Raw genomic sequence first — 230,686 nt, 5'->3', positions numbered from 1 at the left:
TCGATCATACAATTTTTCCCCGGCTGTATTTTTCACATGTTCAATAGTCCCTACAATGAGTACATCATCCCCTACCTTTGCATGTTCTGTGAACCTTCCTCTGAAACTAATGATATCCTTAATGGAATCTAATTCGCTGCATACAACCTGATACTTGCATGGAGTAAATAACGAATAGATGTCTCCGATAATTCGACCTGTTGTACGAATACGGGTATCACGTTCGGTCAAAATATCTCCATATTTCTCTGTAGTTTCAGATGGTTGGATGACTCCCCGAATGAAAAAGTCCTTGCCTTTGTAGGTTCCTTGGAATAGTTTGAGTGATTCTATTTTTAATAAGGCCTCAGTGATCTCCCTTGTTCGTTCGCCCCATCTGATTTTAACATGTGTTCGTAGTCTCTGTCCTTGATATGGCTGGATCCCAATGGGGCTCCTCCTCTTGAGAATTGTATTGTGCACTTGTTGAACTGAAGATTGTCCGTAGATGACGAGGTCAATGTCTGATGTTGGTAAAGTTAGCCTTGCAAGAGTTGAGCCCGTGATCCCGATATGGTCCCAACTTATGCCTGAAGTGTCTACTAGTTTTTTCGCAAACTCGAGGGCGAGCTCTTCAATCTCGGATTCTGTATTACCAGTATTACGCAGTTTCTGCAAATACTCTACCGGATCCAGAATCTGTTTTATTCTGCTTTTCGGAACGGATTGCATGATTCTCCCATTGATTGTATCGTTGAATAGATATTCTGGATGGTGCTCCTTCAGGAATTGTTCGCGCTGAGATAGATCGTAGATTTTTGAATATGTGGTATTACCCGAAAGAGTTCGTGTGCCTTGACTATCCGGTATATATCTTAGGTATGCAATTATTCTATCCTTTGGATGTATAATGCCTTTTACCTCAAAAATGAGATCGTCAATTGTCTGAATGAACTGGCCTTCACGATATTCCATACTAGATTGGCTATCACAATCAAATTACATTTAAACTCCCGCATTTGTTCCAGATTTGGTCATAACGATGTCAGGACTCGATGTCAAAAAAGATTTTAATATTTTCAGAACTCATCCTAATCTTATCTATCTTGATACTGCAAGTACTGGCCTGATTCCACAAACTGTTGTGCAAGATGTTTCTTCCTTTTTAGATAACATCGTTGTATCGAGCCGCCGTGGAGCGCATTCTCTTGCTGTCAAGGGTGCTGAACTAGTTGAAGCGGCCCGGACGCATCTTGCACAGATTTTTGACAGTGTGCCCTCTCAAATTTCGTTTCATGGAACTACTGCGGATGCAGTATCCTCAATTATCTTTGGTTATGATTGGAAAGGTAATAACAGGAATACTATTGTTGTTAGTGCAACAGAAGAGCACGACACGCTCTTGCCTGCAATGCATGCTGCAAAGATTCTTGGTCTAAATGTCCAGGTAATACCTACTGATGATTTTGGTTTACTGGATCTTGATAAGATGTTGGAATCTCTTAATTCAAACGTTGGCATAGTTATTGCTAATACAAACCCTGTCGGAATTGGTTCAAAAAATCCCGTTTTAGAAGTCTCGCAGAAAGCTCATGAATCTGGTGTATTGGTGCTCTCTGACGCCACTCGAGGAATCGGGACATCCGCAGTTGTTCCTAAAGACATTGGTGCCGACATCGTATTCTTTTCTGCGAATGTAGCTTTTCTTGCGCCTCCTGGTCTTACTGTTCAATGGATTGATTCTTCCTTAGGAAGCTCTTTTGCTCCTGGTATAGTCGGTAATAATTCGGCTTCGAACGTAACAATGACTTCATACGAGTTAGCTCTTCCTCCTGACAAATTTGAATCGGGCACCCTAAATGTTCCCGCCATTGTAGGCCTTAATTCCGCCTTGACCTATCTAGAGTCAATTGGTCTTGAGAAAGTCCATCACCATATTGAAGCACTCTCATCGAAATTGTGGGCTGGTTTCACTCATATGGATGGAATTATCACATATGGCACTTTTCAACCCGGGCAGAGTGTTGTTGGTTTCAATGTGGGCACCGAAGACCCCTTAAACTGTCATGATGTGGCCTTATTTCTTGACCAATCAGATATAGCTGTTAGAAGCGGTCTCTTGTGTGCACATCCACTTATTCAATCACTCTCTCCTGATGGTATAGTTCAGGTTTCGTTGCATGTATACAATACATTAGATGATATTAATCGTCTACTTGAGATCTTGGAATCTATTGTGGGTATGCTGTGAACGATTTTAGTGATCAAAATCTCAACCAATCAATGTTGGTGGATACATGACAAAATACTGAATAACGATAGAGAGGATAATTCCACTGAGAATCATTCCCTTACCCTTGGATACGTTTACAGATGTCAACCACATGATTGCACCTACGAGGATTATGAGTAGCCCCGATATGCGACCGATGAATATGAGAAATTCCCAAATCTCCGCCAAATACCCCGCGATCAGGTTTGCAAAATTTGAGAGCGGACTGAGCAAGTGAATTACATTCATATTTTTCACGATTAGTAATACCTACAGTTGTAATTTAAACACCACATGCCTAGATACGGAAGGTCAAGTTCATGAACAACGACTGTTCTTGACCAATTAGAGGACCGTCACCGACTTGGCAAGATGTCTAGGTTTATCGGGATCGAATCCTCGTTTTGTGGCCATATAATAACTCAAGAGTTGCAGAGGTACTACATAGACCATTGTAGAAAATTCTGGTTCTACTCCCTTTTCGATTCCAAAATGATCATCAGAGATTTTTTCCAAGTCTATGTCGCCCTGCTCAATTACCGTAATAATGGACGCGCCACGAGCTTTCATCTCCATAATATTCCCAACTAATCTATCACGAGTATCATCATTAGGTGCAATGAAGACAACTGGGAACCCATCCTCTATCAGTGCTATAGGTCCATGTTTTGACTCGCCAGCAGAATATCCTTCGGCATGATTATACGAGATCTCTTTTAATTTTAATGCGCCCTCAAAAGCGGTTGCTATGGATATGCCTCTTCCGAGGAATAAAAGATTCGGGGCATTATGATACTTTTCAGCTATCCTGCGGGCTCGTTCCTCATTTCGTGTGATCGTTTCTGCAACGATTGCAGGAATGTTCTCTAATGCGTGTTTCTTTGTTTCAAGAACTTCTTGTGATCGGGTCTTTGTTAACTGTCCCGTGGCTATTGCAAGCATTGCCAGAGCGGTCAGTTGTACCATGAATGTTTTAGTTGCGGCCACACCTATTTCTGGCCCTGCCTGTGTAATTATGGAATGATCAGCTAATCGAGTAATTGAGCTCCCAATAACATTTGTAATTGCAATTATTTTGGCCCCGAATTTTTTGGCAAATTTGACAGCAAAAATGGTGTCACTTGTCTCTCCTGACTGTGTAATCGCAATCACGCAGTCATTGGGTGATAAAATGTCCTTGAGCGTGTCGGGAAGGTCGCTAGCCAACTCAAAATTTGGCAAGACTCCTGCTAATGACGCAAACATATGTCGCCCCGCAAGAGCGGAGTGCCCTGAAGTTCCCATTGCCGTCATGATGACACGATGGGATTTTGCGATGATCCTGGCGGCTTGGTCGATGATTTCATCTCGAATGTGCAATGTACTCCGAATGGCCTCCGGCTGTTCATGAATTTCTTTTAACATAAAATGGGGGTACCCACTCTTCTGAGCTTGATCAGCAGTCCAACTGATCTTGATTGTATCTCGATTAACAAGAGTTCCATCTAGCCGTTCTATTCTAATTCCCTCTGGAGTAAGAATTGCCAGTTCCCCATCAAGAAGGAGAATCATATCGTTTGTCATTGGCAGAAATGCAGGTATATCTGATGCAACAAATGATGCCCCTTCTTTTTTCCCAATTACCAAGGGATTCCCATCACGAGTGCAAACTATTTTTTGGGGGTCCTGTGTTGTCATTGCTACAATCGCATAGGTTCCTTTGATCCGTTTAGTCACTGCACGTACTGCATCCACGAAACTGGTGCCTTGCTCCATAAACTCCTCTATTAGATGGGGTATCACTTCGGTATCTGTTTCTGATTCAAACTTGTGCCCCCTTTTAGAGAGCTCCTCTCTTAGTTCAATAAAATTATCAATAACTCCATTATGAATGACCGCAATCGTATTTGAACAATCGAAGTGTGGATGTGAATTGTACATGGAGGGAATCCCATGAGTTGCCCATCGAGTGTGGCCAATGCCTATCGACCCGGGAAGATCATCCAGATCAAGCTTTCGATGCACCTCGTCGATTTTCCCCTTGTCTTTTTTTGTGTGAAGTCTATTATCCGAGATAGTAGTAATTCCCACGGAGTCGTAGCCACGGTATTCGAGTCTCTTTAGTGCTTGGTGCAAAAAAGGAGCCACTTCGCCTCGTTTTTGTATAACGCCTATTATTCCACACATCTTATTGTCCTCTAACTGTTACCATGATATATTGGTCTAAGTCGTAAAAGGAATTTGTGTTCGACAATAATATATATTTGTACATGCGGCTTGCAATTGGCCAATAATTTGAATGGCTCCTTTTGAATGCACGTTGTTTCTGTGTGCTGGCCAACGCCGCATAAAGGGGGCCTAACTAGTCAGTTCTATTTCGATATAGACCGAGTCAGGAATGCGAACCCTCATAATTTGTCGCATTGCACGTTCATCCGCATCAATATCAATGAGTCTTTTATGAATCCGCATCTCCCACTTATCCCACGACTCAGTTCCTTGGCCACAGGGTGTTTTTCGAGTTGGAATGACCATCCGCCTAGTTGGAAGTGGAATGGGTCCTGCCATTCGAACACCAGTCTTTCGTGTTATCCTTCGAATCTGATTACAAACACTGTCTAGGTGTTCTGTATTAGTGCTAGAGAGTCGTATCCTTGCCTTTTGTGTCATGCGGATTTCACACTTCCATAGAGGGTCTTTTCGCTTCACCGATGTATCACGATAAAAACCTTGTGACATCACCATTTAGCAGAACCATCATAAGCGTGTTTATCTAACTTGTGTAGTATGTCCAAAAAACTCACTCCACTAATTGTAAAATTGGGCGGTTCTGTGATCACATACAAATCCCGAAGCCCTCCTATGGTAAATCATGAAGTTATCGATAGGATTGCACACGAACTTAAGACCTATCATAATCCGCTTGTTCTGATTTTAGGTGGTGGTGCACATGGTCATCAGGCCGCGCACGAATTTGGATTTGGAAACCCTTCCTCGGGGATGAATCGTAGAATTGCCGGAATCCCCCTCATTCGTCATAATATGACTCTACTCTCACAGGAAATGGAAACTGCCCTTGCAAGAGCTGGTATTCCTACTGTTGTTATTCCTCCGTTTTGTACGACCGTACTTCGTAACGGATTGATTGATCAATACTATACTGAGAGTATAACTCGTAGTCTAAAATCAGGTTTTGTCGTAATTACACATGGTGATGTCTGTTTCGATATAGAACAAGGTGCACTGATCTTAAGTGGTGACACCCTAGTATCTTGGTTATCTAAAGAACTCGGTGTTACTAAAGTATTGGTCGGGACTGATGTCGATGGGATTTTCGACTCGGATCCAAAGTCCGTACCTACTGCGCAACTCATTTCTCAAATTGATTCATCTAATGTCGACCAAGTTATACTACAATCCGGACCTTCAACGGCTGTAGATGTCACAGGTGGCATGACCAAAAAGATCTCCGAACTCGCATCACTAATGAATCGCGGGGTCGAGATTATCATCTTCAACCTTTTAGTGCCGGGTCGTCTTGAGCAACTATTGCATGGAACACAAACGATCTGTACACGATTTCTTCCCTCGTGGCTAAATTAACGACCTCCAAATTATCTGATTACACTTATCACACCATTGTCTAAGGATGTTATCTGCATGAATTCTGGTTTCTCTTCAAATTCATCTATATATTCGATTGCCGGCAAAATGCAGATCAATTTCTTCGAATGGCATACTTGACAAACGTATTCATTCTTTTGACTTGTCACTTTATCCAATATCTTCTTTGTCGGAAATACGAGATAGGACACACCCCCAGCACAAATATCAAGTGGTGAATGGCTCCGATTGGCACTGCCGTGACGTTTTACAAGCTCACTCTCCAGAGCATCAAGTGCCCTGGATTTTAGCAAATGTAATTTTTCGGGAGAGACTATCCACAACCCTTCATTTAACGAAACAAACCTCATATTTGGTGTCACTCTAAAGGCGAATATTTTTTCATCAATTAGCATTTCTGAAAGTGCTCTTTGCCCGTCCTCTTTCTGCATTGGTACAGAATGGCGTTTGTGTGATTGCGAGACAGTGGTCTCCATGAACTGAATTAGGTCCTCCCATAGAATATTTCCGTCATTTATCTCGATATAGCCCTCAATAAGTCCAATCCAGACACGTATTGACGACGAATACGTGGTGCCGTCACTTGCATCCTGAATATGGGAGGTCCTTCTTGGTGTAGGAATCTCTTCTGTTTCTTTTTTGTGGGTTTCAAATTTCTTTAACTCTAAAATCATCTTCTCGATAGAGTTGGGGAAAGCTGGAATGACTGTTACATCCTGAAAGTTTGTTTCATCAGCGATAAGTTCTCTTATTTTTGCTGCTGCAACACTCCCTCTTAGTATGACTACCATATGTCTGAATTCATTTCCGAACTTTCTCATATATTTACGAAAAGTGTCAATTCTTTCATCAAGTGTTGAGGCTCTGACACTCTCGATAGAGACCAATATCACAGTGTCATCGATTATTATCTCATTATTTTCAACATGAATTTTTTCGGCATCAAAGTTCGCCGCAATTAATTTTTCTTTTACGTAGTCTTTAACTAATTCAGTCACAGTTTCATGACCAGTTCCCGGAAGAGTATAAACAAATCCACCCTCCACAATTCCAATCGTTTCTCTTTCTAAGGTTCCTAATGCAATTAGTTCTCTAATTGTGTCTTTTTCTTCTTTAGTCGAGATTTCAGGATCGATGACCAACAATGCATTATGCATCTGTTCTTCAGTGAGGTATCCTTTTGACGATATCAGAGCGATGATGCGTCTAACTGTGTCCGCTGTTCGATCCAAATAGATCTCTTCTTTTGCCTCTTCACTTGGAGAACTCGATGAGCTATGGCTTTCTTCATCCGCTGTTGTTGTTGTCGGGTGGCTAGGTGGCTTTTTGGGCTCATCAAATTGTATGTGGTCTGTAGAAACAGGGGTGGACTCAAGTAGGATGGTTGCTGTTTTTGACTCAGGTCTTTTCACAGTGGTAATTTCAAAAGTTTCTGTTACTGGTGTCGTGATCAACGCAACACCTGTTCTGAGAGATCTCAGATATTTTTCCTGAGCTTCATTTAAGGATAGGAATCTTGCACCAACTTCACTATCATACGGTAAACGAAATACAATCTTTGTTCCTGTATTTGCTAAAATGTTTGACGAAATGTTGGGTCTTGTCGATACAACAATGACCCCTTGCCCTGTAGCTCTTTGCAGCATGACCATCGATTCGCCAGTTGTGATGTCTGCTGCATTCTCTCGTGTATAACTTTCTGGTACCAGATTGTTCGCTTCTTCTAATACGACCACATGTTGAAGACCTGGCGTAATTCCTCTCTGCATTGCCGCGTCGAAAATTCTTTTGGCAATAAGATTGTACAGAATTCTAGCTGCATCCATTCCTCCTGTTCTTGCAACGTATCGCAAATCGAATATGACTCGCTTATCCATGAATTGATTTATTCTGATGGCTTTGGGGCCACCACTCAGTATCGAACCTAATGGATTTCTCGTAAGAATCTCGATTCTATTAAGTAAGGCGTCTTTAGTCATTTGGCTTGTCTGCCTATCGGTCTTTATTCCTTCGATGATTTTCTCAAGACGTTTGACTGAGCCGTCGCCTGGAATTTCTACCATCTTTCTCAAGGCTTTCAGTAGCAGTCTTTCCATTGCGGGAGAGAGTTCTGAAGACGTGCCTCTCTCTTTTAGTAATTCGTTTAGAATGGCGAATGTGGTGTCAATATTACGATCAGTATGTTTCTTCCCGGTGTCAAGAAAATCTATTACGAAATTTGGATTTTCGCCGGGCCGAATCACAACTATGTCATTGTTCTCTATCTCTAGCAGATCCAGATATTCAGAGCCCTTGACATCAAAAATCCACCATGGGATTTTTGTCTTAGTACTGATCTCGGTCATGATCTGTTTGACTAATGTTGTTTTCCCTGAACCAGTTGCTCCTAATATTGCAATGTGTTCCCTAATCCATTCTTGTTTCAGTCCCACCGGATTTAATTTTCTCCCCTTGTAGAGGCTCCACCCAATGAAAATCTCATTTTCCACAAGGGCTCTTGCAGGAACCTTAAACTCAGATGTAAATGTTGCAGAGAGTTCCGGAAGATTTTGCCTTGGCATGTTCACATAAGCGACAAGCTTTGAAACGTGCATCTTCTTAGGGGATATATGGCGTCTTAAGAGAGTTCTTAATTCACTTGGCACATTATTTTTGATTGGTCGAAGTGCGAACTCTCCAGTATCCCCCCAAATCGAATGTACAATACCTTTCAAACAATCTTCTATCACCGAAGGGTCGTCATAATCCATTTTGTTAAGACGAATATACGTTGAAACATTAAACCACCCACTCCGATCTTGAATCGTTCTATATTCTTCAAGCAATTTTTCCTTCTCTGAGTGATCTGCAAGAGTATCCCGTTTGATTTTTTCTCTACTGCGAATTTGTTGCCATCGTCCCTCAAGACTTCTCCTCTTCCTGCTTGGATTCGCGGGTGTAAACACGCAGGTTAAACTAGCAGAGAGTTCTTGTTGAAGAAGCGCAGAAAGAAATTTCCCTATTTGTGTCGAGTTTGTCGTGGGAGTGTTTCGGGGCGCTCCTTCTAATCGCCAAAATATATCAGCTTTGAATTTTTTACTTTCCTCATCCTGATCAAGTCTAAACGTGACATCTCTTTTGAGCGAACCATTGTTCAGTTTCTCAATTAGTTGTTCCTTTACATATTGGACATTTGGTATTTCCGAGAACGAAAAGAAGGCATTAATCAATTCAGGTCCTTTCAACTGTTTGATCTCTACATGTTCAAGAGTTGCAAGAATAATTGCTTCTGTCCGGGCCGCCTCTCTATGAAGTATTTTGTCTATGTCCTCAATATTTTCGCCACTACAAGATATAAAGAGTCTAACGAAGGGTCGTTTGTCAACTACTCCCACCTCGTATGCAATGTTTACATTTTGGTTCATTCCCGAACGGACTGCCATAATTAATGATGTATCATACTCGAGTGGCTTCCCCATTTCTTCTGGTATGCTTTCTTTTAGAGAGGATAATTCTAGGCATCGCGTGCCTATAATCTGTTTTTCAATTTTAACATAAATATAATGGATGCCGTATCCGATCTCCACCCCAGTCATATGTAATTCATCTATTGCCATTGCAAGGCTGGTTGTAATGGCCATTACACAAAGAAGAATCTCCACGTAGATCTTGAAGCCTGTTGTCAGCGTCTGAGCAAGTCCAAGTAACGGAAGCGCATAGGCTCCAATTAAATAGATCACTGAAACCAGAAGACTACCAATCCAAGCAAATACGCGCACCAACTGCACCACTATCTTGTAGGATTCATCTAATAATACCGTTGATTGTTCGTTGGACATTATTGGACTGGTATGTCCATTGCCCGCCCACCAACGGCAGTGGGCAGTAACTACATCACCGTCATAGTGAAGGTCATACGTGAGATACGGTCTGAAGTATTTAATCTCCTATCGACGGAGCTGTGTGAAAAGTCCATTCTGATAGATCGTTTATGTCAGCATAGGTTCTGAAGAGTCTTGGATTCGGACACAAAATATTGTTCATACGTTTCATAATCACTATAATACTGACTTTTCACACAGAGCTCCTATCGACAATATCCAAGTTTGGCGTTGCTGTCCGCAATCTCCCTCACTTTTCATCGTTGCTCTTCTGTTGACATCTCTGTTATTTTAATAATGCCTCGAATTAATTGAACTCTGTTTACATTCACCTTGAAGTTAATCCGAGTTTAAATACTGAAAATTTGTATGAAGGACTGAATCTACAGAATTTGCTGAAGGTCTGGTTTTAGAAACTGGATTTGATTATGAACTCACATTCGAAGAACGAAGTGGAGAGATTGTTCTAAAATGAAGAAGTGGCCTTTCATTCTCATTGTCTTTGCAGTGACAATTTATCTGTTTGGTTCATCATTAGATGTCGTTGCTGCTGACTCGGTAGTAGTTTCACGCGGAAGGTCCATCACTCTTGTTGCATCTCTTGGAGGAACGATTCCTTCTGGTACCCCGCTAAATGATCAAGTGATTTGGTTTTTTGACGAGACCAATAATGTACTTCTTGGGTCAAATAAGACAGACTCTGATGGAGTGGCGATTTTTCGTTGGAATATCCCACAGGACTATTATTTGGGACCCACTCTAGTTAATACAACCTTTCGGGGGAATACGTCTCTCGCCTTGGCCCCAAGCGCTCAATGGATCTGGTTGGATATTATGGCCTCCAGTGATCTTGATGTATCTATTGGTGCCTCATACCTTGCCCCCGGTGATTTGTTGCACATATCTGCTCAGTTACATGATGACCTCGGGAATCCCCTGTCCAATGTGAGCATCTCTTTGACCACAAACTCAAATGCAATCAAGATGGCCACTACTGATGAAAATGGTACAGCAGTTTTTGTAATTCATTGTAATTCCTCTTGGCTACAGTTTGGCGAAAATACGTTGACTGTGTCATTTTCTGGTATCTCCTCTTCCTATATTCTCCCGGCATCATCTGATTTTCAGATTGTCTTCCAGAAGATTTCCACCTCCCTTGATTTGATCTCTTTCAACAGCAAATCAATAGAGATCAATCAAACCCTCTCATTGAACCTTTCTCTTACTACTGCTTCAGAACTTGTTCATGGTGGATCAATTCATGTATTGCTTGATAGCTTTGAACTTCAAACGTGTTCTATTGATGACACTGGTTATTTTACCATTGAACTTTATTTATCCTCGAATATTTCGGTTGGTTCGCATACACTTCGCTTTATGTATCTGGGTAGCGATCGTTACTCCGCTTCCTCTTTCGACTTCGACTTCAGCGTCACCACTCCTCTATTGATCAATGTCACTGTGCCCCATCCATTAGTTCTAGGGTCATGGGGGACACTTTACATACATACATGTGATTTACTTGGGCGACCTATTACTTCAGGGTCCCTGAGTTTATCTGAGGCCAATTCCAATCTCTCAATTTTGACTGGATTGGATTCATCTGGTGATAATGTTGTTCGAATACCTGTACGGGGAATTCCGGGCCACCATGTTCTCTCGTTATCGATAAAAAATAATGAATTCTTATGCAACTCTACATTTGAGTTCCAAACTATCTATTATTCCCATCCAGAAATTATATTTGTTAATAGCACAATCCAAGGATATGCTCGTCCCGGGCAACAAATATCTTGTTATTTTAAGGTGGAAAACGAAACTGGTCCTTGGGGTAATCGAGTACTTGTTTATAATCTTACAACGTCAGACGTTCGGCAAGTTTCAACGGATCCATATGGATATGTTAGGGTGATATTTGATGCGCCGCTGTATGAGTTGACATATTGTCTAAACATTTCTACTTTACCTAGCTCCTTCGAATTACCCTCATCTTTTTTGTTTACTTACAAGGTTCGAGTGAAAATCCCCACAGCCATAGAACTTGTCGAGTTCGTAGTTCAACCAGTATTAAAAGAAGTCAAAGTCCAATTACAGATACTCGCCTTAAACGGCTCAAACCTTCCCAATGTTGACTTACATTATTCTTGGATGTCTGTTGATGGGGAAGCTACAAGTCAAGATGATGGAATTGTTGTTCTACATCTTCCTATTCCTCTTCAATCCGGGACCTATCGTTTATTCTACGAAATATTGGGTGACCCATCTATTGCAGCAGCTTCTGGTTTCTATGATATCTGTATCGAATCCACAGAAGTGTTGGCCTCGCAAGGTGTAGGGTTGGGGCCATTTATTTCAAGTATTACTTTATCCATTACTATTGTTGTGGTTTCTGTAATCCGAAAAAGAAGAACCATGATTTAGGTGGTTGACAAATGGTGCTCCGGCCGGGATTCGAACCCGGGTCAGGGGATCGAGAGTCCCCTATGCTGGGCCGGACTACAGTCGGTCGTTCATGGTAGTTCCATGAAGTCTACCGGAGCCGTAATGCAGCAGTCCGGAGCAGACTTCTCTCAGATTGTTCCTAAAATAAGGCTTGCGGACTAAACAAATTTGTCCCGTGTATGTGATAAGCAGCAGATTTCACTAAGGTGAAACGATGTTCGTCAAGCCATCCCAACTGTTCTGGAGAATCTGTAACAAACTAGTTACCACATCCTGAGCCCATCCTGTAGCCTGAAGTATCACTGCAATCACAATAGATACTGTTACTACCGCTAGACCAAGTAAAAGGCTCTCCTCCACAAGTGGGCCGCCTGTTTCATCATTGATCACTTTTTTGGGATTCAATCATATTCACCTGTTATTTCCTATGACTTGTACAGTGGTATATATTGTCTTAATCTGCAACAATTCACCTTTGTTTGGTTCAAAGACTTCCAAGTCACAGCAGATTAATACATACCATCTGTATCGTGTCTTTGTTAAGGCCCCATGAATTTAAACTCCTTTTACTTTTCAGTACAAATTCTAATATTACTATAATAATATACTCCACAACGTTATCATGTAATTTGCCTATGTGAATGAAAATGGGTTTCCGTTTTCCCAAAGAAGTTCCCCAATTTTCCAATGTGTTTCCATACTGGGCGTCAAGTCCCGTGCAAGAATAGTCGATAGTTCGCGAATGCATTCCCGTGGGTCATTTACTCCATATTCCCGAGACCTTCTTGAAATGGCGCCATCATCGGCCAAAGATCGAATTGCGTCTGCATCATGAGTATATAGAGTATTGAGACCCTTGAATTTTAGTATGCCCTGTTCAACATCTCTCCGGATTTCTACTATCTCCTTAACAATGCGTTTTGATCTTCCTGGTTGTGGCCGTTCAAGAATGACTATCAAATCCATAAGGGCGATGGCATGTTCTTTAATACTATGAGCGAATCGCCATCTTGAAACAAGGGCCGAGGCTGAAGAACTATGACATGTTTGTATAGAACGTAGCCCCGACATTAATGCTTGAAAGAGTGCCTTGCTATGTTCCGCAGTTTGAATCTCCCCGAGAATCAAGTAATCTGGGGATCTATGAAGGCTTTTTGTTATCTCATCAATTTTTGAAAAGCGTGCCGCCATCTCATCGACTGGGCTCACTCGATACCTTATCTGATGATGTTCGTTTTGAATCCTGCTCTCAATGGCATCTTCAACATAGATTTTTCTCCAACTTCGGGGTGTACAGTAGTCTAGAGCATTTAGCAGGGTCGTCTTGCCCGATCCCGGTTCCCCGGCAATGGTAATATTCATTCGGGCAATCAATGCCAGAAGTAGTAATGATGCGGCTTTAGTCGATAATGTTCCATTGTTGACAAGTTCAAATATAGTGAACGGCGAAGTACGCGCCCTCCGTATTTCCAAATGAAATCCATCATAACTTAAAGGTGGTATTGTGACTGAAAATCTAAGACGACTATTTTCGAGAAAAAGTTCCGTCTTTATTGAAGGGTTTCTTCTGTCGAGATGAAAATTGCTCTCTGCTCGAAGCAATGTGACTATCCTATTGGCATCCTCCTGACGAATTACAATGGACGATGTGCACCTCCCTAGAAATCGATGATCAAAATATATCCTGCTTCCTGGTCTGTCCAAGTATATATCTTCAATAAGTTCGTCTAACATCAGTGGAAATATGGGGCCAAGCACACTGTGGGAATATGCAACAATACTTGCTATTCGGGCTTTGGTCTCCTTTTTTATCTCTGGTAGTTCGTTATTGATGCGTGTTAGGATTGACTGACGCCATTGGGAAAGAAGATAATCAAGGCGAATGATCTTCTGACTGGTCTGTAATGTGCTCGTATGAAGTTTGTCAATAATTTCTAACTCTAAAGGTGTTCTAATCCGTGGGGCTGATCGATAAATGACATTACCCGTGTTTCCTTTTGCAAAGAGGGAAATGTACGGTCCAACTGGATATACCAGAATCAGATGATTTAGCATCTGACCATAACCATCCCCAAGATAGATGGTTTCCCACTGTTCATTTCCTATCTGTATGTGGTCAGAACTAGATTCATGTTTTTGTGTACTATCTACTTTCCAAGGCGGCCTATTAGTGAATCCGTTTTGTTGAATGTGGACAAGCCCTCGTGACTGTTCGACAAGAATCGCCTGTTCTCTCTCTTTATTTATTTTAGCGATCTGCTCACAACTGTCATCACTTCTTAAAAATTCACAATGACTACATCGGTGTTTGTGGCAAAGGATTATGCTGGATGATTGTTTTTTAAATGAGGCAGTTGCCTCAGTTATAGTGGTCATGTATGAACACACGCTCCATACAGTTTCGCCTGCTTCAGATATTTTGATATGTACACTCTCGCGGTCTGATCATTTGGTCTAAGTCATGACACTTGATATTACATTACATACTACTGGTAATAATCTCCACGTGAAATTGTGTTTGTACTTGTTGCATTGGCCGCTAATAAAGGTCAAATATATTTTTTAATCATGCCATAGTGATCCCTAATACTATATTCAGCAACTTCGGTTGCTTTAGATGCAAGCTTCTGGGTCAATACAGTTCGTCGTCCTGCTGCAACTGATATTAGTCGATCCGCAGCATATGATGCTGACACAGCAAAGATGAACGGATTCCTCCCGCCTCGTTTCGAAGCTGGTACCAGATCGATTATTTTTTTAATTGCTTCGCGTAGCCGTTGTTCATATTCATTGACACTCCATCCCCTACTTACTATCTTTTTTACAATTTCCGTATTGTTCATTAATACAGAAACAACTCTCGGGATATAGTCTTCAGGTCTCCGTATTGATGGAGCGTGACCAATAATTGATTTCAGTCGAAGTGACTCTCTAACAATTGAACGCATATTGATGCGGTGCCCAAGCTTTGCAAAGACATTGGCGATTTCTTCTAGTGTGATAGGGGCTCCCTCTTTAAACTCACGCACTGCAATTAGCAGGCATACAGCCACTAGGAGAATATTGTTCGAGGATTGTGTTCTGGGATTACTCGCCATTTTTTTATAAAGATAAGCTGTTCTATCCCGCACTTGGGATGTGAGCATAAGTAATTTTGAAACTCTGTTTAGAACTCTTAACGCTCTATAGACTGTTTCGTCTTTACCAATTCGAGTTCTTGCAGAATACATTGTCTTGAGGCGTCGATATTTTTTCTGAGACTCGCCTGGGAGTAATCGGCCATGTATGTCGCGGAGAAATCGATCCTTATGGAATCCGATATAGCTTCCCATTCCATCGACAATATGTAAGCGACTGCCTAATGACACATACATTCCTACATCTGGCCCATCCGCCGTTGTTTCTTCGCCCATTCGATATGTTGAAGATACATATTCTCTTGACACAACAATACCGCAGGATGTACATACAATATATCCCTGACTGGTAGTCAGTTGCCCATGACATTCTGGGCAGACTGGTTTCGTTTCCACATTTTCTTGTACCAGATCAACCAATGACCACACCCAACTATTTGTTGGGCGTAATCATCTAACAGCCTTTCAGCTTGTCCTTGTTTGTTATAACGAATACGTTACGCTAGCTGAGAGAGAATGAGAGCTGACTGAAACTATTGGTGTTACTCATTTTAGTGGTTTTACGAGATCACAACAGCGCCACATAATATGACTGTCCATCAAGAGTCTGTTTTTGTGAAGGTGTGGGTTTTGCTAATGTGAGGACCATGCGGAGACCCCCAATGGTACCCACTACTTGAAACTTCTTTTCAGCATTAGTTTTGAATACACGTCCTTGTGCATAGAAGCGCGCAGTATCACCTTTTGTGATGGGTTTGTCGTCTATGATGACACTGATACGATCTTTTGAACTTATCATGTCACATAGTGCATCAGGTAACTCTATAGATAGCTCGGCGCCCTCCGTCTTTGATGATATCTTTACGAGCTTGAGTCTTTTTGTTTCAGTAGGCGAAATGCTCTCGATTACTGCATCTTTAATTCTGATAACCAATCTTCTATACTCTCCAACGAGGTTATGGCGGTCCAATCTCTAATTGGAATTAAACCTGTCGTTATTGCCTCTAATTTTCCAAATTGGCGGTTCTTCTTTGTATGTGATAATTGTGATGTTGACTAGAGTATCCCGCAACTATCGAAATGGCCTCTATAGGACATTAAATAGCTCCGCACAATCGAAAGGATGAGGATAAAATATGGTCGAAGATCTACTTGCCTAAGCTGACGTAATGGCGCCCTGATCTCGATATCATCCGAGCCTCGTAAAAATATGGATTGATGGTGATATTTGTGCGTTTAATTGGTCCTACTCTCATTATAGTCGCCGCACTATTATTTATCGTAGTAATACATCCAGTTGACGCCACTACCTTTGAAATGACCTCTTTTGAAACCGATAAATTGGTCTACGAGGTCGGAGAAACTATACACATGGCAGCACATCTCACTGCAGATTTTGAAGATCCTGGTTATTGTCATGTTGGATTTTACGTGACAACCGCTCAAGGGCCTGTATATTCAGATGCGTACTACATTGATTCGTCTCCAGACCCACGAACGCTCTATTCATCGTATGTGATCATCCCCGAAGACGTTGCACCTGGAACTAATGGTACACATGCTACAACACAATTCAATTATGACTTCTATGATGAACGATACTCTGATGCTGGCACTTTAACAGTTGTAGTAGATATTAAGAGAGGGCATTTGGAAGTCACACCGTTAACGGAGCTTCGTTCTGAAGTTGGTCAAAACATTTCTCTCGCGTTCAAAATTACCAGTATTTATTCATCATCAATTGTACTCGCAAACGAGTCTGTTTCTGTTCGTATTGCAAATGAGACGATTTCCTTATACGAGTCAAATGTTACTACTGATCTCGCGGGTGTCCTGAACGTCAATTGGTCCGACAATAATCTTGTTCCAGCGACCTATAACATCACAATATATGGAATCGGAAATGAGGACTTTCTCCCCTTCTCACAATCATTTGACTTGATTGTTGATCCAGCCCCGTCGTTTTTGCAGGCGATTCAAAATCCCGACCTAATTCATTGTCAGTCCACAGATGGTCATCTTGTTGAAAGTGCGTTCTTTGAGTTTGTGCACCAGACAAAAACAGGTACCCCCATTCTTGGAGGCAAAATGTTCTGGAATTCGTCTTTCTCAAATGGAGAGCTGGCATCCTTGGGGAATGGGCGTTACAAGGGGAATATCTCTTTCCCAATCCCTCCCGGAGCGTATACAATTAATTTTACTGCGGTTCATAGTTCATACTATACTGCATTTTTTTTGGCTAATGTAACAGTGATTCCCCGTCCTGTTTCAGCCGTACTGATCAATGATACACTGCCATTGTCCGGAACAAATTGTTCTCTCTCTGTACATGTATTGGACAATTTGACAGGTACTGATGTGGCACTTTTGCATCTCTCAATTAGTTTAGAGATTGATAACTACACGTCTTGGATCCAAGGTGACACAAATCAAACTGGATGGTTTACAGGTTATATTTTCCTTCCATATGACAAGTGGGGCATAAGTAGGCTCACAGTTGACATTAATTCATCAGTCTATTACGAAGACACCTCCACGATATCAAATCTTGTTATCTATTTCAAACCAGTTTTAATGGTGAATACTTCAAAACTAGTCGTGGGAGTCCCCACGGGAATCTCCTGTTCATTGTATGATCCTAAAGGAAATCCTCTCTCAGGAGTGCGGATTGACTTGGGATATTTTAATGGAACAAATCTCGTTAACAATATGACCAATAATGAGGGGGCTGCACTGCTCGAATGGACTTTATCCGACATGCCTTCAGGCTCCCAAATCGCACTTCGATTCACTGTAAAAGGAGGTATCTATCAATATCAGGATAGTTTGATGAAGCCCTTTAATTTCAGTATATTGATTCCATTATATCTGAATTCCCTTTCTTATCCACTGTCATGTCTACGTAATTCTTCAATTGATGTAAATATGACCATTGGATCCCCTTGGATTGATGGTGACTCCACACTTCTACGTATCGCTGATTACACAGGGCAGATTAATCAATCCCAGAGTATTGTCATTGGTGCCCCTTTTTACTTCTCATTATTGTATAGCAGTTCAGCTACACTTGGAACTCATATAATCCATATTATCTCTCTTAACGAGTCATTAATTCCCTATGATCACTTTAGCTTCGAGATTGCTGTTTATGACTCGTTGGAAGCAGAATTCTCCAGTCTGTCCGCTTTTTATGCAGAAGGTGTTGAGTTAGATCTAGAGGTCAGGGAATCTTATGGTGGCCCTGTCGATAAAATCAATGTAAGCTTCTGGATTGATGATATGACCGACTATACCTCATTAGTTTCGGTTAATATTTCTGATACGTTGCAAATCCCATTTGATTTAGATGTCAGTCCTGGTTTTCATGTAGCACATCTTGAAATTGATGGGGTGTGGTATGTTTCTTCTAATTATACATTCACTATCTTTGTATGGGTTAGAACTACACTCAATTTGGATGTCATCACAATTATTTCGGGGAATGATACCAATCCGCACACTCAAGATAATGCGCCGACAAGCTCATCAGGTTCAATCATCCGGCCGCCGCCCACTTTATTCAATGAAACGACCTCTGTTGATTTAGATGCTGCTCGTTCAGTTTCTCTTGAGAGTTGTCCCAAATTGAGCTCGGGCACAAGTAATCGATCCACTGTTTTGGAAAATTCGCGTACCGCTTCATCTGGGAACGGCCAGATCGTCCTTAACCGTAATGAACGAAACCGATTTGGGTGTTTTGCCATCACTTCTTCTACTGTTCTAGAAGTGCTTCCAAAGGACACAATACCCCACTCTGCTGTTTCAGGACCTGTAATGATCACATCTGTCAACATCTCTTTGGCCGCAGTTATCTTTTCTTCCAGACGCCGAACAAGCCTGTCATGAACCTGTGGGTCTGAAGTTTTACGGTACCCTTGTTCATTGTGAGTGGATCCAGTAATCAATAAATCATGGCCGTCTCCAAAACGTGGCATTATTGCGTGTCCATTATCCCATCCATCGTATGCGGGGTCTCCTGGTGCTGCAAACCTTCTTTTTACTAGTTGGGTTGCTTCAGGGTTTATTATAACGCTCTCCCGTGAATGGGCGACAATTTCATCTGAGAGAATAATGACCGGGTGCCTTAACCGCTCTGAGATTCTAAATGCCAAAATTGTTAGATCATACATTTCCTGCGCCGAATTTGGAGCAAGTACAATACTTTGATGGTCTCCATGAGTCCCCCATCTTGTTTGCATGAAGTCGCCTTGCGCCCCTTTTGTGGCCTGGCCTGTACTGGGACCTGTTCGTTGCACATCCACGATTACACAGGGTGTTTCAGTCATAATTGCATACCCTATATTCTCTTGCATTAAACTGAATCCTGGTCCTGATGTGGCTGTCATTGAGAGGCGACCCCCCCATGATGCACCGATAATTGCCGCAATGGCTCCTATTTCATCCTCCATCTGTAAATAGGTGCCTCCTAGACCGGGTAGGCGCTGGGACATGATCTCCGCAATCTCTGAAGCTGGAGTTATCGGATATCCTGCAAAGAATCTGCAACCTGCCGCAATGGCTCCTTCAGCACATGCTTGGTTTCCTTGCCAGAATTTTTTAATTGATTTATTTGAATGCATCATGGGACTCATTCTGAAGCTTACCATATTCAAGATAAGGCTTAGGATATTGCCAAGTGCCGATATTCTTTTATCATACTCTCTCTGCATCAATGCTGAGCGGCCGTGGTCTAGCATGGTTAGGACGGAAGCCTCCCAAGCTTCCAACCCGAGACGAACACGAGTTCGCGGGACTTCAAATCCCGGCGGCCGCACCATCTCTCCTCTTCAAAGAGTTATCTATTTTAGCGGAAAATTGTACTTATTTTCTTGGCGAGTGATGACAGCAATGACCCCGATGAGCCCTTAGGCCGTGATTTGGATCTTGAGTTTTGAGCTCGCCACCAATACTTTCGGCCACCTCTGCCTCTCTCGTTCTGTTAAACGAACAAACCGATAATACTTTTAAGCACATAATGCTCTCTTGAATTGGTTCTCGGAATGACAGACAAGTTCATTGACTTTGTAGAAGACGAGCTAAGTCGTGATAGTGTCTTCAAGAGAGAGCAGGTACTATCTATTGATTATGTGCCTGAAAGCTTACCGCATCGTGAAGACGAGCAGCGTGTTCTTGCACGAAGTTTTAAGACGCTGATTAAATCTCCTGGGTCAACAAGTCCACGTCTTATCATTGAAGGTCCTGTGGGTACAGGGAAGACGGCCGTGACTAAGCGTTTTGCTGATCAGCTCGTTAAGGTTGCGCAACGTCGCGGAATTCGCTTACACAGTCTTCATATTAATTGTCGTGTGAATAAAAGCATCTATCTTGTCTATCTTCGAATGCTACGTGAATTCAAACCAAGCTTTCCTAGGCGCGGACATTCACCACATGAAATACTTCAGATTTTAGTAGAAGTCTTGGATGCCGAAGACAGATATTTGCTGCTAATACTTGACGAACTTGATTATTTTATTCGTCATGCAGGGCCTGACATATTATATGATCTTACAAGATTAATGGATGACCGCTTAAATGCTCCACAGCGTCTTGCAGTAATTGGAGTCGGTCGTGATATCCCTCTTGCAACTATGCTCGATCGGAGCACTCTAAGTACGCTCCAACAAAACATACTGCACTTCAGCAAATATAGTTCTAGTCAACTCTATGATATTCTCAAAGAGCGTGTTGATCAAGCATTTGTAGAATCCGCAGTTATGAATGAAACTATTCAGCTTATCTGTGATATTGCAGCAGAACGGGGAGATGCACGTTATGCAATTGAGCTTCTATGGCGTGCGGGGAAGCAAGCTGATAGGGAGGGCGCCTCAGTTGTGATTCCTGATTATGTTCGCCAAGCCAAAGCTGATACGCACCCCGAATTAAGAAAGGAAGTCTTTGCTACACTTCCATTACATAATCGTCTGCTGCTTCTAGCCGCAGCTCGTCTTCTCAAAGAGAGTCGTGATGCTTATGTTATGACCGGCACTATTGAAGATATGTACCATTCAATTTGTGAGGAATATGGTGAGGAGCCTCGTTCCCATACTCAAGTATGGGAGTGGGTACAAGATTTAGCCGCTCATGGTTTAATTGATGCCAAACGCTCTGGAGTTGGTCTTAGGGGTCAGACCACTCTAGTTGGCTTATCCGATGTTCCTGCTGAAATGCTTGAGCGTTTTCTTCAGCAATTAATAGAATCTAAATCAGGGGTGGTGTAATGGAATCGTCGCCAGCTGCTCGAATTTCTATTGAAGATATGCTCTCTTCTCGTGGGCGAATTAAGATTCTCAAGGAATTAGCTTTTTCAGAAGAATTGAACATCTCCGAGATTTGTCGGCGTGTTGGTCTAAATCACAGTACTACAAAATCACATCTTTCCGTTCTTGTTCAATCAGGTTTAGTAGAAGAGAAGATCTTCGGGCGGATTAAGATATATCGCTATAAAATTGAAGACTTGCGTGCACGTTCTTTCAGGGCTTTGTTGGATTTATGGGAGTCCTAATCTTTCGATTGGTGATTCAGAGTTGACTGCATTCTTAGCGCGTCTCTTTTATTTTGGGGATGGATTCCATGGCTCACAGGTACAACCGGGCCTTCGTACCGTCCAGGGCGAATTAATCTCGGCAATCTCTCGTTGGAGTGGCGAACCCCATGACACTAAGACGGTTCGACTTTCTGGCAGGACTGATCGTGGAGTTCATAGCATTGGGCAGGTTGTGATGATCAATACCGATATGCCATTTAGTGTAATGGGCATAAACAAACATCTTCCACCTGATATGGGTCTCTGGGCATTTTGTAAGATTCACAATGAGTTTAATCCAAGACATGACGTTCTATCGAGATATTATCGATATTATCTCCCTCACAATGATGATTTTGACATTTCTCTTATGCAAAAAGCCTCACAGCTTCTAGTGGGGGTTCATGACTTTAAATTTCTATCAAAGCGTGATGGTCTTCGCCCTACAACGACAACTCTTCTTAATGTTGCAGTCATTCCGACCGAGACGTCCCTAAAAATCGAAGTACATGGCACAAGCTTTCTCTGGAAACTTGTGCGAAATATAGCTTCCCTGCTACTCCTCGTTGGGCGTCATCAAATAGACTTAGATGCTGTCAATAATATTGTACACGCAAAGGCGCGTCTTGCAAGTGGTATTCGCCCCGCCCCTCCGGAGGCCCTCTTTCTGATGGAGTCCGTTGTTCCCTTTCATTTTATTCTTGACAAATATGGTGTCCGGCGGATGCAAAAAATAATTAATGGACGCCTTAACTTTTTCAGAAGGTTTCTGGTCGCACTCACTTCGCTTTCCGCTGAGGCCGAGGAGCAATTGCGTCCGGTTTAATTCCAAGCCATTTTGCCATCTTGGTTAAATTACTCTGATCACGTTCGCACATCTGTTCAATGTACGGTGTATATATTCTTGGAATTCGATATCTTGAGACCGCTGTAAATTCTGATAGGCTCGAAAGTAGTGGGGCTTTTTTGTCTAATGCCCGTGTTCCCTTCCACACAATCAATGGCCAGCTTGGTCGTTTGTATTTTACTAATCTAAATGGTGTTTTTATTCGACTAGGTGCTAACGCCATTGCGATATAGTCATAAAAATAGGATAGGAGCTTCCAGTTTTGTCTATTCATAATCCTTCCCAATACTTGATCGGCCAAAGATAATGCTTCATACCCCTTTGCAAGTTCGGTTGGGTCTGTTAAGTGAAGATGAAGGTTTTCTTCTAACCAGAGTAAAAGTTCATCCTGATCGCTATCGGCCTCGTTAAGGACCTGTCTAACCACTGTGGGATCGGTCGTCATGAAGATTCGTTTTAGTGTATGTTCGATGGAGACTCGTGAGTTTCGTCCGCCTATGATCCCCTCTTTATCCATCTCTCCCTCTATAATGGTTTCAAGATCAGCAATTGCCCCTCGCAGATCGCCATTTGCCCTATCTGCTATTCTTGCAACAAGTTCCTCATCGACTTCTGCGCCTGTGTCCTTTAAAATGCGTTTCAAGACTGTAAGAATGTTGTCGAACGAAATCTGTTCAAATGTTATAATGCGACTGATTTTTTCCAAATCTTTAAGACGAGGGCTAGTTGGGTCATTTGCGGTCATGACCAAGGGGTGAATTGTCTCTCGTATTATCTTGGCAATTGCCCCTGAGCCGCCTCTGTCCCCAGTGCCCGACAACCCATCAACCTCTTCAAGTAATATGATTCGTTTCCGGCCATCCAGAGTTTCTTGAGTGGCAGATCGCCACACGACTCTTTCTATAATTTCCTTATTGCGTCTATCACTTGCGTTAAACTCTACTAGCTCCATATTCAAATCGTTAGCCAAGGCATAGATTGTTGTAGTTTTTCCGACACCGGGTGGTCCTAAAAGCAGTACTGCTCGACGTGAAGGTATCCCTTGCAACCATGATTTTATCCAAGTGGTCAGTTGAGTTCGTGCTTCTTCATTACCCACGATTTGACTTGCGGTGATCGGTCTGTATTTTTCTGGCCAAGGTGCTGTTTTCATAGTATGGCCCTCACTCTTTTGTACTGAGATATGCCATGAGTGCCGTCAATTGTACCTCTCCATTAGCGCCCTCTGTAATTCTAAATTCAGTTTCCGCCGTTCTCTCAAGAATCTCCACTCTATGACTATTCTCGAATGTTGCTAACTCTTTGTGAAGTTGACGTGTTAAATCCAGAGGCGAAATTCCCTCATGATATAGAAGGTCTCTCATCATATCTAGAGTTTCTTTGTATTTTCCACTGGTTGCAAGTGCCAGTATCTCTTTGATGATGCGTGGGTTTGCTCTTCCTGCTATTGCAAAAACGTTTTCCTCGTTGACTTTTTTCGTAGACGAAGCTGCAGCCTGCAGTAGATTGATCGCTGCACGCATATCGCCCTCCGCCAGATACAATATCGCTTGAATTCCTGAGGGCTCAATCTCCACCTTTTCGCGTTTTGCAATATATTCTATTCTTTCTGATATTGCTTTTTCTTCTAACCTAGAAAAGCGAAAAATAGCACATCGTGATTGAATTGGGGGGATTATTCGGCTAGAATAATTACATATTAAAATCATTCGACAGGAGGATGCATAAGCCTCCATAGTTCTTCTGAGTGCATGTTGAGCGTCGGCAGTTAAATGATCTGCTTCATCCAGTACTAAAATTTTGAACGGTGCACCACCTGCAGGAATGGATCGTGCAAACTGCTTGACCTGATTCCTGACCACATCTATCCCTCTCTCATCACTTGCATTTAGTTCCATGAAATTGTCATCAAATGACTCCTTGAAGAGATCCCGCGCCATGGCCATTGCTGCTGTTGTCTTGCTAGTCCCCGGGGGTCCACTGAACAGGCAATGTGGAACACGACCCCGTTCAACAAAATGTTTGAGACTATTGATCACATTATCTTGCCCGACAATTTCTCCCAAAGTCTGTGGCCTATATTTTTCTGTCCAGAGATCCATTTCCATTTTATGATTCACCGTTCGTTAGTTATATGGGTATGAAGCCAGTAACATCTTTCGAGATTAGTTCGATTTAATTGTTTGTCATGTTCGATTCAATTTTGGTGAAGCTACTTGGAATACAGAGATTGACTACAATGTATTTGGCAATTGGAATTTTGTGGGATGACATTGTTTTGTAAACTTCCCAAAGTTCTGATTGTGGCCTCGTACTGTATTAGTTTTGCCTCATTCGAATGTCGTGCTCGATAGTATTTAAGCGCCAATTGAGACCCTGTCTGCAATGGTCTCAACTTATTTTCCTGTGGTATCGGCATTAGATGACAATGATTTTATCGCAACGCCCCTTCATCTCTACCTGATTGCCCATGTATCAGTATGATGAAGTTACAAGCCCCCTGTTTCGTTTTAGAATGGAATTTCTTAATGAGTCTCGATCTTGCGTGTTCCTCCAGAGTACGCCTCAATTTGAGGCCGGAGGTCAATCGTATGGCCCCTTTAAGGCGGGGTCTCAGGCGGACTTGCCTAATTGGGTCTTAGATACCCTCCTTATTCAAGGGGTTGTTGAACTGTCTCCCGAGGATGCTTATGACTCTGTACACCGAATTCAGAATTTCTTCAATAAAGAACGAGGGCAGCCACGCGGTCTTCATGGTCCTCTCCCTTCAAAATACCTGTATATTGCTTTGACCCAAAAAATTCGAAGATTAATGGGCGATCGCACCTCAATTGATCCGCGAACGTATGACGAGATAGAGAAAATCCGGAAAGTTGCCAGTTTCTTGCGGAATACGCGTCTCTCTAAGATTCTTCGGATTGCAAATGCGGGTATTACTCAAGATATGGCTCGTCGTATGACTGTTGAAGAAAAGTGGCTCTGTGATGAGCTCTCCGCAATGCTGACCCGCTGGAAGGCCGCAGTGCTGGATGAACTCGACCTGGGCGAGGAAGCCCCTTAAATACAAAGGATTGCCAGTTATTTTTGGTCATGTGCAATATTAGTATCACATTGATTTCAGTATTTGATCAGAGGTTGGATTACCATGTTTGTTGATGAGGACTTGCAAGAACGTCTTGAAGATTTTCTCCGTTCGTATAAGGACGAAACTGGGCATTTGGTCTATCTCCCTCGGATACAGACAATGTCACTTGATCAAGTACTCTCGTTGACAGTTGACTTTCAAGATCTTGTAAACTTTGATAACGTCTTTATGGAGATTTCAGCAAAAGATCCTAGTGGGTTCTTGAAGACTGCAAATAATGCTCTACTCTCAATTCTAGAGCTTGAAGACCCTGATTATGTAGACTCTGTTGATCGTACTGCTATTAAATTTAGAATTGTCAATTATCCCGAGCATGTCCCCCTCCGCACAATACGATCACGGCATATAGGGCGTCTAATTCACATCAGTGGTATTATGATGCGTGCAAGTGAAGTCAAACCCCTCCTTGTAGAAGCAGTTTTTCAATGTCGTGTCTGTGGGACGGAGATTCCCCAAGCGCAAGAAGAAGGTCGATATACAGAACCTCTTCAATGTGATACGTGCCAAAAGAAGACTCCAATCAAGCTTCTTCCGGAAAAATCTCAATTTATTGATTGGCAAAAGGTTCGAATACAAGAGTCGCCCGAGGAGCTCCCACCAGGGCAGATGCCGCGTTCTGTAGACGTAATTCTTGAAGGGGATATTGTTGATTTATCCCGTCCGGGAGATTTGGTGAAGATCACAGGGATTCTCCGAACGGCCCCTGATTTCTCACGTAGAGGCGGACGGCTGGCGACCTTTAACGTCTTTGTAGAAGCCAATGGTATCGAAATTGGTGAGAAAGAATTTGAAGAACTTGATATCACTGAGGAAGAAGAACGTCAGATCCGAGAACTTGCAGACGACCCTTATGTTCATGAACGCATTTACGCCTCAATTGCACCCTCTATTCATGGGCATGAACTTATCAAAGAATCAATAGCGCTTCTTCTCTTTGGTGGTGTTGGAAAAACATTACCTGATGGAACTAGACTTCGTGGCAGATCAAATATTCTAGTCATTGGAGATCCCGGGACAGGGAAGAGTCAGATTCTCAAATTTGTATCGCGTCTTGCTCAACGTGGTCTCTACACATCCGGCAAAGGAACTACCGCCGCGGGACTTACAGCCGCAGTTGTGAGAGATGTCGATACTGGAGCTATGACTCTTGAGGCTGGTGCTCTTGTACTTGCGGATCAAGGTATTGCGTGCATTGATGAATTTGATAAAATGGACCCAAATGATCGAACGGCCATTCATGAGGCAATGGAACAACATACTGTGAGTATTGCAAAAGCCGGAATTGTTGCAACGCTTAATGCCCGTACATCAATACTAGCCGCTGCAAATCCAACTCTTGGCCGTTACGAGCCCTCTCTCTCTGTGCAAGATAATATCAAGTTGCCTTTTACGATCTTGTCACGATTTGATCTCATTTGGATACTTGTGGATACTGTCGAGTCGCAAAAAGACCGAGAACTTGCTCAATTCATTCTTGGCATGCATCAACGACAGAAGACTCCCATCCACGATGAAGTGGCTACAGTTCATCCCGATTTTCTGAAAAAATACATAGCTTATGCTTCTCGTGAAAATCCAATTCTGACAGCTGAGGCAGCAGAAGTCATCGAGAATTTTTATGTTGATTTGCGTAAGACGGCTGAAGATGGTGCATCTCCTGTACCAATAACTGCTCGACAGCTTGAATCACTGGTGCGTCTTGCTGAGGCAAGAGCACGGATGGCCTTACGTCCTAAGGTCACACGTGCAGATGCAGAGGCTTCTGTTCACTTGATGGAACAGTCGTTACGAATGGTTGCTCTTGATCGAGTGACTGGCAAGATCGATATCGATCGACTAGTATCAAAAATGAGTGCGACTCAGCGTAATCTCTCGGATGTGATTCTCAAGGCTATGAGAGAGTTTGAATCTGAGGGAACATCTACAGTGAGTGAAGAAGCGTTAATTCAGAGAGTCACAGCCACTGGTATTCCTCGTGAACGTGTTGCAGAAACGATTGAGAAATTATTGGCTGAGGGTATTCTCTTCAATCCGCGTGAAGGGAAGCTCAAGCGTGCTCAGACCTAGGTCTCTCTCGAATAGTCTGGTGGGCAATTATGCATATTAATGAAGTACCAATCGACAAGCGGTTGATTGCCATTATACAGCGTCACGGTATTGAAACTCTGTTTCCACCGCAAGTGACTGCCTTCAAGACGAGAGTACTGGAAGGCCAAAATCTTGTACTGGCAATCCCTACCAGTGCAGGTAAGACCCTTGTATCTGAAGTCTCGATGTTAAAGGCTATATCTGAGGGTCGAGGAAAGGCGTTGTATCTTGCTCCGCTTCGCTCGTTGGCACGGGAAAAATATGTTGAGTTCAAAAAATATTCTTCTCTTGGAGTCGTTGCTTCTTTATCAATTGGGGATTATGATAGCACCAGCACAGAGTTTGCCGATTCGGACATTATTGTACTGACCACCGAACGTGCAGACTCACTGATACGGCATAGTCCCCCTTGGTTGTCCTCTGTAAGTGTTGTTGTCGTGGATGAGGTTCACTTGGTCAATGATGAACATCGTGGGCCCACCTTGGAAATGGTCTTGGCGAAGATTCGTCAACTCTTACCCTCGGTTCAGATTATTGCACTAAGTGCAACAATATCGAATGCGGATGAGATAGCTCAATGGCTGGATGCAGAGCTTGTTAAGAGCGAATGGAGACCGGTTCCCCTTGCAGAGGGTGTTCTACTCGATGGTGTAATTCATTTTGCAGATGGTAGTAGCACAACGATTGATTGTAGATATTCTAATCCTGTCAAAGACCTTGTTGCAGACACGCTCAGGGACCAAGGGCAAGTCTTAGTGTTTGTATCAAGTCGTCGTTCTACTGTGGCTGTGGGGAAGACGTTGACTAGAGTTGTACGTGCAACACTTGATGCAGAAACTCTGCAAAAACTTGATACTGTGGCCAAACGGATTGCTCGAACCCCCTCTGCTCCTGAGGCGTCTCGCATCCTGTCAGAATTGGTCAAATCGGGAGTTGCATTTCACCATGCAGGTCTGACGAATCGAGAGCGATCTCTTGTTGAAGATAGTTTTAAGCAAAATTTGCTGAAGGTGATTGTTGCCACCCCGACTCTTGCTGCTGGTGTCAATCTTCCCGCGCGAAGAACGATCATTCGTGATTATCGACGTTACGAGTCAAGTCGCGGGAATTATCCCATTCCTGTTCTTGAATATAAACAGATGGCTGGACGAGCTGGACGCCCCAAGTATGATGATCATGGCGAAGCTATACTTGTTGCCAAGTCATTTGAAGAACGAGATATGCTCTTAGATAATTATGTACTTGCAGAACCCGAGGCAATTAAATCGAAACTGGCCGCTCCTAGTGCATTGCAATTTCATCTCTTGGCATCTATCGCTACAGGTGTTACTTTAACTCGTGAAGGCATCGACCGATTGATATCGGCAACGTTCTTTGGGCAGCAATTCTCTCTTAGTACTATTACCCAGCAGATTGATCATGCCCTTGAATTCCTACAGGCAGGCGATCTCATTACTTTTGACTCTCTGGGTGCCTATGCCCCAACCGCATTTGGTTCAAGGGTTTCACGATTGTACATCTCTCCCAAAACGGCTATTCTATTTCGTGATGTGCTGTCTGTTTTGGAATCTTCAGAAACCCCTTCATTACTAGGCTTATTGCACCTGATTTGCCACTCTCCGGATCAACCAGTCACATATGTTCAGAGGAGAGAACTCGAAGATTATGATTATTTTGTGGAGGAGCACATTGATGACTTGCTAATTGATTCTCCTGACACTTGGGACGAACCCAACGAATATGTTAGTTTCCTGGGTGAGATCAAGACTGCACGAATATTACTGGACTGGATCTCTGAGAGGGGCGAACGTGAGATTACTGAAAGATATGGTATCGGCATGGGGGATGTTCATCGCTTTATCCAGACTGCTGAATGGTTGGCCTATTCCGCCTCAGAAATTGCGCGCGTGTGTGGTGCAAATCACTATATTGCGCCTCTTAAAGAGCTCCAGACACGTCTGAAACACGGGGTCAAACAGGATATTATAGAACTCGTAAACTTGAAAGGCATTGGTCGTGTCCGTGGGCGTATGCTGTATCAATATGGGTTCAAGACCATAGATGACTTGTATGCTGGTCGAATTGAAGAAATTGCTCGTGTCCCCACAATTGGGGATACAGTTGCTTCAGCAATCAAAGCGCAATTGGGTGATGGCATTGCCTCTGATGCGTCTGTTGACGAAGTATTGATTGATGATGACACTCCAATTCAGATGCTTTTAGATGATTTTGAACCTGACTCAAAATGATCTTCCACTCGATATGCACACAATTACTATTGTAAAAGCGACCGAATCTGTTTTTTCAGGTCTTTGACTGTTGCAGATACCTGTGAAATGCAAATATCGCTCTCTGTCTGAGGCTCCTCAGGAATTATTGAATCAGATCCAGCTAACGCTTCTAGAGTTATCCTAGTGCCTAGTGAAACAGCATTCAAATTATATCCTCCTTCTAAGAACATTGCAATATGGCCTTTAGAGTACCTTTTCGAGAGATCAACAAGCCTCCGATTCATCATGTCTATGTCCTCAAGTGTAAGCCCCAGCATTGTTAAAGGATCATCCTGATGGCAGTCATAACCCGCCGATACCAGAATGAACTCGGGTCTGTAGATTTCTGCGAGCGGTTCCACGATCTCGGTGAAGGCAAGGTCATACGATTTACCTCCTGCACCCGGATACATAGGTACATTTGCTGTATAGTCCTCTCCTTCCCCCACGCCTTTTTCATCCACAAATCCACTTCCTGGAAATAATGTCCGCCCATCTTGATGGAGCCCTATGTACAAGACTTTGTCCGTGTCATAAAACATGTCTTGTGTTCCATTCCCATGATGCGCATCATAATCTACGATCATTATTCTCCTGATTTTATGTTTGGTGAGAAGGTGGTTCGCAGCTACAGCAATATTGTTTATGAAGCAAAATCCAAAAGCTCGCTCGTATTCAGCATGATGGCCGGGTGGTCTACATAAGACAAATGCGTTATCACTCTCTCCCTGTAGTATTCTGTCCACCGCCAGAATCCCTCCACCTGCGGCATGGATTGCTGCAGTGTAAGTGTGCTCATTGACACTCGTATCCACCGTGTAATATCCTCCACCCCGCTCGGATTTTTCTTTCAATGCGCGGATATACTGCATACTATGTAACGGATAAATTTCTGATAAATCCGCAGGAATTGCCTCGACCATACGTACCTTTTTGTCGAGCAATCTGGACCGTTTCACCTCTTCTAATGCTCGAACTAGTCGCTCTGGCCGTTCAGGATGCCCGCTGGACATTACATGTTGAATGAAACTCTCGTGATAGATCAAGTCAGTTGTCATCTTCCTCATTAAAATAGTATATACCATGTCTATTGAGCATTATCACTGCACAAAACGGCAAGCTTTATCTTTATTTCACATCCCGAATTAGATATGGGTCGGTAGTCTAGCTTGGTATGATTCTTGCTTGGGGTATTCCCGGCATACTAGCTAGGGATCCAGGCTGCAAGAGACCGGGAGTTCAAGTCTCCCCCGGCCCACCATATTGTCTTTAGATTTTTCATTTGTTTGGTCTTAGTACATTCATCATATTGCAGGAACTTCCCAGAGTGTTTCATAGATTGGGCCCTTTGGAGTGAGTGTGCTTTTTTTCATCCTAAAACTGGTCACAGTCATCGTTCCTATGGACTCATCCTTAAGCATCTCAAGATTGGTGATCATTCTCGCTCTATTAAATACTGAACGGACTCTGGCTATCGTGGCATGTGCCTTAAACTTGCGATCTATTGGATATGCGAGATTGCCCAGTGCCTCATCAACTCGTTCCTTTAATGCACGTAGGCGGTCTTGATTTTCCGTTGTTCCAACCCATATGACTCTTGGTCGTTGTATGCTCGGAAACGCTCCGACTCCCTCAATTCTAATGGTAAAGGGTGAAAACGTGACCTCTTGCATCTGTTCCCTAATCTGTTCAATTTTGGCAGTTGAAGTGTCCCCTAAAAATCTGAGCGTAAAATGTATATTTTCTTGTTCAACCATCTTAATCTTTACAGCTTCTCTATCGATTTTTTGTTGTATATGTGCAATTCTTGATACGAGTGCAGGATCTTCAATATCTATACTAAGAAAGGCTCGAACCATTGTACTCATTATATTTCCACCTATTATCGATATACACGCAAAGCTGGGAGTCAACAAATATGTCAGTTTTGTTTGTAGGTCACGAAAGATAGTCTTAAAGCAGAATCATTTGTGGTGTTTGCTGGTGACTAATTACCTTGACCCGTCGAAAAGAATCAGGTATGGATTTACCTGCCTCATCCCGCGATTCCACAAAGAAAGCAAGCAAACACAAGCATCATGAGGTACGAAGTGCTGAGTTGGTCGTACTTGAACCAGTCGGATATCCCTTTAGATTGCGAGGGGATCCCAAACCTGTTGGACTTGAAATTGATAATCAAGAGTTATTTACGGATTATGCGCGTGAGCAATGGATGGGCAGTGTACTCTATTCTGGGATGTATCTCTTCGACAGGTATGTAATGCCCGATTTTGCATTTCGTGTTGCCGAGGTCACTCCCGAAGATTCTGTGGTGACCCGTACAACTACTATCCAACTAAAATCCGCTGTTGCTCCAAAGCCTCCTATTCCTTCACGCTACACATTGAATGATATAGTTGGGCATGAACAAGTTAAACGAAAATGTATGTTGATTTTGAAATATCTCAAGGATCCTGCTCGATTTGGTGAATGGTCTCCACGTGCAGTCCTGTTTCATGGTCCTCCTGGTACAGGTAAGACCATGACCGCACGAGCTTTGGCGCAAGAGGCTAATGCGCAGATATTTTTAGTAAAGGCATCAGATCTTATTGGAATTCATGTGGGGGACGGCGGCCGAAGAATCTCTACGCTTTTTAACGAGGCACGTGAAGAATCTCCAAGTATTGTTTTTGTAGACGAGCTTGATGCTATCGGACTTGCACGGTCTTTCCAATCTATTAGAGGGGATGTGTCCGAAGTAGTCACGGCATTATTGGGCGAGCTGGATAGTACCGATGAATCCTCCGGAGTTGTTGTGATTGGCGCCACAAATGCATTGCCGCTATTAGATCGAGCGCTACGTAGTCGATTTGATGCTGTGTTTGAATTTAATCTGCCTGATGTAAAAGAACGATTGTTGTTGCTCAAGATGTATGCATCTAGGCTCCCCATCCCTCTCGAAGCCGATTTAGCCCAATTGGCTGCAAGGACTGAAGGCTTTTCCGGACGCGACCTTCGTGATAGACTATTAAAGGAATCCTTCCATATTGCATTGATTTCAGACATGGATGTGATACCGTCACATATTGTTAATGCTGTGCTTGAAAAGATCAGATCAAAGGAATCTCCGGATTATATGGTTTGAAGTCAGAGGGATTTGCGTGAAGTTTGTGATTATCACAGGAATGCCGGGGGCTGGAAAGAGTGAGGTGGCCCGTATTCTGCATGAGGAATTTAAGATTCCACTAATCGTGATGGGTGATGTGATACGTTCTGAAGTTCGTAGCCGTGGCTTAGAGCCTACTCCCCTAAACACTCGAAAAATAATGCTCGAATTGCGTGAAATGGACGGCCTTGGTGCAGTTGCTAAGAGATGCATACCTCACATCAATACATTGGATGCTGCTGAGGTTGTTATCGAGGGTTGTAGAAGTCTGGCTGAAGTAGATGTCTTCAAAGAATTCTCTGATACTGTGACGATTGTCTGTGTGCACTCTGCCCCGATGACACGATTTACCCGCTTGCAGAGTCGCGGGCGTAAAGATTCTCCTCCGGATTTTGAAACTTTCCGTGAGCGTGATATGCGCGAAATCTCTGTTGGTCTTGGTGGTGTAATTGCTCTGGCGGACATTATGATTGTGAATGAAGGTTCACTTGACTCTCTTCAAGAAAACATACGACGTGCAGCTCGGAGGCTTGTTTGAATTGCATTTGGAGATTGAGACCGTTCTTTTTCCGACCGAAGATGAGAGCAAAGTTCATACAGCACTGACTAATCTCTTTCCGGCTCTTTCGTTTGATTGTGTTGATTCATTGCTGGTGTCTTTTACCGATAACTTACACAATCTCGATTGGTTTCGGTCTCGTATATTTGAACAGCGAATTATAGATGCAGTTAGGTCACATTTGATAGGCAATTCCACAGGGCATGCTACTCTTATGATGTTGGATAAGCAGGCAGCCTACATAGGGCGTGTTCGAATTGTCGATAGCTACGACGAAGCTCCCCCATTGGGGTCAATAGATATTCGTTTTATCTTTGAGAATGAAGACGATTTTCAGCAGTTCCTCTCTTGGTTCACTCCATTAACTAAAGATGGTCAGATTGTGTTTCAGTAAGAGATTACTCTGATCTCTCTAATCATTTTTTTATGTATTCGGACTGAAATACAAATATCCTCGGTCAACCCTTTATTATGAATGATGTTTCCTATGGCCATTTTCTTTTCACTACATATGCATAGTTTACCTCCGACTGTCATGACCCCTTCAAGCTCATCCAGTAATCTGTCTACCAGATGATCAGCTCTATCTCCACGTGTCGAGCTTGTCTGTCCGTAAGGTGGATCCGTTACAACTGCATCGACATGACTAATCGGCAATGACCGGGCGTCTGCCTGAACAAGCACGCCTGACCGGTTTCCTATTTGCCAGAGGTTCTTTTTAGCACCCTGAAGAAGCCGCCAATTCATGTCCACACCTATCACACTCGCACCTAGTTGAGCTCCCTCGCATAAAATTCCACCACCCCCACAGAACGGATCCAACATGATTTGTCCGGGCATCACTTGAGCCAGATTACACATTGCTCTTGCAAGGGGTGCATTCATAACCGATGGATGAAAGAACGCACGCGCATTTCCTTTTCGTATTTTGAGCAACTTGCGTGTACGTGATTCGATTGCCTTGCCAATTATGATTTCATTGCCCATATCAATCGCACGTAGTCTTACTCCTTTGTCACTAAATGACACTTTTGCCCGTGTGATCTTTTTCATTATTTTTCCAATTTCGACCGATATGCTATGGCCCCCACTACGCGGTTGGTCTACATTAAAGCCTCGTACATAAAAGGTGGTATCGGCAGCTACGGCCTCGCGAATATTGCTCTCATCTATTTCTCTATCTTGATGAATTATCCCGATTATTTCACCAGCCTCTCGTAAGTATGCTGCTCTCTCTAATAGAAATCGAATTGGATTTTGCACGGCATTGATGAGACCTACCCGTCCATTCCATGACACAGTCATAGATGAGTCATATGCCCTGAGTAATGACTCAATTTCTGCTCTTGCGAGACTAGTTTGTTCCCCTCCGATTATTAAAAAATACTTGTTCACGTCCTCATTCCTGCCATCATCTTTAATGTTCTATGTTGTCCCCTCCAAGGTAAATTTGTTGCATCTCCCCATACAGCGACTCCATCCCTGTCATTTGTTTAGCCGACACAGGAATTACGCCCGTCCCTCCACCAAGATCTTGAAGCATATGTAATACAGCCTCCGCATATTCACGTGCAATACTGGGTTCACTATTGGATAGGGCGGTTTCCAGAAGGTATGGCTCTTCTCCCCATGAGGCAATCTCCACGACTTTGTCGTTTATTAGCACATCTGGTTTGCTAAGAATATTCAGTTGAGGTAGTCCAAATCTCATATTGATTGAGATTCCCAATAACAATGATGAAAGATATCCCTCTGGAGTGCGTGCTATATTTGCATCCATCAAATATATCGCAAGGGCCGGGTCGTCGGCTGCAAGTTCCGAGACCATGAGCGGCCCCGAATTACGGTATGCAAAGAGTTCCATTTGCCCGGGGCAATCGACAATGACGTACTCGGCAGCAGTATCAATAATCTCCTCTCTCATCTCTTGGGCATGATTGACTGCCATATCGATGGCTGCAACAAGAGCCCCATTTGGTCCAAGACCAAAAGTACTGATTATGTCGTTATAGTCCACGTACTCTCGCACATCAACATCGCTTGTGTAAGGTGGGCTATCTACACCTGGGTCAAGATTGACAATGGCAACGCTGGCCTCCAATGATATAAGCCACTTTTCTAGTGCGGCTGTCAACAATGATTTTCCTGAGCCGGCAGTTCCTACAATAAATGAAATGAACATATCTATTCACGCCTCGCTATACTTTATACTACACCGTGATAAGCATAGCGAGATACAATTCTTTTAGCAAAGATTTAGGATGACTGTGATAAAACACTTGACCGGATTGCACTCTGGAAAATAACCTGGAACGACTCCATGATGTTTTTGCCCTCTTTTGCGACTGTTCTGAAGACCGGAATCGCATCTGGAATGTCAAGCGATCTACGAAGCTCGGTTTCGCCAATCGGATTTGGGATATCTTGCTTGTTCAAGAGAACAACTATCGGCAATGACCTGCATTCGTTTTCGAGTAAGAGCATTAGTTCATTCCAGCTTGCTCTATTCTCATCCATCAGACTTCTTTGCGAGTCTGCCACAAAGATGACTCCGTCCGTGCCCACCATGACCACCTCACGAGTCGATCTGTAAAAGTCCTGTCCTGTTGCAGTCCATACGTGTGCATTGACCGACCATCCTCCTGCAATTGGAATCGGAATGGTTCCGAAATCGCAAAACATTGTTCGGCCTACAGTATTTTCAATAGCAGTGAGTCTATCAAAGACATCTAATGCAGAGAATAGCCACCGTATTGATGTTGTCTTCCCGCTCATCGCAGGGCCAAAAAATACAATCTTCAATCCAATTGTGCGTGATCCATAGTCTACAATCATTGTTCGCCCTCCTATGCTCCCCACATGCTATCAACCCATGCTCCAAGCCCAAGGAACGTATCTCCACTAACGCAGTCGGAAAAGTCTTCATGCCATTCAGCGTTGACAAACTGGATTATCTCTCCCAGATGCCCAATATCCCAACCGATCGCCTCGAATAGGTTCCTCTCTGTCAATTTAGTAGGAGCTCCTAACTCTCTTGCAAAACGTATTCTTGCAAGAATTGTTGCGGCCCTATGTGCCGCATGAACGAAGCCACTGATCTCTTCATTGAACATATCTTTAGTAATTAGCACTGCCTCCTCATTTAATTGAAGTAATTCTTTCACAAACGTTTCTGGAACCGCTGTCCCCCGAATTGATTTCTTAAGTAATCTTCTAATTCGTTCTAGTGATTGCTTTTTCCGAGTCAGAATCTTATCAACAACATGCTTTTCGACTTCGAGTTTGTTTTGTATTGGGTGTAGGGTTCGAAATTGAACCTGCGATCGTGTTTTGAGTTCTAGAACTCCCACATTGCGCGATTCCTGTTCCACTGTACGGTAGAGCTGTTGTACTAATGCCTCATCAATGTTTAATCCGAGTGTACGCGAGCCAAAGGGCACCCCAACTATCCATCCTGTAAAGTTAGAGATCCTATCTAATACAAGACGAATGTTTGCGGATTTGCTACAGACAATCGTACGAGCAACATCATAGTTATGCCGTTCTTCCATCCATACAGAGATTATATCATCTTCAGTTGTGAAATCCCGCCAGAAGACAAGCTGATGCCGATGAGGTGCTAATGAGACTAGACTGTCAACAAAGTCATCAACACTCTCAGTATTTTCACCAATCACCAAAATGGGGAATCTATGTAGTACGGCATGCAATAACACAGGGAATTGATCGTCCAGAAGGTCTATCATCTCTAGTATAGAATATCTCATGGCTCTCCCCTCGTAAAAATCCTGCCAGTTTCCATAGATCCCATCAACAACAATTCTTTGAGTTCTTGAGGAATCTCTGACTGTGAAGCGACTGTTTCTAAAATCCGATTGGCCTCAGTGATGTAGTGTTTGAGCAAGAGTCGGACAAGTCCAAGTTTTTGTGCATTATGAGATACCCAGAGACTGAATACTCCATTGGGGACCGCATAAATAAAATGGCGTCCATGTGCGCCTTCACAAGTGACCCGTTCAAGGTTTGTGTTTCGTAGAGTACGGATAACTCTTTCAGAGGCATCATACAACGCAAAAGTCATGGCTGCCAGTCGGTCATCTGAGAATCCCGTGAGACTTACGCGAATCCCGCCATTTAATGTAAAGAATGCGGACAGTGTACCTGGAATTGTATCTGTGATCTGTCGAAGAATCTCTCGAAGTGCGAGGGCACGTGAGCGATCTATTGAGATGACCGGAAATGAAACATCGTTCTGCATTTTGTGGCCTTCAATGACTGAAAATCCTTGTAGAATATCGTCTGTTTCATTAGAGGAATAGGTTCGTAACGGTGGGAGATTGTTTTCGAGGTGTTGTTTCAGTAAAAATGTAATACGTGACAAATTCTGTTTCATCTCAATAAATAGGGCAGCGAGATTGACTCTTGGAGCCGTGGTGACAGTGAGAAAATAATTGATGCCCCCTGGAAGGGAAGCAATGAACACCTTGGAGTTTGTGCTCTCCATGAGTAGGTATTTGAAGTTCCCATGTACAATACGTGCAACTCCATAGATCGCACAGGTGGATGAGGCGACTGCAAAGACCTCTTCCTTGCTAAACCATACACCTGCACTTGCAACAGGAACTCCATCTCGCTGTACAAGTACTACGTTTTCAACACCCGATATCTCTCGGATGTCTTGAAGAGCCTCGTTCAGTTCACTTTTCAAACACATAGCCCCAGTTGACTTCTGGGATTATATCCAAGTTCAGAGTATTTAATCACCACAAGTCTTTGAGACTATGTTTGCCTGCTTCACATGTGTATCTGCGCAGCTGTTGGTGTTTCCTGAAACAACTTACGCGCCTCACGTTCGACAATTGCCCGATGCTCCTTGTTTGTATATACTCTAATCACATCAAGGTACCCTTTCATCATTTCAGCAATCTTGGAGAGTACTGAGAGATTTCGACTTGTCTTTTGGCCCTCCACGAATTCAAACACATTGATCTCCATTGGGGTCTCTATTTGGCGCGGGTTATGTGGGACCGACGGGAGGGTTGGCACATCAACAATTACTTCAGATGGGCTGATTTTGGCCGCTTCAGCAATCTCTCGTTCAAGACTCTTTCGGACATCATGCTTTGTCAAAACCTTGGAAACAAATTTGTCATCCGTATGAAGGATTTTTTCAAATGCTGGCTTGTAGAGGTCTCGTGAATCTAATCGTTTGACCATTCTTACTGCCTCTGTTGCCTCTTCAGAGAGAGAGGGGTCCAATTCGCGAATTTGTGAAATCAGAGATATGTCATCAAGTTCTAAAAATTCCTCGGGTGTCTGAAATGTTGTAAGACCTAATGCATTATCCGCAGCTCTCATCAATTTGACCAACATCACTTCTACACTGCGAACCGCCTTGTGATAATAGACATTCATGAACATCTCATATCTGGCAACCAGAAATGCCTCTAGAGTTCCTCGTGCAGCCACGTTAAATTCTATAATGTAATCATCCCCAACTTCGGCACTATCGATGAGGCGATCCACATCTATGAATCCATAACTGACTCCACAATAAAACGAGTCTCGTACCAAATAGTCCATTTTATCTACATCTATTTGCCCTGCGACTATCCCCGCCGGAACAGCATCTTTTTTCTTTGACCACCGACCTCTTACAAGATCTGCTATTTTTTTGCTAGATACACCCCCATCTGTGAGGATGTCCCCTAATACGCTCTTTTGAATTATCCACTCAGTAATGTCTTCATGATTCTGACCTCTCCTCTCAACTAGGGCTTCTTCAAATACATGACTAAATGGTCCATGGCCAATATCATGGAGAAGTCCAGCAATACGCACATCCTGAATTGTATCCTCGTCCAACCCAATTGAAGGCAGTAACTTTTCACCCAGGCGCGAGGCTAAATACAGTGCTCCCATGCAGTGACCAAACCTGGTGTGTTCTGCTGTGGGATATACAAAATGCCCTCCTGACAGCTGTTTAATTCTTCGAAGGCGTTGATATGGTGCCGAATCAATTATCTTCGTTTCTAATTCAGAAAGTTCGATAAATCCGTGGATTGGATCGTTTACTTCTATGTATTTCTTCATTGGGCAGCCTCATTTGGGGCGGACATTTGGAATTAATGGCCCGTCTGTCAGTGGAAACATTGCTTATATAATATAAGCAAAGTCATTTGAATGTGTGAGTTCTGGCAAGTTCACCTGTTAAAGGATCTTAAGATTTGAATTAACTGCTCCTCTGACTCCACCTCCGAAACGCAAAGCGGAAGATGAATACTGTCTGCAATTTTGACTGCTAGCGGATCAAGGTTCTGGACACCATGGAGAATGACGACAGCGGGTTTGACTGCGGATGAGGTGCCAATCTGACTGGCTTTGATTGCAACCATGGGCGATCGCCCAGTTGACACCTTTGTCAGAATCGCAGCCCTCTGGGTCGTGCCTCCATACAATCGTAGCAGCTGTTGAGGTGCAAGTGATACAATTGCACGCACACTATCAAGTGCCGTGTATCCATAGATATCCCGTTCAAGAAGAGAACTATGTGTGAGAACTCTGCATTGAAGGTGTTCGGTCAATACATGTGCGGGAATTGGTACACCAAATTCTCGACTATCTAAGATTGCTTCGGATGCAATATCTGGCGTAATGAGTTTTTCAAGGGCCATAGCTATTCTCCCTCCATTTTCAGCATCCATGCTAATGAGCCCTTCAACAAATCGTTTGATTGTTTCAACACGAGGCGACTTGCGACGACCACTCTCATAATCACTAATTACTGATGGTGAGACCCCAAGGTGAGTGGCAAGATCTTTCTGAGATACCTGAAACCGCTCACGCCATCTTCTCATTACTCCTCCTGGTTCGGTCTCAGAGAGACAAATCTCCCCTGCAATTATTTCAGCCAGACGCTTGAGAGTTTCAGTCTGATTCATGGTGTTCAATTCCCCCTTGACTGTAAAAATTTGACGTATTGACTGTTTAGATGTTATTACATCTACTTGTACTATCTGATGTGCCATTGAACTCCAACTGAAATTGTATACGACCTTAAGTAGTTCTCAACTCACAATAACTCGGAGCACAATGAAGCTACATGGCTCATTGTCTTGAAGGTCATAGTAAGGTGCACATCATGCAGATTCTGTTCGACTATCAGATTATGTTTCTCTTCGTTACCATCTTCATTTCCATTTTTGTTGGGGTCTATCTCATTATGATTTGGCATAGGCAAGAGCAACGATTGCTCTCTGATCTCCCTTTTGTCTTTGGAGTGACTTTTATTGCGCATGCCGTTAACAATCTTATCCGATTACTCCCAATAATTACCTCTATTGGAATGACTCTTGATTTATTTAAAATTCGCACCGTTGTTATCTTGGCTACGGTTCTCCCTATTTTGGCGGCATTACTTCAAATCTGGTGGCCACGCGGGCAGAAACTTCATGCACGAACACTTTTCGCCATCGGGTTGTACTGGGCTTTGGTTGTTATACTATCTCCCTCAGCCGAGATGATTCTGTTGCTATGTGTTCCATTAGTCTTGGTCACTACTGTAACATTGGCTGCAACTTTTACCATCACATGGAAGACCAAAAGACTTCGGGAGGTCCGGAGCGATCTTATGGTTGTTTCTCTGATTTTTGCATCAATCGGGCAAATCATAGCCACGGATTTGATTCTCAATAGTATTTTCAATGCTGCCAGTACAATTGTTGCAGGACTTGCTCTTGTAAATCCCTGGCGTCGCCATAGTCGCTCTCAGCAACGGCCAGAAACAGTCAAAATGTCCAAGGATACACCTGTCATATCCTCTAACGTGGAGGGGCTATCATGAATCAAGTCGCAGATGTGCGCACTACACCTCCCCAAGATACTCGCCCCCCGCTCTTAACAAGAATGAGTCTCTTCTCTCTCTCAATTATTATTCTCTCGATTGGGATCGTGTGGCGGGTTGTAGACATTTTTGTGCTAGGGCTTGGCAGTACTCTTCTCAATATTCTCCCCTCCAAACTTTTCCCCCTTGGAATATTATTAGGCGTGTTCTGGGTTTACCGCAGGTCTGAGATTGAGCCTATTCTGGGGCTTACTCGGGCACATCTACGCCCTAATCTGATAATTGGTATATTATTGGGGCTATCCTTTTATTTTACTGGAGTAGTTCTCCCCACCCTTCTTTATGCTAGCTTGACTGGAGCCTCTTCGCTGCTTACGGTTCACATTCAATTTGTTGATTTTCTCTGGTATGAGTTTCTTTTTGTATTTATTAATGCAATCATGGAAGAAACTCTCTTCAGAGGTATTCTTTATCATGGTTTCCGAACCCGTATGAGCATCAATCGGTCCATGCTGTTATCGGCTGCATTTTTTGGTCTTTGGCATATTTGCTGGCCTTTTGCAAATGGTAAGACAGGCGCCGCGCTTATTTCAGATATTTTTGTGTCAGTCGTGTTCTCAGGTATTCTTGGACTCTTCTTTGCAATCTACTATATCCGTTTCACAAGTACGACTGCTCTCACAGGTACAATAGTTGCACATACACTGATCAATTTCTTCAACGAGTCTTTCAAATTTGGGGCCTCTTCTGGCATGCAGGGTCCTGATACTCCTACACGTGATCCTCTTCAAATCGCATTAAGTGGTATCTTTTTCATGGCAACTATCGTGATCTTTTCTCTATTACTTTACAAATATAAATTAGAACGAATTATTGGATGGTTTAGACCTTCTACTAGAGCGCACTGAGGTATTCGGCGTTCTAAGATGAGTTATAGATCATCCATCATTTTTGAAAAATCAAAAAAGGTCTCGACAGTTGGCGCACCGTTCCTAAGATTGACAAATGTCACAATTCCTGGTGTGGGGATCACTCCTTGTTTTTTCATAAAATCCGTCTGGCTTTGAAAAGTTCCAGAATTTATTACTTGTATCCCTCTATAATTGTTGACAGCATTGTGATGGGCGTGCCCAAAATGGACAATATCTGGTACCTTGTTAATGACCATCCAATCCTTGTGAAGTGGTGCTAGTTCTGTCTTTCCGCCATACATGGGAACGAGATGTCGTTTCTTGAGCAATTCTATCATTGGAAGCGCTGGCTGTCGATATGACGCTCCGGGAATCTGGGTCACAAGGTCGTCCAGAGAATCTCCATGAGTCATCAAGATTTTTACACCCTCAACTGAAATTAAGCTAGGGTCTCCTAGCATCAATATTCTGTCCCCCAATGAATAAAGTGCTTCTGCGAATTCTTCAGGAATAGGTGGTTTTGGAAGTGCCTGACGACAGGCATCGTGGTTTCCCGGGATGGATATAATTTTAATATGTTTGGGAAGTCTTTCAAGCTTGCTGGCCAAAAGTTCGTATTGGTCATGGATACTTGGTATCACTAGATCTTTTTCTTGACCCGGATATACCCCTACTCCATCTACGAGGTCTCCGGCAATAAAGAGATACTCCGTCTTTTCGACAATCTCCCGTTTATTGTCCGGTACATCTTTTCCTTTTAGCCACTCGATAAATCGGTCAAATTCATCCTCTAGAAACTCTTTGCTACCAATATGAAGATCCGAAATAAATGCAGCATAGACCTCTCTTTTAGATCTTCCAATCTCGCGGGCTGCCGGGACATCTGGAAAAAGAACCTCATCTGCAATCAGTCTGCCATCCTGATCAACATAGCCCGAAATGCAAATGACCTCATCAAGAAGTATTGCCTCTCCTTTTTTGCTCAGCTCCTTACCTTGGATGCCTTTGCGCCCTGACGGAATGACACAGACCATTGACGCCTCTTCGTCTTCTAGCTCAATTATTATATTTTTTGACCGGGAAATGCTCTTACTCTTGACCATTCCAATGACTTTCGTTTCCGTTGGTTTCTGCCTTTTTCCCTCTCTACGTTTCAATGCTTTGATTCTGAAGGATTCTTGTTTTTTCATAATTGCAGATTTAATGGGAATGGCATTACGCGTGTCAATCCGTCCCATGTATATTTTCTTGATTTGATGAAATCTGTCTATGAAGAGTTCATGGAAATCCTCTACTTGACCGAGTGACCCCACCATGTCTATCGTTGGGCTTTTGAGTATTCGAATTGCCTCTTTACTTGGTTTTTGCTGCTTGGTTCCCGCATCGTGCAAGTCCTGTTCAGTCGTCGAGGATTCCATTTGTATAGGTGATTCGTTCACAGGTTTTTGTTTCGATTTCACGAGAATCATTTCTTCTATAAGCCCACGTGAAATTACTGGTACAGCTGCCGCATCGATATTCGACTGAATGATTTTATTTGCCCACTTTATTGGTGTGTCTAGCGTGATTATTAGTTCAAGTGCATCTGGGGCAATCTGTAGACCCGATTTAATAAACATCTTGAGTACAGTTTTTCGTGTAGCGGGATTCAATAGAACACCATGTCCTTGACAATCTTATCAAACTATATAGATTCAGATGTGGCTGTTGACTCTATTACCTCTCGCAATCATAATAAGAATTGTACGTTCTACTTGGGATGATTAGTGTCTAGAAGGTTATACAATGGAGATCCGGCGACTACAGCAAACAGGTGGTAAGGATGGAAGCTCTTTCTTGGTGGTCCTCCCCAAAAAATGGGTCCTGGGGCGCGATCTCAAGAAAGGCGATTCTGTAGTAATCTCCGAGAGAGAAGACGGGTGTCTTATTATCGATCCACGATTGCCAAAGGCAGGCGTGCCGCGTTCCACAACGGTCAGTATCACTTCGAATCTACGTTGGTCTATCACAAGCAAATATCTGCTGGGTTTTGATGAGATTCGCGTCGTTAGTGAGTCCACAATATCTAATGCTCAACGTATGGAACTACGAAATATCATCAAGAGGTTTGTTGCATTAGAGGTGACAGATGAGGACGACCATCAGCTTGTTGTGCAATGTTTAGTTGATCCGTCCACAATTCCTGTTGACAAGGCAATGAAACGAATGAATCTAATAGCTACACGGATGCTTAATGATGCGCTTTCGGCATTCTATAACGGGGATCAAGAATTAGCTCTTGAAGTTCAACAGCGCGACGAAGAAGTGGACCGGCTCTTTTTCCTTATTGTCCGCGAGTTACGATCTGCTATTCAATATCCAAGTATTTCGGAGAAGATGAATATAGCTCCAGTAGAGGCTCTCGATTTCCGTCTGGCCGTGCAATATATCGAGCGGATCGCTGATCTTGCGGTAGATATAGCATCGCAAACTGGCGAGCAGCTTGACCCCCATCTCATTGAGAAGATTAAACCACTTGCCACACTTGTAAAAGAGATGCTGACAAAATCTGTCACTAATCTTTTCAAGTTCGACTCCAAAAAGGTTTCGTGGGTCATGATGGCGGAGAAGGACCTCATCTCTTCAGCCACACAGCTCCGTCACGATCTCATTATCTCCCCTCACAAATTTTCTCAATCGCATCTCCTTGTTGTTGACAGTATGCAAAAGATAGGGGAGGCCGCAAAGGACATAGTTGATCTTGCTCTGCCACAGGAATAGGTGGTTTGTAGTTGGGCCTGTTCATCTTCATTTAGGAAGACTCAATTGGTCTTTTCTAGAGCCTGAGATTAGCGCAGGAACTTGTATTGTGGAGAAAGAAGAATGACTGCGGATACAGAAAAAATCTTTGGAACATCAGGCATTCGAGGCAATATTACACGTATTAACATCTCTTTCGCACAAGGTCTTGGTCGTGCATTGGGCACAATCTTAAACGGTTCCGGAACGGTGACCATAGGTACCGATGCTCGAACCTCACGTGAGATGCTTCGAAGCTCATTTCTTTCTGGAGTCTTGTCAACTGGTGTTAATGTCATTGATCTTGGAATAGTCCCTATGCCTACTGTTGCATACTCTAGCACCCTTCCCTCAATTGACTCCTCCGTTATTATTACAGCAAGTCACAATCCTCCCACGGATAATGGTTTCAAATTCTTTGTGAACGGTCGTGAATTTATTCGATCAGAGGAGATTAAAATTGAAGCACTACTGCGAAGTAAAGCGTTTATTGTGGCTGATTGGAACCGTATTGGCTCTCTGAGATATTTCGACATTCAAGAGAAATATCTCTCATATGTTAAGAAGTTCCTTCTCTCTCGAGGTGTTGAAAGCAAGGGCACCAAGTTGTTACTTGATCTTGCAAATGGGGCAGCAACTGGCTATACCCCTGCACTTCTTCATGATCTTGGATTTTCGGTTGTTACAATTAATTCTCATCAAGATGGTCATTTTCCGGGTCGGCCCGCCGAGCCGTCCCCCAAGAATCTCGCCGATACCATGAAGATGGCGGCAGGCTCGGATTATGCAGTCACTCTTTGCCATGACGGAGATGGCGATAGATTGGCAGTTATTGATGAGGCGGGTCAGTTTATTGATCAGAACCGAGTCATTGCCCTTTTTGCTCGTGATGAAATTGAGCGTCATGGCTTTGGTGTGGTCGTGACTTCTATTGACACTTCAAGTGTAATCGATGAGGTTGTGGAAAAGGCAGGTGGTGAAGTTGTACGTATGCCCTTGGGATCTCTTCAAGAGAAGATTGCACATGATGCCTCTGGAAAGATTATCTTTGCATCAGAACCTTGGAAACCCATATTCATGGAACTGGGCCCATGGATGGATGGTATTGCAGGCGCTTCGAGATTTGCTCAGTTAGTAGATGAACTTGGCTCGGGGAGTTGTCAACGATTGATGGCTACAATCCCCGAATATCCGATGGTCCGTGAATTCATTAAATGCCCTGACAAGCTAAAACGCTCTTTCATTCAACAAGTCCTTTCCATGCTTCCCGAAGAAATTTCTGGAGTCGATAAGGTTCTAGACATTGATGGTGTGCGTGTGGACTGTACTGATGGATCTTATGTTCTAGTTCGGGTTTCTGGGACCGAACCTAAGGCCCGTCTGTATGCAGGGGCTAGAACTGAGCGATCTCTGAATAGACTGGTTGTCACTGCGCGTAATGTGATGCACGCGGCGCTTGAGGCAGCCCAACAACAACAAACATGAGTTCCAATAGCATTAATGTTAAATTGAGTGGCAAGATACAGCTCATACATACAGATACATGTTAATCTGTTATTTCAGTGCCGAGGTATCCAAGTGGTTACGGAGACGGTCTCGAAAACCGTTGCCCTCAGTGGCTCGCGAGTTCGAATCTCGTCCTCGGCGCCATATTCTATTCATAATCTGATTGGATTGGGCCCCATCTCCCTAATCTCCTCTGCGAATTTACTGATCTCACTGGCAAACTTGTCTCCTTCAGCAGCACTGACAAAAACCATTCTTACACGATTTTCATTGAGGCCTAACTGAGCAATCAGTTTACGTGCAAAGCGAACCCGCCTTTCAGCCCCCAAATTTCCAGTCTTGTACGCACAGTCTCCAGGGTGGCAGCCAACTACCAGAACGCCATCAGCTCCTTCTTGGAGTGCTTTTAGTACGAAGTTGATGTCAAGTCTGGCCGTGCAGGGCATTCGGATTATTCTAGCACTGACATCATATTGAAGCTTCATAGTTCCTGCAAGGTCTGCAGCGGCATACATACATTGCATGCAGCCAAATACGATTATATTCATGTCCTTAGGAGGCATCTCACTCCACCTGACTGAGGTGGCGGTGTGAGTTTCACTCGGCCATATAATCTTTCAGATATCAAGAAATAAGTGGAGCCTCTATCGGCTCCACGTGCATCTCTCTTTAAATGACCAAACTTTATTGTGATTTGGCCGTTCCCCGTCTGAGTCTGGCGCGTCGTGCTTTGACCTCTTCGGGTCCCTTGAGCACCTTACTCTTACGAATCTCACACTGTCTAATTGGGATGATCACCTTGACTTGTTCTCTAACCTCTTGAGCAAGCTCCCCAAGAACGACTTTCTGAACAAGTTCGTTGAATGTATGTTTCTTTGCATGAGCCCGAATGACACTCTCTACTGTTTTTCGAACGGCTTTCTCTTGGCTTGTCTTTGCCCTTGTTGTTGTGAAGACAATGACTGAGATTCTCATCAGATAGTCATCTTTTGTGAGAATAGGGCCGATCCAATCAATTCGAGATGTCCCTCTTCGGACTAGGCCTCTCAAATAGTCCGAACTCCACTCATGGCCATGAAATATTGTCTTTGCCTGCTGACCAACGATGTCCACGATTTTAAATTTTAACTTGACATGTATCTGATCGAAATTAGTTGTGATGTCATAGAGCGTGGGTTGGACGGTGCGGCCTATCAATAGTTCGGGATTGCTGGCCAGTGTGAGACCTATCTCTTTGTTGTCAAAATATTCCGGTGCCAGAATCTGGTACCATACTTTCTCTCGCCACTTGTCACGGGTTCGGGCCGCTGCTTGTCTGCTTCTTGAAGACATCTGTTCATCACGCTCTTACTGGACATTGATTTCAAGTCCAGAGAATAACACGACCACCTATGGTCAGCCTTAGGGGTCTGCGCGACATCTTACGAGGCGAATAAAAACATTGTGACGTGGTTAAAGATACGCGCTTCTACTTGCTATTCTCCCCCATAACAAATTAGATATGTCATTTCAAATGTTTATACTTGGTGTACTAAGTTATGACAGATGTGACTTGTCCAAGATGCGGGAACAAAGATATTGCTCTTGTAAAGCGTGAACCTTTGAGTAGTGGCGGATACAAAAAGACGTATCGCTGCCCACGGTGCAGTAATCTCTGGGAAGTTAAGGAGTAACTTGCTCTTCTTCTTCTCAATATGGTAATCTTTTAAACGACTTTGGTTGCCACTTTTCAATATACCATGCGGAGGTTGCCAAGCCAGGTCAAAGGCGCCAGACTTAGGATCTGGTCTTGTAGAAGTTCGCGAGTTCAAAAGCGTAGGGTGATCCCCTTGCTGAATACATCTCGCCCTCCGCACCACTTCCATCTTTCCACTACTTTTTAGATACGCCACTTGTTCTCATATGTGCATCATGTTTTGATAGTGCAAGTATACATTTGTAGTTCTATAATTAGGAGCCCCTATAACAATGTAGATAGCCAAATGTGCGAAATAATTTAGAGGTGAAAAAATGGCAAAGCAACAAAAGCACTCGCGAGCTACACTGAGTGATAGAGTGCGTCGGCTGTTCAAGAAGAATCCATTATGCTTGACCGCCTTTGACGCATTAGAGTCTAATCTTGAGGTTCAGACAGTACTAGAAGATACCAATCGAATGGCTATTGACAGACTTGGCTATAGCGACCATGGCCATATCCATTCATTGATCGTCACAAAAAACGGGATTGAACTACTTGACAAGCTTAGTGCAAAGGTTCAACCTACTATAGTCCAAGAAGAAACTGGCACATTTCAAGATGCCCAATTGATAGTCCTTCTTGGCTGCTATTTACATGATATCGGGATGAGCGTTCATCGGGAACAACACAATGAATTTTCCGTCTTTCTGGCAACCCCCATAGTTGAACGACTTCTTGAGTCTATATACCCTGATGACAAGCACAAACAAGTACATGTTAGAGGCCATGTCCTTCATGCCATTTATGCGCACGATAAACTCATCCGCCCCACAACGATCGAGGCTGGAGTGGTTGGTGTGGCTGATGCTCTTGATATGACCTCTGGTCGAGCCAGAATTCCATTTGAGGCTGGCAGTGTGAATATTCATTCCGCCTCAGCTATGGCAATCCGTCGTGTACGTATTAAACGGGGGACCAACAAGACAGTTCGGATCGAGATTGAGATGAGTAATGCCTCTGGGATATTCCAAATACAAGAACTTTTAGAAAAGAAAATTAGAAGTGCGCCCCAGCTCTTGGATCATATCGAGCTCTATATTGTAATGTCGAGTCAAGAGGAGCGTATCCTGACAAAAGAGTTACAGATTTTATAACGGGATATTATGTTTGTCTTCACGCAGCAAGGGTGTTTTGATTAATGACTTCGTACACATTTCGGAAGGTATATGTACGAATACGCGCATCTGTGCTTTGGGGCCACAACAAATAATGTGTACCCAGAGAGGTCGAACCTGTGGAACTTGATGAGACCGACAAAAAAATCATCTCCCTCTTACAGCAGGATGGACGTATGTCCTTTTCAGACATTGCTGGAGTTGTGGGCAAGACGGAGGTCACCGTTCGGCGGCGTGTTAGACGTTTGCGGAAGGAAGGTGTCATTAAACAGTTTACAGTTGTTCTTGATCCTCTGAAAATGGGCCGTCACATTTGTGCTATGATCCGTGTCAAGGCGATGATGAAACAGGCAACGATCATTGCGGAAACTGTCCGAAACTATGACGAAGTCGATGAGGCCTATTTTCTTGACGGCGCCTGTGGGCTAATGCTTAAAGTCACAGTGAACGACCTAGGGCAATTGCGTGATTTTCTTGAGCGTCGTCTTGGAAAAGTACCTGGTGTCGGAGAAGTAGAGACCTGTATTGTCCTCGAAACGGTGAAATCTCCATTCTGAGGCGTTTTGAATAATGCACATCTCTGCTATTCATATTCCCTCGGATGAATTATCCGCGCTCTATGATCTCGCTGAACAATGTCTTCCAAATGAGTCAGTTGCGCTTCTCTTTGGTGTGCTAAAAGACCGTATTGCCATTGTGACCTCGGTTGAACCGATGAAGAATATTGCAAACTCTCCCACACGTTTTGAAGTAGATCCTGCTGCTGAATATGAACTCCTTATTCGCGCAGAACAGCAGAAGATCGAACTAGTTGGGATATTTCATTCTCATCCTGCACCCCCACGACCATCCACAACCGACATGACATATATGAAACTAAACCCCGTTGTATGGATTATTGCAAGTAATTTGACTGGTGCTTGGATCTCCAACGCGTTTCATTTTACTGATACAATAGTTGTAGAAATCCCCTGTATTACTACGTGATTCGCTTCTTTGATAATGCTCGAATGGTTCCCGAAGTTGTCTTTGGGATAAATGATATTTTTGTTGCCTCGATAGAGTAAATTAATGATGCGGCAGCCAACACCCTTTCTAAAATCTGTTCGTTGACCTGAATCACTCCTTGCCCAGTCTCTTCATCATAGTCCTGAAGATAGACCCGAGAATCTGCAACCGCAATCTCACCGTAGAGCCCCATCAAGTTCTTTCTGATGGCATTCACAACTTGCTGGTCAGTAACTTGATCTCCCTCCATCACAAGTTCAAATCGAACATAGCGTTTCCTGTATGGTTTCATGAATCGTGTTCCCCCCGATTGATTATTCTAATTCCCGGCGCTATAAAGTCCTTATCCATACGACTCATGTTTTGGAGAATCCGTTTATGTGCCCATTTTTCTGCATCTTGTAGATATTTCTTAGTTAGACCCACAACCGTTCCAATATACCTTATCGCAGCGGGGGATCTCATCTCGATTGGAATTTGGGCGCCACTCGACAAGACAACTTGCATCCCTGCTTCAAGTGCGGTCGTCGTCGCCTCACGATATATCTTTAGAATCTTAGACCTTTCGAAACCCATGCTTGTCAGTAATGGTCGTATTGGTAGTTCAAGGGCAATACCCGAAGACGCGGCCAATTTTGCAGTTGTCGTTTTTAATCCATATTTCCTCTCTCTACTTGTGAGAGTAAGCACATCAATCCTTGCGTCATCAGCTGCCCAATTTGCAATATTAATTCCTTTCAATGGGACTGCCACAATAATGGATCTTCTACGTGTCTGATTTATCTGCGTTCTTAATGCATTGAGAGTATTACCTGTAAGGTCTGTACGTGGTAGTATCTGTACCTGTTCATTTGAAGTTGAGATCTTCTCCCCTTGAGACCTTGCAGCAATAATATAGTCTATACTCAAACGTTCAGCCATAGTCACGAACCCGATTACATCCTTCTTTCCTATCTGAACGTTGAGATCTATTCCCACTCTATTCTCTCTCCGTTATTCCCAAGGTCTCATGAATGAACTTAATGACGACTTTTCTATTGCATTTTGGGTGATCTCTCAGATATACTTTGACGCTGATCATGTCTGGTCTAGTTGCAAGATGGATGTCTCCCCTAAAGGCATCTTGTTTGTCAAACCTGAAGAATAAAATGCATTTCTCGTTGAGTCGCTGCTCTATTGTATGGGCAATCTCTTGTTTATCGGCATCAGGTAACTGCTTGATAATATGTTCAAGAGTAACAAGTGCCTGATGTTTCCCTCTGATCTGTGCAGTAATGACAATGATTGGGACTCGCGCATGCCCCTCTGTTTTGACCGATTTTATGGTCACTTTCTTTTCAAGTTCCTCTGGAAAGAGAGCCAAGATGGCCTTTTTCACTCGTTCGACCACCTCTGTGGCTCGTGAATAGGCTCTTGCCTCGACTCTCTCAACAAAGGTCATATGTTAGCTCCTTGCAACAACTCATTTACCACGATTCTTGTGGGCTGCTAACGAAGGTCGTATCTTCTCGGCGCCTTTACCCTTTCTCCGAAGGCCTCGGCTCCGTTTTCCAGCAGATGTTAATCCACGGTGTACCCTTCCTTTCTGTGTAGGGTCGCAGATCCAATTAATGGTGGGGTCGTTGTATATCACTGGATGGTTCGGATCGACTAGAATTACTTCATAGAATACCCACTTGTGGTCCGATCCGACCCAATATGAGTTGAGAACTCTAAGGTTTGGGAATTTTCGAGCCGCCCGCTCCTCGGCAATCCATTTCCTTGATTTTTGTGGAGTATATTTTCTGACACCGAGACTACGTGGTTTGCGTCCCATTCTGGGTCGTGGTTTTTCTCGTGGGCCTCTTCCAGTCTTAATTCTGACAACCACGTAACCTTGTTTGGCCTTGTAGCCAAGTTCGCGGGCACGTCCAAGACGAGTAGGTCTCTCGAGTCTTACAATTGTCCCCTGTTTTCTCCAAACAATCAGTCTACTTCTGACAATTTCAGAGCGTTCCTTTTGCTCCTTAATCCAGACTTCATTCATTTGTTTGTACGCCAAAGTAATTCCTTCCTTTGCTGTGTATCGCTCTTCTGTGTTTTTGGTTCAGCCTATTTGGCCACATCCCATGCGGACGTATCCGCCAACACAAAGGAATGGCAGAATTCAATACTCTTTATGAGCTTGAATTGTTTCTCTGCCATCCCTGTTTCCTTAAAGATATAGCGATTAGTCACTCATTTCGAATTAGTTTATGTGAGTTCATTGATGACCTTTTCAGCAGTCAGTTCGCCAACTCTGGCCTGGGCCTCAACTGTAGTTGAAGCAAGATGTGGTGTTGCGACAAGTTTTGGATGTTTTATCAGGCTCCAGTCAGTTGGAGGCTCGGCTTCAAATACATCCAACCCTGCACCAGCAATCTCTCCCTCCTCGAGGGCCTTGAGGAGTGCCCTTTCATCAATGACCCCTCCTCGAGAAGTATTAACAATGAATGCTGTTTTCTTCATCATCTTGAATTCTTTTTCACCAATCATTCCTCTTGTCTGAGGGATTAATGGGACATGAAGTGTGATATAATCTGCCTCTTTGAGAATTTCTTCAAGGCTAGATCTCTTTGCACCAAGATCCTTGCATACGGAGTCAATATCAACAACATCATACGCAAGAACATGCATTCCAAAGGCATTGGCTCTTCTTGCCACTTCTTGGCCGATACGACCAAATCCAATAATACCAATAGTCTTCTGCCAGAGCTCAACGCCTTTCAGCTTCTTCTTCTCCCACCGCTCATCCTTCATCGAGCTGTCAGCGAGTGTCATGTTTCTTGCAAGTGTAAACATATGTGCAAATACCATCTCGGCTACTGACACAGTAGGGGCCTCAGGTGTGTTCATGACCTTGACTCCCTTTGCTTTGGCAGCTTCTTGATCAACATTATCGAGACCTACTCCTGCGCGAACAACTAGACGAAGCTTGTCTGCTGCATCAATGACCTCCTTTGTGACCTTGGTTGCACTGCGAACAATGATACAATCAAAACCTTTGATTTGTTCTACAATTGCACCGTCGGTATCTTGATCTCTTATGACGACATCAAGTCCTGCATCGGCCATCTTCTTTACTGCGGATTCCGCGATTGGATCAGCTACTAATACTCGTGCCATTCTGTTGCCTCCAACTGGGATTTCGAGTTCACACGAGCGCGTACATAGCTTGGTCTTAAATATGACGAAACCACTAGTTGATAAACACGTTTCGCTCACTTTTGCATATGAAACAAGAATTGGAACCATCGACGGCAGTCATTCCGGCTCCTGTTGTTCTATTGAGCGTTAAATCTGGTGACAGTTCAAACATTATCACATTGTCTTGGATTGCAAATATCTGTAGTGATCCTCCCACTGTCGCAGTAGGAATTCGGCCGAGCCGCTACAGTTATGAACTTCTGAAAAAAGCCCATGACTTTGTGCTTAATATCCCCTCTTCCGACCAACTGGAGTCGGTTATCTTCTGTGGCACAAAATCTGGTCGTGACTATGATAAGTTTAGAGAATGTCGGTTCACCGAGTTCCCATCAACAAAAGTGGGCAGTCCCATGATTAAAGAATGCCCCGTCAATATTGAATGTACGATAACTAACATACTCCATCTTGGTGCGCATGATCTCTTCATTGCGAAGGTTGTTGCTGTTCATATTGATGATGATCTTCTGACTGGTGAAGGGCACCTTGATGTTTCTTTGGCCAAATTATTTACCTATATCCCTCTCTCTGGAGAATATTGGTCCCTTGGATCAAAGATGAATTGATAGTCTGGATTACTTTGATCCCTTTGCACTGACAATTTTTATGACATCGCGGTCTTTGAGGACATGTTTGTCAGAGATTCGCATCTTTGTCCGAGCATCAATTGCATGAATGAAGCTCTCCATCAAGTCGGTATGGATGACACCGGCAAATTCCTTTGCTGTTGTTCCTTCAGGGACAAGATAGACATCAGGGAGCACATTGCCATCACTATCGCTCAATGTGTTTGCATCATGAACTGGATAGACTGTGATCATATGAAGAAATCCAAATACCGCATCGTTTAGAACGCGTTGTACTCCGGTTCCCCCATATTTTTTCAGGATGCCCTCTTTCAACTTCTCAAGTTGCGCCAGCTCTTGTGATTTCAGTTTCTCTCTCTCAATGATTTCGAAATCCTTGCTTCCCGGAATGTATTTGATTATCCCTTTTTTATCCAAATCTTTCAAGACCTTCTCTGCAAGAGCACTAACTGGTACGATCAGCAGGTCTGGGAACGTCTCTCTCAGCCGTTCAAAATTCTCATATGCTCCAGGTCTGTCGATTTTGTTGGCTGCTATGATGATTGGTTTGGCCACTCGTTGTAGAGCACGTGCGAATTTTTTCAGTTCCTCATCGCTCCACTTGTCCGAGGTTTCAGGTTTTAGGTCTGCTTCTCTCAATGCTTTCAAAATATGTTTGCGTGATATCTTCAGGCCCGAGAGCTTTTCTACTAATAACTCATCCAGCTTTGCCCCTTCGGCTCTGACTCGCCCCGTGATTCTTCGCCAATCACTCGTGATTATGGCAAGAATCCACTCCGTTATTTCCTCCTCTAGAAACTTTACATCCTCTACAGGATCGTAACTCCCCGCAGGGACCTCTTGCCCCTCTGCATCAAGGGATCCACTAGCATCAACAATGTGAATTAACACGTCGGCCTGACGAAGGTCATCAAGAAATTGATTGCCCATACCCCGACCTTTGTGGGCTCCTGGAACGAGACCTGCCACATCTATTAGTTTGATTGGAATTAGCCTAATGCCATCTATGCAGATCGAGTTTTTTGGATTGTCCTTTACTCCGAAGTCAGTACATGCACATTGACTTCTGACATGAGCTACTCCCACATTTGCCTCGATTGTAGTGAATGGGTAGCTTCCAATTTTGAAATCCGTCATGCATGCGGCATTGGTAAACGATGTCTTGCCGCATGACGGTTTTCCAACAATCCCAACACTAAAACCCATATTTTGACACTTCCGACTATTCACTGTTCTTTACTGAAGATAAAGATGGTTGTTGTTATGACCGTTCCAAAGAGTTTTTATGAATCAATATGCGCATATTGATTCATAACAAATTATAGGTGAAACTAATGGCAAAACTATGTATTACTTCCACCGGACCAACTCTTGATGCTCCTGTGGATCCACGTTTTGGGCGATGTGCATACTTTATCTTTGTAGACTCTGATACACTTGCCTTTGAGGCAGTGCCAAATGAGGCTGCAATGTCTGCTGGTGGTGCTGGTGTCCGTGCATCACAGTATGTGGCATCCAAAGGAGTTAATGTTGTAATCACTGGGAGTGTCGGGCCAAATGCATTTCCGGCTCTGCAGAGTTCAGGAATTCAAATACTTCTCAATACTGGTGGTACTGTTCAACAAGCAATTGAGCAATATAACCGAGGCGCGTTGAGTCCTCCATCTGGCGCTGGTCCGACGTATATGCCCTCTGGTACAGGTATGGGTATGGGTATGGGCCGTGGTGGCGGCTATGGCCGTGGTGGCGGCCGAGGTATGGGCCGTGGTGGCGGCCGTGGACGTGGCGGGTGGTGATTGATGATCCGTCGTCTTCTCATCCCTGCTGAAGACTCATCCGGTACGCGGGTTTCCAATCATTTTGGGCGAGCCCCTTTCTTCGCATTGATTGACATAGAAGATGGTACTGTTGTTGCTAGATCTGTCGAACCAAATACTGGGGAGCACAGCGGTGGCAGCGGCCATGCTCACGACAACGTCCTGCGATACAATCCTCATGTAGTCATTGTTTCTGCAATGGGCCCTCGCGGGCTTGACAGTTTTCAGACAGTCAATGTGGCAGTATTGCGAGCAAGTTCTGACAGCGTTGATGAGAACATCGACGCATATCTTAACGGCGAGCTAGATGAGCTTACTGAGGGATGTTTAGAGGCGCATCAGTGATCATATGTATTTCATGGAGGTTTAATTGATGATAATTACTGTTGCTTCAGGTAAGGGTGGCACAGGTAAGACTACAGTTGCAGTAAATCTTGCTTTATCTATTGAAAACGCGCGTATTTATGATTGTGACGTTGAAGAGCCAAATGTGCATATGCTTCTTCACCCCACAGACACAACCTCCCGGACTGTAGAACTTCCGGTCCCGGTTGTAGACAAAGAGAAGTGTACACTTTGTGGTAAATGTGCAGAGTTTTGTCAATTCAATGCGATCTTTGTAGGAAAGGCAGATGTTGTTCTCTATCCTGAGTTGTGTCATTCATGTGGAGGTTGTGCATTAGTCTGCCCAGAAAATGCGATAACTGAAGTAGGGCATCCCGTGGGCCAAGTTTATTTCACTAAATCCAATGGGATCTCTCTTGTGTTTGGTGAACTCAATATTGGTGAACCAATCGCTACTGCTGTTATCAAAGCAGTCAAGGATGACATTAGCAAAGAGGATCTGAACATTGTTGATGCCCCCCCAGGTACCGCCTGTCCTGTGATAGAGACCATGCGTGATTCCGATTTTCTAATTCTTGTGACCGAGCCTACTCCATTTGGTCTACATGACCTGTCTATGGCTGTCGATGTTGTTAGAGAACTCAAAATACCCTTTGGTGTGGTGATTAACAAAGCAGGTATTGGTGATAATAGCGTGAAATCTTATTGTGAGGAACAACACATTCCAATTCTGTTGGAGATTCCCTTTACACGCGAGATTGCAGAGTACTATTCTAAAGGAATTCCCTTTGTCAAGGAATTACCCGAGTGGAAGGAACGTTTCGCTGAGATGTATCATTGGATCGTAAAGGAGGTTAAAGGCTAATGACTACAGAGATTGCTGTCATAAGTGGAAAAGGCGGAACAGGTAAAACAACTATTACTGCTGCTTTTGCCTCGATTGCCAAGAAGATCGTTCTTGCAGATTGTGATGTGGATGCTCCTGACCTGCATATTCTTCTACAACCGAATATTCTCTCGACATCGGACTATATCGGGACCAAAGTGGCGATTATTGATGAATCGCTCTGTACTAACTGTGGCCTCTGTGAGCAGCATTGCAGGTATGATGCTGCACATCCGCCAGTGATAGACCCTATTGCTTGTGAGGGTTGTGGTGTCTGTGAATATGTATGCCCTGAAACCGCTGTTCGCATGGAGGATAATGTTTCTGGTCTACTATTTGAATCGGAAACCCGATATGGTCCTATGGCTCATGCCCGATTACATGCGGGGGAGGGCAATTCGGGTAAAGTCGTGACTGAAGTGCGTAAACGTGCACTTGATCTGGGTAAGAAATACGAGTTATCTACAATCCTTATTGATGGATCTCCGGGGATAGGATGCCCTGTTATTGCTACAGTTACTGGCATTCATCTTGGAGTGATCGTGACCGAACCGACCTTGTCTGGGATTCATGATATGAAACGGGTCCTCTCTTTGATGAAACAGTTCAAGACCACGCCCGTTGTCATAATCAACAAGTTTGATTTGAATCCCGATATGACACACGAGATTGAGTCCTTTTGTAAGGAAGAGGGTATTGAGGTCCTTGGAACGATTCCTTTTGATTCGGTGATGACCAAATCAATGGTCGCTGCAAAGACTCTTCCAGAGTTCGCACCGGACCATCCAATCACACATACCCTTGAGGGAATGTGGCAGCGAATTATTGCGCTTGCATCAAAATAAGGCCGGAGTTGGCCTGTAGAGGTTATTCCTCTGCAGGTCTACTCCCAAGTTCTTCTAGTCTGCGTGAGATTTGTTCGAGTGTCTGTTGCATGGCCTTAAGCTGGTTTTCGATGAGATCTTTTTGTCTCTTTAGAGCCTCGACCTCATTGTATGCTGGCGGCGTCCAAGCGGGGGGGGCTGTTCCTGTGCCTTGTCCCCAGTATCCCATTGTCCAGCAGGAGCCTGGGCCATACAACCATCCCGGTCGCTCCCAAGGTGGAAGGTCTCGGAATGGGCCATTTCCGGGCCACATGCCTCCATATGATCCCCCACCCCATCCACGACCTCGGCCATAATACCATCGTCCGCTCATATTATCACCATCTATTTTTGTGCATAATCCCACTATAAGTTTTGTTAATGTAGCTCTAAATCTCTAGATAATGTCAAATACTCCCATGAGTAGGAGTATTGTGTGAAATATGATGCATAGACGTCGTAGGGGTTCCCGTGGTCGATTTCCAATCCAGCCTATTATTAAAAAGAAGCCAGGGATAAAACAAATGACCCCCGAGCCACAGCTTAATGACGAACCAATTTACCTTGATCTTGCGGAGGTGGAAGTACTTAGGCTGGTCGATTTAGATGGTCTCTATCAAGAGGATGCTGGCCTTTCAATGGGTCTCTCTCGCGGAACGGTGTGGCGATTATTAGCCAGTGCGCGGCGGAAACTTCTACTTGCCATCTTTGAGGGGCGCCCTCTCGTGATTGGTCAATTGCAGACAGCATCCGATTAATTTAATAAACTCGCAAAAAGAAAAGAAATGGTAGCGGGTGGTTGATTTGAACAACCGATCTCGGGGTTATGAGCCCCGCGGGATAGACTTTGTCGATTTCGGAGCCGAGTCCGCCAATCTCTGGCTTCCCCAACCCGCTGAGAGAATTTTGATTAGAGTGGTTTTAAGGCTTTTTATACGGGGATGTTCTGTTCTCTCTCTTCGCGCTCCTTTTTAATCGTTGTACCGACATGATACCAGTACTGTTCACTATGAGGAACCACTGATGTTTGAATTAGTTCTGTTAAGTATAATTTACTCAATTTGGATAATTCTACTTGTCAATGCCATGGTTTCAAGTGATGAGATCTCATTAACTGTGGCGACTCTCCCCTATATTGTGACATTCCCGATCTCTCTTCTTCTTGCTTCAACTGTTGAACTAATTCTTCCAGGTTTTTTTATTGTTGACATCTTGCTGATACTTATTGTGGGTCTTCTTCTGTTTGTAAGATGGGTCATGGCTATTGTGGGTGAATAGCATGACTGCCTTATTTAAAACTCAGGTTCAATAGCGCACAATAGGTTCGTTTGTTAACAGAGCCTTATTGCTCTACTTTCTTTTGAACTCAGTATACCCGCATCGCCCGCAGGCAAAACGGTTGTAGTGCTCAGCCATATAGGTGCCCTTTTCACAACGGGGGCATTGCCTCTTAAGAGATGTTACTTTGCCATCCTTGTCAACTTTGTACATCTTGTGAGTGCTGGACATTTTAATTGCCCTCCTTCTTCTTGGGCTCATGCCTCTTGATAATATATTCATTTTCGATTTTCTGTGCAGCCTCTGCAGTAGTATAGATTCTAGCTGAACCTGTAGTTCGGCCTATCCCGAAATTAGTCTGCATATTACGCACGACCACTGTTGTTGGATCCGCATCAAACTGAGCTGCAAGTTTCGCCTTGATATCCGGTCTGCTGGGGGTCGGTTCTCCAACGTGGTCTATCTTAAAGTCAATCTCTCTTCTTCCTAGAGGCTTGTTGTCCCGTTCTTGAAGAATCTCAATTTTCATTTTAATCACTCTGAGACTCGATCCGCTTCCAAGGCGATTCAGCCATTCGACTTTGAGTCGGCTAATAAAGGTTTCACCAATGACATATGTACTCGCAAGATACTATCATCGTACCTTCAAGGCGTATTTGCCTGGTTTATCGATATTAAGCCGTTCTGCGATATACGATGTCTTTCGAGGGTCTTCATGGGGGTCTCGACCGGGAAGGATGACTACAATTCCTGTATAGGAAGTAGAAAAGTTTGTGCCTCTGCAATTTGGGCAGACGCTCTCTGTGGTGAGATAATGACATTGTTTGCATGCTCTTAAACGTGCCATTCCTAACTACCATCCTATACTATTTCTTTTTCTCCTTCTTTACCTCGCCTCTCGCGATTTTGACATCCTCTTCCACCCAAGAAATATCGGGTCCTATTTTCCCTAAGAATGGTTGACGCATCGTGAGACCGAGTTTTCCTGATCTGCTTCCAGTATCGAAGCTGATAGTGGTGATACGGGCTCGGACTTGATCTCCTTCCTGAAGAATTCGTCCAGTCTCCTTACCCATCAATGAATTACCTTTTTGATCTTGGGTGATAAAGTCATCGCAAATTTGGCTTACATGGCAGAGTCCGTCAAGAGGCCCTATTCTAATAAATGCGCCAAAGTCCATGATCTCAACAACATTACCCTCTACTATTTCGCCACGTTCGGGATTGAATGCCAGAACGCGATACGTCACGGAGTGGTAGGTTGCGCCATCACCGGGTACAAGCCTGCCTAGTCCAATCTCGTCTATGCCAATGACTGCAATCATCAGTCCAATATCTCTATCAAGTACATTTTCATGATCCTTCCGCAGATGAACCATTGCAGCCTCTTCGAGTGGCTGTCCGAACTGAGATGGAGGAATCCTTACGATATCCTTCACCGTGACAATTTTGTAAATTGGTGAGACCTCCTTGCATCATCATCGATCCCGCCCTTTGGCGAGACCATAGTAAGAATAATCAGTCCATGACCAACTGGTCAAGGGTACTGACCTGACGGCTCAGCGGTGCAACCCCGTAGTCACCATAAAAACATTATGACAGGACAAAACGGAGTAGCAATATGCATTGAACGATTCTCATCAGGCTGTATATCCCTCTAGCTCAAGTTTCTTTTTGCCTCGTACGAATAGTACTGGTATTTTTGCCCGTCGAGCACGTTGTCTAAGGTCTCTGTCGTTTGTTGCAATGATCCCCCGTACCTGCTTTGCATATGCCAGTATCTGATCATCCACTGGTAACGGTAAGAATTGTTCGGGGACCTCTACGATTTTACAGCGCTCCATCAATGATTTTGCCACATTAAATGCTATACGTTCTTTCTTATCGCGTGGTCTTGCGAAGCGTCGATTGGTTTCTTTTACAACTGATTTGAGAATTTGGAACTCGATCTTGCGTTCTAAGATACGCTCGGACTCTTTGAAAATATCAATCCCGGCCTGAACCGGGGCTGCTAGAAAATTTGTATCTATGATGACCGTCAGAGGCAATTGCATTCACGTGTTATGCGAATGTCTTCTCGTATAAACTCTGGCATGTTTGAATCATATGACTGCGTGTCCAATCAGACGCCATTTATTATCGACTCTTCGGCCTAACGCAATTCGTTGCCCCGCTTCTATACATACAGGTCTCTTCAGTGTGAGTTCTATCTCGTCACCATGCAAGCGTGTGATCACACCAACTGTTGCTGCTGTACCTACTACAAGCATTAACGGTTCATTATGTCGAAGGTTCTCGACCTCTTTCTCAGTATCCATCCCAACCACTCTTTGCATCAGTTGTGGTTGTATTGTGAGCTTGTGGACGGTCTTGGGCATTTTGCCCACCTTCCCAACAACATTCCCTACAAGTCGGTCTGCGCGGGTGATTGATGGATCCAAGCTGGTACCGACTCCTATGAGTCCTCCTGGATGTGCTTCTTGAAGGTAATTTCCGCTTCCTGATACAAGACTGACAATTTTGGCGCGAATTGGCTTGAACCCCTTATCCGTTTTCATACCCGGCGCTATCTCTATCTCATCTCCGATCTTTAAGCGTCCTTGAACAACTGAGCCTCCCACTACTCCTCCCTTGAGATCTTGCGGCAGTGTTCCTGGTTTGTTGATGTCAAATGATCGCGCCACAAACATTTTCGGAGGCGCATTCTCATCTCTCTCAGGTGTGGGTATTATCTCTTGGATCGTCTGGATGAGCAGGTCAACATTTGCTCCAAATACGGCTGACACTGGTATAATGGGCGCATCTTCTATTGATGTGCCTTTGATGAATTCCTTGATCTGTTGATAGTGCTCTCTAGCCTGTTCCGGTGATACCAGTTCGATTTTATTTTGAACTATTATTATTCTCTTGACACCCACTATCTCGAGTGCGTGCAGGTGTTCTGCCGTCTGAGGCATCGGGCATGGTTCATTAGCGGCAATGACCAGTATCGCACCATCCATCAGGCTTGCACCGCTGAGACATGTGGCCATGAGCGATTCGTGACCCGGGCTATCTACAAACGACACTTCTCGAAGAATTTCGAGAGGTTCTCCACAGTGAGGGCACTTTCCATCTTTTGCAATATGTGCGGTCGTGTAACACTGAGGTTCAGGGCATTTTGGGCACTTCATCAAGGTTGTGGCTGCATAACCGAGTTTGATTGAGATTCCGCGTTTTATCTCATCCGAGTGACGATCAGTCCATTCTCCAGTGAGAAACTCTACAAGTGTGGTCTTCCCATGGTCAACGTGACCAAGTGCTCCAATATTGATTTCTGATTGCCCTTCGTATTTTCTGGTCACTTGTGATTCACTTCCACTGGCCTTGTCGTTATGTGGTTCTCACTGAGACCCCATATGAAGTATATGGTTGCTCCGTCCTAACGGCGGAGATTAACTGCTATTGCTGTAGGTATAGGCACTTGCCTACTATGCAGCCTGTATCACAAGTTCTTCTAGTGAAGTTGAGCCCTTCTGTTCAATACGCATGTTCACTTGAACAATGCTTCGATCAAGCTCTCTGCCACGAACGGTTCTACGGCGTGCAATTCCTCGCCTCTTAGGATGAAAACCAGGAGGCCCCCGAATCAGGACCCTCTTCTTACCACTGCCATGAACATCAGGGCGAATGGGAAATCCCGATGAGTCACTTCCACCTGTAATTTTAAGCTTGTACCCTGGCAAACCAATTGCATCCCCCTCGATGATTTCTCCAACCGTCTTACCCACTAGCGCGTTACTCTTTGTTTCGTCCAACTCGTACTGGACTGCTTTTCCGGTTTCAGGGTCTGAAATTACAAGTTTGAACGGCACTTTTTTCGCCAACCTATTTTTCATTTTGGCGTCCAGTATGGACAACGCAGTAGCGATTTGTATTCACTTTATGAGGCTTTCGATATGCAAGGGTCTGTGTGAAAAGTCACCAAGCACGATTGTAAGAGGTCAAATCACCTCAGCGTAACGCCCTATTCCAACCACATCGGTATCCTGCTCTGACTGATTCTGTTCATACCTGTGGACGTTCCACATAACGCCGATTTTGGCGGCTCTGTGTGAAAAGTCAGTGCAATCGAGATTATGAAAAGTATGGTGCTCATCTTATGACCGGATTCAAAACTCCGCAGGCTCTATGCGGACTTGATTGATCTATGTCTATGGACTTTTCACACAGCTCCGATTTTGGCAAAGAACTTATATGACTTATGTGGTCGGTTTGTTCGGTCTATAACGAGATGGCATTGGTAGCAATTGAGCTGAGGGGTGCTGGTATGGACTCTATTGATTGGAATATTATTGACCTTCTTCGAGAGAATTGTCGAATAAGCTATAGTCAAATTGCGCATAAGTTGTCACTTTCTACTGTTGCAGTTTTCAAACGTGTGTCAAAGCTCCGAAAAAAAAATATAATTCGCTTTGCAATGGATATTAATCCTCTTTTTTTTGGATTTTACCCAATTAAATTTGATTTGACCATGACTTGTAGAACTGTATCTTCTTTTATTGAAGACCTTTTGCCATGCATGATTATTTCAGAATTATGGCAGATTTCTGAATCTGGATATCAAATCAATGCATTTGTCCGAAATGAAATGGATTTTCATAGTATTAAGAAGAAACTTTGTGATATGCCCGATGTTAATCGGGTAGAACTTCAAACGATATTACAATCTAAATATCCACATAGTAATTATGGTAAAAAAATTATGGATGTATTACGATGTCTTGCTATATCGCCCCGTTCCACATCAAGTGAAATTTCTGATACTATTGGACTATCCTCAAAATCAGTGCGGCGAATTATCAATAGATTACTGACTGATGAACACATCAAATTTACTATCCGTATTAACCAACATAAAACAAAACAAATTGGGATTATTATCAAAGCTAAAACGAACTGTATTGACACACTTGCTCTCTCTTCTTTGAATTCATTATCCCACCCGCCTAAAAGTTACCGTATTATGACGGAAGTTATGGCTGACAAAAAAACTGTTTATGATCATTTCTTGATACACTCTATGGAAACTGCACTAGAACTTTATGATTGTTATCAGTGTATCGCTGGAGTCAAGCCTCTTAGATTATCAATTGTCATGAAACATGTTTTATATTCGACATCTGGTCTGATTGAGTGAAAAATATTTTTTCGCACTGCATTCTACTATGTCCATTCATTAACCGAAGAGTTACGAAACCTCTATGTAGATACAATGAACAAACGGGTTGCTGTTATGCAGTGCGTTTCTATCGATAATTCGGAAGGTATGCAATCGTGATAGTTGAAACTGGTATGTTTGCTATTTTGATGGGACTGAAAACAGTTTCTAGGAGGCCCATGTATGAATGGGCTGCTGCCTCTCCGGAACTATTTTATCAATGAATGCCTCGCGATGCATACCTGTTCACTATTAGTCACAGTGCAACAATAAAATAATATGATAATTTGGGTTGGAGTTGTGGTGCGTGACAGAACCAATTGTCAAAGCAACTAAACTTGTAAAGACGTTCAAGAGTGTTAAAGCTCTTAACGGGCTAACACTGGACATAGAACCGGGTATTTTCGGTCTAATTGGTCCAAATGGGGCCGGAAAGACCTCGTTTATTAGAATCCTCTTGGGTCTTATTCAACCTGATGCTGGTTCGGTTAAGGTCCTGAATATAGATGTGGTCAGAGACTCTTTACAGATACGGGAGAGGTTAGGTGTCCTCCATGAACACCCCACTTATCCGAAGAGATTGACTCCACTACAATTTTTGCACGTGGTTCAAGATATATATGAGGGCGGCACGGATCCCATGGTGCTTTTAGAAGCAGTGGGCATTTCGGCTGCTGCGCATCGCAAAATTGGCACTCTTTCTGCTGGGATGCTCCAACGACTTGGTATTGCTCAAGCTCTAATTAGTGAGCCTGAGTTAGTAATTCTTGACGAGCCAACAAGTAATTTGGATGTAGTAGGTCGTGAAGAGATCATCAGGTTAATCTTAGACCTACACAACGACCTAGGAACGTCATTTATTGTGTCTTCGCATGTTCTCGCAGAACTTGAACGCATCTGCGATAGTATTGCATTAATTCGTGGAGGTGTAATTCTGGAGAGCGGCAGGACTGTTGACTTGATCCGGCGTCATACCAAAGGGCGGTATCGAATAGACACGGATCGCCCACAACAACTTGCTTCGTTGTTGGAACAGATTCAGGGTGTGGGGGGGATACGAGTGACTGGTATCAACACGGTGACTCTTAGCTATACCCTTGATGACCTTAGCACGTTTGAACAGAAATTAAGAGACCTAGCTTCTCGTGTGAATTGCCACATCTATTCTATTCAGCGGGCGAGCACATTGGTGGATGCATATATGGAGGTCATTACAAATGAACCGTAGACTGAAGCGATTCAAAGTTCTGTTGACTTTTGAACTCACAACACATTATTCCTTTCCCTTCTTAGAGGGCATTATTGCGGTAACTATTCTTCTGGCATTCTATTTTATGGCAAGTACCCCATTAGCAGCTCATTATCTTATACTGCCCACTCTTTCAGCGAACGAATCCGCGGCTCTTGTGGCTGCAATCAATCAATGGATTGCCTTGCACGCCGCCTATCACTTAGGAGGATGGTCTCTGAGAATGTCGGTATTTCTGTCATTTTTGGTCCCACTTCTCACTTCACTCAGCTTTGCGAGAGATATGGATCAAGGAATGTTTCGGACACTATGTTCCTATCCCATTGCCAGATCGCAGTTGCTCCTCTCAAAGGAACTGATAGTCCTCATCGCCACTTGTGGAACCGCCACGCTCTCTCTCATTCTTGGACTTATCACTTTTGAACCGGGACCAGTCCGCATGGATATCTTGATTCTCTGCATCCTTGTAGTCTGGGCTCCTTTACTCTTTGTATCTACAGTCACTGCACTTATTGCAATACTATCAAAGAGTCTTCCAGCATCGCTTTTTGGGGGAATTGGTGTATCTATTGCGATGCAGGCCCTATCTTATTTCAGATCCGTCCCTGCTGGTGTTGCATCATTTCTCAATCCTAGTATTATACTCATCCAGTATATTCAAGAAGACTTTTTCGTTCCTCTGCTAGTCGCCCTTGTTTATGGAATCATGGTTTCTATTATCGCGAGTGGTATTTTTATGATTATAGGAGTCGACTACTTTAAGAAAATGGAGGCATAAGGAGGAGGAATTTGTTTTATGCGTCTAGAACGATTTCTTGTTGTGTTGGGTCTTGCGTTTCTGATTGCCGCCTTTATTCCGGGAAGTACCACAATTGATGGACGACTAATAAACCGTGGCGACTATCAATGTTTTCTCGTCGATGGCTCTGGTGATCTCTATGTGGATGCAAGAGGTGAGGATGTTGTGGGTAGGAATCTCTCCCTGTACGTCTTGACCTATGCCGACACTGTTACTTTGGTCCATTCGGGGTCAATGACCAATCTAGAACCAATATTTTCTGTAGAGAACGTAGCAAACTTTACAGGCACTATTGCGTTACCGCGCCCTGGCTGGTATAGTGTTGTTATCCTGCCAAATATCTCCAGTCCTGAGATATCCAATATGCGTTACGACATCCAGATCTCACGAGTAACCCCTTATGTTTTTCCACTTCTTCTCTTTGTCATCTCGGAGATTTTGGGATTTGGAATATACCTTTGTAGGATGTGTCGAAACCGTGGGACAATAGATGCACTTTGTAAGGGGCGGGTCTGATATTGCCGTACTATTAATTCAGATGTTAACGAACGTATAATACTTCACATTCTGAATCCGAATATGCTATCATACTGATAGTGATCGGAATGTGTGGTGTTCTAGATGATACATTCAAAAAGATCCAAACTAAAATTCGTCTTTGTAATACTTGTGTTTGTTCTTATATCCACAACAAACGTGAGTGCAGCATTTACTATTTCTCAGACCGATACATCAGGGTATTCTGATGCACGAACTGTGGGAAACCCTCCTATTTGTTTCTACAAGATAAACCATGATGCAAGTTCTGGCTCCGTTGAGGTATGTGGTGATCATAATGTTCCATTTGGCCCCGAATATTGTCAAATGGAGGTCGTAATGCGATTTAAGGCCCCTGAATCCGCGGGTTATCTCAGAGTTGCAACAACATGGTGTCTTAGTTATATGATTGAGACCAATTACCCTATAGGAACTGCTAAAATTGAAGTTAGATATGTGCTCTATACAGATAGCTATTCAGGTCTGGAATCACACAGTTCAGGTTTTGCTCTGAGTGTTACTACCCCTTGGTGGGGTGGTCACAATACCGAAAAGGGCATCAAAAGTATGAGTGCTGAACACAGTGTACTTTTTGATCATACTATACAAAGTGGTACATGGTATCGAGTGGCAGTTCAGCTCTACATATATCTTGATGGCGAGGCCAATGCTTGGAGCCAAGTAGGTGTTGGCAATCCTGTAAATCTTGATGTATCAGAAATTATGGTCTACACATAGTCTAAAATCCAGATGAGGGGGCGAAATTCGCCCTCCTTTTTTAATTGTTTTACTTGCTATGGGAGCTGTGTGAAAAGTCCAACAGACATAGATCATTCAAGTCAGAATGAATCTCGAAGAGTTTCAAATCCGGACACAAACTGGATTCCATACTTTTCATAACCTCCTATCGTACAGACTTTTCACACAGAGCCGATATGCAATATCTTACTTGCATGTTCACTTCACAATCATTATATCGTATGCTTCTCCGAATTTTTGCGAAGTGCCATTGGGAACGTGAATTATTTGGAAGCGCTGACATTTTTTGCAATTATTATCGCCATTTACCTCGTAATATACATCATAGCACAGGCTATTGGCCCTGACAAGCTTAAGGAACGAGGTATAGAGGCTGGAACCCCCTTCATGATCCTATTCAAGACCGAACGGCTCAATGCCTTTCTCACACGTGCAGGAAAGAAGTTTCCACGTATGTTCTTCAATGTAGGAGTTGTTGCGGGTTTTTTGGGGATGATCTTTGGTTTCTGGATGTTTCTTGATAATCTCATCAAATTCTTTGTTGTCCCTGCTAACGCCGGTGGTGTTGTTCCCATTATCCCTGGAGTCACGATCACTGGTCTTCCAATCATCTATATGTTGATTGGGCTTGGCATTGCCCTTATAACTCACGAGTTTGCCCACGGCTTGGCATCAGCACGAGATGATATCCCTATCAAGAGTTCAGGTCTTCTCTTCTTTCTTGTTCTCTTTGGAGGATTTGTCGAGCCTGACGAAGAAGTATTTGAAAAAGAGGCAACCCCGCAGGCGCGAATGCGCCTTCTTGCAGCAGGGTCTTACTCCAATATGATCTTTGCATTCCTCTTTTTGCTTCTGCTTGTAAACTTCGGTGCACTGATGTCGGTGGGCTATAATCCTCCCAGTGGGGCCTATATCTATGATATTGCTCCAGAAAGCCCCGCATCACAAGCTCTTGAAGTCGGGGATGTCATCACGGCTCTAAACGGTACAAAAATATCCACTTGGTATAATGTTTCGCAGTACATGGCACAGACTACTGCGGGAAGTACTCTCATTATCTCTACACTTGCACATGGTAATGTTACTATAACGCTTGCATCTAGTGAAGCGAATGCTACACGGGGCTATATCGGGATATATGGCTCCGATTATTGGAGCCCGAAGCCCGGTTGGGAATGGGTTCCCGGTGGCCCCATGTTTCCATTTCATCTACAACAGATTTTCACATGGACGTTTATCATCCTCTTCTCTCTGGCGTTATTCAATCTCCTGCCAATCCCTATTCTTGATGGTGATAAGCTTCTATCCAATGCGCTGAGTCTGGTCACTGATAACGAGCATACGATCAAGATGATTATGTGGCCCTTGCGGATCATCTCCACGCTCATGATCCTCTTGAGCATTGGTTTCAGTCTGTTGCTTGGAAAAGGCCTATTTTGATGGTCATGTGGCAAATCTTAACTAATAAGGGTCATCAGTTCTTGGGGAGGAACTGATGGCTCTTACTTGCTCAAAATGCGGGGCCCCCGCTATATACCTTCGACGATATACCTCCGAAGCTCTCTGCCAGTCTTGTCTTGTTCAGACCACGCTACAACGTGTCCGCCGAACAATCAACAAGAGAAAGATGTTTCGAGAGACCGATCGTATCGGGGTCGCCATCTCGGGGGGCAAGGACAGTGCCGTTCTGCTAGATCTCCTCAACAAAATCGAGGCAGAATTCCCCAAGACCACACTTCATCCCTTTACCATTGACGAGGGCATAAACGGCTATCGTGATAAGGCTCTTGATGCTGCAAACGCACTTGCAAAATCACTTGATTTAGACTTGTATGTTGTTTCGTTTGATAGACTGTATGGACATACATTGGATTCGATCGTTCAGGGGCGTGATGGATCGGGGACTGGCGCCTGCTCGTATTGCGGTGTACTGCGGCGCCATGCAATTAATGAGGCCGCCCGCGAACTCGATGTTGATGTAGTTGCAACTGGTCATAATCTTGATGACGAGGCACAGACAATATTGATGAATATCATGAGGGGCGATGCTCTGCGTATTGCCCGATCCAATCGGCTTAGAGAGTTTGCTATTGCCGGATTTGTCCCGCGTGTCAAGCCATTAATGGAACTGTCTGAACGCGATATCGTCGCATATGCTCACTTTACAGGTCTTCCTTTTCACGATATTCCTTGTCCATATGCCTCAGAGGCCTATCGCAACGATGTACGTGCCTTCTTGGGTGACATGGAGTATCAACGACCGGGCACCCTTTTGGCGGTTCTTCATTCCGGAGATAAGATCGCTGATGCATTGAGCAGTACGGTTCCTACAATGACCCAAGGAATTTGCGAGCGTTGCGGTTCTCCTACTACTGGCCGTATTTGCAAGGTGTGCCAACTACTTGAAGAGATTGAAAACAGGTGAGGCAATTGTGAGCAAACGTCCCGAGGTTCTACACGAATCACGATCAGTTGTTTATGACGGCGCTCATTGGGGTATGCTCCGTCAGTTGAGAGCATGGGCACTCGAAGTTATGTCCTCACTAGAGGAAGCTGGTATCAAGTCGTTTGTATACGGATCGGTTGCACGAGGAGATGTCAGTCCTACTTCCGATGTCGATATCATTATTCCTATGTCAATTCCCAGTTATCGCGTTGAGCTTGCCGTAGGTTCTTGGATCTATCGTGAGGTTGTCCAAGCGACTCCCTCCTCCGTCCTCAAGGCGCATCTTCATCTTGCCAACGATATTGTTGTGACTTTCCCCCTCTTCAAAATGTGGTCACGTGAGATCGACTTCTATAAGTGGGGTGGTTTCTTATCTGCTGAGCAAGTCCATAATGATGACCGTGTTCCCGGAGTCGATAAACGCCTTCTTCTTATCGAGCCGACCTCTGATGGCCATATTGAACATGGAGTGATCGGTCACGAGCACGAAGTCGCAAAGGCTCTAGGTGTTTCCATTGATATTGCCCAGGAGCGTGTACGTGTCTTGACTCGGCGTAGTGAAGTAGGCCGGACAGGAGTCTTTCTAAAACGCCCTGTCCCTGAAGGTACGACTTTTGAAGAGGTTGCAGCGCATCTTCGTGATAGTATCCCTGCGCTCCGCCGAACAATCGAGCGTCGTGGAGGTTGACTCTATTGAATCGAAAAATACGCAAGAAGCCTGGCGGGTCGTTAGTACTAGGTGATCTTCCTAAAGGCTGTGTTCTTTGCACACGCGGATCTAAAATGGTCCTATTTGTCACAGGCCTCTGCAGTGCCTCATGCTTCTATTGCCCCCTCTCCGAAGAAAAGGCGAATAAGGATGTTGTATTTGCGGATGAAACCCCTGTTTTTGATGATGACACGGTTCTTGCCGAGGCTTTGGCCATTGGGGCTGAAGGTGCAGGGATCAGTGGTGGTGATCCCCTCTGCAAGTTGGAACAAACGCTCCATTATATTCGCATGCTAAAGAACCATTTTGGGTCTGATTTTCATATTCATCTCTATACCTCCCAATCGAATGCCTCTGCCTCAGTGATGAAGCAGCTTCATGATGCGGGTCTTGACGAGATCCGTTTTCATCCACAGAGCAATGATTGGTCTGGTATAGAGGCAGCCCGCGATATTGGATTGCATGTTGGTCTAGAGATTCCTGTTCTCCCCGATCGAGTGGATCGCATCAAAAAAACAATCCTTCGGGCGCAAGACATGGGTTTGTCATTTGTGAATCTCAATGAGCTGGAGTCAAGTGAAACAAATTTTGATAATCTCCGTAAACATGGTTATAGACTTCGAACACTATCCTCCGCCAGTATTTTTGGGAGTGCAGAGGCTGCTGAAGCGATACTGCAATGGGGCGCTTCTGCTCTGGATAAAATCTCGCTTCATTTTTGTTCTGCCTCCTTTAAGGATGCAATTCAGATGCGTAACCGGCTCTGGAGACGCCTCGAACATGTCAAACGAGAATTTGAAGAAGTTGACGATGATGACCCCCTCCTTATTCTAGGGTTGATTCGTGCCCCACATGGCTCTCTGCTTGATGAATCCTCATTGCATAAGATTGCCAGCACTCTGCAGAAAGAGTTTGATGTGCCTCAAGAATTAATGAATATTGACAGTGCCCATCATCGTATTGAGATAGCTCCTTGGATATTGGATGAGATAGCTCCCATGTTGCGGGAATCTCTCCATATGGATCTCGACCTTGAGATGGGTATTGCTTTTGAATACCCCTCATGGGATCGTTTTCAGACTCTCTTTGAGCCTCTCTGATCACTGGTCAATCCTGAACCGGAGAATTGCAGCAATGCCACTGATATGATCCAATTGGTCTCCAGCCGGATGTTCTGTTGAAACGATGTGTAATTTTCCTGCCGCCTTTTCAGTATCCTTGATGACTCTGTCAAGCCACCTTCGTCGGTCATCTTCAGATCCACGCAGTTTCTTATCGGTGATAAGTAGGTGTTCTATTGCACCAAATTGTGCAGCCTTTGCGACTTCGGCATCACCATATGTTGCAAGTCCGTCATCTTTTGCAATATGGGTCAAAACCTCTTCGACCAACTGAGTCTCTGTTTCAATCTTCAGGTCAGATAGAGTGCGAGAGATTACTCCCTTGTAGAGAATCTCTTTTGCAGCAGGAATTCCTGTAGTATTGGTTGACTCCACGGTGACAGGTGGGAGTCCCTTGATTCTCATTGACATGAGAAAATCACGAAAATGATCCTTGACGAAACCAGGTCCGCAGATCACGATCAGCCCGATATTATTCTGTTCCAATGCAGTACGCACACCAACTACAACCTCTTGGAAAAACTCCCGCATGGTTGCATCATAGCTCTTCTGGTCACCACGTTTTCTTGAGATACTTGTCCGAATACGAACGACCTCTCGGATTCCAAAATCCGCCGCCAGTAGTATTTCAGCAGTGCCATCCTCAATAGTGACAAGTAATGCGATCGGGCTCGCTCCGGATTTTTCTGCATCCTTGAGTCGATCAAGAACGTATCTGGGCCAATGGTCTTTGATAATCGTGAGCGTGTTGCCCATCTCTATGTTTATTGTGTGATATGTACCGATACTGATCAAATCGGTCGGGCCATCCAAAATCTTACCTTTGATTCTTACTCTATTGGAAAAACTATGGAATGAGACGTTCTCAACTTGAATGACGAGCGTCATTGGTTTTCTAACGCTCTCCTGTTTGCGATCATCCTCGCTTCCTACTCGTATCCGCCTGGTTGTTCTTGCAATTACTTTGTCCCCAGATCCTACCGTGTTATAGAGGTGCCAAAGGTCATCTAATGTTTCGATTTTTATGGTGATTTTGCCTTCCTTGAGGTTACGCTTCAGGATCTTCAAGATACTACCCATATGGTTCTCGTAGCGTTAAAAGAAATAGCTTCCGTAATCCTGTTCGTTTGTTGAGCGTATTGTGCCTCTCACGATATCTCCTATCTGTGTCTGATGTGTGATCTTTCTGGCGCGTTTGACATGTTCAGTATCAACAAAGACTGTGCTGTCCTGAACCGCAAGGTCTCCTGCAATCCGTATGACTCCTCCAAGCTCACGAAGTCTTAATGTGAGAGCATTGGATTGCCCATCTAATTCCTGTGCCATTTGTTCAGCGACATTGACAATCTCCTTCACAGCCTCTACCGTAAAATGGGCGATCTTGCCATCCTCATGGACGGTCTGTGCGACGAACTGTACGATATTATCAACCGCGTCTGGCGTCTTTTTCATCCATGCATTCAAAACGATCTCGTATCCATATCCCCTAATTCTCGATCTAAGTGGAGGAATAATTCCTGGCAAGTCCTCCAGATTGGTTGATGCAAAGAGAATGAAGTCACAAGGGACATTATCTACACGCACAGAAGCTCCTGAGCTATGTGGGTTATGTCCAATAATCGAGTATCTTTTGTCTTGCATTGCCGTGAGAAGATGTTTCTGAAGCGGGCCAAGCGTTGCAAGCTCATCAATGTAGAGAATTCCCTCATGCGCTTCATGTATCGCTCCAGGAATAATTCGCCGATGCGGTGGTACTCCAAGAGATTCAGCACTACCGTAAGGGTCATGCTTCACATCACCAAGAAGTTCTACTGCACTTGCTCCGCTCACTCGTATGAATCTTGAGGTATTTAACGGCACAATCGGGTACTCGTCTGCATATTCGGGTGTTCTCATAGATTGTACTGCATTTTCAACACTGACTCTGATAGTATCAAATTTATCTCTCTGATATGTGACAAGATTGATGGTCCCATCTGGTTGTTCCTCATGTCTTGTGACAACAAGTTCCGCTCTCTCATGGATCACATCTAGTACCCTAAAGAGACCATGATACGAGTTATCTCCTGTCCACTCGCATCTCTTTGCTGCCCCACAGTCAAGACACGATCCTTGATCCGGTGATGAGATGCTTCCGCATTGTGGGCATCTATATCCCATCTCAACTGCGACATCAAATGGAAGTTCTTCCGGGCGAACATAGAACATGTCCTTAAGGATTGGTTCTTCTGTTTTGGTCTCAATATTTGATGTATGAATGACTGCAATTGGTCGATTGGGCGCACTCGGATTGGGCTGTATTCGAATTTCTTCCCTTGGTGGAGGAAGAAGTGTCGAAGCTGCTTTTGCCAGCAGTGACTTTCCAATTCCCGGAACCCCACAGAGCAGCACATGCCTTCTCTGAATCACTGCTGATTTTACTAGCATTACCGCGTGATCTTGTCCTATGATCTGCTGAAATGGGTCCGTTGGGACCTGTACCTCCTCTGTTGTAGTAATGTCTGCTAGGAGATCTGACACATGAATGGCCTCTTATCTCTGCTACATACATTTCTCTTCTCTTCAGTATCATAATAGTGTGTAATACCATAGTATCTGTAAAAAAAAGAGGAAGCTGCTCTTCGTAAAGAAGAGCTGCTCTTTTGATAATTATTATGTCCTGCGACGTTCGACATCATCGAATGTAAGGTATCTGATACTAGGTGGCCTGCTCTCTATATCTGCAACAGCGGCCCCAATTAGGAGGGTGACGCCTTTCTTTGCTGATAGATTGACGAGTCGTTGCGTCACTACACCATCGAACACGATAGTCTTAATGGAGTCAAGAGTTTCCACATGCTTGGCCAGTTCTGCCACACCGCACTCTGCGATGACCTCTTTGTTCTCGTCAAAGAGAATGGCCTTGAACGACTCCCGGATCTCCCCGATTTTCGAAACAAATGTTTCATCAATCTCAAAGTATGGTTTGGTAGTGGGACGACTTCTTGATGGTCGTGAAGGTATTGTTGTTCCTGTTGTTGTTGAGGGTGTTGAAACATCCTCTCGTTTAGGATGAGTCGTCCGCTTGGTGGGTCTCTTTTTGTGGGGTGTGGGTGTTCGTTTTTCACTTACAAGAGCAAGGGCCTGATCGGCCGGGATTTTTGCTTGAAGCGCTTTTGCTATCTCTCTGCGTGTGAGATCTTCTACCTCTTTGCCTTCAGGTGCTCTTGCAATGTAATCTACTCTGGCCACCTGCATAAGCTCTCTGAGAATGAGGTCGCCACCCCTGTCACCATCCAAGAATGCTATAATCGTCTTGTCCTTTTTCTTGGTCAGACTGATGATGGTCTTGGGTATGTGAGTTCCTTCGACTGCAATGGTATTGTTAATACCATTCTTCATGAGATTGATGATGTCTGCACGTCCTTCGACAATGATGATCTCATCACTGTCCATCAGCTCCGGGCCAGTCGGAAGTTTGTCGGGACCGTATTTACCAACAGTCTTTCGGCCCGCCTTTGTCACCGCCTGAGTGATCTCTTCAGTACCTGGTGCAATGTCCTCTTCCCACCCTTTGAGAATGCTGATTGCCCTGCTTACGACTCTTCGTCGTTTGGCACCGCGAATATCCTCAAGCTTTTCAAGTGTGACCTTGGCTGTGCAGGGTCCAACTCGATCAACTGTTTCAAGGGCAGCCGCAAGGATTGCCGTTGCAGTCTTGTTCAATGAGACAGGAATGACAATTTCCCCTTTACTGATACCGCCCTCTGATTTAATGCCGATCTGAATTCTACCAATTCGTCCTGTTCTTTGGAGTTCACGAAGGTCAAGGTCTTCGCCAAGGAGGCCCTCTGTCTGACCAAAGATTGCTCCCACAACGTCTGGCTTGTCTACAACACCATCAATCTCGATCCGAGCTCTGATGACATATTTTGCAGTACTCTGATCGAAGTCAGTTCCGATTTTAATACACGTCTCCTATATGATGTACTGCCAAGTCCCCTCCGACGAGTCGTAAGACGGCCGCTGTATTTTGGCCTCTCACGGATTGGAGATGCCCACTTCACACTCTAGCACTCTTCAAATGCATTTCCGCGGACTTCCGTCATGCTTTCTCGTGTAATTACGTAATGAATCGGTAATCCTGTGATGTGATGAGTGATGATCGTCATGTGATCTGTGTGATGGTCGCTCACCGGCTCGGTTACTCTGAAGAGTCGGGGGACCACTTGGCGTTTGTGATATGATAATCCTATGATTGATGAGGCATTACTTGCCATCATCATTTGAACTGACACGTGGCCCGTATTTGAAGCTTGTTATGTAATCAGTTGTTGTGAGTCTTGTTCTCATCAATAAGACTCATTGATCAATCAAGTCTTCAATGGCAATGTTCATATCTTTTGTATCCCCCTTTTTACCTGCTCTTGAGACCTCTACATCTGTATAGTTCTCATGAGCCGCCTGTTGATTACCATTCGGACGAGTCACAACGGACCCGATTGATGTGGGCATTTGCCTCAGATGATCTCCGGGTCACCCACAACTCGTACATTAGCAGGCAGGTCGATGCCGTATTCAGCCTAGCACGAGACAACTCAGCTGAGCCGGAATGTTCTGATGCTGTGATGCTGGGAGTTAGTGCATAGGGCGACAGGCATCGATCCTTGTGCCTTTTCATAACAGATCCGTTGACTCTCCAGGGGTCAATATTTTGACTTCGGCACCAAGTTGTTGTTCTTTAACGGCCTTTTGAAGATCTGCCGGGTCTGCATTGATTACTGGGAATGTATTGTAATGCATGGGTATTACATATTTTGGCCCAAGAAGTTTTGTCGCAAGTGTTGCCTGTTGAACATCCATTGTATAATATCCCCCAATTGGCAATAATGCAACATCTGGGTGATATAGTTCCCTGATCAATTCCATACTTGCAAAAACTCCTGTGTCCCCTGCATGATAAAATGAGCCGCTTGGAAATGTCACAACAAATCCTGTTGGAGCCCCCTTTCCACAGGAGTGAAATGCCTGTACAAGTGTTATCCTGACATTGTCTATCATAACACTTCCTCCAATGTTTAGGGTATGTACTTTTTCCACTCCGTCCTCCTTGGCTTGGATTGCGAGTTCATTGATTGCAACAAAAAATGCCCCTGTCTTCTTACATATCTGTACGGCCTCATCGTATCCATGATCGCCATGATCATGTGTGACGAGGACAATATCCGCGTTAGTGATATCATTCACCTTTAGAGTTGCAGTTGGTGCGCCCAGCCATGGATCCACAAAGACGGTCTTTCCGTCAGCCTCGATCTCGAATCCCGCATGTCCTAGATATGTGAACTTCATTCTTTATCACGCTCTACACATTTCTGTGTGCTTCTCCCACTTTTCTTTTTCGCAAAACATGCCCAGTCCCACGAACATAATAATGATTAAGTGCTCAAAAATATGAGGCGCAATTGTCAATGCAGATGAAACCTCATCCCGATTCCATTAAGGCTGGCAAAATTGCTGCACGAGTCTTATCCGAGGTCGCAAAAGAAGCAGTTCCTGGTGTCAGTGTTCTAAAGATCTGTACGCTTGCCGAGCAAAAGCTGTTAGAATACGGCGCCAGTGGTCTTGCATTCCCATGTAATGTTTCTATTAACGAAGAGGCAGCTCACTATACAAGTCCACGTGGTGATACACGTGTCCTTCCTGATAGCGGATTAGTGAAGATTGATCTTGGGGCTCATGTCAATGGATTCCTCTCTGATACGGCTCTTACAGTTGATCTTGATGGCTCTTATGAACGGTTCATTGCGGCAAGTAAAGATGCTCTGGACAAGGCTATTGAAACGATTCGTCCGGGAGTACGATTAGGTGAGATTGGTGCAGTAATTGAACGCACCATCCGGCACCATGGCCTAAATCCAGTCTATCATCTATCTGGGCATCAGATGACACGCTGGACGCTTCACGCAGGTAAATCGGTTCCTAACATTGGAACCGCTGATAGTACCCGGGTACAGGCCGGGCAGACCTATGCGATCGAGCCATTCTCGACTGATGGATCCGGCGCCATTATGAGTGGGACTGGTACCTATATCTATTCAAACGTCATGAATGACCGCCACAAACTTGATCGACTCTCTCGTGAATTCAGGGATGTGCTTCGCAGACGTTTTGGGACTCTCCCCTGGGCATCACGTTGGATCTCGTCCAAGAAATATGATGTTGATGCATTAATTCATACGCTTGCACTTGCTGGGGCTATTCATGGATATCCTGTTCTCATCGAGAGCAAGCGTGGTATGGTCTCACAATTCGAGCATACGATCTTTGTTGGTCCTGATGGTCCGGTTGTGACAACACAACGTGATGCTTCTTCCCAAATTCCTTAAAGTGTCAACTATTGCAAATTATCACTACCAATCGAGGTGAACCCATGACCGTGAAACCACACCCCTCACTGCTTAAGGCTGGACGCATTGCTGCACGTGTTCTTAGTGAGGCATGTGCAATGGTCCACCCAAAGACGAAGCTGATCAGTATCTGTGCTCATGTTGAGAAACGTACACTCGACCTGGGTGGACGACCTGCCTTCCCGTGTAATGTTTCAGTCAATGAGGTGGCGGCTCATTACACTTCCCCCAAAGGCGATCCCTCTCGTATCCCCGATTTCGGACTAGTGAAGATTGATGTTGGTGTCCAAGTAGATGGTTATATTGCGGATACAGCCCGTACTGTTGACATTGATGGAACTCTTGAGGGTATGGTTTCAGCCACGAACGATGCACTTGAAGAGGCAATTCAAATTGTTCGGCCTGGCGTGACCTTAGGGGAAATTAGTTCCCACATTGAACATGTTATCAAGGACTACGGTCTTCGCCCCGTCAAGGAACTCTCAGGGCACAGTATCGAACGCTTCAAACTGCATGCCGGAAAGCGAATCCCCAATGTGAAGACTCGTGATTCTACAACCATTCAGGCTGGTGAAACTATTGCTATCGAGCCCTTTGCCACGGCCGGTTCCCATATTGTCGATAGTAAAAATGCCTACATCTTTGCAAATACCGGGCGTAATGTAACACTCGAGGGTGTGACCGAAAAATTGCGGCAGCACTTACGCAAGCGATATGGGCCTTTCCCGTTCGCCTCTCGCTGGATTGGTACTTCTCACAAGGCTATTGATGTACCCTCGGAGCTTGCTAAGCTACTCAAGGCGAAAGTTATTACTGCCTTTCCAGTCTTAGTTGAGAAAAAGGGGCGGCCGGTCAGTCAAACTGAACACACTATGTTCATTACAGATGACGGACCGATTGTGACAACACGACCCACCTAGATTGGTGATTTGTCCGAGTCGTCTTCTTTGACAACATAGACTCCCTGAATGGTCATTGAGCTACCACATCTTGGGCATTTAGCATCAAGTGCCTTGAGGATATAGTCGCCCTCCTCATAATTACGAATCTCTTTGAAGTCACATTCAGGATTATCGCAACGAATCTCCGTGACGGTCGGTGGTGGTGGTGTTTGTTGTTTTGTGTTGCGTCCACCAGTGATGAGACTGATCCCTATTGACATTAACAACATGCCTACAAAGATCCAGATGTATGAAACCATCACATCAGCAGTGCCTCCGAGCACCACCCATACTAATAATCCCGCACCAATGAACCCCAAACCGATTAATTTTGAAACAAGACCCATCTGTTGCACCTCAAAGACCTATGCCCATAGTATTTCCAATTCCCGCAAGTATGACCTTATCTCCGGGTTTTGTACGTTTCCTGATTGCAGTCTTGATCCGTTCCAAGACCTCTGGGACTGCATCAAGAATCTTCTTACGCATGATTCCAACCGCTGCTGCCTCATCTTGCTTGATCACAATTGCTTCTATTGCAATCTTGTTTTGTGTTGCTGCATCTTCAATAGCATGTTTTTCGGGGCCGGGGTCTCCAATTGCTGCGCCTGTTCCCTCCGAAACTCTACCCAGATCTTCCCCTTCCAGCTTGAGGGCTGCATCAATTGTAATAATTCGGGCTATTTGTCCATTGTTCTGTTCTACAATGTTTTTGATAGCGAATCCGGGTTTACCTACAGTACCCCCTGGTCCTGTGGCACGAACAACAAAGACTGTTCTCCCTTCGACCTCTACCTTATAGTAACCTACTTCTCGTCCGACCTCTTGGACATAGCTCTCAGGGGTTGCCCCATATTCTCGTGCAAACTGTGTTACGACAAGCGGGCCAATACCATCACCAATTGGTTTTCCCTCAGAAAATGCATCGATCGCATCAAAGTATGCCTTAGCAATACGAAGCAAGTCTGGCATCTGCATATGGATCTGCATAATGAGAATCTGACTGCCTGTCTTCTTACCAAGAAGATAGAAGTGTCTGACCACTCTAAAGATAAGACTGAGTACCTGGGCGACTTCTAGCGTATTTTCCAGATTCTGATCCATGACGGCACTTGCTTCTGGTGCGATTTCTGCAACAAACTCTTGAAATCTGTCTCTTCGCTCATCTAGTAAATGATCAAGACGCTGGAGGATTCCCGCAGGATCAAGATCGACCGGGGTAATCAGAAAGTAGTCTAGCCATCTATCGAGGGCCTCAGCCACCTCTTTCTCATCTTTTCCGAATTTCTTGAACGTGTCAATTGCAGTTTGACGAGACTCGATTGCCATCCGTTTGAGCTCTATTAGTCCCGCCTCGATCTGTTTCAGCCATTGCCACATCTGAATCTTGGCTCCGTATAGGCTGAAGACCATTATAAACGCGAGAAATAGGATATTTAAAATCCAACTTAGGTCTGTAGGTTCTCCGATTTGCATCTATATCACTCGCACAAATTTCAATTCTGCTTTAATGGTTTCGTTACGCGCTAGTTCTATGTTCACTGATAATCTTGATTGTAAAAAGAAATGAGAGAATGTGGCAGCTTGCCGGCCTGTCACGCGCTCGCGCAGCGCACATCTCCGGCAACGGCACCCGCCTTAACTTCGGAGTTCGGAACGGGTTCCGGTGGTCCCGGGCGCCTATGGCCGCCATCAAGAATGTTCGGTTGTTCATTTCGTTTTAAACGTTACTCTATGGTTCAATTCGTATTATGATCTCTTGCTTCTATTCTTGCAGTCCGCGTTCACGTTTGAATATCGTTATTTCTTCTCAGGTTTCCAGTTATTGATGAAATGCGGGGGATCTTCAGTTTTTGGCGTTTTAAAACGGCTATTGAGGCGATTGATACGAATGAGGTCATTATGCTGATTGCTGCTATGAGGTCAAGAATAACGATGATTGGCGCGGTGTCTTGTATTGATATGACAAGTATTCCATCTATGTTTGTTGATGTGTAATTTTCAATATTGCTCACTATTTTTGCATCATCTGGTGATAGCTTGTTAAAGTTCTTTTCAAACTCAATCTTGATCGTTTCGGCCCCGGCTCCAATTTTCGAGCCATCATCAAGTACAAACGTCATTTCTTGAATGGTGAGTATTCCTCCAAAGTCCGGTAAATAACGTGAGACCGACTCCTTATCGAGTTGAATATATCCCGCTGCAAGTTGTCCATCAGAAACATTGCTACTAATGGCGAATAATTTAGCAGTAGACTCCGGACTGTGAAAGTAGCCAAACGCATCATGCCATTGTGGTCTAAAGTCGATGCTTTGTATATGTACCTCTCGAACAATATTTCTCCCCAAGGCGGTCTTACCAAAATAGAATCCTACAGTTCCTGACATGTAGTGCTGGCTGATAGTCGGTTGATGATGACGATACAGATAGGTGATCTGGAATCTTGCTCTTATGAGAAGCAACTCGGTTCCGTCGCTTGATCTAAATGAGACCCGATAGGAAAACGAGTCCACCTCAAAGGCGCTCCCCACAGAACTATCCTGTGCCGATATTGGTGTCATTGCGAATGTAAGGCTCAGAAACAGTATCAATAATAGAGAACGCTTGTTCATTGCGGCCACCGTCTAATAGTATTATTACACATTGGATGAAAAAGGGACTTTCTATTAACGCAAATCGAAAAAAAGTGTCAGCAGCAGTGGTGGGGACGCTGGGATTTGAACCCAGGATCGACGAGTCTGCTCTTCTTATGACCCCGTATCTTCATAAGATCTGGAGCCCGTCGCCATACCGGGCTAGGCCACGTCCCCAAGTACTGCATGAGCGCGTGGCTCATAATCTGAAAAGAGCTGATGACGATATGAAGCTTTCTGTGAGACTGAATGATCCGCACATGTCGAATAGCAAAGTTCAGTAGGCACTAGACTCAGAAATCTGTTGAAACAGCATGAGCGTCAAAAAACCCCATGAACTAATCGCCGGGATTGATGAAGCTGGGCGCGGGCCCGTGATTGGTCCTTTAGTGGTATGCGGAATTGCTGTATCATCTGTGCATCTATCAGAGATCGAGCAGATTGGCGTTAAAGACTCCAAGTGTTTAACTCCGCGCCGAAGAGAAGTGCTGGCCCTTCAGATACGAAAAATTGCTGATCACATTGTGATTCGTAGCATCCCGGCCCTTCAGATTGACTCCTCACGTGGAGCCGGGGTTTCACTAAATAGTATTGAAGCTGATGCATTTGCCTCCGTTGTTAGAGAGTTGCATCCTACTATTGCTTACATGGATGCAGCAGATGTAAACTCTAATCGCTTTGCACGGACTGTTGCTGAACGTTCTGGGTTGTCTGTTTCCGATTGCCAATTCATTGCAGAACACCGTGCTGACAGTACGTATCCTATAGTTTCAGCCGCATCAATAATTGCTAAAGTCATCCGCGATACAGAGATTCAGCGGCTCCATGAGATCTATGGGGATTTTGGTTCCGGGTATCCCTCAGATCCAAAGACGATTGCTTTTGTTCGTTCAATTATTGCCTCTCAAGCCAAGTTGCCTCAAATTGTGAGGAAATCATGGAAGTCCATAGAACGGATTACTATGGCAGTACACGGTCACCAAGCAACCATTGAAGATTTCTAGTGTTCAGCACGTTCCGAGATTATCTTCTTTAATTCACGAGGTTTCTCGATCTCGGACAATTCCAGTTGCCGGATGACTGGTACATCTGATACGCACTCTTCTGACTTTCCCTCTTCGACAATGAGAACTGCATTAGCCTCAGTGACCTTTGAAACGCTCTTGATTATCTCGACCCGTTTTTTCAATGCCCAGCTTCTCAAAGACCCTACACCTGACATCAGAGGTGGCCCATCTTCTTTTGCAGCAACATGGAATGGTGCTCGATCAGTCCATAAAACACTCATTCCTAAGCGCTCGAAGAACTCGTTGACTCGTTTCTCTAGGTCTGATATGGAGTCAATTGGCATTGATTGAGTCAATTGGGCTTGGGCCTTTTCACGAAGTACATCAATAGGAATGATCAGGTCTGTTTCAAGAACTTTCTCAAGACGTTCGGCAACATCCGAGCTTACATCCATTTCATCGCGCTCGTATGCTAGAATGGCTCTTGCAGAAACTTGTACACACTCTGCTAGCTCCTGTTGTGTGATTCTCCGTTCAGTCCTGATCTCTCGAAGCTTGGACCCATCAATTGCTACGAACCGCCCACCGCGTTGGACATACTCCTTTGGCAGGTCTTTCTCTGCTATAATTCTCTGAAGACTGACCGGGGTAATAGTCGGTACTCCATACCTCTTGTACACAATATCCGGTTCCAATGTGCCCCTTCTGGTCTTGACCCCAATTACAAGTGGTATTGCATCAAAGAATTGTGCAACCATCTGTAGAGCTTGTGCATCTTCTTTTGTCAAGGCATCAATATTGTTTAGGATCTTTATTAGGACCAGTTGGTCGCCCCTTCGTGCAACAAGATCAAAACAGCTGGGTCTCACATCACAGGACGATGACAGATTGAACCCAGCCTCCTCTAATTGAGTTGAGACCTCCTCAATCAGTTGGTTACGGGCTCTGGTCATCGTGATTACCTCTTTATTCAACCTATCAAATGCTTTTCAGCATTCTGTTAGTGCATAATGTTCTTTTAAATATCGTAATTATTGCATAGATTTGCGAGTGTGTGCACCTGAATGTACAATCCCCATACATGTGGTCGTGGGGAGTCTTCTTCGGATAACTTGCACCTGCAGACGCGCAAAAGAATTGTCCAGTCTTACCCGCGCCAAATCTTCCCATTCTAGGTCAACATCTCCTAGCACTCGATGGATCAAGAATAGTGTCGCTTTTCCTCCTGCAATAGTATGTATTCCTTTGCCCAGGTCCATTCTGCGAAGGATCACGATTGGTAGAGTGATGTCTGTCTGAAATTGTTGAGGGGTCTCATTGGCTAAGAACTCGATCTCTTCTCTTCTAAAATGCGAGTCTATTCCGTCCCGTGTCTTATAACTCGGGCGTTCGCTGTCCACAAGTTCCGCCAAAGGAACGCTCTCAGATGGTAAATGGTCGTTAATAGAATCTATCTCTCTCTCAAGTACACGTTCAAAAAATGACCCCATCACAGATCCTCCGTGACTCGTAGTAGTACCATCTCATGATCTCGCTCATACGGAGTGAGATTGACTCTCTCAATCACATCCAATCCTGACTCCTGTAAACTTCCCACTTCTCTATCGAACACTTGTCTTGTTTCTGACACAGAATCGATACTTCGTGCTTTGATTGCTATCATTGCCCATGCGCCAAGAGAGCAGAAGGTTCGTATATTATCGAACAAGATTCTTGCCTGATCTGGTTGCGCCACATCTTGATAGACCACATCGATTGAACCTGTCACTATTGAGGTGTAATTTGTGGGGCGTCGGGCATCATCAACTATTGGGATGATATTCGATCTCGACTCGGCAAGAAACACCAAATCCCTCGCCGATATGGGTGAAAACTCCACTGCGTATACGACTCCCTCTTCCCCGACGATGTCTGAAATGTGACTGACAGTGGTACCTGATGCAGCACCCAGATAGAGCACATGAGACCCTAGTTGAATTGGCAACTCGTGGAGACCCTTTTTTATGGCGGCTGCAAGTTTTGATCTACGAGTGGACCACAATCTGTAACTATAGTCCTCTATATCGAAGACCTTCTCTCCATAGACGCTCTGATTTTTGACCAGACTTCTTGTGGCCAACGATTCACGGTCTTTGTCCTTTATTTTAAATACCCCTCCAAATGAGGTGGGTAGAACGCTCATCGCTTGCTTGGCCTCCTTCGTCCATATTTTCCTCGTCTGGATCGTCCGCTACGTTGTCTACCCTGCCGCCCTTGGATCGAAGCTGTTGGTTTGGGTGGAGGTGGATTCGGATTTTGTGTTCGTATCTCCTTTACACGTTTCTCAAATGCATCGCGAAGCATCTGACCAGCATCGCGTCCGGAGAATGCATCTATCTTGGCAGCAATTGATATCTTCCCAGCTAGGGCCCGCGCAATTTTACCTCTCTGCCAATAGGGTGCACTATATAGCTCTGGAACCTGAAAGATGAGACCATGCTTTGGAGGTGCAGTCCCCGTCTTCAGGCTTCTGAAGAGTGCTTTCTCGGCTCCTAGGACTTGAATTGTACTTGATGTCTTTCTTGAGAGGTCTAGGAGTGAGCCCGCCATGCTGATGAGTCGCGCGCCAACAAGTGGTCCTACAAGTGCTGTAATATTCGGTGCTACCGTCTGCATCAGTCTGCTTACATACTCCTCCATTCTCTGACGTGTTTCAACAAGATTGTTTACCATGTCGGCTAGTTGTGTCAGGGGTATGAGATCTTCACCAGTAAGTGGAGCACCCATATCGGTTTCGAATGATGTGCTGATCTTCTCGGCAATCATATCCGCGAATCCAATTTTAAGGAGGTCTTCTTTTGTAGTGCCTCCCTTATTGATGGTCTTGATGACCTGTGCAAATTGATTGTGATCCTCGACAAGTCTAGTTAGAGATGGTCTAAATATTGAGAACCATTCCCTAAGCCGCATGGAGAGAATGTTGATGTTCTTGTCTATTTCACCAATTGCATCAATTGCATGTTTGACTAACAAGTCTGGGGACTTGCTTGCTTCAGATATCCTGCTTCTTGCAATGCGGAGAGCCACATCGTGTCTGAATGTACTTACTCGCGTTCTATCCTCTACGATCTTCTCTCTTACAAGAATGTCATCAAGCATGCTTCGGAACATCTTGATATCCCGTGATTGTTCATCAATTACTACAGCCACGGTGCCCAGTTCCTCGATTGCCCTCGCTACATGCTGGTTCTCCACAATCACCGACTCAAAGCCCTCTGATTGTGCCTGTTTCAGCAGGTCTTGAAGAGGTGTGACTATATGCCCCTCCATGATCTTGCTTGTGACCGTGACTGCAAGACTCACATCGGGATAGATCACGTGATGTAAGATGATCTCACCCTTGTTGTCATGGATAAAAATACCAAATATAGTTGGGACAAGATGAACCTGCATACTCTTCAAACCTGACTACCTACTTGAGTCTTGTTTCATACTCGTTGTGATTCTATTCAATCTTGCCATGGTGCTCACTAATAGCTTCGGTATTTGCATCATTTCCCAAATTTACTGAAATTCACAATCTACTGTAATATGTTATACTCATTGTACTTCCATTTAGCTTATAATGGGGCAAAGTGCTGATAACATCCTAGGTGGCACTTTGAAGATTGAAGGCTATTGGCTTGCCTCTGGACTACTTGGGGTAACAGCCTCGATACTGCGTCGGATTGCCGAAAATGGGGCAGATGTAGTCGTAACAAAATCAATTGGGTTTCACCCGCGAAAAGGGCATCCTGGTCCGATCATCACGGTTTCTCATGGTGGTCTTCTCAATGCGGTTGGCCTGACTAATCCCGGCATTGAAGCCTTCAAGGACGAATTGGCTCTTCTCAAGGAATGGGGGATTCCCTTCGTCCTGAGCATCTTTGGCTCGACTATTGATGATATTGAGCGTGTTGCCGAGCATGCTCTCACACTGGACCCACTTGCCCTTGAACTCAATCTTTCCTGTCCCCATGCCGAGATCAGTCAGATTGCACATAATCCGAATCTTACGCACGACTATGTTCGTGCCGTAAAAGACATTGTTGATTGTCCAGTCTTTGCCAAACTGACTCCAAACGCATCGGACATCGTACAGATTGGGATGGCTGCGGAAAAAGCCGGTGCAGATGCAGTTGTTGCAATTAATACCGTTCGAGGAATGCGTATTGATATTGATCAAAGAGTTCCTGTATTAGGCAATATCACTGGTGGCCTTTCAGGCCCACCAATATTCCCAATTGCCCTCCGTTGTGTGTTCGATCTGTCTAGGGCACTCTCCATTCCTATTATTGGAGTCGGTGGTGTGGCAACGTGGCAGGATGCAGTGGAGATGCATCTTGCGGGTGCAAGTGCCATTCAGATTGGTACAGCCGTACTTGAAGGACTTGATGTCTTCAAGCGAATTAAGATGGGTGTGAGCGAGTATCTACAACAAGAGGGGTTCAGTTCGGTATCAGATATAGTAGGTCTATCATGGAGGAACCTTTGATGAACATCGAATCTTTGACTGGTGGCCCTCGGTCTGTCCAAATTGTGAATATTGTTAAAGAGAATGCCCATGATCGTACGATATTCTTCAAAGATCCGGATATGACTTTTTCACCAGGGCAATTTCTCATGGTCTGGGTGTCGAAAGTTGATGAGATTCCCCTCAGCATCTCCTATTTTCAGGATGGCCTTGTTGGGTTGACCATTCGCCCCATCGGATCTGCAACTAAGGCTATCGTTTCCTTGGCGCATAATGACCTGATTGGCATTCGTGGACCTTTTGGCCACCCTTTTGATCTTGATTGTCCATCCCCTCTCATAGTTGGTGGGGGTATTGGAACTGCTCCACTGCGTCCGGTGATTCAACACTTTGTGGAACTGGGTACAGAGATCACGGTTGTTATTGGTGCTCGGACTAAGGACGAGCTTCTTTTCATTGAAGAGATGCAGCAGCTTGAAGGGGATGGGGTTCGGCTCATAATAACAACAGATGATGGTTCTGCTGGCATGAAAGGTTTTGTGACAATGGCTGTGGCGCAAGTCCTCTCTGAATCAGATATTCATACACTTTACACATGTGGACCTGAACCGATGATGGTCGCCCTATGGCGTATGGCTATGGATCATGATATTCGTTTTCAGGCCTCTCTTGAACGATATATGAAGTGTGGCTGTGGGCTCTGCGGGACCTGTGCTCTAGATCCTACCGGGGAACTTGTCTGTGTAGATGGGCCTGTGTTCTCTGGAGAGCAGTTACGAAACATTACCGAGTTTGGTAACTATCACCGTGATTCAACGGGTGTCAAACAGAATTTTTGATGATGTGACATTAACGTGTCACGTGACATGATTCAGCACGCGACTATCTAAAAGAAGAATGGCGAACCACAGGCTGGCCTGTGGTCTGACTATGTTGCGTCTATGCGCGAACACCTACTGTGCGTCCGCGAATGAACCGTTTGACATAGTTTCTTTTATTCCGGATGCGTGGAATTGGTGTATGGCGCTCGCGACCCTGTACCTTTGGGGTTGACTCGCGAACTTTACCCGCCTTTGTAAGAGAACCGTGTGAACCTGGCATCTTTTTCTACCTCGTTCGTTCAATATGTGTTCCTGAACCGAGTGAATAAAAAGCTATCCAATTAGCAGTGTTTCTGTAAAGTGATTGATCTGTAGAGGTACTCTTCCTTGACGAGCGATGACGAAGAATATGAACTCAACCGTGCAATAATCCAAGCCTTGCTCAATTCAGTAGAGCCTCTCACCAAACAGACAATCAACCAGATAAAGAACAAGGTCTGCGGCAGGTTTCACCGCGCACGGATCCCTACTAATGCTGACGTTCTAGAATATGCTGTTCCAGAAGAAGCCGAAATACTTCGTCCCCTGCTTCGTACACGCCCAGTACGAACGGTCTCAGGTGTTGCCGTCATTGCTGTCATGACCAAGCCTGTTCCCTGTCCTCATGGGAAATGTGCCTATTGTCCGGGAGGGCCTGATCTGGGCGTCCCTCAAAGTTATACCGGTTATGAGCCTGCGGCGATGCGAGGTATCCAGAATGCCTTTGACCCATATGATCAGGTCACCAGTAGACTGAATCAGCTTCGAACGATTGGGCACTCTGTCCAAAAGGTTGAGCTAATAGTCATGGGTGGTGACTGGTGTTCAAAGGACTTGGAATATCGGCGTGAGTTCGTCAAAGGCTGTCTTGATGCAATGAATGGTACTGTCAGTTCGGATCTTGAGGTTGCCAAGCGTCTAAATGAGACCGCATCTGTCAGAAACATTGGAACGACCTTTGAAACGCGGCCCGACTGGATCTCAACCTCCTCTATTGATGAGATGCTCGAGATGGGTGCGACCCGTGTTGAGATTGGTGTGCAAACGCTCTCTGATGAGATTCTTGAACGTGTTCAACGTGGTCATGGTGTTGAGGCAACGATTGAGGCGACCAAGCTACTGCGCGATAGTGGACTCAAAATCTGTTATCATATGATGCCGGGTCTTCCTGGTGCCACACCTGAATCCGATCTCGAGGTCTTTGAGCAATTGTTTTCCGACGCTGATTACCGTCCTGATATGCTGAAGATCTACCCCACATTGGTGATTAAGAATACCAAGCTCTACGATTGGTGGGTAAATGGCGAGTACACCCCTTATACAAATGAACAGATTGTTTCTCTTGTTGCGAGTGCTGTGAGCAGGATGCCTGAGTACGTCCGTATTCAGCGCATGCAGCGGGATATCCCTCTCCACCAGATCGAGGCTGGTCTGAATCGTGGGAATCTACGTGAATTGGTCCATCGAGAGATGATTCGTCTGGGATTGAGAAACCCAACGATCCGATACCGTGAAGTGGGTCACTATGAGATGCGAACAGGGTCTCGTGCCGATCCCACTAACATTCAGCTTGTTAGACGTGACTATGAGGCTGCAGGTGGTACTGAGATGTTTCTCTCTTTTGAAGATCCTGCCGCCGATGTTTTGTTTGGTTTTCTTCGATTAAGGCTACCCAGTGCTGATGCGCATCGTTCTGAGGTGGCATCGACCCCCTGTGTTTTGATTCGCGAGCTTCGCGTCTATGGTCCAGTCGTCAATATCGGTGAGCGTCGATCTGATGCTTGGCAGCACCTAGGGCTTGGTGAACGCCTTTTACGCGAGGCCGAACGAATCGGGTGTGACGAACTGGGTGTGGATCGAATTCTTGTATTGAGCGGGATTGGTGTCAAGGAGTACTATCGTGCACAGGGATACTCCGACCTAGGGCCGTATCTTGCACGTGAATTATAATCTCAAAAGATAGACATGGCGCCGAGGGAGCGATTTGAACGCTCGCGTGCAATTGCACACTGGTTGTCTTGTTATTGATGCATAATATGTACGCATCTTTCAAGACCAGCGCCGTGGTCCGGGCTTGGCTACCTCGGCATTTTGACCTCGATGTTGGTCATAATGATTCCATTGAGAACTGCTTTTAAGCTTCTTGGAGTGAATGCCTTCATGGTGACGGTGCATTGAACGAACTGCGAGGATTCCGTTTCCATGAGCATACAGCTGATATTACAATAGAATGCTGGGCGCCGACACTAGCGGAGGCTTTTGAGGAGGCTGCATTTGCATCATTCAATGTTATTGTTGACACCTCAACAGTCGATGCAAAAGACAAGATCGATATCCATGTGGAAGGAATCGATCTCCAAGAACTGCTTGTGGAATGGGTTGGGCAGTTGATTGCATTGATTGATATCCACGGTCAATTCTATTCTAAATTTCAAGTACGGTCTATCAGGTCCGGAGATCCGTGGACCCTGGATGCCACTATATGGGGCGAGGCTATTGATTTTGATAAGCATGATGTCCATACCGAAGTCAAAGCAATGACCTATGCTGACATGAAAATCGAGGAATCTTCCGATAAGGTGACTCTCTGGTTTACTCTAGACCTCTAGATGCGAGGATGAATGCTTTGCTCGAAGTAGCTATTCCTGATACCTCACTTACGAATTGCACAGGCCTTCGTGACAAGACTCTAAAGATTGGAGCTATGGCTCGCGCTTTTGCAATCTTTCGTGTTGATCGTGTTCTGGTGTATTCCACTGGACGATTAGGCAACAATCCAAATGACCGTCACATGATACTTCGGCTCTTGAAGTATATGGACACACCACAGTATCTTCGGAAGCGTGTCTTTGGTAGATCCCCTATGATGCAGTACGTAGGTATGTTACCACCTCTGAGAACCCGTAGTCATCCCCTGTCTGTATCTATTAATGATCTTCAGGTGGGCGATGTCCGTTGGGGTGTCCAAGTCAAGCCCGGCAAGATTGACCTTGGGTTGGACATGCCTGTGGATTACGACAAATCAGTGGATCAACGGAGACCCACTCTATTCCGTATCATATCTGTTAAACCAACTGTTAAAATCGAAATTATCGACCGGTCATCACTAGACTTCTATTTTGGTTTCGAAGTTGTAGCCATTGATGATATTGTCCGCTATCTCAACGAATCTCCCACACGGCCTCGGGTTGCTTTTTCAAAAAAGGGAGTGGTCTTCAGTTCAATTGAGGAAACTCTCATTTCACTTGTCCGATCATCTCATAGTCTAATTGCACTATTTGGTGGTCCGCATCATGGCATATCTGATATTCTCGTAGATGGCGGTTCTGGTCTAAAGGATGAGACTGATCTCTGGGTCAACACGATTCCGGGGCAAGGAACTGAGACCGTTCGATTAGAAGAGGCTATTCTGATCAGCCTCGGTCTTCTGAATGCCTCCATTGGTGATCTTGTTGCGCGTCCCGGTTATTTCTGATATCCGTTTTTGTTAATAGGGCAATGTTAAAAAGCAGACCCTCTGGTTGTCGGCAACTGTAGTACGAATAGCCCAGTCCATAGGCCGTTCGATACGGGAAAAGTGGTGTTATAGATGGCACACAGAAAGAAACACGCACCAAAACGCGGCAGTCTGGCGTATCTGCCACGCGGCCGAGCGTCAAAGTTCGTGCCCCGTATCAAGAATTGGCCAGAGTATGATGGATCGGCTGCAAAACTACTTGGCTTCATCGGCTACAAGGCCGGGATGACACACGCAGTGGTTACTATTAACAATCCCAACAGCCCATTTACCGGGCAGGAGACCGTTATTCCTTTGACGGTGATTGACACACCACCAGTGCGTCCGTTCTCGATACGAGGCTACAAGACCACTCCCTATGGTCTTAAGCTCGTGACAGAAGTCCTTGCCGAGTCTTTGTCCGATGATCTTCGAAGGACGTTGCCACTCCCAAAGGAGTACGACTTTGAGGCCAAGATGTCGCAGTTCGAAGAGATTGTCGACTCTCTATCCGAGATTCGTGTTCTTCTTCATACTCAGCCAAGACTTGCAGGGGTACCAAAGAAAAAGCCTGATGTAGCAGAGTATAAGGTTGGGGCATCCAGTGTTCAGGATGCTTTTGAATACGCAAAGAGTATTCTTGGGACCGACCTTCGTGTAGCTGACATCCTCGAAGAAGGAATGCTTGTAGACACAATTGCTGTCACCAAAGGGCATGGCTTTCAAGGCCCAGTTCGCAGGTGGGGTATCAGGATCCTCCAGCACAAGTCCCGAAAGACAAAGCGTGGAGTGGGTTGTATTGGCCCATGGTCCCCAACAAACATTCGTTATTCAGTACCGCGAGCAGGACAGACAGGATTCCATTCACGTGTTAGTTATAATAACGCAATCATCAAGATGGGTGAACGTGGTGAGGAAATTACCCCTGCAGGTGGCTTTGTGCATTATGGAATTATCAGAGGCGACTATGTAATGGTCCAAGGTTCGGTTCCGGGCCCGATTAAGAGGCCTATTAGACTAAGATTTCCGATCCGACCTAAGAAGGGTCATGTGTCTGAACCGATGCCTGTGAGTTACATCAGTACCTCGTCAAAGCAATAGTGGGAGGAATGATTTATGGTTAAAGCTAAGACTTACTCACTAAAGGGCAAGACGGGTACTGCAATTGAGTTGCCAGTGCAATTCGAGACCCCCTTCCGTCCCGATGTCATCAAGCGTGCAGTCCTTGCTCTGCAATCAAGACGCTACCAACCACATGGTGTAGATGAGATGGCAGGTAAGAGGAACACAGCCGAGAGTTGGCAGACCGGTCATGGTCGTTCGCGGACGCCCCGGATAAAGGGTGGTGGTACATCAGCTGCTAATAAAGGAGGATTTGCTCCTGGGACAGTTGGTGGTCGAGTTGCTCATCCCCCTGAAGCACGAAAGGTGCTAATTGAGAGAATTAACAAGAAGGAACGCAGGCTTGCCATACGTTCGGCAATTGCAGCCACTGCAAATCGCGATAGGGTTGCACAACGTGGTCATAAGATCGAAACCGTTCCAAACATCCCCTTAGTTGTAAGCGATGAGCTAGAAGCTCTCGATTCAACCAAGGCTGTTCTTGAGGCAGTCACTGCTCTGGGACTTGAGGCGGATCTTGACCGTGCAGTCCGTGGTCGTGGTGTTCGAGCTGGTAAAGGTAAGATGCGTGGCCGAAAGATGAAGACACCAAAGTCCTTCCTGATTGTGGTCGGGGAAGACCGCGGTATTGGTCTGGGTGCAAGAAATCTCCCCGGTGTAGATGTTGTTGAGGTGCAGAGTCTGAATGCTGAGCTTCTCGCACCAGGTACACATCCGGGTCGGCTTGTTGTCTGGACAAAATCTGCCATTGAGCGATTGGAGAAGGAGCGTTTGTTCCTGTAAGAGGTGAGATGTGATGCGAGATCCTAATGAAGTAATAATCAGACCCGTTGTCACAGAGGCAAGTCTTGATGCTGTTGACACAGCCAATAAGCTCACCTTCTATGTCGCTCTAAGGGCCAACAAGAATACCATCAAGTGGGCTGTTGAGACCCTCTATGATGTTGTTGTGGAAAAAGTGAATACCCTGATTTTGCCTGATGGGCGGAAGAAGGCGTTTGTGCGACTTGCACCGGAATACAGTGCAGCAGATGTCGCCACCCAGCTTGGCATATTCTAAGGAGGTGCAATAATGGGTAGACGAGTTCTAGTCCAGCGAAAGGGACGAGGCACGACTCAGTGGCGTAATCGAAGTCGTACACGAATCGCTCCTGTTCGACATCCGAAGTGGGTTCCAGAAAAGACCTATGTCGGGAAGATCATTGCCCTCTATCACGAGCCAGGCAGAGGTGCGCCTCTTGCTGAGATCAAGTATGAAGGGGAATCAAAGCTGCATTATATGGTTGCACCGGAAGGCGTTCAAGTTGGGCAGACCATTGAGTGTGGTATGGATGCCGCACTTGCTAATGGCAACACATTGATGCTTGAACACATCCCTGAAGGTACTCCTATCTTCAATATCGAAGGATCCCCCGGTGATGGTGGAAAGTTCGTTCGAGCCTCCGGCCTTGCTGCAACCATTGTGTCAATTGACAAGACTAAGGCAATAATCCGTTTGCCTAGTGGTAGACAGAAGTCCTTTAGTCCGCGATGTAGAGCTACCATTGGTATTGTTGCAGGTGGTGGGCGTCCGGAGAAGCCATTCCTTAAGGCTGGCGCAGTTTGGCATCATACCCGGCCAAAGGCACGAAAGTGGCCTGTCGTACGTGGTACTGCAATGAATGCGTGCTCACATCCACATGGTGGAGGCTCTCATCAGTCTCCCGGCCGACCGACAACAGTCAGTCGTCATGCACCACCTGGTCGAAAGGTTGGTAACATTGCGGCTCGGCGAACCGGCCGTAAGAACCGATAGTTGGAAGAGATTTTTCTCTTCCTCATTTATTTTTATTCGCTTGATTATATGCAAACTTGTGTTTCAAGTTGGTATTACACACGTACAAATGTTGATAGAGTAAGTCTCTCTTTGAGGACTTCCTATGCGTTTAATTGCCGTTCATTTACCTGAGCGAATCGTGGATGATATAGAGCGTCTTGTGCAAGATGGTCATTATCCTAACCGTTCAGAAACTATACGGATTGCCATCCGCGACCTGCTCAAACGAGAACTATGGGAACGCAGGGATATAGAATCAGTGAAACTTGTCGAGGGCACAATGCGATGAAATCCTTTATCGATACTGCACGGGAACATAGTCGTCTTGAGAGGTCTTCGACTTCTACAAGAGATGTTGGTCAAGCAAGAATCGTTGTTGTGGGGTGCGGTGGTGGCGGAAATAATACAATACGCCGTTTGATGACCATTGGTGTTCAAGGCGCGGAGTGCATTGCTATCAATACGGATCGCCAACATCTTGCAGTGACCCCTGCGCACAGGAAGCTATTGATTGGTGAAAAGATCACCCGCGGTCTAGGTGCTGGTGGCTACCCCCACGTGGGGCAGGCTGCTGCCGAAGAGTCGTCCGCTCAGATCGCCGAGTTAATCCGTGATGCGGACCTTGTCTTTATTGCATCTGGTATGGGTGGTGGCACTGGTACAGGGAGCGCCCCGATAGTTGCTGAGATCGCCAAGAAAAACGATGCCATTGTTGTCGGCGTAGTGACAATGCCTTTCAGTCTCGAACGGACTCGAATTGATAAGGCCAAGGCTGGGCTTGCTAAGCTTCAAGAGAACGCTGATACCGTGGTCGTTATTGATAATCAAAAACTAATGGAGCTGGTTCCAGATCTCCCCTTGGAGGAGGCCTTCGGTATTGCAGATGAGGTTCTTGCTGGGATGGTGAAAGGTATCACAGAGACCATCACGCTCCCCAGTCTTATCAACTTGGACTATGCTGATGTTCGCTCAATCATCTGTAATGGTGGTGTTGCCCTAGTTGGAGTGGGTGAGGCATCAGGTGAGAATCGTGCGGAGGCCGCTATTCATAATGCATTAGAGAGCCCACTTCTTGAAGTGGAATGGGCAGGGGCTACTGGTGCGTTGATTCATATCACAGGTGGTCCTGACATGTCCCTTGCAGAGGCTAACCGTGTGGGCGAGTTGGTCTCCAATAAAATGAGTACTGATGCTCAAGTCATCTGGGGGGCACGTGTTGATCCGCGCCTAAGTGGTGTATTACGAGTAATGTTAATTCTCACAGGTGTAAAGAGCCCTCAACTATTAGCTCGCTCTAAGGATGCCTCTCCGGTCACTTCTTCCACTTCAAGCCGGAGCAATCTCAGTGCACTTGGTCTACTCCGGCCCACTAGTTCTGCTGGTGCGCTCGACCCGCGAAAAATACGCGCGGATCTGCGGTCAATTGGTAAATTCCCCTCTTCATCACAGAGGACTTGGGAGGATCGGCTTAAACCGCCCCCTCGACGTACTGCACCTCGCGGGCCGCAGCCCTCAGAAGAGGAAGAGAAACGCAGTCTTGAAGATCTTGGACTTCGCAGGCTTCTATAGACGCCTGCACTTCAGGCTTTTTTATTTGAGGCAGAAATGTCGCAATATTATGCCTATTTTACAATAGTTCTGGTACAGGACTTGACTGTTCATTGTACCATGTTATTTATTTTTATTCGAGACCGTGCTGTTCCATCCAGTCCTTTGCGATAGCCGCCACCCTCTCATATAGGGGACCTGAACCATCCACGCCCTCTGGAGTGACACGGATCTTATTCATTACGACAATGACGCCTGTGTCCGGGAAGAATCGCACGCCTCCTGGTGGGAACACTTTCTCGAGTTCTTTAGCAAGGCCTTCAAGGCTGACCTCTTTCTCAGTCACTGAGAATGAAACGATGCTGTTGCCGTAGATGAAGATTCGCGGGAAACGGGTCTCATCCTCTCTCACAACATCTGCAAGCACGAGACTAAGTGTGTTCTGATCCACACCCTTTAGGGTACCAGTGTACGTCTTTCCATCATTGGTAATGACCTGAATTGTGGCTCCAATCACGGATGCAATCTCACGATTGAACGCCCTAGTTGCTGCGACTTCTGCCATCTAAATTCACCAATCTGTAATCGTCGTCAAACGCATTCTCCCAATTGGTCGTCTTAAAAGCGATGCTCATTCGGCATATAGACCGTTGACCATGGTGGCCGCGTTTCTTCACTTCGCTCCAAATCCTTATGCCTCTTTAACTTGTTGCCGCCTGAGAATAGTTATTAACTCCTGCCTATGGCATTTGGCATAGCAAGGTGAGGTAATCTCTTGACAGCATCAAAAGTTCATTTCTCACGTTCCTTCCTTCGAGAAGAGGCTCTTCCCACTCCTTTCTGCCCCGGATGTGGAAACGGTATTATTATGAATTCCTTTTTCAAGGCTGTTCGTGATCTTGGGCATGAAGACCTTAGTGGGTTTGCGTTTGTTTCTGGTATCGGTTGTGGTGCTTGGATTCCATCTCCTCACTTTAAGGCTGATACACTTCACACAACTCATGGCCGTGCAATCGCATTTGCGACTGGTCTAAAACTTGCACGACCCGAACTTAATGTTGTAGTAATCAGCGGGGACGGTGATCTGGCAGCCATCGGTGGAAATCACCTAATCCATGCGGCGCGGAGGAATATTGATCTGACGGTCATCTCGTCAACTAACTTCATCTATGGCATGACTGGGGGGCAGGTTGCACCGACCACTTTCACTGGAGATCGAACTACAACCTCACCTTTTGGTAATCCGGAACGGCCATTCGATCTTGCCCGATTAGTTGCGGCAGCAGGAGCAAACTATGTGGCCCGATGGACCACGGCACATCCTCTCCAAGCAGCCCGCTCTATTCGCAAGGCGCTTCAAAGAAGAGGCTTTTCCTTTGTAGAGATTCTCAGCCAATGTCCTACCGCCTATGGGCGCAGAACTGGTGCTGGCTCCCCTCCTGATATGATCAAATGGTTCAAGGGTCTTCCAGTTCGCAAGAAGGATGATCCTCTTGGTCAGATTGTGCCTACTAAACACGGTCAAGATCTTGGTGAGTTCGTTGACCGGGACGAGCCAGGTCTGTTGGACTCATTACAACAGTTACAGCAACAGAGGTGAAACTAATGCGAACTGAGGTCAGAATTGCAGGTACTGGTGGAATGGGTGTCGTTCTTGCTGGCGTGCTCTTGGGCCATGCCGCTGTTGTGCATGAGAACCTTGATGCAATCCAGACTCAGAGCTATGGTTCTGAGGCCCGTGGGACCGCTGCAAAAAGCGAGGTGATTATCAGTGATGAACCCATTCGCTATCCCAAGGTGGTTAAGGCCGACTATAGTATCTTCATGTCGCAGAAGGCCTTTGACATGTACCTTGAGGGAGCAAAAAAGGATGGCACACTAATCATTGATCCCGACCTTGTCAAGTGCGATTGTGGTGACACGTTTACGGTGATTCCTGTTCCAGCTATGAAGACTGCTGACGAATTGGGTTCACGGATGATCTCTAACATGATCATGTTAGGTGCTTTTGCTAAGAAGTCCGGAATTATTTCGCTTGAATCTCTAGAGGCTGCATTGAAAGACATAGTTCCTGAGCGAACTCTAGAAATGAATATCCGTGGTCTTCACGCTGGTGCCTCTTTCGTGGACTGACCTATTGCGATCCCCCGTGTATCAATGGGATAATCAAAATCGAGTCGCCATCATTTATGTTGGCATCAAGTTCGCCCATTAGCGAGACATCTGTGCCATTTGACAGAATGAGTGTTTCTTGGGCGATTGCTTTGGGGGTCATCCACATCTTTCTGATCTCCGGGTATGTCTCAATCAACTTGGTCAGGATTGCTCTCAGTGGGGCATAGTCTGACTGTTCTATAGTTATACTGACCTCCGATCTCCCCATTGATATTACAAGAGGCCCCTTGAATGTTATTTTTGCAATCATGTGCACGCCGTCCTTTACTTGCAAGAGTCTATTGATTGTTTCAGGACTGCCGCATTTAGAAACCCGGCTGTGTACGCTTTCTGGTCCTGATAGTCGATAAGTGTGACCTCCGCAGGGCTAAACAGTAACGGGTCCAGTTCGTAAAAGTCAAAATTCTTTGATTTCAGGAGGTTATAGAACGGTACCCCATACTGTTCCGATGCCGTTGCTGGGCATCGTTCTACCAGTTCTTCGAGATTATCATTTTCATCTGTTTCAATGAACAAGAAGGTCCTGCCACCATAAAGAATACAGTCATTGGTCACTCCCATTGCGCGGCTGTCCTTTTTGGCCACTGGGGCCACTGGAGCCACCCCGTGGGCCTTACGGATTTTAAGAGGATCAAACCCCAGTGTATGAAGTTTGTGAACTCCTACCTCCACAATTCGGGCTGAGATCTGCACCGACCCTACAATGCTGGCGGTCGGAGCAATGATGCAATACAGGTTAGAAGTGTCTATTCCACATTTTTCAGCAATAGTTGCAGTCACCTCTTCATTTGGGATCTGTGCGGTCTCAAGCATGATGACTGCCTCTCTTGCATCATCTGTGTACTGGAGTTCCTCAAAGAGTGACGTTTCAACTCGCGATAGTGCACGTGCTGGACCTGATGCCATGGCAAAGAACCCCTCCATCTTGAGGCTCCAGCCTGCATACTGAGACCCAAGGGTTGCAATGGCTGGTTGATCCACATTGACACTAACGGCGGGCAGCGTCAGATCTTCTATATGCATCTCTGTGAATCTGACTACGCCTAGACCACCAAGGCAGACCTCCCCCACTAATCGTCCAAGTTCTCGGCTCCCCTGTGTGTTTATCCCTGCATCAATTATGGTACAGCCATTCTCCAGCTCGAGTATTTCACATCCAAGTTTCCTGTGCTTTTTGATTATCGTCTGTACGATTTCCATTGCCTGTCGATTCACACTAATTGGCATTTTCATTCACCATTGGTCAAGAGATGCCTGTTGGTGCTGGATAGCACATAGAGTTCTGTATTGGGCCTGCCCTCTGCAAAATCACCTTGGAACTTGATCCATTTCTCGTCAGGGCCGTATCTATCGATAAAGTCTGGCCGTCGTGTGAAGAGGTATCGCATATAGTAGCTAGTAAATTCTCTGACGGCAACGCCACTAAATCTGTAAGTGGGAAATATTGACTCTACCTTTCCTCTTATCAGAATCATTCCTCGTGTGGCCTGCACACCTAAACGTGAAGATACATTTCCACATGCTATTATTGTCCCCCCTTGCATGCGAAACGCAGCCATCTCTCCAATGTTCCCTTTTACAGAAATAAACCCCTTTCTCATATGAGCCGCCATCTCTCTGCCCACATCCCCCGCAACATACACGCGTCCCCCTTTCATTCCCTCACCACTTCCTCGCAGGCCTGCACAGAGATAGTCGCCCGCATCTCCTTCTATCTGTATATTGCCACCAGACATCTCTGCGGCAGCCCACGCTCCTACAGAACCATGAACGTGAATGCGCCCCGCCTGCATCATGGATCCCAGATACATCCCCACATCGCCATGAATCTCGATTCGCCCTCCGTTCATCTGGTGGCCGATGTATTTTATGCGCTTAAGATCCCCCTCGATCTTGATGGTCAATTCTGCAATATCATCAGTTGGTTCTCCACTGACCTCAAAAAAGTCCCCAAGTGTTAGGCATTGCTTTCCTTGGTAGACCTCCAGCTGACGGATCTCATCAACGCTCTTTGCGACAAAATGGCTCGGTGTGATCACGTCCGCCTCGACGGGAATATCTGGAACTTTAATTGCCGTGAGTTGAATGACCATCTGTCTGCAGCTCCATGAAGGTTGATGTCCTGTCACATTTAAGAATGCACTTCTGATGATAACTATGAAAAGGCCGAAGTCCGTACTCTACTTGGAGGCAGTCGCTTGAAATTGCATGATGTGCCTATCGATGATACTTTTGCGGAGGCATTCTCCGTACATATGAATCGGACTCTCATTACCGCCTACAATGAAGAGTGGGCACGCATTACTGCTCTAGAGGCTACAGGCTTTGGTACATCAATCATCATGACCCCTGTAGAGGCTGGAATTGAATATGTCTTATCTGGTGAACAGACCCCCGACGGGAGACCTGGAGTCAGGGTCATCTTTGCAACAAATAAGAAAGTGAAATTAGAGGACCAACTTCTAGCTCGGATTGGGCAATGTGTTCTCACAAGTCCAACTGCGTGCGCTTATGATGACACGCCACATCCCCGTGAGCACTATCCTATTGGCAAGAAGATCTCCTTTTTTGGTGATGGGTTTCAGGTGAAAAAAGGTCCAATTGATGGCCGTGTCTTCTGGCTCATCCCTCGAATGAGTGGTACCTTTGTAGTTCAGGAAAACTTTGGTCGAACGAAAGGCATTGCTGGGGGAAATATCATCTATTTTTCGAAGGATCTTGCTACCGGAATGGCGAGTGGGCGTGCCGCTGTTCAAGCCATCGAGCAGGTCGAGGGTGCTTACACCCCTTTCCCCGGAGGCCTTGTCGGATCTGGTTCAAAGGTTGGTTCTCGTTACAAGGGTCTTGTCGCGTCTACCAATGAACAATTCTGCCCAACAATCCGTTCCTTAGTTCCTGACACTGAGGTGCCGCCTGATTCTAATTTTGTACTGGAGATCGTCATCAATGGCCTGAATCACGAATCAGTTGCAGCAGCTATGCGTACAGCCATAGAGACTGTCTGCAAGTATCCGGGTGTTCTTCGTGTCAGTGCAGGTAATTATGGTGGACGATTAGGAAAACACCATTTTCATCTACACGAGCTCTTTGAGTGAGTGAGTGATCGTTCTACTCAGAAAACTTTATCTCAGAATCGAAATTCATCTCCCAAGAAGCCCCAGTAGCTTAGCCCGGTCAGATCGCCTCCTTGGTAAGGAGGAGGCCGCGAGTTCAAATCTCGCCTGGGGCTCCATCTTTTCTCATTTCTTCTTCAGCAAGATCGTCGCAAAATGATTCGGATGCGGTGTTATGAACTTTGTATATAAATCGCTCATTCTCACGCAGTTTCATCAGTGCCTGAAACGCCAAGTACGATCCCAATGCAAGTAGCACTATGATCCCCATAGTGAGCAGGATCACCATTGGAATCACTTGGAGGATGTCGTAATATTTTGACGTGGCAATCAGAATCGTGACCAGCGACATTGGGATTGTAAGAATCCCAATTCCTGTTCGCAACTCTGCTAAGTGTGTACGCTTTTCAGCTTCAATAGTACGAATCAGTGACAGAACAGTACGAGGCTCTGATGACTTGAGCATCTCCATCTCAAACTTACGATCTCTTCTCACAGCTCCACCTCTATTTGGCGCCAAACGTGTTTTAATTAATATCCGCGATGTTCTTCAATGTAGTCTTCTTCTCTTTCCCCGAAGAAGGAGGAGTCTTCGTGCCTCTTCTGGTCCCACAAGAGTAGTCAATTCTCTTCTGGCAAGATCCTCATCAGGCTCATTCAACCACTTGTCAATCAATTTTCTCAGGGCAGGGGACAAATCCTGTGCGTGCTTCTTTGCGCGTCCTCTTTTGTCAAGATCGAAATCATCAGGTCCTAGCAGACTCATACTATCACCAGTAAGTATTACGAATCTCTCTGTTATGACCTTTCGCTTGGAGTAACAATTGACAAAAGTATCTATCCCCATAACATAATCGTGTTTAGAATTGCGCGTCATCGAAGCCCCTACTCCAATAGAATCTCCAGATGGACCTGCGTTTGAGTTCCTCTGTGATGAAGGTCGTGTCCGTGTCACATGCCTTAGTTCAAACATAATTCGTGTTCAGGCCACACGTGAGGAGACCTATCGCAGGTACGAGTCATTTGCAACCGTTGGATATAGTAATCCCCCTTCTGTAGAGTTCTTCGAGCAGGACGGCCAGTGGTCTATCTCACTCCCCACATCTCTATTACTTGTTGAGAGAGATCCATTTCGGTTGATTTTGAAAAATCTTGATGGGGCGACCATTTTTGAAGACAGTCGTGCTGGCGGTATTGAGTGGCGCGAAAATGGTTTTGTGATCAGAAGAACCATGCTCGGGCCTGAAGTCTTCTATGGACTTGGCGAGAAGGCGTACGGGCTTGACAAACGTGGAATACGTTATGAGATGTGGACCACAGATAATCCCGATTATGGTTTTCATTCGGATCCACTCTACCAATCAATTCCCTTCTTCTTGGTACTGAACCGTGGCATAGTTCATGGTATATTCCTTGATAATTCATATCGAACGTTTTTCGACTTCCAGCAGGAGGCCGAGTACAGTTTCGGCTCAGTAGGGGGCCCTCTTGACTATTATCTGATACTTGGTCCCTCGTTTGAGGAGGTGCTTGATAGTTATACTCGCCTGACTGGCCGCCCTCATTTTGTTCCTCTCTGGGCCCTTGGGCATCAGCACTCCCGATGGATGGTCTACGAGAGCCAAGAGGATATTCTAAGTATCGCCAACAGGTATCGTGACCATAACCTTCCTTGCGATACAATTGTTCTTGATATTGCCTACATGGATGAGTACCGTATCTTTACATGGGATCCGAAGGTCTTTCCCAAGCCCCATGAATTTACGGATGCGCTTACAAAACTGGGATTTCATGTGATGGCTATCATTGATCCGGGCGTCAAGCTCGAAGAAGGATTCTCCGTCTATGATGATGGCCTGAAACAGAATATGTTCCTGCAGCAAGATGATGGTTCTGTCTATGTGGGACTGGTCTGGCCCGGTGAGACCGTGTTTCCAGACTTCTCTCGTCCTGAAGTACGAGAGTGGTTTGCATCCAAATATCTGCTTCTCAGTTCATCAGGCTTGAGTAATAGTAGCTGGATCGACATGAACGAGCCATCAAACTGTATCTATGAGGGGCTCAGGGATGAATATTCTATGAAGCATGTCGTTGATAGCGCTGGTGAGCTTTGGGAGGAACGCCTTCGTAATGTATATGCTCTGGGAATGTGTGAGGCTGCATTTAACGGCATTCGTAAGGTTCACTCTGGGAAACGACCATTTATCCTCACAAGATCCGGTTTTGCGGGCTATCAGCGGTATGCGGCCACATGGACTGGCGATAACAAATCCACATGGAATCACCTAAGGCTCTCCATTCCTATGTTACTCGGTCTTGGACTTTCTGGAATCCCAATATGTGGTGCAGATGTTGGTGGCTTCTCAGATGATGTGACAGGAGAGCTGCTTGTGCGTTGGTATCAGGTGGGCTGTTTCTATCCCTTCTTCAGAAATCACTCACGAATTAATACGGCGCGCCAAGAACCGTGGCTGTTTGGAAACGAGTACGAGTCGATAATCCGTGACGCAATAAATCTACGCTACAAACTGTTGCGTTACTTCTATTCTCTCGCTTGGGATTCTAGCCAGACTGGTCGTCCCATTATGCGACCATTGGCCATGGAGTTTGCAGATGATCCCAAGATCTACTCGCTGGACACTCAGTTTATGGTTGGCCCCTTCATTATGGTCGCTCCTGTCCTTGAAGAAGGTGCAATCTCGCGTGAGGTGTATCTCCCTCAGGGGACTTGGTACTCGTTTCAAGATCATGCAATCATACATGGCCCAACGACTATCACCGTGAATGCAGCCATTGATCAAATTCCGATTTTCATCAGAGGCGGCGCCATTATTCCAACAGGTCGTGTGGTACAGCATACGGGAGATGATTTGGGGAATCTAGTTCTATGGATCTATGCGCATGGCCATTCCGATTTTATCTTGTATGAGGATGATGGTATCTCTGATAGTGGGCCGTCATCAACTGTTCATTTTGTTGTTGACTCGCAAGATGGCACTTTTACATTGGGCATAGGGGCTCGGAACGGTACTTGGAAACCCCCACCACGATCTCTCATCATCCACGTGTTTGGAGTCGAGGCCTCTTCTAGAGTGCTATTTGACGGTCGTGTTATTGATGGATCTATTACTGAAGACGGCACAGTCACCATCACCTATCCGGATGATGGCATGGAACATCAACTTACCATCATATCATCTTAGCAAAATTTCATATTCACTCCGCTATTCTTATATCGTCTTCAGTTGGAACTATCATCACTCATGGGTCGGTGGTCTAGCTTGGTATGACGCTTGGTTTGGGACTCTGTGACTGTGGTCCCAGAGCAAGCATCCAAGAGGTCGCGAGTTCGATAGCAGTGGGGTTTCCCCGTTGTTGAACTAATCTCGTCCGGCCCACCATCCATTTTCTTTTCGCTCTCGACTTCGGCAATAGCCGAAATTGTTATTTTCTGATGATTTGAAACAAGAATTAACCGACCGATGCTGGCCGACAGATACAAGCCAGTATACAGCTCGTGATTGTGATGTCGCTGCAGACAACCGTCCGTGAACGTTTTGCCAGAAGAATTGCCGGGGAAATTGCTCTCTCCGATCATCCAGGACAGACCATGCGGATCTGGCGGGAGCGTTTTCGAATTCCTCAGATTGCACTTGCAGACCATCTTGGTATTAGTCCCAGTGTCATAAGTGATTATGAATCTGGCCGACGAAAATCACCCGGTACTAATACAATTCGTCGTTTTGTATTATCGCTCTTGGATATTGACGAGCAAAATGGGGGGCAGGTCATCTCAGCCTATGTACGTTTAATGGATGTGAGTCTTGTAGACACGAATATTGTGCTTGCTATGAGTGACTTCATATCACCCATGACCGCCCGCGACTTCTGTGTAAAATTGGGCTGTGAGGTGTTATCTGGGCAAGACCATTTAGATCGAGAGATCTATGGCTATTCCCTTGTTGATATCGAACGCGCCGTGAAAGAATTGAGTAGCGACGGGTTTCTCAAGATTTTTGGGGCCACCACTGAACGTTGCCTGCTGTTCACAAGGGTCAGTACTGGTCGCGCTCCTATGATCGCCATCAGATCCCAAGAATTCAAACCGCCTCTCATTATTCTTCATGGGACTGACCATGTGGATCGTCTTGCTATAGACCTCTCAGTGCAGATGCGGATTCCTCTTGGTCTGATTAAACTGGACTCGACTGATGTTCTTGTACGCCGTCTACGCGAGTTAGACCGGACTAGTTGAGGATCAAATCAAGAATGGCCATTCTAGTGACCACTCCTGCCTCCACCTGATCGAAGTATCGTGCCTGAGGCAAGGAATCAATCTCGGGATCAAGCTCGTCCACTCTTGGTAATGGATGCAAAATAATCGCATCATCGGGCATCTTTTCTACATCTTCTCGTTTAAGTCTGAACCGCCCCTTTACTGCATCATACTCGCGAATGTCCGGAAACCGCTCTTTTTGTATTCTAGTCATGTATACTACGTCGGCCTCTTCAATGGCCTCTTCTATGCTCTCAACTTCCGTGACTGAGAGCCCCGCTCGCTCCATCACTTGTATAATTGAAGGTTTCATCTGTAACTGTTCAGGTGCGGCCAGAGTTATTTTGACATCATATTCTGTGAGCGCCATTGCCAGTGAGTGGACTGTTCGACCGTATTTTAGATCCCCACAGAGTGATATGTTGAGCCCATCGATGGACCCCTTCATTTTTTGGATAGAATATAGATCAAGGAGTGCCTGAGTAGGATGTTCTTCTGCTCCGCTGCCCGCATTGATGACTGGGCACTTCGAGAACTCAGCTGCGACTCGTGCAGACCCGTCAAGTGGATGCCTGATCACAATCACATCCGCATACCGCTCTACGGTTCGAATTGTGTCCGCAAGGGTTTCGCCTTTACCTCCAGCACTTGAAACCACCACATCCGCAAAGCCAAGCACATTCCCACCAAGTCGAAGCATGGCACTCTCAAATGACAGTCTAGTTCTAGTTGAGGGTTCAAAGAACAAGTAGGCCATTATTCTGCCATCGAGTAGTTTGCTTCTAGTGACTGCAATCTCTTCCATCTCAGCAGCCCGTCGAAGTATTAGATCAATCTCATCTCGGGCCAAGTCTTGAATACTAATTAGGTTATGAAGGGCACCCATCCAGAAACACACTCTTCGGTTTTGTCTTTGCGAGGCCGTGGTCTGTTTTAATCTTTTGTCACACTGGTATCTTGCTGTTCCGTTCCATTTCGCCCGTAGCGTCTCGGAATATCCACCTTTTTGAACTTCAGACCCGCCTGTTCTGCAATCTCTGCTGCAAGAGGATCGTTATATTCTTCGATATAGATGATCTCCTTGATTCCTGCATTGATTAGCATCTTGGTGCAAATACTACAGGGTCTTGTCGTGCAGTAAAGCTTGGCCCCTTTGATACTGACCCCATGATACGCGGCCTGAATGATCGCATTTTGTTCTGCATGTAGTCCTCTGCAGAGTTCGTGGCGTTCCCCTGACTTTATTCCAAGTTGGTCTCTTAAACATCCTACTTCACTACAATGGGGTAACCCCTTAGGAGCGCCATTGTACCCCGTTGAGAGGATCTGCGAGTCTTTCACGAGAAGGGCTCCCACCTGATTCCTTAGGCATGTGCTACGGGATGACACAAGATCAGCTATCTCTAGGAAGTACACATCCTTACTCTTTCTTGGCAAATTACATCGTTCTCCTCTTGAAATGTTGCCATCCCCTCTCTCTTATAGAGATTCTCTAATCTTTTGTCTTCTCCAGATGGCAAAGGTAAAAAGAATTAGCCATATTGAACTGGTCAACGCTCTCAATCACGAGGAATGAGTTACTATGAAGCCTCACAAAGACAAGGTCATAGTTTGGCCAGCCTATCTTGACTCTGGCCTGTCGCGTTCACAGGGCCGTAGAATCCCTGTAAATTTGGCGGCGCCTGGAGTGACGATTGACATCCTTAAACAGGCAGCCGATTCTATTGGGTTTGAGGCTATTGTCGAACCGGATAAGAGATACCCTCGTGATTGGACTCGCAGTTCTGGCTATCTGCTCCTTGGTAACCCTGATCATCACAAGAAAAAGCGACTGCTACTTATGCTCGCAAAGAGTGTGCGGCGAATTGTAGCTCAACGGGAGGCTGCACGTATCGCCGCCGAGAAAAAGAAGGGTAAGAAACGAAAGGGGAAAGGTGGCCGGAGGTAAGCAACCATTGAGGCGTCTAGGCACTTTATTGCATATTACAACCCGTGGATCACTTATTGTGCGCACAAGCAAGACCCCTCCTATTGGAGGTATAGTGCTTACCAGTAATGCGGAAAAGATTGGGAAAATTGTGGATGTATTTGGTCCTGTGAAAGAACCCTATGTTGCAATTCGCCCCTTCAAACGAATGGGTGATACGCATGATAGGGCGCATCCAAAAACTACAGTTTCTGAACCTATCACGGCTGGGGCTGTTCTCTATGTTAGTAGTCGCCCCGAGAAACCCCAAAAGGCGCGAAAGAGGAAGAGGTAGATACGTTCATTATTTTATATGCTGAATATTGTCCAGTAATGTACACAATAGTACCTTTTATTACCATAATGTGCATGTATCTTCCGAATATTAAATATGGGGCCGCGCAATTCGTTCTGTCTTGTCGTGTGTCTCTCATCAAGGTCGTTGAAATGAATGTAGCCAACCAAATCCTGAAAGCTCTTCGTGAGGCAGGGCAAAAAGGGCTACTTCTTGAAGAGTTGACCGCTGGTCTTGAAATAGACGCAGAGATAGTGACGACAACCATTGAACAATTGATGTCAGAGGGACAAATAATGGCCAAGCAAGAACTGGAAAAGACAAGATACTTCATTAACGAGCAGATGATAAGCGATGCAGAGCCTCAAAGCCTAGGTGACCTGAATGGATGCCCTTGTTTCCATTGCCCGAAGATCAGCAAATGTGGAGCCCGTCAGCCCGATTCGCCGATCTCCTGTAGTCGTCTAGAAGAATGGCTTCTCAGTTTTGATTCCTCATAATCGAGATGCTTATCGTCTTGGATTCTCCGCAAGCAAGTAGATTTCGGCACTGGTGCGCCGGGACGCATCGGGTTTAATGAGTCGTACACTAGAGAATAGGTTTCGTACCATCTGCATGAACTCTTGAAACCCTGGTCCCTGAAAGACCTTGGCCAACACCTTACCTTTGGCTCCTAGAATCTTGCAGCCCAGGTTTATGGTGCACTCGGCAAGAGCAAGCTGTCTTGCCACATCAATCTCCCATTGGCCCGTGACATTTGGTGCGCAATCGGATAAGACGAGGTCTGCACTTCCTCCTATCAGCTGGATGATCTCATCGATTGTTTCTTGCTTAGTAATATCCCCCTGAACGAATTTTACATTCTCAACAGGTGGCATCGAATTGAGATCCACGGCAACTATCTCGAGACTTCTATCGAACTGTCTTAAGACTTGAGTCCACCCCCCTGGACTCGAACAGAGCTCAACTACCTTGTCTACTCCGGCCAGTAAATTCTGCTTTTTAATAATCTGTTTTAGTTTGTAGGCGGATCTGGCGCGGTATCCGTGCTTTTTTGCCTCTCTATAGTAATGTTCCTTTTTTCTATCTCCCTTTGGTCGTCCCATCTATTGATCATCTCCTAATACAGCCTTTATTGCATTCAATACATCCTCCACCTCTGCATCAGTACGTATTGCTGTTGGTCTGAAGTGTGTGCGAGTGACCCTGTGACCTGTCTCCTCTAGTTTGTCCATAATGTCTTGCCGCCTCGGGGGTGAGAGTCCATAGGCATCACATAACATATGCAGATCCACATACGTGAACTCGGTCAGTTCCTGTTCTTTTCTCATTAGTTCTAATATTTTTCCAGCACGCTTGCTGAACTGTTCTCCTTTTGCCTCTATCTCCCTTGCTGAAGATAGAGTAGTGCTGTTGAAAAGTGGCCCTATCCACAGTGGGCCCGCCATTTTTACTTTTCCTGAACAATTACCAATGTGTTTGAGCGGTTGAACCTCTCCAATCTTCGATAGCGCAACCATGTCTGTATTCATGCAAGAGGGACAATATCTGATGAACCCCATCATGTCAGACTGGGCATTTGCAGTAGATCGACTGGGTCTCAAGTCCAGCCACACCCTCACATAGTGATCTGTGCTCAAACTTACTAATGGTTCTATAGAGCAATCATTCATTCCCGCCACAGTGAATGCCAGTCCAATAAGTAATCTGACAGCAATCTCATGAGCGAATGGTGCTCGTATTGACCGGCCTCCATATTTTCTTTGAGCCACATGTGGATACACGCCACAGAGTGCTGGCATATCCGTTGCAGTAAGTGCGAGCAATCCTTGATGCGGTTGCATGGCCTGAACTGCTGCATTAAGAAAGGGGGCTGGTGTTCCAAAGGGGTCAACATCAACAAGATCAAAGCGTTTCTCACGTGACTCGTCAAGCAGGAGCTGCCGTGCGTCGCCTCTGATTATTCGGACTCTATCTTCAAGTTCATTCATCTGAACATTCTTTTTTGCGATCTCAATGGCCAATGGATTGGCATCAAACATGACCGCCTCGAATTCACCTGGGCATTCCTTAAGATATCTTAAGGTCCTGATTCCCGACCCTGCAAGAGGTTCACAAATGAGATCAACCTGATGCGTCTTGAGATATGCGGATGTAAAGATGACCGACAAGTCACGATTCAGGCGCATTCTTGGATTGTAGAATACTGGCATGCTTGTGGTTGGTTGCCCCTTCTCTGCTGTGTAATGATCAACATCAGCACTATGAAATGTGACTAGTCCTTCTGTATACGTCTTTAAGATGGTCATCGTCATTGCTAACTTTGGTCAGTCTTTAATAAGGTAATAGTCACGACGGATTCTATTCCGCTGCCACAATTGCTAAGTATCAACTACGATGATTGTCTATCAGTGGTGTTTATTCCACTATTCAAAGATTTGAGGTACCTAGTATGGTCAATAAGATCAAGATGGAGACCGAGAAGGGCACAATCATGCTCGAACTCTGGTCCGATGACGCAATCAATACTGTAAAGAATTTCATTGAACTGGCACGTAGTGGTTTTTACAACGGCCTGAAATTCCATCGTGTTGTACCAGATTTTGTTGTGCAAGGTGGCGATCCGGTGGGAAATGGGACTGGTGGTCCCGGCTATGCAATCCCCTGCGAGACCAGTGGTTCTCGTCAAAAACACGTGAATGGAACTCTCTCAATGGCCCATGCTGGCCGTGATACTGGTGGCAGCCAATTTTTCATCGTTCTTAACGAGGCAAACTGTAAGCATCTTGATGGTCGTCATACGGTCTTTGGTCGTGTCGTAGAGGGCTTTGATATCGTTCAGAGTATTCGCCAAGGTGACAAGATGCTAAAGGTCGAAGTTCTTGAAGTCGATCCTGTGATTGAGCAACATGAACTCACCAAGCTCCCCTCTCCTAGATAGATTCTCCATTGGAGCGCCAACTCTAAAGGGACGTTATTGCTATATGCATATTCGAGGTTGAAGTCAGTGCTTCGCTTTGGAATCGTCCCTCTAGAGTTAAGAGCAGTTGCTGACAGGCTGCTTTCTGACGGTGTTCTTGATCTGTTTCGTTTTGATATCTCTTCTTTTGTTGCCGAGGCAGTTCAGATGGAGCACATTAGTGTCATTGAGATAACTGGAGATGCTAATTACGTCATTCCTGATTCGTTGAATACGGATGTCATCAAGAGACTGCTTGCAATTAAAGACGAGTCGGATGTTTCCTTTACCGTCCACCTCCCCTTATGGTCTGTGGAGCCTGCTAGCATTAATGAGCATATTCGTACAGCCAGTGTCAATACGGTGGTCGAGACCATTAGAGTTGTAGAGCCACTGGAACCGGAGTCCTATGTGCTTCATGCTACGGGATCTCTTGCCACAGAATTTTCACAATTAGATGCCTCCCCAGGAATTGTAGATCTCGTATGTACTTTGATGGCCTCCAACGCCTCACGTAGTGTGGAAGAGATTATTGCAAAGAGCGAGATCTCTCCTCGATTGTTGGCGTTGGAAAACATAGAGTTCCCCTTTGAATTTACTCGCGAGATTGTTGATGAACATGATACTAGCATCTGTTTTGATACTGGCCATCTCCTGGCGCATTATTCTGGGACCGAATCTGTACTGGAATTCTATCATCAGCACCGTGATCGAATAATAGAAATCCATCTTCATGATGGCGGATTTGACGACCATGATGGGCATGTCGTTCATCGCGACCACATTCCTCTTGGTACCGGAGAGCTGCCAACTCGTGATTTTCTTATGGAGCTTGTTCGTAATGATTTCTCTGGCCCGCTCATCTTTGAACTGACTTCACAGCAAGCTCGTGAGTCCCTTGATCTCATCTCTCAAGTTGTTCCAGAAGCGCTTGGATAAGCGGAATCGGCAATGCATCGAGAGAAAAGTAGTGGTGGGCCCGGCCGGATTTGAACCGGCGGTCTTCTCCTTATCAGAGAGACGCCATAACCAGCCTAGGCCACGGGCCCTTGCTTGGTCTTCGTGGGAAGAGGTTATGGATAAAAATGTTGTGACGTGGAGGGAGCTGTGTGAAAAGTCCACAGACATAAAATCATTCAAGTCAGAATGGTTCCTGAAGGCTCTTGGATCCGGACATAACCTAGTGTTCATTCGTTTCATACGCACTCTATTACCGACTTTTCACACAGAGCCGACGTGGAGACCAGTTTTAATAAAAGTAAGAAAAAACGGGAACCGATATAAGGGATGCATATGCCCATCCCCAGAAACCACTTCCAATTGGAAGGTGTTCGATGATGAGCGAAAACGAACTGGCAAATCCCGGTCCTCTTGGGCTGATCGGTTTCGGGATGACAACGGTACTGTTGAACCTGAAAACCGCAGGTATTATCCCAGCTACTGGTATTGGAATGATCTTTGCAATGGGCATATTCTATGGTGGCATAGCACAGATTATTGCAGGAATAATGGAATACAAGAAAGGCAATACTTTCGGACTTGTGGCATTTCTGTCCTATGGCCTTTTCTGGTTCTCATTTGTGTTCCTCAATGTCTTTCCGTTATTTGCTTCACCATGGGCTCCTGTCGTTGACAAGGCCTCAATGGCAGCATACTTGGTATGTTGGGGCATCTTTACATTTTTGATGTTCTTTGGAACACTAAAGGCAAATAGAGTCCTTCAGTTTGTGTTCCTCTCTCTGGCTGTCCTCTTTTTCCTGTTAGCAGCAGCTGACTCCCTGACATACGTTGGTCTGACCGCAGCCGCTGGTGTAGTTGGTGTTATTGCAGGTCTTGAAGGGATCGTGTGTGGCGGCAGCGCATTTTATCTCGCATTGGCTGAGGTAAATGGTTGGCCCGTCTTCCCTGTCGAGCAATAGGTTTCATTTGTATTCGAGTGGGCCTCGAATGAGGCCCCTCTTCTCTTTGTGTTTTGGGATATATTGTTCTGTAGACTCCCTTTTCTTCGATTGTTCTCAATGTGGATACTCTAAATGCTCGACTCATTCATTATTTGGAACGAAATCACGACAAAAGCCGAACGATTTGGACAACGTTTATAATTCACTAATAGAGGTGCGGAACACAGTTTATTATTTGGTTCCGGGTGACCAAAAGTTGAGCGATGAAAAGAAAATCACGGTAACCTCAAGCGAAGAGCGCAGGTTCCCGCCTCCTAAGAGTTTTGTTGACAAGGCTTATGTCAAGAGCCATGAAGAGCGAATGAAACTCTGGAAGGAATCGGTGGAGAATCCTGACAAGTTCTGGCTTGAAATTGCAAAGAAATACTGCTACTGGAAAAAAGAGCCTACAAAGGGGTTCGACTGGAAAGATCCTGAGAAGGCACGATTCACATTCTTCGAAGATGGCGTCACAAATATGGCATGGAATTGCCTTGACAAACACGTCGAGGCTGGACGTGGCAAGGATGTTGCCCTCATTTGGCAGGGCGAGCCTGAAGATGATGCAATCACCTATACCTTTGAACAGTTGAGAGATGAGGTCAATAAAGCAGCTAACATTCTCAAGAACCTGGGTATCAACAAGGGCGATCGCGTTGCCATCTATCTTCCAATGGTTCCTGAACTTGCAATCACCATGTTAGCATGTACACGAATTGGTGCTGTTCACAGCATTGTCTTTGGTGGTTTCAGTTCCGACTCCCTCCGAGAACGCATTCACGATTGTGAGGCAAAGGTTCTGATCACAGCAGATGGCTCCTTCCGAAATGGCAAGGTCTTCCCACTCAAGGATAACGCTGACAAGGCCCTTGAAGGATCACCCTCTGTCAAGAAGGTACTCGTTGTCAAGAGAACTGGTGTGGACATCAACTGGGTCGATGGGCGTGATGTCTGGTACCATGACGAATACGCCAAGGTCGATGCCAAGTGTGAGACCGAGTGGATGAATGCAGAGGATCCTCTGTTTATTCTCTACACATCAGGTTCCACTGGTAAGCCAAAGGGAGTTCTCCATACTCTGGGTGGCTATATGGTCTATACGACTCACACCTTCCTCTACATCTTTGATTATCATCCTGGTGACGTATACTGGTGCACAGCAGATATCGGCTGGATCACAGGTCACTCCTATATTGTGTACGGGCCGCTCTCAGCAGGCGCAACTACGCTCATGTTTGAGGGAATCCCGACTTATCCCGATGTTGACCGGTTCTGGCAGATTGTTGAGAAGTACAAGGTCACTCAGTTCTATACCGCTCCTACAGCCATCCGTGCTCTAATGAAGTACGGTGATGACCCTGTTAAGAAGCATGATCTCTCGTCCCTTAACCTCCTCGGTACTGTTGGAGAACCAATCAACCCCGAGGCATGGATCTGGTACTACGAAACCATTGGTAAGAGCAAGTGCCCCATAGTTGACACGTACTGGCAGACCGAAACTGGCGGTGTAATTATTACGCCTTTGCCCGGATCGGAGGCTCTGATTCCCGGGAGTGCAACCTTCCCATACTTTGGAGTTGACGCTATCATTGTGGATGAGGCTGGCCAGCCAGTGAGTGCAAATGAGGGTGGATATCTCTGCATCAAGCGACCCTGGCCTGGTCTTATGAGAACCGTATATGGTGATCATGACAGGTTCATCAACACATACTGGGTACAGTACAAGGACCCCGAAACTGGTAAACCGATGTACATGACCGGAGATGGTGCTCGTTTCAACGATGATGGATACTTCTTCGTGATGGGCCGAATTGACGACGTTCTGAAGGTGTCTGGTCATCGACTTGGTACTGCCGAGATTGAGAGCGCACTCGTTGCACATCCATCAGTTGCAGAAGCAGCTGTTGTTGGATTCCCCCATGATATCAAGGGTGAGGACATCTACGTGTTCGTCACTCTAAAGGCGGGTGTGCAGAAGTCTGATGAATTGAAGCAAGAACTTCGGCAACATGTAAGGAAGGAGATCGGCCCAATTGCTACTCCTGCCAAGATCCAGTTTGCCGATGCATTGCCCAAGACACGTTCTGGCAAGATTATGAGACGTATTCTCAAGAGAATCGCAGCCGGTCAGATTGACGATATCGGTGACACCACAACACTGGCAGATCCAAGTGTCGTTGATAAACTGGTTGCAGAGCGTGAGTAGACTCACTCATAGAGGAAAGTCATCTTTCCTCTTCTCTCTCTTTTTTTGTTGTTTATAGCGCTCTGGTATTTTTCGGGTCCGAATTATTATTATATACTTCACACTAATGATTTAGTGATAGTATCTCTCGATGTTCATAAACAGGATAGTTTCCATTTCATTTTCACGTTTTCTTTCAGTGTTCTTAGCCGCAAGTCGGGCGCGCATAGATATTTTCTGAAGTATTAACTCTCGCGTATTTTTGTCGGCTCTGTGTGAAAAGTCGATGAGTGTGTATGTGTCAGGTTAAATTGGATCACGGGGCAAATTCGGATTCAATACTACTTAGGCCCAGTTTGATCAGATTCGTTCATGGATATGGACTTTTCACACAGCTCCATTTTTGTCGAAGAATATATATTGAACTCACCTTTTATCCGACTTATAACGTTAGGTGAGGAGAATTTTGGTTAAAAAAGGGACACAGCTATTGATTGCAGTTGTATGTATAGTTATGGTTTTGCCAATGTATGCACAACCTTTGACGTTACCAATTAGTAATACCGTCATTGTGACATTTGGCAATTCATTGGAGGAACAAGCGGCAACTAAGACACTAGTTACTGAGCTTGATAATCCGATTGTTGTATCTTATGGCAGTCTAGACTATACACTGTTGAAACATAGAGCCTACAAGTCTATGGTGTTCGTTGGTCACGGGTCTGAACAGGGGATACAATATCATCACTCGCTCATCCCTGCAAAGATGATTGATCACGAAACCAAGACAAATGCAGCCAAGAATTACTATATTCTCTCTTGTAACTCGGCAAGCATGCTCAGTGATCATAGGCGTAATGTCAAAGGTTTTGCATCTGCAATTGATGCTGAGATCGGGGCTCTGATAGTATCCATTTATATTAATGCTGACCAGAGAACTGGTGCCAATTTTGATAAGACTTTTGAAAAGGCTCTTGCTCTTCTCAGTTCGAAAATAGACGGTGAATCTCCCTATCTTCCACTTGCCACCTATCTTGATCCCGGCAGCGGTGGTGGCGGCAGTGGCGGCAGTGGCGGTTCGACCTCTTATTTCAGTGCAGCTGAAAAGGAGAATTTCTATAGGACTCTCATAGTGAGCGTCATTTTCGCAGTCATTGGTACTGTTGCATTTCATTATGCTGGAAAATTCTTTGCGCGCGGTGCATCGGAATCAAAAGTTGTTGAAGCATCTGGAAAAACGCTCGGCAAAATGTTTACCACCGTGATAAAAGAATTGGTAAAGAAAGGTGCCTCTGCTGCTGGCAAAATAATAACCGCTGTTTTTGGTGGTTTCATGAGTTTGGCAAAAACATTAGTTAGTTCAGTGAAAGATGCATGGTATATTGCGACACACAAAATGAATGCGAAAGAATGGGCGATTTTCACTGCACTTGTACTTGCTGAAATTGCACTTGCCTTTGCTACCGGAGGTTCTTCACTAGCCGTGAAAATTTCTGCGAGTGTTGGAGTTGCACTTGTAAACGTAGCAATAATCGGAATCACCGATTACAAGGATTCCGATGGAACTCCCTGCAAGTCTATATTTCAAGCAATAAGCTCGTGGACTTAAACTGGTCCTAGTTAATTTGAGAGGAATCTTTCCTCTCTTTATTTTTATTTATTTGTGCTGCGGACAGCTATTTTTCTGTTTTCACTTCTGCTCTCTAAAATGTAGATTCGTCTTGAACGAATGACTTAAACGGAGATATGTAGCCGCCCTATTATATTGAACCGAACCTTTTCATATTCATTTCTAGGTTGAGGCAGGTACTGGTGAAGTCCAAAGATAACGGGACGAGATTCGTCTTTGTAACAGGTGGTGTGTTGTCAGGTATCGGTAAAGGTGCCACAACAGCATCAATTGCCAAGCTCTTTCAATTTCGTGGATATTCTATACGGATTGTGAAAATAGATCCATACCTCAATATTGACCCCGGAACCCTCAATCCTATCGAGCATGGTGAAGTCTTTGTCACAGAAGAGACATGGACCTTCCGCCCGATTGAGGATTTTGAATTCAAGATCTCTGAGATTGACCTTGATTTTGGGACGTATGAACGGTTTACAGGCATGACTGTTCACCCCTCTCAAAACATCACATCCGGACAGATCTATACCTCTGTTATTCTAGGTGAACGGCGCGGAAGTTTTCTTGGGCGTACTGTTCAGATAATTCCTCATGTGACTGATCAGATCAAGAAACGGCTCTGGGAAAACGTTCGTAAAGAGCCAGTTCCTGATGTTCTCCTTGTGGAGATTGGTGGGACTGTGGGTGATATTGAGGCCATGCCTTTTCTGGAGGCTGTGCGTCAACTTGCTAGGGAGGTCGGCCGCGATCATGTCGCCTTTGTCCATGTGACTCTTGTGCCCTATATGAAATCCGTAGGGGAGTTCAAGACAAAACCCACTCAGCACAGTGTGAGAACGCTTCAAGGGCTTGGACTTCAACCTGATGTTATTGTGTGTCGTGCCGAATCCCCTCTCTCCGAGTCGGCAAGAGCAAAGATCGCTCTATTTTGTAATGTACCTGAAACACGGGTCATCTCAAATCCGGATATTCCCGTTATCTATCAGCTACCTCTCTCATTTGAAGACCAAGGTCTTGGTGATACGCTTATTGCCCATTTTGGACTCGAAGTACGTCCCTCTAACGCTGATGATTGGCGCCAAATGGTCGAGAGATTCCAGACGCATTCGGGGACTGTGACTATTGCCATGCCTGGGAAATACACTCTACTCAGTGACTCCTATAAGAGCATCAATGAAGCACTTGCACATGCAGCAGCAGCCTGTGATGCAAAGGTTGAGATCCGATGGATTGAAACAGAGAGCCGGGATGATGAGGCCTGTTTGACGGAGGATCTACTTGGAGTGGATGGGGTGCTTCTCACGCCGGGATTTGGTGCTCGTGGTGTCGAGGGAATGATCAGTGCGGCAGCAGTAGCGTGTGAGAATAGCATCCCGTTTCTAGGAATTTGTTATGGTGCTCAACTTGGTGCTGTCGCCTTTGCCCGAAAAGAAATGGGCTGGGATGGTGCTCATACTACTGAAGTGGATCCTGACAGTCTCTATCCTGTTGTTGATCTAATGCCGGAACAACGTCGGACCAAGGACAAGGGTGGTACTATGCGCTTGGGTGGACATGAGGTCAAAATCATCAAGGGCACGAAATTACACGGCCTTTATGGGGCAACTGAAGTACGTGAACGATTTCGTCATAGATATCATCTCATTGAGCGCTATATTAAGAAAATGCAGAGTAAAGGAATGATCATATCTGCTGTTGATCCCACTGGTCATATTATTAATGCTATAGAACTGACAAATCACCCATTCTGGATAGGTGTACAGTTCCACCCCGAATTCAAATCGCGCCCTGCGAGTCCCCATCCATTATACTTGGGACTAATAAGGGCCGCTCTTGAATACAAGAAGGGGAAATCCCGTGAATCGTGATCTTGATCGAATGTTGTTACGTCTGGTAAACGAGATCGAGCGAATTGAGCAGACCCGATCTAAATTTGGTCAGGTCATGCAACAAATTAAATCTAAGATTGACCTTGGGCGATTCCCTGCTGTGGCCGCCGATACAGCGGGCCCTGAGTTTGTCAAAAAGATCGAACCTGTTGCTCTCTCAGGTCTTCGAATTGCTGGAATTGATGGCGGACTTGTGCGCCGACGATTTCGATCCATGGATCTCCTTTTGACCCGTGGCGTGGCTGTTATATTTCATTTTGGGCCAAAAGAAGGCCCGCGAGTTGATTTCTATCCAGACCCTTTCCCTCCTCCGGACCCCAAATTTATCTCGCTGGTGCTCTCCACACAGGAACTTGACCAGCTGGCGTCACTTGAACGAGTAGCTACAGAGCTGAAAATCACCATTTCCGTTCTCACAGAATTTCATGTGGATCTTATCCTAGTAGATGGCAGTCTGTTTTACCATCCTCGTGATAGACCTGCTGTTGGATCACTTGCACATGAGAAGTTCAAAGAGGTCATTGCACTCTACACGCAGCTCTATCAGCAAGCTACACGTCAGAGGACAGTTCTGGCTGGAATAATTAAAGATAGCCGATCCACTCGTGTCGTTAACACACTGGGGGATATTCTCCCACATCTTTTGCGTGATCCATCGACCTTTGAGATGATGCAAGGGATTGACTATCGCTGGTTGTTAAAGATGTCTCGTGACTGTGACCTCCTAGACACATTTCTTGAAGAGGGCGAACGGACCTTTGCTTTTAGGTACTCTTCTGAACTGACTCAGGCATCAAACTCAATTGATGATATTGCGGGATGGGCCTCTTCTATCTGGGTGACATACATCAAGACTGCACGAGAGGACTTGCCACTACGAGTGGAGGTTCTTGCAAAAGACGATCCACGTAGCATTGAGATTGTTGATCGTGCACTTGCAACAATACTCCCGCTCTCTTCGCACCACCCTGAGTATGGAATCCCGACGCCTATTCTGGAGGCTGATGCGCGGGCACGTATCAGCAATAATGAGACCCAATTTGTGGTTGATCGACTAATGGCGATCTCGGGACTGACTTACACCTCTCTTGAAAAACGACGATCTCGAAACCCATTTGGCGGTCTGTAGATGGATGGCGAACAAGTCTAATCTTCTTCATCGGTCGTTGGTGGGATCTTAGAAGTCACAATGAATCATAGCAGGGGACGCAAACAGTAGTATTGGTATCTGGAAACATCTATGACGCTATATGTTCTTCAACTAAGTATCCCTCGGCGTTATGAACAAGATAGCTGAATAGGGCATTCTCGTGATCAGGAATCGTTTTTGTTCCAAATCCTTTTCCTCTTAGCACGACAGATGCGTCTGTGACCTGTAAAATCTGTTCCATGACCGAATCCGGAAGCTGTCGTTTTGCTATATCCAATGCGGCTAGTAATGCTACTCCCGTTGGGGTGGCCAGTTCAAGTTCCACAGGCCCCTGTTTTGAAGGGATTTGATAGCGTTCAATGATATATTTCACCGCAGGAACTGGAACTCTCAACGTTCCATGAGAGAATGTTATCTTGCCGCCTCCAAGTGAGAGCGGTGCTGCTAAGAATGTGTCTTTAACAGGAATCTTCAGAAGTTCAAGAATCTTCAAGGGTATGACCGAGTCGATTATGATATCTGAGGCCTCGTGAAGATGTCCTTCTGTTGTTGCAGTCCCAGACTGTGAGTGTGAATGAACGATTCCAAGACGATGTAATAATAGATGGTCCGAGTCTGTGATCCACCCGTTATTTGCAGCTCTTGAATCAATAGAGTAAATGTATGGTTTGATGTCAAGTATTGGTGTGCCATCGAATAGATCCAGACTATCTACATAGAGGACGTTCTGCTTGACCTGTAGCAAACGAACCACGGAAATCCCAATCGGATTGGGTCGATTTGGGCTCCGGGTGGCAAACAGCCCCCTTTCAGTCTTGGTCTGATCCCACGGTGGAATTACTTGCGAAGTAGTCTCGGCCCCTGTCTGATCCAAATACGATACCACGTATATGTATTTGAATTGGGCCAAATCTTCCAAGGCTGATGTGAACTGTGGCTGAAGTTCAATAGTGAATTGTGTGGAATGGATATCTTCTTTCTCATCCTCTGACTGAAGCCGTACGATTGGTTGGTTCGGGGCATCTCGATTTACATAAGGGGTATGTGCGACCCCTATTGAGGTTAATCTGATCTCCCTGCTGTTCTCTTCTGTTTCTTTAGGTGTTATTCTAGTTGGCTTGTCTTGTACATGTTCTATAGTTGGTTGAGACGCAGTAGATGTATTCATAGTCGGGAGTGTGAATTTGTCTGGATCCCACTTTGTAGGGGCATCCATGAATTCCTGTCTATGCACAAACGATTCGGCCTCAATTAAGATCTCTAGTGTATTCCTGCTGATCTCTGCATAGGAGGGGCTTAGTTTCATAGATTGAATGAACTTATCTTGAAGGGCTCGCGCTTCAGAGTAGGTAATGGTCGGTTCTTGAAAACTCGTTATTAGCCTGCACCCTTTCTCTTGTGATTCAATTTTCACATTCCCGTGGCTTTTGAACGGGGCGAGGAGATCGTCAATCAACGCTTCGGCGCCCTCTTCTCTCTTGCGGAGTAGATCAAAGAGTGAGGCTGCAGTCATATCTCCTGCAATTCCCATCTTTGGGTACAAGATCACTATATTCACTCGGATTCCTCCACTTGGAAGATTATTGCCAGCGTAGAAACACGTAGACCACACAAGATTCTCTCGGTGGTGGTATTATGTATGTTTCTTGTGGCCTTACAGTATCTCATTATTGTAGGTGCATTCGCAGTCATTATCTCTGGTCTTGTCCATTGATTCATTACTTGATTCTATAGGCGTGTAAATACTGACATTTACTAATAGAGAGATGAAGATCATCTAATGGGAAATGGTCTTATTCACTTGTGTTCATTTCCGACAGTGTTCTGGTGATGCCCCCGGATTCTGGTCTGTCTATACACATCTTGAAAAGTAAAACTCGACAAATTACGGAGGAGGTATTGTAGTCAAATGACTGAGTACGACCGATTGGGAACTGTTGTCTGTGATGATAAGACACCAAGCGTAATGCAGTTTGATTTTGTTGTAGAGGGGGATTCGACTGAAGTAATTGCACGACGAGGGCAATTCGTTGGTGTTGCCACATCTGGCGGCTTGGTCATTGCTCGTGTCCAAGATATGATTCGTGTCAATCGCTATTATCAACATGCCGAAGCAGTTCGCGAGTACCAATCACGTGGGGAACCTCTTCGTACAATTTTCCCAACGGATCGCTGGCAATATACTATTGCTCATGCACGGGTTGTTGGCTTCTGGGTCGATGGTCATACACGTCGTCCGTATTTTGCAGTGTCGCCGGGAGCGGTTGTGCGACGTGTAGATTCAGACACTCTGGCCAATTTTCTGAAGATGGATATGAAAGATGGTCTGCGTCTTGGTACTCTTGGGCATCATGAGCTTGAATTCCGTCCTAATATTAGCAGGCTCCTTTCCAAACATCTAGCGATCCTAGCTATGAGTGGGGCAGGCAAGTCTTACTTTGTATCAGTCATGTTGGAAGAGCTCCTCTCTCGAACAAAAGAGCAGGGCCGAATCGCGGTCATTGTAATTGATGTTCATGGAGAGTACAGTTATCTAGAAGACATTACTGGCAAGGATCTTGGACTGCCTCACGATGTGGATGTGGAACGTATTCGTGGAGCTCATTTCCAGATCCCTGTTCAATCTCTTACAGCAGAGGCTATTGGCGCGTTTCTCTCTGATATGAGTTCGGTACAGTTGCGTGACCTTCGACGTATTATCTCGCAGGCCCGTGCTGCACGTAAGCAGGGTTACTCCCTTGGCGATCTGATGGATCTTGTTCGTGATGACGAAAATATCAACAAGAACACACGTGATGCATTGGTGAGCTGGCTAGTCAGTCTCGAGGATACTGGTCTCTTTGGGAAAGAGGCAGCACCGAACGTTCATGATATAGTCCGGCCTGGCAAGTTGTCTCTAATTGATCTGAGTGATTTCATCTCATTGAAGAAGAAACAGATTGTAGTGTCCTACTTGGCAAATGAGCTCTTGTATCTCCGGCGTCGGGGGTCTATCCCCCCATTCCTTCTTGTATTGGAAGAAGCGCATCAGTTCTGTCCTGAGAGTCGCCAAGAGCTCGCTCTACCGAAACCACGAATTGAGACAATAGCGCGTGAGGGACGTAAGTTTCATGCTCTCCTCTGTCTTATCTCTCAGCGCCCAGTTCGTTTGTCTACAACAGTTCTTAGTCAGTGTAGTAATCAGGCCATTTTGCGCACGACAAATCCGTATGACTTGGATCATATTGGACGAAGTAGCGAAGGTATTGATAGAGCTGCGTTAGACGCGATAACCACATTAGAGGTTGGAGAGGCACTATTTGTTGGTGAAGTTGTGTCTGTCCCCGCGTTTGTCAAAATCCGGCAAAGAAAATTCGAGCCCTCAGGACATGGTTCTGATCTGACCGAAGCTCTTAGGCGTGCCGATAGATAGCTCTCGCAATAAGAATCAAAAGTTAAAATAGTCCCATATTATTTACTCTTATGGGAGTGGAGACCTGTTAAAATGCCCCATCGAAAAAGTGAGGAAATTAAACGACTGATAGATCATATGCAAAGTAGCCTTGTCGAACTATTTGATCAGTTCAGGGAATTGCGCCGTCTACTCGACATGTCTGACGATACGGAGTCGGTCACCTCAGGCGAGTCAGCCTCTTCTGGCCCAATATTTACAGAGGTGAGCAGTAAAGACTCGCATCCCGCCTCCAGCATGGCCACTCCTCCCTCCTCTACATCCAGCTCTTTTGATTCAGTTACCGAAGCCTCATCACCTCGCCCTCCCACTCCTGATTATGTTTCTCCTCCCCCCACCACACGAACCGATGATTTCTCCACTCTAGTTGACACAACTCTTGCTGCGTTTGCCGATAAGGCCCAATCTAGTGATGTGCTCGCTGAAGAGCTTGCAGCTCATCTTGAAATGGTGAAGGCGCGGCTCATATCCAAAGAGCGCCCTAACGAGCGTGTAGAGCGTGACATGAACATCGTGCTCCGGTTTTTGCAAAAGCGTGGGATGAAAGGCATCCGCCCTGAAGAACGAGATAATATCCTAAAAAGAATACAGAGATGGAGAGCACATCTGACAGTGGATGTCGCTCGGGGCGAGTAGCAATCCGATGTCAGTGTGAATCCACCAAAAAAATTATTCAAAATCTATTATGACTCTTTTAATCTTGGTTCGCGAAATCTTCTTCAGGCCATGTTGTCCTGGTTCATAACGGCAGTCCAAGAGTCCCGCCTCGGAAAGTATTTTGATCTGAGCGCTGGCATTGGCTTCAGTCCCCCCAAGATGCCGTGCTACTCGTGTCACATCTTTCTCTCCATCGAGAAGAAGTCTAAGAATTTTAAGGCGTGTTCCTGAGGAGAGGGCACTCCCTATGCGTTCAATGTCGTCATCATTTTTGATATGTAATGTTTCTGACAGCTGTAACACCTCGCGTCGCAAGTTGCTAAAGTAAGAGTTTATTATACTTGTTGTTTGCGAGAGTATCTCCACATAAATTTTCGGCAACGGTCGCTTTTTGCGTGATGTCAATGCTTATAGGCAAAACACCTATTGAGCACATGAGTGCTGAGCCTCATGGTCGCCGACCACGAGTTCATCATTGGTTTTGATATTCTCCCATCATATAGTCCACGTTCTAGAACTCGCCCCAAATTCGCGTGTGCTGTTGTCTGTGACGGTATCGTTGTTTCAGAACATGAAGAAATCTCCAGAAGAGATCTGATTCGGTTAGTACAGGAAATAAAGCCAATCTACATTGCAACCGATAATATTTTTGAGATTGTTCCGGACACCAAGTCAATCTTCGCATTAATGAATCGCTTTCCTTTTGAGACCAAATTAGTGCAAGTCACAGGGGTGCCACCAAAACAGGTCTCCATTAAATCACTGGCACGAAAATTTCACTTTCCATTACACGGGAAACCGACCCCCTTGGAGGCTGCACGCCTCTCGGCAATTCTTGCATCAAAAGGTGTGGGCTATTTTCTGGAATGTTTCGGTGAACAGACCGAGATTAAAGTGACACGTGGTCGAAAGATGGGGCGTGGTGGGCAGAGTGCTAATCGCTATCGTCGAAAACTTCACTCTGAGATACAACAAATGACCCGCCACATCGAATCGGTACTGAAAGAGGCGGAGATCGACTATGATATTGATGTCCGAACATCAGACTTTGGCTATTCCAGTTCACGCATAATCGCGTATGCGCCGCTTCCTGTAATCAAAGGTCTTGTAGAAAGCAAACGTGGTGGCGACTTCAATGTGCTTGTGACCCCCGTTCGAAAACGTGCAGAATTTTTACCTCTAGAACCGACTCCCATCACTCCCAATCTTCGTCCAAGGTATTTCATAATGGGCATCGATCCCGGTACCACCGCGGCAGTATGTCTTCTCACATTCGCTGGAACTATTCGTCTCTTAAAGAGCCGCAAGGGCTTGACACGTGCAGATATCATCCGGCTAGTCTACGAACATGGTGTGCCTGTGATTGTGGCTACCGATACTACACCTGTGCCGCACTTTGTCAAGAAGCTCGCGTCAACTCTCAGTGCGAACCTCTTTGTTCCAAACAAACCTATTCCTGTCTCGGAAAAGCAAGAGATTGCACGTGTTTTTTCAGAGTCATCCCGGATTTCAAATGCCCACGAGCGTGATGCACTTACAGCGGCCGTCTATGCCTATCGGGATGTTCTTCCCAAACTCCAACAAATTGATCGTAAAATTCGGGACGAGCAGATTCAAGTGGATCGGAATCATGTAAAAGCGCTTGTCTTGAAGGGGATGTCTCTTAGTGAGGCTATTGCTCAATTAGTCCATGTCGAATCCGATGTGGTTGAAGTGCCCGAACCTGAGTTTCTGGAGGAACCCCTCACTCAGGAACGATTTGATGCACTTCGGGCCCGTTTATCCCATGCTGAAACGAAAATCGAAGATCTAAGTGAGCGTGTCGATGATCTGGCCCGCCTGATCGAGTATCACAAATTCCGGGAGAGCGAGCTAACATACAGTCTTGAGATAATAAACCGTGAAAACTATTGGCGAGTCAAACGTGACCGCGAGGTCAGCCGGAAAGAATCCGAACTCAAGACTATGAAGCGAGAGGTTCATCGGCTTCAGAAACAGGTGAAACGTCTTAGTGAGCGTATTAAACTACTACGTGGTGTAAGGCGTCGTGAGATGCGTGGAGATATGATTGCAGTCAAAGTGATCCCCCATTTCACACGTGAGAGTATTGAAGACTATATTCGCACCATTGGTCTACGAGCTGGAGACATAGTTCTCTTTGAAGATGCCAGTGGGGGCGGCCCTCAGACAGCAGGAATGTTGATAGAACGTAGAATTCGTGCAGTGATTGTCAACAGTTCTCTCTCTCATCTGGCAGAAAATGAACTGGTACGAGCAACAATACCTGTCATCAAAGCCGACGTTGTAGATCTCCAACGAATTGACGAATTTGCGTTCATTAGTCGAAAACGGTTCGAACAACAATTCCAGGGATTCATGCGAGTGGCACGAGAACTTGCCCGCCAGCAGGGTGAAGAGGAACTCGTTGAACTGGTCGAGTCCTACAGGCGTAGGTCGCTTGATGATTTTTAGAGCCTGAATATTATTATTCAGGTATCTGGATCCAAAGGATATTATTTCCTCTAATGAGAATTGAACCGTATTTTGCCCTTATCTCATCATTCTCAAGCTCTTCAGCATCGGCAAGTGTCAAATTCATGTAGATGTCGCATCTTGTAAGCTTGCCTCGGAATACACGCTGATCCTTTAGCTTGATGGTCACTTCGTCATTAATAGCTGCTTCAAGGGCTTTGATGGGCATCCTCTCGTCGGGCATTCTTGGATTTCCTCGCGTGCAAGCCTGAGTGCGAAATTATAAACCCTTTGTTAAGAGCTACCAATACTGTGTAACAGCAGTCCATTAGTCAATATTAAGTGGAGAGTATATTGTTACTTGTTGTACAAGTTCTGGAGTAATTGAGATGACACTTATCGCTCTGGGCCTAGAGGGTACCGCTCACTCATTTGGCGCCGGAATCGTGACCAGCGATGGTGAGGTCTTGGCTAATGAATGGGATATGCTCTCTCCTAAAGAGGGCGGAATCCACCCCCGTGAAGCCAGTCGCCATCATGCTGAATTGGGCCCCGATCTAATCGCTCGAGCAATTGAGGCCGCGGATATCTCTCCCGATGCGATTGATGTTGTTGCATTCTCTCGTGGCCCTGGGCTTGGTCCCTGTCTTCGTGTGACGGCCACCATGGCACGTGCAATTTCACTGGCGCTATCGGTACCTATAGTTGGAGTAAATCATTGTGTTGCACACGTGGAGATTGGGTGCTTAGAGTCAGGTTTCATCGATCCTGTAACGGTCTATGTGTCTGGTGGAAATACTCAGATCATTGCCTATGCCGGCGGTCGTTTTCGCACTTTTGGTGAAACTCTTGATATCGCAATAGGTAATATGCTGGATACATTTGGTCGTGCAGTCGGGATGCGATTCCCTGCTGGTCCTATTGTAGAGCGCCAAGCTAAGGAGGGCACAAAATACCATCCACTGCCGTATTCTGTGAAGGGAATGGACCTCAGTTACTCTGGAATGCTCACTGCGGCCAAGAGGCTTTTTGATGAGGGTGTTCCGCTGAACGACCTCTGTTTCAGTATTCAGGAGACCGCCTTTGGAATGCTTGCGGAGATTGCTGAACGCGCCATTGCTCATACAAAAAAGCACGAGTTGCTTCTCACTGGTGGGGTAGCTCGAAATAATAGGTTGACTGAGATTTTAGAAGGCGTGGCTGCACGTCATGGAGCAACATTCCACAGGGTCTCGCCTCCACTGGCTGGAGATCAAGGTGCAATGATTGCGTGGACTGGACTGTTACAATATCAGGCGGGGGACAAGCTGAATATACCTGAGTCCCACATCCTCCCAAAATGGCGGACTGACGCCCAGGACATCATATGGAGGTCACATTAATGAAAACTGAATTGTGGGCGTTAGGCGCGGAGTCTCAGATCCTCCGTACAACAATGTGGGGCCGTCCTGTCATCATCAAGTCACGAGTCCCTAAGCCCTATCTTCTTGCAGATATTGATGCACTGCTTCGCAAACAACGTACAGCCCGAGAGTGTAAGATGCTCACCTATGCCCGTGGTCTGGGTATTCCCACTCCTGCTGTCTATTCAGTTGACAGGAGTAATAATGCGATAATCATGGATTTCATTGAAGGGCGGCAACTGAAGGAGATAGCTCAGAATGCAGAGCCGTCCTCTCTGAGAGATCTCTGTATTGGTTTTGGGAAGATGATCGGCCTTCTCCATAAGGTCCATGTTGTTCATGGGGATCCAACAACCAGCAATGTTATAGTGGATACACGCGGGAAGTTATGGCTGGTTGATTTTGGTCTTGCAGAATGGAATGCCACCGTTGAGATGATGGGCGTTGATCTTCATCTGGTGCAGCGAGCACTTGAGACAACTCATTGGGAGCGGCAGGAACTGATGTTGGAGGCAGTCCTAGAAGGCTATTCGGCGACTATGGGTGCTGAGGCTAATGATGTTCTCTCCCGTATGGATGCAATACGAGAACGTGGTCGGTATCATTAGCAGTCCCTTTATGATATCGCCACACGGCAACGTTTATATCCACAGCCTCTGGCGGAGGGGAAGACTCGGTTCAAGAGCACATAGTTCAAACAGAGGAAGACCCAATGGCAAGAATGCACACGAGACGCAAAGGTCAGTCCGGAAGCAAGAGACCTTCGGCTTTACGTGTCCCTGAGTGGTTGGACCGAGATGCTGAATGGGTCGAGAATAAGGTGATTGAGCTAGCCAAGACTGGCAACACTCCATCCATGATTGGCCTAATCCTTCGTGATCAATATGGCATTCCACTTGTCAAGGTCATTACTGGCAAGTCTATTCTCACCATTCTTCAGGAAAACAAGCTTGAACGCCGAGTTCCTGAAGATCTTCGCAATCTTATTGCCAAAGCAGTCACTATCCGACGACATATGGAAGAGCACAAGAAAGATTTCGTTTCAAAGAGATCTCTCCAGTTGATTGAGAGTAAGATTCACAGGCTCTCCAAATACTATCGCCGTGAAGGAGTTCTTCCAAGTGACTGGAAATACTCTCCGGATCAGGCTGCCGTCCTGCTGAGATAATCTTTATCTCCAATAACCCTTTAGCTCTATCTGTTTACGATGGCAGAAGCACCTGAGATTCCCGAACTCAACGCACTTCGAAAAGAAACAGCCGATGTACCAATTACATCTGACTCCAGAGTATTGCTGATGTCCTCTCCCACTTCAGAGGCCATATTTGCTACGGCAGTTCTGGGTAGAGCGATCATTCGTTCAGGTGGTATTGTTCACATCACCTTTATCGAGCCAATCATTGATACCTCAACAGTTTCATCCATGCTGTCGAAATATGCCGGGTATCTGCCCATTTTCATTGGTGTTTCCCTTAGCACGCCAGAAAAGGAATCTGCTTCTCTTGCGGATGCAATATTTTTGGCTCCTTCTCACGCTATCGATGACGCCATCACAATTGGGGTCTCACAATCTATTGTTCCAACAGTACTCGCTCTTGTTGCCGAAAAATATGCACTTACTACCTCTGATATACGGCTCGCCGCCATCGGGCTTTTGATAGCACCGAATCAGACTACTACGGATCCTCTCTCTTCTTCTATTATAGACACCGCCTTGGCCTCGTGTAATCTCTCACGACGCCCTGAATACTTGCTATACGGGGCAAACTTCATGCCTGCACGAGAGTGTCTGTCGGTCAGCATCTATCCCTATATGGAAGGGATCAGTGGGGACTCTAACGAATGTGATCAACTCCTTGAACAGGCCGAGATCACCCCTGTCAGGCGGACACGCCCACTCATCCTTCTGAAAAAGGCCGAACGCCAACGAATCACATCGGCCATCATCGAGCGGATAGATCCCGCACTTGCAGCCCAGATAATCGGCACTAATGTCGAAAACTTGTCAGAGAATGAAGACAGTCCTATGAGATGGATGTCCAACATCCGTGTTCTTGCTTCTATAGCTTGGTCCCGAAGAGAACTTGGGCTTGAACTAGCGGTATGGATGGGTGATCGAGCACGTTCCCTGAAATCATTACTCGACTCGTGTATGGATACTACTAACAAAGTAATAATGGCGCTTCATGAAGTCCTTCCCTCTGTTAATGAGAATGCCTTTCAAGTCACGGGATCGGCCACACATATGGTTCTCTCAAAAGGTGATGGTGCAGTTCTGACTGAGGTGAGCCGCATCTTATTGGAACGTGGTCTTGTCCAGTCACGATTTCTTGGCCTTCAGAGTGATTCCGCTTTGTCTATCTCTTGGCGTTCTACAGATGCCAGTCTCTCAACGATTCTCTCTTCGTTTGAGGCATCAGGTCTTAGTCCTCTCTCAACCTCTTACTCCTCTGTTGTATTAGATTCTACGACAGACTGGCAGACAATTTTTGCGACACTTGAAAACATTGAGGGGAATGCCTCAACATGATGTCAGTAACTCTCCACCTCCAGTTTGCCTCTCATGATATGGCCATTCAAATCCTAAAGTCCGTATCCCCAGAAAATTCGGGGCTCCCAAGAGGACTCACCATCACAAGTCGTATTGATGGTCCTACTATCTATTTTGACATTGCTACATCCCGAGGTGTTCAGAGTTTGATGGCGACGGTTGAAGATCTTCTATCATCTATCGATCTGGTGATTCGTACAATGGAAACCATCGAGTAGTCATGTTGCTCTTCACCTATGCTTTGAAACGATTTACTCTATTCTGTTGGTCTATGGCTATCGTCGGCCTGTACCATTAGATGCAGTGATTGCATCAACCCCTTCCATTAATCGTTCATAGATAGTCTCGGCCTGCTTTTGGGCCATATTTGCCATTTCCTCTGTGATAAAGCCCCGTTGTACAGCACGTTTGAGAAGGTGTTGATCTATTATTCTCACATCGCCTCTCTTTGGCAGGCTAATGATATCAATCTCAAGATCCACATATCTCACTCTACTGGGTGCATTGCCAATACTGGGATATATCTCCACACCCGTATTGATGTTGACATAGGTTCCTTTCAGCTGCCCAGTACGCGAATAATAGTCCGTGACCAGAGTTGATGAACCCGCAATTGCCTTGGTTATTGCATAGTCCCCTTCGCCCCTTGGCACCTGTACTTTTTCCGGGTATTCTTGGGTGAGTTTGAGCTTTCTGTCAGTGTACCTGAACTGCCTTCGAATGACGATCATATTGGGTGCGACATCTATAACTCGTCCACGGACAAGGATTATGTTTCTGCCGTCAAGTTTTACATGTTCGATGTTAATTGGATCGTCTTGACGTGGCATATCTCTGAGGATGGTCTTTTCCAATTTGGATGTGATATATGATAGTTGATCCGGTTTGTCCTCGATGATCATCTCTGCAAAGTCCACAAGAGATGCATACCCGGCGCTTTTGTAGAAATGATGCTTCTTTATTGTGGGTTCTATCTTCGCGCGGGTCTTGTCCAGTGTTTCTTTTACCTCGGACGGAAATTCGATATCCGCATTACTGGTTCCCTCAAATAGGAGCCCGGGCTCGGGCATCTTTTCGAACTTGGTGAATATCTGTTGTGAGGTATCTAAGAGGTCGTCCACTTCAGTTCTGAGTTCATCATCGGTCAAGCCCTCTGCTGCGGTCCTCCATAAAATTCCCCAATTATCCGTATACTCCCTAATTCTTCGCCCGAGGGTGATCAGGTCTTTTCGCCGGTCGGGATTCTTGATTTTTGTGCTTAATCTGACGACTGGCTCCGGAAGAAGTACTACCGACCGTCCTGGAATTGTTATGTTGGTTGAGAGAACGGGTGATTTTCGCCCATAATCATGAGCTCTCACTTGAACTATGATCTCTTCTCCACTTCTGAGGCTTCTATCCGGCAGGATTCCTGAGACCCCACCTAGGTCAATTCTTGTATGGCCTGTTCGTTCATCTTGCCCCATGACCCGCCCCTTGTAAATTGAGCTCTTTGCCACCCGTGGCTTGCGTACGATAATTCCACCAAGCCTTCTCCGAAGTACTTCCGTCAATCGTGTCAGGACCGACTCGTATGCTATTGCTACTATCCCTTGGAGATCGCTTCGATCCCAGATGTCGATGTCTGGAATTCCCCCTCTATAGGGAAGACCAAATCTTCTTGCTACTTCCGGAGTTGGTTGCACGACCTCAAAGTTGTTTTGAAGCAATATATTGGTTAGAGATTGTGAGTAAATTCCTCTTATCCTCGCTTTTATCATGGACACACACGGCCTTGAATGAGCCGCCAATCCCGTCTCGTGGACGGGTCGACAGATGTCCGCCGACTAGTGACCTGTCGAACTAGTCGCGGATGGGTTCAAGAAGACTAGACACATGCCAAATACGTGTCCTAGCAAAGTTAGGGCAGTTAGGATCTTGACTGGGCTCGTCCAGTATTGCAATTACGTTCTGTGCCCGTACAGCTGGGGACTCAGACTCGTTCTCAAGAATGGCAATCGCTTCATTGGCTGCGCGTCGAATGTTGCGCGGGACCGATGTGTTCTCAGAAATCTCCTTGAGAAGGTGCTTCGAATGATCAATGCTTCTCTGTGTTTCGGCGTCCATATGGACTCACCTCTAAATGGTCTTGGCGCACTGAATGATGTGCGAACAACACTATCTGGTGACTTGGCCTAGACATATAGACATTTTGGCACTAACAATTCTTGAAGTCATGGTTATGTGTGCAGAAACTTTTCATATGGTACGCTTATAGAAAGACTGGTGGCTCAATTATTAATAATGACAGATCTGGTGAATGGTATGGGTGAAAATGACGAGTCAATAAAGAGAATGGCAGACTTGCTTCGGCGTGGCGCAACTATGCTTGCACAAGCCTGTCCACAATGTGGCTCTCCCTTATTGAAAATAGGGGACGAGATCTATTGTGCGACCTGCGATAGGAAATTAGTGTATTCCGACGAACAGGCTGCGCCCCGGTCGCAAGGTCATACCTCTCTTCCGGAACTGCGCCAGACGCTTCTAGAAAAAATCACCGCCCTGAACGATGCACTATCACATGAAAATGACTTGGAAGTCTTGACAAAACTAAGCAATCTTTTAGTACTGCTGTTGCGGGCCCTGCGAGAGCTAAATAATCTCTAATTTGTCTCTTATTTTAAGAAAAAGGAAGTGAGGGGAACTGTTTCCCCTTCTATTCTTGGATTGTGGGCATAATCACTGGTGGCTTTTCGTCAAGCAGGCGCTTCTCCCCTTGTAACTGTTTGATATCGGTGATATCTTGAGTCACTTCCAACGTTCCGAGATATTGTCCCTCTTTGCTCCGAACGGCAAAATATCGGATATAGATGAGCCTACCATTGAGGTTAATCCAAAACTCTGCTGCATCGCGTCTGTTGTTCTTGAAGTCGTCGAGGATTTGATTGACCTTATCGAGGCTTCGTTTAGGATGGCAGTATTGGACTTCACGCCCAATCACGGCTTTTGATCTGACAAAGATGCGCTCGCTAGAGAGACTAAAGTATGCCACGCGATCATCCGCATCCACGAATGTGATGTCCACTGGGAGTGTATTCAGAATTGCCTCCAGAACGTCTAAGCTCATAGTACCCGATTCCAGTCTTATCTCGCCACCTGAGATTTCCGTCCGTGCAGAATCATCTTGCTTTTCAGATTTGGGAAGTTCTGGTGTGAAGCAACAATAACCTATCTCATCGAACTCCTTTCTAATGGTTTTCCATTCATCCTCTGTGACGAGGTTCATTGCTGTCGGGAATAGAATGTTGTTCTCCTTGTAGAAGTGTTCCGATAATATCTCGTGAAGTGCGAGAGATGCGCTGACAAGACCGTTGAGGTCTATCTCGCCACTATTCTCTACGGTTTCAGAGAGTCGTTTTTTGATTGTGCGTATTTGATCATGTTCCATCCACATTATCGCGGGTGGTTCACGCACTCCATGTGCCTCAAGATATGGGAATAACACATTCTCCTCACGAAGATAGTGACTCTCAGCCTCTCTGAAACTATCAACGAGTTCCGCTAGTCTGGTACGTTCATCTGAGGTAGGGTCTCGTTTTTCCGCCAAGATTGTTCTGGCGATACTCGACAATTCCTCAGCATAATCGAGTTGGGCTTGGTGTTCATGCATCAAAATATAGACTGGATGCCCCTTGGGGGCAATGTCTCCCTTGGCCTCAATCGATTCACGAAATACTGCCAAATGGACATCACAGAGCTTTTGAATTCGTTCACGAGGCATTCCCTCTTTGATGAGCTCTTCCTCGGCAACAGAGATGTCCGTTGCAGATGCGTCCCCGATTGTTTCGCGGAATTCTTGTTTGATCTCTTCCGGATCGGCGCCCGCATGCAGTTTCTCAATGATTACTTTCAATGCTTCCTTCTTATCTTGAGCCATTGTCATTCACAAGAAAATTAACCATAGTTTACTATATAAATACGATAGTTACCACTTGGATAGTGCCATCTTTTTCTCTATACTGCTGTTTCGGAAGATTTTCGTTTATACAACCAGTATACGGGAACTATAGTCCCGAGCAATACTATGTTAAGAATGGTAAAGCTGGTCACGCCAATCTTGACAATGTTTCCTAGACCAACCGAGGCTGCAAGGAGCATGTTGATGTTGGTTCCTACTCTGCTGAGAATTACAGCTAAAATGAGCGTGATTGAAGTAATTGGTGACGATTGAATCTTCTCTTCCACATTTGCAACCGTAGTGGAGAGTCCATAGATCATAATCACTAACTGCACTACAATGTCCGCGAGAGTTAACTGAGGCGTACCGATACTGATGAGGCGGAAAGTGTAGTATATTCCAATGCCTAGTAGTACGATGGTCATGATTCCTGTCTGGCTTGGCCCCGCTGTTCTATCTCTATACACGACGGTCATAATTGGTAGAATGACAAAACCGAGTGGGAAGATTAGGAGAATTATCTGCTGCTCAAATGGTAACGTGGCAAGTCCTAGATACATGTATGCGCCCCCAAAGATGACTATGCCAACAATGACAAAGAAGACAAAGAGAGTCCAGTTTAACTTCGGTCTACTTTTGACTTTTTTATGTACAATATCCGCGACGTTCCAACCTAAGAGTACGGTAAAGTAGGCAGTAATGAGTGCATCTACAAATGTTAAGGCGGCTCCGATGATCGCGCCCGGAAACATGGCTGCACCGCCAATGACCATAAAGATGAATATGAAGAGAATAGACAGCAGCACTTGGTTTCGTAGATGGTTCTGGCGTTCGAAGAACATATTTCGCCCCTTGCTAGTCAATGAGAATAGGATTAGGGCGATGACGAAATACTGGAAGGAGCTGACCAATGAGATTGCTGCGCCTTGAAGCGGATCATGGATGTCTGGAGTCAGTGTTCCGACCGTAATTATCCATGCTGCAATAATAGTCGTTGCAGCGAGCGACAAAATAAAACTAAAATTGTACCATGTCTTTGTGAGAAGAATTCGAAAGCCTCTGATGAACTTCATTAGATCACTCAAAGAAGTATTACACCTAATCTGGAATATCTACTTATTGTGTTGATATTATTGGGAAAAACGTTCACTCGGCTCTCCCAAATGATTTGTTATCTGTCTTCGCACTCTACTTACGTCACCTATTGCCAATCAAAATCTGGTGGCTTGTTATTATACCATCTTGGAATGGTCTTCATGGCTGGTTCGTATGTACTGAGCACATGTCGCCCCAGAATCAGGCGTTGAATCTCACTTGTCCCCTCATAGATCTGATATAGCTTGGCATCTCGAAAGATCTTCTCTAAGGGGAGTTGGTCGATGTAGCCATATCCTCCATGAATCTGCACTGCTTCGCTTGCGATCCACATGGCCGCATCGGTTGCGTATGCCTTAGCAACGCTTGCAGGGACTGTAGAGTTTCCAGTTCGATCGGCCTCCCATGCGGCCTTTAGATACAATAATCGCGAAGCCTCAATTCGCATATACATCTCTGCGAGTTTGAACTGAATGGCCTCAAACTCTCTAAGTTTCTGTGTAAATGCCTCTCGTTTGTTGACGTACTCACGGGCGTACTCCATTGCTGAGCGTGCTAGACCAGTCGCAAAGGCAGCTATTGCCGGCCGTGTCAGTGCAAAAGTTGCCATTGCAATCTTGAATCCCTCCCCTTCAGATCCCAGTAGGTTTTCCTCTGGGACCTTCACATCTCGGAACATGACTGAGGTGGTTGTAGACGCGCGATGGCCCATCTTTTCTACAGGGCGCCCCGTCTTGAGACCCGGTGTGTCAGCGTCGACTATGAAGGCACATAGGCTCTTGTGTCGCTTATCCGGGTCCAGCGATGCGATCACGGTGAAATAGTCTGCATAAGGTGCATTGGTGATCCAGAACTTACTTCCGTTGATGACATAATGGCTCCCCTCTTTTTTGACACGTGTCTTGATTCCGGCAACATCACTTCCCATACCTGGTTCTGAGCAGGCGAAGGAGATGAATTTCAAGTCTTCAGTCAGTGGACGGAGATATTTCTCCTTCTGCTCTTTATTTCCTCCGACTAGTATAGGTTCAGCACCAAGACTATTGACATAGATGCTGGTCGTCATTCCTGCGCAACCTGCGGCCATCTCCTCGACCACTATGCACTGTTCAAGAACACCGAGACCTGCCCCACCGAATTCCTTGGGGATGGAGAGATTCATGAAACCCTCTTCCCATGCCTTCTTGATAATTGGTCTGGGGAACTCTCCAGTCTTATCGTAATAATGTGCATATGGGATCATATACTGCTGCGCAAACTGTCTGGCCTTGGACTGGAGTTCTCTTTGCTCATCTGTAAGCGTGAAATCTATCATGGCACCACCTCAAAGTTCACAATACTATCAACATCAGCTGCTGAACTATATGTGCCTTTTGAAGTGGCGCGAAGTATACTCTCACTGCATTTCTGCTGTGATGTGTTTGACCACCTCGGGGAGGCTCCACTTGAGGTCTAACTCAAGTGCTCCTTCGTCTGGTGCTGGGCATCGTCTGACACAGGTACGACAGGCGACACAGAGCCATAGGTCAACTTCGATGCTCCCAAATCCTGGCGCCTCTTTCTCGAGAGTGATTTGCACCTTCGGTTTTCTAGTAGCGAGCGATTTAATCGTTCTATAGAATAGAGCTTTATTTACTGGGAGCTTCGCAAGGCTCTCATCACCGAATTCGAAGAAACTTGGGACATCGATGACTGGCTTTAGAAAGATTGCATCTTCTGGGCACGCAAGTTCGCATGACTTGCATCCGAGGCATTTAGAACCATCCCATTTAACAGTTCCAAACCCGAGCAGTGGAGCATACCCCATCATATCTCTATATTCTTCCATGACCGAGGGCACATCGACCTCCATGAGATCCTCAATTGTCACCTTTGGACGGGTGCTGGGAATCCTTGCTCGTGTCTTGTACGCTTTAGATAATGCAGTCTTAATTTTGTCTTCAACTTTCGTTAAGACCTCTACTCCCACAATCGCATCTCCAACAGTGATCTTGGCCATTTTGTCTCTTGCCTTTGAAAAGACCTCTAGTGTGTTTACGAGACGCCCAATGTCTTTGGGTTGTAAGCCTTTGATGAGATCCTGTAGTTCTGCTTGAGCCTCAACGAGGTCATTGGCCAAGCCAGTTATGGTCAGAATCGCAACCTCTGCCTCATTGGGGGTTCTTGGGACATCATAGAGGACATAGCCATGTTTCTCCCCTGCAATCGTGAGAAGTTCATCACGTTTCATCCTCAGTACGTGTTGTAAGACTCTGTCTGGAGAGATTCCCGTCTTCTTTGCAAGGTCTTCTGTTGTCATGGCACCATGATCCCGAATTAAGAGTAGAATGGCACCCCGTTCTAATTCATTCTCAAGGTACGAGTCCATGATTTGCCTGTAGACCTTGGGATCAAGTTGTTCACCATAGACGTTCATCCCCGAGACCAAATTTGGTCCCTTCTCGAGGGTTATCTTTAGTCTAAATCGGGCAAATGCTTCAAGTCCTGCTGAAATGAGTAGGCGAAGTTCTTCTGTATTTCCAGATATCTGTGTGCTGAGTATTGCTTCGGTACTCTTGTCTGCAATCTCTCTCAGGCTCTTTGTGTCGTCAGCGATTTTGACTGTGTCATACTCGCCAAGCAATTGTAGTCGCTCAAGAATGTCTGAGAGATTTCTTATTGCATTGGATAGAATCTCAGCAGACTTGCCCTCTACCGATTTTAGGACGCCTCTCAATTGTTGAATGACCCGTTTGACTGTTAGCGTGGTTTCAGGGATTGCACTGTGAACTCTCGCAATAACTGGCGAGTCCTCTTCTATCCCTACAACCTCGATCTCGTTACGGTCAAACATTGTAATCAATGCCTGTTGGATCTTATCAGGGGTGGTCTTGAGCAGTTCTGCAAGCTGAATCGTGGTCTTTGATCCCATATTCCTCAAGGCAAATAGAATGATGCCTCTTCGTAATTCGACAAGCATATTGGTGGTGACAAGGACCTTGAATCGTTCCGGGGACACTCTTTTGTCACGTAAGGCTCTCTTTAGTTGACCTGCTGCTCTTACAAAAGGACCATACCTGGTCTTGGTGCCGATCTTTTGAAGTGCCTCCAAAGCCGCCTCGGGGTCTTTTTGCGCCTGTTCTGCAAGGCTATTGAAAGCATCTGCAAGGGTGGTCAGCTCTTCTGCGGCCGCCTCTGCTTGTTCAGTCTTTTCTCGTTCAAATGTCGTAATCACTTCGTCTATGTTTTTGATTATCTGCGGAAGTGGTGTGATGACCGTTTCAGTGTCCGGAATCTCTGCTGGCTGGCCTGCTGCCTCTTCTCTCTCTGCCTCGACCATTGCCGACTTGAGCAACTCTCGAAGGCCTATTAGGGTTTCAGAGTTACTTTTAGTAATGGCATCTTCGAGGTTTGATAACGCCTCAGTTAAGACCGAAGTGTCTTCAATCTGTTCCTGAAGTTTTACTTTTTCAGCGGCTATGCGGAACTCTTCGAGATACCTCTCAGGGAATTCAAGTATCTCATCTGTCAATGAAGCAAGTTCGGTCTTTAATGTGTTGATCTCTTCGTTGACACGACTAAGCGGCACAGCCGCCTCTTCTTTGAGTCCACCAAGGACCATTATCATATCCAGCATTCGCTGACGTTTTGGAGGAATCTGTCTCTCTTGGACTGTTTCGTTCATTCGGTCACCTCCATCCATTTGCCTGCTGTTCCAGTATGCACGGGTGTTGGTCCGAACTCGTGTGCTCGTTTAACCATCTCCTCGACTGCATGTGTGAATCGTTCTGGTTCAGCACTGAACATTCGGAACATGTCTACTCTTTCTCCTTTCCATCCAATTGCATTGAGAATCTCCCTTGCCACATCAACTTGTACCTGCGCGATTTCGTTTCCAGTCCCCCCCATATGGCACCTGTCTGTTTCACATGCAGCAATCATGACCGTGCTTGCCCCGTGTTCAAATGCCTTCAGAATATCGATGATACTGATTCGGCCAGCACATGGTACAGGTATCAGGCGAGTACTGCTTGGATAGCTCATTCTCCGTGTACCGACAATATCTATCGTGGAGACCGCACACTCTTCACAATGGAAGCAGAGTGTTATTGGTTGATCTGGACCCGCACCTTCGAGCGTGGCAGCAATCTGAGCCCAGAGTTGCTCGTTTGTTAGAAAGTTCAGCTGTGTCGCTCCTGATGGGCAAAGGCTCTGGCACACCCCACATGCATGACAGTTGAGGGTATCAATTGACGCCTTGAAGAGAAACTTTTCAGTGCCAGTTTCATTTTCAATCTCAGTCTGCTCTATCATAAGAGGTACTCCACGTGGGCATTGTTGAGCACAGAGGCTACACCCAACACAATCATCCGTGTTGAGGACTGCGCCACGCGCCAGTGTTTCGATCTTCCCGCCCTGTAGTTCACTATGTATTGCAAGTGCTCCCGCCTGCGCTTCGATTATCGACTCATGAACGAACTGTGGGCGTGTCACGGCACCTACAGCTATTACCCCTCTTCGTCTTGTTTCATTTCGTCTTAGTTTTCCATACAATTCTTTGACATGCCCATCATATTCCACTGCAAACCCAAGGCTCTCAGAGAGTTCATATACTCCATCGGGTGGTAGCACTGCTGCCGATAGTACTACGAGATCGGGAGAGGTCTCAAAATACTGGTTCAAGAGAGAGTCATAGAATCTAACTCGTGTCTTATCTCCCTCTTTCCAGACCATACTTACCCGGCCACGTATGTAATCAACGCCTTTCTCACGTGATTCTTTGTAGATCATCTCGTGTTCAAACGGAACTCGTATGTCCATGTAGATTATACGTACTCGAATGTCTGGGTTGTATTTGACAAGCTCGAGTGCGTTATCGATTGCAAAAGTACAGCAAAGCTTGCTACAATCCCTCTTGAATTCCTCAGAACGACTTCCGACACATTGGATCATTACTACTTCCTTGATTGGTCCTCCATCAGAGGGTCGGACTAACCTGTCTTCAGTAAGCATCTTTGATAGCTCGAATTGTGTAATGACATCAGGATTCTTTCCATACTGATATTCTTCCATCATAGTAGGTTTGAACTCTTTGAATCCCATGGCCAAAATAATACCTGATGTATCGAGAATCTCCTCTTCTTCTTGATTCTCTTGCTCATAGTGCACCTTGAACGCGCCCATCTCTCCCTCTACGAATTTGACGCGCGTATTGAGCATGACCGAGATCTTCTTCTCCTTCTCAAGGGCTGCCAGTTTTCCACTGAGAAGTTCTTTTCCTGACTTTTCAGTCGGTGCAATTACCGGGAGATGGAGAATATGCCCTCCAAGGTGATCGGTTAGTTCGATGAGGGTGACCTCATATCCAAGCCCTGCTAAATTCAGGGCAGCCTCGATTCCTGCAATCCCTCCTCCGATTACTGTGACGTGATTTTTTATCGTCTTTGATTCTATCTTGAGTGGTTGAGCTCGACTTGACAGGGCGGTCATGCCGCGGATCATAGATAATGCTTTTTCTGTTGCCTCATCTTGATTTTCATGGACCCATGCGCAATGCTCCCGAATATTGACATAGTGTATCATTGAGGTATCCATGTTATTGCTGGTGAGATAATTGAGGATCCTTGGGTGGATCTTCTGGCTTGAACATGCAGCAATTACAACTCTTCCATTGGCGGACTGCATGGTTTCCCTGAGTCTGTCCAGTCCTGGCTCTTGGCATAAAGTGTCACAGATGGTGACCGATGCGGCTACATTCATCTTCTCCAATTCTGTCTGCAGGAGTTCGTAATCGAGATGTAATGTCTTTCCGCAGGTGCATAGAATTACAGCTGTCTTTTCAGTCATGACAATCACATCCTGCTCTGAAGAATCTTTGAAACCACCGCACGAGCTTGTGTGACACTCTCTGGTACTTCTGCTGGACCCAAGGCCGTTCCACATGCATACACATGATCTCCTACAACAACGTTCTCTTCCGTTTCGAGATCAGCAGGTGCGACAAACCCATTAGACTCTCTCAGTCCCAATGCTTTGATTATCTCTTCACTCCCCTTTGGTGCTTCCAATGCGGAAGAGAGAACAAATAGATCAGTATCAAATTTCAGATATCGGTTCAGTAATGAGTCATACACAATGGCCTCTATACCTCCGTTCTCACTGGGCTTTACCCTTTGAACGCGCCCCCGAATGAAATTGACACCCGCCTCTCTTGCCTCGCGATAGTATCTCTCGTATCGGTCATACGTTCTAATATCCATATAGACAATGTTGACACTAACGTTCTCTCGTTCCAGTGCGATGATGTTTGCATGTTTAAGTGCAAAGATGCAGCAGATCTTGGAACAATATGGATAATACTTCTCATCCCTGCTTCCAACGCACTGAATCATTAGTACACTCTTGACACGTTCTCCATCAGATGGTCTTGTGAGAACGCCTCCCGTGATACCATTCGGGTCAAGCATTCGCGCGAGTTCTAATTGGGTGATGACATTTGGAATTCGGCCATATCCATACTCGTCTACATTTACGGGTTGCATCTCGTGATATCCTGTGGCAACTATGATGTCGGAAACATTGATTGTTTCTTCTGAGGGTTGGGCTTCAATGTCGATAGCTTTCGTGGGGCACTCTTCTACAGCCCGTGCTACTCCCTCATCGGCCTTGTCTGGATTATAGACCACCGCCTGCGGTTGGCATTGTGGCGATATCAACGAAAACGCCTTTGAGTGTTCCATACAAATTCCGCACATGATGCATTTTACCGGGTCCACATATCTGGGGCCTATTGAGAGTACCACCTTGAACTTGCCCGGCTCACCAGTGACCTCCTTGAGAGTCGTGTTGATCTTTAGGGTCAGATTAGGTTGGTCCAGCAGTGCACTCCTGTAGAAACACTTTCTGATACCGGGTCGCCATCGATTGCCCTCAAAGCAATAGAAGCAATCATCGGTAGGAAATGCCTTGTACAAGTCGAGAGCATTACCTCCCACCGTCGAGTTGCGCTCAATAAGAACAGTCTGAACTCCTGAGTCAGCCAGTTCGACAGCAGCAGTCAGTCCTGCAACGCCTGCTCCGATTACAAGGACCGGGTGAGTCACCATTCATTTCACCTCTTTACTCTACAAAATGACTAAGGATCGGGTCAGCAGGAACTCTGTTCATTTCAAGACCCACTTCGTCCTCGCTCATACCCATTGCCAGTGCGAGTATTTGTGGATAGAATAAGACCGGGAGATTGAACTCGACACCATATGTGTCTTTGATTCCAAACTGTTGGAGATCCAACTGATTGCCGCAAGCGGGGCAAATGACCATGGCGAATTCAGCACCTGCTTCTTTCATTGATTTGAGTTTGTCATGGGCTAATCTTATCGCCAGTTCTTCGTTTACAGGAAGTACTGTTGCGCCACAACATTGTTTCCAGAGGGGATATTCTACAACTGTTGCTCCCGTCGCTCGAAGCAGATCATCAAGGTTCTCAGGATTTATCTCCGTCACATCTTTAGGCCTCAGAATATGGCATCCATAATGTACTGCGATTTTGACACCATCAAGTGGTCGTGTCACTTTGGCCTTGATTGCTTCAATGCCTATGTCTGTATACATCGCCTCGACAACATGACGTACTCTAACATTGCCCTTGAGTTCAAGACCGTATTTCTTTAGTTCGTCGTTGACCTTTTTCATGTCTTCTTTATCGTGTTTGAGATGATACAAGACATCCTTGAGCGATCCAAAACATCCGTTACAGGGTGTGACTATGTCATGCCCATTCTTTTCAGCAATCGCCAAGGTTCGTGCATTTACTACTAGCCACCCAAAATAATCGATGGCTCTCAGATTGGGACTGCCGCAGCATCCAACACCATCCATGTATATCAGTTCCATGCCAAGTGCCTCTGCAACCTTAAGCGTTGCAGCCTCGTAATTCGGGTAATTTGCTGGGACACTGCATCCCATGTAGAGATTGTATGTTGGCATTTCTACTCACCACCTACAATTTTGCCTGTTCGTGTCGCCTTGAGAATCTCCCTGAACTCATCTGTGGACATGCCGGGCACTTCTGGTTCTAAATCAAGATCTTCTCTCTCCCAGTCCGCAGTGATCACATACAGCTGGCCCTTCTCAATGAGCTCTTTAGCAAGGCCCTTGATACTATCTGGGACTTTTCCTTCTTCAGCTGCAAGGTTTTTGCAATCGAATAAGATGTCTGTGACTCTGACATTCTGCGGACAGCGCTCTTGGCACTGAAAACAAGTCAAACATTCCCAGATTTCCTTGGATGAGAGGACCTCTTCCCGCATTCCTAAGAGTATCATGCGAATGAGCTGATGCGGCTTGTATGTCCATTGATTTGCAATTGGGCATGCTGCCGTGCATGTGGAGCAGGCAAAGCATGCGTTTAACTCATTTCCGTCAGGCATACTCTGAATCTCTTTACGGAAACTGGAATCCAGTCTAGACATATCGATGGGTTCGACCAATGTGACTGGGGGATCGATTTTGTCTTTAGTTTCAGCCATGAGTTCCACCATTAGCCTCAGTTGTTGTCGGGCGATAGGTGGCTTTCGAGTAGATAGGTGTATTAAAAGTTTCAGCATTTAGAGATATGTGTTAAACTCTCAAATTCTACATGATTTTATTGCCCCGGAAGGCTCTTTTTGTATATTAGCAACATAAGCATTGACAGCCAACCTATGGTAACGATTTCCCACAATGCTATCTGTAGAATGTTCCATTGATTTAGTGGATACGTAAATGCCCCAGCCAGTGCGAAGCAAATGACAAGAATCCACGTACCAATGATGATGTACTGCGTTTTAGGCTGCATGACTACAACACGGATGGCCGCGCTCTTATTACTTTCGCAAGTCGTTCAGTAATGTCTGAAGAAGTGCAAGTATACTGGTCCAATCTGCAAAGGTTGAGTTTCGTAGATTACTGGTCTCACGAAGTAAATAACCTTTCAATGCATCAGGGTTTCCTTGAAGACTATGTATCATTGAAGTGTTGTCAGACAATAATCGTAAGGTCCCGGTGAGAGAGACCTCCATCTTTTCACATCTTTTGTCGGCCTGCTCCTGCTGGATCTTAATTTTTTCAATGATATCTTCAAGTCGTTGACTGATTTCTTCTTGATCCAATTTATTCACGGTCCTCTGATTTCTCAATTATCACTCTGATGACCGTTCCGTCTCTGAGCCATGCCTGTGCATTGACTACCGGAATTGTAGCAATATCTTCTTTTTTAAACGGCCCGTATGTTTGTTCGTCTAGTCCCATGAAGGGTGTATCTATTGGCCGAGTAAAACGCACTGCAATATACTCCATTTCCTCTTCTTCTTCGGGTAGGTCTTCGCTTGAACTGGTTGGCTCATCGTGAATGGTAAGTGGTCTTCCTGTAAGTATTGCATCGATAAATTCCGAATGCCCCTGAATTCCCCGTGTAATGCGATTATAGAATTCCTCTTCAGCAAGAGTCATTGTCCCTTTTGGTTCACTTCCCTCGAAGGCAGCTCTAAGTATTTTTTCTCTTCGAAAAAGTAAGAGATCTTTTAGCATATACTCGATGTTTTCTATCTCACGCGTGTATAATTCCGCCTGAATCACATTCTCTGCAGGTACCTCTGTAAGTGCCAATCGTATTTCCGCAAGGTATTCTCCCATCTGCCCTAGAGTCAAATCATCAAGGTCTTGCAGCGTAGTCGATTGGGTTTCTTCCTCCCAAACACTTCGGATATTCTCATATTTTTTATTACTCAAGTACAGCCACTCCCTTGCATAAGAGAAACATTGCGGCGTTTGTAGGAAGTTCTACTATTTCATCTCCAAATGGCCCATATAATTCATCCCCAATTCTGAAACGTGGGACCTCAAGTAATCCACCTAGAACTCGAATCTTTAGAGGGTCATCGTCAAAGGCTAGCGCATCTCGAAACGGATCAAATCCTTCAATCGAATCTCTGGTCAATGGTGTGACCGTGAAACCGGTCTTTCCATGTAGGCTTCCTATCAGTCGTATCACTCGATGGACATCGTGAGTGACAGGAACATCGATCTTTCCACCATATCTCATGACTGCTATTGTTACAATTTCCTGCCACGTCTTTGTACCTATTCCCGTGATTTTTTCCAATCTGGGCGGATTTAGCAAGAGTCCTTGTATCAGGGCCTCACGAGAAGTTCTAAGGGCTTTCACCCAACGGTCTTTCTCTTTATACTCGTCAATATTCCTCAAGAATTCAATTAGTGCATCTGCAATTCGTCCGCCCCATCCAGGTACCGTCCTAGGGGGGATTGTGGGAACACCCATGATTGCATTAATTGCGCGAGTCCCGTCCAGACCTACCCCTGTGATTGCATGGACGATCTCAACACGTCCGGCTGCATGAATCTCGAATACCCGCGGGTCCCTTACGCGAATATGATATCCTCTATGACCACTATAATTCAGCTGGAGATCCTTTGGGTCAATCCCAAGATCATCAATCAAGAAGTCGTCGTAAACCTTTAGCGTGTTGCGTCTTGCATCGTCGAGGCACCGATCACAGATCCATTTTCGGCGGAGAAATTCCTGCCCTCCGCAATTGGGGCATCCTTTTTCTGGTGGTTCGCCCCATCCCGTTTCTCGGCACTCTGGGTTCGCGCAGACCCACCCATCATGTTCCTTTGTGCAATGAGCATCCAGATGATCGGCATCAATATCAAAGACAAGCTCAGCACCCTGCCACTGCTTCTCATACATACTTCTTGCTACGGGGATCTTGTAGAATGCAGCCGAATGGTACACACTATGAGGTGCTCTTGTTGCAAGTTCCTTCTTTAGTGCATCACTCGTGCGAAATCCTAGGTGGCGTGACCAATTAGTGGCAGTCACTCCAGTTGCTCCGCATTTGGGGCACGTCGATGGGCGAAGAAGTGATGTGCCCTTGTTTCCACAGCCTTTGCGAATTGGTCTGCCTGTTTCGTCTGTATCCGTACGTTGAACACAGCGCCATGTATACTCCCATGTTTCAAATGCGAACTCTCTCATATGTAATCTTTGTGGGGTATCTATCATGTCTGCATGGTGACGATAATACTCTTGGAACGTCAATCGCAGAAATCTCTGCCTTTTCTCTCGATTCCTTACAGACATTGTACTCTCATCTCCGATGAACACAGGCATGATTGTCTTCTTGGTACAACATACCTGATGATGTGGCTACGCCATAACTCTGAATGCGAAGATGAGTTCACCTTCTCTCGATACGTGGTGCAAGAATGAACTTGATTGTTCCGCCTTCAGCCACTCCGAACTCTATCTGAAGTGGTTTGTCAGTGGCATACTGGAGGGTCATTGTATCACTAGAGATTGCCTTGATGATGTCACTAAGATAGCTCAATGCATACATCGCAGAGGAGTCCTTCTTTATCTCAAGGTCGTATAGAGGTGATTCCTCACCAATCTTAAGGGTGACATTGGCTTCTCCGATATCTCCTCCACCTGTAAACGAGAGTGTGTTGTCCTTTGCGATGATTCTGATGTGACCGGAAACAACCTCGATGTCTTTTACTGCCTGTTTGAACGCATCCGCATAGATCTCTGCTCTTATGTCATATGGCATCGACTTGCTCTTTCGATCCTCGTCTGGTGGTGTCAGCAGCATTAGGCTGAATTTTCTATCTGCTTGGCCTATCATTCGGATTACGAATTTTTGGCCCTTTTCATCGATGCTGAATTCAAGTCTATCGTCCGCAGCCATGCGTTTGCTAATCTTAACCAGCTCATCCACACCAAGACAGACTTTGTGTGTGACACTACAATTGAATTCTTGGAATACCCCTGCTGGCAGATTAAGGTCAATCATAGCGGCCTTAGAAGAGTCGAGTTGACAAAGGGCCAACCCATTATCTGTGATTACGAAATTGACTTCCGTAAGAAGGGTCGCCAGAGCATCTACTATCTTTTTCCACGTCTTGGTGCTGTCGAGTGTTGCATGAAACATCTTTGCTCCTCCTTATCTGATGAGGTACGAATGAACCTGTCTTTCAAGATCAAGAGTGTTCTTGAAACGGCGAACATCCAAATTATTGACATCATGAGCAATGTTCGCATTCAATATGAGGGTTACTCCATTAGAGTCTTTCTTCTCAGTGATTTCCCCAATCAAGATGTACTTGTGTTCTGGCACTAGTTCGCCTTCGACTAGAACTCTGATCGTTGCAGCCTTCTCTATGTCATCGTATAGGTCTTGGATTATGGCGCTTCCCGGCATTGACTCAATCACTAAGCCAAGAATTCGTACCGGGCCATCAATGTCAGACGTCAGGGATCTTATAGTCCTCAGGGGGGCTGAAGCTTTTGGTCTGAATTTTTTTTCGCTCACATTGCTCGTCCTCGTGCTACTACTATATTTATTCTTCTGCCTAATGCTTTAAGCTTCTATAATATTGTCGGGCCGCTGTTATCCCCCATAATTACGCCATGTGTGTTTACATTTTGTGCATCGGTAAAACTCCGTGGCACTCTCATCTCCTCGGCGAGTCTGTACTGTCCAATAATATGCTTCATTGTTTCCACATTTTGGGCACGTCGCTTTTGTTATTGGCATTGGTACAGAGTCGTCCTCTACTACGATGATCTTGTCTCTTGGAGTCTTGCTAATTTCTCTTGATACCTTGAGAGATCCGCTAAGTTCCTTTATGTTCCCACAACTACGACATTTGAGAACTCTTTTTCCGTCTTCTAATGTTACAGGAACCATCATTGCTCCACACTTATCGCAGAACTCCATGTTTCATTTACCTCACTATTGACTTACGCTATTTCTGACAATCAATTAAGGATTGCTACTGGTCGTTCTCTCGTCGGATTGTTACCAGTTGGCATCTTTTGGGGATTATACCGTGAATTACGAATCATGTTTATGACGATGCAGAACAGAGCTGCGCTCTTCTTCTCATATTATTAATATATGGTTTTACAGGTGTGAATCTTTTTCTTTTAGAGTGGAAGTCTGTCTGATAGCCTTTCGAGGAGTCTTTGAAATGCATATGCCGCGATCTCGGTTTCCTTCTTTCTGCTCGTTGAAGTTTCAAGGGGCAATTCCTCTACAAGCATCTGTACGATCTCTTCAACAGTTGTTTCCTCTTTTAGCCAGAGAAATCCCATTAATGCCTCATATGCGTCGCCTGCGCCCCCCGCATCAGTTCTCTTACCGATCTGGCGGTAGAGATCTGTTGCTCTAATTGCTCTGGCAAGAATGTTATCTCTTACTTTTTCTCCAGACAGCTTGCCAATGGCAAGTGATTTGGCCAGTGAATAGCAAAAATTGACGAGAGCATCTCCAATCTGTGCTAGCCCGGTGTCGTTCATGATATCCCGAACATTGTCATGAGGGATGAATTTGTCCCACATGTGAGCACTCGCCTGAGAATTAGCTCTCAATATCGTAATCCGAAACAGCCTGTACGAACTTCTTGCGGAATTCTTCTGCGCGTGCAAGTAACTTTTCAATGGCTTCTCTCATGACCACATTTGCTTGGCGACGCTTTGTTCTGAGGGTGAATACTGGATTCGCCAACAGTGGATGATCAATGCTGTACCCTGCAAAGTCGACAGAAGGCTCCTCTAGAAGTGTCTTACGGAGTAGATTACAGAAAGAGTGACCTTCCCCAATAAATTCCACTTTGAGTTCGTATCTTGTGTTCTCAATTATCTTTGGTTCCATTAGTATCTTCTCCTGTCTCGTGAGTCGCGCCCGTATGATCTGCTTCTTCCACCATCACGTCTGTCATTATGTCCTCGTGGGGGGCCTCTTCGTCGATCTGAGCCTCTATAATATCTGTCCTCACGGGGTGGGCCGCGTGATGGTCTTCTTCGTGGTGCTAAATCCGGTCTCACCTCTAGGCCAAATCGCTGACCATAGTCCTTGGCAGTTTCTCGGGTCTCTCGGTTTTCACATTGTAGACAGATCATATTGTTATGGGTTGTGAGCGTGAGGGGATGTCCGCATTTACCACACTTGGCAAAAATGACTCCAAGATCAGGCCCCACCAGACTAAGTTCTACCGGAATAGTGTGGGTGTTTAGAGTCTTGGCGCGAACGATGTCTCCGGGTTTTAGTACATCATGCATCGACTTGACATATCTGCGTGTCACATTGCTGATGTGAATCTCTCCAATAAGGGCATTATGAAGATCCCGACCATTTCGTCTGACTATACTAATTTCTGCCCTCTGTTCATAGGTATTGATCACTTCTCCCAGCATAATGTCTCCCCGCATGGGGAGTGCAAGACGTACTGAACCATCTGCATCTACCACTTTAATCTCGCGTCTCTTGAAATCCACTGCTACCTCTCCAGAGGTGGCTGCAAATACAATTCCATCTTCTTCATACGTACCAAAGCTGGGCATGAACTCTTCAATCACGCACAACTGGTCTCCTGGCACTACAACATCTCCACTTTTTACATCCGCCATATTTATCGCCTCTCTACGCGGTATAGGTCAACTTTAATCATGTGCCTCGCTTTTCTGTGAAACTCGAACTGTCTTTTTATCGGGAATTCGAACATTTCGATCTGGGTCACTTGTCCTCCGAGTCTACTGATGTTCCTTGTTAGGAACGTTCTGTTCTTCTCACCAGCCAAGTGAATACTATATGTCACTTTAGCTATGGACAGTGCCTTCTTCAGGAAGGTCATATCGGCTCCTTTTTTCTTGACCCCAAAGGGAGGATTGCTAACAACGGTATCAACGGACTCTCGAAATTGAAGAGAGGCAATCTCCCCAAGGACCCAGTCTGTTGCACTATCTGTCCCGAGCATTTTGGAATTTCTCTGGCAGACCTTTAAGGCTTTGGATTGTATATCAATTCCCAGCACACGTTTCGCACCCATTAACGCAGCACCGATTGCAAATATCCCATCACCGCATCCAAGATCACAGACAACTTTTCCAGAGATGTCACCATGTTCCATCTCGGCGGCAAAAAGAATGGCTGCTGCAATTGGCGCCGGGGTCGGATAATCTTCCAAGGAAACGTCTCGTTCAGCACTTTTTTCTAATTGCTCAAGGGTTATCTCGAGATCGCGCAGCCTCATGCTACCAGAATCCTTGTGATTATGCTGCGGACTAGGATTTTTGATAATAGTCTTGTTGTTTAACAAATCAAGTTCGTAATACGTGCCTTTATTTCGGTTCAAGTTCCAGTGGTTCCAGAGGAAACAGTGGAAACCACCATAATTTCCTGTGGAGTTGATATAGCGGTTGGAAAAGCCTTTGGACAAGCTCTTTGACAAGTTCCTTCATGGACAGTCGATCTTTCGCAATCGTAGTGCACTGCGACCGACGTTTGTTCCAGATAAACTGCCCTATCGTCAAGAACAGATGAGTCGTATCGCATCTATACTTGGTCCTGCATTGGGTGGAGCGCCGCCCTCTAATCTTCTCTGTTATGGTAAGACTGGTACGGGAAAGACGGTTGTTGCCAAATATGTATTGAATGCTCTTGTTGAGAAGGCTACGGATAGTAGCGTCAGGCCGCCCCTGAGTGCTTTTGTAAACTGTCGAATAGTTGGTACTAACTATCGTGTGCTCAGAAGTCTATGTGAGCAGATTGGCGCGCGAATGCCTGATGGCTCCGAGGTTCCCTTTACGGGGCTTCCCACTGATGAGATTCGTACCGTGTTGAAGGGCAAACTTGATGAGACCGAGAACATACTTGTTGTTGTGCTTGATGAAGTGGACAGCCTTCTAAAACGTGATGTCAGTCAAGGCAATGATATTCTATATGGATTGACCCGGATGAACAGCGAACTCACCAAGAGTCGTATTTCTATTATTGGAATTAGCAATGATCTCAAGTTCAAGGAGATGCTTGACCCACGAGTCTTGAGCAGCCTTGGCGAAGAAGAAGTTGTCTTCCCTCCGTACAATGCGGTAGAGTTGAAGGGTATCCTTGAGCAACGTGTCAAGTTGGCCTTTAATGATGGAGTCATTGCTGATGAAGGTGTCATCAACCTAGTGGGAGCTCTTGCAGCTCAAGAACATGGAGATGCTAGACGTGCTCTTGATCTTTTGAGGACCGCTGGAGAGCTTGCAGAACGTAAGGGTGACGATAAGGTCACACAGGCTCATGTCCGAGAGGCCCAGAAAATCCTCGAACGTGATAGTGTTTCAGAGGCCATAAAGACACTCCCTATGCAATCAAAGGCTGTACTATTTGCCGTGTTTCTTCTGACCAAAAAGGGGCAACGCGACATCTTTACTGGGGAGTGCTTTAATGTCTATACAGAAGTGGCACGAGCGCTCTCTCTTGATACACTGACCCAACGACGTGTCTCGGATCTGATCTCCGAGCTGGATATGCTTGGGCTCATAAATACAACAATCATCTCTAAGGGCCGGTATGGCCGGACTAAGAAAATCCGATTGGCCGTCAGTAAGAAACAGATTGGTGATGTCTTGGATAATGACCCTCGCCTAGGCAGAATTGCAAAGGATCTCATAGAGTGATCTGTATCTTGCCATGCGTCAGGAACGTGGCCAGTTCTACGCCAAAATGGTCCTGACGCAACTCTATTATGTCTTGATTACTCTCCTTCTGTGCCATGACAAAGTTCGAACTTGTTAGAGACGCATTTCTTGGTAATCTTGGTGAGTCAATCCCTTTCTCTCTTTGGCGACATCACCCTGAACAAGATCGTACACCTCAGGGACTTGCTGAGGCCGAGATTGCCTTCCATAAAAAATACGACCACGATTTGCTAAAGATATCCTTTCATGGCCGCTATCCTGTTGTCGATTGGGGTTGTGATGTGTACTATGATGGTGCTCTATCAGGTTCAACAGCGTGTAAGAGTTGTCGTGTGAAAGAGGCAAGTGACTGGGAAGTCTTGGAAGCAGTCGATGTGAATTCCGGGGAGTTCGGCCGTCAAGTTCAGGCAGTTGAACTAATTCACAAGTATGCGCAAGACCGAGTCCCCACACTGGCCACCATCTTTGATCCCCCTATGGTGGCTGAAAAATTATGTGAGGCATCACTTACAGAGTATTTTGAAAGTCACCCGAAGTTAATGGAACGAGTTCTTGAAATGATTACCAAGGTCATGATTGATTTTGCAAAGGCGACACTTGATGCAGGTGCAGATGGTCTTTTTATTGCCTCACAGCATTCTACAGAATCTGCTATCAGCGACAAATATTACACGCAGTTCGTTCTTCCAAGTCTTGCTAAGATGATCACTCGTCTACGAGGTAGGGCCAAATACATAGTCTTACATCTCCACGCCCATAATTCTGGGGAGCATATCCGGTTCAAACATATTGTTCGTGAACCGGGTGTGAGTGGGGTCAATTGGGAAGATCAGAGTGCAGCACTGAGCCTAAAAGAGGGCAAGCGTCTGTTTCGAAAGACGGTCCTTGGTGGGCTTGACCACAGAACGGTTCTCAGGACTGGTAGCACCGACGATGTAGAAGACGAGATAAAGACAGTCCTACGTGAGGCTGGCCCTAAAGGCGTCATCATTGCCCCTGGTTGTGTCATTCGTGTCGATACACCAGATGAGAACCTTCAAGCTGTAGTCGATACCATTCGTTCCATCGATCCCTATTCTGACGAATGGGAGGCATAGATGTGAAAAATCAGGAGATTGCAAAGGCTCTACATGAAATCGGTGTACTTCTTGAGATTGAGGGGAAAGATAAGTTCAAGCCGCGTGCCTATGCCCGAGCAGCTCGATCTCTCGAATCACTTGGTGAGGACATCGAATCTATTGCTCAGCGTGGCGAGCTAGAGGCCATTCCTGGTATTGGTAAGGCCATTGCAAAGAAGATAGAAGAATATCTTGAGACCGGAACGATTGCCACACTTGAAAAGTTACGCAAAAAGATCCCTATCCGCGTTTCAGAGTTGGAGGCCATTCCCGGTGTTGGTCCTAAGACGATCAAGATTCTGTATGATCATTTGAAAATCACCGACATTGAATCTCTAGAGCAAGCTCTTAATGCTGGGCTCCTTAAGGGGCTTCCACGGCTCGGTGCGAAGTCTATAGCTCAAATTGCAGAGGGCATTGCTCTAGTACGTAGTGGTCTACATCGCACACTTCTTGCGGATGCATTTGAAGTGGCTGAACGTATCGTTGAATATCTAAAAGGATCGTCTACTTTGATACGCATTGAAATTGCTGGTTCTTTGCGCCGGCGACGCGAGACCATTGGTGATATTGACATTCTTGTTCAGACTGAGCATCCCAATGAGGTCGCAGAAGCATTTACGTCATTTCCAGAAATTGCAGATATCATTGTCCAAGGTGACACAAAGATTTCAATTCGTCTTCAGTCGCGTCTTCAAATCGATCTGAGACTTTTGCCCGCAGAGAGCTATGGTGCCGGACTGCAATATTTCACAGGCAGCAAGGACCATAATGTCCGTCTTCGATCTCTCGCGCAGCAGAGTGGCTACAAACTCAATGAATATGGTCTCTTTAGAGGCGATACCAGAATCGCAGGCTCCGATGAGGCGGAGATCTACAAGGCACTCGGTCTTGAGTATATTCCTCCTGAACTACGTGAGGACCATGGAGAGATTGAAGCGGCTCGGAATAATACTATTCCTTCACTTGTTGAGATCTCCGATATTCGTGGAGATCTGCATTCACATACAAATCAGACAGATGGTTCGAATACGATTGAGGAAATGATACAGGCCGCTGAGGATCGGGGTTTCGAGTATCTTTGCATCTCCGATCATACAAAAAATCTGACTGTTGCAAATGGAATGGACGAGGCGCGTATTCTCAAGCGTATTGAGGAGATCGATGAACTCAACAGTTCTGGTCGGTGGAAGCTTAGAATTCTGAAAGGCGCCGAGGTCGATATTCTTCAAAATGGCGAGCTCGATATTGATGATGCCGTTCTTGCACAGCTAGATGTTGTCACAGTATCTGTTCACACTAATATGCGGATGGATAAGGCAGCTATGACCGAACGAATATGCACGGCGCTTGAGTCTAGATATGCACATATACTCGGTCATCCAACTGGACGACTTCTTTTGAAGCGTCCCGGTTATGATATTGATCTTGAGGCTATATTCGAAGTCGCTCGCAAGAACAATGTCGCTATGGAAGTAAATGCGTATCCCCAGCGTCTGGATCTTGATGCAGGAAATGTACGTTCGGCAATAAGCCACGGTCTCAAGATTGCCATCAACACAGATGCGCACAAGACCTTTGATCTTGATAATCTGCGCTATGGAGTCTTTCAGGCGCGTCGTGGTTGGGCCTCGGCCTCCGATGTCATCAATACGCGGTCTATCAATGATCTTCTAAAACTGTTGAAAAAATGATATGGTCTTCGGGCCATAGTCACATGATGTGACTTCACATTGTGACCTTCAATTGTGGCTCTGGATTATATACTATTTCGATGTGGTAGTTCATGAACTACCATGACCTCTACACGAACTAACCGGACTGGAGCACAGCTTGATGCGAAACCTAACGTGACTTCTGCAAGGGCACTTGCATATGCCTTTCTGAATACTGTGAGGTGAGCTGCATTATGCAGCCCCAAGCTGTTCCACTAAGAGAGCCCGACACCGATCACTCGTCGGAGCCTCTCTCTGTTGGTGAGATATTGAACTTGGAGGCGACATGATCGCCTCCCCTCTTTTTTAATATTTCATCCTGAGAAGAAGTGGTGCCGAGGACGAGATTCGAACTCGCGAACTCCTACGAGAGTGGATATCTCCTCAGAGTTGTGGTCATTAGATCTTGAGTCCACCGCCGTTGACCACTTGGCTACCTCGGCACTGGTTATGTATGAATCACGAGTGATTTATAGCCATTTCCGTAGGCGAAGTGCTATTGCGATCATTCTCCTTATAGTTATTACAGTAGTTCTTCGAGATGTGGTTTGATGCGATCATAAAATTCCATCAGTATCTTTGACTTGGGGTCTTCGGACTCGAGAATGAAGAGCCGGATCTGGCGTCCCACCTTGATTTCTTTGATGAGTCCTATATCGACTAAAGGCTGTACTACACGGTGAATCGTTGAGTGTGCAAGCCCCGTTTCTTTAGCGATCCGACTGAGGTTAAAGAATTCTTTCGGTCTGTCGAGAAAATGTTGTACAACTCGTGTTTGAGCCTTTGACATGAATACCATTTCCAGCAACTTTCTCATTCTCGACAGTACCTCCTACACTGGTTGTGTCTTCTCATCATGGATGATCAGTGTACCAATTCTTTCGCCATCGAGTATTCGTGACAGGTTTTCTGGTTTTGTGCCGTTAAAGATTATTGTAGATATTCGTGACCGGGCGACAACGCGAATGGCAACAGGGTCAAACAGGCGATATTCCCCTGCACGCACACCGCCACTAGAGAGTATCGTTGAAAGCTTGTCAATGGTCACTTTATCAAGTTTCTTTGCTCCTTGTTCTTGCGGATCTCTATCATAGACACCATCCACATTTGTGGCGTTGAGTAGCAGATCTGCGCCAATCACCTCAGCAGCCAAGGCCGCCACTGCATTTGTGGACTGTCCCGGTGTTAGACCACCCATCAACACGATCTTGCCACTGATGAATGCTCTCTCAAGATCATCAAGTGTTTCTGCAACGATCGGGTAGGCCACATTGCCAAGAGCCGCAGAGAGGAGTTCCGCATTCAAGCGTGCAATCTTAATACCTAACCAGTCACATTGTGTCTCACTAGCACCAAGTGTTCTTGCTGCTGATATGAATGCTCGTGCTGGTATTCCGCCTCCAACTACAACAACGAGCTGATGCCCATCTTCTGTCAGAGTGATGAGGGCGTTGGCATATGCACGTACTCGCTCGAGATTTGCCTCTTCCGCATCCCTGTACAGAAGCGAACCTCCGAGTTTCAAGACTGCTCGCATGATTCTACCTCTGCGCTTCTCAAGGGCCCTATGACGGTAGGCACTTAATGAAGCTTGTGTGAATGAACCAACCTCTCGAAATTTCGAAACCAATTTGACAGTATGCTGTTTCCTCGCATTGAATCAGGTTCTCTTTTTTTGGTCCATACTGATATAATCCTCTCACTATTGTCGTTTGGCGCCAGTTGCTTTGATCTCTGCAATTGAGGTCGCCTTTCATCCCAGTGGAGTTTATATTGTTGGCCATATACTGCTTGCAAGAGGCGTTTCTCATGAATAAACGAGGTAGTATGATTCTATGTGTGATGTTGTCGTTCATAATGTTACTTGCACCAATAACGACGCACGCGGCAGTACCTGGGAAGACCTACAGCTTCTCGGTTCATTGGCTAGAACAAGTCTATCAGGAAAATAATGGCCCTGTTGTGAACTCAGATGTTACTGGCGAGTTTCAGATACACGTCTTTAATATAACATCGACTGGTGGAAATGATCTCATATATTATAATTTCAAGGGTTGGAATTTTGTAGGAATCCCTGTCTATACCGACCATAATGATAGTGTGGCATTCCAAGACAACAAAGTCTATTGGACTCTTACAACATTTGACTCCAATGGAAACAATCGGTCCGAAACTACCTCCTTAGTTGTTTCTCCTGTACCGCATTTCACGCATCCAGGGCGGTTCCTCTTTGTCAATCCCATCTGGAGTACTCATGACACCAACTGGGATCAAGCCATAAACGATACCAAATTCAATCCCACTGTTGATCAATCAACCTTCACGTATTCCGCCTCTGATGGAGCATTCTCATTCAGTTTTGCTGTGAATATTGAGGATGTGACTGAGGAGCTGAATGGGACTCTTACGTATTCTCTGTCCGTCTCATATGACTCGGATGGTGTACTATCCCAGTACCAATTTATGATGCATCGCCTCTTGCACCGTGCTAATTTTTCAAGCGATTATACTGTCATGAATAGAATCAATCGAGTTGCATCGGTTGGTGTGTCATCCCCACTCAATCTGGATGCAAGTGTCCCCGTAATGGCTCTTGCCATAATCGTTCCCGTGTCGATTATTGTGGGTCTTCTGATCGGCAAGAAGGTCTTTGGATGAGACCATTAATTGGAGAGGTACTAGCTGTTCTATACCTCTCCAGTTTTATCACAAGATCAATACTGTCTTGTTCCTAAGACTGTGCGAATGGTCAACTTGTATTAGCCAGAAACTCTTTTAGCATATTATTTTGTCAAGGCCTGCAAGCAGAGCCTTTCTCAAAGGAGACTGAATCACATTGGGTAAGTTCAAACCAGCACTCACCTCAAAGAGATGGAAACCTACATCTGAAGAGGAACTCATCGATATTTGGTCGAGAGAAAAAACACACGCATTTAACCCTGATTCCGGTAAGACGATTTACAGTGTGGATACGCCTCCCCCGTATCTCTCAGGCAATGTGCATCTCGGTCAGATGTTGCACTATACGCAGATTGACATCATCGCACGGTACCGCCGAATGCAGGGTCTAGAGGTGAATTTTCCGCTTGGTGTTGATCGAAATGGCTTGCCCGTCGAACTCAGGGTTGAGAAAGAATTCGGAATGAGTATGCATACAACGCCTCGTGACGAGTTTGTTGCCAAATGTAGAGAGCAGCTTGATAAATATCAAGAAGAGGTCGTTGATGCCTTCAAGCGTTTTGGTATAGGGTTCAATACGTATGATCCTGAAGGTAGTTACCAGACTGACAGTCCGGAATATAGGGCTATCACTCAAGCAACCTTTATTGATCTCTGGAAACGTGGTCTGATCTATACCGACTACAGGCCAAATAATTGGTGTTATGAGTGTGGGACAACTATTGCAGATGCAGAAGTTGAATATACTGAACGCCCCAGTACACTCAACTACCTCTATTTTGAGGTAGAGGGTCTCAAACCCTTAGAGATTGCAACCACGCGCCCTGAACTGCTCTGTGCATGTGGTGCTGTATTCATTCATCCTGATGATAAACGATACAGCGATTATGTTGGGAAAACAGCAAAGGTGCCTCTGTTCAACCTTGAAGTGCCTATACTCGAGAGTGCGACTGCTCAGATGGACTTTGGAACTGGTGCTCTGATGGTCTGCAGCTATGGTGATATGGCTGATGTCATGGCCTTCAGGGACTTTGCACTAAAACCCATAGCGGCCATCTCCCCAGATGGTACTATGACTGAGGCTGCAGGACCCTATGCGGGAATGCCCGTTCGTGATGCACGCAAGAAGATAATCGATGATCTCAAGGCAAATGGCCTCCTCTACAAGCAGGAACCAACTGTCCAACGAGTGCCTCTCTGCTGGAGAAGTAATACTCCTATCGAGTTTATTGCGATGGATGAATACTATCTGAAGCAGACAGAGTTTGTTGAAGAGTTGCGTAAGATTGCCTTAGACACGACCTTCTTCCCCCCATTCCATCGCCAGATTCTACTTGACTGGATCAATCGAGTTTCAGTAGACTGGCCGATTAGTAGGCGTCGCTACTACGGCACGGAGCTTCCTATTTGGTATTGCAACGCCTGTGGCGCGGCATTGGTTCCCGAGAACGATGAGATTCGATATTATCAGCCTTGGCGGGAGGACCCACCCTTCAACAAGTGTCCCAAGTGTGGGGCTTCTGAGGGATTCCGGGGGGAGGATCGAACCTTCGATACTTGGATGGACTCGTCAATCAGTGCATTATACATCACTGGCTATCTACGTGATGATGATCTCTTCAACAAGGCCTTTGGTAATATCATTCGACCACAGGGTAAGGAGATTGTGCGTACTTGGCTCTACTACTCGCTCCTTCGCATCTATCAGCTTCTCAATAAGCCTGCCTTCAAGGAGGTCTGGGTATCAGGACATGTAGTTGATGAGAATGGCATAAAGATGTCTAAATCAAAGGGCAATTCCCCGCCTCCCGGTCCCATTATTGCGAAGTATGGTGCTGATGCAATGCGACTCTTTGGCGTTCTCGAGGCGGGACTCGGTAGTGATATTCGCTTCTCAGAAGAACGGCTTAGTGGTGTTGCCCGATTTATGACAAAGCTTTGGAACATCGCTAGGTTCGTTTCTATGTTCCCGATTCCCGAGGATATTGACTTCAAAGACCTGACCCCGGTCGATCAGTGGATTCTTGCAGAGACAAATAAGATGGTCGAGACGATTCTCCCTGACTGTGAGACGTTGGATTTTCATGGCCCTGCAAAAGCAGTTCGTAGTTTCACTTGGAGCTTTTTTGCGGATCATGTGCTGGAGATGCTCAAGGGTCGGTGTTTCAATAGCGAGGAGAAATTTGGCGAGGCCGAACAGAAGTCCGGCTGGTTTGTCCTTCATGAGACATTACGTACAATTCTCCGGGCTCTGGCACCGATCACTCCATTCATCACTGACAAAATCTACCGTGAATTATACAATGAGCATGGTATACATCGAGAGCCATACCCCTCTGTCAATAAATCGTGGGTCTCCGATTTGACAGCACATACGAACTTGCTTCTTCAAGTGAATGGTGCTTTCTGGAAATACAAGCGAGAGGCAGGTATCTCGCTGCGTCAAGGGCTCCCGGAGGCGTATGTACCTAAGGCCCTCCAACCGTGGGCCAAGGACCTTCAAGCCATGCACGGAATTGAAGAGATTCGATTTGGCTCACCCAAGAAAAAGAGTGGTCTGGTCGAAGTGGCTCTTGAAGAGGCAGATGGGTCTGTCTTTGTGAGACCTCCTGAGATCACCGATGACGCCTAGGCTTTACCTAGGCGTTCCGGTACTTATTCGACAACAACAGTATTCTCGTGCTCAACTTCGCACTTCATACTATTGGAGACAAGACAGTATTTCCCAGCAAGTTCGAGGGCTCGCTCTGCCTTATGTCTAAGATCCTCTGACTCAATTACAACAGTGGCCTTGAGCACGATTTTAGTGAACAGAAACCCTTTCTCGGCCCGTTCTACTCGGCCAATCCCCTTACAGGAGAACGCCTTGTAGTCGAACCTCAATTTTTGGGCAAAAGTGACGAAAGTCGTCATAACGCATGTGGCTGCTGATGCTACAAAGAGGTCTTCAGGTGAGATGATTCCGGGTACTCCACCATCGAACTGTGGTGGTGTGGCAATCTGTATTGTTGGTTTTCCTTCGATGATGAGATCGCCGATCCTGTCATGGGTCCAGTCGATCCTTACTTCATAGTCGTGAGAGTCTTCAGTCAAAATTTTCACCATCACATCAAGTTTCTATACTTAGAAAAAGAGTTTGGGTGTTGGCTATTTATTTTGCTCGGCATCAATGATTGCCTTTTTGCACCACCACGATCTCATGTTCGTGTTCAACAGTGGCCTTGAGACTATTTGCCACAAAACAATACTTTGCTCCCAGTTCAAGGGCTCGCTCAAACTTTTGCCTCAATTGGTCATCATCAATTGTGACTCTGGCACTCAGATAGACTCTTGTGATCTCGAAACTTCTTCCAACTTTTTCAAGGACTCCTTTTCCCTCCACTTCAAAATCAACGAACTTAATGTGCATCTTCTTTGTGAAGTAGACGAATGAGTTCATGAGGCAGACGGCAACAGCAGCCACAAGGAGATGCTCTGGTGTGTGATACTTGGGAGGCATTCCTGTCTGGATTGATTGCATACCGTCAACAATCACCTCCCCCCTCGGCCCCTCGATCCATTTGGTTCGAACATTGAACTCTTTTGTTTCATTCTCCATTGTGACCTTCTCTCTCATGTTTTCTATAGTTTCCTCAGTTTCAATGACAAAAAGACAGGGATCCTTTTCTCTCGTTCAAAGAAGGGGTCTTCGGTTTCGGGTATTGGCTCCTCCATCGCATCGATTATGAATCCTGCATTCAGCGCGGCATTGAAATAACTGGAAAATGTTCTATGGAAGAATGTTATTGGTTGTGGAAACTTCTCTCCATCACGAGTCCGCCAGTATATCTCATATGGCATCTCCTCAAAATAGTGATTCACTATAAAGTGGATTCCCCTTCTGCGTCTTGTAGCAGGATCCTTTTCACCAAGTTCCCATTTTCCCGGACCATAGAAATTGAATGCGGGATGCACGACTGAAACTATCGCTACACCGTCAGGCCTCAGTACTCTGTAGAAGCCTTTGAGAGCAATATCAAGGCACGGTACATTTAGGAGCACAAGGTTACTGAGAACCACATCAAACGAGCCTGGTGGAATCTCCATGAGATCACAGACATCCATCACCTTATACCGGATTTGAAGTCCCTCTTCCTTAGCCCGCTCTATACAGGTATTGATCAATCGACTTGAGATATCTATACCTGTCACATTCGCCCCCTCTTTGGCGAGTAGCCTATCAAGGTAGCCTTCACCACAGCCTGCATCCAGCAAATCTTTTCCTGAAACGTTTCCCATCAGTCGTCTTATACTAGGTAAGAGGATTATCCGTTGATGTGGTGTTCCTTTTCCATCAATGAGGCGCGTATATGCATCCGCATTTGCTTCCCACTGTTGAATGATCTTCTCTTTCATATCTGATGCCTCTGATTCGGTTCATTATATTGAGCCATACTATGTTTGTTCCCAACGTCTATATGTTCTCTTAGCAGTTTCCTCGATGACTGGTTGCATCCTGTCTGTTGGTGCCAAGTCTATCTTTATGACTCTCTTCATACTTGATGCATGTGCTACATACACTTTGTCCTGATTCTCATACACAGGACTTCGGCCATGCGGCTCTAATATGTTCTATAGATAAATCGGCTCTTATGGCAGAATAAGATATGGTGGACCGGGCGAGATTTGAACTCGCGGCCTTCTGGATGCGAACCAGACGATCTGCCGGACTGATCTACCGGCCCATGTCGAAGGTCAGACTTCTATTTGGCTTATAACCTTTCATATTTCGATACCAAAGGCCTCGGAGAAGTGTTCGATCTTGACAAACTCTCGAAGGAACTCTCTTCCTTTCTCTGTCAGAATGTATGTTGTATTGCTCTTGTCGTTTGTTTGTACTTCTATCAATCGCTTCTCAATCAGCTCTTCGAGATACTGCTTGAGGCGGTCGTGTGATAGATTTGCGCTGTAGAGAATTCGTGTTGGTCCAGCTCCTTCTTCCCCCTCATCGCGAATGGCGCGCATCATGTCTGCAAGGATGCGCATCTTTGAGCGATAGGATTTCTTGGATTTCATTCTTCTTTTCCAGCCTTAACAAGCATTGTCAGAAACGCCGTAAGACCCAGAAACTGTAGAAACTGACTGAACAGGTATCCCTGAAAATTAAGTTGTGCAATGGCACTCTCAATATGGCTCAGGAGTAGTAGGATAAATCCCACGAGCACATAGAGCGCATAGCGTGTGCGAACTGAGAGATAGTTCATCAACGCCTGAAGCACTACCATAATTAGAATAATGATTGCGATGAGGTCTAGCTTTGGATCAATGAGGATTGGAAGGGCCATTAATAGCGCTAAATTTTCGCTCTTTCCGGGAGCACCACGAGATGGTCGTGTAGATACCAGGAATATGAGATACGCTAGCACCTTCAACATACCGTATACTAAGGCAACCAATGCCAGCATGTCTAACGATCCGCCGACTGCTGCAAAATATATGGCTCCAATCACTCGTCCGATCATGGCTGTAGATAGGACCAAAAACCCTGTCGAAAGATCGGAGAGTCTTTTCTGGCCTGTCAGTTTGAATGCCATGTTTGAATAGTGGCTGATAGCAAGGGCCATTATACCCGCCACTAGTTCAAGAAGGAGGTCGAATCTGATTAGTGCTATCATTGGTTCCTGCATGCTGTATCGCCTGTTCGCATCTAGGTCTTGGGAGGCTATAATACGATTGTATGAATCGTCTTTTGATTCATATTGGGATGTATTCGTCAAATAATTGTGACTGTATGATTCATCTATCTCAATCGTTCATTCTTGCTTTATATTGACATTACCATACTTTCATTGTAGCAATTCCATGGTCTCTTCGAATCATAATGGGCGCGCTTGGCCATGGAATTGATTTACCTATGATGGAAGAGACCGACGACTGCAACAAGCGGCAGGGGACAACAACTGCTGCGATGAAGGCGGGGTCAATCCCGCCCTTCCATCACTCTTCTTGTGTTCACTTTTTCGTCTTATCGTCTTTGAGCATGGCCTCAATCTTGGCAAGTCGGTCCTCGAGGTTTCGGTTCTGTTGTTCGAGTTCTTCAATGCTCTTACGGACTGCCTTGATTTCTGTCTTGTCCTTCTTTTTGTTCAAGGCACGAATTGCCTCTCGGGCATATCGTACCACCATAGACTCCACAGCAGTGTCTGCAATCTTTTCAAGATCTGGGATTAATGAGGGGTCTTCATAATCCTTTGCGGCGAGAAGCGCGCCAATCTGCACGCGGTACGAGTTGTCGTGAAGTAGCTGTGCTAGATCTCCCTTGATCTCTGGATGTTCTCTCCTATACCGTTTTCCAAGCCGTGCAAGAGCTGGAGGAACAAGTCTTCTGACGAAGTCGTCTGTACCTGGTGGCATATACTGTTTGACAATGTCAATGGCCTCTTCTCTCTCCGTATTGACAATTCCATTGAGAAGTCCTTGCAGGATAAGGTTGTGCCAGCTAGGAGGTGCGTTCCCTATCTTTTGTTGAAGTATGTCAAAGGCCTTTTCGTGTTGGGTCTTCCCTATAGATGCGGCCGCGGCCGATGGAACAAAGTAGCTGTCTTTGTCTTCCAGCATCTTGACAAGTGCGTCAAAGGCTCTATCATTCTTGTAGTACTGTCCTAAAGCTGTTGCAACTGCGGTACGAGCCCTTGAGTCTGGCACTTGTATGCCCTTGAGAAGCTCGTCTAGTGCGGATTCGGTCTTGATGGATCCCAGCACTTTTGCGATCTCCGCCTGAACCCCCCAAAATGGATCCTTTACAAGTGCCTCTCCTAATGCCTCTATTGCCTTATGTGTCGGTTTCTTGCCAAGGGCCAGTGCAGCCTTGATCCGTTGCACGACATTGGTGCCATGAAGTAGCTGTTCTATCCACATGGGTTCTGGTTTTTCAATCTTCGCGTCTATCAGTACTGCATAGTCCGGATCAACGACGATCTGTTTTGGCTTCTTGGTGACAGGGTAATAGAAACTGTGTACCCGCTCTGACACCTGCACTGTATATCGAGACCGCTCATCATTTTCAGAAACAAACTCGACCGTCAATGGAAACCGAAACACTTCCGGAGTCATGCCATCATCGCTCTTCTGGGTCTGTTCGATCGTCACAAGAGCATGTCCCAAATCCTCGTCATACGAGCATTTGATAGTGCACTCGGGATATCCTGCATTGTAGAGCCACTGTTCAAAGAACCAGCCGTAGTCCTCACCTGTCATTTCTGTAAAGAGCGCCTCAAGATCATGTGTGTACACAGACTTGAAGGAGTTCCGTCGAAGCCACTCCCCAAGTATTTTCCACCAGCGTTCCTCGCCTACAAGGTGTTTGAGCATATAGTACCGCCAAGCGGCTCCCGGATAGAGGTGCCTATCGAAGACATCCGATCCGCGCTCCCACTTGTTCTGAACGATTGGTCTTCGGTACTTGTTCTTGTCTTCATCAAAGTATGCGGTCTGTTTACCGTACTGTTCGTAGAAGTACTCATCATCTCCGAGATCATGGCGCTTCCACTCATTCTGCATCTGTGTGGCCCAGCCCTCATTCAACCATCCATGAGACCATGTTCTACAGGTAGTTAGATCACCACCCCACATATGGGCGAGCTCATGCGACACCAACCCATCCGACTGATAGTCCTTATGCGCTTTCTCGTCATGCAGAGTTGCGTCGGTCTGAGTCGTGGCACTGACGTTCTCCATCCCGCCAATGATAAAGTTCGCAGCCGTGACCTGTGCATACTTGGCCCACGGGAATTTGACGCCCAATTTTGACTCATAGAATCGTATCATGTCGGGGGTCTTTCCAAAGGAGCGATATACGGTCTCGCGGTCCCATCTCTTGTGTGCATAATAACTCACTTCAAGACCATCAAGATCCTCTTTGTATTCAACGTACTCTGAGGCTGCCACCGTTATCAGATATGCCGGAATCGGTTCCTTCTGTACCCAGTGGAAGGTCTCAGTCCCATCCGCGTTCTCGGTGCGTTCTTTGAGATACCCGTTGCTCATCGCATAATATCCCTTGGGAACGGTCACTATTGTTTCTATTGGGAACTTGTGACTAGGGTTATCATAGATCGGCACCACATAGCGTGCAAAGTCGTCCTGCATCTGGGTCCATGCGCTGGTTTCGATGTCCGGGAACTCTGGACACGGATTCGTAAAGTGTAGTCCTCCGCGAGGATGGTCGATCACGTATTCGAACTTCAGAGTGATGCTCTCCCCTTGTTCAACCTCCTTCTCCAAGTATACCGTCATTGTCGTCGTGTCAGGATCCATCTCCCATTGCAGGGGCTGGCCATCTCCATCAGTCACCGATTTGATGTCCAGATCGGCTGCATGCAAAACCACCCGCTTCAGTATCGGGGCAATTACCGTCAGCAACAATGTCGATGAGGCATCCACATGTTCGCCCTTCAGGTCCATCTTCCAGTCCATGATCAATTGCTCGATATCATAGGGTCTTGGTGGCGCCCATTGCGGGCGTGCCGTTGGAAACGTGAATGCTTCTCGTTCAGCAGCTAGTTTACTCTCGGCCTCATGGGCCACTCCACGAATCAGGTCTTCCAGATACTTGTGGAAATCTGTCACTATATGCGCCTCTACACTTACTCATCGGTCTCCATTATGTTGGTGGCCGTCTGGCTCTCATACCTCTCCCTCCATATTAACGCCTCCTACTCTGGCAATTTCTTCCGTCTCGTTGATTCCGCATCCTCAATTTTCGTGATACATTCAACCACGGCTTATGTAGACTCATCTTTTTACCTCACCTACAGCCGATCCACTCCGTTGTATTGCTCCCCAAATGTTTAGTTGTACATATTTGTGCACCTTGGAAAGGTTTTTATTCGCATTGCTCGCGCTAGAGTCTTGTGTCGCATCCTAACGGTGTCACACCGGAGGCCCTCTCTTGGGCACTAGGATGGTCTGTGGTTTCCAGATGCGTCAATATTCATGCGGACGTGAGATAGACCGACGCCTCATTATGTTCGTGTCGGAATCCCCTCAGGTCTAAGATAGGCTCAACAGTGTACAGAATAGGGGTGAGCTTCCCCGCCATCCCGTCATCCTGTACTTCACCAAGTTATGTGTATAACGTGTGCTTTATGCTGTGTAGTTACATGACCTATTTCGCTCACACCTCTTCATCTCTGATGATTGATTGAGTGAACAGAAAGGTCACTGTTTTCCTTGCCAGGCTACACATGCGGATCAATTCATCTGGTTGATCAACTCTAGTTGATCGTGCTAGAGGACACTGCTATCGGCTTGGGGTTAAGACATGCAAGTCGTACGGGCACGCATCCGTGTCCGTGGCGAACGGCTCAGTAGTGTCGCTAACCTACCCTGTGGAGGGGCATACCGCCGGGAAACTGGCGCTAATTCCCCATAGGGGCGGCGTTCTGGAAATGATGCCTCCCTCAAATGGAAGTCCTAGGTATGTGGGGCTCTCCGCCACAGGACGGGGCGGCACCGGATCATACTTGTAAGTGGGGTAACTGCCCACTTAGGTTATGACCCGAACGGGCGATGTAAGTCGTGGCCCGGAGAAGGGCACTGAGACAAGGGCCCTAGCCCCACGGGGTGCAGCAGTTACGAAACCTCACCAATGCGCGCAAGCGTGAGTGGGCCAAGCCGAGTGATGGGGGATAACTCCATCTGTGGCGGATCCCTAAGTCGGACCGCTAGAAAGGAGAGGGCAAGGCTGGTGCCAGCCGCCGCGGTAAAACCAGCTCTTCGAGTGGTGTCCATGTTTATTGAGCTTAAAGCGTCCGTAGCCGGCTCGGTAGGTCCCTGCTCAAATCCGGTCGCCCAACGATCGGCCTGGTAGGGATACCGCCCTGCTTGGGGACGGGAGACGACGACGGTATTCCATAGGTAGGGGTGAAATCCTATGATCTATGGAGGACCACCAGTGGCGAAGGCGGTCGTCGAGAACGTACCCGACGGTGAGGGACGAAACCCAGGGTAGCGAATCGGATTAGATACCCGAGTAGTCCTGGGCGTAAACGATGCCCGTTAAGTGTTGCACGGCCACGAGCCGCTGCAGTGCTGCAGTGAAAACGTTAAACGGGCCGCTTGGGAAGTACGGCCGCAAGGCTGAATTTCTTCTAGGTTTGCGACTCTCAGTCAAAGCCTAGTCGAACAGCTAACTTAAACGAATTGGCGGGGGAGCACCACAAGGGGTGGAGCTTGCGGCTCAATTGGACTCAACGCCGGAAAGCTTACCCGCCCAGACAGCCGAATGAGAGCCAGACTGATGATCTTGCTCGACGAGCTGAGAGCTGGTGCATGGCCATCGTAAATTCGTGCCGTGAGGTATCAGCTTAAGTGCTGCAACGAATGAGATCCCCATTCCTAGTTGCCAGCCGGGGGCTTCGGCTCCGACGGGGCACACTAGGAAGACCGCCGCCGATGAGGCGGAGGAAGGTGGGGGCCACGGTAGGTCAGTATGCCGCGATATGGGCGGGGCCGCACGCGTGCTACAATGGCCCGGACAATACGTAACAACACCGAAAGGTGAAGTCAATCGTGAAACCGGGTCGTAGTTGGGATCGCGGGTTGGAACTCACCCGCGTGAACCTGGAATCCCTAGTATCCGCGTGTCACCAACGCGCGGAGAATATGTCCCTGCTTCTTGCACACACCGCCCGTCGCTGCACGCGAGCGGGTCTGGGGTGAGACGTCGTCCTCTGGGCGATAGCGAATCTTGGGCCCGCAAGTGGGCAGAAGTCGTAACAAGGTATCCGTAGCGGTTAGAGTCACATTTCGTGACTCTAGCTAAAAACGGACTACATTTCGTAGTTACGCGCTATATTGCGTCACATTTCGTGGCGCAACGCTATAGCTGCGGATGGATCACCTCCTACGACTCCGCGCCAATCAAGAGCGTGGAATGAATTACAGGTGACGGGATGGAGTGACGGGGAGTTTGCCCCGTGCATTGTTGAGCCACCCTCTCATTTTCTCACATTTCTCTTTATTTACATCAATTAGGACTTGGTCAAGTGCGGTGATGGACTGGGATCTTGCCTGCTGATGTCTGGCAGATAAATCAAAGTTTCAAGCGGTAATACAGTTTAATATGTGAACTCTTTTATTGTTACAGTGGTTATTAGATCTGAACCAATATGAGTAAATTTGCCGATGATGGGGATCCTGCTACCGTTGAAGAGTTATCCGCTGAGAAAACATCTCATAAACGTAAGCGTCTGCATGACTCCAGGTCCGACGGAATGAATAGTCTGATCGTAGTTGATTTGAATGGGCATGGTAGTGGTCTGAGTTTAGAAGCGGCGAAAGCAAATCTGAGGCTGGCAAAGATTAATCCATCTGATAGAATATTCGGACTGCATGTGAAAGGTCCAGTCACAGATGATGACCCAGCCGACAAGCATGATGTATATCTCTATGGCGAATGAGTGAGGTCGGCATAGATGATTTTTGTTGACACTGGTGCATTCTATGCGTATCATGTGTCCACATCACGTGATCATAATCAAATGATTGAATCAATGGATACTATCAGGTCCGGCCGATTTGGTGTGATGATCACAACTAATTATGTTCTTGATGAACTATTGACTCTATTATTAACAAGAGGAATTGCCTATCACGATCGGATTGCCATCGGCACTCACATTCGCAATGCAGAAAGTATCCATAAAATATGGATAACCCCTGAAATTGAAGTACTCGCATAGACTATCTACAAAAAATATTCTGACAAGAACTTCAGTTTTACCGACTGTTCCTCATTTGCAAGATTTGCTACTAATTGTCACATACATACTCGCATTTTTAGTTTCGTTCCCTCAATGCGAGAATCTTCGCAAGTAGATAGCACGGAGTCTTGTTCAGTATCTTGCTGACATTGCTCTTTGTAGTCTGCATGATCTCCGCAATTTGAGACACTCGTTTTTTCTCCCACAGATGGTAAAAACAACAGCGCAATTGTTTCAGAGTCATTCCATGAAGTGTCGTAAGGAACAAGATCGAGCTGATTGCGGTGTTCTTCTCTTTATCGGTGGTGTCTTCGGCCAGCCTGATTCCTGCCATGCTAGGCATGTACCTGTTTTGTTTTGCCTCGTTCAAGGCCTCTCTTGCATTCCAGAAGGCCGGGCCATCGCATTCGTCCGCTTTTTTTCTGAGGACGATGATCTTGCCAGTCCCGATTCCGACTCGGAAATCTATGTTCTCAATCATAATGCGATGGAATAGAAAAATGATTGGCTCCCAGCTTGTCACAAGTAACTCGATGCTGTCCCCTTGCGTCAGTTCCGGAATTGCACTACAGTGCTTCTGGAAGCGTTTGTAGGTCTCATCTAATATGTCCCGTAACTCTCTGTCGATAGCTTCCCTCTTTTTTGTCTTGGTCTTTCTCGACTCCTTGAGGTCTGCAATTACGGCGATCAACTTCCCTTTACCTCACCATTAAAAAATGGAACACTATCCATGCTATTAGCAGGCCCCAAATCATGCTCATTAAGGTGCCAAGTATATGCCAATCCGCACACGCTTTGGTGTCAATTTGATCAGATATCTGATTTGATCCAATGGAATAACGAAAGATTGCCTTGCCGGCCACTATTATTGAGAGGAAGCTCATGATCGACATATATGACAAAGTTGTTTCATAGGATGCAATTAGAAATGCAATGAATATTAATAATCTCTCGCAGGCTCCTATAAGGGCTCCTCCACCTTGTAATCCCCCACATTCTATGGATTTTGGCTTACTAGCCTGGCCCCCCTGTGTTGAGGCCGTGGACGGTATAGCCTTATTCTTGATGAAGTGATATATTTTTTCAATGACCAAATATGGTAGTGCTACTATCAATACGGCACCTGAACTGATTGTAATGAGCTGATGAATCTCTGGTAAGGTCTGTGTCTGTAGCATGTATCTATTCGCAATCAGAATGATGATGCTGACAGCAGTGGTAAGATAGGAGCCTTCTGTGACTGATAGTGATAGTTTTCTCATGCGCTCACCAGTAAATGGTTGGATTTGTCAACAAGTATGATGGATGTTTACATACTTGGTCAACTCGCACTTAAGTTTACCGAAAAGATACACTCTGTATATGACGACTGAATTGTTTGATCACTTGAGTTGTGGATAGTGTAGTTGGGAAGTGGCTACAGTTCACAGATTAAGGTGTATTATTTTGCTGTCGTCTGATACGAAACACGTATTTAGTCTGACCGATTTCATCACCTTGGTGTATACTATGCTATGGGTTACACGTGATTACGTACATGTTGATAGGGTGGCAAGCCCTTGGCTGATCAGGCGCTTCATCGATGCCCGTGCACAGTTCGTATTTCTCCCAACCACTGCAGAGATCGATCACTTCGTTGAGGTGACCGGAGCTATTCCATATGATGCGGGTACTAATGTTGAACTTGACCATCATGAGTGCGACGGAGAAAAACACTGTACCTTTGATGCGATAGTGGAAAAATATAATCTCACGGATGATCCTGCACTTGAGAGGCTCCGCAAGATAGTTCGCGCGGCTGACATCAGTGGTCCTGAAGCAGAACCACGTGCTTGGGCACTCGAGCTTGTAGCAGTTGGCGCGCCCTTCTTGGTGAAGTCGGATCACGAGGCACTGGAGATTGAGTTTCCACTCTATGATGCACTATATGCGTACTTCCAGTATGAGATTATCAAAGAGAAATACGCTGATGAGATGAAGAAACTCAAATCACGAGGCGAGCGCCAAGAATTCGCTAAGAAAAAGATCGCCGAACTCCCGTCCAAGCTCTTGACACCTCTTGTATATAGTACATAAATCGGTCATACGACCGATTTTTTTTCTCTTAGAAATGTTCGTGAACGTTCGTAAATTGCCTAGTTGCATTCTGAAACCACACATGCTTCTCCATATATCTTTCATTTTGTAACATGACCAGTTACGCTTAATTAGGCATAATTCCGCATCTGTACAGACGTTTCAGACAGGCTGGGTGCCGAAAAGTGCGAATACTAAAGATGCAACCCAAGTTCTTTCAGGAGTTCATAGAGAGCCTGAACAAATTTGGAACCATATATGGACCCGTCAAGAAAGATGGCGTGTTGAAGTATGATCGGGTGGAAGCGTTTGATGAGGTGGTCTTTGATGGCGAGCGCCCAATGATTCCCATCAAAAAACTCTTTCACCCAAAGAAGTTTGACATGTTCCATTTTGATAAGGACGGTTTTACTCCTGATTACTCTTCCATTGAGAAGCGAGTGATCATTGGAGTGCCTCCCTGTGAGATTCACAGTCTACTGAGGCTGGATGAGATCTTCATGGAGCGACCTGTAGACCCGTACTACGCGAAACAGCGGGAGAATTCCGCTATCATCGGATATTCCTGCCTACCGGGCGAAAGCTGCTTCTGTAAGAGTACTGGTACAGACATTGTGGAGGAAGGCTTTGATCTCTTCTTTGTGAACCTTGGCAAGTTCTATCTTGTCTGGGTTGGTTCAAGTCTGGGCCATGATATGGTGCTTGAACGGGAAGACTACTTTGATGAGAATGTGACTCATAATGACATAGAAGAGTACATTGACTGGCGGCAGGCACGTGACAAGATGTTCAAGGCATCCTTTGATTTCAAGAGTATGCCTGACATTATGGAACTGAGCTACAATAGCCCCATATGGGATTATTTTGCTGACAAATGTCTCTCCTGTGGTCAGTGTTCTATGGTCTGTCCAACCTGCAACTGTTATACGGTCACAGATGTTCTCGAGGTGTCTCCGGATACTAAGGGGCGCCGCGAACGGTATTGGGACAGTTGTATGTTTGTGGACTACAGCCTTGTTGCAGGAGGCCATAATTTCAGAGGGGCCCGTGCGGATCGGCTCAAGCTCTGGTACACACACAAGCTGAAGGCCTATGCCAATGAATATGGTAAACCCGCATGTATCGGGTGTGGCAGGTGTGTGCGTACCTGTCCAGTTGATATCAATGTGCTGACAGTTGCTCAGGCTCTGACCGAGATGGAGGTGCCAGCTCAATGACCGTTTGTAATCATTCTGATGAGAACCCGTTTCAGCCCGAGGCTGCTCGTATCGTTCGGCAGTATGACCTGATTGAGGATCACCGGTTCTTTCAGGTCCGTTTCTTAGATATGGAACGCGCAATGACCTTCACCTACAATCCGGGGCAGTTCCTTATGCTCTCCATTCCTGGTGTTGGTGAGGCGCCCTTCTCCATCTCATCTACCCCAAGCCGGCCCGGTATCTTGGAGCTTGGCATTCGTAGAATGGGAAAAGTGACTGAGGCATTGTTCAATAAGAGTGACAATGATGTTGTCTACATCCGCGGCCCCTACGGCAATGGGTTTAATCTGGATCAGATGCGCGGTAAGGACATCCTTATCGTTGCTGGTGGTCTTGGAGTCATCCCCCTGAGGTCTATCCTCTACTACGTTCTTGACAACCGTGATCAGTTTGAACGACTGTTCTTCTTGTACGGAGTGAGGACTCCTGAGGAGATGCTCTTCCGAACTGAGTTCTTTCAGTTGAAGGAGCGTCATGACATCGAGTGTCTATACACCGTGGATAAGGCGACGACTGAATGGAGCGAAGATGTCGGAGTTGTCACCAAGCTCTTTACGAAACTGCCGGAAATTGACCCGCATCAGACCAATGCAGTCATCTGTGGTCCTCCTGTCATGTATAAATACGTCATTCAAGAGCTACTAAAACTCAAGCTGCCAAAGAATCAGATTCAAATGACCTTGGAACGACGAATGAAATGTGGACTGGGCAAGTGTGGTCACTGTGCATTGGATCATATCTATACCTGCATGGATGGCCCTGTATTCACATACTGGGACACACTACACTTTAGGGAGTTGATCTAAGATGAGTAGCGATAGCTCTGATAAATCCAAACCGCGTGTTGGAATCTATGGTCTGACTGGTTGTGCTGGTGACCAGCTCTTGCTCATCCATTGTGAGGATGAGATTCTTGACATCTTCAATGCTTTTGATATTCGCTCCTTTGTCATGGCATCAAGTAATCCTATTGAGGATGACATGGATGTAGCCCTCGTTGAGGGCAGTGTGAGCACGGAAGAGCAAAAGGAGCATCTCTTGGAGATTCGCAAGCGTTCAAAGATTCTTGTTGCAATCGGCAACTGTGCGACTGTCGGTGGCGTCCAAGCGATGTACGCGCAGGATGGCACGTTCAAAGATCGGATGAAAAAGGTCTATGGCGACATGAAATTCATCACAGCCCCCATGGAGGGTCAGCCACTTGATGCATTTGTCACAGTAGACTATTACCTCCCCGGCTGTCCAATCAGCGCGAAACAGGCATTGCCCCTTCTCTCACGGTTGCTCCATGGTGCATCTCCGGAGCCATTCCCACATCCAGTGTGCCATGAGTGCAAGCTCCAAGAGAACAAGTGTCTTCTTCTTGACAAGAAGTTCTGTCTTGGACCACTTACGCAGGGTGGTTGTGGTGCCGTGTGTCCGAGTCATGGTCTCCCCTGTGTAGGATGCTGGGGCCCAAACCCTGATGCGAACTTCAATGAGCATGTCAAGCTCCTTGAGAGTTTTGGCATGACTAAGGATGAGGTGATTCGACGGATTCGGAACTTTGGAGGACACAAGATTCTCCAATACATCAAGGACCTATAGATGGAGGTTTCTCTAATGACAAAGACGAAAATTGAGATTGAGCCACTTGCCCGAGTTGAGGGTCATGGAGGCATCAAAGTCGAAATCAAAGACAATGTGATTAAAGATGTCCAGGTAAAGATACTCGAGGGGCCACGGCTCTTTGAGACCTTGGTCATCGGAAAGACCCCTGAAGAGGACCTCAGCTTGGTACCCCGAATCTGTGCAATCTGTAATCTGAGCCACAAATACGCAAGTCTTAGAGCACTTGAGAAGGCACTGGACATCAAGGTTCCTGCTGTCACTCAGACCTATCGGCAATTGATGCATCACGGTGAGATGCTGGAGAGCCATAGTCTGCATCTCTACTTCCTTGCCCTTCCTGACTTCTTTGGGTATGACAATGCAGTAGCTATGGCCGAGAAGTTTGGTGAGGTGGTGCAGAATGCTCTTGCACTCAAGAAGTTTGGTAACAAGATCATGCGGCTCATGGGCGGTAGAATGATCCATGGGGAGAATCCGGTGTTAGGTGGCTTTGGAAAATTGCCAAGTCGTGAGTCCCTTCTTGAACTGAAGGAAGAGGCTCTTCACCACCTTGACTTTGCCATGGCGACTATCGACATCCTTGCGGGTCTTGAGGTGCCAGATTATCTTGAGCGGGATACACAGTTCATCTGTCTCAAGCCGCCTCACGGTGAATATGACTACTATGGTGATATTCTTCTTGCATCGGATGGCAAAGAGTATCCACTGGAGGATTACAAGAAGGTCATCATCGAGCGAACTGTCAGTCACAGCTTTGCCAAACGCAGTGCCTACAACGATCGACCATTTACAGTGGGGGCAATCGCCCGTGTTCTGAATCTTGGGGACCGCCTGAAGGGGAAGGCCAAGGAGGCGTATGACAAGCTCGTCAATGAGCGCTGGTATCGCAATCCGATCTACAACAATTTTGCCCAAGCCATTGAGCAAGTCTTCTCACTGGAAGATGTTGTGCGTATTGTTGATGAGCTCTTGACTGCTGAAATCCCTAAGATTGTCAAGCCTCCTCGTGGCTCTGGTACTGGGACTGGTGGTGTTGAGGCCCCACGTGGCACGCTTATCCATCATTATACAATAGAGAATGGCGTGACCGTTGATGCGGATTATATCACTCCTACTGCTATGTTTCTTGATGACATTGAAGCGTTCATCCGAAAGAGTGGTGAGACCTTACTGGCCAAGAATGAGATGGACGGCATTGAACTCAAGCTGGAAATGGTTGCACGAGCATATGACCCGTGTATCAGTTGTAGTGCTCATCTTGTGACTGTAGACTTTGAGTAGTCCTTCCAAACCGAACGAGAGGCAGTCTTGCCTCAGTGCCTCTCGTCAACTATTTATTTTTCAAATATTATGAGGTCTATCATTCCTACTTGCTGGCATAATGTATGTTGATTCGGTTCATAGTTGTTGGTCACTTGCTTGACATCATTGCATTCAATTTGAAAACTGTTGTCTATAGCTATCTGGAGGATGGTGCAGCCTTTTTGAACTTGATATGAAATATCGTAGATGTGTCTTCTTTATAGCCCGTCTTCTGGGTCACGCGGATGTCCCCATCACATGCAACCAGTGTTGCATGTAACAATGAGAGACCAAGCCCCACCCCGACCTGTTTTGCCCCATGATAGCGTAATAAAAATGCCTCATGGGTTTGGACTGGGATTGAACACTTTGTGCATTCAATAAAGAGATGCGCTGTGCTTCTCTGTTCCTTGGTCACAATACCTATGGGGTTATGTGATTTTGTTGTCCCCTCAATATTTGCAATATAGATCAAGAGTCTTGACAGGGCATCTGGGAGTGGTTCGCATCCCCTGATATACAGGTCCTCCGAATGATTATAGACTGCATCAATCTTGGCATCTTGCCCATTGGCTCGACGAATCGCCTCGTTCAAGACAGCAGATAGTTTCATTGGCTGGATTGTAATGCGTCCTGTAGTCAAGGCCTCAATCGTGAGAAAGTCATTTGTCAGTCTTTGTGACCTATCTATCGAATTCAGCGCGATTGCTAGCATCTCTTTACCGCTACTGGACAGCTCCCCCTCATACTCCAAAAGTTGGAGCCCCCCTACCAGTGTCTGATCAATATTACGAAGATCATGCTTGAAGAGATCTACTAACAATGTCAACTTCTCGGTCACCGATCCGATTCTGCTCTGGAGCGTCCAGTTCCATACGACCAGAATGATTGCAATCGCCGACACAATTCCCAATAGAATGGCCGCATTTCGTACGACCTCCGCGGAGCGCGTTTCGACTAAGATCTCCGTGCCGAACCATCGTTCTCGAATCTCTCCATACTCCCCCGATTCGAATATTTGTTCTATGCCTTGATTGATCTCTGAAAGAAGTGCCGTGTTCCCTTTTGCTACAGCAATTGATCGAGGCCCTATACTTACTGGCGCCCCTATCTTTTTGATATTAGACATATTGTTTGATACTATTGCATAGACTCCTGCATACTCGTTACAGAAGGCGGCAGTCACTTCCCCTTTTGCCATCAGAAGAATTGCATCCTCTTGTGTATCTACTGGGACAATAGTTGCATTTGGCACTCTTGTCTCCAGAATTTTTTGTGCAACATCGTTCTGTTCTACGGCCACCGTATGGCCTGCAAGATCCTCAATGGAGAAAATTCCGGTCACATCGGTTCTTACAAAAACTCTGAGAGTGAGGTTTAAGATTGGTGTGCTGAAATCAAAGAGGTCTTCCCGTTCCTCGGTCACAGACATACATAGACTCTCTACAGTCCCATTCTCTAAGGCCGTTGGTGCTTCGTTCCATGTCAGGGGTATCCACTGGATTGTACGCCCCATCTTAGAAGCTACAGCCCGGATCACATCTGCATTGAATCCCTGCGCAGAGCCGTTCTCCCAATATTCATGGGGCGGATAGTATTTGTCAATTCCAACAATCCATGTCTTGTTTTGAGCATGTACGGGAGGCATGAACATGACTGAAAGTGCGAGTATCATTACCATCCACAAGAGAGTGGCGGTTACGGATAGCCCCCTGTAGGTTCTCATTTCACATATGGCTCGTCTTTTTGGTATTTATGTTATTTTCAGAGGAACTTGTCAATAGTGATGATTAGTATTATGGAAATACGAGTAAAACAACCAGAACTGAAAGAGTAGTGATGGTGTCCGCGATCGAGCTCTCGATGGGAATCACAAAATTGTCGGGGTTTAACCCTTTCTTGGCAGTCACAATCGCAAGAGTGAATGAAAATAGCATCACTAGCCAGACAGATATTACGTTGGCGGATAGAAGAAGCGTCACAAATCCTACGTACCTCGTCATTCCCAATCCAAATGTGACAGATGCAAGAATGCTATATCCCACGAACATCACTATGGAGGCTGCCCATGCCATTGTGGCCGTCATCCTCTGTTTAATCACTCCTGAGAGTTGCGGGCTCAACGTACCCATTGTGAGTTCTGTTGTAGTCGTTGAACCAACGATGGATCCCACATCACCTACCGTGTCAATGAGTGCTGGATAGACCATATAGAGTTCTGGCCGGGTGCTGACCACATGTGTGATTTGGTCAAGGAACGTTCCTGTGGCATTTACGATAAATGTGATGATTATGAGCGTTGTGATAAATTGACGTAGAGTGTTGATTACCTCACCATCTCTTCGGTCTCTGATGAGTATGGTGGCTCCCACAATAAGAAATCCCGCATCAAAGACCCACATGATGGGGAGTGATAATGCGACCGTGCTATATACGACGAGAATGATTATGTAGCACACAGTCACAAGTATGTCTGCAACCGTAGACACAATGGGGTATGTTATTACATCTGGATCGAGACCTTTTCTCACAGAGATCACAGAGACCCCGATAGTGACTGGAGAGATCACAATGAGTGATATCCCCATAGTCGTCATGACCACAGTGATCATTATGAATGCATCAGCTATGGTGGTCCCAATAATGAACAGGCCAAATATTGATGCCACGACACTCATGGAGACCGCGCTGGTGAGTGTCAGAAGCACCACTGATTTGAGGAGATTATAGTATTCTGGAGTGTTATGAAGAACTGATGGCCTGATGGACCCAATATGAAGTGCAGTGCTCAGACGGCCACTAAAGAGCCCTCCAACAGCACCCCTTGTGCTTAAAATTCCTGGAAAGACGAGGATGGCCCACGGTACACGTGTGAATACAACAAGAAAGACAGCCAAGAGACCTCCTGCAACAAGACCTCCTATATCAAAGAGCAGCGATAGAAGTGATTGGCCAAAGAATTGTCCAGCTGCTCGAACACCCTTCTGGCCCGCCGTCGTCATCACTTCCAGCCATATTTGCGTCACCTTCTTTCGCTTTACGCGGTCTGTGGTGAGTTGGCAAACAAATACGCATTTATGCACTTCGATACATAACACACATAGTAACATCTCTCCGGCTGTTAAGATGTTCGATACTAGGAGTAGTCCTTCCTGATGTCTCCTCGTAAACGACTTAAACCAATTAAGTATGAAGCGATTCCTGTTCGGGATCTTCTTACCAGAATGAAGACGCTATCGGAACTTATGTTGGACTTGGCGTATTCAGCCGTTCTCTTTTCCGACAAATCGCTGGGCGAATGGGTCCTTGAACTCGAGGAGTTAGTTGATGATCTGGGTTATCAGCTTCTGATGACCCTCTCTATTGCTGTGCGTGATAAGAACGATGCCGAAACATCAATTGGCCTATTCAGTGTGTCCAGTTCTGCTGACAAAATCTCAGATGCTGCGGCTGACATTGCTACTCTTGCCACGACTGGGGAACATGTCCACCCGCTTCTCACTCACGTGTTTCAAAAGACAGAAGAGCACCTTGTTCAGGTGAGCATTGTTGAAGGTTCTGACTTTGTTGGTCGTACATTGAAAGACATTTGGGAATCCAAGGACATTAGTGTTGATGTCATTGCGGTCCGTCGTAATGGGCTCTGGACACTAAACCCTCCATCTGATTTTGTCCTTCAATCTGGGGATGTTGTCTTTGCCAGAGGTACTGGTCATGAGACCAATCTCTTCACTAAGATGGCGACTGGTACTGCTCGTGAACGCGCCAATTCTCCTGTTTCCCCCAACGAGAGCATTGACGAATTGCTTCTCAAGATGAAGGAGCTATCAGAGTTCATGGTATCTCTTGCGTATGCCTCTGTGGTCCATTATGATGCGAAGCTCGCCGAAGAGGTTGGGGAACTTGAGGATCGTATCGATGAGATGTGTGAGGCCTTCATTCGTCAGATTTTGGTATTAGATGACGATATTGATCGGCGATGGGGACTGGTCCGAGTTGCAGTGGCCACCGAAGAGATCGCGGATGCAGCATGGGAGATTGCAACGATCCCTTATAGTGGTCTTGAGACTAACCCAATTATTGCTCGGATTGTCAATGAGGCAGAGGAGGTGGTCACCCGTATTGAAGTCAACACAGGATCGTTTCTTGATGACCACACTCTTGGTGATCTTGCTCTAGACGATAATTATGGGGTGTATATTCAGTCGGTGCGGCGATCCGGTCACTGGTTCCATCGACCAAAAAACGAGTTCCGTCTACGGGCTGGCGATGTATTGATCGTTGACGGTTACAAAGAAGGGATCAAGCAGCTCCGGCGTGCCCTTGAGCAAGGCTCTGACGAACAGATGTAGCCGCCTATATCTCCACAACTGACTTGTAGAGGCGGAGTGCTTCTTTCGGGTCAGTCACGCCCTTGACCACTGCTGTACCTTTTCTCATCACCGTCACAGTGATTCCGTTCTCGAACTCAACAGAGAGAAATAGCCCGCTGACTCGGACCTTGTATCTCGTTTCTAATCGCTCTCCAATTGATTTGAGATCAAGACTCTTCTTCTTTGCCGGAGTTATATTGAAACTATTTGTGCAGAGTACAGACACACTAATCTCATCGCTCATTGTTGTGGCCTCTGTTATATCTTGACTGGCGTTCGAACAGACCGGACAGGTGTCAAGCCGACGGATCTCGAACGACTCAAAGGCAAGTGTTCGCATGTCAACATACATGAGTCTTCCAGCAAGATGGGGCTCTTTGCCAGTGGCAAGCAGCACTGCCTCTTGGACCTCAATTGATGCCATCACACTGAGTATGACGGGTGTTACTCCGACAGTGGAGCAGGTCCGTTTCGGGTCGTCCTTTGCATCACCAAGTAAACAGTATAGACAACCTGTTCGAGAGGGTATGAATGTTGTGATATTACCATAATATTCTATGGCCCCTGTGTATACATATGGTATTCTCAATCTGACGCTTGCATGATTTACGGCATGACGGGCAGAGATTGTATCTAAGCCATCAAGTATGATGTCCGATCCTCGGAGAAGTTCTATCGCATCGCGTTTATTCACTGATGCCAAGATCGGTTCGAATTCGACATTTGGATTGAGTCGAGCAAGATTTTCTGCTGCAGCCTCCGCTTTAGGCCTGCCAATGTCTGCGGTGTTATACAAGGTCTGCCTCTGAAGATTTGACAGCTCGACAATATCATGGTCTATGATTCTGATCTTGCCAAAACCCAGTGCTGTCAAGAGTCGAAGAGTAGGACTGCCTAGTCCTCCTGCACCTACTACCGTGACTGTTGTCTTCTGAAGTGCCTCTTGGTCCTCAAGAGTAAAATCGCTCAGAGCAAGCATTCTTGAGTATCGTTCGATCTGGTCTTTTGTAAGATTCATTGTGAAAGTTAAAGGTCGGAATGCTCTTGAACCTGTCGAGATGGGCCGCTTAATCGAAGAGCGTGACCTCAACCTCTTCTCCTTCTTCAATGACATCAAGATTGACCGGTAGCATAATGTATCCATCTGCACGAGACATGCTGGTGATTGCTCCCGATGTCCTGTACACCGGATACGCTATCCCATCTTCAACGCGTACAGTGAGAAACTGTTTGCGCCCTGATGCAGAGACCACCCGTTTTGATATCTTTGCAGTTACAGTCCTAGGTTGATATGGAGGCAGATGGGCCATTTGACGGATTACAGGAATGAGGAAGATGTATGCATTGCTCAGGCACGAGGTCGGATACCCGGGCATTCCTACAACCGGTGTGCCTTTCACCATTGCAAAGAGTGTAGGTTTTCCAGGTTTGACCTGTACTCCATGAAACAGAATCTCGCCCATATTCTCAAGGACCTCTACCATCATGTCTTTCTCTCCTACCGAACTTCCTCCTGACATGACAATAAGATCCGAGGTCAATGCTTCTTCTACAGCAGTCCTGAGCTGATCGTAGTCGTCTGTGACAATTGGGTGGCGCATGACCTGAGCGCCATTCTTGGTCAGAATGGCCTCCAATGTGAATGAGTTCACGTCATAGATCTTACCTGCATCAAGTGGTTTCCCCGGTGCAACTACTTCTTTTCCTGTGGGGATTATTGTGACTTGTGGGCGAATGAAGACTCTGGTCTCTGTCATACCTAATGCGGCCAATACACCAATCTTGGCGGGGGTGAGCCGATCTCCAGCGGGTAGGACAACTTCGCCTACCTTGATGTCTTCTCCTGCATGAGCCAAGTTGGCGCCTGGATAGACCGGTTTTGTCAAGAGAACTCCGCCATCCCGTTGTTCGGTGAACTCGACCATGACCACTGCATTGGCTCCTGGTGGTACAGGGGCTCCAGTGGCAATTTGAATACAAGTCCCATGAGTGACTTGGGTCTTGGGCATGGTGCCCGCATGAACAACATCAATGACTTTCAGTACGACCTCTGTATCATTCGCCTCAAACGTGTCTTCAGCAATAACTGCATACCCGTCAACAGCAGAGCGATCAAAAGGTGGCACATTCTCTTTTGCCGTGATGCTCTCGGCCAAGACGCGCCCCCTTGCTTGGCTGATACTTATGTTCTCTGTATTCTTGAGCGGGTTGCAGTGTTCAAGCAATATTCGTTCGGCCTCTTCGTGTGAAACCAGTAGTCTAAAGGGATTCATCTTGCTCATCTGTCCACCTCCCAGAGTAGATGCCCTATACCTGGTAAGATGATTCTTGTTAGGGCCATGCGCATTGCGTTCTTGGAACCGGGCAGACAGTACACTACAGTGTCTCCGATGATCCCCGCAGATGCCTGACTATAGATGCCCGGAATTCCTATCTCTTCGTAGCTTAGCCTGCGGAATAGTTCTCCAAAACCTACCAAGATCCGGTCGAAGTGTGGGACGAGCGTCTGTGTAGTAAGGTCTCGTCTGCTCACTCCCGTGCCACCGCTCGTGACGATCACGCGAATATCGTGGTTCTCCGTAAGTTTCTCTACACGATCCAATATTGTCGCACTGTCATTAGGGATGAGATCATACTCCACGACCGTATGCCCCTCTTGTGCTATCAGTTCTTTTGCGATTTTTCCGGACTCGTCTGTCTCTACAGTTCTACTGTCCGTGATTGTAAGTACGGCAAAGCCAGTACGTATCTTCTGATCTCTGCGATGTTCATGCTGTGACAATGGTTCTTTTCTCCTTGCGAATCACTCTGATGTTCTCCAAACGGGCCACAGGATACTGTCCCGCCTCATCTTTCTCCAGATACTTGACCATGTCCCAGATCGAGAGGAGTGCTGTGGTCGTTCCCACGAGAGCCTCCATCTCCACACCTGTGGTATACCTTGCCCGTACCAAGCATCTGGTCACGATATGATTCTCTTCAATTGTAAATGAGATCTGAATTGTCGAGAGTGGTATCTGATGGCAGAGTGGGATGAGTTCTGCTGTCTTCTTTGCGGCCTGAATTCCTGCGATCTCGGAGACTGTGAGTACATCTCCCTTTTTGGTCGAGCGCGTTCTTATTGCCTCGATCGTCGAGGGGTGTAGATGAATCTCACCTTCTGCTTCAGCAGTACGTTCTACGACACCCTTCTCTGAGATATCCACCATACTTACTGGATCATTCTCGGTCATCTTCTTCACCAACCCAATAACTCCCGTCTTCTGCGAACTCTTTTTTCCATATTTGTGCTCGTTTCTTGAGTTCGTCAATGGCATATCTGCAACCCTTGAATGCCTCATCTCGATGGGCTGCTCCTACAACTATGATCACGATATTCTCGCCCGGTCTGAGCACCCCTGTTCGATGTACAATGGATACATCGGTGACTCCAAAGAGCTGAATGGCCTCTTGGCGAATCCGTTCAAGCTCTTGAACTGCAAGTTCAGGGTCGGCCTCAAACTCAAGTTGCTCAATTCTCTTTCCTCTGCTATTGTCGCGGACCGTGCCAAGGAACATCACAGACCCTCCCATTGCGGGTCGGACAGTGCTACGAACAACCTCGTCGATTGAGAAGTCTTGGTCCGTGATCTCTATCACTTGGTCGTTCCTCCTTTCCAATATGGTTCTCGCAGAGCCGTCACATGTTCCAGTTCCTTGTCAATGAGCTTGTCTGCGCCAATCTGTAAAAGTTCGTGAATGTCGACAAGGTTATCGTTTCTCAATAGGCACGGTTTTAGCTTTCCATCAGAGGTGACCCGTAATCGAGTGCACAGCGCACAGAACGAACTGTTATGATGTGGGCGAACAACCTCCACCTGCACATCTCCCTCTTCAAGGGGAATTGTATATTGCCTTCTTCCATGAAGTGAACGGGTCTTGACCTTTGTTGCCTTCTCTTGTAGTCTCTTCTCCACCTCATCTAGACTGAAGTACAAATCATTCATGTAGGCGGATTCTACAGGCATGGGTTGCAGCTCGATAAGCTGAAGAATTGCGCCAATCGATCCGGCATACTTCATCATGTCCTCGATCTCGCCCTCATTGTAGCCCTTGAGAATCGTCATGTTGATCTTGACAGGAAATAGCCCCGCATCAACAGCCGCCTTGATGCCGCTCTTTACTAGTTCTACATCATCCACTCCCACAATCGCTTTGTGGACCTCTGGTTTGAGAGAATGGAGGCTCACATTCACTCTGTCAAGTCCCGCCCTCTTCAAGTCCTGTGCCAGCTCGGCAAGTCGAGTTCCATTGGTTGTGATCGATAGATCGTCGGTCAGTGGTGATAGGCGTCTGATTATCTCAATGATGTCTTCTCGGAGTAGTGCTTCCCCACCAGTCAGTTTGACCTTTCTTATTCCCTTTTCACTACCGCGTCGTACAAGCCTCTCGATCTCATCGGTTGTCATCTCAGTGCCTGGGCTGTCCTCGCCCTCCCGATGGCAAAAAAAGCACATATGGTCACATCTCTGGGTGAGGGATATCCGCAGATAATTCACTGGTCTGCCATATCTATCAATGAGTTTCTCTTTTTGAGATGCGGCACTTCCAGAGAGTGATTTTGTTGTCATCGTGTGTGTTCACTAATGTGTGTTGAAGATAACTGTTATGATTGGTCATGCATTTCGGCAAGATTTCAGTATACGCGAACCGAGGATGCCTTGAAGGTGGCGTAGACCATGTCTTCCTCTCTCACATTCAGAGTTTCCAATGACGATCTGGTGATTATCACGACTAGGTCAATTCCAACATCAATAGTGAGTCGCACTATTGAGTCATCGATCTCAATATGTTTCACTGTTCCTCTCAGCGTGTTTTTTGCGCTTGAGAGTACAGGCTCACGGGATACAACAATGTCCTCGGGTGGTATCCTGACAGTTACCGGTCCTACCTTTTCTGCTAGGGCCTCGATCATAACTGATTCGTCAAGACGTATCTTGACGAGTCGTCGGCCCGAGTCAATGCCATCTTCTGCAACGCCGTGGAACACGTTGTAGTCATTCGTACTGAACGCGATGCTTTCTAGTTCTTCTCGGATGAGTCTCGTCGATGGTCCTATGGCACCAAGGCGCCCCGCCTCAATTAGTGCTGTATTTTCTGTCATACGGACCGCCTGAAGCAGATCATGTGTTGCAACGACAATTGCGGTCTGTCTCTGACTCTTGACGGTTCGAATAAACTCCTCGACTATTCCCGCCCCTTCTGAATCGAGGTATGATGTGGGTTCATCAAGAAGCAGGATCTCCGGTTCAATGACGATGCCCATTGCAAGAGTGACACGTTTCTGTTCTCCCCCTGAGAGACTACGTGCTTGTCGATCCACGTATCCCTCCATCCGCACAAGTTTGAGTGCTTCCAATGTTCTCTCTCTGACCTCTTGCTCTGAGAGACCTCTCACCCTGAGACCGTATGCCACGTTCTTGAAGACCGTTGTACCAAAGAGAACTGGTTTCTGAAACACCATTGTGGCATGGCGTCGCAGATCATCCACGGTCTCCTCTCTTACCTGCCTCCCTTTGAACAATACCTCCCCTGTTGTAGGGGTGAGCAGGCCCCCTAAGACCTTTAGAAGTGTGGTCTTCCCTGCGCCATTCGGTCCTATTAGCGCAAGGGCCTCTCCACGATTCAGTTCGAGACTGACCGAGTCGAGCACTTTTGTATTGTCGAACTGAACAGTCACCTCTCTGATCTCTACTATTGCCAGAGCCACCACCTCACCCTCTTCTCTGCGGCATTCAACAGCATATTGAATGTGACCATCAATATGAGGAGTATCGCAGTCAGGCCTATCCCCAGTAGAATCTCTCCTCTGGTGGTCTCAAGTGCTATTGAGGTTGTCAGGACTCTTGTCAATCCTTGGAGGTTCCCCCCAACCATGAGGGCGACACCAAGTTCGGAGATCGCCCGGCTAAAGCTTGCAGAGATGGCAAGAACGACTCCACCTAATGACTCTCGAAAGACCGAGGCAGCAGCACCTCTCTCGGTGGCTCCCAATGTCAGTGCGAGTTCTCTAATTGATGGTGATACGTTCTCCACGGTCTCAGCCGTAATGCTGATCATGATCGGGGTCACGAGCACGGCCTGCCCAATGATCAAAGCCATCGGTGTATAGAGTAATTGAAGAAACCCCAGTGGCCCGCTTCTTGAAAAGACAAGATAGAGAAGCAGGCCTAGTGCAACTGTTGGCACGCTCATTAGCCCTCGAATGACCCCCATGATCTGATCCCGCCCCCGAAAATATCTCAGGCCGATGAAGAGACCCAGCGGCAGTCCAACCGCTGTCGCAAGGAGTGCGGCCAGACCTGACACGGTCAGAGACCTCAGTGTGATCGCCACTATCTCTTCTTCGACCGTCAACTATTGAGTTCCTCCAGTTCTTACGGATACACTCCATAGTCCCCATATCGCCATTTCGGTGGGCACTCGTAACGTGTGCCTCCTACATCAAAGAACGCATAGTCCTCGATCCAATTTGCTATATCTGTGGGCGAATGAGTCTTGATCACTTTGACTGCGGGATAGAACAGTGGTGTGTCAAAGGTCTCATTACCATAGCCTCCAATAAGTTCCTGCCCCTCGTCACTCACCAAGTACTTGATGAATTCCATTGCGATGTCTATTTTGGCATGAGCTATGATCGTCTTGTTGACTGCCATTGCACTGTAGACATTGAGGAGCGTCTTGTCATCTTGGATAAGGTTTTGCAAGTCGATAAGACCATCAGCTCTGTATTTCAGGAATGTCCCTATGTCCGATAGTGTGTAGAGGTTCCGCTCATTAGCTATATTGAGTGTAGTTCCCATTCCAGTACCAGATGAGACGAACCATGGCTCATCGTGAATGATTGTGTAGTTGAATCCCGCTGCCGCCCAGAGTGCCTTCTCCTTTGTATTCGTTCCCGAATTGTCATCCCTACTCACCCATAGGCTTGTATTATGGGCATGTCCGTATGCATAGATCTTCTGTAAGGCTGTGATTGGTGAGCTCTTATTGATCTGGGCCGGGTCCGACTTTGGACCAACTACCACGAAGAAATTGTATGCGAAGACTTTTCGATTGACCCCATAGCCCTCCTCCATGAACTCCTGTTCTAAGGACGGTGCATGTACAAGGATCATGTCCGCATCACCCTTTTTTGCCTGTTCCAAGGCGATTCCCGTTCCTGCTGCAATAAACGCGAGTACGACATTTGGATGCTTTTCCTCATAGGCAGCCTTCAAGGCATCAAGAAGTCCTGTGTCATAGAGGCTTGTAGTCGTTGATATCGTCAAGGGCTCCTTTTGGCCCATCTGTACGATGTAAAAATAGACTCCCACAGAGCCAATCATTATTGCAATCACTGCTACTGTGATGATCATTCTTTTCTCGGTCCTCATCATGACCACACGTTATGTTTCGATATGCATATCGTTTGCATACCCTTTATCAGCGTTGTGGCCACAATAAGAGGAAAAAAATATCAAAGGCTCATGATTGATGTGATCTTACTTCTGTTGACTCTACCATACCGTATCAGGATCAAGTAGAGTGCCTGAAACTTGCTCTCTTATCTTATCACTTGGCCGTGCCGTGTTCCAGTTCTCTTGCTGCATAGGTGAGGAGCGAATCCTGTATTTCTGTATGATTCACTTACTGCCCAAGGAGTTCTCGTGCATGAGTGAGGACATTGTCTACCGTGAAACCAAACTTCTCAAAGAGGACTTGATATGGTGCCGACTTCCCAAACTCCTCGATTGAGATCATACGTCCTTCTGGGCCAATCCATTGTTCCCATCCCATTGAAACTCCCGCCTCCACTGCAAGGCGTTTTTTGGCCTTCGGCGGAAGTACTGTGTCTTGATACTCTCTTGGTTGTTTTTTGAACAGCTCCCAACTTGGGAATGAGACAACTCTGACAGTTGTTCCCTCTGAGGCTAGGACATCCGCGGCCTCTGTAATGAGGTGTACTTCTGACCCCGATGCTATGAGGATAATCTCAGGATCGCCGTCGCCGATATCGGCCAATACGTATGCGCCCCTCTTGACACCTTCTGCGGGGGCATATCGTGATCTGTCAAGAATTGGAACCTTCTGTCTGGTGAACACTAAGACAGTAGGGCCATCCCGATTGCGAATCGCAATCCTCCATGCCTCTGCAACCTCGTTAGCGTCAGCAGGTCTGATGACGCAGAGACCCGGAATTGCCCGTAGAGTTGCAAGTTGTTCGATTGGTTGATGGGTGGGGCCATCTTCTCCAAGTCCAATACTATCATGACTGAAGACCCAAATACTTGGATAGCGTGACATGGCCGATAATCGAATTGGAGGTCTCATGTAGTCGGAGAAGATAAAGAATGTCCCACTGAATGGGATTATCCCTCCATGTACAGCCATACCGTTGACGATCGCTCCCATAGAGTGTTCTCTCACTCCATAATGTATGTTCCTGCCATCAAGGCTATCTGGACTAAGAGGTCTACTACTTGCGATCGCGGTCTTGTTTGACGGCGTGAGATCCGCAGAGCCTCCTACTAATTCCGTGACGACTGATGCTATTGCATTGATCACCTTGCCTGACGCATTGCGTGTTGCAGTCCCCTTTTCTGAGGCCTCAAATGAGGGAATCTTCTCCTCCCATCCCTCTGGCAACTTTCCTTCTAGACGCCTCTTGAGCTCCCTAGCAAGGTCGGGGTATTTGTCTTCATATTTTGCGAATCGTTTCTCCCATTGATGTTTCAGGGTCTCGCCCCGTGGGATAGCCTCCCTGAAATGTTCGTAGACCTCTTCCGGAACATAGAACATCTTATCGGGCCAGCCAAGCTTCTTCTTGGCTCCGCTCAACTCTTCCTCTCCCGGAGGAGCACCATGTGATTCCGCCGAGTCTTGTTTTGTCGGAAGACCGTAGCCTATGTGGGTCTTACAGATAATGATGGATGGTCTCGGGTCGGTCTTTGCTTTTGTGATCGCCTCATCCACAGCATTAACATCATTCCCATTAGTGATCGTCTGGACATGCCACCCAAATGACTCGAATCGGGCGCCCACATTCTCGGTGAATGTGAGGTCCGTTGTGCCATCAATAGAGATGTTGTTGTCATCATAGAGAAAAATGAGCTTACCAAGTTTCAGGTGGCCTGCTATCGACGCAGCCTCTGATGATATTCCCTCCATCAGATCTCCATCTGTCACAAGCGCATAGGTGTAATGATCGATGACTGAATGGCCTGGCCGATTAAATATGGCCGCAAGATGTGCCTCAGCAATTGCCATGCCCACTGCATTGCCCACCCCCTGTCCGAGAGGACCAGTAGTCACCTCGACCCCTGGTGTGTGTTTGTATTCCGGATGGCCGGGAGTGATACTTCCCCATTGCCTGAACCTTTTGATCTGGTCGAGACTGATATCATATCCCGTCAGGTGGAGCATGGCATACAGCAACATTGAACCGTGGCCACCAGATAGGACAAAGCGGTCTCGATCTGGCCAGCCGGGATCGTGTGGATTGAACCGTAGATGTCTGGTCCAGAGTGCATACGTCAGGGCTGCTGCTCCCATGCATATGCCGGGGTGTCCGGAGTTCGCAGTCTGAATTGCATCCGCCGAGAGAAAGCGGATTGCATTAATTGATTGGGCCTGGATATCTTGGATAGATGTCATTTCTCTTGATGACACTCCATATGTTGAGGGGGACTTCACTGATAGTCAAAACTATACTCCCAATAAATGCACCTATTGGAATAGTCGTCATCTGCCGATGAATGATATGAACTATCTTATAGTCGTGTCTAACTCCGTCACAGTCCCTTTTCAAGGGTCATTTTCACTGCATCATCTATCGCTTTCTGCAGAGGTGCTGGTAGATCTGGTGCCTTCAAATGCATAAATCCTCTGACGATGAGCGAGGTTGCCTCTTCTTCGGTCAGTCCTCGTGCCATTAGATAGTTCAACTGATCGGCACCCACCTTCCCTACTGTCGCCTCATGGCTGAGTTCAACGCCCTCTGCAACGGCATCAAGCATAGGGACCGCGCCAATTCGTGCATTCTCGCTAAGAAGCAGTCCATTACACTCCAGTCTGGCCCGTACTCTATTCACTTTCCCTACCAACTCGCCTCTGGCAATGATTTCGGAATGTTCTGTGGCGATGGAACGTGATACTACTTTGCCTCCTGTGCCAGGTGCCTCAAGAATGAGTGCACCACCAACGTCATACTTTGAGTCTTTGGTGCCATAGACCACAGAATAGAGATCCGCCCGCGCATTACGGCCAACGAGTCTGACCTTTGGATAGGTCTGGAGTGTACGTGCAGGGCTCAGGATTGCGTAGCTGGAGATGAAGACGCCATTCTCCTCAACTATCGTACCTGAACGTGGCCGCACATCTACAGACTCGTTCCATTTGTGAACCATGGTGAATGTCAGTTTTGCATTCTTCTTTACATAGAACTCTGAGACCCCAAGATGCAACGAGCGTTCCAAGTCACTTGGGGTTGCACATCCTGTGATAATATGAAGCTCCGAATCAGGTTCTGCTATGACGATATTGTGTACATTCTGAACTGAATGCCCCTTCTTAATGACAAGGCAGGTCTGTACCGGCATCTCGATTATGGCGCCTTCCATGGCTCTTATGAAATAGCCATCATACTGCTGCAACTCGCTAATTGCAGTGTACTTGTCCGCATCAACAGGAACCGCATTCCATAGATAGTCCCACGCCCAATCGTATTTCTTAAGGGCCTCATGGGTTGGAATGACCTCCAGTCCCTCCTGCTTGATGAGTACATCTGCAAGGATGCTCTCATTATCAAATTGCATATATGATCCGGACACTTGCCTCTGTGACGTATCAAATCCCACTTCCTCTGCAAGAGACCGGTCCTCTTCAGGAATTCCATCTACGCCTATCGATCTCGGCTCGGTATCTGAAAACGTGAACTCCGAGAGGTCAATATCATCACCATAGGCCGAGGTTCTTCCAAGTGCTCTCTCTGCTCTCTTTTTTAGGTCCTTTATGTCAGTCATTCATCGGCCTCCTTATGCGGGAATCTGTTCTAAGAACTGTTCATACCCCTTTTCCTCAAGTTGAGGTATGATGCTCATATCTCCTGTATATGCGAGACGCCCTTGCTGAAGGATATAGACCTGATCGACCTCTAGAAACTCGAGTATGTATCTGTGATGACTAATAATCACCATAGTACTCTTTTTCTCATCTTTTATTGCCTTCAGCTCGCGCCCAACGATCTTGAGCGAGTCGTAGTCAAGGCCACTATCGGGTTCATCAAGAAACATGATCTTGGGTCGCATCGAGAGGACCTGAAAGAGCTCGCTTCGTTTCATCTCACCACCCGAAAACCCATCATTGAGATCTCGACTGGCCAGATTGCTAATTCCTAACCTATCGAAATCCCCATAGAGATCTTTCCTGCAGGGGCAGGATTCGGCCATTAGATGGCCGTCAGGGGTTCTACTTACATACTCTGGGCATATGCGACAGATAAAGTCCTCAAGTGTCACACCCGATATTGTGGGCGGTGCCTGAAACGCATAGGCGATTCCGAGTTGTGCCCGTTCTGTGATAGTCTTGTCGAGTATCGATTGGCCTCCAAATCGAATATCGCCCCCCTTTATCTCATACTCTGGAAGTCCCATGATTGCCTTTGCCAATGTTGACTTTCCAGAGGCATTTGGCCCAAGGATCGCATAGACTTTTCCTTGTTCGAAGCTGAGGTCAACACCTCGTAGAATTGGCATACCTTTGACTTCTACTCTTAGACCAATGATCTCCATTAATGGTGGGGCTGTCATCATTATCATTCCTAATTCAACATAGTTAATATATCTCGTTTTAATCGTATTGGAAGTGGCGAGAGCGATACCCCTCTTTATCTTTTTGAATAGGTCCCCATGATTTGTGCAGTGGCTATCTTGTGAGTCTCGCATAGGTTCTTGAAATTGGATTTTGTGGCGCCTTCTAAACTTGGCACATCAAGTGCATAGAGTGTGAAAAAGTACCGGTGTGTTCCTGATGGTGGGGCCGGGCCTCCCCATCCAGATGTTCCAAAATCATTCGTGATCTCTATCCCGCTCACGGGGCCTCCTGTAGGGATCTCTCTTGCGTCAGCAGGAATGCTATGTACTAACCAGTGGATCCAGTCACCAACAGGTGCATCTGGATCATTACAGATGAGTGCAAAGCTCTTAGTTTCCATAGGGGCCTCGTCCCACGCCAGATGCGGACTCTTGTTCTCTCGACGATACGCACATCTGTCAGGAATCGGTGATCCATTCTCAAAATCATTACTCCACAATTTCATAACAATCACCAACTACGAGAATTAATACGCAACCTATCTAGTCTTCTATTGTGATAAGCCTAATGGCCGTGTTCATATCGCCATCTTATTAACAAGTTGACCACTATGGTTACTGAGGGAACAATTATGAACAATGTTCAGAATGCTTTCGAGCAATTGATCACTCTCGCCATCGAGCGGGAAGTAGAAGCATACGAATTCTATACCAATGCAGCTCAGGATGCAGAGCTCAAGTCCTCTGCAAAACTGCTCCACGAGCTTGCGAAGCAGGAAGAGTCCCACAAGCAGAAACTGGAGGCGGCTCTCAAGGATGGTGTCAGCTCCACTTTCGAAGTATCCATTGATGAACTGGAAATGAAAAAGCTCCGTGACTATCTTGCAGATGTTCCGCTCAATACGGACTCATCCCCTCAAGACGTTCTTGTCGTCGCTATCAAACGTGAAGATAACGCTCATGAATTCTACAGGATTCTCTCAGAGATGACCTCGCACTCTGGTCACAAGGCTGTCTTTGAGATGTTGGCGCGAGAGGAATTATCTCATAAGGATCGTCTTGAGAAGCTATATGACGCTCTCGTTCAGCCTGACATGTAAAGTCATATATATAAAAATAGGAGAGGGGCCTTTTTCCCCTCTCTATTATTCTCTATTTGTGTAGTAATGGTGCTGCAAGAAACGTCAGACCACGTTTAGTGAGTTCTCTTGCAGTTCGATTCAGTGAATCATGTTTGTCAAGATAGTTGATCTGTAGCTTGGGCATCAGGCCTTGAGCAATGATGTCCTCGATTGGCAAGAAATACTCAAGGATGTCGCTGGGGTGTTCCCGTTTGGCATCGATCTCTGGGACTGCGCCTTCATGTTTTGCACTGATGTTCTTGACATGGTCTGCAAGCTCTAGTAGTTCTGGAAGCCTATCATACGGTTGACGGACGATACTCTTGTAGGTCTCAGTGATGTGATGCTCGATTCTGACAACATCTTCGAAACCGAAACTCTTGCGGATATATGCCGCCATTTCGATTGTCTTGTTGTCAACAGAGTTACTGAGATTGAAGCCTATCAGTGGGGTTGTTCCATCAGGGCGACTGAACAGCTTTGCTGTCATCAGTGTCCACAGGCATGCGTATGGATTGTCATTGCCCATGTACACACTGATCTTGAACTCCATATCGATTCCAAGTTTGTGCATCATGTATCCTATCAGTACCGTCCCGGGGTTAATATTCAGGACCTGTTTCACGCCGTACTTTGTATAATAATAGAGATACTCCTCTATCCACTTTAATGCAAAATCATTGGGTTGGCCAACCCCTCCAAAATAACCTGTGATCGTTTCAGGGCCTCCAAGATGAACGTTGACTGGTAGGCCATCTGGTCCTGGTGCTGTGCCCTTTGTATCGAGGGTCTCCACGTATGACGACCCTGTGATCTGCATTGCTGCTGCAAAAGCTATGATATCATTGTCCGCCTCTTGCTCTTTCATCTTTCGAACTCTGATGAGTCGCCCCGGCATGAGTTCCTGCTTTTCAATTGCGACCTTGGCCTCTTCGATCAGCCATGGAAAGTACTGACAAGCACTGATCTCGAGTGTGATTGCATAGCTGTCATCGAACGTCATCGAGTCTACTTTATCACCGAGTATCTTTCTACGGTATTCGTCGATGGTGATGAATGCTTCATTGTCACGCTGTTCCTGTAGCCAAGTCAGATCGTCTACATACCGTGACTTTTTCGCCTCAAGTATGCTCATCAAATTGTCAAGCTCTCTTGCTTCTCTGGCGCGACGATTGATCTCATCTACACCACCATACTTGTCAATGACTGCCAAGAGGTCACTGATAAGGGGATTATCCTCCCCTACAAGAAAGTCATTAATCTCTTCAAGTCTATCAGGATGAATCTTCAGTCTGTCTCTATCACTCATTTTCCTACCTTCCTAAGAGTAGGGCTACGAGACCATAAGATTCCGCCTAAATAAACAGTCCGGCAGATGAGCCGGAACTGTTCACAACCTCTCGGAAGGAATAGTCTATACTGCTGTGAGTTCGTCTTCTAAAGTCGGAAGACTCTCGGAGGACTGATTCTCATCGAGTGTTGTTGTAAAGCCTCGGATCTTTGGGCCAACAACAGCAGTCAGGATTCCCCCTACAGTGACTTGGATGCTATTCAGAAACACGAGTTCTGCGAATGCTGCTGGGGCCCCAAACATGATAGCCTCGGCCAGATAGTACCCCGCCAACATTGCTATTGCTCCGAGGATGATCCCAATAATATCCTCTACATGCAATGAGGCATCTTTTGCCTTACGGGCAAACAGTCCTACAAGAAATCCCTCGGTACCCTTGACCATGAGCGTGATGGGCGCAAAATGAATGTACCCCAGAGTGACATCACCCATCATTGATCCGACTCCTCCGGCGATGAAACCTCCTGCAGGTCCTAATATGAATCCACTAATCATCACCATGACATCTCCAAAGTTGAGATATCCTGTACTGGTGGGGAATGGGATTACTATGAGGATGGTGACTACCGTTGTTAGGCTTGTCATGATCGCCAAGACCACTAACCCAACAGTCGTCCTGAAATCATTGATCTTCTCTGACATATCTCACACCACTGTCATCTTATGGGTGAATGAACATATTGTGCTATCCAGAGTGCATATATAAGATTGAGCCTATATATAAGACCGAGATTCAATGACACTAATGACTGGCCTCACTTGCACAAGATGCGGTCGTCGTATCTCCGCGTCAGTTCATAGCACGACTTGCCCTCACTGTGGCGGTGTTCTTCAAGTGGAATACGACCTGGACCACGTGGGTATGGCATTGACCCATACGGTCCTCCAAGATCGCCCCTTTGGGATATGGCGCTTCAAGGAACTCCTTCCGGTCAGCAAGTCTGAGAATATGGTCTCTCTGGGCGAAGGGGGGACATACCTTCACCGATGTAATCGGCTCTCATCCGATACTGGCCTGAAGCAGCTGTTTCTCAAAGATGAAACCCGTAATCCCACTGGTTCCTTTATTGATCGTGGGATGGCTGTAGAGCTGTCTATGGCTCTTGAACGTGGATATCATCGTGTCTGCTGTGGTTCAGTAGGCAATATTGGTGTGTCTCTGGTCGCTTATGCTGCACGTGCAGGCTTGGACTCAAAGGTCATCATGGCGCGTAGCGATGCTGTAGACATGGGAAAGTTCTATCAGGTTGTCGCTTATGGTGCTGACGTAAAGATTGTGCGCCAGCATGAAGAAATCGAGCACGAACTCCGCCGAATCGCGCGCTCATGTCACACAGTGGTTTCAACTAATCCCTTTTTCCTAGAAGGGCTCAAGACTACTATCTTTGAAGTCATTGAACAGCTTGGGTGGCACTTTCCAGACTGGATCATTGTTCCCATGGGAAGTGGTGGGCATCTCACTCAGATATGGAAAGGAATCTCAGAACTTCATGCGATTGGTATGGTGAAGGGAGACCTTCCGCGTCTAATCGGGGTACAGAGTAACAGTTGTGCTCCCATAGTCGCCTCGTACGACTCAAATCTGGATGAGATTGTTGCATGGCCTGAGTCTTCAGGTATTGCACGTGACATCGGGATACGACGACCACGTTGTGGACTGACTGCGTTGCGTGCGATTAGAGCATCAGGTGGACTTGCTCTCTCTGTCAGTGACTCTGCACTTCTTGATGCAGTACGACGACTCGCTCATCTTGAGGGGGTCTTTGTCGAGCCCGCATCGGCGACAGTCATTGCGGTTCTTAATCAGTTAGTAGAGACTGGTGTTATAGACCCCTCTGAGTCAGTGGTGTGTATCATCACAGGAATGGGTCTCAAGTCCCCTGAGGTCGCTCGTGATTTGGTGAGAGGTCATGTTGGTCTTGAGCGACTGCTTAGTAACATGGAGGGCCGTAAATTCACTGGATCCATCGGGCGAACGAAGCATCGCATATTAGAGATTCTTGCAGTGGGGGAGGCTTACGGGTATGAGGTCTGGAAACGGTTGGCCGAACTATATGATATTCACGTTAAGATCCCAAGCGTCTATCAACACCTCGTGGAACTCAAGACTGCTGGGCTTGTCGTCCAGTCACGTATTGATCATACCTATCAAGGCCGTCCCCGTGTATACTACGCCCTGACAGAGCGAGGTCGCAGGCTCTTAACTGGTTCTTGAGCATTTGTGTCTATGCGAAGTCTTTTAGCATATAGTCGTGAATATTCTAACATTGGGTCTGATTTTCCAAACGGCCCAACGAGAACGCAGAGGTTGATAGTATGGCTGATAAGACATGGCTTCAGACAGCTGATTGGAAGAGTGAAAAGCATGTGCCTGTGATCGATGCGCCTGACAAAGTCAAGGCTGGAGATCTTGTCAAGGTAGAGGTTTCAGTTGGAAAGGAGATTCCCCATCCGAACAAGACCGAGCATCACATTAAATGGATTGATCTGTTCTTCTGGCCTGATGGTGCCAAGTTCCCCCTAGAAGTCGGATACATCTCTTTCGATACGCATGGCGAGTCCGCAGAAGGACCAAACACTGGTCCACTCTATTCCGAGCCCTTGACCTCCTTTGCCTTTCGGACCACCAAGCCCGGAACCCTAATGGCGACCTCCTATTGCAACATTCACGGGCTCTGGAAGAGCGAAAAGCATCTCGAGGTCGAATAGCCTATCTTGTGTATGGGCTCACTATCGAGCCCACTCTCTTTAGGCACGGCCTTTGACGATCCACTTCACGAGTGTCGCATTCATTGGATTCTCAGATATGAATAGATCGCGGTACTCTGGACTCTTGAAGTCCACAATCACACTTGCAAGAGATGGGTCAAAGCCGATGATCTTGACCGACCGTTCTAATTTACTGGGTCTGAATGCGATGGCTGAGAGGATGATTGATGCGATGAACCCTGCAAAGGTGAGTAGTGCCCACAAAGGGGTTTCTTGATGAAATATGATGGCGTTCCCGATCTTGAAGTACGCCATCCATGTTATACCGAATGCCAGACTTGTGCCAATGATACAGAGCGTCCTCAGTCTGCACATATCATCTGAGGAATAATAGTGATCTTCGCATACGGGTATCATCAGAAACCTTCGATTTGATGGTGCCGATGATCTCTTCATTATTGATCGCGCAAAGAGCCGATCGTATCCATCTAGTCGATCCATACTGGAAGGGTTCACCACCATCTGAACGGTCTTGGTTGCTCTCGCGCCACACACGGGACATATGGGTGGAAATCTTGCCTTTGTGATATCAAATCGTACCAAAGGTTCATCAAATACTATTTTGTTTGGCATCCGACCGACCTCACATTATGAGCGAGATGTTTGCCTCACCAATTTTTTAATCTGCTGATTCACGTGCACGTCAGATGTATGTGGTTGTTGCGGACTATGCACATCCTCTATTACGACGCTTTCTTGGTTCTTGGCATAATCTCTCGCATTTCTGAGGGCAGATACTTATGTAGTGCCCTTGGAATGGCAACACTTCCGTCTTCGCGTTGATAATTCTCCAGTATTGCCACAATTGCACGTGGATTGGCCATCATGGTACTATTGAGGGTATGAATCCATGCTTTTTCGGTTCCGCCCTTCTTGACACGGTACTTTATCCCGAGCCGTGTTGCCTGATATGATGTACAATTGCTACAAGATACTGCCTCTCTGTATTTTTGCTGACCGGGCATCCATACCTCCAGATCATACTTCTTTGCAGCAACTGTACCAATATCCCCTGTGCAAATATTCACAACACGATACGGAATCTTGATCTTTTGGAAGAAGGCCTCTGCGTTCTTGATGAGTTCCTCGTGGATCTTCCAAGACTCATCGGGATGACTATAGACAAACTGTTCGACCTTATTGAACTGATGCACACGAAAGATGCCTTTTGTGTCCTTTCCGTGAGTCCCAGCCTCCTTTCTAAAGCAGGCGCTTATCCCGGCCATTTTGATGGGGAGGTCAGTGGGTTCAAAGATTTCTCCCATGTGCATAGCCGCCATAGGATGTTCTGCAGTGGCTATGAGATAGAGGTCCTCATCCTCTATCTTGTACATCACGTTCTCAAAGTCGGCCAGATCCGTGACTCCCTCATAGGGCTCCCTACGCATCATAAATGGGGGGTAAATGGGTGTGAACCCTCTCTTGGCAAGCATCTCAAGAGCCAGCAGCTGCATTGCCAAGTCAAGCATCACTAGTTCATTTTTCAGGAAATAAAACCGGGCCCCCGCAATCTTAGCGGCTCTCGTAACGTCGGCCAGATCAAGGTCTTCAATGAGATCCACTTGACTTGCGATCTCGAACTCGAACTTAGGACGGCCACCCCATTCTCGGACAACCTCGTTGTCCTCCTCGTCAACTCCATAGGGTACGCTCTCATGGAGCATATTAGGAATACGCATCTGTATTGCGTGCATCTCGCTCTCTAGCGCGTTGGTTTCCTCTTCAACAGTCTTGATGTCCACATTAACGGTGCCCACCTTTGCCATAATCTCGGTTGGGTCGCCTCCTGTCTTTTTCAGCTTTCCAACTTCCCGAGAGAGTCGATTGCGTTCCGTTCTGAGTTCTTGTATCTTTCTCTTCTTTTCACGAATAATCGCATCAAGCTCTAGCAACCTCTCGAACTGGAGTATCATCTCTTTATCTCTACGACGCTCTAAATTTTCTAGGATCAGTTCTGAATTCTCTCTAATGAATCGAATGTCAAGCATGTTATGTACCTCTCGGGAATATATGTGGCCTCGATTATGACCACACATTATTTTTTTGACTCGTTCTCCTTTTCAGTGTCACTATGCATATGAGTCTAATACTCTCTTGTATACATCTTCTACCATTGCGATCTGAGCGTTCCACGAGTAGTATTTCTTAATTCTTTTTCTTGCCTCTTTCCCGATCTTATGCCGTCCGTTTTCATCCTCGGAGACCTGTCGCATGGCATCTACTACAGCGTCCACATTGTTTGGTTCGACTAATATCCCTGCGTCTGTATTAACGAGTCGCTTTGTTTCCCCTATGGCTGTTGTAATGACTGGTAGGCCACATGACATGGCTTCAAGAACGCTCATGCCCAACCCCCCGATGTTCTGAGGTATGACAAAGGCATCAGCCCTCCGTAAGATTGATGGAATCTGACTATGGGGGACGATACCCACCCAATGAATCGTCCTTCTATCTCCATAATTGTCAAGTGAATGTTTAAGGATGCCATCCCCTACTAGAACAAGTCTTGTTTTCTTGTTCTCTTTGTGGTACTTTTTGAATGCGTCAAGAAGGATATCTACTCCCTTATCTGGGCTAAGTCGACCAACAAACACAAAGTCAATATAATCGTCCTCCTGTTGGGTCGGAGCTGGACTAAAAAGATCGATATCAACTCCATTGCGGATGACCGATATCTTATCCTCCGGTACTCCGTACTGTAATGCCCATTCCTTTTGAGAGGGGTCCACTAAGATGACATGGTCGTATCGTTTTATGTATGCCATTGAAAACTTCCATCCCATGTCAAACATGACTCTCTGTAGTGTCGATCCATCAGCATATGCGAGATGAAAGGTTGTTATCAAAGGTGGCAGGTTTTTTTTAAATAATGGGAGCATAATCTCAGTTGTTCCAGAATTTGTATGCACATGGATGACTTCTAATCCGAGGCGTCTACTCTCTTTTGCGATTAGCTTGGGAACATCTGGGGCATCCCATGATACATGCGGGTTTATCTGTACCGCGGGGAATCGGTGGATATGCGTCGACGCGAGCGGTACCCCCTTTTTGGACTGTGTGAATGCGTGAATCTTATGTCCTCTCTTTCTCAGGCCAATCATCTCATAGATCGCTCGTATGCACAGCCCATCCGCTGCGTGAAACTTGCTGACCATGCCAATCTTCAATGTTGACTTCTCCATAGGCATTCAACCAGTATTACTATCGCATTATCTTTGAGTCGTTGTTATTTGGGTCGAATCTCCATTCTATAATGAGAGTTGTCTTCCTTTTATCTGCTTTCGCTGTTGGTCACACTTGTCGGCTGGGGCATAGTTCACTGATGCCGCACTCTGCGCACTTTGGTGATCTTGCCACGCATGTACGCCGACCGTGAGCACTGATCAATCTCGCATAATCGCGCCATCTATCCTGAGGCAGGAGCGTCATTAGATCGCGTTCGATTTTTTTCGGGGTTTCCTCCTCACTTAGGCCTAACCTATTTGTCACGCGTCGAATATGTGTATCGACCACCACTCCCTCGTCAATTCCAAAGGCGGTGGACAGAATGACATTTGCAGTCTTGCGTGATATTCCTTTGAGCGTGACTAACTCCTCTAGTGAGGAGGGAACCACTCCTCCAAACCGTTCGACGATTCCTCTGGCGGTTTCCTGAATGTATACCGCTTTCCGGTTATATGCTCCGACCGGTCTGATGATTTCTTTTATCTCGTCAAGTGGTGCTGATGCAAGAGCCTGTGGACTTGAGAACCTCTTGAATAATTGTGGCGTCACTGAATTGACACTTCGGTCTGTCGTATGTGCAGAGAGAATCGTTGCAATTGTCAGTTCAAAGGGGGATGAAAAGTCAAGGTATGTCTGTGGTGCATCCGGATACATCTCCTCAAGCCTTTTGAGAATGGCAAGTGCTCGCTCTTGTTTCTCCACATTGAATTCCTCAATACTGAAGCAGTACTGATCACTTCATGAGTCTTGTTGTATCTCTTGTGTCATGTTCTTTTCGTTGATGAGGCCTCTTGTATATATCACAACGAGAATTGTGATGTTGATGATGAAGGTGACGAGGAATAGTATTGGTTGGTTGAGATACGTGAAGATATACCCCCCCAAAAGTGGACCTAGGGACATGAAAATATAGACAATATACCAGAACGCAGCCAAAAACTTAGCAGTATCTTTGTGAGGCAGATTCTTCTGGATCAGTATGGTCACGATGAGCCACCATAGTCCGTCATTGATCCGTTTTAGTACGATTGCCAAAAACACGGTCGTGTATATAACTCCGAGTCCATCGATAAATGCATTTGCTGAATCGATCCATGACTGCGGTGCCCAAATTGGATATTGTGGGGCAATGACCAATAACCCCATGCAGAGAGGCATCACACTATAGATGACGAGCGCCGACTTTCTGATCCCCCATCTGTCCGAGAGCCGTCCTATCTTAAGTAGTAAAGGTACTGATATCAGAAGTACCGTTGCCAGCATGATACTAATGCTGTTGATTGAGATACCAAGGTACTCGTTCGCGTAGAGCAATGCTCCGAAGTTAAACAGCGAATCGCTGAAGGCGTCAAGGGTAATGATGATGATTGCACCGGGAAGTAATTTCAACAGTGTTCGTATGGTTCTTCCGTTCTCCAATAGGAAATCTTTCCATAGTCGCTCAGTGCGTCTATTTCTTGTCGGTGGGCACGGGTCAAGAAACGCAGTCCGCAGACCTGTACTAAAGACAAGTGATAAGCCGCCAATAATTGCAAGGAGCCTAAATGTGGCTGGGAATCCATAGAACGGCAATAGGAGATTCACGCAGATCAGGGTCACTACTCCTAACACCCGCCCCGCAGTGAACAATGACAGTCCGAGACCACTATGTTCTCTTGGAATATTATCCAGGATGTATGCAGAAGAACCGCCCTTTGCAATATCAATTGACGCATATACAAAGAGTGCTATGACTATGGCCCATAATTCTGTGAACAGTCCTAGAATAAGAAAGTACATGGCACCTAGCGCCATTGAAAATACGGCCAACTTTTTCCGATCAACAGTGTCCCCAATATAGCCTCCTGCTATTCGCATCAGAATTGATACACTTGTGCTTGCAGCTATTACCATTCCTATTGTTGTATAGTCCCATCCAATCGCCCGGACATAGAGGGTAAAAAATAAATTGATTATGCTCGCAGCAGAGAAGATCCATGCAGTGGCCAAATATACTCTGTAATTCTTCCATGAGAAAATCGCTGCGAGCGCAGCAGATACTCCGATGTCCTCCATTACAATATCCCTCGCCCCCGGTTCCTTCCCAGTTGATCTTGATATATCCGGGGCAACAATTTCTATAGTCAAACCTGCTTTTGCATCTTTTGTTGATTGCTCAGAGTCATCTTGCATATCATTGCCTGCTCCTAATTAAAATGATAGCCCAACACGGAACAAAATTCAGGATGTGGCTGGAAGAGACCTCCCGACATCTCTCTTACAATATGGAGGTCTTCCAGTCTCCTGATACTAGTTGGTGAGCACAACCACTCGTACGTCCCCATTTGAGGTTGGGACTGCCACAAGCTGGTGAGTCACCAAATCCGCCGTCAATACGATACTGTTCGGGATGCAGCTTGACTGCATAAGGTTCCTAACAGCGAGTTCGAGATTGATGGCGGTAAGTCGTACCATCTCCGGATCTGTGAACGGGTCGACCGTGCGTCCCTGTTCGGTGGATGGCATAGTCTGTATTGTGTTGGCTATTGTACTTTTTATCAAATTATATTTCCTCCAATTTACTGAATATTATTATCATCTTGATTAGAATGGCCAAGGGTCTTGATCTATTGGATCCATGTTATTACCTCCGTGTTCTATTCTTACGCAACCGTACTAATGGTGTGGACTCGCATTCAACTGATCATTCACCCATTATTGCAAATCATTGTCGTGTCTTCATTGAGCAATTAGATGAAGTGCGTCTTTGATCTCTCTGCTATACTGTCCGGTCATTGGTTCTTCTCATCATACTGAATCTCAGTCATGAATCATACATCATGTGCGGTTGCTGGGGTATCAATTATCGATTGAACCCCAATCTAGTATATTCACTACACGCGGTACTTAAAGAGGGCATTCGCGTACCGTCCACAAATTTCTTCACAAAATCACGATTTTACCGGACTCTCTCTTTATTTTTCCAATAGTGGCCATAAACGAAGCTTCTTGCTCCACAAAATACTTAACAATCGGACATTCTGACAGTCTTTGGATTTTAGACTGGCTTGCCAGATTGGGGCAAAGAACGGTGGTGTGCCTGTCGCTGCAAATGGATAATGACTGGAGATATTATGTTGAGGTATGATCGGGACAATGATGCATCACATGATAGACATCTCTCTATGTTCTCTACGGATCTTTCGCATTCGCCTGTGCAAGATACCGCCAACGCTACTGGTCGCTCTCTGATCATGCGCTCATCTCACCTTCGTTTCTTACGAAAAATTTGTCTTAGACCCCATCTCCGTCCTGCTTCACACGCAAGGGAATTGGGGATAACTCGTACAGCAGTTCATCATACAATCAAGTTTCTCAAAACAGAATACGACTTTCGTATTCAAGGGCTTCCAGAGTTTCAGCGAATGGGCATGGCTGTTATCTTTGGATGGGCACGATCGGCCTCCATGACCTCCGCTCTCTCGAATTTTTCCCGGTGGCTTTCTGGGCTTCCAAATGTCTATACCATTGCACATTCAGTCTTGTCATCGATTGGGGATTTTCGAGTGTACTTTGAAGCACTCATCCAGCTCAGTCCTTATTTTGATTCTGACTATGCGCACCATGAAGTTCCCACCATGACGAATAGATCCATGTCGTCATTTCTGCAACATCTCAATCGTTTCAGGAAGCGGCCTTACTCTCTTGATGTGCATTATGACATCTTGCGGTCCGAAACAATTCATTTGAACCTTGCATTGTTTGATGGGCAGACATGGACTATCGAGCACGCCTTTCGTCTGGGGGCTGTCTTTGATGCCGTGAGCAGGTATACTGATGTGCTTCCTCAGACCGAAAAAGGGGACGCACAACAGTTTCGTGCTTCCCTCTCTAGAGAAGATCTAATCATCTTGGCACGGATGACAAGTGATTACTTTGTCACTGCAAGTGAAATAGCTCTCCTGTTCGAGAACATGAGTATCTCCCCTCCTACAATACGGACTATCCGGCGGTGGCTGACCCGTCTTCGAGATGGATACATTCGCCCTTATGTTCATATTCGTAATATTGGTCTGACGCGGCGATTCATAGTGTCCCTGACCAATCTGCCTTATTCGTCCTCAGTTCATCGTATGTTTCATGCTCAAGGGAATATGTTCCCGCAATGTAGGATCTTGTCAGGTAATGACTCTGTCATTCTTGATTTGAGGCTACCTCAGACCGCTACCGTACCTCAATTATCTTCAGCTCTTCTTCCTCTCTCTCATACAAGTTCTCAGATCAATATCTTTGAAACGCGCGATTTGCCTAGGAGAAAAGCATTAGAAGAGGTTTTGACCTATTATATATAGTCGTCCCCTTGGTATACTAATGAGCTCGACTCATCTACCGCATAATCTAGGAGTCATTGACTTTGGATATCCCTGATATGACACAGCTTGGGTTCGAAACCCCTTATGACAATCTAATGCCCGTCACTGACGACTCGAAAGGACAGGTCCTTATCCAAATTATGCGGCTCTACCTTGCTCTCTGTGATGGTATTCTCACCATCTCTGAAGTGGATGGCATCATGAAACGCCTGAGTCAGCACCCTTGGTTCAGAGCGCACCCTATAGACGTACGGTTGCTCCCTATCTCTGAAACTATTAAACAAAGACTGCTTGAGAGTATTCATACCTTACACAAATACAATCTGACCACTGCAGACGCTATCCAATCCGCCATCAACTTTGTCTTTATGGACGTAGATGCCCCACTGACAGAGATAGATGCCCGAGTCTTGTTCTATTTCTCGCAACATCCTACAGTTTCTCTCTCAAAGGCCGGACGTGATCTGAATTATACCACACGCACCGTACAACGTGCAATCAAGCGGTTGCAAGAACGCCAGTTCTTACGGTTCTCCTGCCTTCTTGATACTACGGCTTTTGGGATCAACTCCTTCATCTTGTTCTTCAAGCTCCAACAAGGTGTGAGCTGGGATGAAGTCGAGTATGGTCTTGGCGAGTTTCCCTTTACAAAGGGTCTTCTCAAGACGACAATGGCAAATAGTGGCTATGCCACGTTTCTCTTTCCTGGAGGGCAGAATCGCATACATACCTTCCGCAAGAGTATTGGCCATCTGAAAGGGCATATCTTCTCTACAGTCCAACTTCATAGTCAGATTGGTATGGCCCGTGATACAAATCTGCCCCTCTACAAAGACGGTTCATGGAGGTTCCCCCTCGAACTCAGATCCATTGCGGAACATGATGCCTCTGAACTGGGCATAGCTGCTCCGCATGTCCTCTGGTGTAATGGGCCGGGTTCACGACTGACTCCACTCGATTATATTGTCGCCTCACAGTTACGAGTCAATCTTCGAATGACTAAGAAATATTTGATCGAGCACCTTCATCGAATGGGTTTCCAGATGGATGATGCTGTTGTATCTTCTGCATTGGCGCGTGTACGTAAGGCCGGGGTCATTCTTCCCACGATTGTGTTCTCTGGTATTGGCCTCTCCACGAACTTTTGTTTTGAAATCGTCTGTAACGAGTACTGGCGTGACCGGATCCTCTCATATACTCCCCTTCTCCCCGCCTCGATCACGTATCTCTCCGACAAAGGTATTGTCCTTTGGCTCTCGGTTCCTGCCGAACACCACGTCGAATACTATCAGATCTTTCAATCTCTTGCAGCACAAGAGGGCGTGACCAGTGTCACTCCTCTGATGGCCGTTGGCCCCTCTGGTTCCCGTTCTATGGATAATATTGGTCAATTCATCAGCTCCTCCAATGACAGCTGGGCGGTCGAGCCTCACTCTCTTGACCTCTCTCGTTACATTCCTTTCTAAGATCGTTCACTCCGTGCGATTGTTGAGAACAAGTCTTCGACTGTACCTCTCCACATTCCGGTGAACGGTGGGCCTACTACTATCTCTGATGCACCCCACCGAGCCATCTCATCAAATTGTGCTATCACCTCTTCTGAGGCCCCAGTCGTACAGAACATGTCAACTAGGGTCGGATCCACAATATCCGCTCCTTTATCAGGTCCGCTTTCTCTCACAGCCTGCCTAATGGCATTGACTCGCTCTGTATCCAACTTCAGCAGGTTCACGATATCATCTGGCGTGTCGCTCAAGATGATGGCCACAATCTTTCTTGCAAGGTCCTGATTTTCGTTCTGTGTCATCAGAATGATCGGATTCCAGATGACAATCTCTACAGAGTCGCGTTCACGGCCTATCTCTCTTGCACTGTTCTGAACTCTCTTGATCGCCCACTTAAGGTACTGCTTTGGGCCTGACAGGATCACTCCATCGGCGATCTCCCCCGCCAGACGTAACATCTGCGGTCCCCTGACCCCAAAAAAGATGGGGATTTTGGCTGGAGTCTTGCGCCCAAGCCGTTCATTCTCCAGTCTGATCGGTGGCATCACTAAGGAGGATTCCTCTCCGTTCCAGAGCTGGCGAAGTGACTCGGTGGCCTTACGAAGGAGTGTGACCGGGCGCTCGATGCGAATCCCTTTCCGTTGAAGATCCTGTATTCCTCCAACTCCTATTCCGAAAACGAATCTCTTTGGTGCAAGGTCATAGAGTGTTGCCGTTGCTCTGGCGAGTTCGACAAGGCCATGAGTCGTTATGGGGACAATCCCCGTTCCAACACGTACATTCCTGCTCTTTGTCAAGGTCGCTGTCGTGAGGACAATGATGTCCTGTCCGCGACCAACATCCTCTCCGATCCAGATACTGTGAGCACCTACTCTGTCCGCATTCTCGGCGATCCATGTTGTGGCTCGCACGTTCATACCTGTTGTGACTCCAAGGCTCACCGTATACTCTGTCATGGCTTTACCTCTCTCTCTATGTGTCTTATTAGCTCACGTCCACTTGGTTGTTTTGTCGCACATCAAGTATTTTTGAGACCGACTCCTATAGAGGTCTGAACTCTCTTGAAAATAGCTTGGGGAATAACTGGCGCTGGTGACCTGCTCTCGGAAACCATAGACGCAATGGAGAGATTCCGCGAGAGCACTGGTGCGCGAATCGATGTCTTCGTGTCTAAAGCGGGAAGTCAGGTACTGCACTGGTATCACCTCTGGGAGCGATTGAACTCGGCATTTGAGCGCGTCAAGACTGAGGTCAACGCGAACGTTCCCTTCATTGCGGGACCGCTTCAGATCGGCAAGTACGATGCACTGGTCATCGCCCCTCTCACTGCCAACTCTGCTGCAAAGATCGCTTATGGTATCGAAGACACACTTCTCACCAATGCAGTAGGTCAGACGCTAAAGGGCACTACTCCAGTATTCCTCTTGCCTGTTGATCACACACTTGGAGCCGTTGAGACCGTTGCTCCTGATGGTACTCGTTTCACCATCAAGACCCGTAAGATAGATGTCGAAAATGTCGAACGGCTACGCCAGATGAGCGGAGTTGTTGTTGTGACTTCGGTTACAGACCTCATGGCGCAGTTGCAGAGCCTATCGTAGTCGGGAGTGCGAACCGATGAGTGGTGATACTGAGATTCCTATGTCTCTCATCAGCTGGGCCCGGCAGAGAATCATCTCCTGGTATACCAAGTCTGGGCGTTCGTTCTCTTGGCGCCGTACTGATGATCCCTACAAGGTATTGATCGCTGAAATGCTCCTGCGGCGTACCACTGCAACTGCGGTCTCACGAGTCTATGATGATCTCGTTTCCCACTTCCCCTCTGTTGAGGTCTTAGCGAGAGCAAAGATTGAACTGATTGGCGATATGATCAAGACGCTTGGTCTCCAGAACACTCGTGCCAAACATCTACATGATGCAGCAGTGATGATCCTGAACGAGTTCGAGGGCGTAGTGCCTGACACCGCGGAACATCTTGTCCAGTTGCCGGGTCTTGGTGCCTACGGTGTGGCTGCCGTCCTGAACTTTGCATTTCATCGCCCAGTTCCAATGGTCGATGGAAACGTTGTTCATCTGTTACAGCGTTTCTTTGGTCTCTCGTTCACTGGAAGCAACGATACGTCCGCTCTGGAGTTCATGCGGCGATTCGGGGGGCGAAAGCAGAGTCCGTTCCTGTATTGGGGGATCATAGACTTGGTAGCTCTTCTCTGCCACAGGCGAGGCCCTCTCTGTGACCAGTGTCCTCTCCGGTCAAAATGCAAATATCTGCAAAGTGTGCAATCGCCATGACCAAATCCATATATGCAATGACCGAGGTCTCATCAGAGGTTATGAGAATGAAGCGACGCATTCAACCACATCTCCGGGTCGGTGAAGGTGACGTTGAGGATATCGTGATCATCACAGGGAATCCCGATAGAGTCCCAGTGATCGCCGGGAAGATGCGAGATCCCGAAGAGGTCGCTCGATATCGTGGGTTTGTCACGTACCGGGCATACACGCCTCACGGAGTGCCTGTCACAATCTCGGGGACTGGCATTGGTACCCCCACGACTCACATCTGTATCGAGGAGCTTGCACGGCTTGGTGCTAAAGTGATTCTCAGGCTAGGTTCCTGTGGTGGTATCGAGGAGACCGTCAAGACTGGCGATGTGGTCGTTCCGACTGGTGCTATTCGAGACGAGCGGACCAGCCTCAATTATGCTCCCTTAGAATATCCTGCTGTTGCCTCCACGACTTGGTATAGTGCACTCTATTCATCCATTAGTAAAATCCTCCCCTCTGACAGAGTGCACTCAGGTGTATGCTGGACCAGTGATGTCTATTATACTGCACCGGATAACAATCAGTTAGACCTGTGGACCCGCGCGAGAGTGAAATGTATCGAGATGGAGAGCTCTCTTCTCTACGTCTTTGCCTCGACCAAGGGGATAGCGGCCGCATCCATACTCTCAGTCGATGGGAATCTACATGGTGATCAAAAGGGCGAGCAGGCTGACGAGTCCGAACTGACCGGGGAACAGCATCCGTTACTCAAAGAGGCTATTGCCAAGAGCGTCGAAGCAACGATCCATGCCATTGACGATCTGGCGTAATGATCGATACAGTGGTGTGGTGGCCTCTCCGATACGCAATCAACAGATTGTTAACATACCTTGTTGTATACAGTATGAGTTCAAATGGCGTCTGCAAGATCGGCTCGACCAGGGCAAGGGAAGACTCGCGCTTATCTTGTGATGAAGGCTCATGCAAAAGAGGCACTTGAGCTGGCGCGTCAGTGGTGGGAACACAAGTCTGTGCCAACCTATGTGAAGGTCCGCCAGTTACGCAAGGACGAGCTGGCAGCCTTTGTGGAACTCTATAATCGTTGTTTTATTGCTGCGCCTGACCCCTTCTGTCCAATCACATTAGAGGATGCAATGAAGCTTGAGACCGAGGGTATCTTTGTTGCTGAGATGTGGGGCACTCTGGTCGGGTTCATTGCCTGCTTTGTCGAATATGATAAGGACCCAATCTATGGTGAGATCACCGGTCTGGGTGTTCTTCCATCGCGCCGTCGTAAAGGTGTGGCCACCGCGCTCATTCAGCAGGCTGTTGAATTCTTTCTGGAGGCGGGAGTAGAGGAAGTCTATTGTGAGGTCTATGAAGAGAACTGGCCCTCTCGCACTCTCATCATGGGCTATGGATTCAAGCAGGTCGGTCGAAGAGAGATCCACATGGAGTCTCTCGGCGAGTCTGTTGCTGAGTCCGAGGACCTACCTGGCGGAAAGATAATGCGTCGTTTTGGACTACGCCCCCGCTCAGGTTGTAAGAACTGTCGTGACATATGACCGTGTGCATCAGATTATTACGATACGAATGCTAAAAAGGCTAGACGCCTATATCATTAGTGATTACTGTTTGGTCACCAATATGATGGTGTGTAAGGAGGACTTGTTAATCTTGTACGATGTTGTAGTTGTTGGTGCAGGTCCCTCTGGCTCAATGGCTGCCTACGAGACCGCACGGGCTGGACTGCGTACACTACTAGTTGAGAAGTTTGTTATTCCCCGCATCAAACCCTGTGGTGGAGCAGTCATGTATCGGGGATTGCGTCTCCTGAAGCGGCTTCCCCCATCTCTTGTGGAACGAAAGATCTATGGTCTCCGATTTGTACTTCCAAATGGGAATCAGACCGAATTCAAGTCTGAACGTCTCATCGGCATCACGACAAATCGTGACGAGTATGATGCTTTTCTTGCGTATCGTGCTCAGGATATGGGTGCCGTTCTTCAGGATGGCACTCGTGTCACTGCGGTCTCACAAAAGAGTGATCGTGTGGTGACCCGTTTTGCAGATGGAAGCGAGGTCGAGTCAGCCTTCGTGATTGGGGCTGATGGTGTCAATACAGTTGTTGGACGTGCAGTGGGTCTTCGTTCAGGAAAGAAGGATCTCACTCGGGTCGGTCTTGGGATGGAAGCCGATTTCAAGGTGGGCGAGTCTTGCGTAGAGGAGATCTTTGATGGGGACCCCTCGATCTTGGAGATACTGCCTGTCGAGAACCGGGTGAGCTATGGTTGGGTATTTCCCAAGCATGATAAACTTGCTATTGGAGTTGCTGGCGCTGCGGTACATATGTATCCTCTCAGGCCCATCTTTGAGTCATTCGTACAACGCTTGGAGACGCGATTTGGGATCTCGCTCACTCCAGAGCATCGCGGCACTCATTTTCTTGGAGCCGATGGAGTAATCAACACAAATGTTACCGACAAGGTCATACTTGTGGGTGATGCTGCTGGCTTCGTGGATCCCATGATGGGTGAGGGTATTGCCTACGCCATGCGTTCAGGGGTCTTTGCAGCAGAGGTCATCGTGAAGGCGCTGGCACATGGTCGTGATGACGCCGAATATCTCTCCCAGTACCAAAAGAGATGCAGAAGAGAGTTTGGGGCCAATTTTGGTATGGCCGAATGGGCTGGGACACGCGGTACCTCCTTTGCCGAGGCGGTCCTCACTCATGCATCGCATCTCCACCTCTCATCGGAGATTCTGCTGATGTTGGCACGTGGCGACATTGGATATGCACAGATTCCTGCAGTGGTTCTCCGTAAGATTCCCCGCGAGATGCCTCATCTCGTCCGTGATCTTGTGGTCACTCGTTTCTCGCGGCAAGAAAGATAATTAAGAATGGTGTAATCGACATCATCGGTCGTGAGCATTTGCGAACACTATTCATCATCACACTCTTGCTATGTGCCGCTCTTGGAGCCGCCCCCACTTCGATACAAGCAGCTTATCTCCCCTCCTTTGATGGTTCACAGGCCTATGACTATCTCCAGCAACAGTGTGACTATGGTCCTCGACCACCTGGTTCTGATAATCTCTCGCGGTGTCGTGTGTTCATGGCTGATACTCTGTTAAGCAATGGCTGGACTGTGACTCTTCAGAACTTTACATACAACTCGGTCAAGTGTAGTAATGTGATTGCTACCTATGGTTCTGCAAATGCCACAATCATTCTTGGTGCGCATTACGATACCCGACCTCATGCCGATCACGACCCCGCTGCGACGAATCGTACCCTGCCAATTCTGGGAGCCAATGATGGGGGGAGCGGGACTGCGGTCCTCTTAGAGTTGTCCAAGTCGCTACCAGAGAATGTTCGCCCAAGTGTTGAGCTGGTGTTTTTTGATGCTGAGGATAGCGGCTATATCAACGGGTGGGACTGGATAGTCGGGTCCACGTACTATGTGGACAATCTCAGTTCTGAACGTATCTCTCAGATTCGTGCCATGCTCCTCCTTGACATGGTGGGTGATAGTGATCTCCGACTTCTCCGTGAGACCTCTTCTACAGTCTCTCTTCAAAATCTTGTCTGGGGCATTGCAAAGGGCCTTGGGCATGATGATGTCTTTCTTGATGCTCGTGGTGCTGGAATCCTTGACGATCATCGGCCATTTCTAGATGCTGGAATCCCCGCCCTTGATATCATTCAACATGATCCTTTCCCCTGGTACTGGCACACACTGGAAGATACTCCTGACAAGTGTAGTGCCACGAGCCTTGAGACTGTTGGTAGTGTTGTAGAGGCCTTTGTCTACAATATGACTCTGAGTTCTACCACTTTTTCACAGCCAACAGGTAGTATCTATTCCCTTCTTCCATGGGTACTTCCTCCTCTTGCGCTGGTCGCTGTCGTGATCTGGTTTCGAAAGCGAAGGTGAGCACGAGAGCTCATATTTATTCGGGGGGGCGTACTATTACTCGTGATTGACAGATGGATCATAATTGGTGAACGCCCTTGCAGAAGAGTCTTCTCTATCGTCCCACAAGTCAGAGACCCCCTCCCCTTCTCTGTATTGATGTGGACTCGTCATGCAAGCGGCTTGCCTGCGGGACTGCGGACTCACGAATTCTTCTCATCAATGCGCACACGGGGCGCCCTCAGCGTGCTCTCATAGGCCATGAGAATGTAATCTCCGCCCTCTCTTTTCTCCAGAGCAGTACTGAACTTCTCTCCGTGTCCTGGGATCGCACCGTACGCAAGTGGCGGCTTGGACGGACCGATCAGGAGCAAGGGGCGATCCATTGCAATGCTGCTGCGAAGTCGCTTATTGTGGATCCTGCTTCTGATCTTGCCGCAGTCGGCACACAGGACGGTACAGCTGTTCTCTTTGTGCCATCTGAGATGAAAATCCTTCGGACTATCAAGGCCCATAGCAGGGACATCTCCGCACTGGCATTCCTTCACGAAGGACGGTCACTTCTTACGGCCTCGTGGGATGGGGCCTGTAATCTCTGGGATCTCTCTACAGGGCATCTTGTTCGTGCAGTCACGACCTGTGGCGAGCGTGTGCAGTCGCTGGTCGTGTCTCCTGATGAATCAACCGTCTTTCTTGGTCTGCATAGTGGAAAGATCGCTATGGTCTCGATCAATGCCTCCGGCCCTCCTACTATTCTGGAGCCTCATACGGACGCGGTCTCAACGCTTCTCGCTCCTCCAAGCTCCACTCATGTGATCTCTGGAGGTTGGGACTGTTCGATCCGCATCTGGGACCCTGCTGACCTGACCACTCTCACCTCTCAGCGTACGCTCACAGGTATCACCGATATGACACTGTGTACACGGGACAACCATCTCTATGTCACAGATTTCTCCGGCACGGTGACTCAATGGTCACTGGATACCACTATATGATCATGATTCCCCTCTCTCTCTGTTGTATCGTTCTCTATCCACTGATGAGGATGCGAATCTCGATCTCCACAAAGCCCTCTCTTCGCCATGTCACCCGGACTCTGCCATGTTCCAATTCTCCCTTCGCAATGGCTGTGAGCGTGTCGATCTCACGGTTCCGGCTCCTCTTGTCATATGGGATGGGCAATACCTCTTGCTTGCTTAGTGCAATGGTCAGTGCCTTTTCTCCCACGCGGATGAGTGGCGGCGAGAGGATGATCCGCCCCTCTTTGAACTTTGGTCGTTTCTCACGGGCGGTCCTGATCACTCTGGCCATCTTGCGATGCTCGCCGATACGTACTCTTGCCGTCTTGACAACATCTTCCAAGTATTGCGGACGCGGGTCGAACTGTTTTGCGAACTCGTCTCGAATTGCCTCAATTGTCTTGGCGGCGGATGCGAGGTGCTTGGTCAGGATCGTGCGGATGACAAAGTTGACCGCCTTTGCGTATCTCTCGATCTCCTTCTGTAGAGCGTCTTGTTTCTCTCTTGATAGGATCACACTGTTCAGTCGGACGATCTCGACGCTTGTTGACATCTTCACCACTCTTCTTGTTGGTGAAGACCTTCGCAGTCCCTAATCAATGTGGCGCCCAGTCCTGATCACTATACTCCTATATCCGCTGAGCGATGAACCTTGCCTCTGCAATGCTTCTGTTGACTCCTTTGATCTGGAAGTCGAAGCCACCATACTCTTCGAAGATCTGGTCAAAGTACTCCGGTTCATTCTCTCGAAGCCCTGACACAAGAATGGTCAGGTCGTGTGTTCGAATCCCCTGCAAGGCCAGTAGGGCCTTTCCAAGATTATGGAGCGACCTGCGCAACTCCAGCACCGCAAGTTCGTAATCACCTTCGATGGTCAGTTCTCTCGCCCGATGATATCCTCGCTGGGCGTGCGAGAGAAGTTCGATGGCCTCGGTTTCAGCCACCTCTGAGTCTGCAAGTCTGTCCTCGGTCACACCTAACCAGTGATTCAGGTCCTCTAGCACATCCATGATCTCTTCTTCTTCCATGCCTCTCAGCTTGAATGTCCGGAGAAAGAGCTGATACGTGATCGGGTCCAGCATTCGGACCTCTGTCAGCACATCCGTGGGTCTGATGATGTCAAACTGATTGTTACGCATGATGATGACTCGTCCAAGGTCGAAGAGTGCATTTCTGGTGAGCTCGATCGCATCAACGATGTCCTCTCTCATCTCTGACTTGCTGGCCTCGTCAAGCAGATGGATGGCCCGTTCTTTGACTGACTGGATGACCTTCTCAGGCCACTTGTATTCCTTCACTCGCTCCTGCCATTCCTTGAGCCTCTTCTGCCGATCAAAGACCACCTTTGCCTCTCTGAGGCGCCCGATGACCTCCGCGATCTTGAATGCGTCTGTCTCCTCGCCATTGAGTACCCCCTCGATCTGCGTCGGGGTCAGAAAGGTCATATCCACTCGAACATTGTTGTGTTCTGCGAGAAGCTGTACCGGTGCCTCATCCTCATTCCAGATGACACACAGATCCAATGTGGAGTTGGCAGTGAGTGTACCACGTGGTAAGGCGCCATAGACATAGACACCATCCACATTATCCTTTTCCTTCCACTCCTTCACGATCTCATCCATTACGTTATTGAATCTCCGGTAGACATCCATCATTGTCCGTGGTCCCTCTCAGATCTACTTGTCTGTTGAACGACTCGGCTCCAACTGGTTCCAGTCATGTGATCTTGTGGTTGAGCCCGCCTCATCTTGCTTTTCAAAGCGATCTGTAGTCGTTCGTGTTCACTATCTTGTTGTATTGCTATGGAATAAGGTTATCTATGACACGTCGTGATCCGGTGTTTCACTGTTCATTGATATACTCTATCGAAATTCTATCTCAGAACATCGGTGTTAGTCTAAGTGAACTTGATCGTATTCCAGTCATTCCTGATCATTATGACTCCAAGGTTCAAAATGACATAGACGTTTGAGGAGTGATATTGTATCACATATCATTATGGTTGAGTGTTTTGCTCGCTCATGATTGAATGATATTGTATGGCACTGTGCCCCATCTATGCGATCTATTCATAGATCACATTTTTCCAATAATCAACGCGAGCAGAATATTTAATTCATTTTGATGATTACACTAATACGAAATGGTTCACATCGATAAAATTCCATCTCCCCTTGATGAGTCCGCTCTAGATGATATACTCGTGTACGCTATTAAAACGATGACGCCTCTGAAGAAAAAGAAACTTGCAGATTATGCAGCATCTCTTGTGAAAGAGAATCGCATTCGCAAGAGGTCGTATCTCTCGCTCTCATGGGCTGGTGGCCTCAAGGATCTTCGTGCCATCTATACTTCTGTTGATTTGGAGAAGAAGGCATCTTTATAGTTATGAACTATGATTTTCCTAAGACCGATCTTGGCCGGAAACTCCCCTTTGAAGTGCTGAACTGGCGTAGTCTGTTTTATTATTCACGAATTGCGATTCAAGTTGCCTGTGGACTCAACATACTAGAGTAGTAGTTAAATGCGGGTTCTTCCAAGAGCCAGCTCAATCTGACGGAGACCTCTCTAATATGCCACGAGTAGATGGACGCGCCAACGATGAGCTCCGCCCCGTTGAGATCATCCGCGGCTTTCTCAAACATCCGGCCGGCTCAGTTCTCATCAAGACCGGCGACACTCAAGTGATCTGTACTGCTACTGTCGAAGAGGGCGTTCCGGGCTGGCTGAACGGTTCCGGTCAGGGCTGGGTCACCGCTGAATACGGTATGCTCCCTGCTGCTGGCAACGAACGGAACAACCGCTATCGTGTCAGTGGGCGCACCCACGAGATCCAGCGCCTCATCGGCCGCTCCCTGCGCGCCTCCGTTGACCTCGATCTTCTCTCTGACTTTACCATTCGTATCGATTGCGATGTCATTCAGGCCGATGGCGGCACTCGTACGGCCTCGATCACCGGGGCCTATGTCGCTCTCTACGACGCCCTTCAGAAACTCGTGCAGGACGATCTGCTCCTCAAACTCCCCATCCGTGGGCCTGTGGCTGCGGTCAGTGTCGGTCTTGCCGATGGTGATCTCCTTCTCGACCTCTGCTACGAGGAGGACGTGGCCGTTGATGTGGACTTCAACGTCGTGATGATGAACGATTCCTATGTCGAGGTCCAAGGGACTGCCGAGGGTGCTACCTTTACCCATGAACAACTCGACGGGATCCTCTCTCTCGCCAAAAAGGGGATCCGTGAACTCATGGACTACCAACGTCAAGTCATCGAAGAGTAACTCCGCATCAATTTGGATATGTGCGTTTGTCACTAGATCACCATATGCTCCAGTCTAACCATCGATCTCTCATAATATTCTCATGCTTTAGGACTGTTGCCCTCTTCTCTGTCCGTTCTCTCAGATTCACATTGGGAAACTTCAACTTCTAAGTTTATGGCAGGTGTTCCTGCTACTAATCATCTAATTCAACCAGTCTAAAAATGGCTCGCAGATCAGTAAGGTTTATACGTATTTGGTCTAATGATTGGTTGAGGAAGGAATTCTCATGAGTGAAGTGGGGCTAGTTGATTGTGCACTTGATGCACGAGTAGAGCTAGGTCGGTCGGTCAGTCGGTCGCCATAGACGTAATCTCTTGAGACTGAGGACTGCACTGCTTGTGATTGCCGTGTTATCACCGTTGTGGGTCATGCCGCTCTCGGCTCCAGTGGTCTCGGACGTGGTAGTAGTCATGCACCATGACAGTGCTGTGAATACTGCGGTCCGGACAATCGTGGCAAATGATCCGCACGTACAAGTGATGGAGTATGGCTCTTTGGAGTACGCTCTGGCCATTCATCGGGTAGTCCGAAGGGTCGTCTGGGTCTCTCATGGATCGGATGACGGAATCGTGGCAGGGGCGCAGGTGCTCAGTTGGCGAGCGTTCAGTAGTCGGACTCAGATGACTCCGGGTAAGGACATTGTGTTGGCGTGCGATTCGGGTGAGATCAATCAGTATGTTCCTACGGGCGCTGTTCTCAGTTTTGGGGGGATGATAGATGCCATCTTAGGGGGACTTATTGCATCATTCATTCTGTCCTCCTCCACTTCGGGAACACGAGGCAATATTCGCACTCTTCAGACTAGGTTTATGAGTCGCTTGACAGACCTCTTTACTGATCCGGACGCACCTATTCTTCTGCATCTCACAGGAGGAGTTTCTCCACCGTCGCCTCCACCTACCTATGACTTCATCTACAAGAGCATCTACTGGGATGCATACAATATCGACCCTGATAACGAGGTGTTTTATGACCATCCGGATTACACGTACTACTACCAAACTATGGGAGTGGGGCCATCACAAGACTTTACCATTGATCGTACTCGCCATGATCCCAATGGTGGCGACTATGGTATGAAGGTGGATCATGTTTCAAGGGGCACTGTAGAAATTTGGAAGGCAGGTGGTGTCGCATCACTTGCAGAAGTTTTACTAGGGTTTGTTGCCTCTGTTATAGCATTAGCTATTGCGTTTGGTGTGATTACAGCAGGTACATCTCTTGCTATTGCCGCAGCCATTATAGGGGTTGTTGCAGCCGTTTTTGCTATAGCTGGTCTCACCGTTACAATACTTGCATCTACGATTCTTCCTGATGAAAAAGGTGCAGGTTGGGTATTTTACGAACTTCTTGGAATAAATGAGATGCGGATGAAAATTGGTTGTGGATGGTGGCTTCATATAATAACTGACGGTTGTTCAGGTATCGTATGGCCTGAGCCATGTGATGTCACTATATCCGTACATAGTATAAAGAGATGGGCGATAGAGAATGGGCGAGGGAGATAATTGTTTGAATGAGTCGCGAAATGAACAAACGCTTGCTCGACATCCCACGGGAAGTCCACAAGTCCTTGTACGATTCAACTGGATATTTTTGGTTGGATCCATTCTAATATTTCTTATTGTGGCATTACCATATCTTTTCTCGCCCTATGTCTATATTACCCACAATCCGGTCGATGATGCTCTAGTTGCATTTCTAGGTGGCGCAAATGTTAAGCCTATGCTGTATCTTTGTGCGATTTTGGGTGGTCTACTAGGTCTGATCTTCTACGTTCCAATCCACCAATTGTATAGCACAGTTCTACGTGATCAAGTTGTTCGACTTGGAGTTTTGCGTATTTTACTCATATCGTTTGGCTCGTATCTTGGATTTCTTTGGATAATTGGACTACAAGCAATATGGAACTATATTATTCCCTATCCTAACACAGGAAATTTAATGGCCCTGTTCTTCACACTTCCAGGGCTCTCGTTTAGTATAGTGGTATCTCTCATTAATATTCTTGAATATCATAGAATTAATCAGTTAGCAAAACAAAATGGTTTTGGCTTGCAAATTACCGCGATTCGTTTTCGCAATGCTTCACAACTTGAACTTGTTCCGCTTCATGATGCATCCCCTCTCCCATCCACTAGTCATTCCATCGATCTCTCATAATTGTTTCATGCTTTAGGACTGTTGCCCTCTTCTCTGTCCGTTCTCTCAGGACCACATTGGACTCCCTCAACTCCTCCTCACTCACCCTCAGATGGTCTTGCAGATCGGTAAGGTTTATACGTATTTGGTCTAATGCTTGGTTGAGGAAGGAATTCTCATGAGTGAACTGGGGATAGTAGGTCGTGTACTTGGTGCACGAGTGGGCTATGTCGGTCGGTCGGTCGGTCGGTCGTCATAGACGTGCTCTCTTGAAACTTCAGACTGCTCTGCTTGTGATTGCTGTGTTATCACCATTGTGGGTCATGCCGCTCTCGGCTCCAGTGGTCTCGGACGTGGTGGTGGTCATGCATCATGACAGTGCGGTGCGTACTGCTGTGCGAACAATCGTGGCAAATGATCCGCACGTACAAGTGATGGAGTATGGATCACTGGAGTATGTACTGACCATCCATCGAACAATTGGACGAGTGGTATGGGTGTCGCATGGGTCTGAAGAGGGCATTCTTGCACAATCACATGAGCTTTCGTGGAAGGCATTTAGTGGCAGAGTTCAGATGACTCCCGGCAAAGATATCGTGTTGGCGTGTAACTCGGCACAGGTAAACAAGTATATTTCTGCTTCCGACGCAATAGGGTTCATTGGAATAGTTGATGCATCTCTTGGAGGACTTCTGGCAGTCTATCTTCTGGAACGAACTCCCATTGTTCTCGGTGTCATTATGTCACGAGTTGCTGCTCTACTATCCGGAATAATAACTCCTACTCTTCTTGCGCCATTCAACATTGTGGTATCCATTGGATGGACTCTACATGGAAGTCTTTCAATTACTGCCAATGTGTTTGACCTTCTTCTGTATGCGATTCTTGCTGTTGTCGCAGATGCCACCGCTTCTCTCCCCACCTTCTGGGACCTTGTAGGCGTGATGCTGGACTGCTTCGAAATAAGTTTCGGCAATGTCGTCTTGGACTGGCTCTGGCCTGTGCTAATTAAACCGTTTCTCCAAGTCTTGCTTACTGTTGCACTTGGTGGACTGGGAACTGTGGCTATCAGTGCTGCAACATCACTGTCAAAACTGATGATGAAACTCTATTTCCTCTCGTTCATCTCATCTCTTTTGCTGCGCCTTCTATCACTTATAGCTATTCCGTTTCTGCAGATGTTCCAGCTTGATGGAAACCTTATCTACTCAATGCTTACTGGAATCGTTCAGGAAAAACTCACAGGGCCTTTTGCAAGGCAGATTGCTGTAAGGTTTGGCCCCTCAATATTCAATGCAGATGTAATGAAAGCAATAGCGAAAATTGGGGTCGGAACACTGACAGCAATCTTAGTAGCTTTTCTCGAACCAGTATTCGATTTTATATCGTATACCTATGCACCACAGCTCACTACACATAGTATGATATACTTCTGAGGATGAGCGGTTACGAGTTGATGTAGTTGAGAGTGAAAGTGACTAACCAGATTAAGTTGAAGATGCAACAACGCATCGAGCGCTGGAGGACTAAGGTACTCACCAGATATCCTCCATCTGGTACACTCGCTGAATCCTTGGATCTCACTGGTATGGTGATCACTCTTCAAAGGATGGAATGTCCGATACCATATGGTTTTTCGTACGCATGGACACTGGAGCGGGCTGGTCACAGGAATGAGGTGTACCTTCTTTTGCTCCAGACTTCGACTATCTGGGATGCGACTACACTCTACGATCTTGGTATGAAACACCAAGAGTTTGCAATCATTGATGCAAGTGGAGTGACCTTTCGCACAAGTGTGGGGCATGAGAGTTTCGTAGGTTGTCGTGGCAAGAATGCTGTTCGATTTGAGACTACCAGAGGCACATACTATCTCGATAGGTATCACAGTGACCACACGTTCAGAAAATTTCATTTTCCTTGGAGTTCTCGTAGAACTGTAGAAACTTCCCTCGTGCCTGATGTTCGCGACGGGTATGGTGGCTGGGTCGTAAGGGATAATACAGAGGAGCTATGGTATTCCAGAGAGCTATTTTTCTATAGGCTTCATCTGGTAGATCGTACGGGACGTATGGTGATGAGTGTAGGTGATGTTAGTTGGTGGCGGCGCTTATGGAGAAAGGGAAGTCCGACAGTCGTTCATGGTCCGAAAGTCCGTTTGACGTTGAAGTATGTAGATGAGTGTATTCCTCACGAGGTGGCATTGTTCCTTGCGGCACATAGCAATAGCTAGTTGATTTAGTGGGCTCTTCTCTTAAATCACGTACGGATACGACGAAGAATCAGTATGGAACATCGCAATGAATGTGTGGAATTATTACTACTAAGGGCGACCACTATTATGTGGTTCTTATCCTTCACCGTCTACTTCATCCATTCCCGATGATATCTATTACAAGGGGATAAACTGGGACGCGTGCAATATCGACCCTAATAATGAGGTGTTCTATGATCATCCAGACTACACGTACTACTACGGTAAGATGGGCGTGGGTCCATCGGTTGACTTTACTATTGATCGTACCACCAAAGACTATTATGGTCATGCTACTGGTGGCATGCTGGTGAATCATGTTTCTAGAGATGTGGTGAATTTCTGGAAACTTGGAGGTCCTGCTCCTTACGTACAGATTATACTTGGAGTCGGTGTTGCACTTGGGATAGTTTCTACTGGTGCCTCTACTACTGCCGCAATACTTATTGGAGCTGCATTAGCTATTATTGGATTGATAAATGGATATTTTGTTGAAAGTTACCTAAAAGATGAAACAGGATCCGGTTGGATATTCTACAAATTTCTGAGGCGTGGCGAGATGCGCATAAAAATAGGACGTAGCTGGTGGATTCATATGATAAACACAGATATTGTATCCCCCCCTCAAACAACTCCATTAGGAACTCCACTAGACATAGGCCTCCCCATAATCACACCTCCTGAACCTATTCCTCTTCTTGCATGGCCGAGCCCTGTGATGGCCACTATATCCGAACATAGATTAATATGATAGGGCGAGAGAGATGGTTCGTGATAATGATCGTCCAGATGCACGCATGGTTCAGGATACATCGGTGATAGTGTATGGCAATTGGTTCTTTTTAACGCTCTACGTTCTCGTATTCGTTATATCCTTACCGTATTTTCTCTCCCCCTATGTTTATATTACCCACAATCCGGTCGATGATGCTCTAGTTGCATTTTTAGGTAAGGCATACGTCAAACCTGTCTTGTACCTCTGTATCATTATCGGGGGTCTAGTCGGTCTAATTGTGTATCATCCCCTCCACAGATTATATGCGACTGCACTCCGTGATCACGTTGTTCACATCGGGCGAATTCAGTTTTTGCTTCTAGTATTATTTCCGTTCATAGGAATATGCTATTCGATAGTAATCCACAGGATATGGGGCTATATGTGTCCGCTTCCAAATGATGGTAATTTGTTGACCATGTTCTTCGATCTCCCAGTGTTTTCTTTTCTTATAGTTGCATCCCTTCTTAATCTTATTGAATACTATAGGGCCCAACACCAAGCATCATTACAGGGTCTTCGTCTACAATTTACCGATATTAGACGCAAACTTGATTCACTTAGGCTTGAATTAGTTCCTCTCCATGATAACGGCGATCCACTGTCTCCCAGCCAGTCAATCGATATTTCTTAATACGTTCTCGAGTCTTGGAGTTAAGATTTCGTTATAGTACTCTCTTAGATTGTTTGAGTATCAGTTTGGGGGACCGTTGATTGTAAGTTGGACTTTCTTGGACAGTGGGTCCATAGTCCGCCCACCAACGGCAGTGGGCAATAACAACCTCACCATCAGAGTGAAGGTCATACGTGACTTGTGGCCGGGAGTATTTAAACTCCTACAAACAATGTCCAAATATGTCCAAGTTTGGTGTAGCTGCCCGCAACCCATTACTACTAGATTGGATCTGGCCCGTCCTTGTCAAACCAGCTTTGCAGGTATTCTGTACAGGCATACTCGGAGGACTCACGGCGCCTCTCATTGGGAGTTTGATAACAGCTGCTATTTCTCGTATGAGCATGTTTGTATTGACTTTCCTTGGGGCGATTATCACTTATGCAATATCGCTGCTGATGCCTTACATCACTGCGGTACTTGGCGTAGGAAATATCATGTCACAAATCAACGGTATTTTGATTCCAATGGCAAGTACTTATATCAGTGGGCCATTGTCACGTAAGCTTGCTCTCAAACTTGGATCGTTGACCATGACTGCGGACTTGGCTCTCGACAAGATTGGTGTCAGTTCAATTGTAGGCATTGCGATTGGAGTCCTGGGATTTGGGGTCATTGGTGTCGTTGTGGGGTGGCTTCTCGGCGAGCTTGCAGTAGTGACAGTCTTTGGACTGGCCGCGACTCGACCATTGAAGGTCAAGAGCTCGCCCATTGACATGCGTCCTGTGCTTGCCTTCGCACCCCCCAGCCTGCTGTTTCAGACAGTAGATGAATATAATTGAGATTGTTGAGTAGAGTTCACATCTTTGGAACTTCGTAGTATCGGATGTGGCTGTTGTAGTTATAATACCACTCAAGACTGTCGGGGTAATTTATAACGTTTATATCCATTTGATGAGTTTGACAGGTGAGGAAGGAATTCTCATGAGTGAACTGGGGATAGTAGGTCGTGTACTTGGTGCACGAGTGGGGCTAGGCCGGTCGGTCGCCATAGACGTGCTCTTTTGAAATTAAGGACTGCACTGCCTGTGATCGCTGTGTTATCACCATTGTGATCCTGTAACGGATGCTATCTCTTTCTTTTTCGCCGCTTAAGACGTTCACGACGTGCCTTGCGTTGTTGACTATTCTGGTAATGAATATATAATATTGGAATTGCTGCAAGAACCGAAAATGTGAGAGGAGTCGACCAATCTGAGAGAATGGCAAGCACATCAACGGTTCCAATATAGAAATGTGGGATGTTCGTTGTTGTATTATTTCCATATTCTTTATTGATATGATCTATCCACCATTGAGGAATTGTATATTTTGGATGATGTAGAATAGTGATATTTTCATCTAATGCGTCCAATCGGCCCAAAATCTCAATGGTATGAGTGGCAGCCTCACTCCATATCAATCGTTCCTCTTCGGGAGATCCAATAAGGTCTCCAAGAAATGCACCATTGTAGTAAGTCTGACATTTTAGAACATTGCTGACCGTCTTATTCACATCAATATTGTCAAGTGTTCCCATCATAGATAGTGACCAGATAATTCTTTCAACAGCAACAATCCCATAGGCTGGTCCTTTTCCCCAGCTCTTATAACTATCCCAAAACTGGAGGATATACTCTGTGGTCTTGGACACATCAACCAGATTGAATTTTCCTAGGATGTTTAAAGATATGAGACCTAACGGCACATAACTAAAGTCAGAATCAGCAGTAGGTACATTTGAGAATCCGCCATCCTCATGATAACAGGATAGGACATAGTCGAGTGCTGCTCTCGTATCAACAAGATAGAGACGATGCAACATTTTAAGAGCACTAAGTGCTGTCCATGTCACTATTAGATTTGATCGTTTCTCTGAAGGATTGTTAGATGGTGGATATTCAGTAAATCCGCCATCCGGATTTTGAGCGGACATAATAAATTCTGCAATCTGCTCCTTGTACAGCCAATCAGAAAGTTCAAGTTTCGGAAATAACTCAACTGCATTCTCACAAGGGATGACTCCGGTACCCATTTGGGTTGAGTAATTGACTAACCCATAATTCCATGCAGTTTTAGGATCAATATTGACCAGTTGTTTAAGAAATTTCCTGCAGGCGCTCCAATTTAAGATACTTGTCGCTTTCAAACGTTCAAATACCCGAAATGGGCGAAGTACATCTGAAATAGCTGGCACCCTTCCTTCTTTGGGGAACGTCGGAGGGTCAGTTAGATACGCATGAAATGCACCATCATTTTCAGAATAGAGTGCTATGAGATAATCGATGACCGCTTGGCGGCGAGTTATTGTATATGGTGCATCTGATGATAATGTATCAGTGTGATTGATGAGATATCCAGGTATATTTTTTTTATGAATGCAGTTGTATTGTGGAAGCATGCTCGCAGTCGTAGTAATTGATATCATTATACTCATGATTATGGCTATACTAATTAGTGGTTGGAATCTCCTATGATGATTAATCGCTGAACACGCTCCCATCTAATGCCAATCTATCCGTCATTTACATGGTTTTTATATGGGTGTGTCACCACCTCCACCACCCGGTTGAGGATTTAGGCCATCTACATTTGTGCCAACAATCTCAAAATTACTCACTGTATCTCTCATTTCATCTAAAAGGGGATGTATTGAGTAAATCGCTATCAGAGTAAGAATGAGGGCTGCAACCCATCCGAAAATACCAATGGCTGCAAGAATGGCTAATGTGATTGCAACTCCTGCATCAACTTCATTCTCAAGTTGACTTATTTGCCCATTAGTTTGATCTCTTGCTGTGATAAACGCATCTTGGCTTGCCAATCCGTTGGCATGGTACGTCCAGAATGCTTCTGCAAGCATTGAGGCCGTAACTAAGTTGGCTACATCTTTGTATCCAATGACGGCTTGTACATAAGAGATGTCCTGTATTTTGTCCGCTAAGGTGGTATCTAATAGTCCATTGTGTCCCAAGCTATTGCAGCTGCTTAAGAATACCAGTCTACATGAGCCATAGATTTTTGTCCACTGGTCAAGTAGTGTTGCATCAATGTTGTCATCGTACAAATCAACTTGAGATTTTTCATTGGTGGTCCATGATCCATGTGCAGCAACATGTAACCGGCTCGTTGTATAAAGGTAATTTTTGAACTTGTTGGTGGTTGCCTGGTCTCCTATTGCTTTATACGTGACATAACTACCTGGATGAGCAATATTGTAATCCGAAAATACTTTGGCAACTGTATTTGCTTGGTAGTATATCGCTTCCGTCGTATATTTTGTCATAATTCCTACAGGTATGCGCCCCGGTCCTGAACTTAGAGTTGCAAATGCTGTGGCTATGGCTTGTTTCTGTTTATCTGTTAATGCCACTGTTGGAGTTAACTGGCCATCATTGGCAAACAGGGTCAGTGCACCCATAGAAAATGAAAGTAATACCAACGGTAATACAACATAGAGTGTAACAATATATTCTCTTTCCCCATATTGTTCCAATACTCTTTCTCTCCTATCTTGGTTAATCGCATTTATTGCGATCGTGCTCTACTCATCAGATGCCCTTATATTTTTTTGTTCAATTTAGTTATAGAACAAATCTTATGTTATCTTATTAGTGCGATCCTTTTACAATCCATGATTCGTACTGTTACAAGGCACACTCAGAAATCCGTACAATTTCTAAACCTCGCTCTGAATGATCTTAAGGAATTTGCCTATCAATTGGTCTCTCATCTTTGGCAAAAAGCACACATCGTATGATGGCATGCCCATAGAGATCTGGAGCGTGGAAGTCTTACTCTTCATCGTCTGCCAGTCTGACTGGCTTACTTTGTTTCTCCGCACCTGAAAAATGGCCGAATGGCCTATAGGGGCCTCTGAGGTTACATGACATATTATATTCCCCCTCATCACTTCTGAGATTGGCGCTCATTGATCATCTCTCGGTCTCAGTGATAGATGTGCACGAGTGTGCATTGCGTAAGCTTTATCTTGTAATGCCGTGCAGATACCTTGCATTCGTCGAGTAGAGGCGGAATTATTCGGCGGCTTCAGAAGGTCGCTGTGGAACCGTCCTGGCAAACCTCGACGCATAGCAACGTTTAAAACGGAAGCCAAGTTGGCAGCCGAGCGCGCACCCCTCTCATTTGGGCTGCGCACAGTCCACAAGCCCTCCTTTCATTGGAGGCTCTCCACAATCTTGCCCCCGTGGAGACTCATCGGGACCAGACAGAGCGTCGCTGGCAGGAGTTGGGCACCTGCACGGATCGATCGCTCGGCAGATGGAGTCATTCTCGATGAGGGACAGGTCTTTCGGAGACGGCTCGATGCGGTGCTGTGCACCAAGAGTTGTGTACCGGGACTGCAGAGGATGAAGACTGGACCGTGTATAAACAAAATATTATACATGTAATCTAGTGTGTGTACGTACATCCCTCCGTGATCCTCTCTGGGTCCGGTCGGAGTTCATTTGCGTACACATCAGCAGTACAATGCAGAATTGCACATACACTGTGAACATTCATACTGTCGATCAATCCTATGATTGATCGTATGTATTCACTTACCTACAACCGATTTTACCGATACAACAAACAAACAAACAAACAACCTGACCGGTTGGGCAGCAGCAACTGTCGCCTCCCTCAATCGGGAGATGATCGTTCGCGTGTTCGATCGTTCAGAGTCCTTGGTAACAGTCAATTTCTCTGTTACGTGGCCTCGTGCCACACAACAGGTGATACTGTGCCGGTCACATGAGTAGACCTGCAATTCGCTGTACGGCTGCTGGTGGATGACTTGGTTGGCTAGCCGATGAAGGGCGTGACGAGCAGCGATATGCCACGGGTAGACGCATGAAGTCTATGATCCGTGGGTCCCCGAATGGGACTTCCTCGTGGGGGTTAATACCCCCCATGGATCCAGGGTCGCTCCTGGATTGGGAACGGGCCGAACTGAAGCATCTTAGTAGACCCAGGAAAAGAAAACAATAGTGATTCCCTGAGTAACAGCGAGCGAAAGGGGAACAGGCCAAACCGAATCCCGTTCGATGAGCAACGGGAGATGTGGTGTGTGGGCCCGGGAATGTGCCGACGTGCCGAAGCCGAAGTCGTCTGGAACGACGTGGCGAAGAGGGTGATACCCCCGTAGGCGTAACGCACGGGCATGTCCGGTGTCCCCGAGTAGCGCGGGTTGGTTTTCTCGCGTGAACATCCCAGGCGCAACCTGGGAAGCCTAAATACTCAGCCAAACCGATAGTAAACTATGTAGCGCGAGCGAAAGTTGAAAAGTGCCGCGGAAGCGGGGTGAAAAGCACCTGAAACCAGCAGTCCATTCAAAGGATGCTGATTACAAGAGGAGATCCTCGGAGAATGAACAGGAAGCGATTCCCCAGTAAGATCCGAGGGGATCGAGTCAGCATCATCCGTCTCGAAACACGGGCCAGGGAGTTCATGGGCGTGGCGAGGATAAGGCTTTCCGCCGTAAACGTAGGGAAACCAACAGGCCCGCAGCCGGTTCGCCGGTCAGGGGCGGCGTGTGAATAGTGCGCGTAGTCACTCCCATGACACGAGAAACCAGTCGATCTAGGCCTGGTCAGGGTGAAGCCGGGCGAAAGCTCGGTGGAGGCCCGATAGGGTTCTGACGTGCAACTCGTTCCGTTGAACTGGGCCTAGGGGTAAAAGGCTTATCTAGACTGGTGATTGCTCGTTCTCCGCGAAGTTGGTCGCAGCCAAGCCCTGCTTGAGGTATCTTGTGGTGTAGAGCACTTTCGGATGTGCCCGGGAGGCGTAAAGCCTTTCACCATCCTGAAAACTCCGAAGCTGCAAGAACCGTAGATGGCAGGAGACGGGTGACCGGGGTAAGCCCGGCATGCCGAGATGGGGAGAACCGAGAGTGTGGTTAAGGACCCTAAGTGCCAGATAAGTGCGGTGAAGAAGGGCGTCGAGAGCCCAAGACAGTCTGGGGGTGAGCTTAGAGGCAGCTATCCCCGAACGAAAGCGTAACAGCTCACAGACCGAGGCTCTCGGCCTTGAAAATGGACGGGGCTAAATCTGGCCTCCGAGACCACACGGCACACTCCTAATAGAGTGTGATCCGGTAGCGGAGCGATCCGGTCGGGTAGAAGTAGGGGCGTGAGCTCCTGTGGACCGGCCGGCTTTGATGATCCTGGCAGTAGTAACAGCGAAGCATGGTGAGAATCCATGTCACCGAAAGGGAAAGGGTTCTTCGGCGATGCGTCATCAGCCGAAGCTTAGTCGGTCCTAAGTGGCATCGTAATTCGATCTCCACGAAAGGGAATCAGGTTAATATTCCTGAACCTCGGAAGTACTCTCCGCGGTAACGCTACGCCGGCATTGCGACTCATCTGGACAGGCCAGGCACCGTCCTCGCGGTGTTTAACACTATAACTCTACTGAGAACCGTAATGGTGAGAGGTAGACGAAACGTGGAATAGCGGGTGGTCGGACACCCGTCTGGCTCATTCCTGGTGACCTTGAAAAACAATGCCGGAAGGATCTTCCGAGTCCGTACCCAGAACTGACACAGGTTCCCTGGCTGAGAAGGCCAAGGTGTATCCGGGTCAATCCTGCCTGAGGGAAATCGGCCAATTAGCGGCGTAACTTCGGGATGTGCCGTGCCTGGGTCGGTGCAAGCCCTCCCAGGTCTTAGTAACTAGGGGGTCCCAACTGTTTAATACAAACATAGCTGACTGCGAGCGCGTAAGCGTTTGTACAGTCAGTGAATCCTGCTCTGTGCCTGTCTGTTAAAGCTCGGAAACGGGTCGAAGCACAGGTTAACGGCGGGAATAACTATGATTCTCTTAAGGTAGCCAAATGCCTTGTCGGTTAAATGCCGACGTGCATGAAGGGAGCAATGAGGTCCCCACTGTCCCCAGGAGGAACCGGGTGAACCTACACCATACCGAACAGTGTATGTAGGACCATTGGGAAAAGAAGTCCCTGCAGAGGTTTACTACGCAGTCAGTCGTTGCCATTTCTGTTGCCATACAGAGCGTAGTCAGGAGCGTTGAAGCACTCTCTCCGGGGCGTGCGGATGCGTCCATGGAACACTGACTATGACAATGGGGGTGGCTAACCTAGACCATGCGCGTCTAGGGACACCGGCTGATAGGCAGTTGGGCTGGGGCGGCACACGGCTGACAAGAGATCAGCCGTGACCTATGCTGAGCTCAGAGGCGATGGAAACGTCTCGTCGAGATCAAGGGCATAAGCTCGGCTGACTGGTCCCCGAAAAGCAACGGGACCAGGGTCGAAAGACTGGCCTAGCGAACCTTCACTTGCAAGTTGCAGAGCGGTGGAGATGACAAAAAACTTACCTCAGGGGTAACAGAGTTGTCGCGTGCAAGAGTTCATATCGACCACGCGGCTTGCTTCCTCGATGTCGGCTCTTGGTATCCTCGGGTTGCACAAGACCCGAAGGGTGCGGGTGCTCACCGATTAAAACCGAACGTGAGCTGGGTTTAGACCGTTGCGAGACAGGTTGGTTTTTATCTAATGGTCCTTTAAGGTATCTGCGGGCAAGATGAAGCCGGTACGAGAGGAACGCTTCGTCGCGACCAATGGTGTACCGATTGTCCGAGAGGGCACTGTCGGGTAGCTAAGTCGTAACGGATAAACGCTGAATGCATCTAAGCGTGAAGCCGGACCCAAAAATAGATACCCACTTTGCAGGCGCTCCCACCGAGGGACGATGGGGGTGGCGACGCCAACAT

Annotated in this window: 230 protein-coding genes, 12 tRNA genes and 3 rRNA genes (1 of these 245 cut by a window edge); 115 read left to right on the top strand and 130 right to left on the bottom strand. The window is 46.3% G+C overall.

What is annotated here, in order from left to right; translation table 11 throughout:
- Positions 1-954: the 5' portion of a hypothetical protein gene (locus K9W43_08610; protein MCF2137286.1), read on the bottom strand. Its footprint begins 78 nt before the window's first position; 954 of the gene's 1,032 nt are visible here — the first part of the coding sequence; its start codon is at positions 952-954; the stop codon falls past the left edge of the window.
- 67 nt (positions 955-1,021) lie between these two features.
- Between K9W43_08610 and K9W43_08605 the strand changes: the two genes are divergently transcribed.
- The gene (locus K9W43_08605; GenBank protein MCF2137285.1) at positions 1,022-2,230 is read left to right on the top strand and encodes an aminotransferase class V-fold PLP-dependent enzyme; all 1,209 of its coding nucleotides are present in this window, start codon (positions 1,022-1,024) and stop codon (positions 2,228-2,230) included.
- A 21-nt stretch (positions 2,231-2,251) separates the two neighbouring features.
- Here the strand turns inward: K9W43_08605 and K9W43_08600 are convergent, their stop codons facing one another.
- The 3 genes from K9W43_08600 to rpsJ form a co-directional block, all read right to left on the bottom strand.
- The gene (locus tag K9W43_08600) at positions 2,252-2,500 is read right to left on the bottom strand and encodes a hypothetical protein (GenBank protein MCF2137284.1); all 249 of its coding nucleotides are present in this window, start codon (positions 2,498-2,500) and stop codon (positions 2,252-2,254) included.
- A gap of 96 nt (positions 2,501-2,596) precedes the next feature.
- Complete coding sequence (gene glmS / locus K9W43_08595; protein ID MCF2137283.1) at positions 2,597-4,417, bottom strand: glutamine--fructose-6-phosphate transaminase (isomerizing); 1,821 nt, start codon at positions 4,415-4,417, stop codon at positions 2,597-2,599.
- A gap of 171 nt (positions 4,418-4,588) precedes the next feature.
- A complete protein-coding gene (rpsJ, locus tag K9W43_08590; protein ID MCF2137282.1) occupies positions 4,589-4,900 on the bottom strand; it encodes a 30S ribosomal protein S10 in 312 nt (103 codons plus the stop codon).
- A 117-nt stretch (positions 4,901-5,017) separates the two neighbouring features.
- On the opposite strand from rpsJ, the gene K9W43_08585 reads away from it, so the two are divergent.
- Positions 5,018-5,833, top strand: coding sequence for an isopentenyl phosphate kinase family protein (locus K9W43_08585; GenBank protein MCF2137281.1), 816 nt, complete (start codon positions 5,018-5,020; stop codon positions 5,831-5,833).
- An 11-nt stretch (positions 5,834-5,844) separates the two neighbouring features.
- On the opposite strand, the gene K9W43_08580 is transcribed toward K9W43_08585, so the two are convergent.
- Positions 5,845-9,672 (bottom strand): DUF87 domain-containing protein, encoded by a 3,828-nt coding sequence (locus tag K9W43_08580; protein ID MCF2137280.1) that lies wholly within the window; start codon positions 9,670-9,672, stop codon positions 5,845-5,847.
- An 876-nt stretch (positions 9,673-10,548) separates the two neighbouring features.
- On the opposite strand from K9W43_08580, the gene K9W43_08575 reads away from it, so the two are divergent.
- Positions 10,549-12,135: a hypothetical protein gene (locus tag K9W43_08575; GenBank protein MCF2137279.1), complete on the top strand. Its 1,587-nt coding sequence runs from the start codon at positions 10,549-10,551 to the stop codon at positions 12,133-12,135.
- A 222-nt stretch (positions 12,136-12,357) separates the two neighbouring features.
- Here K9W43_08575 and K9W43_08570 read toward each other — a convergent pair whose 3' ends face one another.
- The 5 genes from K9W43_08570 to K9W43_08550 form a co-directional block, all read right to left on the bottom strand.
- Entirely contained in the window at positions 12,358-12,561 is a 204-nt protein-coding gene (locus K9W43_08570) for a hypothetical protein (GenBank protein MCF2137278.1), read from the bottom strand.
- Between the two features lie 228 nt (positions 12,562-12,789).
- Positions 12,790-14,532, bottom strand: a complete 1,743-nt coding sequence (tadA, locus tag K9W43_08565) for a Flp pilus assembly complex ATPase component TadA (GenBank protein MCF2137277.1) — start codon at positions 14,530-14,532, stop codon at positions 12,790-12,792.
- A gap of 173 nt (positions 14,533-14,705) precedes the next feature.
- On the bottom strand, positions 14,706-15,569 hold the full coding sequence (locus tag K9W43_08560; protein ID MCF2137276.1) for a hypothetical protein: 864 nt from the start codon (positions 15,567-15,569) through the stop codon (positions 14,706-14,708).
- A 292-nt stretch (positions 15,570-15,861) separates the two neighbouring features.
- Positions 15,862-16,227: a hypothetical protein gene (locus tag K9W43_08555; GenBank protein ID MCF2137275.1), complete on the bottom strand. Its 366-nt coding sequence runs from the start codon at positions 16,225-16,227 to the stop codon at positions 15,862-15,864.
- A 2,566-nt stretch (positions 16,228-18,793) separates the two neighbouring features.
- Positions 18,794-19,912, bottom strand: coding sequence for a 2-oxoacid:acceptor oxidoreductase subunit alpha (locus tag K9W43_08550; GenBank protein MCF2137274.1), 1,119 nt, complete (start codon positions 19,910-19,912; stop codon positions 18,794-18,796).
- Between the two features lie 99 nt (positions 19,913-20,011).
- Between K9W43_08550 and K9W43_08545 the strand changes: the two genes are divergently transcribed.
- From K9W43_08545 to truA, 4 genes are all read left to right on the top strand, one after another.
- Positions 20,012-20,109, top strand: a tRNA-Gly gene (locus K9W43_08545).
- A 223-nt stretch (positions 20,110-20,332) separates the two neighbouring features.
- Positions 20,333-21,550, top strand: a complete 1,218-nt coding sequence (locus K9W43_08540; GenBank protein ID MCF2137273.1) for an ORC1-type DNA replication protein — start codon at positions 20,333-20,335, stop codon at positions 21,548-21,550.
- Complete coding sequence (locus K9W43_08535) at positions 21,550-21,834, top strand: winged helix-turn-helix domain-containing protein (GenBank protein MCF2137272.1); 285 nt, start codon at positions 21,550-21,552, stop codon at positions 21,832-21,834. Before K9W43_08540 ends, K9W43_08535 begins: the two co-directional genes overlap by 1 nt.
- Before the next feature lie 22 nt (positions 21,835-21,856).
- Positions 21,857-22,681, top strand: a complete 825-nt coding sequence (gene truA / locus K9W43_08530; protein MCF2137271.1) for a tRNA pseudouridine(38-40) synthase TruA — start codon at positions 21,857-21,859, stop codon at positions 22,679-22,681.
- Here the strand turns inward: truA and K9W43_08525 are convergent.
- On the bottom strand, positions 22,635-23,855 hold the full coding sequence (locus K9W43_08525; protein ID MCF2137270.1) for a replication factor C large subunit: 1,221 nt from the start codon (positions 23,853-23,855) through the stop codon (positions 22,635-22,637). The genes truA and K9W43_08525 overlap by 47 nt on opposite strands.
- Before the next feature lie 10 nt (positions 23,856-23,865).
- Positions 23,866-24,804, bottom strand: coding sequence for a replication factor C small subunit (locus K9W43_08520; GenBank protein ID MCF2137269.1), 939 nt, complete (start codon positions 24,802-24,804; stop codon positions 23,866-23,868).
- A 368-nt stretch (positions 24,805-25,172) separates the two neighbouring features.
- Between K9W43_08520 and K9W43_08515 the strand changes: the two genes are divergently transcribed.
- From K9W43_08515 to K9W43_08505, 3 genes are all read left to right on the top strand, one after another.
- Complete coding sequence (locus tag K9W43_08515) at positions 25,173-25,763, top strand: hypothetical protein (protein MCF2137268.1); 591 nt, start codon at positions 25,173-25,175, stop codon at positions 25,761-25,763.
- A gap of 84 nt (positions 25,764-25,847) precedes the next feature.
- Complete coding sequence (locus tag K9W43_08510; GenBank protein MCF2137267.1) at positions 25,848-27,914, top strand: minichromosome maintenance protein MCM; 2,067 nt, start codon at positions 25,848-25,850, stop codon at positions 27,912-27,914.
- 29 nt (positions 27,915-27,943) lie between these two features.
- Positions 27,944-30,184: a DEAD/DEAH box helicase gene (locus tag K9W43_08505; protein MCF2137266.1), complete on the top strand. Its 2,241-nt coding sequence runs from the start codon at positions 27,944-27,946 to the stop codon at positions 30,182-30,184.
- A 26-nt stretch (positions 30,185-30,210) separates the two neighbouring features.
- On the opposite strand, the gene K9W43_08500 is transcribed toward K9W43_08505, so the two are convergent.
- A complete protein-coding gene (locus tag K9W43_08500; protein ID MCF2137265.1) occupies positions 30,211-31,263 on the bottom strand; it encodes a histone deacetylase in 1,053 nt (350 codons plus the stop codon).
- A gap of 95 nt (positions 31,264-31,358) precedes the next feature.
- Between K9W43_08500 and K9W43_08495 the strand changes: the two genes are divergently transcribed.
- Positions 31,359-31,466 (top strand) — tRNA-Pro (locus tag K9W43_08495).
- A 43-nt stretch (positions 31,467-31,509) separates the two neighbouring features.
- Here K9W43_08495 and thpR read toward each other — a convergent pair.
- The gene (gene thpR / locus K9W43_08490) at positions 31,510-32,073 is read right to left on the bottom strand and encodes an RNA 2',3'-cyclic phosphodiesterase (GenBank protein ID MCF2137264.1); all 564 of its coding nucleotides are present in this window, start codon (positions 32,071-32,073) and stop codon (positions 31,510-31,512) included.
- Positions 32,074-32,201: 128 nt separating this feature from the next.
- Between thpR and K9W43_08485 the strand changes: the two genes are divergently transcribed.
- The 3 genes from K9W43_08485 to K9W43_08475 are packed head-to-tail and all read left to right on the top strand — an operon-like array spanning position 32,202 to position 34,303.
- Entirely contained in the window at positions 32,202-33,329 is a 1,128-nt protein-coding gene (locus K9W43_08485) for an AAA family ATPase (protein MCF2137263.1), read from the top strand.
- Between the two features lie 16 nt (positions 33,330-33,345).
- A complete protein-coding gene (locus K9W43_08480; protein MCF2137262.1) occupies positions 33,346-33,888 on the top strand; it encodes an AAA family ATPase in 543 nt (180 codons plus the stop codon).
- A 1-nt stretch (position 33,889) separates the two neighbouring features.
- Entirely contained in the window at positions 33,890-34,303 is a 414-nt protein-coding gene (locus K9W43_08475) for a hypothetical protein (GenBank protein ID MCF2137261.1), read from the top strand.
- Here the strand turns inward: K9W43_08475 and K9W43_08470 are convergent.
- The 7 genes from K9W43_08470 to K9W43_08440 form a co-directional block, all read right to left on the bottom strand.
- Positions 34,297-35,214 carry an RsmD family RNA methyltransferase gene (locus K9W43_08470; protein MCF2137260.1) on the bottom strand — a complete coding sequence of 306 codons (918 nt, stop codon included), beginning with the start codon at positions 35,212-35,214 and terminating at the stop codon, positions 34,297-34,299. The two genes, K9W43_08475 and K9W43_08470, sit on opposite strands and share 7 nt — an antisense overlap.
- 112 nt (positions 35,215-35,326) lie before the next feature.
- Positions 35,327-36,091 carry an ATP/GTP-binding protein gene (locus tag K9W43_08465; protein ID MCF2137259.1) on the bottom strand — a complete coding sequence of 255 codons (765 nt, stop codon included), beginning with the start codon at positions 36,089-36,091 and terminating at the stop codon, positions 35,327-35,329.
- 74 nt (positions 36,092-36,165) lie between these two features.
- The gene (locus tag K9W43_08460; protein ID MCF2137258.1) at positions 36,166-36,744 is read right to left on the bottom strand and encodes a hypothetical protein; all 579 of its coding nucleotides are present in this window, start codon (positions 36,742-36,744) and stop codon (positions 36,166-36,168) included.
- An 11-nt stretch (positions 36,745-36,755) separates the two neighbouring features.
- Complete coding sequence (locus K9W43_08455; GenBank protein MCF2137257.1) at positions 36,756-37,676, bottom strand: hypothetical protein; 921 nt, start codon at positions 37,674-37,676, stop codon at positions 36,756-36,758.
- Positions 37,673-38,617 carry a hypothetical protein gene (locus K9W43_08450; GenBank protein ID MCF2137256.1) on the bottom strand — a complete coding sequence of 315 codons (945 nt, stop codon included), beginning with the start codon at positions 38,615-38,617 and terminating at the stop codon, positions 37,673-37,675. Before K9W43_08450 ends, K9W43_08455 begins: the two co-directional genes overlap by 4 nt.
- A gap of 86 nt (positions 38,618-38,703) precedes the next feature.
- On the bottom strand, positions 38,704-40,002 hold the full coding sequence (locus K9W43_08445; GenBank protein ID MCF2137255.1) for an HD domain-containing protein: 1,299 nt from the start codon (positions 40,000-40,002) through the stop codon (positions 38,704-38,706).
- Between the two features lie 110 nt (positions 40,003-40,112).
- On the bottom strand, positions 40,113-40,850 hold the full coding sequence (locus K9W43_08440) for a helix-turn-helix domain-containing protein (protein MCF2137254.1): 738 nt from the start codon (positions 40,848-40,850) through the stop codon (positions 40,113-40,115).
- 200 nt (positions 40,851-41,050) lie between these two features.
- Here K9W43_08440 and K9W43_08435 point away from each other — a divergent pair, with 200 nt between their 5' ends.
- The gene (locus tag K9W43_08435) at positions 41,051-41,752 is read left to right on the top strand and encodes a hypothetical protein (GenBank protein MCF2137253.1); all 702 of its coding nucleotides are present in this window, start codon (positions 41,051-41,053) and stop codon (positions 41,750-41,752) included.
- Positions 41,749-42,660, top strand: coding sequence for a CPBP family intramembrane metalloprotease (locus K9W43_08430; GenBank protein ID MCF2137252.1), 912 nt, complete (start codon positions 41,749-41,751; stop codon positions 42,658-42,660). Before K9W43_08435 ends, K9W43_08430 begins: the two co-directional genes overlap by 4 nt.
- A gap of 23 nt (positions 42,661-42,683) precedes the next feature.
- Here the strand turns inward: K9W43_08430 and K9W43_08425 are convergent, their stop codons facing one another.
- Complete coding sequence (locus K9W43_08425; protein ID MCF2137251.1) at positions 42,684-44,315, bottom strand: DNA-directed DNA polymerase II small subunit; 1,632 nt, start codon at positions 44,313-44,315, stop codon at positions 42,684-42,686.
- A gap of 133 nt (positions 44,316-44,448) precedes the next feature.
- Between K9W43_08425 and K9W43_08420 the strand changes: the two genes are divergently transcribed.
- The 3 genes from K9W43_08420 (at position 44,449) to K9W43_08410 (ending at position 47,091) form a co-directional block, all read left to right on the top strand.
- On the top strand, positions 44,449-45,423 hold the full coding sequence (locus K9W43_08420) for a phosphate uptake regulator PhoU (GenBank protein MCF2137250.1): 975 nt from the start codon (positions 44,449-44,451) through the stop codon (positions 45,421-45,423).
- A 102-nt stretch (positions 45,424-45,525) separates the two neighbouring features.
- Positions 45,526-46,926, top strand: coding sequence for a phosphoglucosamine mutase (locus tag K9W43_08415; protein ID MCF2137249.1), 1,401 nt, complete (start codon positions 45,526-45,528; stop codon positions 46,924-46,926).
- Positions 46,927-47,005: 79 nt separating this feature from the next.
- A tRNA-Ser gene (locus tag K9W43_08410) sits at positions 47,006-47,091 on the top strand.
- An 8-nt stretch (positions 47,092-47,099) separates the two neighbouring features.
- On the opposite strand, the gene K9W43_08405 is transcribed toward K9W43_08410, so the two are convergent.
- Together K9W43_08405 and K9W43_08400 are read right to left on the bottom strand one after the other, a co-directional pair.
- Complete coding sequence (locus tag K9W43_08405) at positions 47,100-47,510, bottom strand: hydrogenase iron-sulfur subunit (protein MCF2137248.1); 411 nt, start codon at positions 47,508-47,510, stop codon at positions 47,100-47,102.
- A gap of 121 nt (positions 47,511-47,631) precedes the next feature.
- On the bottom strand, positions 47,632-48,279 hold the full coding sequence (locus K9W43_08400) for a 30S ribosomal protein S3ae (GenBank protein ID MCF2137247.1): 648 nt from the start codon (positions 48,277-48,279) through the stop codon (positions 47,632-47,634).
- A gap of 409 nt (positions 48,280-48,688) precedes the next feature.
- Here K9W43_08400 and K9W43_08395 point away from each other — a divergent pair.
- The 4 genes from K9W43_08395 to K9W43_08380 all read left to right on the top strand — a co-directional run bounded on the left by K9W43_08395 (position 48,689) and on the right by K9W43_08380 (position 50,787).
- Positions 48,689-48,805, top strand: a tRNA-Leu gene (locus K9W43_08395).
- Positions 48,806-48,957: 152 nt separating this feature from the next.
- Positions 48,958-49,779 (top strand): HD domain-containing protein, encoded by an 822-nt coding sequence (locus K9W43_08390; GenBank protein MCF2137246.1) that lies wholly within the window; start codon positions 48,958-48,960, stop codon positions 49,777-49,779.
- A 140-nt stretch (positions 49,780-49,919) separates the two neighbouring features.
- Positions 49,920-50,357, top strand: coding sequence for an Lrp/AsnC family transcriptional regulator (locus K9W43_08385; GenBank protein ID MCF2137245.1), 438 nt, complete (start codon positions 49,920-49,922; stop codon positions 50,355-50,357).
- A gap of 13 nt (positions 50,358-50,370) precedes the next feature.
- The gene (locus K9W43_08380) at positions 50,371-50,787 is read left to right on the top strand and encodes a M67 family metallopeptidase (protein MCF2137244.1); all 417 of its coding nucleotides are present in this window, start codon (positions 50,371-50,373) and stop codon (positions 50,785-50,787) included.
- On the opposite strand, the gene K9W43_08375 is transcribed toward K9W43_08380, so the two are convergent.
- The 5 genes from K9W43_08375 to K9W43_08355 form a co-directional block, all read right to left on the bottom strand.
- Positions 50,780-51,100, bottom strand: a complete 321-nt coding sequence (locus K9W43_08375; GenBank protein ID MCF2137243.1) for a hypothetical protein — start codon at positions 51,098-51,100, stop codon at positions 50,780-50,782. The genes K9W43_08380 and K9W43_08375 overlap by 8 nt on opposite strands.
- Positions 51,097-51,786, bottom strand: a complete 690-nt coding sequence (locus K9W43_08370; protein ID MCF2137242.1) for a hypothetical protein — start codon at positions 51,784-51,786, stop codon at positions 51,097-51,099. The genes K9W43_08375 and K9W43_08370 overlap by 4 nt, the downstream gene beginning before the upstream one ends.
- A 1-nt stretch (position 51,787) precedes the next feature.
- Positions 51,788-52,249, bottom strand: a complete 462-nt coding sequence (locus K9W43_08365; protein MCF2137241.1) for a hypothetical protein — start codon at positions 52,247-52,249, stop codon at positions 51,788-51,790.
- 21 nt (positions 52,250-52,270) lie between these two features.
- A complete protein-coding gene (locus tag K9W43_08360) occupies positions 52,271-52,834 on the bottom strand; it encodes a 50S ribosomal protein L15e (protein ID MCF2137240.1) in 564 nt (187 codons plus the stop codon).
- A 206-nt stretch (positions 52,835-53,040) separates the two neighbouring features.
- Positions 53,041-53,952 carry a D-2-hydroxyacid dehydrogenase gene (locus K9W43_08355; protein ID MCF2137239.1) on the bottom strand — a complete coding sequence of 304 codons (912 nt, stop codon included), beginning with the start codon at positions 53,950-53,952 and terminating at the stop codon, positions 53,041-53,043.
- Positions 53,953-54,059: 107 nt separating this feature from the next.
- Between K9W43_08355 and K9W43_08350 the strand changes: the two genes are divergently transcribed.
- Complete coding sequence (locus K9W43_08350; protein ID MCF2137238.1) at positions 54,060-54,596, top strand: flavin reductase family protein; 537 nt, start codon at positions 54,060-54,062, stop codon at positions 54,594-54,596.
- A gap of 9 nt (positions 54,597-54,605) precedes the next feature.
- On the opposite strand, the gene K9W43_08345 is transcribed toward K9W43_08350, so the two are convergent.
- The gene (locus K9W43_08345) at positions 54,606-55,823 is read right to left on the bottom strand and encodes a redox-regulated ATPase YchF (protein ID MCF2137237.1); all 1,218 of its coding nucleotides are present in this window, start codon (positions 55,821-55,823) and stop codon (positions 54,606-54,608) included.
- A 128-nt stretch (positions 55,824-55,951) separates the two neighbouring features.
- On the opposite strand from K9W43_08345, the gene K9W43_08340 reads away from it, so the two are divergent.
- From K9W43_08340 to K9W43_08325, 4 genes are read left to right on the top strand one after another with little or no spacing between them, the layout of a single operon-like run.
- Positions 55,952-56,413: a NifB/NifX family molybdenum-iron cluster-binding protein gene (locus tag K9W43_08340; GenBank protein MCF2137236.1), complete on the top strand. Its 462-nt coding sequence runs from the start codon at positions 55,952-55,954 to the stop codon at positions 56,411-56,413.
- A 3-nt stretch (positions 56,414-56,416) separates the two neighbouring features.
- Entirely contained in the window at positions 56,417-56,779 is a 363-nt protein-coding gene (locus K9W43_08335; GenBank protein ID MCF2137235.1) for a NifB/NifX family molybdenum-iron cluster-binding protein, read from the top strand.
- Between the two features lie 28 nt (positions 56,780-56,807).
- Entirely contained in the window at positions 56,808-57,644 is an 837-nt protein-coding gene (locus tag K9W43_08330; GenBank protein MCF2137234.1) for an ATP-binding protein, read from the top strand.
- Entirely contained in the window at positions 57,644-58,510 is an 867-nt protein-coding gene (locus K9W43_08325; protein ID MCF2137233.1) for a 4Fe-4S binding protein, read from the top strand. The genes K9W43_08330 and K9W43_08325 overlap by 1 nt, the downstream gene beginning before the upstream one ends.
- 22 nt (positions 58,511-58,532) lie before the next feature.
- Here the strand turns inward: K9W43_08325 and K9W43_08320 are convergent, their stop codons facing one another.
- Complete coding sequence (locus K9W43_08320; GenBank protein ID MCF2137232.1) at positions 58,533-58,862, bottom strand: hypothetical protein; 330 nt, start codon at positions 58,860-58,862, stop codon at positions 58,533-58,535.
- A gap of 109 nt (positions 58,863-58,971) precedes the next feature.
- On the opposite strand from K9W43_08320, the gene K9W43_08315 reads away from it, so the two are divergent.
- On the top strand, positions 58,972-59,286 hold the full coding sequence (locus K9W43_08315; GenBank protein ID MCF2137231.1) for a DUF134 domain-containing protein: 315 nt from the start codon (positions 58,972-58,974) through the stop codon (positions 59,284-59,286).
- A 28-nt stretch (positions 59,287-59,314) separates the two neighbouring features.
- Here the strand turns inward: K9W43_08315 and K9W43_08310 are convergent.
- Positions 59,315-59,425, bottom strand: a tRNA-Met gene (locus K9W43_08310).
- Between the two features lie 126 nt (positions 59,426-59,551).
- Here K9W43_08310 and K9W43_08305 point away from each other — a divergent pair.
- Positions 59,552-59,806, top strand: coding sequence for a hypothetical protein (locus K9W43_08305; GenBank protein ID MCF2137230.1), 255 nt, complete (start codon positions 59,552-59,554; stop codon positions 59,804-59,806).
- Positions 59,807-59,878: 72 nt separating this feature from the next.
- Here K9W43_08305 and K9W43_08300 read toward each other — a convergent pair whose 3' ends face one another.
- The 7 genes from K9W43_08300 to K9W43_08270 form a co-directional block, all read right to left on the bottom strand.
- A complete protein-coding gene (locus K9W43_08300; GenBank protein MCF2137229.1) occupies positions 59,879-60,037 on the bottom strand; it encodes a 30S ribosomal protein S27ae in 159 nt (52 codons plus the stop codon).
- A 1-nt stretch (position 60,038) separates the two neighbouring features.
- The gene (locus K9W43_08295) at positions 60,039-60,335 is read right to left on the bottom strand and encodes a 30S ribosomal protein S24e (GenBank protein ID MCF2137228.1); all 297 of its coding nucleotides are present in this window, start codon (positions 60,333-60,335) and stop codon (positions 60,039-60,041) included.
- A gap of 105 nt (positions 60,336-60,440) precedes the next feature.
- Positions 60,441-60,653, bottom strand: a complete 213-nt coding sequence (locus K9W43_08290; protein ID MCF2137227.1) for a hypothetical protein — start codon at positions 60,651-60,653, stop codon at positions 60,441-60,443.
- A 19-nt stretch (positions 60,654-60,672) separates the two neighbouring features.
- Positions 60,673-61,263 carry a DNA-directed RNA polymerase gene (locus tag K9W43_08285; GenBank protein MCF2137226.1) on the bottom strand — a complete coding sequence of 197 codons (591 nt, stop codon included), beginning with the start codon at positions 61,261-61,263 and terminating at the stop codon, positions 60,673-60,675.
- A 183-nt stretch (positions 61,264-61,446) separates the two neighbouring features.
- Positions 61,447-61,860 (bottom strand): nucleotide-binding protein, encoded by a 414-nt coding sequence (locus K9W43_08280; protein MCF2137225.1) that lies wholly within the window; start codon positions 61,858-61,860, stop codon positions 61,447-61,449.
- Positions 61,861-61,908: 48 nt separating this feature from the next.
- A complete protein-coding gene (locus K9W43_08275; GenBank protein ID MCF2137224.1) occupies positions 61,909-63,150 on the bottom strand; it encodes a translation initiation factor IF-2 subunit gamma in 1,242 nt (413 codons plus the stop codon).
- Between the two features lie 126 nt (positions 63,151-63,276).
- Positions 63,277-63,660 carry a 30S ribosomal protein S6e gene (locus K9W43_08270; GenBank protein MCF2137223.1) on the bottom strand — a complete coding sequence of 128 codons (384 nt, stop codon included), beginning with the start codon at positions 63,658-63,660 and terminating at the stop codon, positions 63,277-63,279.
- Between the two features lie 419 nt (positions 63,661-64,079).
- On the opposite strand from K9W43_08270, the gene K9W43_08265 reads away from it, so the two are divergent.
- The 9 genes from K9W43_08265 to K9W43_08225 all read left to right on the top strand — a co-directional run bounded on the left by K9W43_08265 (position 64,080) and on the right by K9W43_08225 (position 72,605).
- Complete coding sequence (locus K9W43_08265) at positions 64,080-64,985, top strand: AsnC family transcriptional regulator (protein ID MCF2137222.1); 906 nt, start codon at positions 64,080-64,082, stop codon at positions 64,983-64,985.
- 328 nt (positions 64,986-65,313) lie between these two features.
- On the top strand, positions 65,314-66,234 hold the full coding sequence (locus K9W43_08260) for an ABC transporter ATP-binding protein (protein MCF2137221.1): 921 nt from the start codon (positions 65,314-65,316) through the stop codon (positions 66,232-66,234).
- A complete protein-coding gene (locus K9W43_08255; GenBank protein ID MCF2137220.1) occupies positions 66,224-67,033 on the top strand; it encodes an ABC transporter permease in 810 nt (269 codons plus the stop codon). The genes K9W43_08260 and K9W43_08255 overlap by 11 nt, the downstream gene beginning before the upstream one ends.
- A gap of 18 nt (positions 67,034-67,051) precedes the next feature.
- Positions 67,052-67,570, top strand: coding sequence for a hypothetical protein (locus K9W43_08250; protein MCF2137219.1), 519 nt, complete (start codon positions 67,052-67,054; stop codon positions 67,568-67,570).
- A gap of 105 nt (positions 67,571-67,675) precedes the next feature.
- Positions 67,676-68,329 carry a hypothetical protein gene (locus K9W43_08245; protein ID MCF2137218.1) on the top strand — a complete coding sequence of 218 codons (654 nt, stop codon included), beginning with the start codon at positions 67,676-67,678 and terminating at the stop codon, positions 68,327-68,329.
- 288 nt (positions 68,330-68,617) lie between these two features.
- The gene (locus K9W43_08240) at positions 68,618-69,790 is read left to right on the top strand and encodes a site-2 protease family protein (GenBank protein MCF2137217.1); all 1,173 of its coding nucleotides are present in this window, start codon (positions 68,618-68,620) and stop codon (positions 69,788-69,790) included.
- 55 nt (positions 69,791-69,845) lie between these two features.
- Positions 69,846-70,775 (top strand): TIGR00269 family protein, encoded by a 930-nt coding sequence (locus K9W43_08235; GenBank protein ID MCF2137216.1) that lies wholly within the window; start codon positions 69,846-69,848, stop codon positions 70,773-70,775.
- A gap of 7 nt (positions 70,776-70,782) precedes the next feature.
- Positions 70,783-71,484: a nucleotidyltransferase domain-containing protein gene (locus tag K9W43_08230; protein MCF2137215.1), complete on the top strand. Its 702-nt coding sequence runs from the start codon at positions 70,783-70,785 to the stop codon at positions 71,482-71,484.
- A gap of 5 nt (positions 71,485-71,489) precedes the next feature.
- Complete coding sequence (locus tag K9W43_08225) at positions 71,490-72,605, top strand: radical SAM protein (GenBank protein MCF2137214.1); 1,116 nt, start codon at positions 71,490-71,492, stop codon at positions 72,603-72,605.
- Here the strand turns inward: K9W43_08225 and K9W43_08220 are convergent, their stop codons facing one another.
- The 5 genes from K9W43_08220 to K9W43_08200 form a co-directional block, all read right to left on the bottom strand.
- On the bottom strand, positions 72,606-73,706 hold the full coding sequence (locus K9W43_08220; GenBank protein ID MCF2137213.1) for an mRNA surveillance protein pelota: 1,101 nt from the start codon (positions 73,704-73,706) through the stop codon (positions 72,606-72,608).
- A 15-nt stretch (positions 73,707-73,721) separates the two neighbouring features.
- Positions 73,722-75,146 (bottom strand): ATP-binding protein, encoded by a 1,425-nt coding sequence (locus tag K9W43_08215; protein ID MCF2137212.1) that lies wholly within the window; start codon positions 75,144-75,146, stop codon positions 73,722-73,724.
- Between the two features lie 132 nt (positions 75,147-75,278).
- A complete protein-coding gene (locus K9W43_08210; protein ID MCF2137211.1) occupies positions 75,279-76,568 on the bottom strand; it encodes a DNA primase in 1,290 nt (429 codons plus the stop codon).
- A gap of 399 nt (positions 76,569-76,967) precedes the next feature.
- Positions 76,968-77,120: a hypothetical protein gene (locus K9W43_08205; GenBank protein MCF2137210.1), complete on the bottom strand. Its 153-nt coding sequence runs from the start codon at positions 77,118-77,120 to the stop codon at positions 76,968-76,970.
- Positions 77,121-77,282: 162 nt separating this feature from the next.
- A complete protein-coding gene (locus K9W43_08200; protein MCF2137209.1) occupies positions 77,283-77,954 on the bottom strand; it encodes a metal-dependent hydrolase in 672 nt (223 codons plus the stop codon).
- A 119-nt stretch (positions 77,955-78,073) separates the two neighbouring features.
- Between K9W43_08200 and map (K9W43_08195) the strand changes: the two genes are divergently transcribed.
- Both map (K9W43_08195) and map (K9W43_08190) read left to right on the top strand, forming a co-directional pair.
- Positions 78,074-78,991 (top strand): type II methionyl aminopeptidase, encoded by a 918-nt coding sequence (map, locus tag K9W43_08195; GenBank protein ID MCF2137208.1) that lies wholly within the window; start codon positions 78,074-78,076, stop codon positions 78,989-78,991.
- 44 nt (positions 78,992-79,035) lie between these two features.
- Positions 79,036-79,932: a type II methionyl aminopeptidase gene (map, locus tag K9W43_08190; GenBank protein MCF2137207.1), complete on the top strand. Its 897-nt coding sequence runs from the start codon at positions 79,036-79,038 to the stop codon at positions 79,930-79,932.
- Here map (K9W43_08190) and K9W43_08185 read toward each other — a convergent pair.
- The 5 genes from K9W43_08185 to K9W43_08165 all read right to left on the bottom strand — a co-directional run bounded on the left by K9W43_08185 (position 79,929) and on the right by K9W43_08165 (position 82,763).
- Complete coding sequence (locus K9W43_08185; GenBank protein ID MCF2137206.1) at positions 79,929-80,300, bottom strand: hypothetical protein; 372 nt, start codon at positions 80,298-80,300, stop codon at positions 79,929-79,931. The two genes, map (K9W43_08190) and K9W43_08185, sit on opposite strands and share 4 nt — an antisense overlap.
- Before the next feature lie 10 nt (positions 80,301-80,310).
- A complete protein-coding gene (locus tag K9W43_08180) occupies positions 80,311-81,429 on the bottom strand; it encodes a DUF1512 domain-containing protein (protein ID MCF2137205.1) in 1,119 nt (372 codons plus the stop codon).
- A 98-nt stretch (positions 81,430-81,527) separates the two neighbouring features.
- Positions 81,528-81,647, bottom strand: a 5S ribosomal RNA gene (gene rrf, locus K9W43_08175).
- Between the two features lie 90 nt (positions 81,648-81,737).
- On the bottom strand, positions 81,738-82,565 hold the full coding sequence (locus K9W43_08170) for a hypothetical protein (protein MCF2137204.1): 828 nt from the start codon (positions 82,563-82,565) through the stop codon (positions 81,738-81,740).
- Between the two features lie 87 nt (positions 82,566-82,652).
- Positions 82,653-82,763 (bottom strand) — tRNA-Trp (locus K9W43_08165).
- 137 nt (positions 82,764-82,900) lie between these two features.
- Here K9W43_08165 and rnhB point away from each other — a divergent pair.
- A complete protein-coding gene (gene rnhB / locus K9W43_08160) occupies positions 82,901-83,590 on the top strand; it encodes a ribonuclease HII (protein MCF2137203.1) in 690 nt (229 codons plus the stop codon).
- Here rnhB and K9W43_08155 read toward each other — a convergent pair.
- From K9W43_08155 to K9W43_08140, 4 genes are all read right to left on the bottom strand, one after another.
- The gene (locus K9W43_08155) at positions 83,587-84,546 is read right to left on the bottom strand and encodes a transcriptional regulator (protein MCF2137202.1); all 960 of its coding nucleotides are present in this window, start codon (positions 84,544-84,546) and stop codon (positions 83,587-83,589) included. The genes rnhB and K9W43_08155 overlap by 4 nt on opposite strands.
- A 78-nt stretch (positions 84,547-84,624) precedes the next feature.
- Complete coding sequence (locus tag K9W43_08150) at positions 84,625-85,083, bottom strand: DUF61 family protein (protein MCF2137201.1); 459 nt, start codon at positions 85,081-85,083, stop codon at positions 84,625-84,627.
- Entirely contained in the window at positions 85,083-85,775 is a 693-nt protein-coding gene (locus K9W43_08145; protein MCF2137200.1) for a fibrillarin-like rRNA/tRNA 2'-O-methyltransferase, read from the bottom strand. Before K9W43_08145 ends, K9W43_08150 begins: the two co-directional genes overlap by 1 nt.
- Positions 85,772-87,025, bottom strand: a complete 1,254-nt coding sequence (locus tag K9W43_08140) for a hypothetical protein (protein ID MCF2137199.1) — start codon at positions 87,023-87,025, stop codon at positions 85,772-85,774. The genes K9W43_08145 and K9W43_08140 overlap by 4 nt, the downstream gene beginning before the upstream one ends.
- Positions 87,026-87,233: 208 nt before the next feature.
- Here K9W43_08140 and K9W43_08135 point away from each other — a divergent pair, with 208 nt between their 5' ends.
- Complete coding sequence (locus K9W43_08135; GenBank protein ID MCF2137198.1) at positions 87,234-88,106, top strand: dihydroorotate dehydrogenase; 873 nt, start codon at positions 87,234-87,236, stop codon at positions 88,104-88,106.
- Positions 88,106-88,924, top strand: coding sequence for a dihydroorotate dehydrogenase electron transfer subunit (locus K9W43_08130; protein ID MCF2137197.1), 819 nt, complete (start codon positions 88,106-88,108; stop codon positions 88,922-88,924). The genes K9W43_08135 and K9W43_08130 overlap by 1 nt, the downstream gene beginning before the upstream one ends.
- 100 nt (positions 88,925-89,024) lie before the next feature.
- Here the strand turns inward: K9W43_08130 and K9W43_08125 are convergent, their stop codons facing one another.
- Positions 89,025-89,186: a 30S ribosomal protein S30e gene (locus tag K9W43_08125; protein ID MCF2137196.1), complete on the bottom strand. Its 162-nt coding sequence runs from the start codon at positions 89,184-89,186 to the stop codon at positions 89,025-89,027.
- A 107-nt stretch (positions 89,187-89,293) separates the two neighbouring features.
- Here K9W43_08125 and K9W43_08120 point away from each other — a divergent pair, with 107 nt between their 5' ends.
- The gene (locus K9W43_08120; protein MCF2137195.1) at positions 89,294-90,895 is read left to right on the top strand and encodes a tRNA uridine(34) 5-carboxymethylaminomethyl modification radical SAM/GNAT enzyme Elp3; all 1,602 of its coding nucleotides are present in this window, start codon (positions 89,294-89,296) and stop codon (positions 90,893-90,895) included.
- A gap of 16 nt (positions 90,896-90,911) precedes the next feature.
- Here K9W43_08120 and K9W43_08115 read toward each other — a convergent pair.
- A tRNA-Ser gene (locus tag K9W43_08115) sits at positions 90,912-91,033 on the bottom strand.
- 86 nt (positions 91,034-91,119) lie between these two features.
- Between K9W43_08115 and K9W43_08110 the strand changes: the two genes are divergently transcribed.
- The 8 genes from K9W43_08110 (at position 91,120) to ftsZ (ending at position 96,948) form a co-directional block, all read left to right on the top strand.
- Entirely contained in the window at positions 91,120-91,554 is a 435-nt protein-coding gene (locus K9W43_08110) for an archease (GenBank protein MCF2137194.1), read from the top strand.
- A 17-nt stretch (positions 91,555-91,571) separates the two neighbouring features.
- Positions 91,572-92,420: a hypothetical protein gene (locus K9W43_08105; protein MCF2137193.1), complete on the top strand. Its 849-nt coding sequence runs from the start codon at positions 91,572-91,574 to the stop codon at positions 92,418-92,420.
- 114 nt (positions 92,421-92,534) lie between these two features.
- Entirely contained in the window at positions 92,535-93,542 is a 1,008-nt protein-coding gene (locus tag K9W43_08100; protein ID MCF2137192.1) for a 50S ribosomal protein L3, read from the top strand.
- Between the two features lie 15 nt (positions 93,543-93,557).
- Positions 93,558-94,346 carry a 50S ribosomal protein L4 gene (gene rpl4p, locus K9W43_08095; GenBank protein ID MCF2137191.1) on the top strand — a complete coding sequence of 263 codons (789 nt, stop codon included), beginning with the start codon at positions 93,558-93,560 and terminating at the stop codon, positions 94,344-94,346.
- Positions 94,347-94,359: 13 nt separating this feature from the next.
- A complete protein-coding gene (locus K9W43_08090) occupies positions 94,360-94,623 on the top strand; it encodes a 50S ribosomal protein L23 (GenBank protein ID MCF2137190.1) in 264 nt (87 codons plus the stop codon).
- Positions 94,624-94,635: 12 nt separating this feature from the next.
- Positions 94,636-95,358, top strand: coding sequence for a 50S ribosomal protein L2 (locus tag K9W43_08085; GenBank protein ID MCF2137189.1), 723 nt, complete (start codon positions 94,636-94,638; stop codon positions 95,356-95,358).
- 124 nt (positions 95,359-95,482) lie between these two features.
- Positions 95,483-95,668: a ribbon-helix-helix domain-containing protein gene (locus K9W43_08080; GenBank protein MCF2137188.1), complete on the top strand. Its 186-nt coding sequence runs from the start codon at positions 95,483-95,485 to the stop codon at positions 95,666-95,668.
- Positions 95,665-96,948, top strand: coding sequence for a cell division protein FtsZ (gene ftsZ / locus K9W43_08075; protein MCF2137187.1), 1,284 nt, complete (start codon positions 95,665-95,667; stop codon positions 96,946-96,948). The genes K9W43_08080 and ftsZ overlap by 4 nt, the downstream gene beginning before the upstream one ends.
- Before the next feature lie 112 nt (positions 96,949-97,060).
- Here ftsZ and K9W43_08070 read toward each other — a convergent pair whose 3' ends face one another.
- Positions 97,061-97,492, bottom strand: a complete 432-nt coding sequence (locus tag K9W43_08070) for an Lsm family RNA-binding protein (protein MCF2137186.1) — start codon at positions 97,490-97,492, stop codon at positions 97,061-97,063.
- Between the two features lie 210 nt (positions 97,493-97,702).
- Here K9W43_08070 and K9W43_08065 point away from each other — a divergent pair, with 210 nt between their 5' ends.
- Both K9W43_08065 and K9W43_08060 read left to right on the top strand, forming a co-directional pair.
- The gene (locus K9W43_08065; protein MCF2137185.1) at positions 97,703-98,527 is read left to right on the top strand and encodes a thiamine pyrophosphate-dependent enzyme; all 825 of its coding nucleotides are present in this window, start codon (positions 97,703-97,705) and stop codon (positions 98,525-98,527) included.
- A 5-nt stretch (positions 98,528-98,532) separates the two neighbouring features.
- Positions 98,533-99,060, top strand: a complete 528-nt coding sequence (locus tag K9W43_08060) for a 2-oxoacid:acceptor oxidoreductase family protein (GenBank protein ID MCF2137184.1) — start codon at positions 98,533-98,535, stop codon at positions 99,058-99,060.
- A 1-nt stretch (position 99,061) separates the two neighbouring features.
- Here K9W43_08060 and K9W43_08055 read toward each other — a convergent pair whose 3' ends face one another.
- Genes K9W43_08055 through K9W43_08045 form a run of 3 tightly spaced genes read right to left on the bottom strand, consistent with a single transcriptional unit; the run spans position 99,062 to position 101,195 of the window.
- A complete protein-coding gene (locus K9W43_08055; GenBank protein ID MCF2137183.1) occupies positions 99,062-99,352 on the bottom strand; it encodes a MoaD/ThiS family protein in 291 nt (96 codons plus the stop codon).
- A gap of 14 nt (positions 99,353-99,366) precedes the next feature.
- Positions 99,367-100,329: a methenyltetrahydromethanopterin cyclohydrolase gene (mch, locus tag K9W43_08050; GenBank protein ID MCF2137182.1), complete on the bottom strand. Its 963-nt coding sequence runs from the start codon at positions 100,327-100,329 to the stop codon at positions 99,367-99,369.
- Positions 100,330-100,331: 2 nt separating this feature from the next.
- Complete coding sequence (locus K9W43_08045) at positions 100,332-101,195, bottom strand: formylmethanofuran dehydrogenase subunit C (protein ID MCF2137181.1); 864 nt, start codon at positions 101,193-101,195, stop codon at positions 100,332-100,334.
- A gap of 105 nt (positions 101,196-101,300) precedes the next feature.
- Between K9W43_08045 and fhcD the strand changes: the two genes are divergently transcribed.
- Positions 101,301-102,197 carry a formylmethanofuran--tetrahydromethanopterin N-formyltransferase gene (gene fhcD, locus K9W43_08040; GenBank protein ID MCF2137180.1) on the top strand — a complete coding sequence of 299 codons (897 nt, stop codon included), beginning with the start codon at positions 101,301-101,303 and terminating at the stop codon, positions 102,195-102,197.
- Positions 102,198-102,256: 59 nt separating this feature from the next.
- Positions 102,257-102,334: transfer RNA gene (locus K9W43_08035), tRNA-Thr, on the top strand.
- Here K9W43_08035 and K9W43_08030 read toward each other — a convergent pair.
- Together K9W43_08030 and K9W43_08025 are read right to left on the bottom strand one after the other, a co-directional pair.
- Positions 102,313-102,711, bottom strand: coding sequence for a hypothetical protein (locus tag K9W43_08030; GenBank protein MCF2137179.1), 399 nt, complete (start codon positions 102,709-102,711; stop codon positions 102,313-102,315). The genes K9W43_08035 and K9W43_08030 overlap by 22 nt on opposite strands.
- 54 nt (positions 102,712-102,765) lie before the next feature.
- Positions 102,766-102,981, bottom strand: coding sequence for a hypothetical protein (locus K9W43_08025; protein ID MCF2137178.1), 216 nt, complete (start codon positions 102,979-102,981; stop codon positions 102,766-102,768).
- Between the two features lie 100 nt (positions 102,982-103,081).
- Between K9W43_08025 and K9W43_08020 the strand changes: the two genes are divergently transcribed.
- The 3 genes from K9W43_08020 (at position 103,082) to K9W43_08010 (ending at position 106,470) form a co-directional block, all read left to right on the top strand.
- The gene (locus tag K9W43_08020; GenBank protein ID MCF2137177.1) at positions 103,082-105,418 is read left to right on the top strand and encodes a glycoside hydrolase family 31 protein; all 2,337 of its coding nucleotides are present in this window, start codon (positions 103,082-103,084) and stop codon (positions 105,416-105,418) included.
- 62 nt (positions 105,419-105,480) lie between these two features.
- Positions 105,481-105,616: transfer RNA gene (locus K9W43_08015), tRNA-Pro, on the top strand.
- Positions 105,617-105,741: 125 nt separating this feature from the next.
- On the top strand, positions 105,742-106,470 hold the full coding sequence (locus K9W43_08010) for a helix-turn-helix domain-containing protein (protein MCF2137176.1): 729 nt from the start codon (positions 105,742-105,744) through the stop codon (positions 106,468-106,470).
- Here K9W43_08010 and pyrB read toward each other — a convergent pair.
- Positions 106,463-107,377, bottom strand: coding sequence for an aspartate carbamoyltransferase (pyrB, locus tag K9W43_08005; GenBank protein MCF2137175.1), 915 nt, complete (start codon positions 107,375-107,377; stop codon positions 106,463-106,465). The genes K9W43_08010 and pyrB overlap by 8 nt on opposite strands.
- Positions 107,378-107,424: 47 nt before the next feature.
- Positions 107,425-107,928 (bottom strand): cytidine/deoxycytidylate deaminase family protein, encoded by a 504-nt coding sequence (locus K9W43_08000; GenBank protein ID MCF2137174.1) that lies wholly within the window; start codon positions 107,926-107,928, stop codon positions 107,425-107,427.
- Positions 107,929-108,073: 145 nt separating this feature from the next.
- Here K9W43_08000 and K9W43_07995 point away from each other — a divergent pair, with 145 nt between their 5' ends.
- The 3 genes from K9W43_07995 to K9W43_07985 all read left to right on the top strand — a co-directional run bounded on the left by K9W43_07995 (position 108,074) and on the right by K9W43_07985 (position 109,252).
- Positions 108,074-108,439: a signal recognition particle subunit SRP19/SEC65 family protein gene (locus K9W43_07995; GenBank protein ID MCF2137173.1), complete on the top strand. Its 366-nt coding sequence runs from the start codon at positions 108,074-108,076 to the stop codon at positions 108,437-108,439.
- Positions 108,440-108,446: 7 nt separating this feature from the next.
- Positions 108,447-108,752 (top strand): Gar1/Naf1 family protein, encoded by a 306-nt coding sequence (locus tag K9W43_07990; protein ID MCF2137172.1) that lies wholly within the window; start codon positions 108,447-108,449, stop codon positions 108,750-108,752.
- A gap of 152 nt (positions 108,753-108,904) precedes the next feature.
- A complete protein-coding gene (locus tag K9W43_07985; GenBank protein ID MCF2137171.1) occupies positions 108,905-109,252 on the top strand; it encodes a hypothetical protein in 348 nt (115 codons plus the stop codon).
- A 9-nt stretch (positions 109,253-109,261) separates the two neighbouring features.
- Here the strand turns inward: K9W43_07985 and K9W43_07980 are convergent, their stop codons facing one another.
- Positions 109,262-109,858 carry an RlmE family RNA methyltransferase gene (locus tag K9W43_07980; protein ID MCF2137170.1) on the bottom strand — a complete coding sequence of 199 codons (597 nt, stop codon included), beginning with the start codon at positions 109,856-109,858 and terminating at the stop codon, positions 109,262-109,264.
- Complete coding sequence (locus K9W43_07975) at positions 109,859-111,061, bottom strand: tRNA (guanine(10)-N(2))-dimethyltransferase (GenBank protein ID MCF2137169.1); 1,203 nt, start codon at positions 111,059-111,061, stop codon at positions 109,859-109,861.
- Positions 111,062-111,204: 143 nt separating this feature from the next.
- Between K9W43_07975 and K9W43_07970 the strand changes: the two genes are divergently transcribed.
- On the top strand, positions 111,205-111,693 hold the full coding sequence (locus tag K9W43_07970; GenBank protein MCF2137168.1) for a peptidylprolyl isomerase: 489 nt from the start codon (positions 111,205-111,207) through the stop codon (positions 111,691-111,693).
- A gap of 66 nt (positions 111,694-111,759) precedes the next feature.
- The gene (locus tag K9W43_07965) at positions 111,760-112,650 is read left to right on the top strand and encodes a sugar phosphate isomerase/epimerase (protein ID MCF2137167.1); all 891 of its coding nucleotides are present in this window, start codon (positions 111,760-111,762) and stop codon (positions 112,648-112,650) included.
- Positions 112,651-112,682: 32 nt separating this feature from the next.
- On the opposite strand, the gene K9W43_07960 is transcribed toward K9W43_07965, so the two are convergent.
- A tRNA-Ile gene (locus tag K9W43_07960) sits at positions 112,683-112,760 on the bottom strand.
- A gap of 288 nt (positions 112,761-113,048) precedes the next feature.
- Between K9W43_07960 and K9W43_07955 the strand changes: the two genes are divergently transcribed.
- The 5 genes from K9W43_07955 (at position 113,049) to K9W43_07935 (ending at position 120,481) form a co-directional block, all read left to right on the top strand.
- Positions 113,049-113,630, top strand: a complete 582-nt coding sequence (locus K9W43_07955; protein MCF2137166.1) for an acetate uptake transporter — start codon at positions 113,049-113,051, stop codon at positions 113,628-113,630.
- Positions 113,631-113,868: 238 nt separating this feature from the next.
- Entirely contained in the window at positions 113,869-115,857 is a 1,989-nt protein-coding gene (acs, locus tag K9W43_07950; protein ID MCF2137165.1) for an acetate--CoA ligase, read from the top strand.
- A 520-nt stretch (positions 115,858-116,377) separates the two neighbouring features.
- Positions 116,378-117,445, top strand: a complete 1,068-nt coding sequence (locus K9W43_07945) for a hypothetical protein (protein ID MCF2137164.1) — start codon at positions 116,378-116,380, stop codon at positions 117,443-117,445.
- 203 nt (positions 117,446-117,648) lie between these two features.
- Complete coding sequence (locus tag K9W43_07940) at positions 117,649-119,331, top strand: CTP synthase (protein ID MCF2137163.1); 1,683 nt, start codon at positions 117,649-117,651, stop codon at positions 119,329-119,331.
- On the top strand, positions 119,321-120,481 hold the full coding sequence (locus K9W43_07935) for a DNA double-strand break repair nuclease NurA (GenBank protein ID MCF2137162.1): 1,161 nt from the start codon (positions 119,321-119,323) through the stop codon (positions 120,479-120,481). Before K9W43_07940 ends, K9W43_07935 begins: the two co-directional genes overlap by 11 nt.
- Before the next feature lie 109 nt (positions 120,482-120,590).
- Here the strand turns inward: K9W43_07935 and tsaA are convergent, their stop codons facing one another.
- Complete coding sequence (gene tsaA, locus K9W43_07930; protein MCF2137161.1) at positions 120,591-122,060, bottom strand: tRNA (N6-threonylcarbamoyladenosine(37)-N6)-methyltransferase TrmO; 1,470 nt, start codon at positions 122,058-122,060, stop codon at positions 120,591-120,593.
- A gap of 351 nt (positions 122,061-122,411) precedes the next feature.
- Here tsaA and K9W43_07925 point away from each other — a divergent pair, with 351 nt between their 5' ends.
- Positions 122,412-123,914 carry an ATP-binding protein gene (locus tag K9W43_07925; GenBank protein ID MCF2137160.1) on the top strand — a complete coding sequence of 501 codons (1,503 nt, stop codon included), beginning with the start codon at positions 122,412-122,414 and terminating at the stop codon, positions 123,912-123,914.
- Positions 123,915-123,986: 72 nt separating this feature from the next.
- The gene (locus K9W43_07920; protein ID MCF2137159.1) at positions 123,987-124,589 is read left to right on the top strand and encodes a hypothetical protein; all 603 of its coding nucleotides are present in this window, start codon (positions 123,987-123,989) and stop codon (positions 124,587-124,589) included.
- Between the two features lie 33 nt (positions 124,590-124,622).
- Here K9W43_07920 and K9W43_07915 read toward each other — a convergent pair whose 3' ends face one another.
- Positions 124,623-124,913 (bottom strand): helix-turn-helix domain-containing protein, encoded by a 291-nt coding sequence (locus K9W43_07915; protein ID MCF2137158.1) that lies wholly within the window; start codon positions 124,911-124,913, stop codon positions 124,623-124,625.
- A 147-nt stretch (positions 124,914-125,060) separates the two neighbouring features.
- Here K9W43_07915 and K9W43_07910 point away from each other — a divergent pair, with 147 nt between their 5' ends.
- Positions 125,061-127,082, top strand: a complete 2,022-nt coding sequence (locus K9W43_07910; GenBank protein ID MCF2137157.1) for a DUF460 domain-containing protein — start codon at positions 125,061-125,063, stop codon at positions 127,080-127,082.
- 13 nt (positions 127,083-127,095) lie between these two features.
- Here K9W43_07910 and K9W43_07905 read toward each other — a convergent pair whose 3' ends face one another.
- A complete protein-coding gene (locus K9W43_07905; protein MCF2137156.1) occupies positions 127,096-127,326 on the bottom strand; it encodes an RNA-binding protein in 231 nt (76 codons plus the stop codon).
- A 145-nt stretch (positions 127,327-127,471) separates the two neighbouring features.
- Between K9W43_07905 and K9W43_07900 the strand changes: the two genes are divergently transcribed.
- From K9W43_07900 to K9W43_07880, 5 genes are all read left to right on the top strand, one after another.
- Positions 127,472-128,464: a bifunctional N(6)-L-threonylcarbamoyladenine synthase/serine/threonine protein kinase gene (locus K9W43_07900; protein MCF2137155.1), complete on the top strand. Its 993-nt coding sequence runs from the start codon at positions 127,472-127,474 to the stop codon at positions 128,462-128,464.
- On the top strand, positions 128,464-129,093 hold the full coding sequence (locus tag K9W43_07895) for a Kae1-associated kinase Bud32 (GenBank protein ID MCF2137154.1): 630 nt from the start codon (positions 128,464-128,466) through the stop codon (positions 129,091-129,093). Before K9W43_07900 ends, K9W43_07895 begins: the two co-directional genes overlap by 1 nt.
- A 104-nt stretch (positions 129,094-129,197) precedes the next feature.
- Positions 129,198-129,653, top strand: a complete 456-nt coding sequence (locus tag K9W43_07890; GenBank protein ID MCF2137153.1) for a 30S ribosomal protein S15 — start codon at positions 129,198-129,200, stop codon at positions 129,651-129,653.
- Between the two features lie 39 nt (positions 129,654-129,692).
- Entirely contained in the window at positions 129,693-131,015 is a 1,323-nt protein-coding gene (locus K9W43_07885) for a hypothetical protein (protein ID MCF2137152.1), read from the top strand.
- Positions 131,012-131,254: a CTAG/PCC1 family protein gene (locus K9W43_07880; GenBank protein MCF2137151.1), complete on the top strand. Its 243-nt coding sequence runs from the start codon at positions 131,012-131,014 to the stop codon at positions 131,252-131,254. The genes K9W43_07885 and K9W43_07880 overlap by 4 nt, the downstream gene beginning before the upstream one ends.
- Positions 131,255-131,311: 57 nt before the next feature.
- Here K9W43_07880 and K9W43_07875 read toward each other — a convergent pair whose 3' ends face one another.
- Both K9W43_07875 and K9W43_07870 read right to left on the bottom strand, forming a co-directional pair.
- A complete protein-coding gene (locus tag K9W43_07875) occupies positions 131,312-132,721 on the bottom strand; it encodes a ribonuclease E/G (GenBank protein ID MCF2137150.1) in 1,410 nt (469 codons plus the stop codon).
- Positions 132,722-132,878: 157 nt separating this feature from the next.
- The gene (locus tag K9W43_07870; protein ID MCF2137149.1) at positions 132,879-133,142 is read right to left on the bottom strand and encodes a UPF0147 family protein; all 264 of its coding nucleotides are present in this window, start codon (positions 133,140-133,142) and stop codon (positions 132,879-132,881) included.
- Positions 133,143-133,340: 198 nt separating this feature from the next.
- Between K9W43_07870 and K9W43_07865 the strand changes: the two genes are divergently transcribed.
- Entirely contained in the window at positions 133,341-133,682 is a 342-nt protein-coding gene (locus K9W43_07865) for a hypothetical protein (protein ID MCF2137148.1), read from the top strand.
- A 49-nt stretch (positions 133,683-133,731) separates the two neighbouring features.
- Here K9W43_07865 and K9W43_07860 read toward each other — a convergent pair whose 3' ends face one another.
- From K9W43_07860 to K9W43_07770, 19 genes are all read right to left on the bottom strand, one after another.
- Positions 133,732-134,952 (bottom strand): DUF438 domain-containing protein, encoded by a 1,221-nt coding sequence (locus K9W43_07860; GenBank protein MCF2137147.1) that lies wholly within the window; start codon positions 134,950-134,952, stop codon positions 133,732-133,734.
- A 77-nt stretch (positions 134,953-135,029) separates the two neighbouring features.
- Positions 135,030-136,058: a hypothetical protein gene (locus K9W43_07855; protein MCF2137146.1), complete on the bottom strand. Its 1,029-nt coding sequence runs from the start codon at positions 136,056-136,058 to the stop codon at positions 135,030-135,032.
- 116 nt (positions 136,059-136,174) lie between these two features.
- Complete coding sequence (locus K9W43_07850; GenBank protein MCF2137145.1) at positions 136,175-137,383, bottom strand: acyl-CoA dehydrogenase family protein; 1,209 nt, start codon at positions 137,381-137,383, stop codon at positions 136,175-136,177.
- A gap of 81 nt (positions 137,384-137,464) precedes the next feature.
- Entirely contained in the window at positions 137,465-139,732 is a 2,268-nt protein-coding gene (locus tag K9W43_07845; protein MCF2137144.1) for a 4Fe-4S dicluster domain-containing protein, read from the bottom strand.
- Entirely contained in the window at positions 139,729-141,894 is a 2,166-nt protein-coding gene (locus K9W43_07840) for a hydrogenase iron-sulfur subunit (protein ID MCF2137143.1), read from the bottom strand. Before K9W43_07840 ends, K9W43_07845 begins: the two co-directional genes overlap by 4 nt.
- 5 nt (positions 141,895-141,899) lie before the next feature.
- Complete coding sequence (locus K9W43_07835) at positions 141,900-143,153, bottom strand: FAD-dependent oxidoreductase (GenBank protein MCF2137142.1); 1,254 nt, start codon at positions 143,151-143,153, stop codon at positions 141,900-141,902.
- 13 nt (positions 143,154-143,166) lie between these two features.
- The gene (locus K9W43_07830; GenBank protein ID MCF2137141.1) at positions 143,167-144,033 is read right to left on the bottom strand and encodes a CoB--CoM heterodisulfide reductase iron-sulfur subunit B family protein; all 867 of its coding nucleotides are present in this window, start codon (positions 144,031-144,033) and stop codon (positions 143,167-143,169) included.
- 2 nt (positions 144,034-144,035) lie between these two features.
- A complete protein-coding gene (locus K9W43_07825) occupies positions 144,036-144,575 on the bottom strand; it encodes a 4Fe-4S dicluster domain-containing protein (GenBank protein ID MCF2137140.1) in 540 nt (179 codons plus the stop codon).
- Positions 144,576-144,691: 116 nt separating this feature from the next.
- Positions 144,692-144,883 carry a hypothetical protein gene (locus K9W43_07820; GenBank protein ID MCF2137139.1) on the bottom strand — a complete coding sequence of 64 codons (192 nt, stop codon included), beginning with the start codon at positions 144,881-144,883 and terminating at the stop codon, positions 144,692-144,694.
- Between the two features lie 28 nt (positions 144,884-144,911).
- Complete coding sequence (locus K9W43_07815; GenBank protein ID MCF2137138.1) at positions 144,912-145,196, bottom strand: hypothetical protein; 285 nt, start codon at positions 145,194-145,196, stop codon at positions 144,912-144,914.
- A 1-nt stretch (position 145,197) separates the two neighbouring features.
- Entirely contained in the window at positions 145,198-145,815 is a 618-nt protein-coding gene (locus K9W43_07810; protein MCF2137137.1) for a hypothetical protein, read from the bottom strand.
- Positions 145,808-147,085 (bottom strand): hypothetical protein, encoded by a 1,278-nt coding sequence (locus tag K9W43_07805; GenBank protein ID MCF2137136.1) that lies wholly within the window; start codon positions 147,083-147,085, stop codon positions 145,808-145,810. Before K9W43_07805 ends, K9W43_07810 begins: the two co-directional genes overlap by 8 nt.
- Before the next feature lie 202 nt (positions 147,086-147,287).
- A complete protein-coding gene (pcn, locus tag K9W43_07800) occupies positions 147,288-148,040 on the bottom strand; it encodes a proliferating cell nuclear antigen (pcna) (protein MCF2137135.1) in 753 nt (250 codons plus the stop codon).
- 12 nt (positions 148,041-148,052) lie between these two features.
- Positions 148,053-148,421, bottom strand: coding sequence for a hypothetical protein (locus tag K9W43_07795; protein MCF2137134.1), 369 nt, complete (start codon positions 148,419-148,421; stop codon positions 148,053-148,055).
- Positions 148,422-148,499: 78 nt separating this feature from the next.
- Positions 148,500-148,829, bottom strand: a complete 330-nt coding sequence (locus tag K9W43_07790; GenBank protein ID MCF2137133.1) for a transcription factor S — start codon at positions 148,827-148,829, stop codon at positions 148,500-148,502.
- Positions 148,830-149,038: 209 nt separating this feature from the next.
- Positions 149,039-149,482 (bottom strand): hypothetical protein, encoded by a 444-nt coding sequence (locus tag K9W43_07785; GenBank protein ID MCF2137132.1) that lies wholly within the window; start codon positions 149,480-149,482, stop codon positions 149,039-149,041.
- Positions 149,472-149,765 carry a DNA-directed RNA polymerase subunit L gene (locus K9W43_07780; GenBank protein MCF2137131.1) on the bottom strand — a complete coding sequence of 98 codons (294 nt, stop codon included), beginning with the start codon at positions 149,763-149,765 and terminating at the stop codon, positions 149,472-149,474. The genes K9W43_07785 and K9W43_07780 overlap by 11 nt, the downstream gene beginning before the upstream one ends.
- A complete protein-coding gene (locus tag K9W43_07775) occupies positions 149,765-150,520 on the bottom strand; it encodes an exosome complex RNA-binding protein Csl4 (protein MCF2137130.1) in 756 nt (251 codons plus the stop codon). Before K9W43_07775 ends, K9W43_07780 begins: the two co-directional genes overlap by 1 nt.
- A gap of 2 nt (positions 150,521-150,522) precedes the next feature.
- Positions 150,523-151,143, bottom strand: a complete 621-nt coding sequence (locus K9W43_07770; protein MCF2137129.1) for an METTL5 family protein — start codon at positions 151,141-151,143, stop codon at positions 150,523-150,525.
- 166 nt (positions 151,144-151,309) lie between these two features.
- Here K9W43_07770 and K9W43_07765 point away from each other — a divergent pair, with 166 nt between their 5' ends.
- From K9W43_07765 to polX, 3 genes are all read left to right on the top strand, one after another.
- A complete protein-coding gene (locus K9W43_07765) occupies positions 151,310-152,557 on the top strand; it encodes an ORC1-type DNA replication protein (GenBank protein MCF2137128.1) in 1,248 nt (415 codons plus the stop codon).
- Between the two features lie 95 nt (positions 152,558-152,652).
- Positions 152,653-153,675: a hypothetical protein gene (locus K9W43_07760; GenBank protein MCF2137127.1), complete on the top strand. Its 1,023-nt coding sequence runs from the start codon at positions 152,653-152,655 to the stop codon at positions 153,673-153,675.
- Positions 153,676-153,677: 2 nt separating this feature from the next.
- On the top strand, positions 153,678-155,390 hold the full coding sequence (gene polX / locus K9W43_07755) for a DNA polymerase/3'-5' exonuclease PolX (protein ID MCF2137126.1): 1,713 nt from the start codon (positions 153,678-153,680) through the stop codon (positions 155,388-155,390).
- Between the two features lie 351 nt (positions 155,391-155,741).
- Here polX and K9W43_07750 read toward each other — a convergent pair.
- From K9W43_07750 to pyrH, 3 genes are all read right to left on the bottom strand, one after another.
- Positions 155,742-155,854, bottom strand: a tRNA-Leu gene (locus tag K9W43_07750).
- A gap of 80 nt (positions 155,855-155,934) precedes the next feature.
- Positions 155,935-156,228 carry a helix-turn-helix domain-containing protein gene (locus K9W43_07745; GenBank protein ID MCF2137125.1) on the bottom strand — a complete coding sequence of 98 codons (294 nt, stop codon included), beginning with the start codon at positions 156,226-156,228 and terminating at the stop codon, positions 155,935-155,937.
- A 15-nt stretch (positions 156,229-156,243) separates the two neighbouring features.
- Entirely contained in the window at positions 156,244-156,948 is a 705-nt protein-coding gene (gene pyrH, locus K9W43_07740; protein MCF2137124.1) for a UMP kinase, read from the bottom strand.
- Positions 156,949-157,220: 272 nt separating this feature from the next.
- Between pyrH and K9W43_07735 the strand changes: the two genes are divergently transcribed.
- Both K9W43_07735 and K9W43_07730 read left to right on the top strand, forming a co-directional pair.
- Positions 157,221-158,069 carry a hypothetical protein gene (locus K9W43_07735; protein MCF2137123.1) on the top strand — a complete coding sequence of 283 codons (849 nt, stop codon included), beginning with the start codon at positions 157,221-157,223 and terminating at the stop codon, positions 158,067-158,069.
- A gap of 178 nt (positions 158,070-158,247) precedes the next feature.
- The gene (locus K9W43_07730; protein MCF2137122.1) at positions 158,248-160,722 is read left to right on the top strand and encodes a valine--tRNA ligase; all 2,475 of its coding nucleotides are present in this window, start codon (positions 158,248-158,250) and stop codon (positions 160,720-160,722) included.
- Positions 160,723-160,745: 23 nt separating this feature from the next.
- Here K9W43_07730 and K9W43_07725 read toward each other — a convergent pair whose 3' ends face one another.
- The 7 genes from K9W43_07725 to K9W43_07695 all read right to left on the bottom strand — a co-directional run bounded on the left by K9W43_07725 (position 160,746) and on the right by K9W43_07695 (position 166,697).
- Positions 160,746-161,183 carry an OsmC family protein gene (locus K9W43_07725; GenBank protein ID MCF2137121.1) on the bottom strand — a complete coding sequence of 146 codons (438 nt, stop codon included), beginning with the start codon at positions 161,181-161,183 and terminating at the stop codon, positions 160,746-160,748.
- A 73-nt stretch (positions 161,184-161,256) separates the two neighbouring features.
- Positions 161,257-161,688, bottom strand: a complete 432-nt coding sequence (locus tag K9W43_07720; protein ID MCF2137120.1) for an OsmC family protein — start codon at positions 161,686-161,688, stop codon at positions 161,257-161,259.
- A 23-nt stretch (positions 161,689-161,711) separates the two neighbouring features.
- A complete protein-coding gene (locus tag K9W43_07715; protein ID MCF2137119.1) occupies positions 161,712-162,485 on the bottom strand; it encodes a class I SAM-dependent methyltransferase in 774 nt (257 codons plus the stop codon).
- Positions 162,486-162,737: 252 nt separating this feature from the next.
- A tRNA-Ala gene (locus K9W43_07710) sits at positions 162,738-162,814 on the bottom strand.
- Between the two features lie 37 nt (positions 162,815-162,851).
- The gene (locus K9W43_07705; GenBank protein MCF2137118.1) at positions 162,852-163,145 is read right to left on the bottom strand and encodes a winged helix-turn-helix domain-containing protein; all 294 of its coding nucleotides are present in this window, start codon (positions 163,143-163,145) and stop codon (positions 162,852-162,854) included.
- Positions 163,142-163,756: a hypothetical protein gene (locus tag K9W43_07700; protein ID MCF2137117.1), complete on the bottom strand. Its 615-nt coding sequence runs from the start codon at positions 163,754-163,756 to the stop codon at positions 163,142-163,144. The genes K9W43_07705 and K9W43_07700 overlap by 4 nt, the downstream gene beginning before the upstream one ends.
- A gap of 325 nt (positions 163,757-164,081) precedes the next feature.
- Positions 164,082-166,697 (bottom strand): HEAT repeat domain-containing protein, encoded by a 2,616-nt coding sequence (locus K9W43_07695; GenBank protein MCF2137116.1) that lies wholly within the window; start codon positions 166,695-166,697, stop codon positions 164,082-164,084.
- A 644-nt stretch (positions 166,698-167,341) separates the two neighbouring features.
- Between K9W43_07695 and K9W43_07690 the strand changes: the two genes are divergently transcribed.
- The 3 genes from K9W43_07690 (at position 167,342) to K9W43_07680 (ending at position 169,813) form a co-directional block, all read left to right on the top strand.
- A 16S ribosomal RNA gene (locus K9W43_07690) occupies positions 167,342-168,977 on the top strand.
- Positions 168,978-169,240: 263 nt separating this feature from the next.
- Entirely contained in the window at positions 169,241-169,531 is a 291-nt protein-coding gene (locus K9W43_07685) for a hypothetical protein (protein ID MCF2137115.1), read from the top strand.
- A 15-nt stretch (positions 169,532-169,546) separates the two neighbouring features.
- Positions 169,547-169,813, top strand: coding sequence for a hypothetical protein (locus K9W43_07680; GenBank protein MCF2137114.1), 267 nt, complete (start codon positions 169,547-169,549; stop codon positions 169,811-169,813).
- A 97-nt stretch (positions 169,814-169,910) separates the two neighbouring features.
- Here K9W43_07680 and K9W43_07675 read toward each other — a convergent pair whose 3' ends face one another.
- Together K9W43_07675 and K9W43_07670 are read right to left on the bottom strand one after the other, a co-directional pair.
- The gene (locus K9W43_07675) at positions 169,911-170,525 is read right to left on the bottom strand and encodes a SatD family protein (protein MCF2137113.1); all 615 of its coding nucleotides are present in this window, start codon (positions 170,523-170,525) and stop codon (positions 169,911-169,913) included.
- Positions 170,526-170,532: 7 nt separating this feature from the next.
- Entirely contained in the window at positions 170,533-171,096 is a 564-nt protein-coding gene (locus K9W43_07670) for a hypothetical protein (GenBank protein MCF2137112.1), read from the bottom strand.
- A 247-nt stretch (positions 171,097-171,343) separates the two neighbouring features.
- Between K9W43_07670 and K9W43_07665 the strand changes: the two genes are divergently transcribed.
- The 5 genes from K9W43_07665 to K9W43_07645 all read left to right on the top strand — a co-directional run bounded on the left by K9W43_07665 (position 171,344) and on the right by K9W43_07645 (position 176,061).
- The gene (locus K9W43_07665) at positions 171,344-171,910 is read left to right on the top strand and encodes a chromate resistance protein (protein MCF2137111.1); all 567 of its coding nucleotides are present in this window, start codon (positions 171,344-171,346) and stop codon (positions 171,908-171,910) included.
- 185 nt (positions 171,911-172,095) lie between these two features.
- Positions 172,096-173,127 carry a 4Fe-4S dicluster domain-containing protein gene (locus tag K9W43_07660; GenBank protein ID MCF2137110.1) on the top strand — a complete coding sequence of 344 codons (1,032 nt, stop codon included), beginning with the start codon at positions 172,096-172,098 and terminating at the stop codon, positions 173,125-173,127.
- Positions 173,124-173,975 carry an FAD/NAD(P)-binding protein gene (locus K9W43_07655; GenBank protein ID MCF2137109.1) on the top strand — a complete coding sequence of 284 codons (852 nt, stop codon included), beginning with the start codon at positions 173,124-173,126 and terminating at the stop codon, positions 173,973-173,975. The genes K9W43_07660 and K9W43_07655 overlap by 4 nt, the downstream gene beginning before the upstream one ends.
- A gap of 1 nt (position 173,976) precedes the next feature.
- Entirely contained in the window at positions 173,977-174,756 is a 780-nt protein-coding gene (locus tag K9W43_07650) for a hypothetical protein (GenBank protein ID MCF2137108.1), read from the top strand.
- 15 nt (positions 174,757-174,771) lie between these two features.
- A complete protein-coding gene (locus K9W43_07645) occupies positions 174,772-176,061 on the top strand; it encodes a Ni/Fe hydrogenase subunit alpha (GenBank protein ID MCF2137107.1) in 1,290 nt (429 codons plus the stop codon).
- 178 nt (positions 176,062-176,239) lie between these two features.
- Here K9W43_07645 and K9W43_07640 read toward each other — a convergent pair whose 3' ends face one another.
- Together K9W43_07640 and K9W43_07635 are read right to left on the bottom strand one after the other, a co-directional pair.
- Positions 176,240-177,757, bottom strand: coding sequence for a transporter substrate-binding domain-containing protein (locus K9W43_07640; GenBank protein ID MCF2137106.1), 1,518 nt, complete (start codon positions 177,755-177,757; stop codon positions 176,240-176,242).
- Positions 177,758-177,878: 121 nt separating this feature from the next.
- Positions 177,879-179,084 (bottom strand): magnesium transporter, encoded by a 1,206-nt coding sequence (locus tag K9W43_07635; GenBank protein MCF2137105.1) that lies wholly within the window; start codon positions 179,082-179,084, stop codon positions 177,879-177,881.
- 153 nt (positions 179,085-179,237) lie between these two features.
- Between K9W43_07635 and K9W43_07630 the strand changes: the two genes are divergently transcribed.
- Positions 179,238-180,434 carry a hypothetical protein gene (locus tag K9W43_07630; GenBank protein MCF2137104.1) on the top strand — a complete coding sequence of 399 codons (1,197 nt, stop codon included), beginning with the start codon at positions 179,238-179,240 and terminating at the stop codon, positions 180,432-180,434.
- A 4-nt stretch (positions 180,435-180,438) separates the two neighbouring features.
- On the opposite strand, the gene K9W43_07625 is transcribed toward K9W43_07630, so the two are convergent.
- The 13 genes from K9W43_07625 to K9W43_07565 all read right to left on the bottom strand — a co-directional run bounded on the left by K9W43_07625 (position 180,439) and on the right by K9W43_07565 (position 192,792).
- Positions 180,439-181,473, bottom strand: coding sequence for a HesA/MoeB/ThiF family protein (locus K9W43_07625; protein ID MCF2137103.1), 1,035 nt, complete (start codon positions 181,471-181,473; stop codon positions 180,439-180,441).
- 49 nt (positions 181,474-181,522) lie between these two features.
- Entirely contained in the window at positions 181,523-182,737 is a 1,215-nt protein-coding gene (locus K9W43_07620) for a molybdenum cofactor biosynthesis protein (GenBank protein MCF2137102.1), read from the bottom strand.
- Positions 182,734-183,237: a MogA/MoaB family molybdenum cofactor biosynthesis protein gene (locus tag K9W43_07615; protein ID MCF2137101.1), complete on the bottom strand. Its 504-nt coding sequence runs from the start codon at positions 183,235-183,237 to the stop codon at positions 182,734-182,736. Before K9W43_07615 ends, K9W43_07620 begins: the two co-directional genes overlap by 4 nt.
- Complete coding sequence (gene moaC / locus K9W43_07610; GenBank protein ID MCF2137100.1) at positions 183,224-183,688, bottom strand: cyclic pyranopterin monophosphate synthase MoaC; 465 nt, start codon at positions 183,686-183,688, stop codon at positions 183,224-183,226. Before moaC ends, K9W43_07615 begins: the two co-directional genes overlap by 14 nt.
- On the bottom strand, positions 183,675-184,094 hold the full coding sequence (locus K9W43_07605) for a molybdenum cofactor biosynthesis protein MoaE (GenBank protein MCF2137099.1): 420 nt from the start codon (positions 184,092-184,094) through the stop codon (positions 183,675-183,677). Before K9W43_07605 ends, moaC begins: the two co-directional genes overlap by 14 nt.
- Positions 184,091-185,065 (bottom strand): GTP 3',8-cyclase MoaA, encoded by a 975-nt coding sequence (gene moaA, locus K9W43_07600; GenBank protein MCF2137098.1) that lies wholly within the window; start codon positions 185,063-185,065, stop codon positions 184,091-184,093. The genes K9W43_07605 and moaA overlap by 4 nt, the downstream gene beginning before the upstream one ends.
- Positions 185,066-185,130: 65 nt before the next feature.
- On the bottom strand, positions 185,131-186,204 hold the full coding sequence (locus K9W43_07595; protein ID MCF2137097.1) for an ATP-binding cassette domain-containing protein: 1,074 nt from the start codon (positions 186,202-186,204) through the stop codon (positions 185,131-185,133).
- Positions 186,189-186,851 (bottom strand): ABC transporter permease, encoded by a 663-nt coding sequence (locus K9W43_07590; GenBank protein MCF2137096.1) that lies wholly within the window; start codon positions 186,849-186,851, stop codon positions 186,189-186,191. The genes K9W43_07595 and K9W43_07590 overlap by 16 nt, the downstream gene beginning before the upstream one ends.
- Positions 186,852-186,871: 20 nt before the next feature.
- Positions 186,872-187,873: a substrate-binding domain-containing protein gene (locus K9W43_07585; GenBank protein ID MCF2137095.1), complete on the bottom strand. Its 1,002-nt coding sequence runs from the start codon at positions 187,871-187,873 to the stop codon at positions 186,872-186,874.
- A 250-nt stretch (positions 187,874-188,123) separates the two neighbouring features.
- Positions 188,124-190,130 carry a transketolase gene (gene tkt, locus K9W43_07580; GenBank protein ID MCF2137094.1) on the bottom strand — a complete coding sequence of 669 codons (2,007 nt, stop codon included), beginning with the start codon at positions 190,128-190,130 and terminating at the stop codon, positions 188,124-188,126.
- A 137-nt stretch (positions 190,131-190,267) separates the two neighbouring features.
- A complete protein-coding gene (locus K9W43_07575; protein MCF2137093.1) occupies positions 190,268-191,497 on the bottom strand; it encodes a SufD family Fe-S cluster assembly protein in 1,230 nt (409 codons plus the stop codon).
- A 12-nt stretch (positions 191,498-191,509) separates the two neighbouring features.
- Positions 191,510-192,292 carry a Fe-S cluster assembly ATPase SufC gene (sufC, locus tag K9W43_07570; protein MCF2137092.1) on the bottom strand — a complete coding sequence of 261 codons (783 nt, stop codon included), beginning with the start codon at positions 192,290-192,292 and terminating at the stop codon, positions 191,510-191,512.
- A gap of 68 nt (positions 192,293-192,360) precedes the next feature.
- On the bottom strand, positions 192,361-192,792 hold the full coding sequence (locus K9W43_07565; protein MCF2137091.1) for a YbhB/YbcL family Raf kinase inhibitor-like protein: 432 nt from the start codon (positions 192,790-192,792) through the stop codon (positions 192,361-192,363).
- A 105-nt stretch (positions 192,793-192,897) separates the two neighbouring features.
- Here K9W43_07565 and K9W43_07560 point away from each other — a divergent pair, with 105 nt between their 5' ends.
- Positions 192,898-193,386: a ferritin family protein gene (locus K9W43_07560; protein MCF2137090.1), complete on the top strand. Its 489-nt coding sequence runs from the start codon at positions 192,898-192,900 to the stop codon at positions 193,384-193,386.
- 52 nt (positions 193,387-193,438) lie between these two features.
- On the opposite strand, the gene K9W43_07555 is transcribed toward K9W43_07560, so the two are convergent.
- Together K9W43_07555 and K9W43_07550 are read right to left on the bottom strand one after the other, a co-directional pair.
- The gene (locus K9W43_07555) at positions 193,439-194,716 is read right to left on the bottom strand and encodes a hypothetical protein (protein ID MCF2137089.1); all 1,278 of its coding nucleotides are present in this window, start codon (positions 194,714-194,716) and stop codon (positions 193,439-193,441) included.
- 105 nt (positions 194,717-194,821) lie between these two features.
- The gene (locus K9W43_07550) at positions 194,822-195,400 is read right to left on the bottom strand and encodes an ECF transporter S component (GenBank protein ID MCF2137088.1); all 579 of its coding nucleotides are present in this window, start codon (positions 195,398-195,400) and stop codon (positions 194,822-194,824) included.
- A gap of 94 nt (positions 195,401-195,494) precedes the next feature.
- Between K9W43_07550 and K9W43_07545 the strand changes: the two genes are divergently transcribed.
- Positions 195,495-196,973 (top strand): threonine synthase, encoded by a 1,479-nt coding sequence (locus K9W43_07545; protein ID MCF2137087.1) that lies wholly within the window; start codon positions 195,495-195,497, stop codon positions 196,971-196,973.
- A gap of 101 nt (positions 196,974-197,074) precedes the next feature.
- A complete protein-coding gene (locus tag K9W43_07540) occupies positions 197,075-197,467 on the top strand; it encodes a class II SORL domain-containing protein (GenBank protein ID MCF2137086.1) in 393 nt (130 codons plus the stop codon).
- 39 nt (positions 197,468-197,506) lie between these two features.
- Here the strand turns inward: K9W43_07540 and K9W43_07535 are convergent, their stop codons facing one another.
- The 6 genes from K9W43_07535 to K9W43_07510 all read right to left on the bottom strand — a co-directional run bounded on the left by K9W43_07535 (position 197,507) and on the right by K9W43_07510 (position 203,293).
- On the bottom strand, positions 197,507-198,100 hold the full coding sequence (locus tag K9W43_07535) for a hypothetical protein (protein ID MCF2137085.1): 594 nt from the start codon (positions 198,098-198,100) through the stop codon (positions 197,507-197,509).
- Between the two features lie 110 nt (positions 198,101-198,210).
- Complete coding sequence (gene serS / locus K9W43_07530; protein MCF2137084.1) at positions 198,211-199,515, bottom strand: serine--tRNA ligase; 1,305 nt, start codon at positions 199,513-199,515, stop codon at positions 198,211-198,213.
- 81 nt (positions 199,516-199,596) lie between these two features.
- Positions 199,597-200,709: a glycosyltransferase family 4 protein gene (locus K9W43_07525; GenBank protein ID MCF2137083.1), complete on the bottom strand. Its 1,113-nt coding sequence runs from the start codon at positions 200,707-200,709 to the stop codon at positions 199,597-199,599.
- Positions 200,710-200,818: 109 nt separating this feature from the next.
- Entirely contained in the window at positions 200,819-201,454 is a 636-nt protein-coding gene (gene nth, locus K9W43_07520) for an endonuclease III (protein ID MCF2137082.1), read from the bottom strand.
- A 36-nt stretch (positions 201,455-201,490) separates the two neighbouring features.
- Positions 201,491-202,924: an MFS transporter gene (locus K9W43_07515; protein ID MCF2137081.1), complete on the bottom strand. Its 1,434-nt coding sequence runs from the start codon at positions 202,922-202,924 to the stop codon at positions 201,491-201,493.
- 117 nt (positions 202,925-203,041) lie between these two features.
- Positions 203,042-203,293, bottom strand: coding sequence for a hypothetical protein (locus tag K9W43_07510; GenBank protein ID MCF2137080.1), 252 nt, complete (start codon positions 203,291-203,293; stop codon positions 203,042-203,044).
- A gap of 572 nt (positions 203,294-203,865) precedes the next feature.
- On the opposite strand from K9W43_07510, the gene K9W43_07505 reads away from it, so the two are divergent.
- Together K9W43_07505 and K9W43_07500 are read left to right on the top strand one after the other, a co-directional pair.
- A complete protein-coding gene (locus K9W43_07505; protein ID MCF2137079.1) occupies positions 203,866-205,083 on the top strand; it encodes a hypothetical protein in 1,218 nt (405 codons plus the stop codon).
- Positions 205,084-205,145: 62 nt separating this feature from the next.
- Positions 205,146-206,570 carry a hypothetical protein gene (locus tag K9W43_07500; protein ID MCF2137078.1) on the top strand — a complete coding sequence of 475 codons (1,425 nt, stop codon included), beginning with the start codon at positions 205,146-205,148 and terminating at the stop codon, positions 206,568-206,570.
- On the opposite strand, the gene K9W43_07495 is transcribed toward K9W43_07500, so the two are convergent.
- Entirely contained in the window at positions 206,567-207,565 is a 999-nt protein-coding gene (locus K9W43_07495; protein ID MCF2137077.1) for an LLM class flavin-dependent oxidoreductase, read from the bottom strand. The two genes, K9W43_07500 and K9W43_07495, sit on opposite strands and share 4 nt — an antisense overlap.
- 105 nt (positions 207,566-207,670) lie before the next feature.
- On the opposite strand from K9W43_07495, the gene afpA reads away from it, so the two are divergent.
- From afpA to K9W43_07460, 7 genes are all read left to right on the top strand, one after another.
- Positions 207,671-208,210, top strand: a complete 540-nt coding sequence (afpA, locus tag K9W43_07490; protein ID MCF2137076.1) for an archaeoflavoprotein AfpA — start codon at positions 207,671-207,673, stop codon at positions 208,208-208,210.
- A 16-nt stretch (positions 208,211-208,226) separates the two neighbouring features.
- Entirely contained in the window at positions 208,227-208,898 is a 672-nt protein-coding gene (locus tag K9W43_07485; GenBank protein ID MCF2137075.1) for a hypothetical protein, read from the top strand.
- A complete protein-coding gene (locus K9W43_07480) occupies positions 208,895-209,704 on the top strand; it encodes a nucleoside phosphorylase (protein MCF2137074.1) in 810 nt (269 codons plus the stop codon). The genes K9W43_07485 and K9W43_07480 overlap by 4 nt, the downstream gene beginning before the upstream one ends.
- An 84-nt stretch (positions 209,705-209,788) precedes the next feature.
- Positions 209,789-210,439, top strand: a complete 651-nt coding sequence (locus K9W43_07475) for a GNAT family N-acetyltransferase (protein MCF2137073.1) — start codon at positions 209,789-209,791, stop codon at positions 210,437-210,439.
- A 112-nt stretch (positions 210,440-210,551) separates the two neighbouring features.
- Entirely contained in the window at positions 210,552-211,769 is a 1,218-nt protein-coding gene (locus tag K9W43_07470) for an NAD(P)/FAD-dependent oxidoreductase (GenBank protein MCF2137072.1), read from the top strand.
- A gap of 38 nt (positions 211,770-211,807) precedes the next feature.
- Positions 211,808-212,812: a M28 family peptidase gene (locus K9W43_07465; GenBank protein ID MCF2137071.1), complete on the top strand. Its 1,005-nt coding sequence runs from the start codon at positions 211,808-211,810 to the stop codon at positions 212,810-212,812.
- 77 nt (positions 212,813-212,889) lie between these two features.
- Positions 212,890-213,786, top strand: coding sequence for a hypothetical protein (locus K9W43_07460; protein ID MCF2137070.1), 897 nt, complete (start codon positions 212,890-212,892; stop codon positions 213,784-213,786).
- 34 nt (positions 213,787-213,820) lie between these two features.
- On the opposite strand, the gene K9W43_07455 is transcribed toward K9W43_07460, so the two are convergent.
- Together K9W43_07455 and K9W43_07450 are read right to left on the bottom strand one after the other, a co-directional pair.
- Complete coding sequence (locus tag K9W43_07455; protein ID MCF2137069.1) at positions 213,821-214,363, bottom strand: hypothetical protein; 543 nt, start codon at positions 214,361-214,363, stop codon at positions 213,821-213,823.
- Positions 214,364-214,439: 76 nt separating this feature from the next.
- The gene (locus tag K9W43_07450; GenBank protein MCF2137068.1) at positions 214,440-215,465 is read right to left on the bottom strand and encodes a nucleotidyltransferase domain-containing protein; all 1,026 of its coding nucleotides are present in this window, start codon (positions 215,463-215,465) and stop codon (positions 214,440-214,442) included.
- Between the two features lie 488 nt (positions 215,466-215,953).
- Between K9W43_07450 and K9W43_07445 the strand changes: the two genes are divergently transcribed.
- The 9 genes from K9W43_07445 (at position 215,954) to K9W43_07405 (ending at position 223,756) form a co-directional block, all read left to right on the top strand.
- Positions 215,954-216,196, top strand: coding sequence for a hypothetical protein (locus K9W43_07445; protein ID MCF2137067.1), 243 nt, complete (start codon positions 215,954-215,956; stop codon positions 216,194-216,196).
- A gap of 187 nt (positions 216,197-216,383) precedes the next feature.
- A complete protein-coding gene (gene rph, locus K9W43_07440; protein ID MCF2137066.1) occupies positions 216,384-217,088 on the top strand; it encodes a ribonuclease PH in 705 nt (234 codons plus the stop codon).
- A gap of 356 nt (positions 217,089-217,444) precedes the next feature.
- Positions 217,445-218,638 carry a hypothetical protein gene (locus K9W43_07435; GenBank protein MCF2137065.1) on the top strand — a complete coding sequence of 398 codons (1,194 nt, stop codon included), beginning with the start codon at positions 217,445-217,447 and terminating at the stop codon, positions 218,636-218,638.
- Between the two features lie 4 nt (positions 218,639-218,642).
- Complete coding sequence (locus tag K9W43_07430) at positions 218,643-219,293, top strand: hypothetical protein (protein ID MCF2137064.1); 651 nt, start codon at positions 218,643-218,645, stop codon at positions 219,291-219,293.
- 206 nt (positions 219,294-219,499) lie between these two features.
- Positions 219,500-220,708 carry a hypothetical protein gene (locus K9W43_07425; protein ID MCF2137063.1) on the top strand — a complete coding sequence of 403 codons (1,209 nt, stop codon included), beginning with the start codon at positions 219,500-219,502 and terminating at the stop codon, positions 220,706-220,708.
- Between the two features lie 26 nt (positions 220,709-220,734).
- Positions 220,735-221,505 carry a hypothetical protein gene (locus K9W43_07420; GenBank protein MCF2137062.1) on the top strand — a complete coding sequence of 257 codons (771 nt, stop codon included), beginning with the start codon at positions 220,735-220,737 and terminating at the stop codon, positions 221,503-221,505.
- Between the two features lie 208 nt (positions 221,506-221,713).
- Positions 221,714-222,277, top strand: coding sequence for a hypothetical protein (locus K9W43_07415; GenBank protein ID MCF2137061.1), 564 nt, complete (start codon positions 221,714-221,716; stop codon positions 222,275-222,277).
- A gap of 13 nt (positions 222,278-222,290) precedes the next feature.
- On the top strand, positions 222,291-222,935 hold the full coding sequence (locus K9W43_07410; GenBank protein MCF2137060.1) for a hypothetical protein: 645 nt from the start codon (positions 222,291-222,293) through the stop codon (positions 222,933-222,935).
- A 221-nt stretch (positions 222,936-223,156) separates the two neighbouring features.
- Positions 223,157-223,756 carry a hypothetical protein gene (locus tag K9W43_07405; GenBank protein ID MCF2137059.1) on the top strand — a complete coding sequence of 200 codons (600 nt, stop codon included), beginning with the start codon at positions 223,157-223,159 and terminating at the stop codon, positions 223,754-223,756.
- A gap of 287 nt (positions 223,757-224,043) precedes the next feature.
- Here the strand turns inward: K9W43_07405 and K9W43_07400 are convergent, their stop codons facing one another.
- Positions 224,044-224,988, bottom strand: coding sequence for a hypothetical protein (locus K9W43_07400; GenBank protein ID MCF2137058.1), 945 nt, complete (start codon positions 224,986-224,988; stop codon positions 224,044-224,046).
- A 501-nt stretch (positions 224,989-225,489) separates the two neighbouring features.
- The gene (locus K9W43_07395) at positions 225,490-226,449 is read right to left on the bottom strand and encodes a hypothetical protein (protein MCF2137057.1); all 960 of its coding nucleotides are present in this window, start codon (positions 226,447-226,449) and stop codon (positions 225,490-225,492) included.
- Between the two features lie 1,272 nt (positions 226,450-227,721).
- Here K9W43_07395 and K9W43_07390 point away from each other — a divergent pair.
- Positions 227,722-230,653: ribosomal RNA gene (locus tag K9W43_07390) — 23S ribosomal RNA — on the top strand.
- Positions 230,654-230,686 lie beyond the last annotated feature (33 nt).

It is taken from the genome of Candidatus Thorarchaeota archaeon, from assembly GCA_021498125.1.
Lineage (GTDB): Archaea > Asgardarchaeota > Thorarchaeia > Thorarchaeales > Thorarchaeaceae > B65-G9.
This window is presented reverse-complemented; position numbering and strand designations above follow the sequence as displayed.

Bases quoted from the DNA above. Each gene is read 5' to 3' on its own strand.
- K9W43_08435 (MCF2137253.1), top strand. From the start codon at position 41,051: ATGCAGATTCTGTTCGACTATCAGATTATGTTTCTCTTCGTTACCATC.
- K9W43_07700 (MCF2137117.1), bottom strand. From the start codon at position 163,756: ATGCAGGAACCAATGATAGCACTAATCAGATTCGACCTCCTTCTTGAA.
- K9W43_07980 (MCF2137170.1), bottom strand. From the start codon at position 109,858: ATGGGACGACCAAAGGGAGATAGAAAAAAGGAACATTACTATAGAGAG.
- K9W43_07925 (MCF2137160.1), top strand. From the start codon at position 122,412: ATGACTGAGTACGACCGATTGGGAACTGTTGTCTGTGATGATAAGACA.
- K9W43_08580 (MCF2137280.1), bottom strand. From the start codon at position 9,672: ATGTCCAACGAACAATCAACGGTATTATTAGATGAATCCTACAAGATA.
- K9W43_08290 (MCF2137227.1), bottom strand. From the start codon at position 60,653: ATGGCACGTTTAAGAGCATGCAAACAATGTCATTATCTCACCACAGAG.
- K9W43_07450 (MCF2137068.1), bottom strand. From the start codon at position 215,465: ATGATGGATGTCTACCGGAGATTCAATAACGTAATGGATGAGATCGTG.
- K9W43_07585 (MCF2137095.1), bottom strand. From the start codon at position 187,873: ATGATGAGGACCGAGAAAAGAATGATCATCACAGTAGCAGTGATTGCA.
- K9W43_08465 (MCF2137259.1), bottom strand. From the start codon at position 36,091: ATGTTCATTTCATTTATTGTAGGAACTGCCGGCTCAGGAAAATCATTG.
- K9W43_08220 (MCF2137213.1), bottom strand. From the start codon at position 73,706: ATGGGTAGTATCTTGAAGATCCTGAAGCGTAACCTCAAGGAAGGCAAA.
- K9W43_08325 (MCF2137233.1), top strand. From the start codon at position 57,644: ATGACTACAGAGATTGCTGTCATAAGTGGAAAAGGCGGAACAGGTAAA.
- K9W43_08345 (MCF2137237.1), bottom strand. From the start codon at position 55,823: ATGGGTTTTAGTGTTGGGATTGTTGGAAAACCGTCATGCGGCAAGACA.
- moaC (MCF2137100.1), bottom strand. From the start codon at position 183,688: ATGACCGAGAATGATCCAGTAAGTATGGTGGATATCTCAGAGAAGGGT.
- moaA (MCF2137098.1), bottom strand. From the start codon at position 185,065: ATGACAACAAAATCACTCTCTGGAAGTGCCGCATCTCAAAAAGAGAAA.
- K9W43_08245 (MCF2137218.1), top strand. From the start codon at position 67,676: ATGATACATTCAAAAAGATCCAAACTAAAATTCGTCTTTGTAATACTT.
- K9W43_08430 (MCF2137252.1), top strand. From the start codon at position 41,749: ATGAATCAAGTCGCAGATGTGCGCACTACACCTCCCCAAGATACTCGC.
- K9W43_07720 (MCF2137120.1), bottom strand. From the start codon at position 161,688: ATGGAGAATGAAACAAAAGAGTTCAATGTTCGAACCAAATGGATCGAG.
- K9W43_07425 (MCF2137063.1), top strand. From the start codon at position 219,500: ATGTCGGTCGGTCGGTCGGTCGGTCGTCATAGACGTGCTCTCTTGAAA.
- K9W43_07790 (MCF2137133.1), bottom strand. From the start codon at position 148,829: ATGGAGTTCTGCGATAAGTGTGGAGCAATGATGGTTCCTGTAACATTA.
- K9W43_07890 (MCF2137153.1), top strand. From the start codon at position 129,198: ATGGCAAGAATGCACACGAGACGCAAAGGTCAGTCCGGAAGCAAGAGA.
- K9W43_08400 (MCF2137247.1), bottom strand. From the start codon at position 48,279: ATGTCTTCAAGAAGCAGACAAGCAGCGGCCCGAACCCGTGACAAGTGG.
- K9W43_08295 (MCF2137228.1), bottom strand. From the start codon at position 60,335: ATGAAAATTGAGATTCTTCAAGAACGGGACAACAAGCCTCTAGGAAGA.
- K9W43_07985 (MCF2137171.1), top strand. From the start codon at position 108,905: ATGAATGTAGCCAACCAAATCCTGAAAGCTCTTCGTGAGGCAGGGCAA.
- sufC (MCF2137092.1), bottom strand. From the start codon at position 192,292: ATGATAATGATGACAGCCCCACCATTAATGGAGATCATTGGTCTAAGA.
- K9W43_07745 (MCF2137125.1), bottom strand. From the start codon at position 156,228: ATGAGAAAGTTGCTGGAAATGGTATTCATGTCAAAGGCTCAAACACGA.
- K9W43_08340 (MCF2137236.1), top strand. From the start codon at position 55,952: ATGGCAAAACTATGTATTACTTCCACCGGACCAACTCTTGATGCTCCT.
- K9W43_07485 (MCF2137075.1), top strand. From the start codon at position 208,227: ATGAGTGGTGATACTGAGATTCCTATGTCTCTCATCAGCTGGGCCCGG.
- K9W43_07830 (MCF2137141.1), bottom strand. From the start codon at position 144,033: ATGCCAACATACAATCTCTACATGGGATGCAGTGTCCCAGCAAATTAC.
- K9W43_07775 (MCF2137130.1), bottom strand. From the start codon at position 150,520: ATGGCGGATGTAAAAAGTGGAGATGTTGTAGTGCCAGGAGACCAGTTG.
- K9W43_08380 (MCF2137244.1), top strand. From the start codon at position 50,371: ATGCACATCTCTGCTATTCATATTCCCTCGGATGAATTATCCGCGCTC.
- K9W43_07735 (MCF2137123.1), top strand. From the start codon at position 157,221: ATGAATAAACGAGGTAGTATGATTCTATGTGTGATGTTGTCGTTCATA.
- K9W43_08560 (MCF2137276.1), bottom strand. From the start codon at position 15,569: ATGGGCGAAGAAACAACGGCGGATGGGCCAGATGTAGGAATGTATGTG.
- K9W43_07650 (MCF2137108.1), top strand. From the start codon at position 173,977: ATGAGTAGCGATAGCTCTGATAAATCCAAACCGCGTGTTGGAATCTAT.
- K9W43_07860 (MCF2137147.1), bottom strand. From the start codon at position 134,952: ATGGCTCAAGATAAGAAGGAAGCATTGAAAGTAATCATTGAGAAACTG.
- K9W43_08600 (MCF2137284.1), bottom strand. From the start codon at position 2,500: ATGAATGTAATTCACTTGCTCAGTCCGCTCTCAAATTTTGCAAACCTG.
- K9W43_08550 (MCF2137274.1), bottom strand. From the start codon at position 19,912: ATGCATTCAAATAAATCAATTAAAAAATTCTGGCAAGGAAACCAAGCA.
- rpl4p (MCF2137191.1), top strand. From the start codon at position 93,558: ATGGTTAAAGCTAAGACTTACTCACTAAAGGGCAAGACGGGTACTGCA.
- K9W43_08405 (MCF2137248.1), bottom strand. From the start codon at position 47,510: ATGCCTCCTAAGGACATGAATATAATCGTATTTGGCTGCATGCAATGT.
- K9W43_08130 (MCF2137197.1), top strand. From the start codon at position 88,106: ATGAACATCGAATCTTTGACTGGTGGCCCTCGGTCTGTCCAAATTGTG.
- K9W43_08085 (MCF2137189.1), top strand. From the start codon at position 94,636: ATGGGTAGACGAGTTCTAGTCCAGCGAAAGGGACGAGGCACGACTCAG.
- K9W43_07845 (MCF2137144.1), bottom strand. From the start codon at position 139,732: ATGAACGAAACAGTCCAAGAGAGACAGATTCCTCCAAAACGTCAGCGA.
- K9W43_08045 (MCF2137181.1), bottom strand. From the start codon at position 101,195: ATGGTCATTCAACTCACGGCAATTAAAGTTCCAGATATTCCCGTCGAG.
- K9W43_07870 (MCF2137149.1), bottom strand. From the start codon at position 133,142: ATGGACGCCGAAACACAGAGAAGCATTGATCATTCGAAGCACCTTCTC.
- K9W43_08180 (MCF2137205.1), bottom strand. From the start codon at position 81,429: ATGCAAATCGGAGAACCTACAGACCTAAGTTGGATTTTAAATATCCTA.
- K9W43_07715 (MCF2137119.1), bottom strand. From the start codon at position 162,485: ATGAAAGAGAAGATCATTCAACAGTGGGAAGCAAATGCGGATGCATAT.
- K9W43_07525 (MCF2137083.1), bottom strand. From the start codon at position 200,709: ATGGAGAAGTCAACATTGAAGATTGGCATGGTCAGCAAGTTTCACGCA.
- K9W43_08100 (MCF2137192.1), top strand. From the start codon at position 92,535: ATGGCACACAGAAAGAAACACGCACCAAAACGCGGCAGTCTGGCGTAT.
- K9W43_08330 (MCF2137234.1), top strand. From the start codon at position 56,808: ATGATAATTACTGTTGCTTCAGGTAAGGGTGGCACAGGTAAGACTACA.
- K9W43_08305 (MCF2137230.1), top strand. From the start codon at position 59,552: ATGTTTGAATTAGTTCTGTTAAGTATAATTTACTCAATTTGGATAATT.
- K9W43_07555 (MCF2137089.1), bottom strand. From the start codon at position 194,716: ATGAGTGATAGAGACAGACTGAAGATTCATCCTGATAGACTTGAAGAG.
- K9W43_07645 (MCF2137107.1), top strand. From the start codon at position 174,772: ATGACAAAGACGAAAATTGAGATTGAGCCACTTGCCCGAGTTGAGGGT.
- K9W43_08535 (MCF2137272.1), top strand. From the start codon at position 21,550: ATGGAATCGTCGCCAGCTGCTCGAATTTCTATTGAAGATATGCTCTCT.
- K9W43_08070 (MCF2137186.1), bottom strand. From the start codon at position 97,492: ATGGCAGAAGTCGCAGCAACTAGGGCGTTCAATCGTGAGATTGCATCC.
- K9W43_07635 (MCF2137105.1), bottom strand. From the start codon at position 179,084: ATGACGACGGCGGGCCAGAAGGGTGTTCGAGCAGCTGGACAATTCTTT.
- K9W43_08010 (MCF2137176.1), top strand. From the start codon at position 105,742: ATGTCGCTGCAGACAACCGTCCGTGAACGTTTTGCCAGAAGAATTGCC.
- K9W43_08520 (MCF2137269.1), bottom strand. From the start codon at position 24,804: ATGGATCTCTGGACAGAAAAATATAGGCCACAGACTTTGGGAGAAATT.
- K9W43_08090 (MCF2137190.1), top strand. From the start codon at position 94,360: ATGCGAGATCCTAATGAAGTAATAATCAGACCCGTTGTCACAGAGGCA.
- K9W43_07900 (MCF2137155.1), top strand. From the start codon at position 127,472: ATGACACTTATCGCTCTGGGCCTAGAGGGTACCGCTCACTCATTTGGC.
- mch (MCF2137182.1), bottom strand. From the start codon at position 100,329: ATGCCAATTAGTGTGAATCGACAGGCAATGGAAATCGTACAGACGATA.
- tkt (MCF2137094.1), bottom strand. From the start codon at position 190,130: ATGACATCTATCCAAGATATCCAGGCCCAATCAATTAATGCAATCCGC.
- K9W43_07850 (MCF2137145.1), bottom strand. From the start codon at position 137,383: ATGATAGATTTCACGCTTACAGATGAGCAAAGAGAACTCCAGTCCAAG.
- K9W43_07535 (MCF2137085.1), bottom strand. From the start codon at position 198,100: ATGCCAAACAAAATAGTATTTGATGAACCTTTGGTACGATTTGATATC.
- K9W43_08185 (MCF2137206.1), bottom strand. From the start codon at position 80,300: ATGGGTCTTGTTTCAAAATTAATCGGTTTGGGGTTCATTGGTGCGGGA.
- K9W43_07575 (MCF2137093.1), bottom strand. From the start codon at position 191,497: ATGACTGACATAAAGGACCTAAAAAAGAGAGCAGAGAGAGCACTTGGA.
- tadA (MCF2137277.1), bottom strand. From the start codon at position 14,532: ATGACCACTATAACTGAGGCAACTGCCTCATTTAAAAAACAATCATCC.
- K9W43_07630 (MCF2137104.1), top strand. From the start codon at position 179,238: ATGTCTCCTCGTAAACGACTTAAACCAATTAAGTATGAAGCGATTCCT.
- K9W43_08540 (MCF2137273.1), top strand. From the start codon at position 20,333: ATGACAGACAAGTTCATTGACTTTGTAGAAGACGAGCTAAGTCGTGAT.
- K9W43_08055 (MCF2137183.1), bottom strand. From the start codon at position 99,352: ATGATTGCAAAAATAACATTCAAGGGGCCTCTTGTAATATCAATGGGG.
- rph (MCF2137066.1), top strand. From the start codon at position 216,384: ATGCCACGAGTAGATGGACGCGCCAACGATGAGCTCCGCCCCGTTGAG.
- K9W43_07865 (MCF2137148.1), top strand. From the start codon at position 133,341: ATGGGTGAAAATGACGAGTCAATAAAGAGAATGGCAGACTTGCTTCGG.
- K9W43_08365 (MCF2137241.1), bottom strand. From the start codon at position 52,249: ATGACCTTTGTTGAGAGAGTCGAGGCAAGAGCCTATTCACGAGCCACA.
- rnhB (MCF2137203.1), top strand. From the start codon at position 82,901: ATGAGCGTCAAAAAACCCCATGAACTAATCGCCGGGATTGATGAAGCT.
- K9W43_07480 (MCF2137074.1), top strand. From the start codon at position 208,895: ATGACCAAATCCATATATGCAATGACCGAGGTCTCATCAGAGGTTATG.
- K9W43_08265 (MCF2137222.1), top strand. From the start codon at position 64,080: ATGGCATTGGTAGCAATTGAGCTGAGGGGTGCTGGTATGGACTCTATT.
- K9W43_08335 (MCF2137235.1), top strand. From the start codon at position 56,417: ATGATCCGTCGTCTTCTCATCCCTGCTGAAGACTCATCCGGTACGCGG.
- K9W43_07670 (MCF2137112.1), bottom strand. From the start codon at position 171,096: ATGAGAAAACTATCACTATCAGTCACAGAAGGCTCCTATCTTACCACT.
- K9W43_08440 (MCF2137254.1), bottom strand. From the start codon at position 40,850: ATGAATCAGACTGAAACTCTCAAGCGTCTGGCTGAAATAATTGCAGGG.
- K9W43_07920 (MCF2137159.1), top strand. From the start codon at position 123,987: ATGCCCCATCGAAAAAGTGAGGAAATTAAACGACTGATAGATCATATG.
- K9W43_08445 (MCF2137255.1), bottom strand. From the start codon at position 40,002: ATGAAGAAATACATAGAAGTAAACGATCCAATCCACGGATTTATCGAA.
- K9W43_08140 (MCF2137199.1), bottom strand. From the start codon at position 87,025: ATGCAGGTTCATCTTGTCCCAACTATATTTGGTATTTTTATCCATGAC.
- K9W43_07400 (MCF2137058.1), bottom strand. From the start codon at position 224,988: ATGGGTACCGGAGTCATCCCTTGTGAGAATGCAGTTGAGTTATTTCCG.
- K9W43_07455 (MCF2137069.1), bottom strand. From the start codon at position 214,363: ATGTCAACAAGCGTCGAGATCGTCCGACTGAACAGTGTGATCCTATCA.
- K9W43_07905 (MCF2137156.1), bottom strand. From the start codon at position 127,326: ATGCCCGACGAGAGGATGCCCATCAAAGCCCTTGAAGCAGCTATTAAT.
- K9W43_08205 (MCF2137210.1), bottom strand. From the start codon at position 77,120: ATGCCCACATCAATCGGGTCCGTTGTGACTCGTCCGAATGGTAATCAA.
- K9W43_08500 (MCF2137265.1), bottom strand. From the start codon at position 31,263: ATGACAACTGACTTGATCTATCACGAGAGTTTCATTCAACATGTAATG.
- K9W43_07840 (MCF2137143.1), bottom strand. From the start codon at position 141,894: ATGACTGAAAAGACAGCTGTAATTCTATGCACCTGCGGAAAGACATTA.
- K9W43_08125 (MCF2137196.1), bottom strand. From the start codon at position 89,186: ATGCCAGGTTCACACGGTTCTCTTACAAAGGCGGGTAAAGTTCGCGAG.
- glmS (MCF2137283.1), bottom strand. From the start codon at position 4,417: ATGTGTGGAATAATAGGCGTTATACAAAAACGAGGCGAAGTGGCTCCT.
- K9W43_07895 (MCF2137154.1), top strand. From the start codon at position 128,464: ATGAAAACTGAATTGTGGGCGTTAGGCGCGGAGTCTCAGATCCTCCGT.
- K9W43_08355 (MCF2137239.1), bottom strand. From the start codon at position 53,952: ATGGCACGAGTATTAGTAGCTGATCCAATCGCGGAATCCGCAGTAAAG.
- K9W43_08460 (MCF2137258.1), bottom strand. From the start codon at position 36,744: ATGATTGTAGACTATGGATCACGCACAATTGGATTGAAGATTGTATTT.
- ftsZ (MCF2137187.1), top strand. From the start codon at position 95,665: ATGAAATCCTTTATCGATACTGCACGGGAACATAGTCGTCTTGAGAGG.
- K9W43_08605 (MCF2137285.1), top strand. From the start codon at position 1,022: ATGTCAGGACTCGATGTCAAAAAAGATTTTAATATTTTCAGAACTCAT.
- K9W43_08390 (MCF2137246.1), top strand. From the start codon at position 48,958: ATGGCAAAGCAACAAAAGCACTCGCGAGCTACACTGAGTGATAGAGTG.
- K9W43_08515 (MCF2137268.1), top strand. From the start codon at position 25,173: ATGTATCAGTATGATGAAGTTACAAGCCCCCTGTTTCGTTTTAGAATG.
- K9W43_07475 (MCF2137073.1), top strand. From the start codon at position 209,789: ATGGCGTCTGCAAGATCGGCTCGACCAGGGCAAGGGAAGACTCGCGCT.
- serS (MCF2137084.1), bottom strand. From the start codon at position 199,515: ATGCTTGACATTCGATTCATTAGAGAGAATTCAGAACTGATCCTAGAA.
- K9W43_08525 (MCF2137270.1), bottom strand. From the start codon at position 23,855: ATGAAAACAGCACCTTGGCCAGAAAAATACAGACCGATCACCGCAAGT.
- K9W43_08360 (MCF2137240.1), bottom strand. From the start codon at position 52,834: ATGAATGAAGTCTGGATTAAGGAGCAAAAGGAACGCTCTGAAATTGTC.
- K9W43_07495 (MCF2137077.1), bottom strand. From the start codon at position 207,565: ATGACAGAGTATACGGTGAGCCTTGGAGTCACAACAGGTATGAACGTG.
- K9W43_08455 (MCF2137257.1), bottom strand. From the start codon at position 37,676: ATGAGATATTCTATACTAGAGATGATAGACCTTCTGGACGATCAATTC.
- K9W43_08170 (MCF2137204.1), bottom strand. From the start codon at position 82,565: ATGAACAAGCGTTCTCTATTATTGATACTGTTTCTGAGCCTTACATTC.
- K9W43_08575 (MCF2137279.1), top strand. From the start codon at position 10,549: ATGGCCTCCAGTGATCTTGATGTATCTATTGGTGCCTCATACCTTGCC.
- thpR (MCF2137264.1), bottom strand. From the start codon at position 32,073: ATGAGTACAATGGTTCGAGCCTTTCTTAGTATAGATATTGAAGATCCT.
- K9W43_08315 (MCF2137231.1), top strand. From the start codon at position 58,972: ATGATGCATAGACGTCGTAGGGGTTCCCGTGGTCGATTTCCAATCCAG.
- K9W43_07955 (MCF2137166.1), top strand. From the start codon at position 113,049: ATGAGCGAAAACGAACTGGCAAATCCCGGTCCTCTTGGGCTGATCGGT.
- K9W43_07565 (MCF2137091.1), bottom strand. From the start codon at position 192,792: ATGAAATTGTGGAGTAATGATTTTGAGAATGGATCACCGATTCCTGAC.
- K9W43_07685 (MCF2137115.1), top strand. From the start codon at position 169,241: ATGAGTAAATTTGCCGATGATGGGGATCCTGCTACCGTTGAAGAGTTA.
- K9W43_07805 (MCF2137136.1), bottom strand. From the start codon at position 147,085: ATGAGAGAGTTCGCATTTGAAACATGGGAGTATACATGGCGCTGTGTT.
- K9W43_07705 (MCF2137118.1), bottom strand. From the start codon at position 163,145: ATGAAATCCAAGAAATCCTATCGCTCAAAGATGCGCATCCTTGCAGAC.
- K9W43_07760 (MCF2137127.1), top strand. From the start codon at position 152,653: ATGACAAAGTTCGAACTTGTTAGAGACGCATTTCTTGGTAATCTTGGT.
- K9W43_07410 (MCF2137060.1), top strand. From the start codon at position 222,291: ATGGTTCGTGATAATGATCGTCCAGATGCACGCATGGTTCAGGATACA.
- K9W43_07910 (MCF2137157.1), top strand. From the start codon at position 125,061: ATGGTCGCCGACCACGAGTTCATCATTGGTTTTGATATTCTCCCATCA.
- K9W43_08235 (MCF2137216.1), top strand. From the start codon at position 69,846: ATGGCTCTTACTTGCTCAAAATGCGGGGCCCCCGCTATATACCTTCGA.
- K9W43_07770 (MCF2137129.1), bottom strand. From the start codon at position 151,143: ATGAGGCTGCGCGATCTCGAGATAACCCTTGAGCAATTAGAAAAAAGT.
- K9W43_08415 (MCF2137249.1), top strand. From the start codon at position 45,526: ATGACTGCGGATACAGAAAAAATCTTTGGAACATCAGGCATTCGAGGC.
- pyrH (MCF2137124.1), bottom strand. From the start codon at position 156,948: ATGCGAGCAGTCTTGAAACTCGGAGGTTCGCTTCTGTACAGGGATGCG.
- K9W43_08280 (MCF2137225.1), bottom strand. From the start codon at position 61,860: ATGCAATTGCCTCTGACGGTCATCATAGATACAAATTTTCTAGCAGCC.
- K9W43_07825 (MCF2137140.1), bottom strand. From the start codon at position 144,575: ATGGCTGAAACTAAAGACAAAATCGATCCCCCAGTCACATTGGTCGAA.
- pcn (MCF2137135.1), bottom strand. From the start codon at position 148,040: ATGTTTCATGCAACACTCGACAGCACCAAGACGTGGAAAAAGATAGTA.
- K9W43_08255 (MCF2137220.1), top strand. From the start codon at position 66,224: ATGAACCGTAGACTGAAGCGATTCAAAGTTCTGTTGACTTTTGAACTC.
- K9W43_07405 (MCF2137059.1), top strand. From the start codon at position 223,157: ATGTCCAAGTTTGGTGTAGCTGCCCGCAACCCATTACTACTAGATTGG.
- K9W43_07560 (MCF2137090.1), top strand. From the start codon at position 192,898: ATGGTTACTGAGGGAACAATTATGAACAATGTTCAGAATGCTTTCGAG.
- K9W43_07655 (MCF2137109.1), top strand. From the start codon at position 173,124: ATGACCGTTTGTAATCATTCTGATGAGAACCCGTTTCAGCCCGAGGCT.
- K9W43_08350 (MCF2137238.1), top strand. From the start codon at position 54,060: ATGAAACAAGAATTGGAACCATCGACGGCAGTCATTCCGGCTCCTGTT.
- K9W43_07540 (MCF2137086.1), top strand. From the start codon at position 197,075: ATGGCTGATAAGACATGGCTTCAGACAGCTGATTGGAAGAGTGAAAAG.
- K9W43_08510 (MCF2137267.1), top strand. From the start codon at position 25,848: ATGTTTGTTGATGAGGACTTGCAAGAACGTCTTGAAGATTTTCTCCGT.
- K9W43_07665 (MCF2137111.1), top strand. From the start codon at position 171,344: ATGCTATGGGTTACACGTGATTACGTACATGTTGATAGGGTGGCAAGC.
- K9W43_08150 (MCF2137201.1), bottom strand. From the start codon at position 85,083: ATGGGGTCATTTTTTGAACGTGTACTTGAGAGAGAGATAGATTCTATT.
- K9W43_08145 (MCF2137200.1), bottom strand. From the start codon at position 85,775: ATGAGCGTTCTACCCACCTCATTTGGAGGGGTATTTAAAATAAAGGAC.
- K9W43_07885 (MCF2137152.1), top strand. From the start codon at position 129,693: ATGGCAGAAGCACCTGAGATTCCCGAACTCAACGCACTTCGAAAAGAA.
- K9W43_08320 (MCF2137232.1), bottom strand. From the start codon at position 58,862: ATGAGCGGACGATGGTATTATGGCCGAGGTCGTGGATGGGGTGGGGGA.
- K9W43_08470 (MCF2137260.1), bottom strand. From the start codon at position 35,214: ATGACTGTGTCATGGAATGGACGGGTAGGTCTCATCAATGCCGTGCAA.
- K9W43_08025 (MCF2137178.1), bottom strand. From the start codon at position 102,981: ATGAGTCTGCTAGGACCTGATGATTTCGATCTTGACAAAAGAGGACGC.
- K9W43_08250 (MCF2137219.1), top strand. From the start codon at position 67,052: ATGCGTCTAGAACGATTTCTTGTTGTGTTGGGTCTTGCGTTTCTGATT.
- K9W43_07550 (MCF2137088.1), bottom strand. From the start codon at position 195,400: ATGTCAGAGAAGATCAATGATTTCAGGACGACTGTTGGGTTAGTGGTC.
- K9W43_07970 (MCF2137168.1), top strand. From the start codon at position 111,205: ATGGTCAATAAGATCAAGATGGAGACCGAGAAGGGCACAATCATGCTC.
- K9W43_08375 (MCF2137243.1), bottom strand. From the start codon at position 51,100: ATGAAACCATACAGGAAACGCTATGTTCGATTTGAACTTGTGATGGAG.
- K9W43_07545 (MCF2137087.1), top strand. From the start codon at position 195,495: ATGACACTAATGACTGGCCTCACTTGCACAAGATGCGGTCGTCGTATC.
- K9W43_08080 (MCF2137188.1), top strand. From the start codon at position 95,483: ATGCGTTTAATTGCCGTTCATTTACCTGAGCGAATCGTGGATGATATA.
- K9W43_07975 (MCF2137169.1), bottom strand. From the start codon at position 111,061: ATGACCATCTTAAAGACGTATACAGAAGGACTAGTCACATTTCATAGT.
- K9W43_07880 (MCF2137151.1), top strand. From the start codon at position 131,012: ATGATGTCAGTAACTCTCCACCTCCAGTTTGCCTCTCATGATATGGCC.
- K9W43_07835 (MCF2137142.1), bottom strand. From the start codon at position 143,153: ATGGTGACTCACCCGGTCCTTGTAATCGGAGCAGGCGTTGCAGGACTG.
- K9W43_07620 (MCF2137102.1), bottom strand. From the start codon at position 182,737: ATGAGCAAGATGAATCCCTTTAGACTACTGGTTTCACACGAAGAGGCC.
- map (MCF2137207.1), top strand. From the start codon at position 79,036: ATGACCGTGAAACCACACCCCTCACTGCTTAAGGCTGGACGCATTGCT.
- K9W43_08300 (MCF2137229.1), bottom strand. From the start codon at position 60,037: ATGTCCAGCACTCACAAGATGTACAAAGTTGACAAGGATGGCAAAGTA.
- K9W43_07515 (MCF2137081.1), bottom strand. From the start codon at position 202,924: ATGCAAGATGACTCTGAGCAATCAACAAAAGATGCAAAAGCAGGTTTG.
- K9W43_08060 (MCF2137184.1), top strand. From the start codon at position 98,533: ATGCGAACTGAGGTCAGAATTGCAGGTACTGGTGGAATGGGTGTCGTT.
- K9W43_08505 (MCF2137266.1), top strand. From the start codon at position 27,944: ATGCATATTAATGAAGTACCAATCGACAAGCGGTTGATTGCCATTATA.
- K9W43_07445 (MCF2137067.1), top strand. From the start codon at position 215,954: ATGGTTCACATCGATAAAATTCCATCTCCCCTTGATGAGTCCGCTCTA.
- K9W43_07640 (MCF2137106.1), bottom strand. From the start codon at position 177,757: ATGATACTCGCACTTTCAGTCATGTTCATGCCTCCCGTACATGCTCAA.
- K9W43_08155 (MCF2137202.1), bottom strand. From the start codon at position 84,546: ATGACCAGAGCCCGTAACCAACTGATTGAGGAGGTCTCAACTCAATTA.
- K9W43_07625 (MCF2137103.1), bottom strand. From the start codon at position 181,473: ATGAATCTTACAAAAGACCAGATCGAACGATACTCAAGAATGCTTGCT.
- K9W43_08585 (MCF2137281.1), top strand. From the start codon at position 5,018: ATGTCCAAAAAACTCACTCCACTAATTGTAAAATTGGGCGGTTCTGTG.
- pyrB (MCF2137175.1), bottom strand. From the start codon at position 107,377: ATGGGTGCCCTTCATAACCTAATTAGTATTCAAGACTTGGCCCGAGAT.
- rpsJ (MCF2137282.1), bottom strand. From the start codon at position 4,900: ATGACACAAAAGGCAAGGATACGACTCTCTAGCACTAATACAGAACAC.
- K9W43_07780 (MCF2137131.1), bottom strand. From the start codon at position 149,765: ATGGAACCAAAGATAATTGAGAACACAAGATACGAACTCAAAGTGGAA.
- K9W43_07820 (MCF2137139.1), bottom strand. From the start codon at position 144,883: ATGCAGCCTAAAACGCAGTACATCATCATTGGTACGTGGATTCTTGTC.
- K9W43_07505 (MCF2137079.1), top strand. From the start codon at position 203,866: ATGTTGAGGTATGATCGGGACAATGATGCATCACATGATAGACATCTC.
- K9W43_08420 (MCF2137250.1), top strand. From the start codon at position 44,449: ATGGAGATCCGGCGACTACAGCAAACAGGTGGTAAGGATGGAAGCTCT.
- map (MCF2137208.1), top strand. From the start codon at position 78,074: ATGCAGATGAAACCTCATCCCGATTCCATTAAGGCTGGCAAAATTGCT.
- K9W43_07995 (MCF2137173.1), top strand. From the start codon at position 108,074: ATGAAGCCTCACAAAGACAAGGTCATAGTTTGGCCAGCCTATCTTGAC.
- K9W43_08200 (MCF2137209.1), bottom strand. From the start codon at position 77,954: ATGAAGTTCACATATCTAGGACATGCGGGATTCGAGATCGAGGCTGAC.
- K9W43_07680 (MCF2137114.1), top strand. From the start codon at position 169,547: ATGATTTTTGTTGACACTGGTGCATTCTATGCGTATCATGTGTCCACA.